Origin of the sequence: Actinocorallia populi (assembly GCF_002995495.1) — a bacterium.
GTDB classification, from domain to species: Bacteria; Actinomycetota; Actinomycetes; order Streptosporangiales; family Streptosporangiaceae; genus Actinocorallia; species Actinocorallia populi.
The window spans coordinates 610,876-835,317 of sequence record NZ_PVZV01000001.1; the positions used below are offsets into that span (position 1 = coordinate 610,876).

Annotated in this window: 219 protein-coding genes, 5 tRNA genes, 1 other RNA gene, 4 pseudogenes and 1 riboswitch (2 of these 230 cut by a window edge); of the genes and pseudogenes, 108 read left to right on the plus strand and 121 right to left on the minus strand. The window is 70.4% G+C overall.

Going from position 1 to position 224,442, the window contains the following annotated elements; all coding sequences use genetic code 11:
• The 5 genes from C2865_RS03070 to C2865_RS03090 all read right to left on the minus strand — a co-directional run.
• On the minus strand, positions 1–214 hold the 5' portion of the coding sequence (locus C2865_RS03070; protein WP_106396722.1) for a TetR/AcrR family transcriptional regulator. Its footprint begins 368 nt before the window's first position; 214 of the gene's 582 nt are visible here — the first part of the coding sequence; the start codon lies at positions 212–214; its stop codon lies off the left edge, out of view.
• A gap of 19 nt (positions 215–233) precedes the next feature.
• Positions 234–944 (minus strand): ABC transporter ATP-binding protein, encoded by a 711-nt coding sequence (locus C2865_RS03075; protein WP_106396723.1) that lies wholly within the window; start codon positions 942–944, stop codon positions 234–236.
• Positions 941–2,065: an FtsX-like permease family protein gene (locus tag C2865_RS03080; protein WP_106397456.1), complete on the minus strand. Its 1,125-nt coding sequence runs from the start codon at positions 2,063–2,065 to the stop codon at positions 941–943. The genes C2865_RS03075 and C2865_RS03080 overlap by 4 nt, the downstream gene beginning before the upstream one ends.
• A gap of 220 nt (positions 2,066–2,285) precedes the next feature.
• Positions 2,286–2,936, minus strand: coding sequence for a response regulator (locus C2865_RS03085; protein ID WP_106396724.1), 651 nt, complete (start codon positions 2,934–2,936; stop codon positions 2,286–2,288).
• The gene (locus C2865_RS03090) at positions 2,929–4,155 is read right to left on the minus strand and encodes a sensor histidine kinase (RefSeq protein ID WP_106396725.1); all 1,227 of its coding nucleotides are present in this window, start codon (positions 4,153–4,155) and stop codon (positions 2,929–2,931) included. Before C2865_RS03090 ends, C2865_RS03085 begins: the two co-directional genes overlap by 8 nt.
• A gap of 167 nt (positions 4,156–4,322) precedes the next feature.
• Between C2865_RS03090 and C2865_RS03095 the strand changes: the two genes are divergently transcribed.
• Positions 4,323–5,522 carry a DUF418 domain-containing protein gene (locus tag C2865_RS03095; RefSeq protein ID WP_106396726.1) on the plus strand — a complete coding sequence of 400 codons (1,200 nt, stop codon included), beginning with the start codon at positions 4,323–4,325 and terminating at the stop codon, positions 5,520–5,522.
• A gap of 83 nt (positions 5,523–5,605) precedes the next feature.
• On the opposite strand, the gene C2865_RS03100 is transcribed toward C2865_RS03095, so the two are convergent.
• The 4 genes from C2865_RS03100 to C2865_RS03115 form a co-directional block, all read right to left on the minus strand.
• Positions 5,606–6,253, minus strand: a complete 648-nt coding sequence (locus C2865_RS03100) for a LuxR C-terminal-related transcriptional regulator (protein WP_106396727.1) — start codon at positions 6,251–6,253, stop codon at positions 5,606–5,608.
• Positions 6,253–7,542 (minus strand): sensor histidine kinase, encoded by a 1,290-nt coding sequence (locus C2865_RS03105; RefSeq protein WP_198652850.1) that lies wholly within the window; start codon positions 7,540–7,542, stop codon positions 6,253–6,255. Before C2865_RS03105 ends, C2865_RS03100 begins: the two co-directional genes overlap by 1 nt.
• A gap of 97 nt (positions 7,543–7,639) precedes the next feature.
• Positions 7,640–7,828: a DUF5708 family protein gene (locus C2865_RS03110; protein WP_106396729.1), complete on the minus strand. Its 189-nt coding sequence runs from the start codon at positions 7,826–7,828 to the stop codon at positions 7,640–7,642.
• Between the two features lie 104 nt (positions 7,829–7,932).
• Positions 7,933–8,535, minus strand: coding sequence for a TetR/AcrR family transcriptional regulator (locus tag C2865_RS03115; protein WP_106396730.1), 603 nt, complete (start codon positions 8,533–8,535; stop codon positions 7,933–7,935).
• Positions 8,536–8,647: 112 nt separating this feature from the next.
• On the opposite strand from C2865_RS03115, the gene C2865_RS03120 reads away from it, so the two are divergent.
• Positions 8,648–8,860, plus strand: coding sequence for a hypothetical protein (locus C2865_RS03120; protein ID WP_106396731.1), 213 nt, complete (start codon positions 8,648–8,650; stop codon positions 8,858–8,860).
• Between the two features lie 136 nt (positions 8,861–8,996).
• Here the strand turns inward: C2865_RS03120 and C2865_RS03125 are convergent, their stop codons facing one another.
• Positions 8,997–9,515, minus strand: coding sequence for a hypothetical protein (locus C2865_RS03125; RefSeq protein WP_106396732.1), 519 nt, complete (start codon positions 9,513–9,515; stop codon positions 8,997–8,999).
• A 162-nt stretch (positions 9,516–9,677) separates the two neighbouring features.
• Between C2865_RS03125 and C2865_RS41305 the strand changes: the two genes are divergently transcribed.
• Positions 9,678–10,595: a MerR family transcriptional regulator gene (locus tag C2865_RS41305; RefSeq protein ID WP_106396733.1), complete on the plus strand. Its 918-nt coding sequence runs from the start codon at positions 9,678–9,680 to the stop codon at positions 10,593–10,595.
• 241 nt (positions 10,596–10,836) lie between these two features.
• Here the strand turns inward: C2865_RS41305 and C2865_RS03135 are convergent, their stop codons facing one another.
• The gene (locus C2865_RS03135) at positions 10,837–11,697 is read right to left on the minus strand and encodes an SDR family oxidoreductase (protein ID WP_106396734.1); all 861 of its coding nucleotides are present in this window, start codon (positions 11,695–11,697) and stop codon (positions 10,837–10,839) included.
• 159 nt (positions 11,698–11,856) lie between these two features.
• Here C2865_RS03135 and C2865_RS03140 point away from each other — a divergent pair, with 159 nt between their 5' ends.
• Together C2865_RS03140 and C2865_RS03145 are read left to right on the plus strand one after the other, a co-directional pair.
• Positions 11,857–13,383 carry an MFS transporter gene (locus C2865_RS03140; RefSeq protein ID WP_106396735.1) on the plus strand — a complete coding sequence of 509 codons (1,527 nt, stop codon included), beginning with the start codon at positions 11,857–11,859 and terminating at the stop codon, positions 13,381–13,383.
• A complete protein-coding gene (locus C2865_RS03145; protein ID WP_106396736.1) occupies positions 13,370–13,930 on the plus strand; it encodes a TetR family transcriptional regulator in 561 nt (186 codons plus the stop codon). Before C2865_RS03140 ends, C2865_RS03145 begins: the two co-directional genes overlap by 14 nt.
• A 97-nt stretch (positions 13,931–14,027) precedes the next feature.
• Here C2865_RS03145 and C2865_RS03150 read toward each other — a convergent pair.
• From C2865_RS03150 to C2865_RS03175, 7 genes are all read right to left on the minus strand, one after another.
• A tRNA-Ala gene (locus C2865_RS03150) sits at positions 14,028–14,100 on the minus strand.
• Positions 14,101–14,201: 101 nt separating this feature from the next.
• On the minus strand, positions 14,202–14,318 hold the full coding sequence (locus C2865_RS40490) for a DLW-39 family protein (RefSeq protein WP_232835313.1): 117 nt from the start codon (positions 14,316–14,318) through the stop codon (positions 14,202–14,204).
• Between the two features lie 79 nt (positions 14,319–14,397).
• Positions 14,398–15,588: a cytochrome P450 gene (locus tag C2865_RS03155; protein WP_106396737.1), complete on the minus strand. Its 1,191-nt coding sequence runs from the start codon at positions 15,586–15,588 to the stop codon at positions 14,398–14,400.
• Positions 15,589–15,638: 50 nt separating this feature from the next.
• A complete protein-coding gene (locus C2865_RS03160) occupies positions 15,639–16,178 on the minus strand; it encodes a TetR family transcriptional regulator (RefSeq protein ID WP_106396738.1) in 540 nt (179 codons plus the stop codon).
• Between the two features lie 14 nt (positions 16,179–16,192).
• Positions 16,193–16,837, minus strand: coding sequence for a TetR/AcrR family transcriptional regulator (locus tag C2865_RS03165; protein WP_106396739.1), 645 nt, complete (start codon positions 16,835–16,837; stop codon positions 16,193–16,195).
• Between the two features lie 15 nt (positions 16,838–16,852).
• The gene (locus C2865_RS03170) at positions 16,853–17,872 is read right to left on the minus strand and encodes a hemolysin family protein (RefSeq protein ID WP_106396740.1); all 1,020 of its coding nucleotides are present in this window, start codon (positions 17,870–17,872) and stop codon (positions 16,853–16,855) included.
• Positions 17,869–19,185, minus strand: coding sequence for a hemolysin family protein (locus C2865_RS03175; RefSeq protein ID WP_106396741.1), 1,317 nt, complete (start codon positions 19,183–19,185; stop codon positions 17,869–17,871). Before C2865_RS03175 ends, C2865_RS03170 begins: the two co-directional genes overlap by 4 nt.
• 320 nt (positions 19,186–19,505) lie before the next feature.
• On the opposite strand from C2865_RS03175, the gene C2865_RS03180 reads away from it, so the two are divergent.
• Positions 19,506–20,576, plus strand: coding sequence for a class I SAM-dependent methyltransferase (locus C2865_RS03180; RefSeq protein WP_106396742.1), 1,071 nt, complete (start codon positions 19,506–19,508; stop codon positions 20,574–20,576).
• Positions 20,577–20,679: 103 nt separating this feature from the next.
• Positions 20,680–21,033 carry a hypothetical protein gene (locus tag C2865_RS03185; RefSeq protein WP_106397457.1) on the plus strand — a complete coding sequence of 118 codons (354 nt, stop codon included), beginning with the start codon at positions 20,680–20,682 and terminating at the stop codon, positions 21,031–21,033.
• 100 nt (positions 21,034–21,133) lie between these two features.
• Here the strand turns inward: C2865_RS03185 and C2865_RS03190 are convergent, their stop codons facing one another.
• The 10 genes from C2865_RS03190 to dnaA all read right to left on the minus strand — a co-directional run bounded on the left by C2865_RS03190 (position 21,134) and on the right by dnaA (position 35,708).
• The gene (locus C2865_RS03190; protein ID WP_198652858.1) at positions 21,134–23,386 is read right to left on the minus strand and encodes a protein kinase domain-containing protein; all 2,253 of its coding nucleotides are present in this window, start codon (positions 23,384–23,386) and stop codon (positions 21,134–21,136) included.
• 180 nt (positions 23,387–23,566) lie between these two features.
• Positions 23,567–23,640 (minus strand) — tRNA-Ile (locus tag C2865_RS03195).
• A gap of 77 nt (positions 23,641–23,717) precedes the next feature.
• Positions 23,718–24,533: a DUF3566 domain-containing protein gene (locus C2865_RS03200; RefSeq protein ID WP_232835314.1), complete on the minus strand. Its 816-nt coding sequence runs from the start codon at positions 24,531–24,533 to the stop codon at positions 23,718–23,720.
• Complete coding sequence (gene gyrA, locus C2865_RS03205) at positions 24,530–27,040, minus strand: DNA gyrase subunit A (RefSeq protein WP_106396744.1); 2,511 nt, start codon at positions 27,038–27,040, stop codon at positions 24,530–24,532. Before gyrA ends, C2865_RS03200 begins: the two co-directional genes overlap by 4 nt.
• A 55-nt stretch (positions 27,041–27,095) precedes the next feature.
• Positions 27,096–29,039, minus strand: a complete 1,944-nt coding sequence (gene gyrB, locus C2865_RS03210; RefSeq protein ID WP_232835315.1) for a DNA topoisomerase (ATP-hydrolyzing) subunit B — start codon at positions 29,037–29,039, stop codon at positions 27,096–27,098.
• 297 nt (positions 29,040–29,336) lie between these two features.
• Positions 29,337–29,813: a DciA family protein gene (locus tag C2865_RS03215; RefSeq protein WP_198652860.1), complete on the minus strand. Its 477-nt coding sequence runs from the start codon at positions 29,811–29,813 to the stop codon at positions 29,337–29,339.
• A complete protein-coding gene (gene recF / locus C2865_RS03220; protein WP_106396746.1) occupies positions 29,800–30,957 on the minus strand; it encodes a DNA replication/repair protein RecF in 1,158 nt (385 codons plus the stop codon). Before recF ends, C2865_RS03215 begins: the two co-directional genes overlap by 14 nt.
• Before the next feature lie 140 nt (positions 30,958–31,097).
• Positions 31,098–31,973, minus strand: coding sequence for a phosphogluconate dehydrogenase (NAD(+)-dependent, decarboxylating) (gene gnd, locus C2865_RS03225; RefSeq protein WP_106396747.1), 876 nt, complete (start codon positions 31,971–31,973; stop codon positions 31,098–31,100).
• 269 nt (positions 31,974–32,242) lie between these two features.
• Positions 32,243–33,373 carry a DNA polymerase III subunit beta gene (gene dnaN / locus C2865_RS03230; RefSeq protein WP_106396748.1) on the minus strand — a complete coding sequence of 377 codons (1,131 nt, stop codon included), beginning with the start codon at positions 33,371–33,373 and terminating at the stop codon, positions 32,243–32,245.
• Between the two features lie 601 nt (positions 33,374–33,974).
• Positions 33,975–35,708 carry a chromosomal replication initiator protein DnaA gene (gene dnaA / locus C2865_RS03235; RefSeq protein WP_106396749.1) on the minus strand — a complete coding sequence of 578 codons (1,734 nt, stop codon included), beginning with the start codon at positions 35,706–35,708 and terminating at the stop codon, positions 33,975–33,977.
• 366 nt (positions 35,709–36,074) lie between these two features.
• Between dnaA and rpmH the strand changes: the two genes are divergently transcribed.
• The 8 genes from rpmH (at position 36,075) to C2865_RS03275 (ending at position 41,298) form a co-directional block, all read left to right on the plus strand.
• On the plus strand, positions 36,075–36,212 hold the full coding sequence (gene rpmH / locus C2865_RS03240; protein ID WP_106396750.1) for a 50S ribosomal protein L34: 138 nt from the start codon (positions 36,075–36,077) through the stop codon (positions 36,210–36,212).
• Positions 36,213–36,222: 10 nt separating this feature from the next.
• Complete coding sequence (rnpA, locus tag C2865_RS03245; protein ID WP_106396751.1) at positions 36,223–36,582, plus strand: ribonuclease P protein component; 360 nt, start codon at positions 36,223–36,225, stop codon at positions 36,580–36,582.
• Positions 36,579–36,902 carry a membrane protein insertion efficiency factor YidD gene (gene yidD, locus C2865_RS03250; protein WP_106396752.1) on the plus strand — a complete coding sequence of 108 codons (324 nt, stop codon included), beginning with the start codon at positions 36,579–36,581 and terminating at the stop codon, positions 36,900–36,902. Before rnpA ends, yidD begins: the two co-directional genes overlap by 4 nt.
• Positions 36,899–37,888, plus strand: coding sequence for a membrane protein insertase YidC (gene yidC, locus C2865_RS03255; protein WP_106396753.1), 990 nt, complete (start codon positions 36,899–36,901; stop codon positions 37,886–37,888). The genes yidD and yidC overlap by 4 nt, the downstream gene beginning before the upstream one ends.
• A gap of 33 nt (positions 37,889–37,921) precedes the next feature.
• Positions 37,922–38,401 (plus strand): Jag family protein, encoded by a 480-nt coding sequence (locus C2865_RS03260; protein ID WP_106396754.1) that lies wholly within the window; start codon positions 37,922–37,924, stop codon positions 38,399–38,401.
• Between the two features lie 183 nt (positions 38,402–38,584).
• Positions 38,585–39,280: a 16S rRNA (guanine(527)-N(7))-methyltransferase RsmG gene (rsmG, locus tag C2865_RS03265; protein ID WP_106396755.1), complete on the plus strand. Its 696-nt coding sequence runs from the start codon at positions 38,585–38,587 to the stop codon at positions 39,278–39,280.
• Positions 39,281–39,479: 199 nt separating this feature from the next.
• A complete protein-coding gene (locus C2865_RS03270; RefSeq protein WP_232835417.1) occupies positions 39,480–40,301 on the plus strand; it encodes a ParA family protein in 822 nt (273 codons plus the stop codon).
• A gap of 37 nt (positions 40,302–40,338) precedes the next feature.
• Positions 40,339–41,298, plus strand: a complete 960-nt coding sequence (locus tag C2865_RS03275) for a ParB/RepB/Spo0J family partition protein (RefSeq protein WP_106396757.1) — start codon at positions 40,339–40,341, stop codon at positions 41,296–41,298.
• Between the two features lie 299 nt (positions 41,299–41,597).
• On the opposite strand, the pseudogene C2865_RS40495 reads toward C2865_RS03275, so the two are convergent.
• A pseudogene (locus tag C2865_RS40495) lies at positions 41,598–42,009 on the minus strand (IS5/IS1182 family transposase); the annotation flags it as partial.
• Positions 42,010–42,086: 77 nt separating this feature from the next.
• Here C2865_RS40495 and C2865_RS03280 point away from each other — a divergent pair.
• Positions 42,087–42,464 (plus strand): hypothetical protein, encoded by a 378-nt coding sequence (locus C2865_RS03280; RefSeq protein WP_106396758.1) that lies wholly within the window; start codon positions 42,087–42,089, stop codon positions 42,462–42,464.
• Between the two features lie 1,506 nt (positions 42,465–43,970).
• On the opposite strand, the gene C2865_RS03290 is transcribed toward C2865_RS03280, so the two are convergent.
• Both C2865_RS03290 and C2865_RS03295 read right to left on the minus strand, forming a co-directional pair.
• Positions 43,971–44,888, minus strand: coding sequence for a D-alanine--D-alanine ligase family protein (locus tag C2865_RS03290; RefSeq protein ID WP_198652862.1), 918 nt, complete (start codon positions 44,886–44,888; stop codon positions 43,971–43,973).
• Between the two features lie 838 nt (positions 44,889–45,726).
• Positions 45,727–46,962 (minus strand): aminotransferase-like domain-containing protein, encoded by a 1,236-nt coding sequence (locus C2865_RS03295; RefSeq protein WP_232835316.1) that lies wholly within the window; start codon positions 46,960–46,962, stop codon positions 45,727–45,729.
• Positions 46,963–47,136: 174 nt separating this feature from the next.
• Here C2865_RS03295 and C2865_RS03300 point away from each other — a divergent pair, with 174 nt between their 5' ends.
• Both C2865_RS03300 and C2865_RS03305 read left to right on the plus strand, forming a co-directional pair.
• A complete protein-coding gene (locus C2865_RS03300) occupies positions 47,137–47,754 on the plus strand; it encodes a GNAT family N-acetyltransferase (protein ID WP_106396761.1) in 618 nt (205 codons plus the stop codon).
• A gap of 103 nt (positions 47,755–47,857) precedes the next feature.
• Complete coding sequence (locus tag C2865_RS03305) at positions 47,858–48,907, plus strand: DNRLRE domain-containing protein (protein WP_106396762.1); 1,050 nt, start codon at positions 47,858–47,860, stop codon at positions 48,905–48,907.
• 60 nt (positions 48,908–48,967) lie between these two features.
• Here C2865_RS03305 and trxA read toward each other — a convergent pair whose 3' ends face one another.
• Together trxA and trxB are read right to left on the minus strand one after the other, a co-directional pair.
• Complete coding sequence (trxA, locus tag C2865_RS03310; RefSeq protein ID WP_106396763.1) at positions 48,968–49,282, minus strand: thioredoxin; 315 nt, start codon at positions 49,280–49,282, stop codon at positions 48,968–48,970.
• A gap of 6 nt (positions 49,283–49,288) precedes the next feature.
• The gene (trxB, locus tag C2865_RS03315; RefSeq protein ID WP_106396764.1) at positions 49,289–50,215 is read right to left on the minus strand and encodes a thioredoxin-disulfide reductase; all 927 of its coding nucleotides are present in this window, start codon (positions 50,213–50,215) and stop codon (positions 49,289–49,291) included.
• A 112-nt stretch (positions 50,216–50,327) separates the two neighbouring features.
• Here trxB and C2865_RS03320 point away from each other — a divergent pair, with 112 nt between their 5' ends.
• Complete coding sequence (locus tag C2865_RS03320) at positions 50,328–50,900, plus strand: dienelactone hydrolase family protein (protein WP_198652863.1); 573 nt, start codon at positions 50,328–50,330, stop codon at positions 50,898–50,900.
• 26 nt (positions 50,901–50,926) lie between these two features.
• Here C2865_RS03320 and C2865_RS03325 read toward each other — a convergent pair whose 3' ends face one another.
• From C2865_RS03325 to C2865_RS03345, 5 genes are all read right to left on the minus strand, one after another.
• Positions 50,927–51,526: a hypothetical protein gene (locus C2865_RS03325; RefSeq protein ID WP_106396765.1), complete on the minus strand. Its 600-nt coding sequence runs from the start codon at positions 51,524–51,526 to the stop codon at positions 50,927–50,929.
• Positions 51,527–51,654: 128 nt separating this feature from the next.
• On the minus strand, positions 51,655–52,323 hold the full coding sequence (gene sigM, locus C2865_RS03330; protein ID WP_232835317.1) for an RNA polymerase sigma factor SigM: 669 nt from the start codon (positions 52,321–52,323) through the stop codon (positions 51,655–51,657).
• Positions 52,324–52,328: 5 nt separating this feature from the next.
• Positions 52,329–53,912 (minus strand): protein kinase family protein, encoded by a 1,584-nt coding sequence (locus tag C2865_RS03335; protein ID WP_106396767.1) that lies wholly within the window; start codon positions 53,910–53,912, stop codon positions 52,329–52,331.
• Between the two features lie 74 nt (positions 53,913–53,986).
• Positions 53,987–55,657: a murein biosynthesis integral membrane protein MurJ gene (gene murJ, locus C2865_RS03340; protein WP_106396768.1), complete on the minus strand. Its 1,671-nt coding sequence runs from the start codon at positions 55,655–55,657 to the stop codon at positions 53,987–53,989.
• Positions 55,638–57,806 (minus strand): DUF6049 family protein, encoded by a 2,169-nt coding sequence (locus C2865_RS03345; protein WP_106396769.1) that lies wholly within the window; start codon positions 57,804–57,806, stop codon positions 55,638–55,640. The genes murJ and C2865_RS03345 overlap by 20 nt, the downstream gene beginning before the upstream one ends.
• A 180-nt stretch (positions 57,807–57,986) precedes the next feature.
• Here C2865_RS03345 and C2865_RS03350 point away from each other — a divergent pair, with 180 nt between their 5' ends.
• Positions 57,987–59,423 (plus strand): CCA tRNA nucleotidyltransferase, encoded by a 1,437-nt coding sequence (locus C2865_RS03350; protein WP_408608285.1) that lies wholly within the window; start codon positions 57,987–57,989, stop codon positions 59,421–59,423.
• On the opposite strand, the gene C2865_RS03355 is transcribed toward C2865_RS03350, so the two are convergent.
• Positions 59,420–60,688 (minus strand): adenosylmethionine--8-amino-7-oxononanoate transaminase, encoded by a 1,269-nt coding sequence (locus tag C2865_RS03355; protein ID WP_106396770.1) that lies wholly within the window; start codon positions 60,686–60,688, stop codon positions 59,420–59,422. The genes C2865_RS03350 and C2865_RS03355 overlap by 4 nt on opposite strands.
• 174 nt (positions 60,689–60,862) lie before the next feature.
• On the opposite strand from C2865_RS03355, the gene C2865_RS03360 reads away from it, so the two are divergent.
• On the plus strand, positions 60,863–61,498 hold the full coding sequence (locus C2865_RS03360) for a hypothetical protein (protein ID WP_106396771.1): 636 nt from the start codon (positions 60,863–60,865) through the stop codon (positions 61,496–61,498).
• 1 nt (position 61,499) lies between these two features.
• Here the strand turns inward: C2865_RS03360 and C2865_RS03365 are convergent, their stop codons facing one another.
• The 3 genes from C2865_RS03365 to C2865_RS03375 form a co-directional block, all read right to left on the minus strand.
• Positions 61,500–62,774: an MFS transporter gene (locus C2865_RS03365; protein ID WP_232835318.1), complete on the minus strand. Its 1,275-nt coding sequence runs from the start codon at positions 62,772–62,774 to the stop codon at positions 61,500–61,502.
• 87 nt (positions 62,775–62,861) lie between these two features.
• Positions 62,862–63,941, minus strand: coding sequence for an inositol-3-phosphate synthase (locus C2865_RS03370; protein WP_106396773.1), 1,080 nt, complete (start codon positions 63,939–63,941; stop codon positions 62,862–62,864).
• A gap of 73 nt (positions 63,942–64,014) precedes the next feature.
• A complete protein-coding gene (locus C2865_RS03375) occupies positions 64,015–64,638 on the minus strand; it encodes a PadR family transcriptional regulator (RefSeq protein ID WP_106396774.1) in 624 nt (207 codons plus the stop codon).
• A gap of 276 nt (positions 64,639–64,914) precedes the next feature.
• Here C2865_RS03375 and C2865_RS03380 point away from each other — a divergent pair, with 276 nt between their 5' ends.
• Positions 64,915–67,653: a transglycosylase domain-containing protein gene (locus C2865_RS03380; protein ID WP_106396775.1), complete on the plus strand. Its 2,739-nt coding sequence runs from the start codon at positions 64,915–64,917 to the stop codon at positions 67,651–67,653.
• Between the two features lie 170 nt (positions 67,654–67,823).
• The gene (locus tag C2865_RS39200) at positions 67,824–69,920 is read left to right on the plus strand and encodes a hypothetical protein (RefSeq protein ID WP_157963536.1); all 2,097 of its coding nucleotides are present in this window, start codon (positions 67,824–67,826) and stop codon (positions 69,918–69,920) included.
• Between the two features lie 198 nt (positions 69,921–70,118).
• Here the strand turns inward: C2865_RS39200 and C2865_RS03390 are convergent, their stop codons facing one another.
• A complete protein-coding gene (locus tag C2865_RS03390) occupies positions 70,119–70,808 on the minus strand; it encodes an HAD family hydrolase (RefSeq protein ID WP_106396777.1) in 690 nt (229 codons plus the stop codon).
• A 732-nt stretch (positions 70,809–71,540) separates the two neighbouring features.
• On the opposite strand from C2865_RS03390, the gene C2865_RS03400 reads away from it, so the two are divergent.
• The 6 genes and pseudogenes from C2865_RS03400 (at position 71,541) to C2865_RS03430 (ending at position 78,625) form a co-directional block, all read left to right on the plus strand.
• Positions 71,541–71,792, plus strand: a complete 252-nt coding sequence (locus C2865_RS03400) for a hypothetical protein (protein WP_106396779.1) — start codon at positions 71,541–71,543, stop codon at positions 71,790–71,792.
• An 825-nt stretch (positions 71,793–72,617) separates the two neighbouring features.
• Positions 72,618–73,386, plus strand: a pseudogene (locus tag C2865_RS03405) (transposase family protein).
• 471 nt (positions 73,387–73,857) lie between these two features.
• Positions 73,858–74,253 carry a DUF2690 domain-containing protein gene (locus C2865_RS03410; protein ID WP_157963537.1) on the plus strand — a complete coding sequence of 132 codons (396 nt, stop codon included), beginning with the start codon at positions 73,858–73,860 and terminating at the stop codon, positions 74,251–74,253.
• A gap of 201 nt (positions 74,254–74,454) precedes the next feature.
• Positions 74,455–75,262: pseudogene (locus C2865_RS03415) on the plus strand (IS5 family transposase).
• Positions 75,263–77,130: 1,868 nt separating this feature from the next.
• On the plus strand, positions 77,131–77,985 hold the full coding sequence (locus C2865_RS03425) for a D-alanyl-D-alanine carboxypeptidase family protein (protein ID WP_232835319.1): 855 nt from the start codon (positions 77,131–77,133) through the stop codon (positions 77,983–77,985).
• Between the two features lie 85 nt (positions 77,986–78,070).
• Complete coding sequence (locus C2865_RS03430) at positions 78,071–78,625, plus strand: barstar family protein (RefSeq protein WP_106396782.1); 555 nt, start codon at positions 78,071–78,073, stop codon at positions 78,623–78,625.
• On the opposite strand, the gene C2865_RS03435 is transcribed toward C2865_RS03430, so the two are convergent.
• Positions 78,622–79,404, minus strand: coding sequence for a deoxyribonuclease IV (locus C2865_RS03435; protein ID WP_106396783.1), 783 nt, complete (start codon positions 79,402–79,404; stop codon positions 78,622–78,624). The genes C2865_RS03430 and C2865_RS03435 overlap by 4 nt on opposite strands.
• 308 nt (positions 79,405–79,712) lie before the next feature.
• On the opposite strand from C2865_RS03435, the gene C2865_RS39885 reads away from it, so the two are divergent.
• The 6 genes from C2865_RS39885 (at position 79,713) to C2865_RS03460 (ending at position 82,198) form a co-directional block, all read left to right on the plus strand.
• Entirely contained in the window at positions 79,713–79,850 is a 138-nt protein-coding gene (locus tag C2865_RS39885; RefSeq protein ID WP_198653071.1) for a hypothetical protein, read from the plus strand.
• A gap of 185 nt (positions 79,851–80,035) precedes the next feature.
• The gene (rpsF, locus tag C2865_RS03440; RefSeq protein ID WP_106396784.1) at positions 80,036–80,326 is read left to right on the plus strand and encodes a 30S ribosomal protein S6; all 291 of its coding nucleotides are present in this window, start codon (positions 80,036–80,038) and stop codon (positions 80,324–80,326) included.
• 43 nt (positions 80,327–80,369) lie between these two features.
• Positions 80,370–80,933: a single-stranded DNA-binding protein gene (locus C2865_RS03445; RefSeq protein WP_106396785.1), complete on the plus strand. Its 564-nt coding sequence runs from the start codon at positions 80,370–80,372 to the stop codon at positions 80,931–80,933.
• 224 nt (positions 80,934–81,157) lie between these two features.
• The gene (gene rpsR / locus C2865_RS03450; protein WP_106396786.1) at positions 81,158–81,394 is read left to right on the plus strand and encodes a 30S ribosomal protein S18; all 237 of its coding nucleotides are present in this window, start codon (positions 81,158–81,160) and stop codon (positions 81,392–81,394) included.
• 13 nt (positions 81,395–81,407) lie between these two features.
• Entirely contained in the window at positions 81,408–81,848 is a 441-nt protein-coding gene (gene rplI / locus C2865_RS03455; protein WP_106396787.1) for a 50S ribosomal protein L9, read from the plus strand.
• A gap of 119 nt (positions 81,849–81,967) precedes the next feature.
• Positions 81,968–82,198, plus strand: coding sequence for a DUF4190 domain-containing protein (locus C2865_RS03460; protein ID WP_157963538.1), 231 nt, complete (start codon positions 81,968–81,970; stop codon positions 82,196–82,198).
• A gap of 315 nt (positions 82,199–82,513) precedes the next feature.
• Here the strand turns inward: C2865_RS03460 and C2865_RS03465 are convergent, their stop codons facing one another.
• Both C2865_RS03465 and C2865_RS03470 read right to left on the minus strand, forming a co-directional pair.
• On the minus strand, positions 82,514–82,702 hold the full coding sequence (locus C2865_RS03465) for a hypothetical protein (protein WP_106396789.1): 189 nt from the start codon (positions 82,700–82,702) through the stop codon (positions 82,514–82,516).
• 68 nt (positions 82,703–82,770) lie between these two features.
• Positions 82,771–84,063, minus strand: a complete 1,293-nt coding sequence (locus C2865_RS03470; RefSeq protein WP_232835320.1) for an MATE family efflux transporter — start codon at positions 84,061–84,063, stop codon at positions 82,771–82,773.
• Positions 84,064–84,290: 227 nt separating this feature from the next.
• Here C2865_RS03470 and dnaB point away from each other — a divergent pair, with 227 nt between their 5' ends.
• Complete coding sequence (gene dnaB, locus C2865_RS03475) at positions 84,291–85,643, plus strand: replicative DNA helicase (protein ID WP_106396791.1); 1,353 nt, start codon at positions 84,291–84,293, stop codon at positions 85,641–85,643.
• Positions 85,644–85,673: 30 nt separating this feature from the next.
• Here the strand turns inward: dnaB and C2865_RS03480 are convergent, their stop codons facing one another.
• Positions 85,674–86,639 carry an immunity 49 family protein gene (locus tag C2865_RS03480; protein WP_106396792.1) on the minus strand — a complete coding sequence of 322 codons (966 nt, stop codon included), beginning with the start codon at positions 86,637–86,639 and terminating at the stop codon, positions 85,674–85,676.
• 383 nt (positions 86,640–87,022) lie between these two features.
• Here C2865_RS03480 and C2865_RS03485 point away from each other — a divergent pair, with 383 nt between their 5' ends.
• The 4 genes from C2865_RS03485 to C2865_RS03500 all read left to right on the plus strand — a co-directional run bounded on the left by C2865_RS03485 (position 87,023) and on the right by C2865_RS03500 (position 90,534).
• Positions 87,023–87,868 carry an aldo/keto reductase gene (locus C2865_RS03485; RefSeq protein WP_106396793.1) on the plus strand — a complete coding sequence of 282 codons (846 nt, stop codon included), beginning with the start codon at positions 87,023–87,025 and terminating at the stop codon, positions 87,866–87,868.
• Between the two features lie 72 nt (positions 87,869–87,940).
• Complete coding sequence (locus C2865_RS03490) at positions 87,941–89,329, plus strand: DHA2 family efflux MFS transporter permease subunit (protein WP_106396794.1); 1,389 nt, start codon at positions 87,941–87,943, stop codon at positions 89,327–89,329.
• A 99-nt stretch (positions 89,330–89,428) separates the two neighbouring features.
• Complete coding sequence (locus C2865_RS03495) at positions 89,429–89,896, plus strand: ATP-binding protein (protein ID WP_106396795.1); 468 nt, start codon at positions 89,429–89,431, stop codon at positions 89,894–89,896.
• On the plus strand, positions 89,893–90,534 hold the full coding sequence (locus C2865_RS03500; protein WP_106396796.1) for a B3/B4 domain-containing protein: 642 nt from the start codon (positions 89,893–89,895) through the stop codon (positions 90,532–90,534). The genes C2865_RS03495 and C2865_RS03500 overlap by 4 nt, the downstream gene beginning before the upstream one ends.
• Before the next feature lie 96 nt (positions 90,535–90,630).
• On the opposite strand, the gene C2865_RS03505 is transcribed toward C2865_RS03500, so the two are convergent.
• From C2865_RS03505 to upp, 5 genes and pseudogenes are all read right to left on the minus strand, one after another.
• Positions 90,631–91,896: a helix-turn-helix domain-containing protein gene (locus tag C2865_RS03505; protein ID WP_232835321.1), complete on the minus strand. Its 1,266-nt coding sequence runs from the start codon at positions 91,894–91,896 to the stop codon at positions 90,631–90,633.
• A 528-nt stretch (positions 91,897–92,424) separates the two neighbouring features.
• Positions 92,425–92,934: pseudogene (locus C2865_RS03510) on the minus strand (PH domain-containing protein); the annotation flags it as partial.
• On the minus strand, positions 92,931–93,089 hold the full coding sequence (locus tag C2865_RS39205) for a hypothetical protein (protein ID WP_157963539.1): 159 nt from the start codon (positions 93,087–93,089) through the stop codon (positions 92,931–92,933). The pseudogene C2865_RS03510 and the gene C2865_RS39205, both read right to left, overlap by 4 nt.
• Before the next feature lie 91 nt (positions 93,090–93,180).
• Positions 93,181–93,408: a hypothetical protein gene (locus C2865_RS03515; protein ID WP_106396799.1), complete on the minus strand. Its 228-nt coding sequence runs from the start codon at positions 93,406–93,408 to the stop codon at positions 93,181–93,183.
• A gap of 146 nt (positions 93,409–93,554) precedes the next feature.
• A complete protein-coding gene (upp, locus tag C2865_RS03520) occupies positions 93,555–94,190 on the minus strand; it encodes a uracil phosphoribosyltransferase (protein WP_106396800.1) in 636 nt (211 codons plus the stop codon).
• 51 nt (positions 94,191–94,241) lie between these two features.
• Here upp and C2865_RS39890 point away from each other — a divergent pair, with 51 nt between their 5' ends.
• The 5 genes from C2865_RS39890 to C2865_RS03540 all read left to right on the plus strand — a co-directional run bounded on the left by C2865_RS39890 (position 94,242) and on the right by C2865_RS03540 (position 96,102).
• A complete protein-coding gene (locus tag C2865_RS39890) occupies positions 94,242–94,418 on the plus strand; it encodes a hypothetical protein (protein ID WP_198652864.1) in 177 nt (58 codons plus the stop codon).
• Positions 94,419–94,557: 139 nt separating this feature from the next.
• Positions 94,558–95,046: a tRNA adenosine deaminase-associated protein gene (locus C2865_RS03525; RefSeq protein WP_106396801.1), complete on the plus strand. Its 489-nt coding sequence runs from the start codon at positions 94,558–94,560 to the stop codon at positions 95,044–95,046.
• Positions 95,047–95,066: 20 nt separating this feature from the next.
• Positions 95,067–95,534 (plus strand): tRNA adenosine deaminase-associated protein, encoded by a 468-nt coding sequence (locus tag C2865_RS03530; protein WP_106396802.1) that lies wholly within the window; start codon positions 95,067–95,069, stop codon positions 95,532–95,534.
• A gap of 3 nt (positions 95,535–95,537) precedes the next feature.
• Positions 95,538–96,005, plus strand: a complete 468-nt coding sequence (gene tadA / locus C2865_RS03535; RefSeq protein ID WP_232835322.1) for a tRNA adenosine(34) deaminase TadA — start codon at positions 95,538–95,540, stop codon at positions 96,003–96,005.
• A gap of 10 nt (positions 96,006–96,015) precedes the next feature.
• Positions 96,016–96,102: transfer RNA gene (locus tag C2865_RS03540), tRNA-Ser, on the plus strand.
• Positions 96,103–96,341: 239 nt separating this feature from the next.
• Here C2865_RS03540 and C2865_RS03545 read toward each other — a convergent pair.
• Positions 96,342–96,635 carry a type II toxin-antitoxin system VapB family antitoxin gene (locus C2865_RS03545; protein WP_106396803.1) on the minus strand — a complete coding sequence of 98 codons (294 nt, stop codon included), beginning with the start codon at positions 96,633–96,635 and terminating at the stop codon, positions 96,342–96,344.
• Positions 96,636–96,712: 77 nt separating this feature from the next.
• Positions 96,713–97,585, minus strand: a complete 873-nt coding sequence (locus C2865_RS03550; RefSeq protein ID WP_232835323.1) for a nitroreductase/quinone reductase family protein — start codon at positions 97,583–97,585, stop codon at positions 96,713–96,715.
• 88 nt (positions 97,586–97,673) lie between these two features.
• Between C2865_RS03550 and C2865_RS03555 the strand changes: the two genes are divergently transcribed.
• The 4 genes from C2865_RS03555 (at position 97,674) to C2865_RS03570 (ending at position 101,066) form a co-directional block, all read left to right on the plus strand.
• Complete coding sequence (locus tag C2865_RS03555; protein WP_106396804.1) at positions 97,674–98,150, plus strand: MarR family winged helix-turn-helix transcriptional regulator; 477 nt, start codon at positions 97,674–97,676, stop codon at positions 98,148–98,150.
• Between the two features lie 34 nt (positions 98,151–98,184).
• Positions 98,185–99,285 carry a winged helix DNA-binding domain-containing protein gene (locus C2865_RS03560; protein WP_106396805.1) on the plus strand — a complete coding sequence of 367 codons (1,101 nt, stop codon included), beginning with the start codon at positions 98,185–98,187 and terminating at the stop codon, positions 99,283–99,285.
• Between the two features lie 162 nt (positions 99,286–99,447).
• The gene (locus C2865_RS03565) at positions 99,448–100,617 is read left to right on the plus strand and encodes a DUF2157 domain-containing protein (RefSeq protein WP_106396806.1); all 1,170 of its coding nucleotides are present in this window, start codon (positions 99,448–99,450) and stop codon (positions 100,615–100,617) included.
• Complete coding sequence (locus tag C2865_RS03570) at positions 100,614–101,066, plus strand: GDYXXLXY domain-containing protein (protein WP_106396807.1); 453 nt, start codon at positions 100,614–100,616, stop codon at positions 101,064–101,066. The genes C2865_RS03565 and C2865_RS03570 overlap by 4 nt, the downstream gene beginning before the upstream one ends.
• Before the next feature lie 74 nt (positions 101,067–101,140).
• Here the strand turns inward: C2865_RS03570 and C2865_RS03575 are convergent, their stop codons facing one another.
• The 5 genes from C2865_RS03575 to C2865_RS39900 are packed head-to-tail and all read right to left on the minus strand — an operon-like array spanning position 101,141 to position 106,694.
• Positions 101,141–101,926, minus strand: coding sequence for an ABC transporter ATP-binding protein (locus C2865_RS03575; protein ID WP_106396808.1), 786 nt, complete (start codon positions 101,924–101,926; stop codon positions 101,141–101,143).
• Positions 101,910–103,232, minus strand: a complete 1,323-nt coding sequence (locus tag C2865_RS41310) for an oligopeptide/dipeptide ABC transporter ATP-binding protein (RefSeq protein ID WP_269802688.1) — start codon at positions 103,230–103,232, stop codon at positions 101,910–101,912. The genes C2865_RS03575 and C2865_RS41310 overlap by 17 nt, the downstream gene beginning before the upstream one ends.
• Positions 103,229–104,041 (minus strand): ABC transporter permease, encoded by an 813-nt coding sequence (locus C2865_RS03590; RefSeq protein ID WP_106396809.1) that lies wholly within the window; start codon positions 104,039–104,041, stop codon positions 103,229–103,231. Before C2865_RS03590 ends, C2865_RS41310 begins: the two co-directional genes overlap by 4 nt.
• Positions 104,042–104,076: 35 nt before the next feature.
• Positions 104,077–105,117: an ABC transporter permease gene (locus C2865_RS39895; protein ID WP_232835324.1), complete on the minus strand. Its 1,041-nt coding sequence runs from the start codon at positions 105,115–105,117 to the stop codon at positions 104,077–104,079.
• Positions 105,114–106,694, minus strand: a complete 1,581-nt coding sequence (locus C2865_RS39900; RefSeq protein ID WP_198652866.1) for an ABC transporter substrate-binding protein — start codon at positions 106,692–106,694, stop codon at positions 105,114–105,116. Before C2865_RS39900 ends, C2865_RS39895 begins: the two co-directional genes overlap by 4 nt.
• Before the next feature lie 153 nt (positions 106,695–106,847).
• On the opposite strand from C2865_RS39900, the gene C2865_RS03600 reads away from it, so the two are divergent.
• Entirely contained in the window at positions 106,848–108,110 is a 1,263-nt protein-coding gene (locus C2865_RS03600; RefSeq protein ID WP_106396810.1) for an ROK family transcriptional regulator, read from the plus strand.
• Here C2865_RS03600 and C2865_RS03605 read toward each other — a convergent pair.
• Together C2865_RS03605 and C2865_RS03610 are read right to left on the minus strand one after the other, a co-directional pair.
• Positions 108,105–108,920: an SGNH/GDSL hydrolase family protein gene (locus tag C2865_RS03605; protein WP_106396811.1), complete on the minus strand. Its 816-nt coding sequence runs from the start codon at positions 108,918–108,920 to the stop codon at positions 108,105–108,107. The two genes, C2865_RS03600 and C2865_RS03605, sit on opposite strands and share 6 nt — an antisense overlap.
• Positions 108,921–108,922: 2 nt before the next feature.
• Positions 108,923–109,549, minus strand: a complete 627-nt coding sequence (locus C2865_RS03610) for an NAD(P)-dependent oxidoreductase (protein WP_106396812.1) — start codon at positions 109,547–109,549, stop codon at positions 108,923–108,925.
• A gap of 83 nt (positions 109,550–109,632) precedes the next feature.
• Between C2865_RS03610 and C2865_RS03615 the strand changes: the two genes are divergently transcribed.
• On the plus strand, positions 109,633–110,211 hold the full coding sequence (locus C2865_RS03615; protein WP_106396813.1) for a TetR/AcrR family transcriptional regulator: 579 nt from the start codon (positions 109,633–109,635) through the stop codon (positions 110,209–110,211).
• A 16-nt stretch (positions 110,212–110,227) separates the two neighbouring features.
• On the opposite strand, the gene C2865_RS03620 is transcribed toward C2865_RS03615, so the two are convergent.
• The gene (locus C2865_RS03620; RefSeq protein WP_106396814.1) at positions 110,228–110,893 is read right to left on the minus strand and encodes a DUF2306 domain-containing protein; all 666 of its coding nucleotides are present in this window, start codon (positions 110,891–110,893) and stop codon (positions 110,228–110,230) included.
• 85 nt (positions 110,894–110,978) lie between these two features.
• Between C2865_RS03620 and C2865_RS03625 the strand changes: the two genes are divergently transcribed.
• The 3 genes from C2865_RS03625 (at position 110,979) to C2865_RS03635 (ending at position 113,555) form a co-directional block, all read left to right on the plus strand.
• Positions 110,979–112,022 carry a sensor histidine kinase gene (locus tag C2865_RS03625; protein ID WP_106396815.1) on the plus strand — a complete coding sequence of 348 codons (1,044 nt, stop codon included), beginning with the start codon at positions 110,979–110,981 and terminating at the stop codon, positions 112,020–112,022.
• Positions 112,019–112,663, plus strand: coding sequence for a response regulator transcription factor (locus tag C2865_RS03630; RefSeq protein ID WP_106396816.1), 645 nt, complete (start codon positions 112,019–112,021; stop codon positions 112,661–112,663). The genes C2865_RS03625 and C2865_RS03630 overlap by 4 nt, the downstream gene beginning before the upstream one ends.
• A gap of 265 nt (positions 112,664–112,928) precedes the next feature.
• Positions 112,929–113,555, plus strand: a complete 627-nt coding sequence (locus C2865_RS03635) for a DedA family protein (protein WP_106396817.1) — start codon at positions 112,929–112,931, stop codon at positions 113,553–113,555.
• A 4-nt stretch (positions 113,556–113,559) separates the two neighbouring features.
• On the opposite strand, the gene C2865_RS03640 is transcribed toward C2865_RS03635, so the two are convergent.
• Both C2865_RS03640 and C2865_RS03645 read right to left on the minus strand, forming a co-directional pair.
• On the minus strand, positions 113,560–114,507 hold the full coding sequence (locus tag C2865_RS03640) for a hypothetical protein (RefSeq protein WP_106396818.1): 948 nt from the start codon (positions 114,505–114,507) through the stop codon (positions 113,560–113,562).
• 3 nt (positions 114,508–114,510) lie between these two features.
• Entirely contained in the window at positions 114,511–115,293 is a 783-nt protein-coding gene (locus C2865_RS03645) for a GNAT family N-acetyltransferase (RefSeq protein WP_106396819.1), read from the minus strand.
• A 95-nt stretch (positions 115,294–115,388) separates the two neighbouring features.
• Here C2865_RS03645 and C2865_RS03650 point away from each other — a divergent pair, with 95 nt between their 5' ends.
• From C2865_RS03650 to C2865_RS03670, 5 genes are read left to right on the plus strand one after another with little or no spacing between them, the layout of a single operon-like run.
• Positions 115,389–116,168, plus strand: coding sequence for an SCO2525 family SAM-dependent methyltransferase (locus C2865_RS03650; protein WP_157963540.1), 780 nt, complete (start codon positions 115,389–115,391; stop codon positions 116,166–116,168).
• Complete coding sequence (locus tag C2865_RS03655; RefSeq protein WP_106396821.1) at positions 116,165–118,033, plus strand: SCO2524 family protein; 1,869 nt, start codon at positions 116,165–116,167, stop codon at positions 118,031–118,033. The genes C2865_RS03650 and C2865_RS03655 overlap by 4 nt, the downstream gene beginning before the upstream one ends.
• A 1-nt stretch (position 118,034) precedes the next feature.
• Positions 118,035–118,955, plus strand: a complete 921-nt coding sequence (locus C2865_RS03660; protein WP_106396822.1) for an SCO2523 family variant P-loop protein — start codon at positions 118,035–118,037, stop codon at positions 118,953–118,955.
• On the plus strand, positions 118,952–119,908 hold the full coding sequence (locus C2865_RS03665) for an SCO2522 family protein (protein ID WP_198652868.1): 957 nt from the start codon (positions 118,952–118,954) through the stop codon (positions 119,906–119,908). The genes C2865_RS03660 and C2865_RS03665 overlap by 4 nt, the downstream gene beginning before the upstream one ends.
• Complete coding sequence (locus C2865_RS03670) at positions 119,886–120,887, plus strand: SCO2521 family protein (RefSeq protein ID WP_106396823.1); 1,002 nt, start codon at positions 119,886–119,888, stop codon at positions 120,885–120,887. The genes C2865_RS03665 and C2865_RS03670 overlap by 23 nt, the downstream gene beginning before the upstream one ends.
• Here C2865_RS03670 and C2865_RS03675 read toward each other — a convergent pair.
• A complete protein-coding gene (locus C2865_RS03675) occupies positions 120,884–122,056 on the minus strand; it encodes an NAD(P)/FAD-dependent oxidoreductase (protein WP_106396824.1) in 1,173 nt (390 codons plus the stop codon). The two genes, C2865_RS03670 and C2865_RS03675, sit on opposite strands and share 4 nt — an antisense overlap.
• A 294-nt stretch (positions 122,057–122,350) precedes the next feature.
• Positions 122,351–123,277: a LysR family transcriptional regulator gene (locus tag C2865_RS03680; protein WP_106396825.1), complete on the minus strand. Its 927-nt coding sequence runs from the start codon at positions 123,275–123,277 to the stop codon at positions 122,351–122,353.
• Between the two features lie 161 nt (positions 123,278–123,438).
• Between C2865_RS03680 and C2865_RS03685 the strand changes: the two genes are divergently transcribed.
• The gene (locus tag C2865_RS03685) at positions 123,439–124,578 is read left to right on the plus strand and encodes an MFS transporter (protein WP_232835326.1); all 1,140 of its coding nucleotides are present in this window, start codon (positions 123,439–123,441) and stop codon (positions 124,576–124,578) included.
• Positions 124,579–124,589: 11 nt separating this feature from the next.
• On the opposite strand, the gene C2865_RS03690 is transcribed toward C2865_RS03685, so the two are convergent.
• The 4 genes from C2865_RS03690 to C2865_RS03705 all read right to left on the minus strand — a co-directional run bounded on the left by C2865_RS03690 (position 124,590) and on the right by C2865_RS03705 (position 127,721).
• Positions 124,590–126,224 carry a thiamine pyrophosphate-binding protein gene (locus tag C2865_RS03690; RefSeq protein ID WP_106396827.1) on the minus strand — a complete coding sequence of 545 codons (1,635 nt, stop codon included), beginning with the start codon at positions 126,222–126,224 and terminating at the stop codon, positions 124,590–124,592.
• Entirely contained in the window at positions 126,221–126,994 is a 774-nt protein-coding gene (locus tag C2865_RS03695; RefSeq protein WP_106397469.1) for a cyclase family protein, read from the minus strand. Before C2865_RS03695 ends, C2865_RS03690 begins: the two co-directional genes overlap by 4 nt.
• A 92-nt stretch (positions 126,995–127,086) precedes the next feature.
• Positions 127,087–127,509, minus strand: coding sequence for a PIN domain nuclease (locus C2865_RS03700; protein ID WP_106396828.1), 423 nt, complete (start codon positions 127,507–127,509; stop codon positions 127,087–127,089).
• Complete coding sequence (locus tag C2865_RS03705; RefSeq protein ID WP_106396829.1) at positions 127,506–127,721, minus strand: type II toxin-antitoxin system VapB family antitoxin; 216 nt, start codon at positions 127,719–127,721, stop codon at positions 127,506–127,508. Before C2865_RS03705 ends, C2865_RS03700 begins: the two co-directional genes overlap by 4 nt.
• Positions 127,722–127,858: 137 nt before the next feature.
• On the opposite strand from C2865_RS03705, the gene C2865_RS03710 reads away from it, so the two are divergent.
• Positions 127,859–129,037 (plus strand): MFS transporter, encoded by a 1,179-nt coding sequence (locus C2865_RS03710; RefSeq protein WP_269802694.1) that lies wholly within the window; start codon positions 127,859–127,861, stop codon positions 129,035–129,037.
• Entirely contained in the window at positions 129,034–129,792 is a 759-nt protein-coding gene (locus tag C2865_RS03715) for a MerR family transcriptional regulator (RefSeq protein WP_157963541.1), read from the plus strand. The genes C2865_RS03710 and C2865_RS03715 overlap by 4 nt, the downstream gene beginning before the upstream one ends.
• On the opposite strand, the gene C2865_RS03720 is transcribed toward C2865_RS03715, so the two are convergent.
• The 8 genes from C2865_RS03720 to C2865_RS03755 form a co-directional block, all read right to left on the minus strand.
• Entirely contained in the window at positions 129,773–130,447 is a 675-nt protein-coding gene (locus C2865_RS03720) for a response regulator (RefSeq protein ID WP_106396832.1), read from the minus strand. The genes C2865_RS03715 and C2865_RS03720 overlap by 20 nt on opposite strands.
• Positions 130,444–131,610, minus strand: coding sequence for a sensor histidine kinase (locus C2865_RS03725; protein ID WP_106396833.1), 1,167 nt, complete (start codon positions 131,608–131,610; stop codon positions 130,444–130,446). The genes C2865_RS03720 and C2865_RS03725 overlap by 4 nt, the downstream gene beginning before the upstream one ends.
• Before the next feature lie 11 nt (positions 131,611–131,621).
• A complete protein-coding gene (locus C2865_RS03730) occupies positions 131,622–132,200 on the minus strand; it encodes a hypothetical protein (protein ID WP_106396834.1) in 579 nt (192 codons plus the stop codon).
• A gap of 201 nt (positions 132,201–132,401) precedes the next feature.
• On the minus strand, positions 132,402–134,021 hold the full coding sequence (locus tag C2865_RS03735; protein ID WP_106396835.1) for a Hint domain-containing protein: 1,620 nt from the start codon (positions 134,019–134,021) through the stop codon (positions 132,402–132,404).
• A 119-nt stretch (positions 134,022–134,140) separates the two neighbouring features.
• The gene (locus C2865_RS03740) at positions 134,141–134,593 is read right to left on the minus strand and encodes a hypothetical protein (RefSeq protein ID WP_106396836.1); all 453 of its coding nucleotides are present in this window, start codon (positions 134,591–134,593) and stop codon (positions 134,141–134,143) included.
• Complete coding sequence (locus C2865_RS03745; protein ID WP_106396837.1) at positions 134,551–137,232, minus strand: hypothetical protein; 2,682 nt, start codon at positions 137,230–137,232, stop codon at positions 134,551–134,553. Before C2865_RS03745 ends, C2865_RS03740 begins: the two co-directional genes overlap by 43 nt.
• Before the next feature lie 765 nt (positions 137,233–137,997).
• Positions 137,998–138,085, minus strand: a tRNA-Ser gene (locus C2865_RS03750).
• Positions 138,086–138,095: 10 nt separating this feature from the next.
• Entirely contained in the window at positions 138,096–138,419 is a 324-nt protein-coding gene (locus C2865_RS03755; protein ID WP_106396838.1) for a DUF952 domain-containing protein, read from the minus strand.
• Between the two features lie 46 nt (positions 138,420–138,465).
• On the opposite strand from C2865_RS03755, the gene ffs reads away from it, so the two are divergent.
• The 5 genes from ffs to C2865_RS03780 all read left to right on the plus strand — a co-directional run bounded on the left by ffs (position 138,466) and on the right by C2865_RS03780 (position 142,180).
• An RNA gene (gene ffs / locus C2865_RS03760) (signal recognition particle sRNA small type) lies at positions 138,466–138,561 on the plus strand.
• Between the two features lie 24 nt (positions 138,562–138,585).
• Positions 138,586–140,607 carry a DNA polymerase III subunit gamma and tau gene (locus C2865_RS03765; RefSeq protein ID WP_106396839.1) on the plus strand — a complete coding sequence of 674 codons (2,022 nt, stop codon included), beginning with the start codon at positions 138,586–138,588 and terminating at the stop codon, positions 140,605–140,607.
• A 73-nt stretch (positions 140,608–140,680) separates the two neighbouring features.
• The gene (locus tag C2865_RS03770; RefSeq protein ID WP_106396840.1) at positions 140,681–141,025 is read left to right on the plus strand and encodes a YbaB/EbfC family nucleoid-associated protein; all 345 of its coding nucleotides are present in this window, start codon (positions 140,681–140,683) and stop codon (positions 141,023–141,025) included.
• Between the two features lie 2 nt (positions 141,026–141,027).
• On the plus strand, positions 141,028–141,627 hold the full coding sequence (recR, locus tag C2865_RS03775; RefSeq protein ID WP_106396841.1) for a recombination mediator RecR: 600 nt from the start codon (positions 141,028–141,030) through the stop codon (positions 141,625–141,627).
• Positions 141,620–142,180, plus strand: a complete 561-nt coding sequence (locus tag C2865_RS03780) for a DUF5063 domain-containing protein (RefSeq protein WP_106396842.1) — start codon at positions 141,620–141,622, stop codon at positions 142,178–142,180. The genes recR and C2865_RS03780 overlap by 8 nt, the downstream gene beginning before the upstream one ends.
• 61 nt (positions 142,181–142,241) lie before the next feature.
• Here C2865_RS03780 and C2865_RS03785 read toward each other — a convergent pair whose 3' ends face one another.
• Positions 142,242–142,673 (minus strand): nitroreductase family deazaflavin-dependent oxidoreductase, encoded by a 432-nt coding sequence (locus C2865_RS03785; RefSeq protein ID WP_106396843.1) that lies wholly within the window; start codon positions 142,671–142,673, stop codon positions 142,242–142,244.
• A complete protein-coding gene (locus C2865_RS03790; protein WP_106396844.1) occupies positions 142,670–143,104 on the minus strand; it encodes a DUF6069 family protein in 435 nt (144 codons plus the stop codon). Before C2865_RS03790 ends, C2865_RS03785 begins: the two co-directional genes overlap by 4 nt.
• A 112-nt stretch (positions 143,105–143,216) precedes the next feature.
• Between C2865_RS03790 and C2865_RS03795 the strand changes: the two genes are divergently transcribed.
• The gene (locus C2865_RS03795; RefSeq protein ID WP_106396845.1) at positions 143,217–143,672 is read left to right on the plus strand and encodes a MarR family winged helix-turn-helix transcriptional regulator; all 456 of its coding nucleotides are present in this window, start codon (positions 143,217–143,219) and stop codon (positions 143,670–143,672) included.
• Positions 143,673–143,834: 162 nt separating this feature from the next.
• A complete protein-coding gene (locus C2865_RS03800; RefSeq protein WP_198652878.1) occupies positions 143,835–144,779 on the plus strand; it encodes an EamA family transporter in 945 nt (314 codons plus the stop codon).
• Positions 144,780–144,786: 7 nt separating this feature from the next.
• On the opposite strand, the gene C2865_RS03805 is transcribed toward C2865_RS03800, so the two are convergent.
• From C2865_RS03805 to C2865_RS03840, 8 genes are all read right to left on the minus strand, one after another.
• Positions 144,787–145,674, minus strand: a complete 888-nt coding sequence (locus C2865_RS03805) for a CU044_5270 family protein (RefSeq protein ID WP_106396847.1) — start codon at positions 145,672–145,674, stop codon at positions 144,787–144,789.
• The gene (locus tag C2865_RS03810; RefSeq protein WP_232835327.1) at positions 145,671–146,246 is read right to left on the minus strand and encodes an RNA polymerase sigma factor; all 576 of its coding nucleotides are present in this window, start codon (positions 146,244–146,246) and stop codon (positions 145,671–145,673) included. The genes C2865_RS03805 and C2865_RS03810 overlap by 4 nt, the downstream gene beginning before the upstream one ends.
• The gene (locus tag C2865_RS03815) at positions 146,194–147,399 is read right to left on the minus strand and encodes an acyltransferase family protein (protein WP_157963542.1); all 1,206 of its coding nucleotides are present in this window, start codon (positions 147,397–147,399) and stop codon (positions 146,194–146,196) included. The genes C2865_RS03810 and C2865_RS03815 overlap by 53 nt, the downstream gene beginning before the upstream one ends.
• Before the next feature lie 134 nt (positions 147,400–147,533).
• Positions 147,534–148,685: a ligand-binding sensor domain-containing protein gene (locus C2865_RS03820; RefSeq protein WP_157963543.1), complete on the minus strand. Its 1,152-nt coding sequence runs from the start codon at positions 148,683–148,685 to the stop codon at positions 147,534–147,536.
• 136 nt (positions 148,686–148,821) lie between these two features.
• On the minus strand, positions 148,822–149,163 hold the full coding sequence (locus C2865_RS03825) for a type II toxin-antitoxin system PemK/MazF family toxin (RefSeq protein WP_106396851.1): 342 nt from the start codon (positions 149,161–149,163) through the stop codon (positions 148,822–148,824).
• The gene (locus C2865_RS03830) at positions 149,157–149,351 is read right to left on the minus strand and encodes a hypothetical protein (RefSeq protein ID WP_198652882.1); all 195 of its coding nucleotides are present in this window, start codon (positions 149,349–149,351) and stop codon (positions 149,157–149,159) included. Before C2865_RS03830 ends, C2865_RS03825 begins: the two co-directional genes overlap by 7 nt.
• A gap of 279 nt (positions 149,352–149,630) precedes the next feature.
• Complete coding sequence (locus C2865_RS39210) at positions 149,631–149,912, minus strand: hypothetical protein (RefSeq protein ID WP_157963544.1); 282 nt, start codon at positions 149,910–149,912, stop codon at positions 149,631–149,633.
• Between the two features lie 225 nt (positions 149,913–150,137).
• Positions 150,138–150,374 (minus strand): hypothetical protein, encoded by a 237-nt coding sequence (locus C2865_RS03840; RefSeq protein ID WP_106396853.1) that lies wholly within the window; start codon positions 150,372–150,374, stop codon positions 150,138–150,140.
• 147 nt (positions 150,375–150,521) lie between these two features.
• Between C2865_RS03840 and C2865_RS03845 the strand changes: the two genes are divergently transcribed.
• From C2865_RS03845 to C2865_RS03855, 3 genes are read left to right on the plus strand one after another with little or no spacing between them, the layout of a single operon-like run.
• Positions 150,522–151,340 carry a helix-turn-helix domain-containing protein gene (locus tag C2865_RS03845; protein WP_157963545.1) on the plus strand — a complete coding sequence of 273 codons (819 nt, stop codon included), beginning with the start codon at positions 150,522–150,524 and terminating at the stop codon, positions 151,338–151,340.
• Positions 151,337–151,543, plus strand: coding sequence for a DUF397 domain-containing protein (locus tag C2865_RS03850; protein ID WP_106396855.1), 207 nt, complete (start codon positions 151,337–151,339; stop codon positions 151,541–151,543). Before C2865_RS03845 ends, C2865_RS03850 begins: the two co-directional genes overlap by 4 nt.
• A gap of 15 nt (positions 151,544–151,558) precedes the next feature.
• Positions 151,559–151,765: a DUF397 domain-containing protein gene (locus tag C2865_RS03855; RefSeq protein WP_106396856.1), complete on the plus strand. Its 207-nt coding sequence runs from the start codon at positions 151,559–151,561 to the stop codon at positions 151,763–151,765.
• A gap of 156 nt (positions 151,766–151,921) precedes the next feature.
• Here the strand turns inward: C2865_RS03855 and C2865_RS03860 are convergent, their stop codons facing one another.
• Positions 151,922–152,734, minus strand: coding sequence for a VOC family protein (locus tag C2865_RS03860; RefSeq protein WP_232835328.1), 813 nt, complete (start codon positions 152,732–152,734; stop codon positions 151,922–151,924).
• Between the two features lie 223 nt (positions 152,735–152,957).
• On the opposite strand from C2865_RS03860, the gene C2865_RS03865 reads away from it, so the two are divergent.
• From C2865_RS03865 to C2865_RS03895, 6 genes are all read left to right on the plus strand, one after another.
• Positions 152,958–154,226, plus strand: coding sequence for an aspartate kinase (locus C2865_RS03865; RefSeq protein WP_106396858.1), 1,269 nt, complete (start codon positions 152,958–152,960; stop codon positions 154,224–154,226).
• Positions 154,223–155,278 (plus strand): aspartate-semialdehyde dehydrogenase, encoded by a 1,056-nt coding sequence (locus C2865_RS03870; protein WP_106396859.1) that lies wholly within the window; start codon positions 154,223–154,225, stop codon positions 155,276–155,278. Before C2865_RS03865 ends, C2865_RS03870 begins: the two co-directional genes overlap by 4 nt.
• 115 nt (positions 155,279–155,393) lie before the next feature.
• The gene (locus tag C2865_RS03875) at positions 155,394–156,782 is read left to right on the plus strand and encodes an outer membrane protein assembly factor BamB family protein (RefSeq protein WP_232835329.1); all 1,389 of its coding nucleotides are present in this window, start codon (positions 155,394–155,396) and stop codon (positions 156,780–156,782) included.
• A 104-nt stretch (positions 156,783–156,886) separates the two neighbouring features.
• Entirely contained in the window at positions 156,887–158,317 is a 1,431-nt protein-coding gene (locus C2865_RS03880) for a WGR domain-containing protein (protein ID WP_106396861.1), read from the plus strand.
• Positions 158,318–158,463: 146 nt separating this feature from the next.
• On the plus strand, positions 158,464–160,221 hold the full coding sequence (locus tag C2865_RS03885) for a S9 family peptidase (RefSeq protein WP_106396862.1): 1,758 nt from the start codon (positions 158,464–158,466) through the stop codon (positions 160,219–160,221).
• A 620-nt stretch (positions 160,222–160,841) separates the two neighbouring features.
• On the plus strand, positions 160,842–161,333 hold the full coding sequence (locus C2865_RS03895; RefSeq protein ID WP_232835330.1) for a winged helix-turn-helix transcriptional regulator: 492 nt from the start codon (positions 160,842–160,844) through the stop codon (positions 161,331–161,333).
• 46 nt (positions 161,334–161,379) lie between these two features.
• Here C2865_RS03895 and C2865_RS03900 read toward each other — a convergent pair whose 3' ends face one another.
• From C2865_RS03900 to C2865_RS03930, 7 genes are all read right to left on the minus strand, one after another.
• Positions 161,380–162,054, minus strand: coding sequence for a TetR/AcrR family transcriptional regulator (locus C2865_RS03900; RefSeq protein ID WP_106396864.1), 675 nt, complete (start codon positions 162,052–162,054; stop codon positions 161,380–161,382).
• A 389-nt stretch (positions 162,055–162,443) separates the two neighbouring features.
• Positions 162,444–163,382 carry a serine hydrolase gene (locus C2865_RS03905; RefSeq protein WP_198652884.1) on the minus strand — a complete coding sequence of 313 codons (939 nt, stop codon included), beginning with the start codon at positions 163,380–163,382 and terminating at the stop codon, positions 162,444–162,446.
• 32 nt (positions 163,383–163,414) lie between these two features.
• Positions 163,415–164,170, minus strand: a complete 756-nt coding sequence (locus tag C2865_RS03910; protein WP_106396865.1) for an SDR family oxidoreductase — start codon at positions 164,168–164,170, stop codon at positions 163,415–163,417.
• A gap of 47 nt (positions 164,171–164,217) precedes the next feature.
• A complete protein-coding gene (gene sigJ, locus C2865_RS03915) occupies positions 164,218–165,072 on the minus strand; it encodes an RNA polymerase sigma factor SigJ (RefSeq protein ID WP_198652886.1) in 855 nt (284 codons plus the stop codon).
• 37 nt (positions 165,073–165,109) lie between these two features.
• Entirely contained in the window at positions 165,110–165,703 is a 594-nt protein-coding gene (locus tag C2865_RS03920; protein ID WP_106396866.1) for a hypothetical protein, read from the minus strand.
• A 159-nt stretch (positions 165,704–165,862) separates the two neighbouring features.
• Positions 165,863–166,954 carry a fatty acid desaturase family protein gene (locus C2865_RS03925; RefSeq protein WP_198652888.1) on the minus strand — a complete coding sequence of 364 codons (1,092 nt, stop codon included), beginning with the start codon at positions 166,952–166,954 and terminating at the stop codon, positions 165,863–165,865.
• Between the two features lie 16 nt (positions 166,955–166,970).
• On the minus strand, positions 166,971–167,948 hold the full coding sequence (locus tag C2865_RS03930) for a ferredoxin reductase (protein ID WP_106396867.1): 978 nt from the start codon (positions 167,946–167,948) through the stop codon (positions 166,971–166,973).
• A gap of 108 nt (positions 167,949–168,056) precedes the next feature.
• Here C2865_RS03930 and C2865_RS03935 point away from each other — a divergent pair, with 108 nt between their 5' ends.
• Positions 168,057–168,737 (plus strand): Pr6Pr family membrane protein, encoded by a 681-nt coding sequence (locus C2865_RS03935; RefSeq protein ID WP_106396868.1) that lies wholly within the window; start codon positions 168,057–168,059, stop codon positions 168,735–168,737.
• A 4-nt stretch (positions 168,738–168,741) separates the two neighbouring features.
• The gene (locus C2865_RS03940) at positions 168,742–168,951 is read left to right on the plus strand and encodes a hypothetical protein (protein ID WP_106396869.1); all 210 of its coding nucleotides are present in this window, start codon (positions 168,742–168,744) and stop codon (positions 168,949–168,951) included.
• 51 nt (positions 168,952–169,002) lie between these two features.
• Here C2865_RS03940 and C2865_RS03945 read toward each other — a convergent pair whose 3' ends face one another.
• Entirely contained in the window at positions 169,003–170,274 is a 1,272-nt protein-coding gene (locus C2865_RS03945; RefSeq protein WP_106396870.1) for a lipase family protein, read from the minus strand.
• A 226-nt stretch (positions 170,275–170,500) separates the two neighbouring features.
• Here C2865_RS03945 and C2865_RS03950 point away from each other — a divergent pair, with 226 nt between their 5' ends.
• From C2865_RS03950 to C2865_RS03970, 5 genes are all read left to right on the plus strand, one after another.
• Complete coding sequence (locus C2865_RS03950) at positions 170,501–171,748, plus strand: PucR family transcriptional regulator (RefSeq protein WP_232835331.1); 1,248 nt, start codon at positions 170,501–170,503, stop codon at positions 171,746–171,748.
• A gap of 10 nt (positions 171,749–171,758) precedes the next feature.
• The gene (locus C2865_RS03955; RefSeq protein WP_106396871.1) at positions 171,759–172,487 is read left to right on the plus strand and encodes a hypothetical protein; all 729 of its coding nucleotides are present in this window, start codon (positions 171,759–171,761) and stop codon (positions 172,485–172,487) included.
• Between the two features lie 4 nt (positions 172,488–172,491).
• Positions 172,492–173,295, plus strand: a complete 804-nt coding sequence (locus C2865_RS03960) for a PIG-L family deacetylase (RefSeq protein ID WP_106396872.1) — start codon at positions 172,492–172,494, stop codon at positions 173,293–173,295.
• Between the two features lie 21 nt (positions 173,296–173,316).
• Positions 173,317–173,431, plus strand: a riboswitch (SAM riboswitch).
• Between the two features lie 46 nt (positions 173,432–173,477).
• Positions 173,478–174,152, plus strand: coding sequence for an aminotransferase class V-fold PLP-dependent enzyme (locus C2865_RS03965; RefSeq protein WP_232835332.1), 675 nt, complete (start codon positions 173,478–173,480; stop codon positions 174,150–174,152).
• A gap of 84 nt (positions 174,153–174,236) precedes the next feature.
• Positions 174,237–175,427 (plus strand): SpoIIE family protein phosphatase, encoded by a 1,191-nt coding sequence (locus C2865_RS03970; protein ID WP_157963546.1) that lies wholly within the window; start codon positions 174,237–174,239, stop codon positions 175,425–175,427.
• 4 nt (positions 175,428–175,431) lie between these two features.
• Here the strand turns inward: C2865_RS03970 and C2865_RS03975 are convergent, their stop codons facing one another.
• On the minus strand, positions 175,432–176,253 hold the full coding sequence (locus tag C2865_RS03975; protein ID WP_232835333.1) for a metallophosphoesterase family protein: 822 nt from the start codon (positions 176,251–176,253) through the stop codon (positions 175,432–175,434).
• Positions 176,254–176,404: 151 nt separating this feature from the next.
• Between C2865_RS03975 and C2865_RS03980 the strand changes: the two genes are divergently transcribed.
• Together C2865_RS03980 and C2865_RS03985 are read left to right on the plus strand one after the other, a co-directional pair.
• On the plus strand, positions 176,405–177,136 hold the full coding sequence (locus C2865_RS03980; RefSeq protein ID WP_198653073.1) for a hypothetical protein: 732 nt from the start codon (positions 176,405–176,407) through the stop codon (positions 177,134–177,136).
• A 122-nt stretch (positions 177,137–177,258) separates the two neighbouring features.
• Positions 177,259–177,534: a hypothetical protein gene (locus C2865_RS03985; RefSeq protein ID WP_232835334.1), complete on the plus strand. Its 276-nt coding sequence runs from the start codon at positions 177,259–177,261 to the stop codon at positions 177,532–177,534.
• 54 nt (positions 177,535–177,588) lie between these two features.
• On the opposite strand, the gene C2865_RS03990 is transcribed toward C2865_RS03985, so the two are convergent.
• Complete coding sequence (locus C2865_RS03990; RefSeq protein ID WP_198652890.1) at positions 177,589–178,461, minus strand: universal stress protein; 873 nt, start codon at positions 178,459–178,461, stop codon at positions 177,589–177,591.
• Between the two features lie 127 nt (positions 178,462–178,588).
• On the opposite strand from C2865_RS03990, the gene C2865_RS03995 reads away from it, so the two are divergent.
• From C2865_RS03995 to C2865_RS04040, 10 genes are all read left to right on the plus strand, one after another.
• Complete coding sequence (locus C2865_RS03995) at positions 178,589–180,223, plus strand: serine/threonine-protein kinase (RefSeq protein ID WP_157963548.1); 1,635 nt, start codon at positions 178,589–178,591, stop codon at positions 180,221–180,223.
• Positions 180,224–180,225: 2 nt separating this feature from the next.
• Positions 180,226–181,662 (plus strand): serine/threonine-protein kinase, encoded by a 1,437-nt coding sequence (locus C2865_RS39905; RefSeq protein ID WP_198652892.1) that lies wholly within the window; start codon positions 180,226–180,228, stop codon positions 181,660–181,662.
• A 5-nt stretch (positions 181,663–181,667) separates the two neighbouring features.
• Entirely contained in the window at positions 181,668–182,936 is a 1,269-nt protein-coding gene (locus C2865_RS04005; protein WP_157963549.1) for a protein kinase family protein, read from the plus strand.
• Positions 182,929–184,476, plus strand: a complete 1,548-nt coding sequence (locus C2865_RS04010; RefSeq protein ID WP_106396881.1) for a serine/threonine-protein kinase — start codon at positions 182,929–182,931, stop codon at positions 184,474–184,476. The genes C2865_RS04005 and C2865_RS04010 overlap by 8 nt, the downstream gene beginning before the upstream one ends.
• Positions 184,477–184,584: 108 nt before the next feature.
• Entirely contained in the window at positions 184,585–185,082 is a 498-nt protein-coding gene (locus tag C2865_RS04015) for an RNA polymerase sigma factor (RefSeq protein ID WP_232835335.1), read from the plus strand.
• Complete coding sequence (locus C2865_RS04020; RefSeq protein WP_106396882.1) at positions 185,079–186,281, plus strand: hypothetical protein; 1,203 nt, start codon at positions 185,079–185,081, stop codon at positions 186,279–186,281. Before C2865_RS04015 ends, C2865_RS04020 begins: the two co-directional genes overlap by 4 nt.
• Positions 186,282–186,352: 71 nt before the next feature.
• Complete coding sequence (locus C2865_RS41315; protein WP_106396883.1) at positions 186,353–187,951, plus strand: hypothetical protein; 1,599 nt, start codon at positions 186,353–186,355, stop codon at positions 187,949–187,951.
• A 73-nt stretch (positions 187,952–188,024) separates the two neighbouring features.
• Positions 188,025–188,636 (plus strand): RNA polymerase sigma factor, encoded by a 612-nt coding sequence (locus C2865_RS04030; protein WP_106396884.1) that lies wholly within the window; start codon positions 188,025–188,027, stop codon positions 188,634–188,636.
• Positions 188,633–189,700 carry a CU044_5270 family protein gene (locus C2865_RS04035; protein ID WP_106396885.1) on the plus strand — a complete coding sequence of 356 codons (1,068 nt, stop codon included), beginning with the start codon at positions 188,633–188,635 and terminating at the stop codon, positions 189,698–189,700. The genes C2865_RS04030 and C2865_RS04035 overlap by 4 nt, the downstream gene beginning before the upstream one ends.
• A 102-nt stretch (positions 189,701–189,802) precedes the next feature.
• Positions 189,803–190,510, plus strand: a complete 708-nt coding sequence (locus C2865_RS04040; RefSeq protein WP_106396886.1) for a ZIP family metal transporter — start codon at positions 189,803–189,805, stop codon at positions 190,508–190,510.
• 9 nt (positions 190,511–190,519) lie between these two features.
• On the opposite strand, the gene C2865_RS04045 is transcribed toward C2865_RS04040, so the two are convergent.
• The 7 genes from C2865_RS04045 to C2865_RS04075 form a co-directional block, all read right to left on the minus strand.
• Positions 190,520–191,617: an FUSC family protein gene (locus tag C2865_RS04045; RefSeq protein ID WP_157963550.1), complete on the minus strand. Its 1,098-nt coding sequence runs from the start codon at positions 191,615–191,617 to the stop codon at positions 190,520–190,522.
• Between the two features lie 205 nt (positions 191,618–191,822).
• Positions 191,823–192,239, minus strand: a complete 417-nt coding sequence (locus C2865_RS04050) for a gamma-glutamylcyclotransferase family protein (protein WP_198652894.1) — start codon at positions 192,237–192,239, stop codon at positions 191,823–191,825.
• Positions 192,193–193,368, minus strand: a complete 1,176-nt coding sequence (locus C2865_RS04055) for a hypothetical protein (protein ID WP_157963551.1) — start codon at positions 193,366–193,368, stop codon at positions 192,193–192,195. The genes C2865_RS04050 and C2865_RS04055 overlap by 47 nt, the downstream gene beginning before the upstream one ends.
• A gap of 124 nt (positions 193,369–193,492) precedes the next feature.
• The gene (locus tag C2865_RS04060; RefSeq protein ID WP_106396889.1) at positions 193,493–193,747 is read right to left on the minus strand and encodes a hypothetical protein; all 255 of its coding nucleotides are present in this window, start codon (positions 193,745–193,747) and stop codon (positions 193,493–193,495) included.
• Positions 193,748–193,866: 119 nt separating this feature from the next.
• Positions 193,867–194,337, minus strand: a complete 471-nt coding sequence (locus C2865_RS04065; RefSeq protein WP_106396890.1) for a YxiG-like protein — start codon at positions 194,335–194,337, stop codon at positions 193,867–193,869.
• 101 nt (positions 194,338–194,438) lie between these two features.
• Positions 194,439–195,686: a sensor histidine kinase gene (locus C2865_RS04070; protein ID WP_232835337.1), complete on the minus strand. Its 1,248-nt coding sequence runs from the start codon at positions 195,684–195,686 to the stop codon at positions 194,439–194,441.
• Positions 195,686–196,354, minus strand: a complete 669-nt coding sequence (locus tag C2865_RS04075; protein WP_106396892.1) for a response regulator transcription factor — start codon at positions 196,352–196,354, stop codon at positions 195,686–195,688. Before C2865_RS04075 ends, C2865_RS04070 begins: the two co-directional genes overlap by 1 nt.
• Before the next feature lie 125 nt (positions 196,355–196,479).
• On the opposite strand from C2865_RS04075, the gene C2865_RS04080 reads away from it, so the two are divergent.
• The gene (locus C2865_RS04080) at positions 196,480–196,875 is read left to right on the plus strand and encodes a hypothetical protein (protein WP_106396893.1); all 396 of its coding nucleotides are present in this window, start codon (positions 196,480–196,482) and stop codon (positions 196,873–196,875) included.
• A 353-nt stretch (positions 196,876–197,228) separates the two neighbouring features.
• Positions 197,229–197,588, plus strand: a complete 360-nt coding sequence (locus tag C2865_RS39220) for a hypothetical protein (RefSeq protein ID WP_157963552.1) — start codon at positions 197,229–197,231, stop codon at positions 197,586–197,588.
• Between the two features lie 45 nt (positions 197,589–197,633).
• On the opposite strand, the gene C2865_RS04085 is transcribed toward C2865_RS39220, so the two are convergent.
• The 3 genes from C2865_RS04085 to C2865_RS04095 all read right to left on the minus strand — a co-directional run bounded on the left by C2865_RS04085 (position 197,634) and on the right by C2865_RS04095 (position 200,495).
• Complete coding sequence (locus C2865_RS04085; protein WP_157963553.1) at positions 197,634–198,857, minus strand: SMI1/KNR4 family protein; 1,224 nt, start codon at positions 198,855–198,857, stop codon at positions 197,634–197,636.
• Between the two features lie 565 nt (positions 198,858–199,422).
• A tRNA-Pro gene (locus C2865_RS04090) sits at positions 199,423–199,499 on the minus strand.
• Between the two features lie 93 nt (positions 199,500–199,592).
• On the minus strand, positions 199,593–200,495 hold the full coding sequence (locus C2865_RS04095; protein ID WP_106396895.1) for a metallophosphoesterase: 903 nt from the start codon (positions 200,493–200,495) through the stop codon (positions 199,593–199,595).
• Between the two features lie 81 nt (positions 200,496–200,576).
• On the opposite strand from C2865_RS04095, the gene C2865_RS04100 reads away from it, so the two are divergent.
• The gene (locus C2865_RS04100; protein ID WP_408608288.1) at positions 200,577–201,023 is read left to right on the plus strand and encodes a GatB/YqeY domain-containing protein; all 447 of its coding nucleotides are present in this window, start codon (positions 200,577–200,579) and stop codon (positions 201,021–201,023) included.
• An 82-nt stretch (positions 201,024–201,105) separates the two neighbouring features.
• On the opposite strand, the gene C2865_RS04105 is transcribed toward C2865_RS04100, so the two are convergent.
• Both C2865_RS04105 and C2865_RS04110 read right to left on the minus strand, forming a co-directional pair.
• A complete protein-coding gene (locus tag C2865_RS04105) occupies positions 201,106–203,346 on the minus strand; it encodes a penicillin-binding protein (protein ID WP_106396896.1) in 2,241 nt (746 codons plus the stop codon).
• A 92-nt stretch (positions 203,347–203,438) separates the two neighbouring features.
• Positions 203,439–205,628 carry a transglycosylase domain-containing protein gene (locus tag C2865_RS04110; RefSeq protein WP_106396897.1) on the minus strand — a complete coding sequence of 730 codons (2,190 nt, stop codon included), beginning with the start codon at positions 205,626–205,628 and terminating at the stop codon, positions 203,439–203,441.
• 245 nt (positions 205,629–205,873) lie between these two features.
• Between C2865_RS04110 and C2865_RS04115 the strand changes: the two genes are divergently transcribed.
• Entirely contained in the window at positions 205,874–206,179 is a 306-nt protein-coding gene (locus C2865_RS04115; RefSeq protein ID WP_106396898.1) for a WhiB family transcriptional regulator, read from the plus strand.
• A gap of 62 nt (positions 206,180–206,241) precedes the next feature.
• Here the strand turns inward: C2865_RS04115 and C2865_RS04120 are convergent, their stop codons facing one another.
• Positions 206,242–207,375 carry an ATPase BagB gene (locus C2865_RS04120; RefSeq protein ID WP_106396899.1) on the minus strand — a complete coding sequence of 378 codons (1,134 nt, stop codon included), beginning with the start codon at positions 207,373–207,375 and terminating at the stop codon, positions 206,242–206,244.
• Positions 207,372–208,361 carry an ATPase BagA gene (locus C2865_RS04125; protein ID WP_106396900.1) on the minus strand — a complete coding sequence of 330 codons (990 nt, stop codon included), beginning with the start codon at positions 208,359–208,361 and terminating at the stop codon, positions 207,372–207,374. The genes C2865_RS04120 and C2865_RS04125 overlap by 4 nt, the downstream gene beginning before the upstream one ends.
• Before the next feature lie 145 nt (positions 208,362–208,506).
• On the opposite strand from C2865_RS04125, the gene C2865_RS04130 reads away from it, so the two are divergent.
• The 5 genes from C2865_RS04130 to C2865_RS04145 all read left to right on the plus strand — a co-directional run bounded on the left by C2865_RS04130 (position 208,507) and on the right by C2865_RS04145 (position 211,858).
• Positions 208,507–209,451, plus strand: a complete 945-nt coding sequence (locus tag C2865_RS04130; RefSeq protein ID WP_106396901.1) for a slipin family protein — start codon at positions 208,507–208,509, stop codon at positions 209,449–209,451.
• A 25-nt stretch (positions 209,452–209,476) separates the two neighbouring features.
• Positions 209,477–209,635: a Sp36 family protein gene (locus tag C2865_RS39225; RefSeq protein ID WP_157963554.1), complete on the plus strand. Its 159-nt coding sequence runs from the start codon at positions 209,477–209,479 to the stop codon at positions 209,633–209,635.
• Positions 209,632–210,090 carry a RidA family protein gene (locus C2865_RS04135; protein WP_106396902.1) on the plus strand — a complete coding sequence of 153 codons (459 nt, stop codon included), beginning with the start codon at positions 209,632–209,634 and terminating at the stop codon, positions 210,088–210,090. The genes C2865_RS39225 and C2865_RS04135 overlap by 4 nt, the downstream gene beginning before the upstream one ends.
• A gap of 47 nt (positions 210,091–210,137) precedes the next feature.
• Positions 210,138–210,965, plus strand: a complete 828-nt coding sequence (locus C2865_RS04140) for an NUDIX hydrolase (protein WP_106396903.1) — start codon at positions 210,138–210,140, stop codon at positions 210,963–210,965.
• A gap of 125 nt (positions 210,966–211,090) precedes the next feature.
• Positions 211,091–211,858, plus strand: coding sequence for an MBL fold metallo-hydrolase (locus tag C2865_RS04145; protein WP_232835420.1), 768 nt, complete (start codon positions 211,091–211,093; stop codon positions 211,856–211,858).
• A 297-nt stretch (positions 211,859–212,155) separates the two neighbouring features.
• Here the strand turns inward: C2865_RS04145 and C2865_RS04150 are convergent, their stop codons facing one another.
• The 8 genes from C2865_RS04150 to C2865_RS04185 form a co-directional block, all read right to left on the minus strand.
• The gene (locus tag C2865_RS04150; protein WP_106396904.1) at positions 212,156–212,842 is read right to left on the minus strand and encodes a Crp/Fnr family transcriptional regulator; all 687 of its coding nucleotides are present in this window, start codon (positions 212,840–212,842) and stop codon (positions 212,156–212,158) included.
• A 154-nt stretch (positions 212,843–212,996) separates the two neighbouring features.
• Entirely contained in the window at positions 212,997–216,893 is a 3,897-nt protein-coding gene (locus C2865_RS04155; protein WP_232835338.1) for a bifunctional nitrate reductase/sulfite reductase flavoprotein subunit alpha, read from the minus strand.
• Positions 216,894–216,990: 97 nt separating this feature from the next.
• Positions 216,991–218,256, minus strand: a complete 1,266-nt coding sequence (locus C2865_RS40510; RefSeq protein ID WP_232835339.1) for an ABC transporter ATP-binding protein — start codon at positions 218,254–218,256, stop codon at positions 216,991–216,993.
• 327 nt (positions 218,257–218,583) lie between these two features.
• On the minus strand, positions 218,584–219,339 hold the full coding sequence (gene modB, locus C2865_RS04165; RefSeq protein ID WP_106396906.1) for a molybdate ABC transporter permease subunit: 756 nt from the start codon (positions 219,337–219,339) through the stop codon (positions 218,584–218,586).
• A 23-nt stretch (positions 219,340–219,362) separates the two neighbouring features.
• Positions 219,363–220,127 (minus strand): molybdate ABC transporter substrate-binding protein, encoded by a 765-nt coding sequence (modA, locus tag C2865_RS04170; protein ID WP_106396907.1) that lies wholly within the window; start codon positions 220,125–220,127, stop codon positions 219,363–219,365.
• Positions 220,124–220,510 carry a TOBE domain-containing protein gene (locus C2865_RS04175; protein ID WP_106396908.1) on the minus strand — a complete coding sequence of 129 codons (387 nt, stop codon included), beginning with the start codon at positions 220,508–220,510 and terminating at the stop codon, positions 220,124–220,126. Before C2865_RS04175 ends, modA begins: the two co-directional genes overlap by 4 nt.
• 90 nt (positions 220,511–220,600) lie before the next feature.
• Positions 220,601–221,413, minus strand: a complete 813-nt coding sequence (erm, locus tag C2865_RS04180) for a 23S ribosomal RNA methyltransferase Erm (protein ID WP_106396909.1) — start codon at positions 221,411–221,413, stop codon at positions 220,601–220,603.
• A gap of 214 nt (positions 221,414–221,627) precedes the next feature.
• Positions 221,628–222,323, minus strand: coding sequence for a (2Fe-2S)-binding protein (locus C2865_RS04185; RefSeq protein WP_157963555.1), 696 nt, complete (start codon positions 222,321–222,323; stop codon positions 221,628–221,630).
• Positions 222,324–222,552: 229 nt separating this feature from the next.
• Between C2865_RS04185 and C2865_RS04190 the strand changes: the two genes are divergently transcribed.
• Together C2865_RS04190 and C2865_RS04195 are read left to right on the plus strand one after the other, a co-directional pair.
• Positions 222,553–224,340: a thiamine pyrophosphate-requiring protein gene (locus C2865_RS04190; protein WP_106396911.1), complete on the plus strand. Its 1,788-nt coding sequence runs from the start codon at positions 222,553–222,555 to the stop codon at positions 224,338–224,340.
• Between the two features lie 100 nt (positions 224,341–224,440).
• Positions 224,441–224,442, plus strand: a 2-nt sliver of a protein-coding gene (locus tag C2865_RS04195; protein ID WP_106396912.1) for a ferritin-like domain-containing protein. The gene runs 538 nt beyond the window's last position; a 2-nt sliver of its 540-nt coding sequence is all that appears in the window; the start codon is cut by the window's right edge — 2 of its three bases fall inside, at positions 224,441–224,442; its stop codon lies off the right edge, out of view.

Here is a 224,442-nt window from a genome sequence, read left to right on the forward strand (position 1 = left end):
GGAACATCTCGACGACGACGGCTTCCAGAAGGTCGTCCTTGGAGCCGAAGTACTGGTAGATGCTGGAGCGCGCGAGACCGGTGCGCTTGGCGACGGCGGCCAGGCTCGGGGCCTGGCTCCCGCCCTGGGCGAGGATGTCCCGTGCCGCGTCGAGGATGGCCTTGCGCTGCATGGCGCGGTGCTCCGCGACGGTGGCCGCCTGGATCTTCGGCACGGGACTCCTCACTTCTCCGCTATTCGACGCGCGTGAGCCTTCCGTCGACCATCTCGTGGACGGTGTCGCAGTGGCCCAGCACATCATGGTCGTGCGTCACCATGATGGCGGCCACTCCATGTTCCCTGGTCTCGCGGGCGAGCAGTGCGACGATCTCGTGGCTGCGCTGCCGGTCGAGCGCGGCGGTCGGCTCGTCCACCAGGAGCAGGCTCGGGCCGGTCACGAGCGCGCGGGCGATGCCCACCCGCTGGCGCTCGCCTCCGGAGAGCTGGTGCGGGCGCCGCTTCGCCTTCTCGGCCAGCCCGACCTCGGCGAGCAGCTCCAGCGGGTCGCGGCCCGCCTTCCCGCCGAACTTCACGGGCAGGCGCAGCTGGTCCTCTGCCGTCAGCGCCGGGATCAGGTTGCCGGACTGGAAGACGAACCCGACGGCCTCCCTGCGCAGGGTCGTGCGCTCCCGCCTGCCGGCGACCGTCATGTCGCGCCCGGCGACCATCACGGTGCCGGAGGTGGGCGTCGTGAGGCCGCCCGCGACGGCCAGAAGGCTGGACTTCCCGGCCCCGGAAGGCCCGACGATGGCGGCGAACTCCCCCGGTTCCACGATGAGGGACACCTCGCTCAGCGCGTTGATGACGTCCTCGCCGTCACCGATCTGCAGGTTCACGTCCCGCATGACGAGGCCCGACGTGTTCTTCTCGGACCGTGCTCCGGGCACGGTTTCGGCCGGCTTCATCGGCTGCCTCCCAGGGCGGTCAGGGGATCGACTGCGGTGATGCGCAGCACCGCGCCGAGCGCGCCCGCCACGCCGAGCAGGACGAGCAGCGCGGAGGCGGCCGCGACGGCCCCGGCCTCCAGCGCGAACGGCGCGGTGCCGCCGATCAGGTTGCCGAGCCCGACGCCGGCGGCCACACCGACGCCCACCGACAGGATCAGGAGGATGAGCGCCTGGGCGAGGGCGTCGCGCAGCAGGTAGCCGGTGGACGCGCCCATCGCGCGCACCACGGCGATCTCCTGCCTGCGCTGGATCGTCAGGACGGTGAAGAACGCGCCGACGACCAGCGCGGAGATGGCGTAGAGGAAGACCTCGATGAGCTGCAGCGTCGACGTCTCGGCGCTGTAGCCGGGGGAGGCGCCGAAGGACTCCTCCAGGGTGAGGCTCTCGGTGCCGGCGGCCAGGTCCCCGGCCCGGAGGTCGGCGGACCCGCCCTTCACGGCCACCGCGGTGATCTCCCGGTAGGCGCGTTCGGGCACCTCGTCGCCCGGCCGCGCCCCGACGTGCACCTCCTGCCAGGTGCGCAGCGGCACGTAGGCGACGTCCACGTGCCCGTAGGTGTGCTGGTCGGCGAGCGTCCCGACGACCTTCAGCTCGGTTCCGATCCGGTCGATCGTGATGGTGTCGCCGAGCCTGATGCCGTCCTCGACGGCCGTCCTGCTGACGACGATCCCGGCGGGGGCGCCGTCGCTCAGCCGCGCGCCCTCGTCGACCGCGGGCGAGAGGTAGGAGCCGGGCTCCACGCCGAACAGCGCCAGGTCGATCTCGACGCCGCCGCCGCTGCGCCCGTTGACCAGGACGTTCCCGAACGGCGCGGCGTCCTCCACCCCCTCCCGTCCGGCCCAGGTCCCGACCGCGGAGGTCTCCACCACGCTGCGCGAGAAGGCCGACGCGTGCTGCACCCCCCTCTCGAACGCGAAGGAGGTGGCGGGCAGCCGCTGCAACCCGGACACGCCGTCGTTGACCAGCCCCACCGACAACCCGGACAGCAGCACCATGAGAACGGCGATCAGCGCCACCACGGCGCCCATGAGCCCGAACCGGGCACGGGCGAACTTCAGCTCCCTGAGCGCTAGGAACACGGGCTCCGCCTCTCGGACGGGCATTTTATCGACATCATGTCGGCATCGTATCGACGCATTGTCGACAACCTGCGCGACCCCCGTTCCCGGCGCTCCGGCACGGCGGCCGCCCCGTCCGAAAGCCCCTCAGGCGGTCTTCGGAGTGGCCCGCATGCCCACGTAGCAGACTCGGGAGCCGTCGCCGAGGGTGGCGCGCGGCATGCGGTCGCCGTCCTGGGGCTCAGCCCCCGTCGTGTTCCCGGACGAGGATGGCGGCCTGGACGCGCGAGCGCAGGCCCAGCTTCGTCAGGATGTGGGAGACGTGGGACTTCACGGTCGTCTCGCTGATGTACAGGCGCCGTGCGATCTGCTGGTTGGACAGGCCCTCGCCGAGGCAGGCGAGGACGTCACGTTCGCGTTCGGTGAGCCCGTCCAGGCCCCGCGGCGCGGGCTCCGCCCCGGATTCGGGACGGGGCGCGGTGCGGGCGAACCGGGAGATCACCCGGCGGGTCACCTCCGGGGCCAGCACGCCGTCGCCCCGTGCCACCGCCCGTACCGCCTCCACCAGCTGCGCGGCCTCGACGGACTTGATCAGGAAGCCCGCGGCTCCGGCCTGCAGGGCGTCGTAGACGTACTCGTCGAGGTCGAAGGTCGTGAGGATCAGGACCTGGCACACCTCCTCCCGGACGAGGATCCGCGTGGCCTCGATGCCGCCGCCGGGCATGCGGACGTCCATCAGCACCACGTCCGGCCGCAGCCGCCGGGCCATCCGCACCGCGCTCTCGCCGTCGGCGGCCTCGCCGACGACCTCGACGTCCTCGGCCCGGTTCAGCACGAGCGCCAGCCCCTGCCGCACCGCGGCGTGATCGTCCGCGACCAGGACCCTAACCATGCCGCTCCCTCTTCTCTCCCAGCGGGAGTACCGCGTGGACCCTCCAGCGGCCGCCCTCCGGCCGCGCCGTGACCGTCCCCTTGATCGCCGCCGCCCGCTCGCGCATGTTGAGCAGGCCGGTGCCCCCGCCGGACAGGGCCGGCTCCCCGCCGCGCGCCAGCTCGTTGACGACCTCCACGTGCAGGTCGTCTCCGTCGGGGAACACCCTGACCCACGACCGGGCCCCGGCGGCGTGCTTGACGGCGTTGGTCAGCGCCTCCTGGACGATCCGGTAGGCGGTGAGGTCCACGGCGGCGGGCAGGTCGGGCGGCGGGGCCTCGCCGTCCCCGGCGGCCATGGCGACCCGCAGCCCGGCGGCCCGCGCCGAGTCCAGCAGGAGGTCCAGGTCCGCCAGGCGGGACGGGGCGACGTCGGAGATCCGGTGCTCCAGCGGATCCTGGCTGCGCAGCAGCTCGATCATGGCGCGCATCTCCCGAAGGGCCTCCACGCTGTTCTGCCGGATGGCGCGCAGGACGTCGTCGACGAGCTCCCGCTCGTCCTGCTCGGGATCCACCGCGCCGGACTGCAGGGCGATGGCGGACAGATGACCGGCGATCACGTCGTGCAGGTCCCGCGCCATCCGGGCCCGCTCCTCCGCGACGGCCGAGCGCCGGTCGAGCTCGGCGATCACGGCCTGCTGCTCCGCCCGGAGCCGCTCCGCGTCGGCCGTCTCGCGCTCCTGGCGCACCGCCGTGGCCCACCACACCGGCACGAACAGCAGGTCCAGCATCAGCAGGAACACCAGGACGGCGATCTGCCGATCCTGCGCGGTGACGAGGAGCAGCACCGTGACCGCGGCCATCAGCACGACGATCGTGCGCACGAGCAGGCGGTTGACGGCCTTGGAGGCGTGAAGGGCCGCGCTGTGGAGCAGTTCCCACAACGCCAGCAGCATGGGGATGCTGAAGCCCATCAGCAGGTCGGCCATGCCGCACAGCAGGCCGGCGCCGAGCGCGGGCAGCGGCATGATCCTGCGCACCAGCACGGCGGCGCAGGCCCCCGCGAGCGGGACCAACCGCCACGGGGCGGAGACCTCCCACGGCGCGGACGCGCTCGCGTCCCACAAGAGGGACTCCCAGCCGGTCGCGCAGAGCGCCGCGCCCAGAACGAACAACCCCGCGGCGGGCAGGACGTCCTTCCGGCGGAGGCTCCGGTCCCGCGGGATCCCGATAATGGACACACGGTCATGAAACCACGGTCATCGCCGGTTCCCTCGCCTGTTTCCCCTGCTCGGACGGCATCTCATCCGAAAGTCGGAGGCGCGGAACGGAAGACCTCCGAAGTGATGGCACCGTCCCCTCCCAACCGCCGAAGACGCGGCGGGGGCTCCCGATGAGACTTCCGATTATGAGCTCCATCAGCAGGCCCGACACCGCTGTCCCACCCGTGAAGGCCTCCTCGCCCGCACCGGCCGGCGCAGGCCGGCGCATCGACGTGCTGGACGTCCTCCGCGGCATCGCGATCCTCGGCACGCTCGGCACGAACATCTGGCTCTTCACCCACCCGGCGGGACCGCCGAGCGCCTTCTCCCTCCTGCCCGAGAGCGGCTCCACCGTGGAGACCGTCCTCCGCTACCTGACGAACGGCAAGTTCCTGGCACTGCTCACCCTCCTGTTCGGCGTGGGACTGGAGCTTCAGTACCGGTCCGCGCTGCGGAAGGGGAAACGCTGGCCCGGCCGGTACCTGTGGCGGACGGCCCTGCTGTTCCTGGAGGGGGCACTCCACTTCGTCCTCGTCTTCGAGTTCGACGTCCTGGTCGGCTACGCGTTCATCGCGCTGATCGTCGCCCACCTGATCGGCCGCGGTGAGCGGAGCGTGCGCAGGTGGATGGTGGCGATGGGGACGGTCCACCTGGCGCTGATCTCCCTGCTCACCCTCGCCCTGCTCACGGCGAACGCCTCCGGCGGCTCGTTCGGCGACCCGGGCCTCTATGCCACGGGCTCCTACGCCGAGCAGGTCGAGATGCGACTGGACCGATTCGTCCTGTACCGCTTCGAGACGCTTCTCGTGATCCCCATGGGCGTCGTCCTCTTCCTCCTCGGCTCCCGCCTGCTGCGGGCCGGCGCGTTCGAGAACGACGAGCGCGGCACCCGCCTCCGCAACCGTCTGATGCTCGTCGGCCTAGGTGCGGGCGCCCCGCTGAACCTGGTGACCGCCTTCGCCGGTCCCGAGTGGTTCCTGGTGGACCGCTACGTGCTGCCCCCGCTGGTGGCCGTCGGCCTGCTCGGCCTGGTCACCACCCTGGCTCTCCGCGCCACCGGCGCCCCCGGGCCGCTCCGCCGCGGGGTGACGGCCGTCGGCCGGACCGCCCTGTCCGGCTACGTGTTCCAGAACCTGGCCGCCTCCGCCCTCTGCTACGGCTGGGGCCTGGGCCTCGCCGCCCGGCTCGACTGGGCCCGCCCCTGGTGGCCCGTGCTCGCCTGGGCCGCGATCGTCACCGCACTCCTCGTGCTGTCGTCGTTGTGGTTGCGGAGGTTCAGCCGGGGACCGCTGGAGCTCGTCTGGCACTGGGCGTACCTGGCCCCCCTGCGCGGGAACCGTTCCTGAGACCCCGCCTCCCGCGAGGGCGTTCCACGAAGGACCGGCGGCACCGCACCGGTGCCGCCGGCGGCCGTCCGGCGGGACGGACCTCAGCCGGAGGAGCGCAGGAGCCGCACCACGGCGGCGACGCGGCGGTGGCGGGCGTCGTCGTCGGGCGGCAGGCCGAGCTTGGCGAAGATGCGCTGGGTGTGCTTCTCCACGGCCCCGACGGTGACCACCAGCGCCTCGGCGATCGAGGTGTTGGAGCGGCCCTCCGCCATCAGCGTGAGCACCTCGCGTTCGCGGGGGGTCAGGCCGGCGAGCGGGTCGCGCCGCCGGTCCATCAGGCCGCGCACGACGGCCGGGTCGAGCACCGTCCCGCCGTCGGCCACGGTCTCGAGCGCCTCCAGGAATTCGTCGATCTCGCTGACGCGGTCCTTGAGCAGGTAGCCGGCGCCGCTCGGGTCACCGGCGAACAGGTCCTGGGCGTAGGGGACGACGACGTACTGCGAGAGCACCATCATCCGCGCCTCCGGCCAGGACCGGCGCACCTCCAACGCGGCCCGGAGCCCTTCGTCGGTGTGGCTGGGCGGCATCCGGACGTCGACGATCCCGATGTCCGGGCGTTCCCGCAGCATCGCCTCGACGTACGAGGGGCCGTCGCGGACCGCCGAGACCACCTCGTGCCCGGCCTCGCCCAGCAGCAGTTGCAGGCCCTCGCGCAGCAGCGCCGAGTCGTCGGCCACGACCACGCGCATCAGCGCCGGTCCACCGGGATGCAGGCCCGCACCAGGGTCGGGCCGCCGGGCGGCGAGGAGACGGTCAGCTCGCCCTCGGCCGCCTCGATCCGCCGGGCCAGCCCGGCCAGGCCGAGCCCCTTGCCCTCGTGCGCGCCGCCGACGCCGTCGTCGGACACCTCCACCACAAGCCCCATACCGGACATGGTGACATGGACTTCGGCACCGCCGGCCCCGCTGTGCTTGGCGACGTTGGTGAGCGCCTCGGCGACCACGAAGTAGGCGGCTGTCTCCACGTGCGGGGGCAGGCCGTCCGGCACGTCCGCCCTGACCGTCGCGGGGACCGGGCAGCCCTGGGCCATCTCCTCCACCGCGGCGGCCAGCCCGCGGTCCACCAGCAGCGGCGGGGCGATGCCGCGCGAGAGCGACCGCAGCTCGGCGACCGTCTCGGTGGCCTGGCGGCGGGCGTCCTCGATGATCTGCCCGGCCCGTTCGGGATCCTTGTGGACCTGGCGGCGGGCCCGGCCGAGGTCCATCGCGAGCCGCACCAGCCGCTGCTGCGGACCGTCGTGGATGTCGCGCTCGAGACGGCGCAACGAGGCCGACTCGGCCACCCGCGCCGCGTCGCGCGAGTCCTGCACCCGGTCGACCTGGCCCTGCAGTTCCGCGCGGCCGCACAGCAGCGCCGCGGCCGGGCCGGCGTGCGTCAGCGCGGCCACCCGCATCATCCAGGGCAGGGTGAGCAGCGCGAAGACGCCGAATCCGGTGTTCAGCATGATCTCGGGCTCGCGTCCCTCGCCCAGCCCGATGAGGGACGCCAGGGTGACGGAGTCGTCGTCCAGGGGCAGGAAGCGCTCCCAGTACCAGTAGGTCAGCCCGCCGCCGACGGCCGCCCACCAGGCCACCACCAGCGAGAACGCGATCGTGCCGGTCACCAGGCCCACCAGCGACCATGCGACGTCCAGCCAGCTCTGCGGGTCGCGCAAGGGGGTGAGGACCCGCCGTATGAAGCCTTCGTCCGCGCGGGACCGGAGGTGGCGGGGCTCGGGCGCGGACCGGCCCAGCATGCCGCGGAGGCGCAGCCGCTCGGCCACGGCGAACCCGCGCGCGATCAGCACCCCCAGCGTCATCAGCGCGAGCCCGACGCCCAGGACCGACAGCCCCGCCCCGGTCGCGAGCACCGGCAGCACCACCACGAAGGCGGCCAGGGAGATCGGAAAGGCCGTGAGCGCGTAGGCGGAGTCGAGCAGGACACGCCTGGCACCGCGAATCCGGACCGGAGGCCGGTCGAGCCGCATCGTGGTCGTCATGCCCCTCATACTTCTCGCCGCCCGAATCGCACGCTATCCGGCCAGCCCGACACTTCCGGGATCCCGCCCCCGCGACGACCGCGATCCTGGCGTTCGCCTACCTCCCGCCGATGACGCTCCGGTAGATCCCGTACGCGGCCTCCAGCCCGCCCACGACCATCAGCACGACACCGAGCTTGGTCAGGGTGACCACCGGCGTCTCGACGTCACCGGTGAACCGCCAGAGCAGCAGCCCGATCACGAAGGTCACGACTCCCCAGAGCAGTGCCTTGGCATCCTTGTTCATCGCCGTTCCCTCTCCCTCGGTGCCGGATCCGCCGCTCGAAATCCTCGCAACGTCCGGCGCGGAGCACACCCTTCGAAAGGAGGAGACGTGCTTCCGCCGCCCCGTCAGCGGGTGGAGAAGATCCGGTCGAGCTGGTGGTCGATGAGGCTCAGGGCGGACTCGGAAGTGCGCTGGCCGAGCAGCATGCCGGTCTGCAGCCCGTCGGCGGCCGCCAGGAGGAGGGCGGCTTCGCGGCGCGCGTCGACGTCCGGCGGGACGTGGCCCTGTTCCCGCGCTCCGGTGATCAGGGCGGTGATCAGGTCCTCCAGGGCCGGGGGCGCGTTGCGGGCGATCTCTCCCAGGCTCTCGTCGCGCAGCATCCGGACGAAGTAGGCGACGTACACCAGGTGGCGGGTCCGGCGCTCTTCATCCAGGGGGAGCAGTTCCATCAGGACTCCGCGCAGGACCGCGCGGGGGGCGGGGTCGTCGCCCAGGGCCGCCACGCGCTCGCGTGCCCGGTGCTCGGCGTCGGCGTTGAGGATCTCCAGGGCGGCGAGCAGGAGGTCGTCGCGGGTGCCGAAGTAGTACTGCAGCAGCCGCGCCGAGACCGCCGCCTCGGCGGCGACCTGCCGGAGCGTCACGTCCTCCAGGCCGCCGCGGGCCGCCAGCCGCCACACGGCCTCGGCGATCTGCCGGCGGCGCCGGTCGTGGTCCACCTGTCGGGGCATCCCTGATCCTCCGTGCCGTGCTGCGGGACTCCGCCCGGAACCGTTTTGGTGCGATCGTACCAAAACATGCTATGGTTCGATCGAACCATAAAGAGGAAGAGGGGATCCCGGCATGAGGTACGTGATGTGGCAGGTCGTCGGCATGGTCCTGCTGGTGCTGGGCGCGCAGGGCGGCATCCGGCTCCTGGCCGACCGCGACGACGCGGGCCTGCTGGGCCCCGTCGCCGACGGCTTCGCGCCACTGATCACCGGCTACGTGGTGATCGCCCTCGCCGGCGCTCTCCTGGCGGGCTGGGGCGCCTCCCGGACGAAGAAGGCCGGGTGACGGAGTGCCGGTCCGAGTCGCGGCGGACGCCGCCTGACCACCGACACGCGCACAGGGCCTTCCGCGGCGATCACGCCGTGAAGGCCCTGTTTCACGCGGCCGCAGATCCGCCGCCGCAGGGTCGGAATTCCGGCCATCAGGCGAAGGAGACGGCGGCCAGCGCGATGAAAGAACCGGCGAAGACCACCGTGTTGCGGATGTAGGTCTGGACGCGCACCCAGCCGGGGAAGGCGTCCTCGGCAGCCTTGAGGAAGGGCGCGACCTCGACGCGGGCCAGCTCCGGGTCGCCCTTCCGCCGGAAGGCCGCCTGCACGGACTTCACCGCGGTGAGGTTGCTGTAGACGATCACCACGTTCATCAGCAGGACCAGCGAGGAGAAGACCCAGGTCAGCGGCCGGGCCAGATCGGCTCCGGCGAGGCCCAGCACAGCAGTGGTGATCATCACCGCGGCGACGGCCACCGGAGCCGCGGTCTCGTGGCCGGCGGCGTCGAACCGGAGCCCGTTCTCCTCCAGCACCTCGGGCCGGACGCTCTGGCGGCGGAGCTCGGCCACCGCGGCGGCCTTGGCAGCGGGCCCGAAATGGTGGCGGACCAGCGGGATGCTGACGAAGACGGCGGCGACGAGCAGCTGCATGACGGCGGCGAGGGTGTTCACGGGCTCTCCCTGAGTTGCACTTAGTTCAACTGGCTGGCAGGCCCACCATAGGCCGCTACTTGAACTAAGTGCAATAGCGTTCTTGCACTTAGTTCAAGAACGGTGAGCCCGGTGGCCTTCCGAGCTTGAAACTCCCCCAGGGGGAGGTGCCAGGGTGAGGGCATGGACGGAGAGCACCGCTACTCGATCGGAGAACTCGCGCGGATGAGCGGGTGCACGGTGAAGGCCGTGCGGTTCTACTCCGAGCGGGGGCTCGTACCGGAAGCCGGCAGGACGGCGTCCGGGCACCGGCGGTACGGGCCGGAGGCCGTGGCACGGCTCGGCCTGGTGCGGACCCTGCGCGACCTGGGGATCGACCTCGCCACCGTCCAGAAGCTCGTCGACCGCGAAATACCTGCCGCCGAGGTCGCCGCCGCCCACGCCGAGGCCGTCGCCGTGCAGATGCGGGTGCTGCGGCTGCGGCACGCGGTGCTGTCCGCCGCCGCCCGGCGCGGTTCCCCACCCGAGGAGATGGATCTCATGCACCGGCTCGCCCGCCTGTCCGCCACCGAACGCGCCGGCCTCGTCGCCGACTTCCTCGCCGACGCCTTCGGCGACGACGGCACCGACCCGCTCTCCCGCGTCCTGCGCCGTTCGCTGGCCCCCGAACTCCCCGACGACCCTACCTCCGAACAGCTGACGGCCTGGGTGGAACTGGCCGAACTCACCCAGGACCAGGATTTCCGCTCCCTGATGCGCGACCTGTTCACCGACCACGCCGACCAGCACCCCTCGGCCCCGCCCCGCAAACACGCAGTCGCGCTGATAGCCGAGGCCGTCCCCCCGCTGCTCGCCGCCGACGCCGATCCCGCCTCCCCCGAGGCCGCCCAGACCGTCGCGGACATCACCGCCGCCTACGCCGGCTCCCGGAACCTCCCCGACGACGCAGCCCTGCGCGAGCGCCTCGCCGCCGCCCTGACCGCCGCGAACGACCCGCGCCGCGAGCACTACCTGGATCTGCTCTCCATCGTCAACGGCTGGCCCCCGCCCCGGCACCCGCGCCGCGAACTCGCCTGGTTCCTCACCGCCCTCACCGCGTGACCGCGACGAGCCGAGGCCAGACGTCCTCACCGACCGGCGAGTCCAGCACCAGCCCATACGCCCGCCCCGCAAGCCGGACCCTGTCGTACTCCGACAGGGCACGCCCCGGCGTGCTGTGGGCGGGCCAGGACCACGGACGGCTCTACCGGTCACCGCGATCCGTTCCCGGAGGGTGAGCAGGCGGGGCGTAGGGGCCGCCAGGCTCCGTAGCGCCGCCGTGCACGGACAGGCATGCCGGGGTTCAAGCGGGCTGGCCGGGGGCGGGGATGGCGTGTTCGGCGGCTCGGCTGACCTCTTCCCAGGACGCCCAGGTGTCCATGCGGCGGCGGGAGATGTCGAAGGCGAGGTCGTAGACCATGCTGCCGAGGAGGAGGCGCAGCGGCGGGTCGTCGGAGGCGACGAGCTTCATGACGGCCTCGGCGGCCAGGCGGGGGTCGCTGTCGACCGAGCCTTCGGCCCACTGCTTCTGGAGTTCGGCGCGCAGCGGGTCGTACGCCTCCAGCGGCTCGGTCATCGTCGTGCCGGTGGAGTACAGGTCCGTCCAGTAGCCGCCGGGCTGGACGATGGTGACCTTGCCGCCGAACGCGGCGGCCTCCATCGCCAGGGCCTCGCTCATGCCCTCCAGGGCGAACTTGCTGGCGCTGTACATGCCGTTGCTGGGGAAGCCGCCCAGCGCGCCGATGCTGGAGATCTGGAGGATGTGCCCGGAGCCCTGGGCGCGCAGGTGCGGCATCACCGCCTGGCTCACCCACAGGGCGCCGAAGAAGTTCGTCTCCATCTGGGTGCGGGCCTGGGCTTCGGTGAACTCCTCCAGCATGCCCAGGTACAGGACACCGGCGTTGTTGACGACGACGTCGAGCCTGCCGAAGTGCTCGACGGCCCTGGCGACGGCGGCGAAGACGGCGTCGCGGTCGGTGACGTCCAGCGGCAGGGCCAGCAGCCGGCCCTCGTGCTCGGCGGCGAGCCCGTCGAGCGGGGCGGTGCCGCGCGCCAGGGCGACGACCCGGTCGCCCGCCTCGAGCGCGGCCTCGGTGAAGGCGCGGCCGAGGCCCTTGCTGGCGCCGGTGATGAACCAGACACGGCCCGCGGGGGTGGTGGTCATGGAGATCTCCTTCTACTCGAATCGCCCTATCGAGACGATACGTCTCGGCTTGCGGGCCTCATACTCCACCCCGAGAGGACCTATGTCAAGACGAACCGTCTCGTCTCAACAACCCATCCGGTTTCCCTAACAATCCATTTGGTCGGCTAATGTGGTGACATGACCACCACAGACGCCCTCGCACCGGCACGGGCCGGCCGACGCGAATGGTTCGCACTCGGCGTCCTCGTCCTGGTCGTCCTGCTCCTGACGATCGACGGCACCGTCCTCTACCTGGCGGTCCCGTCCCTCACCGCCGACATCGACCCGTCCGCCACGCAGTTGTTGTGGATCGGGGACATCTACTCCTTCGTCCTGGCCGGCCTGCTCATCACGATGGGCAACCTCGCCGACCGGATCGGCCGCAAACGCCTGCTGCTGATCGGCAGCGGCGCCTTCGGCATCGCCTCGGTGACGGCCGCCTTCGCCCCGAACCCCGAGACGCTGATCGCGGCCCGCGCCCTGCTGGGCGTCGCCGGCGCGACGCTGATGCCCTCGACGCTCTCGATCGTGCGCGCCATGTTCGCCGACGCCGGGCAGCGCACCCGCGCCATCGCGATCTGGTCCGCCGGCGCCACCGCGGGCGCCGCGGCGGGTCCGCTGATCGGCGGCGCGCTGCTGGAGAACTTCTGGTGGGGATCGGTCTTCCTGATCAATGTTCCGATCATGGTGCTGGTCCTGGTCGCCGGGTACCTCCTGCTGCCGGAGTCGCGCGGCCGCGCCGACCAGCCGGTCGACCTCGCCTCCTCGGCGCTGTCGATCCTCGCGATCGTCCCGCTGGTCTACGCGGTCAAGCACTGGGTGGGCACCGGGCTCGACTGGAGCGTCCCGGCCGCCGCCGCGATCGGGCTCCTGGCCGGATGGGCGTTCCTCCGCCGCCAGACGCGGCTGAGGTTCCCCCTCCTGGACGTCTCGCTCTTCAAGGTCCCCGCCTTCGCCGGGGCGGTGGCCGCGAACACGCTGTCGATCTTCGCCTTCATGGGCCTGCTGTTCTTCTTCTCCCAGTACCTGCAGCTCGTGCGCGAGTACGGCCCGCTGCAGGCCGGGGTGGCGGAGCTGCCCTCGACGGTCGCCTCCATGGCCGTCATCGTGTTCATCGGCCTCCTCGTCGCGAGGTTCGGCACCGGACGCTCGATCGGCATCGGCCTGGCCGCCGGCGCCCTCGGGCTCGCGGGCCTGGGCCTCACCGCCGCCCTCCCGTCGTACTGGGGCCTGGCGGCCTTCCTGGCCGTGCTCGGCCTGGGCATCGGCGTCGCCATGACCCTGTCCACCGACGCCGTGGTCACCGCGGTCCCCAAGGAACGGGCGGGCGCGGCCTCCTCGATCGCCGAGACCGGCTACGAGCTCGGCGGGGCGCTGGGCATCGCGGTCCTCGGCTCGGTCCAGGTCGCCGTCTACCGCGCAGGCCTGGACCTGCCCGACGGCCTGTCCCCGGCCGACACCGCGACCGTCGAGGAGTCGCTGGCCGCCGCCGTGGCCTCGGTCACGAACGCCGACGCCATCGCCGTCGCCCGGGAGGCCTTCACGACCGCCGTGCAGACCACGTCCTTCATCGCCGCCGCGATCCTCGCCGTGTCCGCCGTGGTCGCCTGGCGCGTCATACCCTCGACCCCCATGGAGCCGGAGAAAGCACATGTCCACCACTGAACGCCAGTCCCGCGACAAGGAGCGCACCCGCCGCGCGATCCTGGACGCCGCCGAGAGGGTCTTCACCGAGCGCGGCGCCCAGGCGAGCCTGGCCGACATCGCCACCGCCGCAGGGGTCACCAAGGGCGGCCTCATGCACCATTTCCCCAGCCGCGACGCTCTCGTCCGGGCGGTGTACGAGCACGGCACCGCCCGCATGTGGGACGAGGTGCGTGCGCACGTCGACATCTCCGAGAACCGGGCCGGCAAGTTCACCCGCGGCTACGTCCGCGCCCTCACGGGGGACAGCGAGTACCTGACGAACGCCTTCTGCCCCACCGGTCTCTTCACCGTGCTCGGCCTCGCGCCCCAGCTCGAGGAGTTCCACCGGCGCGACGCGGAGGCATGGAACGCGGCCTTCGCCGCCGACGGGCTCCCCGAAGGACGGGCGCTGGCCGTGCGTTTCGCCGCGGAAGGCCTGGCCTTCGCCCTGCAGAGCCCGTATCTCACCGGCGAGCAGCTCGCCGTGGCCCGTGCGGAACTGCTCGCCCTCACCGAACCGGGCTGAGCGCGCCGAGGCCCGCTGAGAACGCAGAACTCCGGCCGGCGATACGCCGACCGGAGTTCTGTCGAAACCGGGTCTCCCCTCGGGGAGGACCCCGCGGTGGAGCCGTGGGGAATCGAACCCCAGACCTCCTGCATGCAAGGCAGGTGCTCTACCAATTGAGCTACGGCCCCTGGTGCGGCCAGAGTACCGGGGAAAGCCGCCGGTCGCGAACGGGTATCCCGCTCACGGAAACGGCGCCGCTCGGAAGCACGCGGCGCCGGTTCTCGTCATATCACTCTGCGGAGGTCGCCTCGGTCCACAGGTCCAGTTCGGCGCGGTCCTGCTGGAGGCGCTTCCAGATGGCGAAGCCGCCGAGTCCGAGAATGGCGAGCACGAGAAGCTTCTTCATGGTGAGGACCCCTTCACCTTCGACAGTGGTCAGAACCAAACTTAGCAACGACTGAACACTATCGAACGTCGTCTTCGACTCATCCGGGGGAGCGGCCGATCAAGGAAACCGGCAGGGAGGCGAACCCGCGCACGTTGGACGAGTGCACGCGGACGGCGTTCGCCTCGTCCACCTCGTAGGCCGAGACCAGGCGCGTGAACTCGGTGAGGGCGATCTGGGCCTCCAGGCGTGCCATGTTCGCGCCCAGGCAGTAGTGCCTGCCTCCGCCGAAGCTGATGAGCTGCGACGTGTCGCGGTCGAGGTCGTAGCGGTCGGCGCCGGGGAAGACGTCCTCGTCGCGGTTGGCGGAGCCGACCAGCAGGAGGAGCCGCGACCCGGCGGGGACGGTCCGTCCGTGGGCGGTGAAGTCCTCGGCGACGGTGCGGGCGATCTGCTGGCTGGAGGTGTCGTAGCGCAGCGTCTCCTCGATCCAGGCGTCCACCGGCTCCTTCAGCACGCGGTCGGTGAGCCGGTGCTTCCACGCCCAGTAGAGGGCGTTGGCCAGCAGCTTCGTGGTGGTCTCGTTGCCGGCGATGACCATGAGGAACAGGAAGGCGATGATCTCGCCGTCGGCGAGCCGGTCGCCGTCGACCTCGGCCTCCAGCAGCGCCGAGGTGAGGTCGTCCCCCGGTTTGCGGCGCTTGGCCGCGAGCAGTTCCGCGTAGTAGCCGACCAGGGTGAGCGCCGCGTCCATCCCGGCGGGCGGCACGTCCTGCACGCCCTCCTCCCGGTGGACGACGACCTCGGCGAGCCTGCGCAGTTCGGGGCGGTCGGCCTCGGGCACGCCCATCAGCTCGGAGATGACGTCCATCGGCAGCACGCCGGCGAAGTCGGCGACGAAGTCGAACGGCTCGCCCTCGATGAGGGGCTCCAGCAGCGTCCGGGTCATCTCCAGGATGCGGGGGTGCAGCTCGCGCACCCGGCGCGGGGTGAAGCCCCGCGAGACCAGGCTGCGCAGGCGGGTGTGGCGGGGCGGGTCGAGCGCCAGGAACGACATCGTCCGGTGCGCGTGCGGGCCCCACGCCGACGCGTCGAGCGTGACGCCGTTGACGCTGGAGAAGCGTTCCCAGTCGCGGAAGGCCGTCGCGACGTCGGCGTGCCGGGACAGGGCCCAGAAGTCGAGCTCCTCGTTGCGGTAGAGCGGCGCCTCCCGGCGGAGCCTGGCGTAGACGGGGTAGGGGTCCTCGTGGACGCGGTAGTCGTACGGGCTGTACTCGAGATCACTGGACACGTGTCCAGACGTTAGTTCACCTTTCCGGCGCGGACAAGGGACGCCCGCGCTCAGCGCAGGGTGAGCCGGGCCACCTCGGCCAGCCGGTCGGCCGCCTCCGTGTAGGACATGTAGCCCATCCCCGCCTGCAGGAGCGCTCCCGAGTAGGCCATCTCCAGCGCGTCCAGGACCACCCCGTCCTCCCGGCCGAGCGCGTGCACCAGCCTCTGGTGGATGTTCAGGCCGATGCGCAGCCGCAGCTCCCGCACGTCCGGGTCGGACGCCAGGACCGCCGTCGTGCAGGCCGCCGCCAGCTCCGGCTCGCTCGCGATGAGCAGCACGATCTCCCTGAGCGCCTGCGCCGCGTCCCCGTCGGTCCGCGGCAGCGCCTCCAGCCTGCGCCAGAAGACCTCGGTGAGCAGGTGGTTCTTGGAGGTGAAGTAGGTGTAGGCGGTCGCCGCCGCCACCCCCGCCCGGCGCGCGACGTTGCGGACGGTCAGGCCGTCGTACCCCGTCTCCCGCACCTCGGCGACGGTGGCGTCGGTCAGCCGGCGGACGGTGTCGGCCTGGCGGTCGCTCAGCCTCCGCCGTGTGGACTCATGTACGGACACGCGTCCGGACGCTATCAGCCGTCGAGACCGGCGCAGCCGTCCACGGCCGACCTCAGGTTGCGGAAGACCCGCTCGGCCAGCAGGGACAGCTCGGCCCTCAGCTCCTCCCCGCCCTCCCCGGCGGACGCCCGGCGCACGCCCGTCACGTAGACGGTGCGGTAGGCGGCTGCCGTCCAGGCCGCGGCCAGCCGGACGGCGGGACCGTCGGGGTCCCTCCCCCCGGTCTCGGCGAGGAGCCGCGCGACGACGTCCTCCAGCTCCTCCACGTACTCCCTGACCCTGGCCTTCAGCGCGGACGACTCACCCACCACCTGCCAGAACCGGATGAAGGTCGGCCGGTCCACATAACCGCCCAGCGCGTCGCCCTCCGCCAGCAGCCGCAACAGGAGGTCGCGCAGCGCGTCCACCGGGTGGGCGCCCGCCGGACGCTCTCGCACGACCCGCGCGACCTCCTCCAGCGCGCCGGGGAAACGGTCGAGGAGGAGGTCCTCTTTGCGCGGGAAGTAGTTGAACACCGTCTTCGGCGAGACCCCGGCGGCCTCGGCCACCTCCCCGACCGTGACGCCGTCGAACCCGCGCTCCAGAAAGAGCCCGGTGGCGGCGTCGGAGATCTGCTGCCGGGTCTCCTTCTTCTTGCGCTCCCTCAGCCCGTCTTCCACACCCTCACTCTGGCATCACCGCTCGGCCGGGGCCAGCAGCGTGGTGACCAGGTCGTCCAGGCTGACCAGGCCGACCAGGCCGTGCTCGTCGCGGACCAGGCCGAGCTGGCTGTGCCGGCTCCGCAGGACCGCCAGCGCGCCGGCGACCGGGGTCTCCGGGGTGAGCACCGGCACCGGATGGCCGGCGTCCCTGGCGCGGAAGGGCATGCCCTTGGCCCGCGCCAGGTAGGCGTCCCTGGCATGGACCATGCCGATCAGCTCGCCGTCGCCGTCGCGCAACAGCAGCCGGGTGTGCCCGGTGCGCACCGCGGTGTCGATGACGGTGCCGGCGTCGGCGTCCGGCTCCACCACGGTCAGCTCGTGCAGCGGGGTGATCAGCGGGACCAGGCTGGTCTCCGGGGCGTCCAGCGCCCGGCTGAGCACGTTGCGGTCCACCTCGTCGATCAGGCCGAGGCGGCGGGACTCCTCCACCAGATGCCTGAGCTGGTCGGGGGTGCGCGAGACCGACATCGAGTCGCGCGGCTGCACCCGCATCAGCCGCAGCAGCCCGTTGGTCGTGCGGTTGAGCGCCAGCAGCACCAGCCGGAACAACCGGGTGAAGCCGCGGAACGGCAGCGCCAGCAGCAGCGCCGAGCGCTCCGGGCGGGCGATCGCCCAGGACTTGGGCGCCATCTCCCCGATGACCATGTGCAGGAACGTCACCAGCGCCAGCGCGATCACGAAGGACACCGCGTGCGAGACGGTGTACGACAGGCCCAGCCCGTGGAAGAGCGGGCTGAGCACCTCGGCGATCACCGGCTCGGAGACGATGCCCAGGCCCAGCGAGCACATGGTGATGCCCAGCTGGGCGCCGGCCAGCATCAGCGACAACTCGCGGATCCCGGCCACGGCGGAGGCCGCGGCCCGGCTCCCCTCGGCTGCGGCCTTCTCCAGCCGGGGCCGCCGGGCGGCCACCAGCGCGAACTCCGCCGCGACGAAGAAGCCGTTGCCCAGCAGCAGCAGAACGGTCAGCAGGATCCCGGTGGGCACGCTCATCGCGACTCCTCCACCCGGCCGGGCCGCTCGCGCAGCCGCACCTTCTCGGGGACGTGGTGCCCCTTGCTGAGCACCTCGATCTCGATGGTCCGGCCGCCCTCCTCGACCTCGATCACGTCACCGGGCTCGGCGAACCTGCCCAGCCGGTGCAGGATGAGCCCCGCGAGGGTGTCGTAGTCGCCCTCGGGCAGCTCCAGGTCGATGAGCTGGTCGATCTCGTCGATCCGCAGCCCCGCGTCCAGATGCCACCACTCGTCCTGCGGCCTGACCTGGGGGATCTCCTGGTCGGTCTCGTCGGAGATGTCCCCGACGAGCTCCTCGGCCACGTCCTCCAGGGTGAGCAGCCCGGCGAACCCGCCGTACTCGTCGATCACCACCGCGATCTCGTCCCTGCGCTCCTGCATCTGGACGATCACCTCCGGCAGCGGCAGCGAGTCCGGGACCAGCAGCGCCTCACGGGCCAGCAGCCCGGCCGTCGCCTTGTCCCACTCCTCGTCGCCGACCGGCAGCAGCTGCCGCAGCCCCAGCACGCCCACGATGTCGTCCACCCGCTCCCCGACCACCGGGTAGTGGGTGTGGCCGTGCCGCCCGATGATCTCCACGATCTCGTCGGCGGTGGCCTCGGCCGGGATGGTCACCACGTCGATCCGCGGGATCATCGCCTGGTCGGCCGTGTGGTCGGAGAACACCAGGGCCCGTTCCAGCAGGTGGACGTGCTCGTCGGCGAACTCCTCCTCGGACTCGCCGATGATCAGGCCGAGCTCCTCCAGCGTCGCGCCGTGGTGCAGCTCCTCGACCGGCTCGATGCCCGCCGTGCGCAGCACCCGGTTGGCCGAGGAGTCGAAGAACCTGATCAGCGGGGACGCGACCGTCAGGTACACCAGCGTGGACGGGGCCAGCACCCGGGCCAGGGTCTCCGGCCTGGCCAGCGCCAGGTTCTTGGGGAAGAGTTCACCCAGCACCATCTGGATGACGATCGCCAGGACGAATCCCAGGGCCAGCGCCACCCCGCCGACGGCGGCGTCGGGCACGCCCAGCGGGTCCAGCAGCGGCCTGATCAGCTGGGCCAGGGCCGGTTCGGCGATGAAGCCCACCACCAGGGTGGTGACCGTGATCCCCAGCTGTGCGCCGGAGAGCATGAACGACAGCCGCTCCAGCACCCTGACGGCCCGTGCCGCCTTCTTGTCGCCCTCGCGTGCCGCCTGCTCCAGCTCGATGCGGTCGGCCGTCACGTAGGCGAATTCCTGTGCCACGAAATACCCGGTCGCCGCCGTCAGGATGAACACGGCGGCCAACCCGAACAAGACCGTCACCGGGGTTCACCCGGCTCCGTCGACGGGCTCGTTCTATGACCGGAGTCCGAACTATCGGACACCGCACCCCTCTCCCTACTCGTTCTTCGTCCGGTGAGAAGAACCGGATCCGTCAAGCATTGCTTCCCAAACCCTAAGCCCAGCCGGCTCCCCCTCCAGCAGGCACTTCACGGGTTTTGCGGGCTTCTTTCCCTTTTGGGGCGGACCAAACCCCGGCTAGACGCGCCCGTTACGTGACAGAATGATCACCCTCAGCGATAAGAGCAGCGTAGAGGGGGCGCGAGCGGTGCGCCCGAACGACTCGAGGAGGAGAGCGGAACATGACCACCACTGAGGAACTGCTGGTCGAACGGATGTTGAACGACGCCGCCGCCGCGATGGAGACGCTCAACACCTGCCTCGGCGTGCGGCTCGGACTGTACGAGGCGCTCGCAGGCGGCCCCCTGGACGCGCACGGCCTCGCCGACAGGGCCGGTGTCCACCCCCGCTACGCCCGGGAGTGGCTGGAGCAGCAGGGCGCGGCCGGATGGCTGGCCGTGGACGGCACGGACGACGACGCTTACAAGCGGACGTTCCGCCTGCCGGACGGGCTGCACTCGGTCCTCGTCGACCAGGACAGCCCCTTCTACCTGGGGGCGCTCCCCGGCTTCGTCGCCTCCGTCGCCGGGGTGATCGACCACGTGGCCGAGGCCTTCCGGACCGGCGGGGGCGTCTCCTTCGCCACCTACGGCGCGGGCACCCGCCACGGCATCGGACGCCTGAACCGGCCCATGTTCCTCCGCTCGATCGCCGCGTGGATCGGCGCCCTCTCCGGCGTCCCGTCCCGGCTGGCCGAGGAAGGCTCCCACGTGCTCGACCTGGGCTGCGGCACCGGATGGTCCACGATCGCCATCGCCGAGTCCTTCCCCGCCGCCCGCGTGCACGGCATCGACCTGGACGAGGCGTCGGTGGCCGAGGCCCGCCAGAACGCCGCGGCGCGGGGCGTCGCCGACCGCGTCTCCTTCACCCGCGCCGACGCCGCCGCCTTCGACCCCGAAGGCCTCCGGTACGACCTGGCCTGCTGCTTCGAGTGCCTGCACGACATGGCCGACCCGGTGGGCGTCCTGCACAACGTACGGCGCATGCTCGTCCCCGGCGGTTCCGTCCTCATCGGGGACGAGCGCGTCGCCGACTCCTACACCGCGCCCGGCGACATCCGGGAACGCCTCAACTACGCCTTCAGCACGCTGCACTGCCTTCCCGCGACCCGCGCCGAAGGCGCCAAGGTCGAAGCGGGCACCGTCCTGCGCGCACCGACCGTCGGCGAGTACGCCGCCGCCGCGGGCTACACCTCCTTCAAGGAGGCGCCCATCGACCACGACCTGTGGCGCTTCTACCACCTCACCGCATGACGGAAAGCAGCGTCGCGGGCGGTGCCTCCCCGCGTGGTCACACCGGCCGAAACCCATTGACACCCTCCATACACTCAGCAAGAGAACAACAAGGAGGGACATGATGAGCCGGACCCTCACCCTGTGGCGCCCGACGGGCCCCGAGGAGCTCGCCCTCGTCCGCGCGTCCGGCAACCGCCGCTGGCCGCCCCGGCTCCCCGAGCAGCCGATCTTCTACCCGGTGCTCAACGAGGACTACGCCATCAAAATCGTCCGGGACTGGAACGTCCCCGCCTCCGGCTCCGGCTACGTCACGCGGTTCGCCGTGGACGCCGGCTTCGCCGCCCGCTACCCCGTCCGCCAGGCCGGCGGCCGCGACATCCTCGAACTCTGGGTGCCCGCCGAAGAACTCGAGGAGTTCAACGACCACCTCGTCGGCCTGATCGAGGTCGTCCACGAATTCCATGGATCCACGTGAAACCAAGCGCGTCCCCCGGCCGCATCCCTACCTGAGGTGACGACCCGCCGAAGACGAAGTCCACACACCGCATGGCGGAGGCGGGGTCACGGGGAACGCGCTATGCGGGCCGTCTGCGGGCGGGGGCGGCGTCGTAGCAGGCCAGGGTCGCGGCGATGTCGCGGAGGGCGGAGGCCTGCTGGTCGGGAGCGCCGATGGTGTGGGCGAGGCGTTCGGCCTCCGGGGGGTCGATCTCGGCCAGGGAGCGGGCTATCTCGCCCAGCACGCCGTCGCGGTCGTGGGGCCGGATCAGGGTGCGGGCGAGGTGCTCGGACTCGGCCAGGATGCCGCGGGCGCGGTGCGGGGCCTGCACGGTCAGGGCGGAGGCGACGTCGCGCAGCGCGCGGGCGCAGTGGGCCGGGTCGTCGAGGCCGCGGGCGAGGCGTTCGGCCGCCGAGGGGTTCAGGGCGGCCAGCGAGCCGGCGATCTCGCGGAGCGCGGGCGTGCTGAGCGGGAGTTCCGCGGCCTCGGCGAGCAGTCCCTCCGCGTGCCGGGGGCGCTCGGCGCGCACCGCCTCCGCGACGTCCCGCAACCGCCAGGCGCGGGACTCGGGGTCGGGGATGGCGCGGGCGATGCGTTCGGCGAGCACCGGGTCGCGGCCGGTCTGCGCCCTGACCAGGTCCAGCCAGGGGGTGACACGGAAATCGGGGTCCTCGATGTCGCCGATGAGGCGCTCCGCGCCGGCCGGGTCCCGCACGGCCAGGGCCCGCACGATGACGCCCAGCGCCACGTCGCGGGCGGACGGCCCCTCGATGCCGCGGGCCAGCCGTTCGGCCGCCGCGGGGTCGTGCCGGGACAGCGCCTCCACGACGTACTCCAAAGCCGTGTCGCGCATCGCAGGATCCTCGATGTCGCGGGCGAGGCGTTCGGCCGCCACCGGGTCCTGCACGGCCAGGGCCCCCACGATCTGGGCCAGCCAGCCGTTCTGCGGCGGCTGGTCGCCGTCCCATCCGCCGCCCCGGGTGGACCCGTCCGTGCGGGCCAGCCGTTCGGCGTCGGCCAGCAGCTCCCGCGCCAGCCGCGGATCGCGCTCGGCGAGCGCGTGGGAGACCCGGCAGGCCATCACGATCCGCGTGGACGTGACGGGGATCGTGGCGACGAGCGCCGCCGCCTCCAGCAGCAGTTCCCCCGCCCGTCCCGGATCCCGCGCCGCCAACGTCCCGGCGAGGTCGCACAGCGCGCACGCCTTGTCGTACGGGCTGGAGATGTTCTGGACGAGGCGCACGGCCTCCGCGGGATCGTGCGCGGCCACCAGGTCCGCCAGCTCGCGCAGGATGCCGTCCCGGGAGAACACCGGATCGGAGGCCGTGTAGGCCAGCGCCTCCACGGCCGTCAACAGCTTCTCGGCGCGGCCCGGGTCGCGGCCCATCTGCCTGCCCGCGATGGTCAGCAGCAACGAGGCCTGGAAGTGCGGTTTGGTCACGGTGCGGGCGAGGCGCTCCGCGCCGGCCGGGTCCTCCTCGGCCAGCACCTCGACGATGCCGCGCAGCACCGGCATCCGGTGGTGCCAGAACGGGATGGACCAGGCGATCCGTTCGGCTTCGGCGAGCAGGCGCAACCTGTACCGGGACTCGTACGGCGCGCACGTCCGCTGCAGCATCTCGGCGATCTCGGTGGCCTTCGCCGGGCCGCGCCCCGGCTCACCGGCCAGCAGGTCGCCCAGCTGCACGTCGAGCTCGGGCAGGATCCCCCGGCGCAACGAGCGGGCCGAGGGCGTCCGCCCGGCGGGCCCGGCGCCCTCGCCGGTGAGCAGGCAGAAGATGGTGACGCCGAGGGAGTGGAGGTCGGTGCGCTCGTCGAGCAGCCCGGCCTTCGCCGGGTCGCGCAGCACGGCGATCCCGAAGTCGCACAGCTTCACCGTGCCGTCCTCCGACAGCAGCAGGCAGGAGGGGTTCACCTCGCCGTGCACCAGGCCCGCCGAGTGCGCGGCGGCCAGCGCGTCAGCCGCCTGGATGCCGTAGTCGAGCACGGTGCTGATCGGGAGGCCGCGCGGCTCCCGCGCCAGCTCGGTGCCCAGGTCCCGGCTCCCCCACGGCTCCAGGACCAGGAACGGGCGCCCCTCGTGCTCGCCGACGTCCTGCACCGGGGCGATGCCCGGGTGGATGAGCTCGACGGCGGCACGGGACTCGCGCTGGAAGTGCGCCAGCGCCTGCGCGCGGGACCGTTCGTCCTCCGGCGGGTCGGCGGGCGGCACCCGGATCGTCACCATCCGGCCCAGGAAGAGGTCGACCCCCTGCCAGAGCTCTCCCGCACCGTCGCGGCGCACCGGCTCGTCCAGCCGGTAGCGGCCCGCAAGTTCGGCCCCCGCCCGCATGCCACCTCTTCCCGGTCCGTCACCCATGGCCCTGTGAAGCTTCACCCATGGTGACAAAGGAATCCCTCTCCTCTGACACCGGGGGGAGCTGAGAAGAGACAAGGCCGGTCCCCGTATCGAGAACCGGCCTTGTGGACTACTGCTCACCGACCGCCTGAGCGATCCGGTGAAGTCTCCGAGTGGGCGTACCAGGACTTGAACCTGGGGCCTCATCCTTATCAGGGATGCGCTCTAACCGACTGAGCTATACGCCCGGGCGTTGCCTGGAGGGTTTCTCCTCCGTGGCGACGAGAAGTGAGATTACCCCATCTCATCGGGCAACGCGAACTGGTTACTCGGCCTCCTTGAGGGTGACCTCCACCCCGCCGACGAACTCGGCGGCGAGGTTGTAGATGACCGAGCCCACGGTGGCCAGAGCGGTGATCAGCAGCACGTTCAGCGCGCCCAGCAGAGCGGTGTAGCCCAGGATGCGGCCCGCGGAGAACCAGTCGCCGGCGTCCGAGCTCTGGTCCGGCCCGTTGGTGGTCTCGTTGATCGCCTCGGAGATCGAGTCGAAGACGCCCAGACCCGACAACACCATGTACAGCACCGTGACGGCGACGAACAGCACCACGAAGCAGACCAGGGACATGACGAAGCTGAACTTCATCACCGTCCACGGCTCGAACCGCGCGATCTGCAGGTGCGCCTTGCGCGACGACTTGCCGTCCTTGCCCTCCTCGTCGCCCTCCCGGCCGGAGTCCCCGGTGAGCTGGCGGCCGAGCCTGGAGGCGAGCGCCGCGGCCGCGGAGGCCGCCGACGCCACCGGGCGGTCGGTGCTCGGCTGCGGCGGCAGCGGGGACTTCGGCTCCGGCGACGGCGCGCCGTCCGTGACGGTGGGCATCGCGGCGGTGGCGCCCGGCGCCGGGGCGCGGTCGGCGAACACCGAGTCCGACGGCTCGGCCGCGACCGTCCAGGGCGCGTCGATGACCGTCTCGTCCACCGCGGGCGTCAGCGTCGGCTTGCCCGCCACTGCCTTGTCCGCGGCCTCCTCGCCCCTGTCCTCCTCGGACTCAGCGGGTACGGCCTCGCCCTTCACCGTCTTCTCGGAGTCGGCGGGATCGGGGGTGCCGTCCGCCTTGTCCTCGTTCTGGGAGGTCGTGCTCACGGGCTCTCACTTCCCTCTTCCTCCGCCACGGCTTCCGTGGAGTCTTCGATCGACTCTACGTTCCTCGCGATGGCGACCACGACATCGCCCTCCGCGAGGTTGACCAGACGGACACCCATCGTCTGCCTGCCGGACTGCTTGATCTCGCCAGCGCTGGTGCGGATGACGCCGCCGCTGGACGTCATAGCGAACACCTCGTCCTCGGGGCGGACCATGAGCGCCCCGACCAGCGTGCCGCGATTTTGCACGATCTTAGCGGTGAGCACACCCTTGCCGCCCCGTCCCTGAACCGGGTACTGGTCGGCCGGGGTCCGCTTGGCGTAACCGCCCTCGGTGGCGATCAGGACCTCCTCGTCGCCGCCGTCGCGGATGACGTGAACGTCCAGGAGCTCCTGCTCCTCGTCGAACCGCATGCCGATGACGCCGCGGGTGTCGCGCCCCATCGGCCGCAACTGGTCGTCGTCGGCCTTGAAGCGGATCGCCTGCGCCGAGGTGGAGACCATGAGCAGGTCGTCGTCGGCGGAGACCAGCCGGGCCGCGATGACCTCGTCGTCGTCCTTGAGGCCGATCGCGATGAGGCCGGCCGAGCGGGGCGAGTCGTAGGCGGGGAGCGCCGTCTTCTTGATCATGCCGGTCTTGGTGGCGATGACCAGGTACGGGGCCACCTGGTAGTCGCGCAGGTCCATCACCTGGGCGATCTTCTCGTCCGGCTGGAACGCCAGCAGGTTGGCCACGTGCTGGCCGCGCGCGTCACGGCCGCTGTCGGGCAGCTCGTAGGCCTTGGCGCGGTAGACCCGGCCCTTGTTGGTGAAGAACAGGATCCAGTGGTGCGTCGTCGTCACGAAGAAGTGCTCGACGATGTCGTCCTGCTTGAGCTGCGCGCCGCGCACGCCCTTGCCGCCGCGCCGCTGCGCCCGGTAGTGGTCGGTGCGGGTGCGCTTGGCGTAGCCGTCACGGGTGATGGTGACGACGATCTCCTCCTCGGCGATGAGGTCCTCGATGGACATGTCGCCGTCGAAGGGGATGATCTCGGTGCGCCGCTCGTCGCCGTACTTGTCCACGATCGTCGCGAGCTCGTCGCCGACGATGGAGCGCTGGCGCTCGGGCGAGGACAGGATGTCGTTGTAGTCGGCGATCTCGGCCATCAGCGAGTCGTACTCGTCCATGATGGCCTGGCGCTCCAGGGCCGCCAGCTTGCGCAGCTGCATGTCGAGGATGGCGCGGGCCTGCAGCTGGTCGATGACGAGCAGCTCGATCAGGCCCTGCTCGGCCTCGGACGCCGACGGGCTGCGCCGGATGAGGGCGATGACGTCGTCGATGCGGTCCAGCGCCTTGAGCAGGCCGCGCAGGATGTGGGCGCGCTCCTCGGCCTTGCGCAGCAGGAAGCGGGTGCGCCGGACGATGACCTCGATCTGGTGGGTCACCCAGTGCCGCACGAACTGGTCGACGCGCAGGGTGCGCGGCACCCCGTCGACCAGCGCCAGCATGTTGGCGCCGAACGTCTCCTGCAGCTGCGTGTGCTTGTACAGGTTGTTGAGGGCGACCTTGGCGACGGCGTCGCGCTTGAGGACGATGACCAGGCGCCGGCCGGTCCGGCCCGAGGTCTCGTCCCTGACGTCGGCGATGCCCGACAGCTTGCCCTCGCGGACCAGCTCGGCGATCTTCAGCGCGAGGTTGTCCGGGTTGACCTGGTAGGGCAGCGAGGTGACGACCAGGCAGGTGCGGCCCTGGATCTCCTCGACCTCGACCTCGGCGCGCATCGTGATGGAGCCGCGGCCGGTGCGGTAGGCGTCCTCGATGCCGCGGCGGCCCACGATGAGCGCGCCGGTCGGGAAGTCCGGGCCCTTGATGCGCTCGATGAGCGCGTCGAGCAGCTCCTCGTCGTCGGCGCCGTAGTTCTCCAGGTACCACTTGACGCCGTCGGCGACCTCGCGCAGGTTGTGCGGCGGGATGTTGGTCGCCATGCCGACCGCGATGCCGGCCGAGCCGTTGACCAGCAGGTTGGGGAACCGGGACGGCATGACGTCCGGCTCCTGCTGCTTGCCGTCGTAGTTCGGCGAGAAGTCGACGGTGTCCTTCTCGATGTCGCGCAGCAGCTCCATCGCCAGCGGTGCCATCTTGCACTCGGTGTAGCGCATGGCCGCGGCCGGGTCGTTGCCGGGCGAGCCGAAGTTGCCCTGGCCGTCGACCATCGGGTAGCGCAGCGACCACGTCTGCGCCAGCCGCACGAGGGCGTCGTAGATCGAGCTGTCGCCGTGCGGATGGTAGGAGCCCATGACGTCGCCGACGACGCGGGCGCACTTGAAGTAGCCGCGGTCGGGCCGGTAGCCGCCGTCGTACATCGCGTACAGCACGCGCCGGTGCACCGGTTTGAGACCGTCACGGACATCGGGGAGCGCGCGGCCCACGATCACCGACATCGCGTAGTCGAGATAGCTCTTGGCCATCTCGTCCTGGATGTCGACCGGTTCGATCCGGTCGTGGCCCTCGCTCGTCACCTCGGTCACTTACAACCCTCTTCGTTCATGGCAGGTTCGGGAAAGGCAGGGAGCGGCCTGCGGATCAGATGTCCAGGAACCGGACGTCCTTGGCGTTCCGCTGGATGAAGGAGCGGCGGGCCTCGACGTCCTCGCCCATGAGGACGGAGAAGAGATCGTCCGCCTGCGCCGCGTCGTCCAGGGTGATCTGCAGCAGGACGCGCCGGGCCGGGTCCATGGTGGTGGACCACAGCTCGTCGGCGTTCATCTCGCCCAGGCCCTTGAAGCGCTGGACGCCGTCGTTGGCGCGCGGGTCGCGCTTGCCTGCCGCCATGCCCGCCTCGATGGTCTGGTCGCGCTCCCGGTCGGAGTAGACGTAGTCGTAGTCCGTGCCGGTCTTGTTCCACTTGATCTTGTACAGCGGCGGCTGGGCCAGGTAGACGTGCCCGGCCTCCACCAGCGGCTTCATGAAGCGGAACAGCAGGGTGAGCAGCAGCGTGCGGATGTGCTGGCCGTCGACGTCGGCGTCGGCCATCAAGATGATCTTGTGGTACCGCAGCTTGGTGATGTCGAACTCGTCGTGGATGCCCGAGCCCAGCGCGGTGATCATCGCCTGGACCTCGGCGTTCTTGAGGACCTTGTCGATCCGCGCCTTCTCCACGTTCAGGATCTTGCCGCGGATCGGCAGGATGGCCTGGAAGCGCGGGTCGCGGCCGCCCTTGGCCGAACCGCCCGCCGAGTCGCCCTCGACGATGTAGATCTCCGACTCGGCCGGGTCGGTGGACTGGCAGTCGCTCAGCTTGCCCGGCAGGGAGGTGGTCTCCAGCAGGCTCTTGCGCCGGGTGAGGTCGCGCGCCTGACGGGCGGCGATGCGGGCGCGGGCCGCCTGCGAGGCCTTGTTGATGATCTCCTTGGCCTCGCCGGGGTTGGCGTCGAACCAGTCCTTGAGGAAGTCGTTGCAGGTCTTCTGGACGAACGACTTGGCCTCGGTGTTGCCCAGCTTCGTCTTGGTCTGGCCCTCGAACTGCGGGTCGGACAGCTTGATCGAGATGATCGCCGTCAGGCCCTCGCGGACGTCCTCGCCGGTGAGGTTGTCGTCCTTCTCCTTGAGGAGCTTCTGGTCGCGGGCGTACCGGTTGACGATGCCGGTGAGCGCCGAGCGGAAGCCCTCCTCGTGGGTGCCGCCCTCGGCGGTGTTGATGGTGTTGGCGAAGCTGTGGACCGACTCGGAGTAGGCGTTGCTCCACTGCATCGCGATCTCCAGCGCGACGCCCTGGCCCTCGGACTCGAAGTAGATGATCGAGTTGTGGACCGGCTCCTTCTTGGCGTTGATGTGCCGGACGAAGTCGGAGATGCCGCCCTCGTAGTAGTACGTGACGGTGAAGGGGGCGCCCTCGTCCGTCTCGTGACCGGGCCGCTCGTCGATCAGGGTGATGGACAGGCCCTTGTTGAGGAAGGCCATCTCCTGGAAGCGGCGGCTGAGGGTCTCGAAGCTGTACTCGGTGGACTCGAAGATCGTGTCGTCGGCCCAGAACGTGACGGTGGTGCCCGTCCGGGCGGTCTCCTCGTCCTTCGACAGGGGTGCCTGCGGCACGCCCTGCCGGTACTGCTGACGCCAGACGTGGCCCTCGGTGTGGACCTCCACCTCGAAGGAGGTGGACAGCGCGTTCACGACGGCCGCGCCCACGCCGTGCAGACCGCCGGAGACCGCGTAGGACTGGCTGTCGAACTTGCCGCCGGCGTGCAGGGTGGTGAGCACCAGCTGGACGGCGGGGACCTGCTCGACCGGGTGCAGGCCGACGGGGATGCCGCGGCCCTCGTCCAGGACGCTCACCCCGCCGTCCGCGCGCAGCGTCACGACGATCTTGTCGTTGTACCCGGCGAGGGCCTCGTCCACCGCGTTGTCCACGATCTCGTAGACCAGGTGGTGCAGTCCTCGTTCACCGGTGGAGCCGATGTACATGCCAGGGCGCTTGCGTACCGCTTCCAGGCCCTCGAGGACAGTGATGGAACTAGCGTCGTACGACAAAGGGAAGCCTCCTGCCGGGGACACCCACCGTTTGCGCATGCCCCGTAACACGCGGTTTGGTTGAACGTGGAAACACAGACGGCGACCGCACCATGTCCAATACAGATCGCCACGTTACGGTGCAGTGTCCTGAGCCCAGGGTCAGTCTACCGGGTCAGGGGGTGAAAGTTGCCAGTGACGGGGGCTGAGCGCAAATCTGGCGGCCAAACGGACGGGAACCCACATCCCCCTACTCACCCCGGGGTCTACTGGCGCGTACGTGCCGCTTGACAAACCGGCCCGACCGGCCCGACAGACTTATCGGACACGCCACTGGCCGGGCTTGCGGACCGTCTGGGGGCCCACGACCTTCACCCTGCGTACCGTGCCCTCGCCCAGCTCCTCGTTGAGCCTGCGCACCAGCTGCCCGGACAGCAGCCGCACCTGCTGCGCCCAGGCGGGGGAGTCGCAGGAGACGACCAGCTCGCCGTCCTCGAACGCGCCGGGCCGGGTGTGCTCGGCCACGTCGCGGCCCACGACGCGCTCCCAGTCGCCGAAGAGGCCGCCGACGGCGGCGCGCTGCTCCCAGCCCCGGTCGGAGAGCAGCTGCTTGATGCCCGAACCGAAGAGCTGGGGACCGCCGCCGCGACGGGGGTCGCGCGGGGAGCCGGCCGCCGTGCGGCGGCGGCGCTGGCCGGGGACCGACTGGCGCTTGGCCGCGTCCGCCCTGGCCTGGGCGAGCGCCTCGCGCGCCAGCTCGATGCCCGTCTTGGGCTTCGGCTCATCCTCCGACACGGCTCACCTCCCCTGCGGAGACGTTATAAGAGGCCCCCGACAGTTGCGGGGGGACGTCCTCGGGCACCGCCGCGGTGATCAGCACCTGCTCGGCGGGGGAGACCATCTCGGCGAGCCGGCGCCTGCGCCCGGAGTCCAGCTCGGCGAAGACGTCGTCGAGGATGAGGACCGGGTCGTCGCCGTCGGAGCGCAGCAGCTCGTAGGCGGCCAGCCGCAGCGCCAGCGCGAACGACCAGGACTCGCCGTGGCTGGCGTAGCCGCGGGCGGGTAGGTCGCCGAGCTTGAGCATCAGCTCGTCGCGGTGCGGCCCGACCAGGCTGGTGCCGCGGGCCAGCTCCTGCCTGCGCACCTCGGCCAGGCCCGTCAACAGGAAGTCCACGAGTTCTCCACGGCCTGTGGACGGCGCGCCGTCGGGCCCGCGGCCCCTCACGGGCGGCTCCCCCTCGCGGGAGCAGCGGTACTCCAGGCCCGCGCCCGCACCGGGGGCGAGCTCGGCGTAGGCCTTGGCCACCAGCGGGGCGAGCTCGGAGACCAGGTCCAGCCGCGCCCCCAGCAGCTCGGCGCCGACCTGGGCCAGATGGGAGTCCCACACCTCCAGGGTGGACAGCAGCTCCGGCGTGGCCGAACGGCGCTGCTGCACGGCCGACTTCAGCAGGGCGTTGCGCTGCTTGAGCACCCGGTCGTAGTCGGCGCGGACCCCGGCGAACCGGGGGGTGCGGGCCGTCAGCAGCTCGTCCAGGAAGCGGCGGCGCTCCCCCGGGTCCCCCTTGACCAGCGCGAGGTCCTCGGGCGCGAACAGGACCGTGCGCACCATCCCCAGGATCTCCCGGGGCCTGGGGACGGGCGCGCGGTTCAGCCTGGCCCGGTTGGCGCGGCCCGGGTTGATCTCCAGCTCGATGAGCGCCTCGCGGACGTCGCGCACCACCCGGGCCCGCACAATCGCGCGGGCGGCGCCCTGGCGGACCAGGGGCGCGTCCGTCGCCACCCGGTGGCTCCCGTGGGAGGCGACGTAGCCGACCGCCTCGACGAGGTTGGTCTTGCCCTGCCCGTTGAGCCCCAGGAAGGCGCTGACCCCCGGCTCCATCGCCACCTCGGCGGAGGCGTAGGAGCGGAAGTCGGTGAGGCTCAGATGGGCGACGTACACAGGAAGCGAGTCTAGGGTCGCTCCCGTCCCGACCGTCCCACAGCCTGTGGATGAGTTCGGTGCGCCTCGGCCACGGGCGGCGCGCCGCCGGGCGCGTCCCCGTGGACCGCTGGTCCGCCGTCAGGCGGGTACCGCTCGTCTCACTTCTTCTCGACGGCGTGGCCGCCGAACTGGTTGCGCAGGGCGGCGACGACCTTCATCGCCGGGGAGTCGTCCTGGCGGGAGGCGAACCTGGCGAAGAGGGAGGCGGTGATCGCCGGCAGCGGGACCGCGTGGTCGACCGCGGCCTGGATCGTCCAGCGGCCCTCGCCGCTGTCCTGCGCGTAGCCGCGGATGTCGGCGAGCTCGGGGTCCTCGGCCAGCGCCCGGTTGAGCAGCTCCAGCAGCCAGGAGCGGATGACCGTGCCCTCCTGCCAGCTGCGGAAGGTCTCCGGGGTGTTCTTGACGATGCCGCTGGCCTTGATCAGCTCGTAGCCCTCGGCGAAGGACTGCATCATGCCGTACTCGATGCCGTTGTGGACCATCTTCACGAAGTGGCCCGCGCCGGCCTCGCCGCTGTGGACGAAGCCGTAGTCGCCCTCCGGCTTGAGGGTGTCGAAGACCGGCCGCGCTTTGGCCACGTCCTCCTCGGTGCCGCCGACCATGAGCGCGTACCCGTTCTCCAGGCCCCAGACGCCGCCGGAGACGCCGCAGTCGACGAACCCGATGCCCTTGGCCTTCAGGTACTCGGCGTGCTTCTGGTCGTCCACGTAGTGGGAGTTGCCGCCGTCGACGACGGTGTCGCCGGGGGAGAGCAGTTCGCCGAGCCGCTCGACGGTCTCCTGGGTGGGACCGCCTGCCGGGACCATGACCCACACGAGGCGGGGGGCGGCGAGCCGCTCCACCAGCTCCTCCAGGGACTTCACGTCGCCGAGGGACGGGTCGCGGTCGTAGCCGACCACGGTGTGGCCGCCGCGGCGCAGCCGCTCGGCCATGTTCCCGCCCATCTTGCCCAGACCGATGAGGCCGAGTTCCATTACCGCTCCTTGTACGGGTGTGCGGGTGTCCGGAACCTCCCGTTCCGGGAGGACCCGTAGTGCTTCCTTGTGGGAGACCCCCCAAGGCTAGCCGTCCCCGGATGCCCTACCCGGAAATCCGATCATTCGGCCATCTCCGACGCAGTGGGATCTTCCACACCTTTTATCCACAGCCCGCTCCCCCCTGTGGACAACCCGGTTATCCACAGGGGGTGGACACATCCGCCGCGGGGCCCTTCGCGGGCCGTGCGCGCCGGACGGCCCGCGGGTCAGCCGGACAGCCGGACGGGCATGATCAGGTAGCGGTAGCCGGGCACCCCGCCGTCGTCGAGCGGCTTGCCGGTGAGCACCGCCGGCTTGGTCGGCGTGGTGAACGACAGCCGGGCGATGTCCGAGGCGATCTGGGCGAGCCCGTCGAGCACGTACGTGGGGTTGAAGGCGATGTCGATGTCCTCGCCCTCCAGAGTGGCCTCCAGGGCCTCCACGGCCTGAGCCTCATCCCCGGTGCCCGCCTCCAGGACGACCTCTCCCTGGCGGAATGAGAGCCGCACAGGGGTATTGCGCTCGGCAACCAGGGAGACGCGCTTGAGGGCGTCGACGAACGGGCCCGTCTGGATCTCGGCGTATCCGGCGTACTCGGCGGGGAAGAGCGAGCGGTACTTCACGAAGTCGCCGTCCAGCAGGCGCGAGGTGGTCTTACGGCCGCCGCCCTCGAAGCCGATGATGTTCTCGTCCTTGCCGTCGCCCCCGCCCAGGGAGATCTTCACCTCGGCGCCGGACGTCAGCGACTTGGCGGTGTCGGCGAGGGTCTTGGCCGGGATGAGCGCGACGCCCGTGCGGTCGGGGCTGTCGGGGCTCCACTTGAGCTCACGCACGGCCAGCCGGTAGCGGTCGGTGGACGCCAGCGTCACGGTGTCCCCGTCGATCTCCACCCGCACGCCGGTGAGCATGGGGATCGTGTCGTCACGGCCCGCGGCGATGGCGACCTGGGCGACGGCCACGGCGAACTCGTCGCTGCCCACGGTGCCCGCGACGGGCGGCAGCGACGGCAGGGACGGGTAGTCCTCCACGGGCATCGTCTGGAGGGTGAACTTCGCGCTGCCGCACTTGAGCGTGACCTTGGCGCCGTCGGTGGTGACGTCCACAGGGTGGGGAGGAAGCGCCCGGCAGATCTCGGCGAGCAGCCGGCCGCTCACGAGGGCCGTGCCGGGCTCGTGGCAGTCGATCTCGGCCGACACCTGGGCGGAGACCTCGTAGTCGAACGCGGACAGCCTGAGGCCCTCCTCGGTGGCCTCCAGGTGCATGCCCGCCAGCACCGGGACGGGCGGACGGGCCGGGAGGGTGCGGGCCGTCCAGGCCACGGCGTCGGCGAGAGCGTCACGGTCGATGCGGAACTTCATGGACCCGCCTCCTGATCGTCGAGGGTTTTCGGGGCTTGGCCAGGGCCGTGGCCGGGGCCCGGTGGAACGCGGACCCGCGGGACCCTGATGGGTACTGATCTTCTTTTCTTCACTGGATAACTGGAGTAGTCATAGTCATAGGGGCTGTGGAAACCGTGGATAACCCCTTCCGCCCCAGCTCAGAGCCGAAGTTTTATCCACCGAGCCTGTGGGTAGAAGTCTGTGGACAACCGGGGCCCCTGTGGACGGCCGAAACCTGTCCACAGCTCATCCCCAATTCGATCTCTTGTTGCCCACAGGTTCTCCACAGGTTATCCACAGCAGTGACATTCTGTGGGAGCAAATCGGGCGAAAGTAGATGGAATTAGGTTGTGGACGAGGGAAGCCCTCCACCAGGTTTTCCCCAGGTAATTCACAGGTTCTCCACAGGTTATCCACGAGTCCGTCCACAGGGCTCGAAAAATGGTCGAGAAATCATCCACAGGACGTCCACAGCCCGTCCACAGGTTGTCCCCATGATGTCCACAGGTTATCCCCAACTTTATCCACAGGCAGTGGGCGCAATGATCCGAGGATGACGTGATTCAGGTGGGTTCGCGGCTCAGCGGTTGCCGCGGGTCTGCTGCTTGATGCGCGAGGTCAGCTCGGTGACCTGGTTGTAGATCGAGCGGCGCTCGGCCATCAGCGAGCGGATCTTGCGGTCGGCGTGCATGACCGTGGTGTGGTCGCGGCCGCCGAACTGCAGGCCGATCTTGGGCAGCGACATGTCGGTGAGCTCGCGGCACAGGTACATCGCGATCTGGCGGGCGGTCACCAGGACCCGCGAGCGCGAGGCCCCGCACAGGTCGTCGATCTCGATGCCGAAGTACGTGGCGGTCTGCGCCATGATCATGCCCGCGGTGATCTCGGGGCCGCCGGTGTCGGGGATCAGGTCCTTCAGGACGATCTCGGCCAGGCGCAGGTCCACCGACTGCCGGTTGAGGCTGGCGAACGCCGTGACCCGGATGAGCGCGCCTTCCAGCTCCCGGATGTTGGTGGAGATCTTCGTGGCGATGAACTCCAGCACGTCCGGCGGGGCGGCCAGCCCCTCCTGCACCGCCTTCTTGCGCAGGATCGCGATGCGCGTCTCCAGCTCGGGCGGCTGGACGTCGGTGATCAGGCCCCACTCGAAGCGGTTGCGGAGCCTGTCCTCCAGGGTGACCAGCTGCTTGGGGGCGCGGTCGGAGGAGATGACGATCTGCTTGTTGGCGTTGTGGAGCGTGTTGAAGGTGTGGAAGAACTCCTCCTGCGTCTGCTCCTTGCCCTCAAGGAACTGGATGTCGTCGACGAGGAGGATGTCCACTTCGCGGAAACGGCGCCGGAAGCTCTCGGCCTTGCCGTCGCGGATGGCGTTGATGAAGTCGTTGGTGAACTCCTCGGAGCTCACGTAGCGCACGCGGGCACCGTCGAACAGGCTCCGGGCGTAATGGCCGATGGCGTGCAGGAGGTGCGTCTTGCCGAGGCCGGACTCCCCGTAGATGAAGAGGGGGTTGTAGGCCTTGGCCGGCGACTCGGCCACCGCGACCGCCGCCGCCTGGGCGAAGCGGTTGCTCGCGCCGGTGACGAAGGTCTCGAAGGTGTACTTGGGGTTCAGCCGGGCGGCCTCGATGGTCCCCTTGGCCTGGGCGTCGTCGCCCCTTCCCCCGCCGCTCTGCCAGGGGGCGGGCGGCGAGACGACCTCCGGCTGCGCGGGTTCGGCCTGAGGGGCGTGCGCCGCGGGGGTGAACAGCTCGGGCTCGGGGCCGCCGAAGGTGTGGCCGGCGATGTGGGAAGGACGCACAGGCTGTGGAGGAAGTTGTCCACCGGCCTGTGGATAACTTGCGGAACCCGAGGTAGGGGGGGCCTCGGCCTGTGGAAGATCTTGTGGACGAACATCCGCGGGGCGGGATTCGCGCCCGGCCTGCGGGGGGAGCTCCGGCTGCCGGTACCCCTGCCGCGGCTCCTGGCGCTGCTCGTACGGCTGCTGCTCGTACGACGGCTGCTGCGGGAGCGGGGGGGCGGGGTAGGACGGCTGCTGGACCGGCGGGGGCGGCGGCTGCCGGGAGATCTCCGGCTGGACGGTCAGCACCACCCGGATCGGCTGGCCCAGCTCCTGGGAGAGGGTGGTCTCGATGAGCGAGGTCACCCGCTGTTCGAGGGTCTTCTTGGCGAAGTCGTTGGGCACCGCCAGCAGGGCCATGCCGTCGAAGATGCCGATGGGCCGGGTGACGCCGAGCCAGGCGCGCTGGTGGGCGGGCACTTCGGGAAGGGCGTCCACCGAACGGTTCCAGAGGGACTCGAGGTCCTGTCCGTCCACTGTGAAGCCTCCCCCATGCGTATCTTTGACCTCCCGCCCGTCGTCCGCGCGGGGCCTCAAGCCAGAGCTCAGGGGGACCTTCAGGAGCAGGAAGACCCTACTCTCTCATGTTTCATCCACAGGTTTGTCCACAAGCTGTGTATAACTCTGACCATGGGCGGGGACGGGTGCGAGGAGCCCGGCCGGAAGGCGATCGAGACCCTTCCGTTTGACCCGGTGGGCGGGGAGAACGTAACGTTCTACGGTCGAGTCGCATCGATGGTGGTGACGCGTGCCCGTCGAGCCTTCAGGTGGGCGGGCCCCCGCTGCGAGGGACCAAACGTGCCCGCGATGCGATCCTTATCGTCAGAGCAGCAGGAGTCAGCAGTGAGCAAGCGTACGTTCCAGCCGAACAACCGTCGTCGTCACAAGAAGCACGGCTTCCGGCTGCGCATGCGCACCCGTGCCGGGCAGGCGATCCTCGCCGCGCGTCGGCGCAAGGGCCGCGCGCGCGTCGCGGTCTGACGATCGACCCATGCTGCCCTCCGGTCACCGGATGCGGCGGCGCCACGAGTTCACGTTGGCCGTCCGGCGCGGTGTCCGCGCCGGACGGCCACATCTCGTTGCGCACCTTTTCACCGGTGGAGACGCCGACGGGAACTCCGTCGTCGGCTTCATCGTCTCCAAAGCGGTGGGCAATTCCGTCGTGCGCGGCAGGGTGCAGCGCCGGCTGAGGCACCTCGTCCGGGACAGGCTGAGCCTGCTGCCTCCGGGTAGCCTGCTGGTGGTGCGCGCCAACCCCAAGGCGGCGTCCGCATCGTCGGAGGAACTGGCCAGGGATCTCGACTCCGCGCTCGGCCGGTTGCTGAAACCGTCGGGCAAGGGGCAGTCATGAGCCGGAGACCGGGGCCGATCGCGTGGACGCTGATCGGCTTCGTGCGCTTCTACCGGCGGTTCGTCAGCCCGCTGCTACCGCCCACCTGCCGGTTCGAGCCGAGCTGCAGCACCTACGGGCTCACGGCCCTGCAGACACACGGAGCCCTTCACGGCTTCTGGCTGACCGTCGCACGTGTCGGCCGGTGCCATCCCTTTCATCCCGGCGGGTACGATCCGGTTCCTGAACCGCGTACTCGTACCGGCCGTGGCGAGGCGTCCGGCATCGACCACCCGACCCCTGAGCCCGCAGACCCAGACTCGCTAGGAGCAGACCGGTGACGCTTGATCCGTTGTACCGGGCCGTGGCGTGGATCCTCGTCCAGATCCACAGCGGCCTGACCTTCCTCGGCATCGACCCCGACAGCGGGTGGGCCTGGGGCGGGTCGATCGTACTGCTCACCGTGCTGATGCGGATCCTGATCTTTCCGCTCTTCGTGAAGCAGATCCAGTCCTCCCGCAAGATGCAGGCGCTCAACCCGCAGCTGCAGGCACTGCGCAAGAAGTACAAGAACGACAAGCAGCGGCTCAACCAGGAGACGATGAAGCTCTACCAGGAGAACGGGGCCAACCCGATCTCCGGGTGCCTGCCGCTGCTGGTGCAGTTCCCCATCTTCATCTCGCTGTTCAACGTGCTGAACAAGATGGCCAACGCCAAGGAGGGGAACGGCAGCCACGGGATCTCGCCGGACCTCGTCCACAGCGCCAACAACGCCAGCATCTTCGGCGCGAGCATCTCCGACAGCTTCCTCAAGGCCTGGGGCACCTCGACCAGCGGCGTGATCGTCTGCGTGATCGCGGTGATCATCTCCTCGACCACCACCTTCCTGACCATGCGGGCGAGCATGTCCCGCCAGCCGGCGATGGACCCGGACAACCCGATGGCCACCGCGCAGAAGATGATGGTCTGGCTGGCGCCGGTCTTCGGTCTGTTCGGCCTGGGCTTCCCCCTGGGCGTGCTGCTCTACTGGGTCACCTCCAATACCTGGACGCTGGCGCAGTCGCACTACATCTACAAGCGCTACCCGATGCCCCTCGCCGGGGACGACAAGGACACCAAGGACTCCGCCAAGGGCGGCTCCAAGGGGGGCACCCCCAAGGGCGGCGCCAAGAAGGACGAGCCCGCCGGCTCGGGCGGCCTGCTGAAGAAGCGCCGCGCCGCCGAGGCCGCCGCCGCGGCGGAGATCCGCAAAGAAGGCCCCACGGTCGTGCGCAAGCAGCCGACGCGGCAGTCGAGGAGCAAGCGAACAGGCTCCTCCAAGCGTTAGATTGACACTCCCATCCAGGAAACGGAGACAGCGGTGGCCGAAACCGCAGCAGCCGAGATCGAGGCGCTGGAGCAAGAGGGCGACATCGCCGCCGACTACATCGAGGGCCTGCTCGACATCGCCGACTACGACGGCGACATCGACCTCGACGTGGAGGGCGAGCGGGCGATGGTGTCCGTCGTGGGCAGCGACCTGGACGAACTGGTCGGCAAGCGCGGCGAGGTCCTGGAGGCGCTGCAGGAGCTGACCAGGCTCGCGGTGCACCGGCAGACCGGCAACCGCACCAGGCTCATGCTGGACGTCGGCGGCTACCGCGAGCGCCGGCGCGAGGAGCTGAGCAAGCTCGGCCGCGACGTGTGCGAGGAGGTCAAGCGCGACGGAAAGCCCAAGCCGCTGGCGCCGATGACGCCCTTCGAGCGCAAGATCGTCCACGACGCGATCGCCGCGGCGGGCCTGCGCAGCGAGTCCGAGGGCGAGGAGCCCGAGCGCTACGTGGTCGTCTACCCGAGCTGACGGGGATCTCCCGGTTCATCGGGGATCTTCTGGGAAGATCATGGTGAAAGCCCCCGCCGTGTGCGGGGGCTTTTGTTTTGCCGGAATCCCGCCGGAGGCGGGTCGCCGCGGGGAAGATGGCGGCGTCGGGTTTCGCGGGCGCGCGGCGCATGTGGAACCATCGTTGACTGTGGGGAAGAACCGATGACTGAGCAGCCGGAAGCCGTACCGCCGCGGGCACAGGAGGTCTTCGGCGCGGCCTTGCCCGTGGCCGAACGGTATGTGCGCCTGCTGGCCACCGCCGGAGTGGAGCGCGGGCTCATCGGCCCCCGCGAGGTGGGCCGCCTCTGGGAACGGCACGTGATCAACTGCGCGGTGCTGAGCGAGGCGGTGCCCGAGGGAGCCTCGGTGATCGACATCGGTTCCGGCGCCGGGCTGCCCGGCCTGGTGCTGGCGATCGTCCGGCCCGACCTCGACATCACCCTGCTGGAACCGCTGCTGCGGCGCACCACCTTCCTCAACGAGGCGGTCGAGGAGCTCGGCCTGACGAACGTCACCGTCCGGCGGGGACGCGCCGAGGAGGTCGCCAAGGACTACGCGGTGGACGTCGTGACGGCGCGGGCGGTCGCCCCGCTCGACCGGCTGGCCACCTGGGGGCTGCCCCTGCTGCGGGTCGGCGGTGAGATGCTGGCCCTCAAGGGGGAGCGCGCGGCACAGGAACTGGCCGAGGCGGAGCCCGTCCTGCGCAAGCTCGGCGTACGCAGGGCTGAGCTCCTCCTGGTAGGGCAGGGTAAGGTCGATCCGCCGACGACGCTCGTTCGGCTCGTCGCCGAACAGATCCCCGAGCGCGGAGGCAGAAGGAGCAAGCGGAAGGGTGACCGGTCGCCGACGAGCGGCTGAGCCCCTCTCTTCGACGAAGGAGTCCGCGGTGGAGCCGTCATCAGGCCACGCGTTCAGCATGCAAGGGACAGCCGAGACGGCGTCTGTCGCGCCGCGCATGGAGACGGAGCAGGCCGTGGATTCACGTGAAACACTGGTTCCGCCTCCCGGCACCGGAGAGAGCACGGTCGCGCGGGCCGCGGCCGCCGCACGGCAGGTGATGGCCCAGCGGGGCGACAACGAGTGGCCCCGCCCGGCGAAGACCCGGGTGATCACCGTCGCCAACCAGAAGGGCGGGGTGGGCAAGACCACCACGTCGGTCAACCTGGCCGCGGCGCTGGCGATGCACGGGGCGCAGGTGCTCGTCGTCGACCTCGACCCGCAGGGCAACGCCTCCACCGCGCTCGGCATCGACCACCACGCGGACGTCCCGTCCATGTACCACGTGCTGATCGAGGAACGGCCGCTCGCCGAGATCGTCATGGCCTCGCCGGAGCTGCCCAACCTCTACTGCGCCCCCGCCACCCTCCACCTGGCCGGTGCGGAGATCGAACTGGTCTCCAAGGTGGCCCGCGAGTCCCGGCTGCGGCGCGCCCTGGACGACTACGACAAGAGCCGCTTCGACTACGTGCTGATCGACTGCCCGCCGTCGCTGGGCCTGCTCACCCTGAACGCGCTGGTCGGCGGGGACGAGCTGCTGATCCCGATCCAGTGCGAGTACTACGCGCTGGAGGGGCTCAGCCAGCTGCTCGGCACCGTCGACCTGGTGACCTCGCATCTCAACCCCACGCTGAACGTCTCCACCATCCTGCTGACGATGTACGACGCCCGCACCCGACTCGCCGCGCAGGTGGCCGAGGAGGTGCGGTCGCACTTCGGGGAGACGGTGCTGAAGACGCTCATCCCCCGCAGTGTCCGGGTGTCGGAGGCGCCCAGCTACGGGCAGTCCGTCATGACCTACGATCCGGGCTCCACCGGAGCCCTCGCCTACAGCGAAGCCGCCTCGGAGATCGCCCACCGCTGGGCAGAGGTGGCTTCGTGAGCTTCGCCGAGTACGTGCACGTCTACGGGGGTCGAGAATGAGCGCTTCACGTCAGCCACGAGGCCTGGGCCGGGGCCTCGGCGCGCTGATCCCGACGGCACCCGTCGCGGCGGCCGCGCCGGAGCACGCCGCGGACCAGACCGGCGGAGCCGGTCTCGACATGGTGGACGGGGCACGGTTCGCGGAGCTGTCCGTCAAGGAGATCTCCCCCAACCCGCGCCAGCCCCGCACCCACTTCGACGAGGAGGCGCTGGAGGAACTGGCCGCCTCGATCTCGATCGTGGGCCTGCTCCAACCGGTCGTGGTGCGCGAGCTGGCGCCCGGGACGGCCCTGGAGTCCGCCCGCTACGAGCTGATCATGGGGGAGCGGCGCTGGCGCGCGTCCCAGCGGGCCGGTCTGGACAAGATCCCCGCCATCATCAGGGACACCTCGGACGACGACCTGCTCCGTGACGCCCTCATGGAGAACCTCCACCGCCAGCAGCTGAACCCGCTGGAGGAGGCCGCCGCGTACCGCCAGCTCCTGGACGACTTCGGCGCCACCCACGAGCAGCTCGCCGCCCGCGTCGGCCGCTCCCGCCCCCACATCAGCAACACCCTCCGCCTGCTCAACCTCCCTCCCGCCGTCCAGCGCCGCGTCGCCGCGGCCGTCCTCAGCGCCGGCCACGCCCGCGCCCTCCTCGGCCTGGACTCCCCCGAGGCCATGGAGGCCCTCGCCTCCCGCATCGTCGCCGAAGGCCTGTCCGTCCGCGCCGTGGAGGAACTCATCGCCCTCCGCGAGACCGAGGACCCCCCGAAGCCGACCCTCCGCCGCCCCGTCCGCAAACCCACCGCCCCCGGCCTCGAGGCCCTCGCCGACCGCCTCAGCGAACGCTACGAGACCAAGGTCCGCGTCGACCTCGGCGCCCGCAAGGGCAAGATCGTCGTAGAGTTCGCCACCCTGGAAGACCTCGAACGCATCATCGCCACCATGGCCCCCGGCGACGACCCCGCCTGACCCGCCCCTCCACCCAAAGGCCCTCCCCGGAGGGCCTTTGTCTTTTCCCCGTTCCACGATCCGCGGCCACCCCGCCCGCCCCCGGTTTCACGTGAAACCGAGGCGGCCGAACAATCCGGTGCGCGGAGCCCGCGAGATCCACCACACGACCGCTCCCCTCGGCTTTCTGCGGCTCCGTCCAGGCCAAGCGATCCGATGTGTGGAGTCCGCTCAGGATCATTCCGTAAATGATCTTTGGTTCCGCGCGAGGTGCCCGATCGTTGTCGGCTGTCGGGCAGGGTGGCCGATGACGATGATGGGTCGATGTCGGCTTGGTGGTCGGTGAAGTACCTGTAGCTCTTCGACTGCGCGGTGGCGGCGTGGTCGCGGGTGGGCGCCCGGATGCTGTCCCCGATGAGCATGGTGTCCTTGGCGAACCGCTTGCGGGGCCGGAGTGCGAGCATCGGTCCGAGGTGAGTCGGTGATGGGGTCGGCTGCGAACTTCGAGACGCCGGACAGCGGAGCGAGCCGGCGCATCGTCAAGTTCGTCCGCCGGTGAGCCGTCACCAGCAGCACTCGGTCCTCGAACGGCAGGCCCATGGCCGGCCCTTGCGGACTGCGTTCGTACTCTCACCACACCGCAGCAGGCTCAGCGGCTTGTCGATAGGCGGGGGCTCAGCCCGGTGAAAGGGCGATTCAGGACTGCCCTGACGCCGTGATCACACCAGTCACTCTGGATCATCTCGCTTGCAGACGTCACCGGTTTTGACCGATCCTTGCTGTATTCGACGGCCAAGAGGGAGACCGACGTGGGGCTGATTCTGTTCCCGGGAGACGGAGACACCAGCAGTCCCGATATCGCCTGGTCTTACAGCGGCTTCGATGCGTTCCGGCAGGAGCTGGCACGAGCTGAGGGGTTCAGTCTCTCCGAGATGCGAGGCCTCGGCGGAGATCACCCCTGGAGTGATGTCTCCACCTTGCTCGAACCGCTCCTCGATCGCCCAGATGACGGCGGAGGCGAACTCTCGCCCAGCGAGTGCGCCGCGATCCTGCCTCGTCTGGAGGCGATCGCCGATCAGTGGCGGACCGAGGTCGACGTCCCCCGAACGCACATCAATGCGGCCCAGCAACTGATGGTCGTTCTTCGGTTCTGTGTCTCGAAGGACGTCGAGCTTCTCTTCCTTTGATATCCACGAAGCCGGGCCGTTCCTCACGCTTCCACGGTTACGGATCAGCCCTTAGTTCTGCCGCGTGACGCGCCCCTGACGGTTTCCGTGGACAGTGCATGGAGCCACGAAGCCCGCTGCACGGCTGCCCCTGTCGGCTCCCTGGAACCGCGCCTCGGCCAAACGATCCGATGCGTGGAGCCCACGAGATCCATCACACGGCCACCCTCTGCCGGTTTCCTGTGAAACCGTTCAGGCCCAGCCGATTCGGTGAGTGGCGCCCATGAGCTCTGCCGCATGACCACCTTCCGAGATGCCAGGGGAATTCTGCCGTCCGAAGCAGCCGCAACCTCCTGAACCCGTGGGCGCGCCGTCATCTCGAACGGATGCGAGCGACGCCAAGGCGATGCCACCTCACGGAACCACTGCAGAACGGTTTCACGTGGAACCGAGCAGAGCCGAACATCTCCTACGGCTACTTCCTGGAAGAGAGGCCACCGAGAGCGCGGCTCCTCCCTGCATCAGATACTCGGAGGCGGTGATGCGATGTCGACGGCTGCCGTCCTCAGAACGACCAGGAGGGGGTTTCACGTGGAACCAAAAAGCAAGCTTGCCCAGCAGGCATATCTCCGAGCCGGAGCCGGAGCCGGAAGTGACTCCCTGGCGTTCGGCTGGGGAGAGGCTGGCGATAGGGGCGCTGCTCCTGGGAGCCGCCACTGGAGAGGTTTCCCGTGGAACCGCGAGGTAGGGCTGATCGATGGGGCATTGGGGGCTGGAGCTGGATCGAGGGCAGGGCGTGGGCGCGGATTGATGCGCTGGCGGTCTGCCGGGCAGAGATCTGTGATGACGAGTAGTGCCGTCTTCTGGGCCGACAGCCCGAGCGCTTCCTGTGGAATTGAGATGGGTCGGACGTTCCTCGGACACGTCGCGGAACAAAAACTAGAGAACGTGAGACCCTGCCGCGCCTCCGGCCACGGTGACAGGGATACGTGAAGCCGGGCGTTCCTGCTCCTGGAGTCGGCTGTTGAGGCAGCTTCACAGGGAACCGAAACCGAGGACAGGGGGGTCATGTCGGCGAACCGGCGAACCGGCGAACCGGCGAACCGGCGAACCGGCGAACCGGCGAACCGGCGAACCGGCGGGCAGACCGGCAGTGCCGCCTTTGGGATTGGTCTCCGGTGGGGTTCGTGTGGAACTGAGGGTGGGCCGGTCTGTGGATGCAGCGGAGGCCGAAGCCGGGCTGGTGCTGGAGTGAGATGCGGAGGGGTCGCCAAGCGGCAAGGCGGGTCGGCTGGCGGGGGGTTTCACGTGGAACCGAGAGGCCGGACTGATCCGTGGGCGTCCAGGAGGGCCAGAGGCGGACTGGGGGCCGGGCCGCCGTGTCGGCTGCCTGGGAAGAAGGAAGGGCGGAACGGATGGAGGTGGAGGACGGTTGTCGGTGGTTTCACGTGGAACAGCGACTCGAAGGCGGGGTGCCTTCGAGCCGCTGTTCGCGTGGAAGAGGGGGGGTGCTGTTCGTGGGGCGGGTCAGAGGGAGGTGAGGATGCGGGAGATGGTCAGGTTGGAGGCGTGGAGGGCCAGGGGGAGGAGGCTGGTCTCGGTCATGCCGGGGGCGGCGTTGACCTCGAGGAGCTGGGGGGTGCCGTCGGCGTCGACGATGAGGTCGCTGCGGGAGAGGTGGCGCAGGCCCAGGGCGTGGTGGGCGGTCAGTGCCACCTCGCGGACGCGTTCGGTGGCTTCGGGGGAGAGGCGGGCGGGCGTGATGAACTCGGTCTGGCCGGCGGTGTAGCGGGCCGTGTAGTCGTAGCGCTCGCCCAGGGGGATGATCTCCACGGCGGGGAGGGCGGTGGGCTCGCCCTCGACCTCGATGACGCTGACGGCGACCTCGGTGCCGGTGACGAAGCGTTCGATGAGGGCGACGTCGCCGTAGGAGAAGCAGCCGATCATCGCGGTGGGCAGCTCCCCCGCCTCCCGGACGACCGACGCGCCCAGCGCCGACCCGCCGCGGGTGGGCTTCACGAAGAGGGGCAGGCCGAGTTTGTCCAGGATCGCCTTCATGACGGCGCTCGCGCCCAGGTCGTGGAAGACCGTCTTGGGCAGGGTCACCGACTCGGGGGTGGCCAGACCGGCCTGCCGGAAGACCGCCTTGGCCGTCGGCTTGTCCCACGCCAGCCGGCAGGCGTCGGGCCGCGCCCCCACGTAGGGGATGTCGAGCAGTTCCAGCACCTCCCGGATGGCGCCGTCCTCCCCCTCGGCCCCGTGCAGCACCGGGAACACCAGATCCGGCGGGTCCTCCATCAGCAGGGGCAGCAGCCCGGCGTCCGCCTCACGGATCTCCACCTGCAGCCCCACCTGCTTCAGAGCGTCCGCCACCCGCCGTCCCGAGCTCAGCGAGATCTCCCGCTCGTACGACATGCCACCGGCCAACACGATCACCCGTTCCATGGAACAGGACCCTACGCCTCCCCGCCCCGAACCTGCTCCGCACATCCCCGCACACCCGCGCCGAGGACATGCCCCCTCGAACATCCCGAAGCACCGGAACCACGCCTTCCCGCCCGCCCCTGCTGAGGAGGCCGCTTCTGACAGCGTGATGTGCCGGGCCTGCGACTTGTCGCGCGCTCACGCTGGCGGCTGCCGCCTCGGGTGGTTCGTTGTGCTGACTCCGTGCCCGCCCGCCCGCACGTTCGTGCCGGGCGCGTCACTCTTGTTCGTCTGGCGCGTCGGCTCATGCTGAGGAGGCCGTTTCTGACGGCGTGATGTGCAGGATCTGTGACTTGTCGCGCGCTCACGTTGGCAGCTGCCGCCTCGGGCGGGCAGGTGTGCTGACTTCGTGTCGGGGCGTCACCTTGACCGGCTGGCGCGCCCGGCTCCACGCCTTTCCTCGTGTCTGTGCCAGGGCCGTCACTTGGACAGTCCGGTGCGTTCATCCGGTCCGTGCCTTCTCGCGTGTCTGCGCGGGGCCGTCCCCTTCAGGCGTTCCGGTGCGCTGGCTTCACCCGCCCGCTCGTCCGTCCGTCCGTGCCGGGCGCGTCATCCTTGACGGTCTGATGCGTCGGCTCCACGTCCTTCGCGTGTCTGCGCTGGGAGCGTCACCCCGGACGGTCTGATGCGCCGATTTCGTGTCGGGCCGCGTTTCGTGCCGAGGACGTCTTCTCCGGCAGTCGGGTGTGTCGGCTCTCGTGTTCGCCGTGCGTGCCGGGAGGGCCGTTGCCGGTGGTCGGGGGAGGCGTGGGAAAGAGAAACCGCCGTCCGGCGGGGCGGACGGCGGTTCGGGGGCGGGTCAGCGGAAGGTGTCGCGGAGGGACAGTTCCTGGTGGATGACGGAGGCGAGGCGGTGGACGCCCTCGCGGATGCGGGCGGGCTCGGGGTAGCAGTAGGAGATGCGCATGTGGCGGTGGCCCTGGCCGTCGGCGTAGAAGCCGGTGCCGGGGACGTAGGCGACGCGGTTGGCGATGGCCAGGGGGGACATGGCCTTGGAGTCGAGGCCCTCGGGGAGGGTGAGCCAGACGAAGAAGCCGCCGGCGGGGCGGGTCCACGTGGTGCCCTCGGGCATGGTCTCCTCGAGCGCGCCGAGCATGGCGTCGCGGCGTTCGCGGTACAGCTCGGAGAAGGCCTTCACCTGGTCGCGCCACGGGTGGGACTTGAGGAACTCGCGGACGGCCAGCTGGGTGAGGTTGCTGTGGGAGAGGATCGCGGACTCGGCGGCCAGCACCAGTTTGGCGCGGACGGCGTGCGGGGCCAGCGCCCAGCCGACGCGCAGGCCGCTGGCGAACGTCTTGGAGAACGAGCCGAGGTAGATGACGCGCTCGGACTCGTCGGCGCGCAGCGGGCGCGGCGGCGGGGCGTCGAAGCTCAGCAGGCCGTACGGGTTGTCCTCGATGATGAGGAGGTCGAACTCCTCGGCCAGCGCCAGGACCTCGGCGCGGCGCGGCACCGACAGCGTCACGCCCGCCGGGTTCTGGAACGTGGGCACCGTGTAGAGGAACTTCACCCGGCGGTTCTCGGCGCGCAGCCGCGTGAGCGTCTCGCGCAGCGCCTCGGGGACGATGCCCTGGCCGTCCATCGGGACGTGCACGACCTCGGCCTGGTAGGCGGCGAAGGTGCCGAGCGCGCCCACGTAGGACGGGGACTCGGCGAGCACCACGTCGCCCGGGTCGACGAAGATCTTGGTGATGAGGTCGAGGGCCTGCTGGGAGCCGACGGTGACGGTGACGTCGTCGGGGCTGGCGACGATGCCCTCCAGGGCCATCACGTCGCAGATGCGCTCGCGCAGTTCCGGGTCGCCCTGGGCGGAGCCGTACTGGAGGGCCTCGCCGCCCCGGGTGGTGACGAGGTGCTGGAGCATCGCGCCCACCCCGTCCAGCGGCAGCGCGTCGATGAACGGCATGCCGCCCGCCAGGGAGACGATCTCCGGCCGGGATGCCACCGCGAAGAGAGCTCGGATCTCGGAGGCCACCATGCCACGGGCACGGGCGGCGTAACGGTCGAGATGCGAGTCGCTGCGGGTGGTCTCCATTTTCTTTCCTCCTGCATGAGGCGCTGGGCCGGGTACCACCGTACGGTACGGGTCGCGGTTCCCGGCGCTCGGTATTGGATACGATGCCTGCGGGGTCATTTCGGTTGACACGAAGCTTCGGGTCCACCGGGAAGGCGGCCTGATGGACCGACCACGACGGAAGGTGTGCGCCCGGTGTCACGTCGCCTTGTGAACGTCACGCTCGACAACCTCGTCGACCTGCCGCGCCGCTGCCGTCACTGCGTGTTCTGGGAGCTGGACCCGGTGAGCCGGGAACGGGCCGTGGAGGCCGGAGCCCCCGAGTTGGAGAAGGAAGCCTGGGTCTCCGCGACGCTGCTCGAATGGGGCAGCTGCGGCAAAATCGTTTACGTCGATGATATTCCCGCCGGATTCGTGCTTTATGCCCCGCCCCTTTATGTGCCTCGTTCGGCGGCGTTCCCGACGAGCCCGGTCTCCGCGGACGCCGTCCTGCTGATGACCGCGCACATCCTCCCGGAGTTCGCCGGCGGCGGGCTGGGGCGCATGCTCGTGCAGGGCGTCGCCAAGGACCTGACCCGCCGCGGCGTCAAGGCGATCGAGGCGTTCGGCGACCTGAAGACCGAGGAGGGCGGCTGCATGGTCCCCGCCGACTACCTCCTGTCCGTCGGCTTCAAGACGATCCGCCCGCACCACCGCTACCCGCGGCTGCGGCTCGACCTGCGTTCGGCCCTGTCGTGGCGTGAGGACGTCGAGGTGGCACTGGAGCGCCTGCTGGGTTCCATGACCCCCGAAGGCGCTCTGCGACCCGTCTGAGGCCTTCTGGGCCCGCTCATCATTTTCTGCGGGCGCCATCCCTTTTCGCGGGGCCGGCCGGTAGGCTCCCGGCACGTCCCCCACCCCCCGAAGAGGTCCCCGCGTGAAAGCCCGCCTGACCGCCCTCACCTCCGTCGCGGTCCTGTCGACGAGTCTCCTGGCCCCCGCCGCGCAGGCCGATCCGGCGTCCGGAACGACGGCCGCGCGGGCCAAGGCGTCGCCGAACGTCACCTGGGCCTACGTGTCGAGCAAGAAGCAGAAGAAGTCCTTCTACAAGAAGAAGGGCACCGTCCCCGTCGGCCGGGTCGGCGGCGCCGTCCACCGCGCCTACTACCGGATCGACCTCGCCGACGTGGTCAGCGAGGACATCGTCAGCTCGGTCCGGCTGCGCGTTCCCGTCAAGTCCCCCAACGCCTGCCGCCGCGGGGTCCCGTCCGTCAAGGTCCAGCAGACCCGGGCGCTCGCCGCCAAGCCGACCTGGAAGAAGCAGCCGAAGGCCACCCGGACGCTGGGCACCGTCAAGCCGAAGTGCTCGGGCAAGGTGCTGGACCTCGATTTCACCCAGGCCGCCCGCAAGGTGCTGGAGCAGGGCGGTGACAGCCTCAGCTTCCGCCTGGTCGCCACCAGCGAGAAGAAGGCGAAGAAGGCGCTCAAGCTCTCCCACGCCGCCAAGCTCGCCATCCGCGCCTACAGCGACAACGACGGCGACGGCGACGGCGGTTTCGGGGACCCGGCGGTGAACAGGCCGCAGGCCGTGGCCAACGCGTCCCTCAACGGCGGCGGCTGCCAGGTCGGCGCGGGCGCTCCGACGATCCAGACCGGCACCGCCACGTTCACCGGCACGACCGCCGACGCGGACGGCGGGTTCGTCGGCCTGCGCGTCGAGTGGGAGACCGACGGCGCCAAGGGCGCACAGGTGTCCAAGATGCAGTTCTCGGGCGCGAACGAGCCCCGGAACTTCACCATCACCCTGCCCGCGGGCACCTTCAAGGAGGACGGCGACTACCGCTGGCGGCTCCAGGGCTTCGACGACTTCGGCGGCGGCGCCTGGACGGGCTGGTGCGGGTTCGAGGTCGACCTGCCCGCCCCGCCCCCCGCCCCGGTGGTCCCGCCGGTGGCCCCGCCCGCGGCCGACGCCGCGCAGGAGGACTGACCCGCCGAACGACGAGGCCCGCCCGGAGGAGCTCCGGGCGGGCCTTCGACGTGGGGCGTCCTACAGGAACTCGGCCAGCTCCCGCAGCATGACGGCCTTGGGCTTGGCGCCCATGATCTGGTGCACGACCTTGCCGCCCTTGTAGACGTTCATGGTCGGGATCTGCATGATCCCGTACTCCCGCGGGACGTTGGGGTTCTCGTCGATGTTGAGCTTCACGATCGTGATCTTGTCGCTGTGCTCGGCCGCGATCTCCTCGAGGATCGGGGTGACCATGCGGCAGGGCCCGCACCACTCGGCCCAGAAGTCCACGAGGACCGGCTTGTCGCTGTCGAGGACCTCGCTCTGGAAGTCCTTGTCGGTCACTGCCTTCATGTGTTCTCAACCCTCCTGAAGGTAACGCTCGGCGTCGATCGCGGCGGAGCAGCCGCTGGCGGCGGCGGTGATCGCCTGACGGTAGACGTGGTCGACCACGTCGCCGCAGGCGAACACGCCGGGAAGCTTGGTCTTGGTGGTCGGGTGCTCCACCAGCAGGTACCCGTCGGCGTCGGCGTCGAGCTGCCCCTTGAACAGCTCGCTGCGCGGGTCGTGGCCGATGGCGATGAACAGGCCGGTGACGTCGAGCTCGCCGATCTCGTCGGTCTTGATGTTGCGGACCTTCAGGCCGGTGACCTTGTTCTCGCCCAGGACGTCGACGACCTCGCTGTCCCACAGGAAGGTGATCTTCGGGTTGGCCAGCGCCCGCTCCTGCATGATCTTGCTGGCGCGCAGCGTGTCCCGGCGGTGGATCACCGTCACGTGGGCGAACTTGGTGAGGAAGATCGCCTCCTCCATGGCGGTGTCGCCGCCGCCGACCACCGCGATGTTCTGGTCGCGGAAGAAGAACCCGTCGCAGGTCGCGCACCAGGAGACGCCGCGGCCCGACAGCCGCTTCTCGTTCTCCAGGCCCAGCTCGCGGTAGCCGGAGCCGGTGGCGATGATGACGGCCTTGGCGTAGTGGAACTCGTCGCCCACCTTGACGACCTTGGGGTTGCCGCTGAGGTCGACCTCGGTGACGTCGTCGGTGACGAGCTCGGCGCCGAACCGCTCGGCCTGCTTGCGCAGGTTGTCCATGAGGTCGGGGCCCATGATGCCGTCGGGGAAGCCGGGGAAGTTCTCCACCTCGGTGGTGTTCATGAGGGCGCCGCCAGCGGTGACGGAACCCTCGAACAGCAGCGGCTTGAGGTCCGCCCGCGCCGCGTAGATCGCCGCCGTGTACCCGGCCGGGCCGGATCCGATGATGATCACATTGCGGATGTCGGTGCTCACTGCTGCTCCTTCAAACTTCTGTGGCCCTGTGTCGTGCGGTGGCGACAACGAATCCTACGGCCCGCTCATTCCCGGCCGATCGTGCGGCCCGCGGCCGCATAGGGTAGGAGCCGTGGCGGAGATCCTATTGTTCCACTCGGTGTACGGACTGCGACCGGCGGTGCGGGAGGCGGCGACGCGGCTACGCGAGGCGGGGCACGTGGTGCACGTGCCCGACCTGTACGAGGGCCGCACCGCGGACACCATGGCAGAGGCCAAGGTCATCTTCGAGGAGATCGGCAGGGACGCCCTGCTGGAGCGGGCGGTCGGCGTCGCGGCGCCGCTCTCGGCCAACGGGCTGGTCTACGCCGGCTTCTCCCTGGGGGCGGCGGTCGCGCAGACGATCGGGCTGGTCGACGAGAACGCCAAGGGGCTGCTGCTCGTCCACGGCACGTCGGACCTGACCGAGGACGCGGAGACGGAGCTGCCGGTGCAGCTGCACGTGGCCGACCCCGACCTGTACGAGACGTCGGACTGGCTGAACAGCTGGTACCTGGAGATGCGGCGGGCCGGAGCGGACGTCGAGATCTTCCGCTACCAGGGCGCGGGCCACCTGTTCACCGACTCCGGCCTGCCGGACTACGACGAGCACTACGCCGAGCAGGCCTGGGCGATCGCCCTCGACTTCCTGGCGGAGGTCGGTTAGGCCCGCTCGGCGCGGGGTCCGGCGGGTCAGCCGGGGATCGGGACGGTGGCGAAGAGGTCCTGCTCCTGGGCGGAGCACTGCGCCCCGACGGCGTAGGCGAGCGTGCCGTCCGACCGGTCGGACACCACGATCACCGTGGCCTCGCGCCCGTCGAACCAGGCGTTGTCCACCAGCAGCACCCGCGCGGACGCGCCCGCGACGGACTTCACGCAGTCCAGCAGCCTGTCGGGGACCGTCCCGGCCGGTACGGACCCGCTCCTGTTCAGCTGCTCCTCGACCTGCGCGGCCAGGGTGGCCTCCTGGTACCGGGTGTCGCTGGTGACCAGCGGGAGCCTGTCCGAGGACGCCACCGGCACGGGGCTGCGCCCCCACAGGAGCGACGCGGGGCCGGCGTCGGAGCCGACGTCCAGCGCCCCGTTGGAGACGGCCACACCCGCGCCGGAGACGACGGTGACGGCCGCGGCGACGGCGAAGACGCGCTGCATCTTGATCCGTCGGCGGGCCGCCAGGTCGATGACCGGCGCCCCTTCCCTGGCCTCGGCCAGCATCGCCGCGTCCAGCCGGGCCGCGAGGGACTCCGGCAGGGGTGGCATGGGCGCTGCGGCCAGGATCTGGCTGACGCTCAACAGATCAGCCGAGCGTTCCTGACATTCCGCACACTCTTTCAGATGCGCACGGACCGATGTCGCGGGCTGCTCTTCCAGCAGCCCTTCGGCGAGATCCGCGAGCACGTCATAGTCGACGTGTTGTCCGCTCACGACGCGCTCCCTCCTTCTTCGAGCACCGATGGTCCAGCCTGGCGGGGTACGGCGCGGACCTGAGAGTCGTTCGAAGGTCCGACGACGGAGCCGCCCGTCCGGTTCCGGAGATGGCCGAGAAGTGGCGCCAATCTCGCGCGGCCCCGGGCGCACCGGCTCTTGATCGTTCCCGGCGGGACCTCCAGCACCCGGGCGGCGTCCTCGACGCTGTAGCCCATCATGTCCACGAGGACGAGCGCGGCCCGCTGCTCGTAGGGGATGCGCTGCAGCGCGTCGGCGACGTCCAGGCTGAGCTCGTGCGCGGAGGTCGGGTCGGGCCCCTTGGGGGCGACGGAGTCCAGGACGTCGTCGTCGGGGAAGGCGACGGTGGGCCGCGCGGTGCGGCGGCGCAGCCTGTCCAGGCAGGCGTTGACGACGATCCGGTGCAGCCAGGTGGTGACGGCCGACTCGCCGCGGAACTTGCCGGCGGCCCGGTAGGCCGACAGGAAGGCGTCCTGCAGGGCGTCGGCCGCCTCCTCCTGGTCGCCGATGGTGCGCAGGGCCACCGCCCACATGCGGTCGCGGTGCCGGTTGACCAGCTCGGAGAAGGCGCGCGGGTCGCCCTGGGCGTGCTTGGCGAGCAGCTCCTTGTCGGGGAGCGTCTCGACCTGCTTGTTGCCGAACAAGGGCATCACTCCGTCCCGTGCACCGAGGCCTCACCGACCTGGACCCGCCCGGACGGCGGGGACGAGGTGAACCAGACGATCACGTAGCGCCCCGTGGCGGTGCCGGAGACCTCGGTGGTACCGGTGCCGAGCGTGGTGGGGGAGCCGAACTCGGGGGCCAGCGACCGGTTGTCGCTGTCACCCACGTAGACCTTGAAGGCGGCGCCCGCGCTCGCCGGAGGAGAGTGCAGCACCACCTTGCTGACCTGCTTGGAGGAGCCGAGGTCGAGGACGAAGCCCGCGCCATTCAGGAAGTTGCCGAAGGAGGTGGCGTACGGCTCCCGGTAGCGATCGGTCTCGAAGTACGTGCCGGGCTTCTTGTCCTTGACGAAGTGCGCGGTGGGTTTGACCTTGCTGTCCGGGTTGCCGTTGCCGGTCAGGTCGAAGATGCCCTTGGCGTGGGTGATCTGCAGTCTCGTGGCGCTCGGGGCGGGCGCGGGAGCGGTGGGCTGGGCACCCTGGCCCGGATCGTCGTTCGCTTCCTTCTTGCCGCCGGTGAACTGCCAGGCGGCGATGCCGATGACGAGGGCGGCGACCGCGGCCGCCGCGGCGACCAGCGGCCGGTTGATCGACTGCCCGGCCTGGGAGACGGCGGTGGTGGACGGCGACGAGACCGTCGACGGGGGCGGCGGCTGCGACAGCTGCGCGGTGGGCTGCGGCGCGGCCGCGGGCCTGGCCGCCGGGGGGCGGGGCTGGGGCACCGTCTTGGCCGGGGGCTCGGCGCGCTGCGGCCGGTTGATCACGGCGGGCGGCGGCCCGGACTGCAGCCCGGCGAAGAGCGGCAGCGGGGTGCGCGGGACCTTGGCGAGCGCGGCGGCGACCTCGGCGGGCGTGGTCAGCGGCTCTTCCGGCGCGCCGATCTCCATCGCCCGGCGGACGATCTCGTCGACCGCGGCGGGCACCTCCTCGCGCAGCTCGCGCGGCGGCACGTGGTCGCCGTTCTGCTCGGGCGCGGGCGGCAGCGACGACTCGTCCGCGCCGCCGGGCCAGTGGCCGGTCAGCGCGGCGTAGAGCATCTGGCCGAGGCCGAGCGCGTCCAGCCGGGCGGGCTCGGTGGAGTTGACCCCGCACAGCACCGCCTCGACGCCCAGGCCGGTGAGCTTGACGGTGCCGCCCGTCGTCCAGACCAGGTGGCGGGCGGTGAGGCACAGGTGGGACATGCCCGCCTTGTGCGCGGTGGTGAGGGCCTCGGCCGCCTCGGAGACGAACCGCGCGGCCCTGCCGGGCGCCAGCGGGCCGCCGGAGACGATCATCTCCTCCAGGGTCTCGCCGCTGACCCACTCGCTGATGACGTAGGCGAGCTCGCCGTCGTTGTCGGCGTCGAAGACCTGGGTGAGCCGGGGGTCGGTGAGCCGGGACGCGGTGCGCGCCGCCGTGACGACCTCCGCGGCGCGGGGGAATCCGGGCTCGAAGGTGCGGACGGCGACCGCCCGCGCCAGGATCTCGTCGATCGCCTTCCACAGCGTGGAGCCGTCCGCCTCGCTGACCTTCTCCTCGAGGCGGTAACGGCCGGCGAGCCTGGTCCCGGGCTCAATGACGGACGTGCTCATGGTTTTTCCCGTCGCATTCCCGCCGCACATCATCGAATCCCATGGTGCCTGACATCGTAGTAGGGAATGAGGGCCTAGCGCAGACCGGGGATCCGGCCGCCGATCGTCCTCATCATCGTCTCCACCTCCGGGACGCGGAGGACGCGAGCGGCGGCGACGTACAGGATGCCACCTCCCAGGCCGCCGAGTACGAGTGCCGCAAGAGAGGAGAAGAGGCCGGTTCCGGCCCATTTCTCCAACGCCACATGACAACCGAGCGCGAAGGCCGCGAGCGGACCCGCGGCAGCCAGCATCTTGACATGAGAGGCGATGATTCGGCCAGCGTCGATCCGTCCCAGCCGGCGCCGCAGGACGATCCCGCACAGGATGACGCCCACCGAGTTGGTGACCACGAAGGCCCCGGCGATGCCGACGACGATGTCCTGGGTCGGCAGGGTCCGGTAGGCCAGGTAGGCGGTGCCGACGTTGACGGCGACGGTCGCGAAGGCGAGCAGCGCGGGCGTCCTGGTGTCCCGGTAGGCGTAGAAGACGCGCAGCATCAGCTGGTAGATCGAGAACGGCACCAGCGCGATGGCGAACGCCTGCATGATCCGGCCGATGACCGCGGCGTCCTCGGGGCTGGTGTTCCCGTGGGCGAACAGCGCGTTGACGATGTCGGGCGCGAGGGCGAGCATCAGGGCCGCGCCCGGGATGACCAGGACGGACGACAGCCGCAGCCCGGAGGAGAAGTCGTCGCGGACCAGGTCGGTGTTGCCCTCGGCGGCGTGGCCGCTCATCCGGGGCAGCAGCGCGGTGATCACGGAGACCGCGACGATCGCGTACGGGAGCTGGAAGAACTGGTACGCCGTGGAGTAGGACGCGTAGCCGTACGCCTCGCCCAGGCCCTCCTCCTTGGCGAGGAAGCCCGCGTCGTTGGTGAGCCGCGTGATGATCAGGAAGCCGACCTGCAGGAGCAGGACGTACAGCAGCGACCACGCGGCGGTGCGGCCGACCTGGCCGAGCTCGCCCTTCTGGAAGTTCAGCCGGGGCCGCCAGCGGAAGCCCGTGCGGCGCAGGGCGGGCCACAACACGATCGTCTGCAGCACGATGCCGCCGGTGGTGCCGGCGGCCAGCAGCCAGAACTCGGCGTCGCCGAGGTTGGAGGCGTCCGGCTTGGCCCCGTCCTGGACCAGCAGGAACGCGATGCCCACGCCGATGACCACGACGTTGTTGAGGACCGGCGCCCACATCGGGGCGGCGAAGGAGCCGCGGGTGTTGAGGATCGCGCCGGCGAAGGCGCCCACCCCGTAGAAGAAGATCTGCGGGAGGAAGAACATCGCGAACAGGACGGCGAGCCTGAGGTCGTCGCCCTGGAGCTCGGAACCGCCGTAGGCGCGCATGATGAGCGGGGCCGCCAGCACCGCCAGCACGGTGATCACGCCGAGGCCGATCAACGCGATGGTGAAGAACCGCTGCTCGTACTCCTGGCCGTACCGGGCGTCCCGCTTCTTGGCCTGCACGATCAGCGGGACGATCACCGAGGTGAGGATGCCGCCGAACAGCAGGTCGTAGAGGATGTTCGGGATGGTGTTGGAGAGGTTGTAGATCGACCCGAGGACGCCGTTGCCCAGCGCGATGATGATCACGGCGCTGCGGACGAACCCGGTGATCCGGGAGGCGATCGTGCCCAGGGCCATGAGGGCGCCCGAGCGCATCAGGCTCGAGGCCGCGCCCCCGCTCCGCTCCTCAGACCGCTGCTCCGTCATGCTGTGCTTCCTCCTCCTTGCGCCGCCGCCGCGCGCGCATCCCACGGAAGCCTACGCCGACGACCAGCACGCCGAGGGCACCAACGGTGATGAAGACGCCGATCGAGGAGATCCCGGTCGTTTTTACGAAGACGCTCTGGGAGTTGATCTCCCCGCGCTCCCGGTTGGAGATCTTGACCACCACCTCGATCTCGTTGGTGAACGAGCTTCCGGTGGGCAGCTTGACCGGCACCAGCAGGGTGTCCTTCTGGTTGCCCTCGATCCGGCGTTCCAGCACGTAGCTCTCCAGGTCCTCCTCGTTCTCGTCGGGGAAGACCAGCCGGCCCGCGGGGTAGGTGGAGATCTCGATGACGACGTCGACCGGCCCGCTGCCCTCGGGGAACTCGTTCGCGATGGTGAATCTCAGCACACCGGAGGAACCCGCGAGCTGCTTCTCCGTTCCCTCGACCAGGCTGACCCTGTTGACCGCGGCCTGGTGGTCCTTCTCGGCCTCCCCCTGGAAGGCGTAGGCGGCGTTCTGGCGCCTGCTGTTGCCCCGCCAGTAGTTGGAGGCGGTCCGCATGGCCGTCCGCTGGAGCGAGGTGTCGGGCTCGGGGAAGATCTTGGAGAAGGCGTAGGCCGTCTTGTTCATCGACTTCACGCCCTCCAGGTAGTGGGCGGTGAGCTCGCGGTCCTCGTCGGGGTAGGTGACGAACGTGCGGTCGGCCGTGCGGTTCTTGGCCGCGGCGACCTCCCCGAGGGGGACGGGCTTGAGCCAGCCGCTCCTGGCATCCTCGGCCAGCAGGCTGCGCGCGAACTCCGGGTCGGGGTTCCAGCGCCGGTCCGGTGAGACGACCAGGGTGCGGCTCTCGCTGGGCGCCTCCGCGGTGATCATCGCCGTCTCGGCCAGGTAGCGCTGCCGGGCGCCGAGAGCCGCCCCCGGAGAGCGGGTGTCGGCGCTGATGATCTGCTGGATGGTGTCGTCGAAGGCGATGGCGGTCTTCTGCCTGCCCTTGGAGGTCTCGACGGTGGCCGCGGCGCTGGGGGTGTAGGTGATCCCGTTGGCGGCCATCAGCTGGCTGCTGCTCAGCAGGAAGTAGCTGCTGCCGAGCTTCCCGCCGGCCGAGAGGCGGTCGATCGTCTTCTGGTTGATGGTGCCGCCGTTGGTCCAGGCGAGAGGTGGATACGTCTCGCTCTTCTCCAGGAGGTCGAGGCCGACTTTCTTGTCGGCGTACGCGGCCTTCAGGAGGCTGCTCTGGCCGTTGGCGAGCCGCTTGTTGACCAGTGCGACGGTGTCGACGTCGCCGTAGGGCGTCAGGAAGAAAGCGCTCTTCGGGCTCTTCACATACGCTTTCAGCTTCTGGAGCCAGGCCGAGGCGTCCTTGCTCCCCGGCTTCTCCTCCTCCTGCCCGCGCACCCGGTAGGCCTTCTGCATCGCCTCCACGTCGCCGAGAAGGCCCGGGTCGATCGCCAGGGTGACGGACTTGTCAGCCGAGCCCAGCGCGGAGAGGAGATCGTTCAGCCTGCTCTTCTCGCCGCCGGGGGCGAGGGACGCGGCGAGCTCGTCATCGTAGAACCTGTTCTCCGTGGTGCGGTGGGGAGCGTCGATGAGCGGCCAGACGAAAGAGACGCGGGTCGGCTGGACGCCGGTCTTCCGCACGTCCTTGGGGACGTAGTTGACGTACGTGTGCACGCCGCCGAGGCGTCCGGTGGCCGCCGACGACACCGTCACGGCCAGCGGGTAGACCGAGAGCGATCCGGACCGGCGGGCGAAGACGTTGGCCGCGTCACCCGACAGCTTCACCGTCTTGGACGCGCCCGGGGCGAGGTCGAAGGGATCGCTGGGGTCCAGGACGTGGGGGACGGACTCCTCGGTCTGGCTGCGGGAGAACTGGTCGAGCTGGCCGCGGGTGGTGAACGCGTCGCCGTACTGCAGCTGGGCCCCGAGGCCGGTGAGCGGGCGCGCGCCCCGGTTGGTGATCTTCGCCTGGACGGTCAGCTTCTTGGTCTTCGCCACCAGGATCGACGGTTTGACGCCCTCCAGGACGACCGTCAGGGTGTCCTGGCGCTGGGAGCCCGCGAAGGCGGCCGGCGCCGCGCCCGGGAGGAAGGGCGCGGCCGCGAAGAGCAGGACGAGCGCTCCGAGAGCAGCCGTGAAACGCGCCTTCACTGGTACTTCTCCCACCGCGCTGCCACGCGGTCGATCGTAGTGGGCTTCCAGAGGTGAAAGGCCGGGCTCGGGCTTGATCGACCGGTCCGAACACGGGCCTTTCGCGGACAGTGACGATCACGTCGCGGCGGGTGAATACTTGTTTTGCGGCATTCTCCGGAACGCTTACCCTTGGTGGTCGTGTCGAATGAGGAACAGCGCAGGGCCCTGGCCGAACTGCTGGGACGGGTGGTGCCCGCCGAGGCCGAGGAGCTCGGACGGCTTTTCGCCGCGGCCGGGCACGAGCTGGCCATCGTCGGCGGCCCCGTACGGGACGCGCTTCTCCGGCGCCCGGTGACGGACCTCGACTTCACCACCGACGCCCCGCCCGAGCGCGTCCTCGAGCTGGTCGACGGCTGGGCCGACGCGGTCTGGACGATCGGCATCGAGTTCGGCACGGTCGGGCTGCGCAAGGGCGACCACCAGCTGGAGGTCACGACCTACCGCAGCGAGACCTACGACCCCAAGTCCCGCAAGCCCGATGTCTCCTACGGCACCTCGCTGGAGGCGGACCTGCGGCGCCGCGACTTCGCCGTCAACGCGATGGCGGCGCGCCTGCCCGGGTGCGAGTTCGTCGATCCGTTCGGCGGCCTGCGGGACCTGAAGGAAAAGGTGCTGCGCACCCCCGGCTCGCCCGAGGACTCCTTCGGCGACGACCCGCTGCGCATGATGCGCGCCGCCCGGTTCGTCTCCCAGCTGGGCTTCACCGTCGACCCGTCCGTGATGGACGCGATGCGGAAGATGGCGGGCCGCATCGAGATCGTCTCGGCGGAGCGGGTGCAGGTGGAGCTGTCCAAGCTGGTCTGCGGCAGGTACCCGCGGGCGGGCCTGGCCGTCCTGGACGCCTCGGGCCTCGCCCGGTACGTGCTGCCCGAGCTGCCCGCGCTGCGGCTGGAGATCGACGAGCACCACCGGCACAAGGACGTCTACGAGCACTCGATGATCGTGCTGGACCAGGCGATCGCCCAGGAGGAGGACGGGCCCGACCTCGTCCTGCGCCTGGCCGCCCTGCTGCACGACATCGGCAAGCCGAGGACGCGGGCTCACCTGCCGGGCGGCCGTGTCTCCTTCCACCACCACGAACTGGTGGGCGCGAAGATGACGCGCAAGCGGCTGTCCGCATTGAAGTACCCCAAAGAGGTCATCGCGGATGTCTCGCGGCTGGTCGAGCTGCACCTGCGCTTCCACGGGTACGGCGACGGCGAGTGGACGGACTCCGCGGTGCGGCGGTACGTCCGGGACGCCGGGCACCTCCTGCCGCGCCTGCACAAGCTCACCCGCGCCGACTGCACGACCCGCAACAAGCGCAAGGCCGACCGGCTGGCCCGCACGTACGACACGCTGGAGGAGCGGATCGCCCGGCTGGCGGCCGAGGAGGAGCTCGGGAGGATCCGGCCGGAGCTGAACGGCGACGAGATCCAGGAGGTCCTGGGGATCACGCCGGGACCGCTGGTCGGCAGGGCCTACAAGTTCCTGCTGGAGCTGCGGCTGGACCGGGGCCCCGTCGGCAAGGACACGGCGCGCGAGGCCCTCCTGGCGTGGGCGCGCGAGGAGGGCCTGCTCCAGCAGCCGGGTTAGGACAGGGTGCGGGCCGCCGCCGTCATCGCGGCGGTGATCCGCTCGACGTCCTCCGGGGTGCTGACGTAGGGCGGCATCGTGTAGATCAGGTCGCGGAAGGGCCGCAGCCACACGCCGTGCGCCATGACCGCCTCCTGGACCTTCCGCTGGTCGAGGGGGACGCTGGTCTGGACGACGCCGATCGCGCCCTTGACCCGCACGTCGGCGACGCCGGGCAGGCCCCGCACCCCTTCGAGCCCGGCGGCCAGCCCGGTCTCGATCGCCTTGACCTCGGTGCGCCAGTCGCGTTCGGCCAGCAGCCGCAGGGAGGCGCCCGCCACGGCGGCGGACAGCGGGTTGGCCATGAACGTCGGGCCGTGCATCAGGGGCGTCTCGCCGCCTGCGCTGAGGCCCGCGGCGACCCGGTCGGTGCACAGGGTGGCGGCCATGCTGAGGTAGCCGCCGGTGAGCGCCTTGCCGACGCACATGATGTCGGGAACGACCCCGGCGTGGTCGGCGCCCCACAGCTCGCCGGTGCGGCCGAACCCGGTGGCGATCTCGTCGAGGATCAGCAGGAGGCCGTGCTCGTCGGCGATGTCGCGCAGCGCCCGCAGGTGGGACGGGTCGTAGAAGCGCATGCCGCCCGCGCCCTGCACGACCGGCTCGGCGATGATCGCGGCCAGCTCGTGGGCGTGCTCGGCGACGAGCCTTTCCAGGCCGCGGACGTAGTCCTCGTCGGGCCCCTGCGGGGGCTCGGGGGCGAAGACGTGCGAGGCCAGGACGTCGGTGAACAGGTGGTGCATGCCGTTCACCGGGTCGCAGACGGCCATGTCGCCGAAGGTGTCGCCGTGGTAGCCGCCGCGGACCGTCAGCAGGCGGGGGCGGCTGATCCCCTGGGCGCGCCAGTACTGGAGCGCCATCTTGATGGCGACCTCGACCGACACCGAGCCGGAGTCGGCGAAGAAGACCTTGGTCAGGCCCGCGGGGGCGAGGTCCAGGAGCGCGGCGGCGAGCTCGACGGCGGGCGGGTGGGTGAGGCCGCCGAACATGACGTGCGCCATCCTGCCCAGCTGGTCGGTGACCGCGGCGTTGAGGACGGGGTGGTTGTAGCCGTGGATCGCCGCCCACCACGACGACATGCCGTCCACCAGCTCGGTGCCGTCGGCGAGGGTGAGGCGGACGCCGCGGGCCGAGACCACGGGGTGGGTGGGGATCACCGCGGGCATCGGGGCGTACGGGTGCCAGACGTGCTCGCGGTCGAAGGCCAGAAGCTCCTCAGGGGTCATGACCGTCCACGGTACGCCAGTGATCTGTGTTACTCGCGAGTAGATGACCTGGGTAATCAGCCGCTTATATCCCGTACGTGAGCTGTCTCACCTGCGGGAACCCATAAGTAGACACTTTGTCACTAGTACTTTGAACGCGCGTTCCGTGGCATCCCCCGACCCCTGGAGTCCGCCGTGCGTCTCGCAGCAGCCCTCACCCTGTCCGCCGCGCTGCTCCTCGGTACCGCCCAGCCCGCCGCTGCGGCGCCGTCCGTCGACCTCCGCCCGCCCGGCACCGTGGTCGTCGGACCCGGCACGGGCACCTACGCCACCTTCGCGGCCGGCGGCGTTCCCGCTTCGATCCGCGCTATGGACCTCTACCTCTACAGCCCCGACGGCGACCGCGCCATGGTCGATCTGCAGATCCGCAACCGCCCGGGGATCTGGGAAGGCGAGTACAAGTTCCACCGCTCCGAGGGATTCGGACGCTGGAAGGCCGTCCTCACCATGCGCGACGACGCCGGACGTCCGAGCAAGGGCGGCACCGCCCACTTCACCGTGAAGCGCCGTACGACCCTCTCCACCACCGGCTCCAAGTCGCGTGGCAGCGGTATCTCCGGCGTCCTGCGCAAGATGAAGGACAACGGGAGGTACACGGCGTACGCCGAGCAGAAGGTGGCCCTGTACCGGTGGAACGGCTCCTGGGCGTACGTCGCCACCGACGTGACGGACGGCAGAGGCCGCTACTCCTTCAAGACGCGCTCCGGCAGGCTCCAGATCCGCTACGCCGGCAACGGCCTCGACGCGGGCGCCGTCCGGACGGTGAACTGAATCAGGCCGCCGGGCTCGTCACGCGCCACCGCGAGGCCAGCGTGTAGTACCCCAGCGCGCCCAGCACGTAGGCGACGATCGTGAAGCCCAGGACGGCGTACGACAGGCCGTTCTGGGGGAGCACCGCCGCGGCGACGCAGGCGGCGCCCACGAAGGCGGCGTTGAAGAGCATGTCGTAGGCGGCGAAGACCCGGCCGCGGAACTCGTCGTCCACGGACTGCTGGACGATGGTGTCGACGCAGACCTTGACGCCCTGGGCCGCCACCCCCAGGACGAAGCCGCCCGCCACGTAGAGCGGCTCGCGGAAGGGCACGGCCAGGAACAGCAGCCCCGCGGCGGCCGTGCCCAGCAGGATCGGGATCCACAGGTCCATGCCCGCCTGACGGCGCGCTTCCGGCGGCCGGACGTTCCCCAGCGCCCTGCCGATCCTGCGGGTGACGGGAGGCGTGATCACCGCGCCGACGAAGAAGCCGACACCCGAGACCGCTGTGATCACCGCGACTCCCCCGAAACCGGACGGGAAGTGGTTGCGGTACAGCAGCAGCGTCATGATCAGCCACAGCCCGTACAGGAACCGGTAGAGGGTGATCGTGCCCAGTGCCAGCGCCGCGGGGCGGCGCTCGGCGACATGCCGGAGCCCGGCGACCATGCCGACGACGACGTTGCGCACGGTCTCGCGGTGCAGCTCGTCGGGGCCCAGCCCGTCCGGCGGCAGGGTGCGGGCGACCACCGAGGTCGCCAGGTAGCAGCAGGCAGCCGCCAGCAGCGCGGCCTGCGCGCCCGCGAGCTGGACGACGAAGCCCACGCCCGCGCCGACGAACGAGGCGATCGTCCCCGACGTCACCGAGACCGTGTTGGCCAGCAGCAGCTCCCGTCCGGGCACCACATGCGGGAGCGCGGCGGGCAGCGCGGCCAGGAAGAAGCGGTTGACGCCCAGCACGACCAGCGCGGCGAGCAGGAAGGCGTCGGTGTCCAGCAGCATCAGGCCGGTCATCACCAGGACGCACGCCGCCCGCACCAGCGGGGTGTACACCAGGACCTGGCGGCGCCGCCAGCGGTCGAGCAGGACGCCGGTGAACGGGCCGAGCACCGAGTAGGGCAGCAGCAGGACGGCGAAGGCGACGGCGGCCTTGGCGGCCGTCGTCTGCTGCTCCGGGGAGAAGAAGATGTAGCCGCCCAGCGCGATCTGGACCATGCCGTCCGCGAACTGCGACGTCAACCGGGTGGCGTAGAGACGGCGGAAGTCTCTTTCTCGCCAGACTTCACGTATCCCCACGTCAGCCACCATACGCCCCGGAAAACACGGAATCCCCAGACGGCACTCCGTCCGGGGATTCCCGTGAGGCTTCGGGCGTGCCGGGCCTCAGCGCTCGACGTCGCCGCGGATGAAGGCCTCGACGGCCTCGCGCGCCTGGTCGTCGTTGTACTGCTCCGGCGGGGACTTCATGAAGTAGGAGCTGGCCGACAGGATCGGGCCGCCGATCCCGCGGTCCTTGGCGATCTTGGCGGCGCGGACCGCGTCGATGATCACGCCGGCGGAGTTCGGGGAGTCCCAGACCTCCAGCTTGTACTCCAGGTTCAGCGGGGTGTCGCCGAAGGACTTGCCCTCCAGGCGGACGTAGGCCCACTTGCGGTCGTCCAGCCACGGCACGTGGTCCGACGGGCCGATGTGCACGTCGGCCTTGGCCATCTCGTGCGGGATCTGCGAGGTGACCGACTGGGTCTTGGAGATCTTCTTGGACTGCAGGCGCTTGCGCTCCAGCATGTTCATGAAGTCCATGTTCCCGCCGAAGTTGAGCTGGTACGTGCGCAGCAGCTCCACTCCGCGGTCCTCGAACAGCTTGGCCATCACCCGGTGGGTGATGGTCGCGCCGACCTGGGACTTGATGTCGTCGCCGACGATCGGGACACCCGCGTCGGTGAACTTCTTGGCCCACTCGGGGTCGGAGGCGATGAACACCGGCAGGGCGTTCACGAACGCCACCTTGGCGTCGAGGCAGGCCTGCGCGTAGAAGCGGTCGGCCTCCTCCGAACCCACGGGCAGGTAGGACACCAGAACGTCCACCTGCGCGTCCTTCAGCGCCTGCACGACGTCCACCGGCTCGGCGTCGGACTCCTCGACCATGTCGAGGTAGTACTCCCCGAGACCGTCGAAGGTGTGGCCGCGCTGCACGGTCACGCCGGTCGGCGGGACCTCGGCGAACTTGATCGTGTTGTTCTCGCTGGCGTGGATGGCGTGCGCGAGGTCCTGACCGACCTTCTTCGCATCGACGTCGAACGCCGCGACGAACTCCACGTCACCGACGTGGTAGTCGCCGAACTGAACGTGCATCAGCCCGGGAACCCGCTGCTCGGGCGCCGCGTTCTTGTAGAACTCGACCCCCTGGACGAGTGAAGAGGCGCAGTTGCCCACTCCAACGATGGCTACGCGCACCGAACCCATCCGGTAGCTCCTTTTCTCTAACCCTGTCGGGGGTCTGATGCGATCCCCAGGCTTTTGGTAGGTACGGAGGCCCCTAGGAGGGGGCATCCAGGTCATTGCCCTTTACTGCGTCCTGCTGCGGCTCGGACCTCTGGTCCGCCGCCTGCGCGTGTTCCCGCCCGATGAGCTCGTTGAGCCACCGGACCTCGCGCTCCACCGACTCGAGCCCGTGGTTCTGCAGCTCGAGGGTGTAGCTGTCGACCCGTTCCCGGGTGCGGGTGAACGCGGTCCGCACGTGCTCCAGGCGCTCCTCCAGCCGGCTGCGCCGGCCCTCGAGGATGCGCAGGCGCACATCCGCCCGGGTCTGGCCGAAGAAGGCGAAGTGCACACCGAAGCCCTCGTCCTCCCACGCCGCCGGGCCGGCTTCGGAAAGGAGCCTCTGCAGGTGCTCCTTGCCTTCCGCCGTGAGCTTGTAAACGATCTTCGCCCGCTTGCTCTGCAGCGTCCCCGGGGGCGCCTCCTCCTGGTCCTCCTCGGTGATCAGCCCCTGGGCGAGGAGCTGCTTGAGGCAGGGGTAGAGCGTCCCGTAGGAGAACGCCCGGAACATGCCGAGCAGGGTGTTGAGCTGCTTGCGCAGCTCATACCCGTGCATCGGGGACTCATGGAGCAGCCCGAGTACGGCGAGCTCGAGCACGCCGCTCCTCTTGCCGCCGCCCATGGCACCCTCCGCGGTATCTCCACCAGATGTATCGTCCAAATGTATCGGCTCGATACATCGCCAAGATACGTAGTGTGAACCGCCTTCGCAAGATGCCCCATTCAGGCATCTATGTCGTAACCGTGTGGTCCATCCCACCCTCTGGGGCTTGTTCGCCTCGGTACCATGGCGCCGCTAGACACCTGACGCTGCTGGGGCTGTCGACCCCCCACCCCGCACCGGCAGCGCCGACGTGGGGGTCCCGACCGGGGCCCGCACCCAGCCGGGAGAGGTCGTGTGAGTAATCCGCCGAACGGGCCGGGCTTCGGAGCCCCCGGCAATGGACCGGAGGATGACTGGTTCAGGCCGGCGCCACAGGCCCGGGAAGAGATCTACCGCGAGTCCGAGTACGGCAACAGCTCGCCGCAGTTCGAGCCGTACGAGGCGCCTTACGACGACTACGGGCAGAACGGTCACGCAGCGTACGACGGCGGACACGACTCCTACGGCCAGCCCGGCCAGCCGTACGACGACGCCTACGCATCGCCCGACGGGCAGGGGTACGCGGCCACGACGGTGAACGGGGCGGTCGGCTACGAGGACGACCTCGACCAGACGAGGCTCGACGGCACTCCCGTCCGGGACACCGATCCACCTGGAGACGGGGACGGGGACGGGAAGAAGGCCTCCAAGAAGGAGGGCTGGAAGAAGTACGTCCCCAACTGGAAGATCGTCGCGGGTGTCTGCGTGCTGGGACTGGTCGCCTCGGGGACCCTGGTCGGCGTCGGTTACGCGACCACGGAGACTCCGGATCTGACCAGGGACGCCAAAGCGTCCGCCACGACCCAGGGTTCGAACGTCTACTGGGCCAACCAGAACGCCCGGCCGATCTTCCGCGTCGGCCAAGCCCGGGAGAATGTCAAACTCGAACAGGTGCCTCTGCACGTGCGGCAGGCGGTGATGGCGGCCGAGCAGCGGCAGTTCGAGACCGAACCCGGCATCTCACCGCGCGGCCTGGCCCGTGCGGCGTACAACACGGCCACGGGCGGCCAGGTGCAGGGCGGCTCCACGATCACCCAGCAGCTCGCCCGCAACTACCTGAACGACCTGAGCACAGAACGCAGCATCGGACGCAAGTTCAAAGAGATCTTCGCCGCGCTGAAGATGGAGGACAAGTACTCCAAGGACGTGATCCTCGAGAAGTACCTGAACACCATCCCCTTCGGCCGCCAGGCGGACGGCATCCAGGCCGCCTCCCGCGCGTACTTCCACAAGAACGTCGACAAGCTCACCATCGCCGAGGGCGCGCTGCTCGCGGCGATGATCCAGCAGCCGTACTACTTCTGCACGCGGGTGGGCCCCCAATGCCCGGAGGACTCCGGCAAATACCAGGGGCTGCTGTTCCGCTGGGACTACGTGCTCAGGGGCATGGTCTCCGAGGGCTGGCTGACCCAGGCCGAAAAGGACAAGCTGAAGTTCCCCGCGACCAAGAAGAGCTGGGTGTGGACGTCCGATGAGGATGATCAGACCGGCCATATTCGGGAGCGGATCAACGTCGAGCTGGCGAGCATCCCGGAATTCGACGAGGACCTGGTGCACACCGGTGGCTACAAGATCTTCACCAGCCTCGACCGGAACCTGATGAAACACGCCAAGCAGGCGGTCAAGGAGCAGGCGCCCAAACCGACGTCCAAGGAGATGGCGCGGGTGGTCCGCTCCGGTCTCGTGGTGGTGAACCCGAAGGACGGCGCGATCGTCGCCTTCTACGGGGGCAACGCCAAGAAGGAGCAGTCGGACGCCGCCCTGGTGGAGCGGCCGCAGATCGGTTCGTCCTTCAAGCCCTACGTACTGGCCACCGCGCTCTCCCAGAACATCAACGTCAAGTCGATGATCGAAGGGCGCGGCCTGATCTGCCTGGACGGGGTCACCGGTGACGTCGTTCCCGGCCCGCGGGACGAGACCCAGTGCAAGGCGAAGAACGCGAACGGCTACTGGATGCGGAGCGAGCACGGCGAGGGGCAGGCCATCTCGCTGATCAAGGCGACCGAGCAGTCGATCAACTCCTCGTTCGTCCGGCTCGCCCTGAAACTCGGCCTGCCGAAGGTCATCGGCATGGCGGAGAGCTTCGGCGTTCCGAAGAGCGCTTTGGAGGACATGCACGACAGGGCCAGTCTCGCGCTCGGCACGATCAACGTCTCCGCCATGAACCAGGCAGGGGGCTACGCGGCCTTCGCCAATGGTGGCAGAGCCGTTACTCCGCACATCATCAAGAGGATCGTCAAAGAAGTCGACGGCAAGGTGGTGGAGGAGATCAAGCTGCCCTGGGTCAAGCCCGGCAAGCAGATCCTGACCGAGGACCAGACGGCCCAGGCGACCGTTGCGATGCGGGCGGTGGTCACCCAGGGCACTGGTACCAAGGCCAGGCTCACCAGCCAGCCGGCGGCCGGTAAGACCGGTACGACCGACGAGGGCGCGGCGACCTGGTTCGTCGGCTACACCCCGCAGTACTCGGCCGCCGCGACGGTCTTCCATCAGAAAAGCAAGTCGTTGAGTCCCTACATCGGCGGGGACATCTACGGTGGTGAATACGCGGCCAGCATCTGGAAGGCCTTCATGGACAAGGCACTGGCGGGCAAGGAGGTCGTCGACTTCCCGACGACCACCTACTCGGGCCAGACAGAGATGTATGACTCGCCGAAGCCCAAGCCGACGAAGACCGAAAAAGAGTGCAATCCCCTCATGCAGCTGGCGGGGCAGTGCGGTAACGAGCACGAGCAGCCCCAGCCGCAGAACCCGCACGACCTGCCCGGCTGCACCGAGGGCAACCTGATGAACTGCGACCCGAACAAGCCGCCGCCCGGCACCGAGGGCGCCCCTCCCGGCTGGTGGTGCGCGGTGCACCCCGAGTACGGCGCCTGCCAGGCCAACCAGCCGGGGGCCCCGGGCGGACCGCCCGACAATGATGGCGACGGCATCCCGGCCGACCAGGACCCGAACGACAACGATCCGAACTGGCCGAACCAGCAACATCCGTAACATCCGGATTCTCCTGCAGCGGCCCGTCGACACGTGGCCGCGGCGGGAGAACCACCGCCTTACCGGCGTCTGACGAGGGCCCGCACGAACGTTCCGTGCGGGCCTTCTTCCGTTCATACCCCCGAAGCGCTTAACAGGGTCACCGGACGGACGTGGTAGAACGCCTGAGTATGAAGAGCCTGATCCCTCAGCGCACCGACCGTGCGGCGCTCGGGACCTGGGTGCTCGCTTACCTGGCGGCTGCCTGGTTCTCCATCGTCGTGATCAGGGTGATCCCCCACGCCGGTGACTGGCCGGACTACCTCACCCGATGGAACCAGTGGGACGCCGACCGCTTCTGGTGGCTGGCCACCTACGGCTACGACGGCGGCCCTCCAGGCCGCTACGAGGACTACAGCTGGCCCGCCTTCTTCCCCGGCTACCCCCTGGCGATCCGCCTCGTCGGCCTGATCGTCACCGACTACCGGGCCGCAGGCCTCTTCATCTCCTTCCTGGCGGGCCCCCTGGCCGCCCTGGCCCTCTCCCGCCTCACCGACCTCTCCCGCCCTTCATCCCTCTTCTCCACCCCCACCCGCTCTCCCCGTCCCACCCGACCTCGAAATTCCCCCCAAGCCCCTGAGGGCGCCCACGACCCCCTCACCCACCGCCCTTCAGAACCCGCCCTGCCTTTCCAGAAGCCCGTCGCTCTCCAGCCCTCTCACACCCCCGAAGCCCACCCCTTCCTCACCCGCACCCCTCCCGCGGAGCAGACAACAGGCCGCAAACCGGTCAGCCACCCCCTCCGCTCTCCCCACACCGCCCCGCTTCCCTCCGAAGCGCCCACCCAGCCCCCCGGCACCTCCGAAGCGACCACCACCCCCTCCACGAACCCCGATCCCGAGCAACCCACCGCACCGAAAACGACCCCCGAAGACACCCCCACACTCGAGGACGCCCTTCCTGCAGAGCGGGAATCCCTTCCCTCCAAAGACCTCTCGCCCGACGAGGGTCCCCTGGCCAGGCAGGATTCCTCTGGCAGCGGCTTCCCGAACGGGGAGAGTTCTCGGGCTGAAGAGGGCTTCTCGGCCGGACAGAGCTCTTCCGCAGGGAGCTCTCCGAACATGGGGAGTCTTCAAGGCACGGGAGCCGCTCCGGGTACAGAGAGCTCTTCGAGCGCGGGGAGTTCTCAGGGCGCGAAGAGCCTTCGGAATGGGGAGGAGCCTCTGGTCGAGAGGGAAGTCCTGGCCGAGGCCGCTGCTTGGGTGGAACGGGGTGCCGCGGTGGAGAGGGGCTCCCGGGCCGGGACGGAGCGCCGGTCGGGGACGGGGCGTTGGCCCGGGAAGGGCGCCCGGATGCGCGGAGCCGCGTCGGACGGCTCGACGGGAGTGAGTGAGCCGGCGTGGAGGCGGGCATCGGAGCGAGACGTCGGGACCACTGTTCTGGAGCGGTCCGATCCCGAATTCCGGTCACAGTCCGGGTCCGGGTCCGGGTCCGGGGCCGGGTCCGCGGTCGAGGGCGGGAAGAAGGACGAGCGGAAGGGACCGGGGCCGGGGTTCTACGCGGTGCTGGCGCTCGTCACCAGCCCGTGCGCGGTCTTCCTGTTCGCGGCCTACTCCGAGGCGCTGTTCCTCGCGCTGGCCATCCCCGCATGGCTGCTGGCGAAGAAGGGCCGCTGGGAACTGGCGGTGCTGTGCGCCGCCGGAGCCTCGGTCGTCCGGATCACCGGACTGTTCCTGGCGCTCGGCCTCATCGTGGAGTTCCTCGTCGGGGAGAACGGCCGCAAGGCCCCCGGTGGCTGGCGCAACGCCCCGTACCTGGTCACGCCGTTCCTGTCGATCGGCGCCTACATGGGCTACCAGTGGTACCGGACCGGCGACCCGCTGGCCTGGCAGCACGCCCAGGAGCAGGGTTGGAACCGCCACACGGTCTGGCCCTGGGAGGCCTTCGAGACCACCTGGTACAACGCCTTCACCATCCAGACCGAGTGGAGCAACTCCTTCCGCGTCGAGATCTTCGCCGCCATCGTCGGCGTCCTCCTCGTCCTCTGGCTGCTCTACCGCCGCCAGTGGCCCGAGACCGTCTACATCTCCACCCAGCTCGCCGCCTTCATGACCTCCAGCTTCTACCTCTCCATAGGCCGAGCCACCCTCCTGTGGTTCCCCCTCTGGATCCTCCTCGGCCACCTCATGAGCCGCCACCGCTGGTTCACCGGCCTCTACCTCGCCCTCTCCCTCCCCCTGGCCGCCGCCTTCGTGGCCTCCTTCACCCAAGGCCAATGGACCGGCTGACCCCGCCCGAAAGGACACCCACTCTGCCACCCTCGTCCGGAACGAGGCAGGGCCAGGCCCAGGGCGCTGCTGACGCGGGCAGACCTGGGTGCCGCTGACATTGATCTCAGTCAACGAAGCGGAGGAGCTATCACCTTCGGCCGCCTTGCCGCTCCCGCCGTCCAGGCCAAGAACCGACTGGGCCGGGGGCGGCTGGGTTCAGGGGAGGGCGAGTGCGGTGAGGGTGGGGATCTGGGGAAGAGGGCCGGGGGCGGGGATGGAGGTGCGGTTCAGCCAGAGGGGATGGAGGCCGGCGTTGGCGGCGGCTTGGGCGTCGGTTCGGTAGTCGTCGCCGATGTAGAGGGCTTGGGAAGGGGGGATGGCGAGTTCGGCGCAGGCGGTGTGGAAGATGCGGGGGGAGGGTTTGGCTTCGCCGATGTCGCTGGAGACGATGACCAGGGGAAGGAGGTCGGCCAGGCCTGTGCGATGGAGTTTGTCGTGTTGTTGGGCGGAGTCGCCGTTGGTGATGACGCCGAGGCGCAGGCCGGGGCGGGCGGTCAGTGCCTCGAGGGCGGGGCGGGCGTCGGGGTAGGGGCGCCAGGCGTTCTCGTACAGGGTGAGGTAGCGGGCGAACCAGGCGTCGATGGCGGCGTCGTCGGAGAGGGCCAGGGCGAACTCGTTCGCCAGGGCGCGGACGCGGCGGCGGCGCTGCTCGGTGAATGTCAGCTCGCCGGCCAGGTAGCGGTCCATCGCGTCCCGTTCCAGGGCGAACCACTGTTCGACCAGTGCGTCGGCGACCGGTGAACCGTCCTGGGAGGCGGTGGTCGTGACGGCTTCGGCAGCGGCGGCGCGGTGGTCGACGAGGGTGCCGTCGATGTCGAAGAGGACCGCGCTGATCGTTTCGGGCATCGCTTCCCCGTTTCCGCCGGACGGGGTCGAGCCTAGCGGCCAGGCGGGGCTCGCGGCGGGTGCCGGGCGGAGCTCGCGGAGCGCCAGGACGCGCAGGAAAACGACGGCGAGCCCGGCAGCGCACACTAGAACGGCTGGAATGTGTGCTCGAACGCGTCCTGCCGGGCCGGTTCGACGGTCCGGGCAGCGCCCGGGGAGAGGCTGGCGAGGCTACGTGTCGATGGGACCGGAAGCCACTAGGTGGGTCATCCGCGATGTGAGAACCATGGCGTGGAAGCGGCCTGGTCTCCATGAGGACGACGGGATCTCACCATCCGCCTCATCGAATCCGATCAGGCCGCTGCCGCGCTCCTCGCCGAAATTCCGTGCTCGCCTACAGATGGAGCGGCGTGGTCGGCACTGTGCCTTCGGTTTGCCGGACACGCCCTGCCCCTCGGCCTTGACCGGTCAGGGGAGACGGACGACGGCGACGCCGTGCTGGTCTTCGCCGAAGGACCAGGCGGCGATGAGGTCGCCGGCGAGGAGACGGGTGCCGAGGGGCGGCCATTGTGGCCGACGGGCAGGTAAAGGGCTCCGCTGGAGCGGGCGTCGAAGGCATCGAAGCAGTGGAAGCGCAGATGGTCGCGCAGGGCCTCGTCCCGTACCGCGGCGAGTGCCTTCTCCCACTGCGGTTCGGCGGTCTGGGCACGACCGCCGTTTCCTCCCATGGGAAGGAGGCGGCCCGGGGCCCAGATGGGTGAAGGTGGCGGCGCGCAGGGCGTCGAAAAGGGTGCCGTCGGTGGCGATGCGCAGGACCGGCGCGATGGCGCACCCATTCTCAGCGGCCTCGGCCAGATCGACGCGGTGACGGACCAGGAGCGGCGCGAGATCCGCGCCGACGATCGAAACGTCATCGTCGTCGTGCTGCGCGGCCGCCTCCCGGACATCCTTCACGAAGGAGTCGGTGAATCCCGCCTCGTCCAGCTCACCGAAATACACGAGTGACGCGCTCAGATCGAACCGCCACGCGAATTCCTGATGGTCCTCGTCCAGGTAAACCGGGTCGGGCAGCTCCCTCGGCGCCGTGTCGGCGAGGCCCTCCGCGTTCAGCCACCCCCGCCCGGCACGAGTTCGGCGAGCACTTCACCGCCGTAGTAGGCCGCATAGGTCGCCTCCGCCGAGAACCCGTCGGCCTGCCCAGCAGGATCCCCAGCGCTTCGCCCAGCTCCTCATCCCTCCCCATGAACCCACCCCACGTTGCCGCTACCTCTCGTCCTGACCCATTTCGAACACTGCATGATCAAATGAAACTTGCTGAGAAAACCTCACTGACCAGCGGAATTGCTACGACCGACTGGGGCAGGCATCGCTGACCTCGACGGGTAGATCATGTGGATGTCCGGAGTCATTCCCAGCTCCATCCATGACCTGAGAGCTTCCCGAATTGAGGGATTATCTGTGCTCTGGCTGCCTGCGGGCTGCTGGCCAACAAGGGTTACCAGGGAGCCGATCCGATGGTCATTGCCTCATGAAGGATAAGAACAAGCCGAATCTCGGGAGCAGGCGAATCGCTCACATGCCAAGCTCCGCCGAACCGGGGAGCACGCAAACACCTGGATCAAGCGGTGGGAGATCTTCACCAAGCTACGCTGCCGCCCCGCCGCGTCGGTCGTATTGCCAAGGCCATCAACGTCTTGAGCCTTTTCCACCAGCCTTTCGAGGCTGATGATCACAGCATGATCGCGGGCGGTGTGGCGGCCTGAGAACGCGAAGAAACCCCTGGTAGGACGGTTGATCTCTCACAACCCTCCGCCCAACCAGAGGCTTCGCATGCTTTTCTATCGTGCTTCGCTGCCGTTGTCGCGCTCGACGCTGAACTACGTGGCCGGCCTGGTCCGCCGGCACCGCAGGTCCATCTCCAGTAAGGGCCGGGCGCTACCGCCCGGGCAGCAGGCGCTGATGACACTCGCCCACCTCGAGAAAGGCGAGACGTTCGCCCAGCTCGCAGCTGGTTTCGGAGTCGGGACCACCACCGCCTGGCGGTACATCAACGAGACCGTCATGCTGCTGTCGGCCCGCTCGCCCAAGCTCGGCCAGGCACTGCACAAGGCCAAGAAGGATCAGGTGCGTCATCTGATCCTGGACGGCACCCTCATCCCATCGACCGTGTGAAGGCCGACCGGCCCTTCTACTCCGGAAAACACAGGAAGCACGGCGTCAACCTGCAGGTCATCGCTGGTCCCGAGGGGCAGATCGCGTGGGTCTCCGGCGCCGGCCCGGCTCGATCCACGACCTGAGAGCCGCCCGCAACTGGGGCGTCATCCGCGCCCTGGCCGCCAGCGGACTGCTCGTCCTGGCCGACAAGGGCTATCACGGCGCCGACCCGGCGATCCTCACCCTGTACAAGTGCAAGAACAAACCCGCCTCCCAAAAGCAGGCGAACCGCTCGCACGCCAAGCTCCGCGGCCCCGGAGAGCGCGCGGACTCCCAGCTCAAGCAGTGGAAAATCCTGGCCAAGCTACGCTGCTGCCCGCATCGCGCCGGTCATCTCGCCAAAGCCATCAGCGTCCTACAGAACCGCGAAGCTGCCGCATGGTGAAAAACGTTCCTTGCAGAACCGAAGGGCCGTCTCGTGACGGAAAAGGTTCCTTGAACGCCTCCGGCCAGCCACTTTGACGAAATCCTACCCACCGGACGCTAATAACCAAACCAGTTTTAACGGAAATTAGACAATTTGTTTCTGAGGGGGGTTCTTTGAGGAGTTCTATGCCTGATGTCACCGCAAGCGCTTTTGCTGTCCCCTTATATCAGATACTTATCATTTTTTCAAGCCATAATCCGCTCAAGTAATGATGGAAATTTTCAATTCTGAACAAACTCTTAGGTGGAGTGGTCTGTGATGATCAATCTGCTTACAGCCCTATGGGATTTATGAGAGGTTTGTATGAAGGTTGAAAGGATGGGCTCGGCGGCCGCAGTCCTCGCTGTCGCTGCCGTGAGCTTCGCGGGTGTCGCCATTACGGCCACGCCCGCTTCGGCGCTCTGCTCTCGGGGAGGTTGCGACGGTCTCATGCCTCAGGTCGTTGGGTGCAATAATGACTCCATCACCGCTTACTCCACTGTTGGTGGTGTGAAGAAGTATGCCAAATTTAAATACCGCAATGGCACTGTGGAGCTGCGTTACTCTCCTGCGTGCCATGCGTTCTGGGCGAGGGTGACGGTCGATCAGCAGGGTTGGGTCGGTGACTTCTTGGAAGGAACCGGTTATGACAACGGCAATCGGGTCAATGCGGGCTGGAACGAGGTGATCCGGATCGGAACACTTACTACTGCCGGCACTCAGGCATGGACTCCCATGTGGGGGCAGCGTACTGCATCCCGATATTCGTGGGGCGCGAAGATTCGGACGGAGGGCAGTGGTTCGGCGGAAATCCGCTGGCCGGTCACTGGGGTGATCTGGAGCTGATCTGACCGCCTGATAGATGTGGGCCCGTACGCCTTGAGAACGTACGGGCCCGCGTTATGAACCACCCCGAATTCGTTAGAACATTTGATGTTCCTTGCGTTGGGGAGCTGCTGCCTGTATCCGCTTGCTATTGAAAGATCGCTCTAGGCTGTGTTGTCAAATTAGGGGCGTAGTGGCCTGCCGGTGTGGATGATGTAGGTCGTGGTTCGTCGTTATGAGTTGACCGATGCTGGGTGGCAGGTGTTGGAGCCGTTGCTGCCCCGGCGGACGATGGAGCGTCCGCGGGCCGATGACCGGCAAATGCTGACGGAATCGTGTTCAAGTTCCACTCGGGCGTGGCCTGGCGGAACGTGCCCGAGCGGTACAAGTCCTGGCGCTCCCTACACACCCGGTGCCGCAGGTGGGCCGCTGATGGCACGTTCACCACGATGCTGCGGGCGCGGGCGGATGCGACCGGGGGCATCGACTGGCTGATCTCGGTGGACTCCACCATTGTGCGCGTCCACCAGCACACAGCCGGGGCAAGAAAAGGGGGCGCCAGGCACTCAGGCGTTCGCGGGGCGGTCTGACCTCCAAGATCCATATGGTGTGAGATGGGCGGGGCCGGCCGCTGGCGTTCGTGTTGACCGGTGGGAACGCAGGCGACTGCACGCAGTTCACGCACCTGATGGCTGCGATCCGGGTGCCCCGGATCGGGTCGGGCCGCCCTCGGGCGCGGCCTGATCATGTGATCGGTGACAAGGGCTACAGCACCAAGGCCATTCGCGCCCACCTGCGCAGACGCGGCATCGCCGCCACGATTCCCGAACGCAGGGACCAGGTTTGCAACCGGCTGCGGTACGGCAGCCGCGGCGGTCGGCCACCGGTCTTCTATAAGGGCGTCTACCGGTGGCGCAACGTCGTGGAGTGCTGCTTCAACCGGCTCAAGCAGTGGCGGGGGATCGCCACCCGCTACTGCAAGACCACCCAGTGGTGTGCTGGGCGGCGTGCTCTACCGCGTGGGCGGTAGAGCACGCCGTCTTCGGGGGGTGGGCGGGGGGTGGTCGGGGCCTGTGAGGAAGTAAACGGAGTGGGAGGCGGAGGGTCTGTATGCGGCGGGTGAGGGTGGACAGGTGGGAGGGGGTGGGGGACCAGCCGGCTTCGAGGAGGAGGGTGAGCCAGGCGTGGAGGTAGGGGGCGGGGGAGGTGCGGAAGTCGTGGGCGACGGGGAGGACGTGCCAGCCGAGGGAGGCCAGGCGGGCTCGGCGGAAGGTGTCGTGGGAGCGGTTGGCGCGGCCGGTGTGGTGGGTTTCGCCGTCGTACTCGAGGGCGCAGCGGTAGCGGGCGTGGCCCAGGTCCAGGCGGTAGGGGGTGGGCGGGGCGGGGAGCTGGCAGGTGGGGCGGGGGAAACCGGTGTCGATCAGGACGCCGCGGACGAGGGACTCGCCGGGGGACTGGGCGGCGGGGTCGGCCATCGCGATGACGGCGCGCGCCTGGGTGGCGCCGGGGCCGGTGGCGCGGCGGGAGCGGGCCAGCAGCGCCGGTAGGGAGACGCCTCGGGCCAGGAACTGGTCGACCAGGGCGAGAGCCTCGTAGCGGGGCAGGGAGCGGGCGCAGTCGTAGGCGGTGCGTTCTCGTGTGGTGAGGCGGCGGCCGCCCAGCGTCGTGACGTCCTCCGGGAGCAGGCGCAGGAGGAGCGGATCACCACGGTCGGTCTCAGAAGCGGGTGCTTCTGAGACGGGTGCTTTCGAGGCGGCGTCGGGAGCGCTCGCTTTCACCACGCCGATGGGCGAGGTGACACGGCGACCGGCAGGCCCTCGGGCGGTCATCGTCGGTGGAAGACCGCGACCGCTCGGTATCGACGACGGGTCGGTCGAGCCAGGAGGAAACGGTTCGGAGGAGTCGGGAACCTGGGCCGGGCAAAAAGCGGCTGACTCCGGAAGGCCGGTGGCCATGGAGGCCGCGGATTCCGAGGCTTGGTCGGTCGAAGGAAGGGCTGCGGGCTCGGAGGGGCGGGTGGGTGAGGGGGAGGCTGCGGGCTCAGAGGGGCGGGTGGGCGAGAAGGGGGCAGCGGGTTCGGAGGAGCGGGTGGGTGAGGGGGAGGCCGCAGGCTCAGAAGGACGGGCGGGCGAGAAGGGGGCAGCGGGTTCGGAGGAGCGGGTGGGTGAGAGGGAGGCCGCAGGCTCAGAAGGGCGGGTGGGTGAGCAGGGGGCAGCGGGCTCGAAAGAGCAGGTGGAAATTGAGGAGGGCGCTCTCGAAGGGGTGGGAGGGGGGACAGCTTGGACGGGGTCGGGGCTGGTCGGCTTTGAGGAGGCGGGGGCGGGGCGAGAAGCGGTCGGTTCGGGCGGGGCCGCGGTCGGGGTGGTGGGTGCGGGCTTCGGAGGGTCGAGGGCCGGGGTCCGGTGGGAGGCGGCTGCTCCTGGGGTGTCGGTGGGAGGGGTGGGGAGGGCCGGTTTCGGGGAGCCGGGCGGCGGGTGGGGGGCCGCCAGTTCGAGGGGGACGGTGGCGGGGGTGCGGCGGGGGATGGCCAGGCCCCAGAGCAGGGCGGCGGTCCGGGTGGTGAGCAGGAAGGGGATCTTGAGGCGCTCCAGGAGGCGGAGGCGGGGTTCGAAGGGGCCGGTGCCGTGGGCGACGAGCGGGCGGTGGACGCTCGGCGCGGTGGTGAAGAGCTCTGGCTGCGTCATGACCCCACTGTGCGGCCGCGGCCGCCGCCGCACAGGACCGAACCGGATTCTGGGGAAAAGCCCTCTGGCGTCGGACGGGACGGGCCGGTGTGGTGAGAGGGACGCGGGAACGGGGGCGGGGGAAGGCAAACCGGTGGGTGTGTGTGGTTTGCGAAGTGTTGTGGGGGGTGCCAGGGTGGGCGGCTGATCCAGAAGCCCAGGGGCCGGGGGTGCCGTGCGCAAGCTGATCGTGTCCGTCGTGATGGGGGCGGCGGTGCTCGTGGGGACGGGGGTGCCCGCGGAGGCGGCGCCTCGGGGTCCGCGGCCGGCGGTCAAGGCCAAGGCGGTGGCGCTCAGCCTGGGCGGAAAGACCCTCTGGAACAAGGACATGCACGTCAAGCGGCCCATCGCCAGTCTGACGAAGGTGATGACGGCGATCGTGGTGCTGCGGTACGAGAGCGATCTCGACCGCACTCTGACGATCAAGAAGAAGTACACCACCTACGGCGACAAGTGGGGCGCCAGCGAGGCGGGCCTCGTCGTGGGGGACAAGGTCAAGGTCCGTGATCTGCTGTACGGGGCGATGCTGGAGTCCGGAGCGGACGCCACCGCGGCGCTCGCCGACGCCTACGGGCCCGGCTACAAGAACTTCATCGCGAAGATGAACGCCACGGCCAAGCGCCTGAAGCTGAAGAAGACCCACTACGCGAACTTCGACGGGCTGCCCTACCCGTCCCAGACCTCGACGTACTCGACGGCGGCCGAGCAGATCAAGGTGGCCCGGTACGCCCTGCGCTTCCCCACGATCAAGAAGGCCTCCGCCACCAAGAAGATCACCATCCGAACGGCGAAGAAGCGCACCTACACGTTCGAGAACACCAACCAGCTGATCGGCAAGTACCCCGGCATCCTCGGCATCAAGACGGGCTACACCAACGGGGCCGGCTACTGCTTCATGTTCGCCGCCAAGCGCGGCAAGCGCACGCAGATCGGCGTCATCCTCGGCTCCCCCACCGACAAGAGGCGGTTCTACGACGCCAGGCGCCTGCTCGACTGGGGTTTCGGCGACCAGACCCGCGAGTGGCGGTGACGTCACGTCCCCACCCGAGCGCGGTTACCATCGGCGGGTTCCCGGTGCTCACGGCCGGGCGCGTCGAACACGGGTGAGGAAGAGCATGCACGGGCTGGAAGGGCTGATCGCCGGACGGGTGGCGCCGGGCGTCTACCGCTGGGAGATCCGGCCAGAGGAGCTGTTCCGCACCGCCAAGCGCCCTCAGCGGACCGGCCTCACCCGCACGCCGGACGGGCGGCTCGCGCTGCCCCTGGCCATGGGCGGCGGCCACGCCGACGTCGAGGCGCCCCCGTGGCTGGCGGACGCCGAGGACGCGGGCTGGGAGGTCTTCGGCCTGGGCGAATCACAGGACGAGCAGGGCTTCTTCACCCATGCGGCGGAGGTCCTGGAGTTCCCTGAGGAATCCGACTCCGACGACTGGGACGCCTTCTACGACCTGCTGACCGACATGGAATGGCTGCCCGCGGAGCGCGCCTACCTGATCGTCTGGCCCGGCTGGAAGACCCTCGCCGATGCGGCCTCCGAGACGTTCGCCACCGCTCTGGGCGTCTTCCGCGACGCCGTCGACGCCTGGGCGGAGAGCGACACACCCATGTACGTGCTGCTCCCCGGCCCCGGCGGCGAACCGCGGGAACTTCCGCCGGTGCCCCGGGACTAAAGGGATTCGCGAAGGGATTCGCGCAGGAACGTCAGGTCGGCGGCCTGGCCGTCGCCCGGGGTCTCCAGGACGATCGGGGCACCGGCCTCGCGGCAGACGGCGACGATGAGGTCCGGGTCGATCTGGCCGTGCTTCAGGTTGGCGTGCCGGTCGGCGCCGGAGCCGAACGCGTCGCGGCTGTCGTTGCAGTGCACCAGGTCGATGCGGCCCGTGATCGCCTTGATCCGCGCGACGGCGTCCAGCAGTTCCTCGCCGGCGGCGTGGGCGTGGCAGGTGTCCAGGCAGAAGCCGACGTTCTTGTCCATGCCGGCGACGCCGTCCAGCGTCTCCCACAACTGGGCGATCCTGTCGAACTTCCGGGCCATGGCGTTGCCGCCGCCCGCGGTGTTCTCGATCAGGACCGGGATCGGGCACTCCAGCCGTTCGAAGACCTTGCGCCAGTTGTCGAAGCCGACCTGCGGGTCGTCGCCGTCGCCGACGTGCCCGCCGTGCACGATCAGCCCCTTGGCGCCGATCTCGGCCGCCGCCTGCAGATGCTGCTCCAGCAGCTTGCGGCTGGGGATCCGCACCTTGTTGTTGGTCGTCGCGACGTTGATCCGGTACGGGGCGTGGACGAAGACCTCGACCTCCGAGGCCTTCACCGCCGCGGCCAGCCCCTCGGGCAGCACCGGTTTCTTCCAGCCCTGCGGGTCGCCGATGAAGAACTGCACGACGTCGGCCTGCAGCTCCGCGGCCGCGGCGAGGGGATCGTCGTCTCTGACGTGGGCTCCGATGCGCATGCGCCCAGGCTAGCGGCGGGGACCGACAACGGTCCCCCGGACGGGACACGCGCGCCCGGCGGCGTCCGGCCCGGGGCCGGACGCGCGTCGCGGGATCCACATGGGGCGGCGCTGCCGTGGTCGAAAGCCCGCCGGCGCGTGCGAACGATCCATGGATGCGTGTCCGGTGGGGCGGCGAACGGTCCACATGAGGATGGGCGCCTCTCGTGCTGGGCGTGCGCCGATGCGCGCAGGACGATCCACAAGGGCCGGGATTTTGTCGGCGCCGGGGGTTAGGGTCGAACACGACTTCGATTCGAGGAGGGTTGATGAACGAGTTCTCCCAGATCGGCGAGGCGGAACTGGTCGATGAGCTGTCGAGGCTGACGACCCAGACGGCCAAGCTGAGGGCGCGGATGTTCGATCTCATGGCCGAGCTCGACCGGCGGCGGACGAACGTCGCCTGACGGCGTTCGCGAACCGCCGGAAGCTGTGGAAGCAGGTCTGACGACCCGCGGGTTGTTGGTAGCCTGGTTCGGTCCCGCACTTTGCGCTCCAGGCAGTCGCCTCAGAGCCGGAAGCGGGCAGACAGCTGGCCCTCCTGTCACGGGAACGCCGTGACCGCATCAGTCCAAAGGAGGTAGGGACCTCAATGCGTCGCTACGAAGTTATGGTGATCCTCGACCCGTCGCTCGACGAGCGCGCGATCACGCCGACCGTCGACCAGTTCCTCAACGTGGTCAAGACCGGCGGGGGCACCGTGGAGAAAGTCGACGTCTGGGGCCGCCGGCGCCTGTCGTACGACATCCAGAAGAAGTCCGAGGGCATCTACGCCGTCGTCGACCTCACCGCTGAGCCCGCGCTGGTCAAGGAGCTTGACCGCCAGCTCAACCTGAGCGAGTCGGTGCTGCGTACGAAGGTCCTGCGTCCCGAGGTCCACTGAGACCTCGCTGTGAGCCCCACACCGGAGTCGGGAGCGTAACCCCATGGCAGCAGGCGACACCACGATCACGCTGGTCGGCAACCTCGTCGAGGACCCCAACCTGCGGTTCACCGCGTCCGGGCAGGCCGTCGCGTCCTTCCGCGTCGCGTCCACCCCGCGGTTCCTCGACAAGGCGACCAACGAATGGAAGGACGGCGAGAGCCTCTTCCTCACCGTCAACGTCTGGCGGCAGGCCGCGGAGAACTGCGCGGAGAGCCTCCAGCGGGGCATGCGGGTGATCGTGCAGGGTCGCCTCAAGCAGCGCTCCTACGAGACCAAAGAGGGCGAGAAGCGCACCGTCTACGAGATCGAGGCGGACGAGGTCGGCCCGTCGCTGAAGAACGCCTCCGCCAAGGTGACCAAGACCTCCCGTCAGGGCGGCGGCGGTTACGGCGGCGGCGGTGGCGGCGGCTACCAGGGCGGAGGCGGCGGTTACCAGGGCGGTGGCGGAGGCGGCTACCAGGGCGGCGGAGGTTACTCCGGCGGCCAGGGCACCCCGCCGCCGGACGACCCCTGGGCGACCAGCGCTCCCGCCGGTGGCGGCTTCACCGACGAACCGCCTTTTTAATCAAGCCCGTCGATGTGGCAGCAAGGTGACGGCCTGCTGTCATACCGGGACGGTGGGAGCCGTGAAGCCCGGTTCGCCGGGTGCTTTACTGCGGCTTTCGCTGGGTTATGGGTGAGTAGCCTGTAGTCCGTTCGGATCGGCCTCCATGGGGGGCGGGTCCGGAGAAAAACTGAAAGATGTCCATTCCTGCTTCGGCAGGGCTCTGAGTTCCGAGGAGCACCACGATGGCCAAGCCACCGCCCCGCAAGCCCAAGAAGAAGGTCTGCCTGTTCTGCCAGGAAAAGATCTCCTACGTCGACTACAAGGACACGCCGCTGCTGCGGAAGTTCATCTCCGACCGGGGCAAGATCCGTGCGCGTCGGGTGACCGGCAACTGCACGCAGCACCAGCGCGACGTCGCAACCGCGATCAAGAACGCGCGCGAGATGGCGCTGCTCCCGTACACCTCGACCGCTCGCTAAGGAGGGGATTGATATGAAGCTGATCCTCACCCAGCAGGTTTCCGGTCTCGGTGCTCCGGGCGACGTCGTCGAGGTCAAGGACGGCTACGGCCGCAACTACCTCGTGCCGCGCGGCTTCGCCATCCAGTGGAGCAAGGGCGCCGAGAAGCAGATCGTCGTGATCAAGAAGGCGCGCGCCGCCCGCGAGATCGCGACCCTGGAGCAGGCCAAGGAAGTCGCCGACTCCCTCAAGGGCCTCAAGGTGGTCGTCAAGGCGCAGTCCGGCAAGAGCGGCCGCCTCTTCGGCGCCGTGACCGCCGGTGACATCGCCGAGGCGGTCAAGTCCGCCGGCGGTCCCGACCTCGACAAGCGCCGCATCGAGATCGACAACCCGATCAAGACGACCGGTACGCACCAGGTCACCGTCCGCCTCCACCCGGAGATCAGCGGCACGGTCAACCTGAGCGTCGCCTGAGCCGCCTGATCAGGCGTCACACCGACGGCAACGGCCCGGATCACATGATCCGGGCCGTTCTGTTATGCCGATCGGGGATAAGGATTGTTTTGCCTCGGGGTCAGAGGCAGACTTGCCGCGTGCGCCGTACCAATCCCTATGCCGTCGCCTCCCTGGTCTGCGGGCTGCTCTGGGCCTGCGGGATCGGCAGCCTCCTGGCGGTGTTCTTCGGCCATCTCGCCCGCCGCCAGGTCCGCGCGACCGGCGAACGCGGCCGCATCCCCGCTCTCCTCGGCCTCATCCTGGGCTACACGGGACTCTTCCTCGCCGTTCTCTTCTTCCTCCAAGGCGGAGTCCTCATCGTCGCCTGACCCCCGCCGCTCGAACGCAGCCGTCCACCACGTCCGGAGCGGCTGCCGTGCATCCAGGGAAAGTCCCCACGGCCGTCGTGCGCCCAGGCGAGGACCGCATCACCGTCCGGACCCGCCATACGCTGACTGGACGGGCCGTGCCGCCACTATCGCGGAGCGTCCGGGCGGACCTCACCGTCACCCGCGCCCACTTCGCGTCGTTCGAACGCGGCTGTGCGTCTGCCGCGAGGGATCGGACGAGGTCTCGCCGGTCCGACGTGCCTTGTTCGAGTGCGTTGCCGCGAAGCCGTCGTGTGCGGCCGCGGTGGGGAGCGGTCAGTTCTCGACGCGGGGGGTGTAGGCGCGGCGGCGGGTGGATTCGGGGTCGATGCCCTCGACCAGCGTGCAGATATGGGTGACGCGCTCGGCCAGGACGTCCGGCGGCAGGTCGGCCAGGCCGTGTGCCGCCAGCTCGTCGATCGCCTGTGCCAGGCGAGCCAGCCTCTCCCCGTGCGGTGAACGCATGTTCGAATCTTAGCGAACCCGGCCGTCGCTCCGAGTAAGTTTTCGAACATCTGTATCAACGATTTCGATCAACGAACGGCTCCGGTGACCAGCCAGGCGCCGGTTCTGGCGCGGGCACCCAGGGTGAGGAGGCGGACGAGCATCCACCAGCCGAGGGCCGCCCACAACACGGCGATGCCGTGTCCGGCGGCCAGCCGTGCGGCCGGCAGGAAGGCTGCCAGGGTGAGGACTCCGGCCCAGGCGAGGTAGCGCATGTCCCCCGCGCCGATGAGCACCCCGTCCAGGACGAAGGTCAGCCCGCCGAGCGGCTGGATGAGCGCGACCACGAGCAGCGCGCGGACGAGCAGGGCGGAGACCTCGGGGCTGGCGTCGAACAGCCCGGGGATCCAGGGCGTGGCGGCCAGGAGGAGCACGCCGAACCCGCATGAGGTGAAGAGGCCCCACCACAACATGCGTCGGGTCACCTCGCGCGCGGCCTTCTGGTCGCCCGCGCCGAGGTGGCGGCCGAGCAGGGACTGCCCCGCGATCGCCACGGCGTCCAGCACGAAGGAGGACAACAACCAGATGCGTGAGCTGATTCCGTACGCGGCGGCGACGTCCGTGCCCTGTTGCGCGGCGACGCGCGTCGACAGGACGAGCGTGGCCTGAAGCGTGACGGTGCGGATGACGAGCGCGAACCCGGAGGACACCGCGGCACGCAGGCCCTGCCGGTCGGGTCGCAACGAAGCCCCGTGGCGCCGCGCCAGGCGCAGCACCGTGACCAGGTAGATGAGGGCGCCTCCGGTCTGCGCGGTGACGGTCCCCCAGGCGGAGCCGGCGATTCCCCAGTCGAAGACGAGCACGAACAACACGTTCAGCACGAGGTTGGCGGTGAACATCCCGACGGAGACGTACAGCGGGACGCGTCCGTTCTGCAGCCCGCGCAGCACGCCGGTGCCCGCCAGGACGACGAGCATGCCGGGGGCGCCGAGCAGGCTGACACGCAGGTATTCGACGGCGTACTCGTTGTCCCCGAAGAACCCGACGATGGCGGGACTCATCGGAAGGCCGACGGCTATCAGCGTCACGCCGATCGCCAGTGCGAGCCAGAGCCCGTCGATTCCCTGCCGGGTGGCATGCCGGAGGTCTCCAGCGCCGACCTGGCGCGCGACCGCGGCCGTCGTCGCGTACGCGAGGAAGACGCAGACGCCGATGAGCGCGGTCAGCGCCTGGCCCGCGATGGTGAGTCCGGCCTGCTGCGCCGTGCCGAGGCGACCGACGATCGCCGCGTCGGACAGGAGGAAGAGCGGCTCCGCGACGAGCGCGCCGAACGCCGGAACGGCCAGATGCAGGATCTCCCTGTCATGTTTTCTTTTATCCACAGATGTGGACGAACGTTTCCGCAGCTCAGGCTCCTATCCACAGTTGTGCGAACACGGTTTTCCACAAGTTGTCCCCAGGTTGTCCACAGGCTTTGGGGAGTACTGCACAGGTCATCCACAGACTCGTCCACAGATCAACTTGGGTGAGAAGGGTGATGGCCAGAGAATGTCAGAGGGTTCCGTTAGAACTGTGACGTAGGTAGGGCTCGGGGAAGGAAGTGCGCCGGGTGAGTATCGCGGAGATCTCTCGGCAGGAACCCGAGTTCGAACGGGTGCCGCCGCACGACCTGAACGCGGAGCAGTGCGTGCTGGGCGGCATGATGCTGGCGCCGGACGCCATCTCGGACGTCGTCGAGCAGCTGCGGTCGTCGGACTTCTACCGGCCCGCCCACCAGGTCATCTACGACGTCATCCTCGACCTGTACGGGCGGGGCGAGCCGGCCGACGCCGTGATGGTCGGCGCCGAGCTCACCAAGCGCGGCGAGCACGCCCGCACCGGCGGCGCCCCCTACCTGTTCACCCTCATCAACTCGGTGCCCACCGCGGCCAACGCGGGCTACTACGCGAAGATCGTCCAGGAGCGTTCGGTGCTGCGCCGCCTCGTGGAGGCCGGCACCCGCATCGTGCAGCTCGGCTACGCCGCGGGCGCCGACGCCGACGACCTGCTCGACCAGGCGCAGGCCGAGGTCTACGCCATCGCCGACAAGCGCTCCGGCGAGGACTACCTGCCGCTGAGCGAGATCATGCCGTTCGCCCTCGACGAGATCGAGGCCATCGGCAGCCGCGACGGCCAGATGACCGGCGTCCCCACCGGCTTCACCGACTTCGACTCCCTCACCAACGGCCTGCACCCCGGCCAGATGATCGTCGTCGCCGCCCGCCCCGCGATGGGCAAGTCCACCCTCGCGCTGGACTTCGTGCGCGCCGCCTCCATCAAGCACGGCCTCACCTCGGCCTTCTTCAGCCTGGAGATGGGCCGCAACGAGATCACCATGCGCCTGCTTTCGGCCGAGGCCCGCGTCGCCCTGCACGCCATGCGCTCGGGCACCATGAACGACGACGACTGGACGCGCCTCGCCCGCCGCATGAGCGAGGTCGCCGAGGCCCCCCTCTTCATCGACGACTCGCCCAACATGTCGATGATGGAGATCCGCGCCAAGTGCCGCCGCCTCAAGCAGCAGCACGACCTCCGCCTGGTCGTCATCGACTACCTCCAGCTGATGACGTCCGGCAAGCGCGTCGAGAGCCGCCAGGTCGAGGTCTCGGAGTTCTCCCGCTCCCTGAAGCTCCTCGCCAAGGAGCTCCAGGTCCCGGTCATCGCGCTCTCCCAGCTCAACCGAGGCCCCGAACAGCGGACCGACAAACGTCCCATGGTCTCCGACCTGCGCGAATCCGGATCTATCGAGCAGGACGCGGACATGGTCATCCTTCTCCACCGAGAAGACGCCTACGAGAAGGAATCCCCACGAGCAGGTGAAGCCGACCTGATCGTTGCGAAGCACCGTAACGGCCCCACCGCCACGATCACCGTCGCCTTCCAGGGCCATTACAGCCGCTTCGTCGACATGGCCACCGGCTGACCGGACGGCCGTGCGAACCGGCGATGCGGCTCAAAGAGCCGGGTCGTTCTCCCCGGCGTCCGCCCGCCGCAACGCGTCCGGGGAACCCAGGAGGTCGGGCGGCAGGTAGCCGGAACGGATGGCCGGCGCCCACCCGTGCACCTGGACCGCGAGGGCGGCCACGGCGAGAGTGGTGATCGGCAGCAGGGTCCTGGGGGCGGGGTCGGGCCCGGCGCTCTCCCGGTGTTCGATGAGCCGGGCCACGAGGGCCTGTTCGAACGCATGCCGGTCGTCGTCGAGAAGGACGCGGAGAAGGCGCTGGTCCGGTGTCAGGCGGCCGGCCGCGTCCAGTCGCCGGGCCGCCTCGGCGCGGTCGTCGGCGTCCGGCTTGCACAGGGGCACGGTGGGCCAGGTCCGGGTCCAGACCGGCCCCCCGGAGCTCCGGGGCGGATTCCTGTGCTCCGGGGCCAGGTAGCGGCACAGGGCGTCCATCGTGGCCAGATCCGCCGGATCCGAGACCGAATCCAGCTTCGAGTACGGAACCCCGTCGCGGATCGCGGGCGCGTAGTCGTTCCTCAACATCAGGCCGATCACTCGCTGCCATTCCCACACCAGGCCGCTGACCAGGCTCAGCGCGAACACGTCGACCCACGTTCCGGCTGCGGGGACCAGCTCGGGGGACTCGCAGAAGCAGACTTCCTCGGTGCGGAGCACCTCGCTGATGAGGGGGAAGAGGACCTCCTGGTCGCCGCGGGGGAAGCAGCCGACGCTGAGCACCCCCAGCGCGCACTCCGCCGCGGTCCGCAGTACCGAGCGCGAGGGGCCGTCGAGTGCGGGGTCCTGGATGGTGCGGGCGGCGATGTGGTCGAGGAGTTCGTCACAGAGTTCCTGCAGCTTCTTCGGAGATGCCTCGTCGTAACGCAGGGAGACCCACCGTCGCCGTGTTCGCTGCTCGATGCCGTCGAGCGCGCGGGCCACGTGCTGTCCGCTGACTTCGTGACGTGTGACTTCCCGCACGGTCGCCGCCCTTTCCTGATCTTCCGTCAGGCAAGGCACGCTATCAACGGGTTCGGACATCCTCCGCGGAGGAGATCGGGAGGCCTCGACGGCGACACCGGTCGGCCGACCACGGGAAAAGGCCACGGGGGAACGGTCCCGGCGCCGTGTGACCGCACCACACGACGCCGGAACGGTGTCTCCCCGACACCTGCCGGAAGAACCGGCCGCCGGCTCAGTGTGACCCGTGCTGATAGGCCCGTTATATGCCAGAAAAGACGGAAAACAGGAAACCTGTCTGCGGATCATGACAACTTCCGGCGGGAGGCGCAGGTCGGCGGCGTGCGGAATTGATCTTTCGGCCGCTTTACCGGCAGGGGAAAGGCAGCGGTAAAGTCACGCGCATGTCGTTCGAGATGTTCTTCATCGGCCGTGACCTGCCCGTGCACCGGATCGGTCTGGGGACGGGACGGCTGGTCGGCAAGGGCTACTGGGGACCGGGCGGGGAGCGGGCGGACGCCGTCCGGCTGCTGCGCCACGCCGTCATGCGGGGCGTTGACCTCATCGACACCTCCGGGGACTACGGCCCGGGACTGGCCGAAGAGCTGATCGCGGAGGCGCTGCGCCCCTACCCCGTCGGACTGGTGATCGCGACCAAGGGCGGGATCGTCCGCACGTCGGCGACGGAGTGGCATCTGGACGGGCGTCCCGAGTCGCTCCGGGAGATGTGCGAGGCCAGCCTCCGCCGGCTCGGACTGGAGACGATCGACCTCTACCAGCTGCACCGCATCGACCCGCAGGTCCCCCTGGCCGAGCAGCTCGGCGCGCTCACCGAGCTGCGGAACGAGGGCAAGATCCGGCACATCGGGCTGGACAGCGTCTCCGCCGAGCAGCTGAGGGCGGCGACGGAGCTGGCCGAGATCGCCTCCGTGCAGAACCGCTTCCACCTGCTGGACCGCGAGGCCGCCTCGCTCCTGGAGTTGTGCGAGGAGCGCCAGGTGGCCTTCCTGCCCTGGGCTCCGCTGAACGACGGCGCGCTGACCGCGTCCGGCCAGCCGGTCGTCGACGAGATCGCCGCGGCGCACGACGCCACCCCGGCGCAGGTCGCGTTGTCCTGGCTGCTCCACCGCTCCCGGGTGCTGCTGCCGGCTCCCGGCACCACCTCTGCGGCGCACCTGGACGAGAACCTCGCCGCGGGCGACCTCGAGCTCTCCCCGGAGGAGCTCTCCAGGCTGCAAGAAATCGCCTGATACCCGTACAACGGGAATTTTCTTTGACCTGTCAGACTTCCTGTGGTCGGCTGAGGACCGCGGGAGGGGTGCATGACGAAGGTGACGCCGAAGGTCGCGGTCAGCGTGGTCTTCGTGTGCTCGATGTTCCTCTCGATCCTCGACACCACCATCGTCAACGTGGCGCTGCCCCGGATGGCGGAGTCGTTCGGCGTCCCCGTCGGCGGCATCGGGGCGATCGTCACCGGTTACCTGGTGAGCCTCGCCGTGGTCATCCCGGCCTCGGGCTGGCTGGCCGACAGGTTCGGCTACCGCAAGATCTTCCTGGTGGCGCTGGCGGTCTTCACCCTCGCGTCCGCGCTGTGCGGGCTGGCCCAGAACGAGGGCCAGCTGATCGCCTTCCGGGTGCTGCAGGGCGTGGGCGGCGGCATGATGACGCCCGTCGGCTTCGCCATGCTGCTGCGGGAGTTCCCGCCGGCCGAGCGGCTGCGGGCCAACCAGGTCCTCATGGTGCCGACCGCGCTGGCCCCGGCCTGCGGCCCCGTGGTGGGCGGCCTGCTGGTGGACACGGTCGGCTGGCGCTGGGTGTTCTACGTCAACGTGCCGATCGGGATCGGGGCGTTCCTCTTCGGCCTGCTCACCCTCCCCGACCACGGCGGCAGGAGCGCGGGACGGTTCGACCTGGCAGGGTTCGTCCTGGCCGGCGCGGGTTTCGCCGGAGTGATGTACGCGCTCACCGAGGGTTCGGCCCTGGGCTGGACCTCGCCGGAGATCCTGGGCGCGGCGGCGGCCGGGTTCGTCCTGCTGGTCCTGCTGGTGCGCGTCGAGTCCCGCAAGGCGGAGCCGATGGTGCGGTTCGCCCTGTACGGCGACCGCCTGTTCCGCCGGACGAGCAGCGCGGCGATCCTGTCGACCGCGGGCTTCATGGGCGTGCTGTTCCTGGTGCCGCTCACCCTCCAGGCGAACCGGGGGCTGAGCGCCCTGCAGGCGGGCCTGTGCGTGTTCCCCGAGGCGCTCGGCGTGATGCTCGGCTCCCGGTTCATGGACCGGCTGTACTCCCGGCTCGGCCCGCGGCGGCTGATGGCGGGATCGCTCGGCCTGGTCGCCCTGCTGATCCCGCTGGCGGGCGTGGTGCCCCTCGCCGTCCTGCCCGTGGTGATGTTCGCCCTCGGCTACGTCATGTCGCACGTCTTCGGTTCGGTGACGGCCGCCGCCTTCGCGACGGTGCCGGCGGAGTCGTCGGCCCAGGCGTCCACGCTCTTCAACGCCCAGCGCCAGCTGGGCGCGGCGCTGGGCGTCGCGACGGCGGCCACCTGCCTGACGCTGCTGGCCCGCTCCGGCGACCACCGCTGGGCGTTCGCGGTCACCGCGGTGTTCTCGCTGGTGGGCGCGCTGCTCGCCCTGCGGATCCCGGACGAGGACGCCGCCGCCACGATGGGAGCCCCCGCTTCGGCGAAGAATACGCAACCGGCACCCGCCTGAGGCCGCCAGGTGTCCGGAAACGGTTGCGGCCTTGACCATAAAAGAGCACCATTGTGTCACTGACCAATCACGCAGCGTGATCATGGTGGAGGCGGCGCGATGGGTGCTCAAGTACGCAGTCTGCGGCTTCCCGGCCGTCCGGAGCAGGTCGGGGCGGCCCGGCGCTTCGTCGCCGACGCCCTGGGGGCCGCTCACGCCCACCGGGACGCGGCGGTCCTCCTGGTCAGCGAGACGGCCACGAACGCCGTCGAGCACAGCGGCAGCGGCGGTCCCGGCGGGCACTTCGTCATCACCGTCAGCCACACCGACGCCTGGGCCAGGGTGGTGGTCGCCGACGAGGGGTCGGTGGGCATCCCGTGCTTCTGCCGGGTGAGCGCCGAGTCCACCGAGGGCAGGGGCAGCGAGCTCCTGGACGGGTGCGCCTCCCGGTGGGGCTTCACCCGCGGCCCCAGGGGCACCCATGTGTGGTTCGACGTCGGCACCGAACCGCCGGAACCGGGGTGCCGTCCCTGCCCGAGCCGGGCTGAGGCGGTGGCCGGCGGCGCCCCCGGCATACTGGAACCATGATCGAACAAGTCGTCGTCGACGAGTCCGTCCACGCGCTGCGCCCCGACTTCGGGGTCCTGGTGATGACCGCCCACGGGCTGCGCAACGGCCCGGGCGACGCGGAATCGGCCTCCTGGCTGGCGGCCGCCGCGCGCACGGCGAACCCGGAGGATCCCCATGTCCACGCTTGGCGCGAGGCGTACCGGGCGTTCGGCGCCAAGCCGAACCGCACGCGTCCGTCGGTGGACGCGCTGCTGCGCCGGGCGGACTCGCTGCCGTCCATCAACCGCGTCGTGGACGCCTACAACGCCGTCAGCGTGGAGTACGCGCTGCCGATCGGCGGGGAGGACCTCGACAGGTACCTGGGTCCGGCCCGCCTGACGGTCGCCACGGGACGGGAGACGTTCGACGCGGACGAGCCGCCTCTGCCGGGCGAGGTGATCTGGCGGGACGACGAGGGCGTGACGTGCCGGCGTTGGAACTGGCGGCAGTGCGTCCGGACCCGGATCACCGAGGACACCCGAAATGCCGTTTTTCTTCTGGAAAGGCTGGAGCCTTACCCGTGGGAACGGCTGCACGCGGCGGGCGAGGCATTGGCGACCCGGCTGCGCGCGATCTCTCCCGAGGTCGAGATCGAGGGAAGGCTGCTGCAGGCGTAAAGACTCCGGACACTCTCCGGTCAAAAAGGCGAACAGGTTTCTGGAACAACGGAAATCCGCCGCGGAGAGGCTCTCCACGGCGGATTTTCCGGTACGTCAGTGGTCGGCGAAGGCCTGAGCGTCCTGCCGGGTGGGCCGCAACCCCACTGACTCCAGCGCCCTGCGGTAGGCGGCGGTCGCGCTGGCGCCGTCACCCGCCGCGTCGAAGAGGTCGCCCAGCTCGCGGGAGAGCGAGGCGGTGAGCCTGCTGGCGGGCAGCCGCTCGAGCCGGACGGCGGTGGCCCGCAGGATGGTCAGCGCCGCCTCCCGGCCGGACTGCGCCAGATGCGCCTGGGCCAGCACGAGCTGCGCCTGCGCCATGATCGGGCCGAAGTCCTGGCGGGGCATGCCGTCCAGGGTGTGGCGGACGGTGGAGACCGCCTCGTCCAGCCGGCCGAGCCGGATCAGCGCCCGCGCGGACTCGATGACGCAGGCCGTCGCCTCGTCCCCGCTCAGCTCGGGCGCGGCGGACATCAGGAGGTCCAGCGCGCGCCGGTTGTCGGTCTCGTCGCCGTGGATCAGCGCCCGGGCTCCGGCCACCCGGAGCCGGGCCTGCGCCGCGGAACGCGACCGCGCCGAGGCCGTCACCAGCGCCTGGTCGGCGAGGTAGATGGCGTCGCCCAGCGCGCCCTCCGCGAGGGCACGCTCGCTGGCCCTGCGGTGGTCGACGGTGATGTCCGTCTCGTCCGGCATGTGTCGGGTGAGCGCCTGCGCCCGCACGGTGTCGCCCCGGTCGAGGTAGGCCAGCAGCAGCACCCGGGCGACCTCGGCGAGGTCGGAGCCGCTGGTCAGGCCGAGCCCGGTGAGCCGCTCCAGCGCCCGCTCGCCCAGCGCCACGGCCTGGCCGAGGTCGCCGACCGCGTGGTAGCAGCGGGTCAGCGCGATGACGGAGGGCAGCCAGCTGGTGCGGCCCGCGTCCCGTTCGGCCAGCTCGCGCAGCTCCTCGAACTCCGCGATGGCCTCGCCGGTCCGGCCGAGCCGCTCCAGCGCGGCGGCACGGCCCCAGCGGGCCCGCAGGGTCAGTTCGGGATTGTCGTCGGCGGCGATGACCTCGTCGAAGCCCTCGAGCGCCCCGAGGGCGTCCCCGCCGAGCAGCGCGAGCTCGCAGTGCCGGGCGCGGACCTCGACATGGGCGCGCTGCTCGGGCTCGATGCCCTCGGAGAGGTACTCCGGGGTGCAGCCCAGCCGCTCGGCGAGCAGCTTCAGCACGGCCGGGGTGGGGGTGCGCTTGCCCGACTCGATCAATGAAATGTAACTGTCGGAGAGGTCGTGCCCGGCCAGTTGGGCCTGCGACATGCGGCGGGTCAGCCGCAGGTCACGCACGCGCTCTCCGACACTGCCTGGACCCGGCATGACAACTCTCTCGCGGAAGATCGGGGGTGGTGGGAGATGCCAACATAATTCACACCGAACGATCTGTGAGTGCGAAAAGAACCCACACGGTGCATTCGCAAGACTAGCCAATCAGGGGCCGTCATAGCCGCGCTGTATCACACCTGTGACATTAGGGGTCAGGAACACAGTGCGGATGGCTGTAAACCCCGGATACGACCGCGGCCCGCGCCCCCTTCGGGGCGCGGGCCGCGGTCGGTCCGGAGGTCAGCCCTCCGGCACCTCGTCGGGTACCACGCGCTCGGCGAGCTGGCGGTGGAGTTCGGCGGCCTGCCGGTGCCACTCGCCCGCCTCGCCGACCAGCTGGTCGAGCTGGGACTGCACGCCCTCCAGGCGCAGCCGCCTGGTCTCCAGGTCGTGCACGTTTCCGGTGGTGACCTCGGCCGCGAGCTCGGTGCGCATCTTCGGAACGGCGTCGATCATCTCGCGCAGCCGCTCCTCCAACGACTTCGTCTTGCCGTTGGGGAAGATCATCTCGCAGACCTCGGCGTACAGCTGGTCCGGATAGGGCAGGAAGTCGACCTCGCGCAGCGCCTGGTCCTGGCCCGCGGACTCGGCGATGAACTTGCCGTAGCCCAGCACCCTGCCCACGGGCGAGCGCTCGTAGCTCATGTCCGTGACCTTCGACAGCGGCATCATCGCCACGTCGCGGGTGATGAGCCCCGTGGTCAGCAGCATGCGCTGGTTGGTGATCACGAAGTAGACGACCGACCACTCGGCGACCTCGTAGACGAACCAGCCGAGCAGGACCAGCCAGCCCAGCCAGATGAAGTCGACGACCTGGCCGGCCTCGCCCCCGGCGACCCTGTTGGAGAGGATCCCCGCCAGGATCAGCCCGCCGAGCACGAACAGGACCGGCTTCATCAGCACGGCCGGGTGCTTGCGCACCACGATGACCTGGCGCTCCTGGGGCAGCAGGTAACGGTTGATCGTGGCCGGAGCGGAGTCTCCCGGCGTGACCAGCCTCATGCGCCCAGCGAGGACACGAACGTGCCGACGGCCGTGGCGGCGTCACCGAGGCCTGCGGCCATACGGTTGATCAGATCCGCCGCGGCGCCGGGTTGGTTGACTACGTAGAGGACGGCGAGTATCCCACCGGCCCACTTGAGGTGCTTCTTGTTCACGAACCGCCTCCCGCAGAGGACTGCCAGACCCAGCCCCACAGTAGCGGTCCTACCCCGGAAAAACCCCTTTCCCACCGGGGGTTTCGCGATTTCATCCGCCGAGGCGGGGTGACCTTTCAGCGGCCACGATCGCGAGCACACGCAGGTGTCGGCGGGCTATCTTCTCGACCAGATCCGGTTCGTCCGATCCGATCACGTCATGAGCGCCGTGAAGTGCGGCGGAGACGCATCGATCGACGGTGGAAACCGGATGGACGGCGGCGAACTCCTTGCGCAGCCGCCCGGCCAGTTCTTCGTAAGCCTGCAGGTCCTGAGCCATCGACGCGTTTCCTCACCTCGCTCGCAAAGCCCCGGCGGGTCCCCCAGCGGGCCAGGGCGGCGAGAGGAGCATCACGCTCCGTGCGTGGTTATTACCCGGAGGAGATGCCGGTCGAACCTGGCGGACACCGATGTGTCGTGCCTTCGTCAGACCGTTCCGTACAGACGGTCGCCGGCGTCGCCGAGGCCGGGGACGATGTAGCCGTTCTCGTCGAGCCGCTCGTCGATCGCGGCGGTGACCACCTTGATCGGGGTGGTGTCGGGGAAGGCGCGCTCCACCACCGCCAGGCCCTCCGGGGCGGCCAGCAGGGTGATCGCGGTGACGTCGCGGGCGCCCCGGTCGAACAGCAGGCCGATCGCGGCGGCCAGGGTCCCGCCGGTGGCGAGCATCGGGTCGAGGACGTAGCACTGGCGGCCCGACAGGTCGTCCGGCAGGCGGGTGGCGTACGTCTCGGCCTGCAGGGTGCCCTCGTTGCGGACCATCCCGAGGAAGCCGACCTCGGCGGTGGGCAGCAGCCGCGTCATGCCGTCCAGCATGCCCAGGCCCGCCCGCAGGATCGGCACCACCAGCGGGACCGGGCGGGCCAGGCGGACGCCCTTGGCGGGCCGGACCGGCGTGTCCACGGTGACGGAGGTCACGCGCACGTCACGGGTGGCCTCGTAGGCCAGCAGAGTGACGAGTTCGTCGGCCAGACGGCGAAATGTTGGCGAATCGGTGCTCACGTCACGCAAAGTAGTCAATTTGTGTGCCACAAGCGGGTGGTCCACCGCGAGGATCTCCATGTTCTTCACGCTAACAGGGATGAGACATGGTGGAGCGGGAAGGAGAGGCCCATGGACGGGAGTGAACAGTGGACGGAGGAGGAGGTCCGTGACCGGCTCCGGCGCCGCGCCGCCTTCCTGCGCGACCTCGCCGAGGCGCGGGAGCTTCGCCGGCGGGTGGCCCCCCGCCGCTCCCGGCGCGCGCAGATCCATGCGACCCTCCGAAGGAGGACTTTTCGTACTGAGTAGTGTTCGGTACTGATCCATCGTTCCGGCCGGACCGCCCGAGCGAAGCGACCGGGCAACGAGGAATTACCCGGCTCTCCCCTCACCGCGGCCCGGCATCTGGGAACATTCCGGTGGGCGCACAGGACTCGGCGGGTGAGTGATGACGGACAACGAGGCGACAGATTTCGCCGTCGTGGTGTATCGGGAGGAAACCAGCTGGGAGGCCGAACTCCTTCCAGTGGCGCTGACCGAGGACCTCGACGGATTCGTCCACGCGCTCCGGCAGATCCCGGGGCTCGGCGGCACCATCGGACTGGCCGCGGTCGGCGACGACTTCTTCGTCGCGGTCCGCATCCTCGGCGAGGAGGTGATGGTCTTCCTCTCCGACGTCACCGCCTCCCTCGACTGGCCGCTCGCCCGGCAGGTCCTGGAGTACCTGGAGATCGACATCCCCGACGAGGACGACGACCTCGACCAGGTGCTGCCCGTCGGCGACATGTCGATCTTCGCCGACCTCGGCATGGACGAGATGGAGCTCGGCGCGATCTCCGGCGACCTCGAGGCCTACCCCGACGAGATGCTGCTCTCCGTCGGCGAGAAGATCGGTTTCGCCGCACCCCTGGAGCGGGCCCTCGACAGCCTGGCGTGACCGCAGGTCACAATAGAGGAGTGCCGTACTTCGCCGCAGTGTTCGCGCAGACCGATGAAGGCTGGATGGCCGCCGAGGCCGAACTCGCCGAAAGCGAGACGACCGAGGATGTGACCGACCTCCTTCGCGAAGCCGCCCTCGAAACCTCCGGCGGCCCCGTCCTCCTCCTCGTCGAGGAGAACGACGCCTGGTTCGGCGTCCTCCGCCTCGACGGGGAAGACGACCCCAGGGTCTTCCTCTCCGACGGCTCCGCCGCCCACAACAGCGCCCTCGGCGGGCTCCTCACCGAGCTCACCGAACCCGTCGGCGAGCACACCGGACCCGCCGCCGACGGCGACCCCCTCGGCGACCCCGCCCTCCTCGCCGACCTCGGCACCGACGAAACCCGGCTCCTGCGGCTCAGCGAGCGCGCCATCCCCACCGACGCCCTCACCGACATCGCCGAACACGCCGGATTCACCGAAGAACTCGACTCCCTCCGCGCCTGAGCCATGCCCGACGACCCGCTGCCCCGCTACCGGGCCTGGATGCGCCAAGCCCTCACCGAAGCCCACCGAGCCGACCCCGACGTCCCCATCGGCGCCGTGGTCACCGGACCCGACGGCACCGTCCTGGCCCGCGCCCACAACGAACGAGAACACACCGGCGACCCCACCGCCCACGCCGAGATCCTCGCCCTCCGCCGCGCCGCCACGGCCCTCGGCCGATGGCGCCTCACCGGCTGCACCCTCACCGTCACCCTCGAACCCTGCACCATGTGCGCCGGAGCAGCCGTCCTCGCCCGCGTCGACCGCATCGTCTACGGCGCCACCGACCCCAAAGCAGGCGCCATCGGCTCCCTCTGGGACGTCGCCCGCGACCGTCGCCTCAACCACAACCCCGAGGTCGTCACGGGGATCCTCGCCGAAGAATGCGCCGCCCCCCTTATCCGTTTCTTCTCCACCCGCAGAGTCAGGTAGGCTCTCCCGCGGTGGTGTCGCCTAGTGGCCGAGGGCGCGCGCCTCGAAAGCGCGTGATGGGGCAACTCATCCGAGGGTTCAAATCCCTCCACCACCGCCGTGCGGGCCCTCCTGCTCGCAGCCCTTCGGGGCTGCTCGCCGGGGGGCCCGGCTCCTTTTCCACCGGGGGGACGACCCCCCGGGCCCCCCGATGTGGGGGGTCTCCCCCCACGCCCCCCTGCGCGTGGTGCTCTTTGTGGGGGGCTTTCCGTTCTCCTGTGGTGGGGCTTTCCATCCTGTGGTGGGGTTTTTCGTCCTTTGGGGGGCTTTTCGTCCTTGGGTGGTGGTTCTTGGTTTTTAGAACATGTCCAGGATTCGGGCGTGGAGGACTGTGCGTTGGTGGAGGGCGGCTCTGAGGGCTCTGTGGAGGCCGTCTTCCAGGTAGTGGGTGTTCTGCCAGTGGACGACGTGGGGGAAGAGGTCGCCGTAGAAGGTGGAGTCCTTGGCCAGGAGGGAGTGGAGGTCCAGCTCGCGTTTGGTGGTGACCAGCTGGCTCAGCAGGATCTGGCGGGGCGGGATGTTCGCCCAGTCCCGCTGGGTGAGCCCGTGCTCGGGATAGGGGCGGCCTTCGCCCACTGCCTTGAAGATCACGGGTTCGAGTGTATGAGGGGTTCTGTGGTGCCTTCATCCGTTCGCACCCGTGAAGAGCTCGGAGAACGTGCTTCCGGTCAGGATTCCGGGTGGGCGAGGGTCACGGAGTTGAGCAGGGGGACGAGCTGCTCCTCCTCGTAGGCGAAGTGGGCTTCCAGTTCTGCGGTCATCCGGGTCAGCTCGGCCTGGAAGCGGGCGGGGTCGGTGGTCTCGACGTCGTCCAGGAGGGCGCGTAGGGCGTTCTTCGTCCGGATGACGGCCCGGTGCTCGTCGCGCAGCCTTTCCAGGGTGGGGGACAGGCCGGGGAAGAGCTTCTCGAGCCGGGGGAACACGGCGTCCTCGTTGGTGTGGTGCTCGCCGAGCGCGTCGCAGACGGTGAAGCAGTGGGTGCGCAGTTGCGCGCCCAGGTCGGGGGCGGGGCGGGCGGAGGGACGGCCGGTGAAGAAGGCGGCGGCCTCCTCTCGGATGGCGGCGAGCCGGTCGAGCAGTTCGGCGTGGACCTTCACGAGGTGGTCGCCGATGGCCGCCGCGCGGTCGGCGCGGTGCGCGGTGTCGTACAGGGCGACCACGGGGATGGCGCGGGTGGTCTGCCGCTGGTACTCGGCGTAGGCGGGGACGAGTTCGCTCTGGCGCGCGTACTGCCGGTCGCGTTCCCCTCCCTGCAGGGGGAGGGCCGTTGCCCGGTAGGAGGCGGTGCCGACCTCGACGGTGACGCGGGGGTCGGCGAGGACGTTGTGGTACCAGGCGGGGTGGTTCGGGCCGCCGGCGTTGGAGGCGAAGACGAGCAGGCGGCCGCCGTCGTCCAGGTAGGTCAGCGGTGTGGTGTGGCGGCGGCCGCTCCTGGCGCCTGTGGTGGTCAGCAGGAGCAGCGCGGCGCCCTCGAACATGCCGCCGACTCTGCCTTCGTTGGCACGGAACTCCTCGATGATCTTCAGGTTCCACTCGCTCAAGGCGGGCCTCTCTATCCTGGGAGGACACGGTCGATTTGCTTTGTAAGCAAATACACTTATAGAGCAAAGCTATTTTGGGAGCAAAGGTATGTCAACCGGCGAGCCGGACTCCGCGGGTCTGACGGTCGACGACGGCATCCGCACGATGCTGCTGCTGATGCCGCGCATGGTGGGGGCCGCCAAGAAGCTCAGGGTCCCGCCCGCGCTGCGGTCCTTCGATCTGGCCCCGCGCCACCTGTCGCTGCTGGCCTACCTGCTGTTCGACGGGCCCACCGGGGTGAACGCCCTGGCGGAGCGGCTGGAGGTGGCGCCCACCACCGTCAGCCTCATGGTCGGCGACCTCAGCAGGCAGGGCATCCTGGAGCGCCGCGAGGACCCCGCCGACCGCCGCCGCACGATCGTCAGCATCGCCGACGGCCACCGGCGGTCGATCCACGACTGGCTGGCGCAGAGCGCGGGAGCCTGGCGGACGGCACTGGAGCCCCTCACCCCCGAGCAGCGCCGGCTGGTCGTGGACGCCCTCACCGTCTACGAGCGCGAGGTCACCGGGGGCCACCGGAGCTGAGAGGACTGTCGGCGCCCGTCGTTAGGGTGAGGCCATGACGGGTTCCGGGAAGGTCCTCAGCCGCCGGGCGCTCAACCGGGCGCTCCTGCGGCGGCAGCTGCTCGACGAGAGGACGCGGCTCGGGACGGAGGAGGTGCTGCGGCACCTGGTCGGCCTGCAGGCTCAGCAGCCGATTCCGCCCTATTTCGGGCTCTGGTCGCGGGTGGAGGGGTTCGCTCCGGACGACCTGGCGGAGCTGGTGGCCGGACGGAAGGCGGTCCGGGCGAGCCTCATGCGCTGCACCGTCCATCTCGTGACGGCCGACGACTGCCTGCGGCTCCGGCACGTGATGGGCCCCGTCATCGACCGCCAGCTGCGCGGGAACTCCACGTGGGCCGCCGCGCTGGCGAAGATCCCCGACCTCGAGGCGCTGGCCGAGGCGGCGAGGGAGTTCCTGGCCGAGCCGCGCGGGAGCAAGGAGCTCGGGGAACGGCTGGGGAAGCAGTGGCCGGAGCACGATCCGGCCGGGCTGGCCCGTGTCGCGCAGTTCCTCGTCCCCGTCCTGCAGACACCGCCCCGCGGGTTGTGGGGCAGGAGCGGGATGCCCGCCTGGGCGGAGATGGAGAGCTGGCTGGGGAGTCCCGTCGACAGGACCGCCCAGGCCGGTGAGGTGCTGCTCCGCTACCTGGCGGCGTTCGGGCCTGCGTCCGTGGCCGACATGCAGAAATGGTCCGGGCTCACCGGGCTGGCGGAGGTCTGCGCCGGTCTCGACCTGCGCACCTTCCGGGACGAGCAGGGCCGCCTCCTGTACGACCTGCCGGATCTGCCGCTCCCGGACGAGGACGCTCCCGTCCCCGTCCGGCTCCTCGCCGAGTACGACAACGTGGTCCTGTCGCACGCCGACCGCTCCCGCATCCTCGACGCCGGGCACCTCCCCCGGGTCGTCACCAAGAACGGCATCGTGAAGGGGACCGTCCTGGTGGACGGTTTCGTCTGCGGCACCTGGAAACTCGGCAAGGGGAGCGTGGCCGTCACACCCTTCGCGGGGCTGTCCCCGGCGGACACCGAGGCGGTCGAAGCCGAGGCGCACCGGCTCCTCGCCTTCGCCTCCCCGGCCGCGAAGTCACCGAAAGTCGACTTCGACCCGGCCGGTTGACGGGATTCCCGCACGGGCCTTCCCGGCGGGTTCGCGGCGATCCGCAGGCAGCCCGGCTGGATCGGGGTGAGCGACCGCACGGTCTCCGGTGTCCGGGCGCTCAAGCGGATTGAGTAGTTGTGCTCAGGACGCGGTGTCCGTCGCCGGACCATACTGGCGCGCATGGACGCAGTGCACATTTCGCCTAAACGGCTCGCCTGGTTGCGGGGCGAGCTGGCCGCCTGGCAGGCGGCCGGGCTGATCGACGGGGACACGGCGGCCGGGATCGAGGCCCGGTACGACGGGAGCCGCCGGTTCGCCCTGGAACGGCTCGCACTGGTCCTCGGCGCGGCGTTCGTGGGCGTCGGCCTGCTCTGGGCCGTCGCGGCGAACTACGAGGAGTTGTCGCCGACGGTGCGGCTCGCCGGGATCGTCGTGATCTGGCTGACCGCGGTGGCCGTCGCGGAGCTGCTCGCCTCCCGGTTCTCCGGCGCGCTGCCGGCCGCGGTCCAGGTGATCGCGGTGGCCGCGGGAGGCGGGGTGGTCTTCCAGGCGGCGCAGAACCTGCACGTACCGGCGGGCAGTCCGGAACTCCTCGGAGCGTGGGCCGGAGGAGCGCTCGCCTACGCCTACGCCACCCGGGGGAGGGCTCCGCTGGTCGTCGCGGTCGGCCTCGGCGTCGGCTGGTACGCCTGGTGGGCCGCCGACAACACGGGAAGCTACGGCGTGGTGGCGTGCGCCATGCTCGTCGCCGCCGTCTTCGCGACCGCTCTCGCCCTCCTGCACGAGCGCCGGACCCCCGCCTTCGCGACGGTCTGGCGTCCCGCCGGAGTGCTGCTCTCCCTGGTCGGGCTCTACCTGGTGGCCATCCCTGACGGCTCTTTCGACGCGACGGGCGTGTTGTGGTCGGGCGCCGTCGCCGTAGCGGTCCTCGTCGCCGCAGTGGCCTGGTTCGGTGCTCCCCGCGGAGCGGAAGGCCGTCCGGGATTCGCCCGTGGAGAGGTCGCGGCGATCCTGGGAATCCTGGGCGGAGGACTCCTGCTGGCGGTCTGGAATCCGGACGGGTCGATGGCGTCTCCGTCCGGGGAGGCGCTCGTCCGGGCCGTCGCGGGGATCGTCGGATACGTACTGGCGGCGGCCTGGTTCGCGGTGCTGGGGACGGCACGGGCGCTGCCGGGGGTGGTGCCGCTGGCCACGGGTGCGCTGGTCGTCTTCGTCACCACGCAGAGTTTCGCGATCTTCGCCCCGCTGTTTTCCGGCGCGGCGCTGTTCCTGGTGCTCGGCGCCGTCTTCCTCGGCACCGGCGTGCTCGCCCACCGGGGGCGCCGCCTGATCACGGAGGTGTCCCGATGAGGTCCTTCCCCCGTCCCGCCTGGGTGGCCGCGGCCGTGCTCGTCCAGGGAGCGCTCGCCGTCGGGGTCGTCCAGCCGCAGTTGTCGGCCCGCCTGACCGGCGCGGAGTACCGGCTGGCGGTCGCTCCCGTCGATCCGATCGACCCGTTCCGCGGCGCCTACGTCCAGCTGAGCTACCCGGGGCTGCCCGACGGCCCCCCTGGTTCGGCCGGTTTCTACGTTCCGCTCGTCCGCGACGGTTCCCTGTGGAAGGGCACCGGACCCGTCACGGTCCGCCCGAAGTCCCCCTACCTGAGCTGCGAATCGCACAGCTGCGGCCTCGACAGCTTCTTCGTTCCCGAAGAACGCGCCCGTGCCATCGAACAGGACATCAACGCCGACCGGCTGGCCGCCGTGATCCGCGTGGACGACCGGGGACGGGCCGTCCTCATCCGGCTCGAACCCCGCTGAGGACCGGCCTGGAATCCGCAGGACGGCACGCGGGGCGGCTCACCCGGCCGCGCCGAGGACCCGCGAGGGAGGTCTCAGTGGTGGTGGGCGGTCTCCCGCAGGGAAGGCGGCCGCGGTCCGGCGGAGGCCGGGACGGGCAGGGCCGGGTAGTCGACGAGGCGGGCGCACCAGCGGGTGAGAAGGGGCCGGTCGTGGCCGATGGCCAGGAGGGCGGCCCCGGTCTCGGCGCGGTAGGACTCGACGGCGTTCACGAGGGTGGCGGTGGTGGAGGCGTCCAGCATGGCCGTCATCTCGTCGCAGATGAGGAGTGACGGGCGCAGGACCAGCGCACGGGCCAGGCAGGCGCGCTGGAGCTGGCCGTCGCTGACCTCGTGGGGGCGGCGGGTGAGGAGGTCGCCGGTGAGGCCGACGCTCGCGGCGAGGGGGCGGACGTGCTCGTCGGCGGCGGCGCGGTCGCGGCGGGGGACGGCCCGGGTGGCGCGCAGGGGCTCGGCGATGAGGTCGGCGAGGGTCAGGCGGGGGTCGGCCGCGGTGCGGGGCTGCTGGAAGACGAAGCCGATCGACGTGCGCTGGGCCCTGGGAGCGCGGTAGCGCCAGCCGGTCACGGGAGCGCCGTGGAGGGACACCGAACCCGCGTCGGGACGGTGGAGGAGGGCGGCGACCCTGGCGAGGGTGGATTTTCCACAGCCGCTGGGGCCCAGCAGGGCGACGGACTCTCCGGCGGGGACGGTGAGCGAGACGTCGCGGACGACGGGCGGCCGTCCCGGGTAGCCGGCGGTGATGGAGCGCAGCTCCAGGGCGGGGGCGGGGCCCTTTTCGCGCTGGACGGCGCTGCCGGAGGCCTCAGGAGTGGAGGGCATCGTTCTTCTCCGGATGCTCGCTGGCGGGCTCCGCCGGATCCGCCGGGAACTCCGGGTGATCGGACAGGCGCGGAATGTCGGTGCCGGGGTGCGGGATCGGGGTGTGCGGGTGGTGGCAGGCCACCCCGTTCTCCAGGAGGGGCAGGTCCGTGGTGCAGACGGGGGTGGCGGCGGCGCAGCGGGGGGCGAAGGCGCAGCCGGACGGGAGGGCGTCCAGTTCGGGTGGCATGCCGGGGATAGGGGCGAACGCCCTGGTGGGGAGGGCGTCGAGCAGCCGGCGGGCGTAGGGATGGCGGGGCCCGGGTGAGCCGAAGAAGGAGGCGGCGTCGGTGAGCTCGACGATACGGCCCGCGTACATGACGGCCACCCGGTCGGCGATCTGCTCGGCGGCGGCCAGGTCATGGGTGATCATCAGCAGGGTGCGGCCGGTGCCGACATGGCCGCGCAGCTCGGCGACGGTCCTGTCGACGAGGTCGCGGTCCAGGCCCGTCGTCGGCTCGTCGGCGAGCAGGAGCGGCGCGCCGCCGACGAGGGCCAGCGCGGTGGCCGCGCGCTGGGCCAGCCCTCCCGACAGTTCGTGCGGATGCAGGTCCAGGTGGTCGGCGGGGAACGCGGCCCGCTCCGCGGCGGCCAGGACGGCCCCGCCGAGGTCCGCCTTGGAGACGCCGGTCAGCTCCCGGATCGTCTCGGCGAGCTGGGAACGGATCGTGCGAACGGGCGTCAGGTGCCCCGCCGGGCTCTGCGGGATCAGCCCGACCAGGCGCCCCCGCACCCGGGAGGCGAGCACCCGCTCCCCGGCGGAGAGCAGATCGAGCCCGCCTTCGAGACCGGCTCCGGCGTCAGCGCCGGTCGGCAGGCCCGGCCCGCTCCCGGCTCCGGCGCCAACACCGGTCAGTAGGCCCGGCCCGCTCCCGGCTCCGGTGTCAGCGTCGGTCGGCAGGCTTGACCCGCTCCCGGCTCCGGCGTCAGCGCCGGTCGGCAGGTTCGGTCCGTCACCTGGACCGGTCGGCAGGCCGCGTCCGTTCTCGAGGGCGGTGCCGTCGGCCGTCAGGGCGCGTTCGTCGCCGGCGGGCGGGGCGGGGGCGAGGAGGGCGTTGCCGGTGGTGGTGGCGTTGGCGGGGAGGAGGCCGAGGAGGGCCGAGGCGAGGACGGACTTGCCGCAGCCGCTCTCGCCGACGAGGGCCAGGCATTCGCCGGGGGCGAGGTCGAAGGAGGCGCCGGTGACGGCGGCGACCCGGCGTCGGGAGCGGGACCGGTGCACGGTGAAGCGCACCGAGAGGTCGCGGACGGAAAGGAGGGGGCTCACAACATCAGCTCCGATCGGCGTCGCGGGTTCAGGCGTTCCCGCCACGCGCCGGCGAGGCCGGCGATCGCGAGGGTGGGCACGATGATGAACAGCCCCGGGAAGAGCGTCGGCCACCAGTCTCCGGCCAGGAGGGTGCCGCGGGAGTCCTGGATCATGTTGCCGAGGCTGGCCTGGTGGGAGGGGAGGCCGAGGCCGAGGAAGGACAGCGCGGTCTCGTGCCAGACCGCGTGCGGCACCAGCAGGACGGCGGCGAGCCCGGCCTGGGGCAGGACCGCCGGGACGAGGTGCCGGGTGGCGACCCGGATCCGCGACGCGCCCCCGGAGACGGCGGCGTCGACGTACGGGCGGCCGCGCAGGGAGAGCACCTCGGCGCGGACGATCCGCGTCGTGGAGAGCCAGTGCGTGAGCCCGATCGACAGGATCACCGGCCAGACCCCGGGTCGGAACATCGCGATGATGAAGATGCCGAGCATGAGGTGGGGGACGGAGGAGAAGGTGTCGACGATCCGCATGACGAACCGGTCGGTCCGGCCGCCGAGCAGTCCCGCCGCGGCTCCGACCGCGGTGCCGATGAGCGCGGCCCCGAACGCGGCGACGATCCCCACGAACAGCGAGACCCGCAGCCCGTAGACGCAGCGCAGCAGCACGTCGCGCCCACTGCCGTCGGTGCCGAACGGGTGCTCCCAGGACGGGGGCAGCAGCGTCTCGCGCAGGTTGACGGCCTGCTGGTCGAGCGGGAAGAACAGCGGCACGGACAGCACCGCCAGCGCGAGGACCGCGACGATCCCCGCCGAGACCCGGGTCCGCATCGGGTTCCGCCCCCCGGGCTCGGGCTGGAGGGGTGTCACAGTTCCTCCGGGTTCACTCGGGGGTCGGCCAGGCAGTAGAGGACGTCGGAGAGGAGGTTCCCGGCCAGGACCGCGGCGGCGGCGAGGACGGTGACCGCGGCGAGGAGGGGGAAGTCGGCGGCGGTGGCGGCCTCGGTGGTGGCCGCGGCCATGCCGGGCCAGCTGAAGATCGTCTCGATGAGGAGGGCCCCGGTGATCACCTCGGGGACGCGGGTGCCGATCAGGGTGAGCACGGGCAGGAGGCCCGAGCGCAGCGCGTGGCCGAACAGGACGGTGCGTTCGCGCAGGCCGCGGGCGCGGGCGCCGCGCACGGGGTCCTCGGTGAGGGCCTCGGTGACGCCCTGCCGGACGTAGAGCAGGAACCACGGCATCTGGGAGATCGCCAGGACCCCCGCGGGCAGCACGAGGTGCCGCAGCAGCCCGCCGGGGGTGATGGTGTCGGAGCCAGGTTCGCTGAGGCCGCCCGCGGGCAGGACGCCGAGCTGGAGTGCGAAGAACCAGATGGCCAGCAGGCCGACCCAGAACGAGGGGGCGGCCTCCAGCGCGTAGGCCAGGGAGGTGAGGGAGCGGTCCAGCGGGCCGCCGGGCCGCCGGGCGGCCGCGACCCCCAGGACGACCGCCACCGCGATGGCCGCCGCGAGCCCGGTGGCGCACAGCAGCGCGGTCCACCCGATCCGTTCGGCGATCACGTCGGCGACCGGCTGCCGGAAGATGCTGGACTCGCCGAGGTCGCCGGTCAGCGCGGACGTCAGCCAGTTCCACCACTGCCGGGGGAAGGGCTCGTCCACGCCGAGGTTGCGGGCGACCTGGTCGAGGGTCTCCTGCGACGCGGTGAGCGCCGCCGACCCCAGGTACTGCTTGACGGGGTCGAACGGCGAGGCCGCGGACAGCGCGAACACCCCGAAGGTGACCGCGGCCAGCACCGGCACGGCCGCCAGCAGCCGCCGTCCGACCAGCCGCAGCAGCGTCCCGCCCAGGCCCCGCCGCCCGAAGGGGGCGCGCGGGACCCGCGGAGGCGCCTTCACGAGGGAGGTCACCGCGGAAGGGTCCAGTCCTGGAGGTTCCACCAGGGGCCGCCCATGCCGTGGTCGTGCGGCTCGAGCTGGGTCGTCAGGCCCTCGTACGCGTCGGAGACGACGTAGTCGTGGCCGATGTGGGTGAGGTAGGTGTAGCCGGGGTTGTCGGCGAACCGCTGCTGGACGGTGGTGTAGGCCTCGCGGCGTTCGGCCTCGTCGCCGCTCTCGCGGCCGGCGTCCAGCGCCTCGTCGACGCCGGGGTCGGTGTAGTGCCCCATGTTGTTCCAGCCGTTGCCGATGAGGCCGGAGTGCAGGGTCGAGTAGAGGTCGAAGTCCGGGTCGAACCCGGCACCGCCGCCCGCGAGCACCGCGTCCTCGCCGAGGAGGGGCTCGATGACCTCCCACGTCCCGGCCTGCACCTTCACCTCGACGCCGATCCCCTTGGCCTCGGAGGCGTAGGCGAGCGCGTGGTCCTGGCGGAGCTTGTCGCCGGAGGGGTACCAGAGGTCGAAGGACGCGCGCCGCCCGTCCTTCTCGCGGACCCCGCCGTCTCCGGCCTTCCATCCGGCCGCGTCGAGGATCTGCGCCGCCTTCGCGTCGTCGTGGGCGACCTTGGTCTCCGGGGCGAACCACGGGCTGTTCTCGGGGATGGGGCCGTAGGCGGGCCGTCCGGAGCCCCGGAGGATCGACTCGACCATGAGTTCGCGGTCGACGGCCAGGTTGAGCGCCTGCCGGACGGCCTTGTCGCCGGTGACGGGGTTGCCGGTCGGCAGGGTGACGGACCGGTAGTCGACGGACTCGGCGCGCATGACGCGGGTCCCGTCGGCCTTCTCGAACGTCCGGGCGAGGGAGGGCGGGAGCACGGCCCCGTCGAGCTCCCCGGCCCGCAGCCGGGTCGCCCGGACGTCGTCGTCGGGGATGAAGACGGCGGTGAAGGTCTTCACCTCGGGGGCGCCGCCCCAGTAGCCGGGGTTGGCCTTGAGGACCATCTTCTCGCCCTTGCGCCAGGACTCGAGGACGTAAGGCCCGGTCCCGACGGGGGAGGTGTTGTAGGCGCCGGTGTCGACGTCCTGCCCGGCGGCGGCCTTCTGCGAGGCGATGGGCAGCACCGTGCGCTCGGCGAACGGCGCGTAGGGGTACTTCAGCCTGAAGACGACGGTGTGGTCGCCTTCGGCGGTGACGCTCTCCACCGCCGCGATCTCGTCCCGGGAGCCGTTGCTGGTCTTCTCGTCGAGGATCGTCTCGTAGGTGAAGACGACGTCGGCGGCGGTGAACGGCGTCCCGTCGCTGAACTTCACGCCCTGCCGCAGTGTGTAGGTGTAGGTCAGCCCGTCCTGCGACACCTCGGGCAGGGCGGTCGCGAGCGCGGGTTCCAGTTCGAGCTTCTGGTTCCGCTGGAGGAGCCCGTCGAAGATCTTGGAGTTGCCGTCCTTGCCGTACCCGAGCAGGGGGCTCAGGGTGTCCGGCTCGGTGGCCAGTCCCACGGTCAGCGTCGAGAGGTCCTGCCCGCTCTCCGCGTCCGGCGCCGAACACGCCGCGAGCCCGGCGACGAGCACCGCCGCGGCCAGCGTCCTCGCCCCGCCCCTCCACGACCTCACGTATTCTCCGCCCTTCGTTAGCTATTGCAAGTGACTTGCAATTACAGACCTCGTGCATGACAACACATCCCGGCCTTGTCTGTCCAGTCAGAGATATAGGTCACGTGCGACGGCGGAAGGCCGCCCGGCGGGCGGTGCGGCGATACTGGCCGCATGGCGGACAGCAGGGCGGGCCGGGGCGGGCGGACGCAGGAGGAGATACGGCAGCGCCATCTGGGGGAGCTGCTGCGGCGGGTGCACGTGGAGGGCGCCCTGTCGCGGGCCGCGCTCGCCGGGCGGATGGGGCTGAACCGCAGCACGATCATGACGTTGACCGCGGAGCTCGCCGCGGCGGGGCTGGTGCGGGAGGAGAAACCGGCGGAGACGGGGCGTGCCGGGCGGCCGTCCCTGGTCGTCACGCCCGAGCCGGAGCGGGTCTTCGGGCTGGCGTTCGACGTGGCGGTGGACCGGCTGGTGGCGGCGCGGGTCGGGCTCGGCGGGCGGATCCTGGAGCGCCGTGAGGCGGTGCGGCCCCGGGCCGGCGTCGATCTCGACGACGTCGTCGGGGTGCTCGCCGGCTTCGGCCGGGAACTCGCCGCCGCGGCCGCGCCCGGCGCGGTGTGCGCCGGGCTCGGCGCGTCCTACTGCGGCATGGTCAGGCGCGCCGACGGGATGGTGCGCTACGGGCCGCACCTCGGCTGGGTCGACCAGGCGTTCGGCGCGAAACTCGCGGACGGCCTGGGGCTCGGCCTGCCCGTCGAGGTCGGCAACGAGGCGCATCTGGGCGCGATCGCCGAACACACGCGCGGCGTCGGCGTCGGCGCGGACGACCTGATCTACCTGCACGGGGACGTCGGCGTGGGCGGCGGGATCCTCGTCGGCGGCAAGCTCCTGGACGGCGACGGCGGCTACGGCTGCGAACTGGGCCACATGCTGGTGAACCCGTTCGACGGCAGGCCGTGCCTGTGCGGCTCGCGCGGCTGCCTGGAGGCCGAGGTCGGCGAGGAGGCGCTGCTCGACCTCGCCGGACGCTCCGGCGAACTGTTCGGCAGGGACGGCATCCGCGCCGTCGTGGCACTCGCCGGGCAGGGCGACGCCCGCGCCGGACGGGCGCTGGACCACATCGGCGACTGGCTCGGCGTCGGCGTGGTCAACCTGATCAACCTGTTCAACCCCGCCGTGGTGGTCTTCGGCGGCATGCTCCGCGACCTCTACCCCGGCACCGCCGCACGCGTCCGCTCCCGCATCGACGCCCACGTCCTGCCCGTCTCCCGGGAGCGCGTCCGCCTGGCCACCACCGCCCTCGCCGACGACACCACCCTCCAGGGCGCCGCCGAACTGGCCTTCTCCGCCCTCCTCGCCGACCCCCTGGAAACCCTCACCGCCCGCCCGCCGTCACCGGGCCGGACGGCGGACCGCCCTCGAGGCGGGTCATGACCGGTCCGGGGCGACGGCCTGCCCTTCGGACAGCCACCGGGCGACGAGGCCGGTGACGATCTCGCCGCCGCGGTCGTTCAGGTGGAGGTGGTCGACGAGGAGCGCGAGCCCGTTGCCGCGGGAGACCTCGTCCCAGCTCCGCCCCAGGAGGTGGTGCTCGGCTCCGGCCGCGAGGGCGGTCACGAAATCGAAGCCGTACGGGGTGCCGCCGCCGTTCTCCTGGAGGAAGGCGACCGCCTGCTCGTGCAGGGGAAGGTAGTCGACCCGGGCGCGCTCGGCGGTCTCCTTGATCACGGCGTTGTAGCCGACGAGTTCGCGGTTGCGCCGCGAGCCGAGGTCCTCGCCGATCGGGGGCAGGGACAGCAGCGCGATCCGGGCCGAGGTCCTCTCCTTGATCCGGCCGACGATCGCGCCGAAATTGGTGCGGTACTCCGCCAGGGGCACGCCGTCGAGGACGTCGTTGGTGCCGACCAGGATCGTGACCGCGTCCGGGCGGCACGCCACGATGTCGGAGTCGACCCGTTCGAGGAGGCCGCCGCTGGTGTCGCCGTTGACGCCTGCGTTGACGAACTCGTACCCCCGGTGCTCGGGCCGGTCGCGCAGCGCGCCGACCCAGTTCGCGCCGAGCGTTCCCTGGGTCATGCTGGCGCCCGCCGCGACGACCACGGGGCCGGGGCCCGGTTCTCGGCCGCACGCTTCGGCGGGCGGGTTCTCGGCCGAGCGTACGAACGTCAGGTATCCGGCGGTGACCGTGAGGCCGAGCACGGTCGCGAGCAGCACGCCCACCGCGATGAGGATCCGCTTCTTCATGGTCAGTACCCCAGGGCTACGGTGCGGCCGACGGTGTCGGGGTCGTCCAGCACGTTGAGGGCGGCGTGGGCGAGGTCGGCGCGGGCGAGCGTGATGCCGCCGCGCACGTTGCGGTCGAGGGCGGTGCGGTAGGGGCGGGGAGCGCCGTCGGTGAGCCGCGGCGGGCGCAGGATCGTCCAGTCCAGGCCGCTGTCGCGGACCACCCGTTCGGTGCGGACGAAGTCGGCGAACGCCTCCCGGAGGAAGCGGCCGAGCAGCGGCTTGACCAGGGCGCGGGTGAACGGGCCGTCCCCCTCGTCGACGACGTGCCCGCTGGCGGTGACGACGACGAGGCGGCGTCCGCCGGTGGAGCGCATGGCGGTGATGATCGAGCGGGCTCCGTCGGAGCACACCGTCGTCTCGCCCTTGCCGCGGGGGCCCAGTGCCGACACGACGGCGTCGCGGCCGGTCAGGGCGGCGCCGATCGCGGCGGGGTCCATCACGTCGGCGACGACGGTCTCGAGGAGCGGGTGCTCCGGCAGGCCGCGGGGGTTCCTGACGACCGCGGTGACGTGGTGGCCGGCGTCGAGCGACTGGCGCACGAGGTGCAGCCCGGTCCCTCCGGTCGCGCCGAGGACGGTGATGCGCATCGGACCCTCCAGGGGTTAGTGAACACTAGCCCCTATGCTGATCTAGTGTTCACTAACCTGTCAAACGGCGGAGGAAGGGCGGCATGAGCACGAGGGAGCGGATCCTCGACGCGGCCGCGGAGATCCTCCGGACGCGCGGGGTCGCGCAGGCCACGACCAAGGAGATCGCGCAGGCGTCGGCGGTCTCGGAGCCGACGCTCTACAAGTACTTCGGGGACAAGGAGCGGTTGCTGCTCGCCGTCCTGGAGGAGAGGCTGCCAGGCCTGTCCCGGGTGTCCGTCCGGCCGGGAGAGGGCGACATCGAGAACAACCTCGCCGAACTCGCCTACGCGTCCCTGGAGTTCTACCAGCGCTCGATACCCATGCTCGGCGCGCTCCTCTCGGACCCGCAACGCATGCGGGCGCACCGTGAGGCCATGTCCCAGCACGGCGCCGGCCCCGACCGCCCCCGCAAGGCCTTCGCCGCCTACCTGCGCGCGGAGCAGGACGCAGGCCGGGTCGATCCGGCCGCCGAACCCGAAGCCGCCGCGGCCCTCCTCCTCGGCGCCTGCTTCCAGGAGGCCTTCCTGCGCTACTACCAGCACGGCCCGGACGCCCCCGCGGCCCCGCGCGCCTTCGCCGAGTCCCTCGCCCGTTCCGTCGTCCGCCCGCTCCTGCGCTGACCGGGGCGGCACCCGCTCAAGCCTCGAACGCCCGGCGGACGTGAAAGCGCTCGGCGACCAGGAGGTTGGGCACCCAGCACAGGAAGGGCACGAGGAGGTAGGCGCGGTCGAAGGCCGCCTCGGGGCCGGTACCGGGTTGGAGGGCCATGAGGACGATCAGCCACAGCCGGAGCGTGACGCCCGCGTACGTCAGGGCGAAGAGGCGGACGGCCCAGCGGCGGTGCGCGGCGACGTCCCTCCGCCTGATCGTCACATAGGCGGCGGCGGCGAAGCCCACCCACAGCAGGGCGAGCGATCCGAAGCCCGCCGTGCCCACGGGGCCGGCCAGGTTGAACGGAGCCATCAGCAGGCCCGCGAACCCCGCGAGCACGATGGCGGAGAGCACGATCCGTCCACAGGCCCGGTGAACCTTCGGCGTCCGGGCCCGTAGCCTTGAGGAGAGCTGGAGGGGGCTCAGCAGCAGCGCGAGGCCGCCGCCGACGACGTGGACGTAGAAGACGGCCCGCAACCACGGCGCTCGGCCGGCGTAGTCGGCGGCGAGGCCGCTGTCGGCCGCGGCGAGTTCGTCGAGCGGGGCGGTCAGGTAGGGCAGCGGCGCGAACACCGCGAGGGCGGCGGCGCTCAGCGCCAGCCACCACAGGCCTGCGGTGCGGCTTCCGGTACGGGGCACGTGCGGCGTCATGGCCACAAGCTAGGAACGCGGCTTTCGTGCTCGCTTCCCTCGTGCGAGGGATTCGCTCCGCGCCGTCGCCGGGGGACGATGCGGTATGCGCATCTGGTCGTCGGCCGGACTGGTCGCCCTGTCCGTGGCGGCGAGCCTGGTCATCCGGTCGGAGCCGCCCTACCGGGAGCTGGACGCCCTCGGCGTGGTCCTGGGCGTGCTCTCGGTGCTCGTCCTGCTCCGGCCGCGGACGGCTCCGGTGGGGACGCTCGCCGCGGCGTGCGCGGTGCTGGCCGTCAACGCGGCGGCCGGTTACGCCGCGACCATCGTCCACTGGTCCGTGTGGATCGCGCTGTGCGCCTGCTTCTCCTCCTACGGGGACCGCCGTCGACGGCTCGCCTGCGTGCTCGTCTTCCTGTTCGGGCTGTTCGGTTACATCGCGCTGGACCGGGATCCGCTGGAGACGGTGCCGGGGATCGTGATGGGCTTCCTCATCGCGACGGTGGGCGGCGACGCCGTGCACAGCCGGCGGGCCTACAACGCGGCGGCCGAGGCACGCCTCCTGCTGGAGGAGCGGACCCGGCTGGCCCGCGAGCTGCACGACGCGCTGGGCCACGCGGTCAACGTGATGGTCATGCAGGCGGCGGTCGGCCGCAGGGTCTTCGCCGATGACCCGGAGTTCGCGCGCGAGGCGCTGGGGCACGTCGAGACCCTCGGCAGAGGGGCGCTTCAGGAGCTCGACCAGGTGATCCAGGCGCTCTCCCCCGATGATGAGATGCCCCTCATGACCGACCTGCCCGCACTGGCGGAACGGGTCCGCGCCGCCGGACGCGAACTCGCCCTCGACATCGCGGAGGTCGAACTGTCCCCCGGCGGGTCGAGAGCGCTCAACCGGATCGTCCAGGAGGCCGTCACGAACGCGCTGCGCCACACCGACACCGGCGTCATCCGGGTGAGCCTCGAACAGGCCGCGGACGGGGTGCGCCTCGAGGTCGGCAACGAAGGCTCCGGTTTCGCCCCTCCCGTCCCCGGACGGGGCCTGTCCAACATGCGGCGGCGCGTCCTGGCCGAAGGAGGGGAGTTCCACGCCGGACCGTCACCGGACGGGTTCCTCGTCCGCGCGGTCCTCCCCCGGCGGGCACCGGCGTGATCCGCGTGTTCCTGGCCGACGACGAGGAGCTGGTCAGAAGGACGATGCGGGTGCTCCTGGCGGCCGAACCGGACATCACCGTGGTCGGCGAGGCGGCGAACGGCCACCACACGATCGCCGGGGTGCGGGCGTCGTGCCCCGACGTCGTGCTCATGGACGTGCGGATGCCGGGCCACGACGGCGTCCACGCCACCCGGGAGATCGCCTCCTGGGCGGAGCCGCGCCCCCGGGTGCTGGTCCTCACCACCTTCGACCTGGACGACGTGGTGGACGACGCCATCGCCGCGGGGGCCGACGGCTTCCTCCTCAAACGGGCGACCCCGGAGGAGGTCGTCGCCGCGGTCCGCACCGTCGCGGCGGGCGACGCGCTCCTGGCCCCCCAGGTGACCCGCCGCCTCCTGCGGTCCCTGGCCGCCCGTCCCCGCCGTCCCGAGCCGCCCGTCCCATTCACCGAACGCGAGGCGCTGGTCCTGCGCGCGCTGGCGGACGGGTCGTCGAACGCGGAGATCGCCGCCTCGATGCACGTCTCCCTGGAGACGGTGAAGACGCACATCAAGAACATCCTGCACAAGCTCGGTGTCCGCGACCGCACCCAGGCCGTCGTCTGGGCGTACCGCACCGGTTTCACCGACCGTCCCTGACGGCCGCCGGTTCGTTCGGGAAGGGCCGAGGCCGTCCGGCGCAGCGCTCCCGGACGGGGCCGCCTTCCGAACACCTCGGCCGCCCCCTGCGTCTCACGGGTGCCCCTGACGAAAGACAGGGGCACTGAGCGACTTCTGGGGGAAGCGGAGGATTCTCCGTAACTCGTAGATTCACCATGAATGTTGCAGGTCATGATTCCGCGAGGACGACGAGTGGCACGGGGGGCGCTGTGAGGGGTGGACGGGACGACGCGGGGCGGGCCGGATGACGCAGACGATCCTCGACTTCGCGCACGGCCTCATCACGTCGCCGTGGATCTACCTGCTGGTCTTCGGCATCGCGCTGCTCGACGGGTTCTTCCCGGTCGTGCCGAGCGAGACGCTGGTCATCACGACGGGGGCGTTCGCCGCCTCGACGGGGGAGCCCGACGCGCTGCTGATCCTCCCGGTCGCGGCGCTGGGGGCGATCCTCGGCGACCACGTCTCCTACTGGCTGGGACGCAGGGCCGGCGGCACGCGCAGGATCAAGGACGGCAAGGCGTTCCGGTGGGCGCGCAAGGAGGTCACCGAACGCGGCGGCCTCATCCTGGTCGTCGCCCGCTACATTCCCGGCGGCCGGACCGCCACCACCCTGACGCTGGGCGCGACCCGCTACCCGTTCCGCCGCTTCTTCCTCTTCGACGTGCTGGCGGGGACGAGCTGGGCCGTCTACTCGGTGCTCGTCGGCTACATCGGCGGCGTGGCCTTCGAGGAGGACCCGTTCAAGGGCCTCCTGCTCGGCCTGGGCATCGCCATCGGCATCACCGCCGTCGTGGAGCTCGTCCGCTACGCGCGCAAGCGCAGGAACGCATCGCCGCAGCGCGAGGCGGAGAAGGAGAAGGCGGCGGTGTGAGGGCTCACTGGTCCCGCAGTTCGGTGGCGAGGTTCCAGAGCCCCTCGAAGCAGGTGCGCCGCTCCACCACGTGCTCCGGCCGGGTGATGAGGCGGGTGTTGAGGAACTCGGGCGTCGGCGAGGGCGAGGGCTTGGGGATCACCTCGTAGCTGGCGACCTGGTCGAACAGGATGAAGTCGATGAGCGAGGGCCGCAACGTCGGCGGGACCTGGTCGCGCTGCAGCGGGAGGATGTGGATCCCGGCCTTCTCCTGCGACTCGATGATCGAGGCGAACTGCGGTTCGTTGAACTCCTCCAGGTCCTGCACGATGAAGAGCCGCCGGATCCTGACCTCCCGGTTGAGCACCGCGTCGTTCTGCGCCCGCAGGTAGCGGTTGCCGAGGTCGTTGGACCAGAAGCCCCGCGCGAAGCCCGCGTCCTGCCCGTCCACGGTCGTCGTGCTGGTCGCGTCGATCGCGAACCTCGCGTTCCGCGTCAGCGAGAGCAGCCAGTCGCGGTCCTCGCCGTCGTCGTAGACGACCTCACCGTGGGCGAGCTGCCGCAGGAACCGGGAGGCGCGGACGACCTCCGTCTCGGAGATCCCCTTGATCAGCGGCGGGGCGGCGGGGCTGATCCCGGCCGCGTTCTCCAGCAGCTCCGTGGCCAGCATGCCGTCCACGGCCGAGGACCCCACCGCGTCCAGGAGGCGTGCCATGTCCGACGCCCGGGTGAACCGGTCCTTGATCGACTGGTCGACGTTGTTGATGGCCCGTTCGAAGTCGATGATGACCTGCAGCAGCAGGACGATGCCGCCCAGCAGGACCGACAGGTTGATGGCGGAGGCCGACAGCTCGCCCTGCGCCAGGGAGCTGATCCCGAGCGTGAGCACTCCGGTGAGCAGGGCGGCCGCCACCCGTCGGGCGACGGCGCTGGCGGTGAGCGTGGACCGCGTCCGAGAAGACCGTTCCGGCATCGATCACTCTTTTCTCCGGACGACATAACTCGTCCGGCCGTGGAAGCCGACGACGGTGGCGCCTTCCTCCAACAGGGGTGAGAGAGTCTCCCGCAGCGCCCGGCGCCACTCCCGGGCCAGGCCGTGGTCGGTGGCCCGCATCTTCTCGATGTCGCGGGGCACCTGCAGCAGGAGGGTCCGGGCCGTGACGTCGTGCCGTACGGGACGGTCGTCGCGGTCCTCGAGGGCGATCCCGGCGTCCGGCGGCACCTCCACGGGCAGGGGGGCGTCCCGTGCGGCGGCGGCGACGCCGGGATCGTCCAGGTGCCAGACGGCGAGGATCCGGTCCGACTCGTCGTCCACGTTGATGAGGTCGGGCATCCGCCCGTAGTAGTCCTCGTGGTAGCTCTCCGCGCGGGCGCCGAGTTTGACCAGGTTGAAGTGCGCGTTCCTGCGGATCAGCGGATCGAAGGTCCAGAAGATCCGTTCGACGCCCCGCTCGACCGCCCACGACCGCTGGTGGCGCTTGAGCGCGAGGCCGGTGCCCGAGCCGATGGTGGCGACCCCGGTGATGTAGGAGCACATCTCCCGGCTGCGGGGCGGTCCGAAGATCCCGACGGACGCGCCGACCATCTGGTCCCCGTGGAAGGCGCCGAAGACGTAGTTGTCGCAGCGCGCCAGGGTCAGCAGCGCCTCGGTCGACAACGGGTCGCCCCCCGGCTCGAACGCCCAGATCCTGTCGAACAGCCTGCGGGCCCTCTCGAAGTCGTCCAGTTCCTCGAGTTTCCGGATTATCGGCCCGCCCATCTAGCCTCCCGTCTCAGCGCGCTCGCCAGGAGATGCGCGATGACATATACATTCCTACAATGTTTCATGCATCTTCATTAGAGGAGTCAGGCTCGATGTCCGTGCCGACGGAGTCTGGCCGGAATCGGCCATGGGGGACAGGTTTCAACAGTGACTTCGAATGGAACAGGCTTAATCCCGACGCGTACTTCAGAAAGAATTATCTCATTCCACACCGGAATGATCTGGTGTTTCTCGCGAAGGTGCGCGACTTCTTCGGTGAAGTGCTCGGGTGGCGGCGCGGACTGCATGGAGTGGACGTGGGAGCGGGAGCGAACCTGTATCCGGCCCTGGCCATGCTGCCCTTCTGCGACCGGTTGACGCTCCTTGACTACTCGGAGGCCAATCTCGCCTGGCTGCGCCGCGAGACGCAGGCCTACACCGGCACGTGGGACCCCTTCTGGGCGGTGCTGGACGAGGCGCCGGCCTATGCCGCGCTGACCCGGCCGCGCCTGGAGCTGCGCGAACGCAGCCGTGTGGAGTTCGGTTCGGTCTTCCGGCTGCCCGGCGGACACTGGGACCTTGGAACGCTCTTCTTCGTGGCGGAATCCATATCCTCCAGCACCGCCGAGTTCCGGCTGGCCGTGCAGGGCTTTCTCGGCGCACTCAAACCGGGGGCGCCCTTCGCGGCGGCCTTCATGGAGAACTCCCGAGGTTGGAAAGTGGGACAGGACGCATTTCCTGCGGTCGCCGTGACCGCATCCGACGTGGCGGCCGCGGTGGCGGGCGCGGAGAATCTGGAGATCTGCCGACTCGACGCCGGACCGAATCCCGTCCGTGCGGGATACACTGGCATGATTCTGGTCTGCGGACAGAAAGCTCAGGCGAGAACATGAGGATTCAGCCCCGCGAGGAGCTCCTGGGAATCTGGCGATCCATCATCGACTATTCAGTGCCCAAGAACGATCCGCAGGGAGAGTGGCTCTGGAACGGACGATCGGCGCGCAACTCGATCAGTGACGCCGAACTGCTGTTGTCGATCCTCTATCCGGCCTCGTTCACCCGGGTGTTCCGGCTGAGCCGGCCGGACCAGACGCAGCGGGACATCCGGCAGGCGCTCGGGGGCCTGGGCGACGAGTTCGAGATCCCCCGGCGGCTGGTCGAGATCCTGATCAGGCACATCGAGGACTACACCGAGGACGACGGCCCGGTCTTCTCCGGCGGCAGCTACTTCCTGAGCGCGGTGGAGGGCGAGGAGCCCACCGGGGCCCAGGCCCAGATGGACATGGTCGACTCGTGCTCCATGGCCGTCACGCTGATGCTGAGCACGATCGCCTTCGTCCGCGACTACCAGAGCGCGGTCCGCAGCAGCGACACCCGGGACAGGCTGCGCCATCTGGAGGAGATCGCGAGCAGGCGCCTGACCGCGGCGATGGTCGGCCTGCTCCGCGGGTTCGTCATCAACATCTTCTCGCCGGAGGCGCCCGAAGGGCAGGCGCTCATCCGGACGCTGAACCAGCACAACGACTCGCCGAGGCGGATCACCGAGGACTTCTTCCACCGGCTCGCGGACATCCGCGCGTCCGTCCGCGAGGTCAGCATCGGCTTCGGCAGCAGCATCGACGAACTCGAGAACCGCAACCGCCTGTTCGAGGTCGGCTGGACCTGGGGCATCGCCCAGGACGCTCCGGAGGTCGAGGGCGTCGCCAGCCTCGCCACGCAGCGCAAGGGCGTCGCGCGGGGGGCGCCGATCCTGTACTTCACCCTCAACGCCCTGGACGGCATCGCCGACCTCTTCTCCCCGCGCACCGCGCGGCTGAGCCTGCTGAGCGAGGAGCAGCAGCGCCTCGCCGCCTCGCTGCGGCTGCGCTGGGAGATCACCCAGCGCTACTGGTCGAGCATCGCCACCTACGGCGAGGGCAGGTGGCCGCTGGAGGACGTCCCGTGGCGGACCAACGACCGCCGGGCGTCCGAGCACTTCAGCCTGCTCGTCAGCTCCATCGTCATCTCCGACCTGGAGAACCGTCCGGCGATCAACCCGCCCACCCTGTCCGACCTGGGCCGGATGCACCGGGTGCTGCAGGAGCTCGGCCAGCGGGGGCGGATCATCCGCCGGGCCGAGACCGACGACCAGGGCGTCGAACTGCACCGTCCGGGCACCCTGATCCCGCTGCCGGGCAGCGAGGGGCTCGACGGCGGACCGCTCCTGGCGTGGGAGCTCTCCGACTACTCGGCCGTCCTGTACAAGTGCGTCCTCCGGCTGGCCTCGCTGACCCAGAACCAGGAGCTGCGCGACACCGTGGTCGCGTTCTCCGACGACATCTGGGAGCACCTGCACCAGCGGCGCATGACGTCCAAGTCCGGCGGCGGCCTGTGGGACGACCCGAGCAACGCCTTCCCGGGGATCACGGAACGGTTCGAAGAACCGTCCTGGTACTACACCGAGCGCATCGTGGAGTGCCTGGTGGCGGTCATCAACCACATCGAGACCGATGTGGCGCCCAGCCAGGACCTGCTGCGGCGGGCCAGGGAGCTGCTCTCCGAGGCGGAGCGGAGATACGACCGGGAGGTGCTGGGCACGCCCGCCGGCGTCACCGGAGACCTGCGCACCGAGCTGGAGCGGGTGGGCACCAGGCTGCAGCGCTGCCGCGAGATCATCGACGAACGGCCCGGCACCTCCATGGGGATCTCGCTCAACGCCCTGGAGTCGCTCGACCGGCTCGAAGTGGCCCGCCGCAAGGCGGACAGGGAGGCTGGTTGAGGTGCTCGTCATCGCCACGTCCGACAAGGGCGGCACCGGGAGGTCGGTGACGGCGTGCAACGTCGCCTACCAGCGGGCTCTGCTCGGCCATGACACGTGCTACCTGGACTTCGACTTCGGCTCCCCCACGTCCGGCGCGGTCTTCGGCGTGGACGAGGTCTACCACGGCGTCGAGAGCGGCGGCCTCCACCACTACCTCCAGGGCCAGGTGACCGAGCCGCAGCGGATCGACGTGTGGCGTTCGAGCAGCAGGCGCGAGCTCCGCGCCCGCCGCTCGGTCGCCGGCCGGCTCGTCCTGTTCCCCGGCGACCTCGGCGGCGGCGAGTTCAACATGACCAGGGACGTCTACGAGCGGTGCGTCAAGCTCCTCATCCGGCTCAACGAGGAGTTCGGCCTCGTCCTGATCGACCTGAGCGCAGGCCGTTCGCACGCCGCCGAGATGCTCCTGGCCGTGACGGCCGACGACGAGCTGCGAAGACGCAACATGGAGGCGCGCTGGCTGGTGTTCCACCGGTGGACCCGGCAGCACATCACGGCCGCCGCCGACCTCGTCGACGGCCGGAGCGGGCTCGTCCAGGTCGGCCAGGACCTGGGCTACTCCGAGGGCTCGCTGCGGGACCGGATCCGGTTCGTGCGCACCGCGGTGATCGAGCCGGACAGCGCGTTCGCCCGCGGGCTGCAGGCCACCCAGCAGACCTGGCTGCGCGAGGTGAACAGCAACCTCAACGACCGCGCCATCCAGCTGGGGCTCGGCCGCAGCGTGGTCATCGCCAGCATCCCGCTCGACCCGGTGCTGCAGTGGCGCGAGCAGCTGCTCACCGACTCCGACGTCCAGGACGACGTGGCCAACAAGGAGACCGTCCAGGCGTTCCAGCGGCTGGCCGAGGACATCGAGACCGGGGACACCTGGAGCAGGCCGTGAACATTCCCCGGCTCGAGGCCTCGGTGCTCACGGACCGGCCCCGGGTGGAGCGGGTCCCCCGGTCCCACCTCTCCCTGGAGCTCGGGCACCTCTACATGGAGGACCTCCTGAGCGGTCCGGACGCGCTGCGCCGCCACTTCGCGCGGATCAGGCCGTGGGCCGAGTTCGTGCTGGGCCGCTACGCGAACCGCCGCGTGAGCACCTGCTTCCTGGTGGACGAGTACTTCAGCAGGATCCGCAAGCCCGTCGAGCTGATCCCCGAGCTGCTCGAAGCGGCCGAGCGGGAGGGCATCACCCTCGACTACGTCGCCCGCGAGTCGGCGTGCGCCGACGCGGGGCAGGTCTCGCCGGCGGCACTGGTCCTGGAGCGGGTCGTGCCCGACCCGCCGCCCGGCACGGACGGCACGCGCCCGCCCGTCAAGGAGACCGGCTGGCTCACCAACAGCGAGGGCATGGCCGGGACCCGGGAGCCCCGCGAGGCCATGGCGGGCTCCCGCGGCTGGAGCCCGCCGCGGCAGAACGACGCCCGGCTGCACTCGATCTGCGTCGACGTCCAGTTGTGGGACGAGCCCGACGGCGAGCGCCGCTGGTCCTGCGCGTTCCTCGCGGCGGTCTGGCAGCTGCTGAGGCTGGGCGTCCTGCGCGACGAGGGCAAGGCGATCGTCACGCCGCAGCGCTGGCCCCGCGAGAAGGCCTACCCCGACGAGTGGCACGACCTCCCGCCGGTGGTCCAGCTGTCCGAGCGGGCGCACCCGTTCGCGGCCTTCCGGACCATGACCGTGCTGGAGACGCGTTTCTCGGACGTGGAGGCCGCCGTCCGCCTGATCCTCGGCCAGGTCGCCGTCGACCCGGTGGTCATCGGGCAGATCAGGGAGCAGGCGGGCAGGGAGGGCATCGACGTCCCGGACGAACTGGTGCGGAGGGTCGAGCATGTCTTCACCGACCACCTCTGAGGGCCTGCTCGCGATCGGGGAGATCCGCACCGGGTTCCTGCACCACTCCACGGAGATCACCCTGGAGGAGGCCTCGGACCTGCTGCGCCTGATACCCGGCGAGCAGGTGCGGTACGCGAGCCGGCCCAGGCCCTACGCGGTCTCCCCGGAGACGCTGACCGGGGTCGACTGCACGATGCCGTCGGCGCGGGGGCGGCGCGTCCGGGGCGTCGGCACCGTCGCCTCACGGGTGACGCTCACCGGAGGGCGCGTCCTCCAGTCGTGCGCCTACACCACGCTCGTCCCGTCGGAGCGGGGCCACCGGCTGCCCTGGTCGCACTACCTCGGGCGCCCCGGCGCGGTGGAGTACCTCGGACGGCTCGAGCCGGACGACGCGGCCGCCGGGTTCGCCGAGGCCGAGGACGGCGCCCGGGGCATCGGGCTCGGCGCCATCGCCGAGCAGGCGATGAACGGGGTGCAGGCGTCCGCGCTGCTCGACGGCGGCCTGCCGCTGCGGGCGCCGCGCGGGTCGTGGCGCTGGGCGTTCCAGGACGGCGGTTCGCTCTTCCGCTTCACCGTCGTCCCCGACGGGACCCGGCTGGTGCGGCTCGCGGTGCCCGGCGGGCGCGTGGACGACCTGCTGGACCTGGTCGAGGACCTGGCACTGCACGACTGGCTGCTCGGCACCGTGGAGACCATCCTCGAACGCGCCGCGCCGGGCTCGGGGTCCACCGACCGGATGCTGCGCAACGTCCGCCCCCTCATCGGCCACATCCTGCACCACTGGATGCCCGCCGCCCGCGTCCGGCCCGAGCTGCTCCCGCTGTGGGAGGCCCTCGACCGGGTGCACGGGCTCACCCGGCAGTGGGACATCTCGGTCGACCGGGTGCGGGACCAGCTCGCGGTCGACACCGTCACGATGCTCGTCGACACGGTCGCGCTGCTCAACGACACCGTGAAGATGCTCGGGCAGGAGAAGCCGGTACGGCGCCGGGGCTAGAGGGCGCGGCCGGCGAACCTCAGGGGGTCGCAGAGCGCGAGGTCGGCGCGGTCGTCCCCGCTGGGCGGGCGGCGGTCGGCGAGCAGTCCCGCGGCGAGCTGGGCGGTGCGGGGCGCGAGCGTGAGGCCCCAGCCGCCGTGGCCGGTCGCGGCCATGACGCGCCGGTCCTGGTCGACGAATCCGACCAGCGGGATGCCGTCGGCGGTCTTCGGGCGGATGCCGGCCCGGAATCCCAGGATCTCGTAGTCCGCGACCTTCGGCAGGGCCCGGCGCAGGTTGGGCAGGATCAGCTGCCGCGCCTTCGCCGGGAGGGGCGTGGGGTCGGTCTCGTCCGGCTCGAACGTCACACCGGCGGCGATGCGGTCGCCGGTGTAGGGGGCGACGAAGGCCACCCGTTCGCCGCCCGTCTCGTGCGTGACCATGTCGCACAGGTAGCCCGGGGCGCCGCCGGGGGGCACCCGCATGTCCAGGATCTGGCCCTTGACCGGCTGGAACACCCCGGAGGGGACGCCGTGGCCGGCGAGGAGCCCGCCGCTGCGGTGGCCCGCCGCGACGACCGCGCGCTCGCCGGTCAGCACCCGTCCGTCGGCGAGCTCGACGTCGACCCGGCCGTTCGCCGTCCGCACGGCCACCGCCCGCGCGTGGACGGTCTCCACGCGCTCGTCGGCCCGCAGCACCCGGTGCAGCGCGCTCATGATCTTCATGGGCTCGGCCACCAGGTCCTCCGGCTGCTCCAGGGCGGCGAGGACCTCCGGGCCGAGCAGCGGCTCCCGCTCGCGCGCCTCGTCCCCCGTCAGCAGGGTGTTGTCGACGCCCAGTTCGTGCAGGCGGGGCTGCACCCTGTTGCCCAGCCGGTCCACCTCCGCCTCGTCGACCGCCAGCTGGAGCAGCCCGGTGCGCCGGACGCAGAGCGGCCGACCCGACTCGGCGCCGAGCCGCTTCGCCCAGTCGCGGTACAGGCTCCTGCTCCGCGCGGCCATCAGCCCGAGCCCTTCGGCCACGTCGTCGTCGAGAAAGGGATTGATCCCGCCCGCGGCCGCCGCCGATGTACCCTGGGTGAGGTGTTTATCGCTCTGCTCGATAATGCAGATGCGCGAGAGGCTCATGCGTGACCATTCCGCGATGCCGCATCCGATGATGCCCCCGCCAACAATGATCAGGTCATACATGAGCTGTCGCTTCCCTTTTGGCGTCGAATGGGCGGTATTTCGGACGCACTGCGGCTTTTGTGGCGACCTGCCACATCTGACGTCTGCGCCGCTCGCGGAACGAGGATAACCCGAGTTTCAGTTCCCACGTCCCTCGCCCCAAAAGTAGAGAACCTTCTGTTTGTAGTCGATTATGGGTTTATATCCATTTGATGGTGGTTGACTGCTGGGGGTTCCCTCTGTCCGATGGCCTTCCCTGGACGGCTCGGCGGGAACCACGGTGAACGGCCGCTGCGAAAACGGCGAGAAAGGAGCTCAGCGTGCGGTGGTGATCCGCCCGGACGCGGCGGCCTCGTCCGCTGTTTCGGACAGGGCCGCGGCGAAGGAGCGGACGCGGGCGGTCTCCCGGTCGCGGTGCCAGACGAGCGCCAGGGCCGAGTCGGGGAGCCCGGTGACGGGGACGCGGGAGAGGGCGCTGCGGCCGTGGTACTCGGCGGTCGACCGGCAGAGGAGCAGCGCTCCCCGGCCGGTGGCGGCCAGGGTGAGCCCCTCCTGGAGGGTGTCGACGACGGGGCCCGCGGCGATGGGGCGCCCGCCGGGGGTCTCGGAGGGGCGGAGCGCGCGACGCCAGTACCCGGGGGCGGGTCCGGCCACCCCGATGAGCTCGCATCCGGCGAGCTCCTCCGCCGACAGCGAGGAACGGGCCGCGAACGGATGGCGCCCGGAGACCGCGAGCGTCTGCCGCTGCCGGGAGAAGACCTGCCCGACCACCAGGTCGTCCTCCAGGACGGGCATCAGGACGACGGACAGGTCGGCCTCGCCGCGCCTCAGGGCGCCGAACGGATCGCACAGCGGAAGCTCGACCAGCTCCACGACGCAGCCGGGATGCCGGGACTGGAACAGGGCCAGGGCGCGCATCAGATGGTCTCCGGCCGCCCCCTGGAAACCGAGGCGCAGCCGCCCCTCCACTCCGCGGGCGGCGGAGCGCGCGTCGTCGACCACCGCACGCAGACCGTCGTAGGCGGGCCGGAGCCCGGCGAGGAAATGTTCGCCCAACGGCGTCAGCCGTACGCGGCGGCTCGTCCGCTCGACCAACCGCGCGCCGATCCGGCTCTCCAGGGAGCGCAGGAGCTGGCTGACCCTGCTCTGGGAGACGTACAGGCGTTCTCCGGCCCGGCCGAAGTGCAGTTCCTCGGCGAGAACGAGAAAGGCCTCCAGCTCGTGAAGGTCGAGATTCCGCACGCGCCGCCCTCCGCCGCCTCCGAATGATCGATGAGCCTGACTCATTGAAGGATGAGAGGTCGTCCGTTGTTCCCGGCACGGCCGGCCGGTTGCCTGGGGGCATGGCAGAGACAGAGCACCGGGCGCGAGCCCGTACGGAAGCGTCGGCGAAAAGAGGGTGGTTGGCGGTCGCCGCCGTCACCGCGGCCACTTTCACGGTCGTGACGTCCGAGATGTTGCCGGTAGGGCTGCTCACCCCGATGAGCCGGGCACTGGACGTGAGCGAGGGGACCGCCGGCCTGACGGTGACGGCGACCGGGCTGGTCGCGGCGGTCGCCGCGCCGCTGACCGTGCCCGCCATCCGGCGGCTGGACCGGCGCGCGGTGCTGCGCGCCCTGATGCTGCTGCTCGCGGCGGGAAACCTCCTGGTGGCGTGGGCGCCGGGCTTCGAGGCGGCGATGGGCGGCCGGGTGCTGGTCGGGGTGGGCATGGGCGGGGTCTGGGCGCTCGCCGCGCCGCTCGCGGCACGGCTGGTGCCCGCCGGATCGGTGGGCGCCGCCACCGCCTGGATCTTCAGCGGGGTCGCCGTCGCCTCGGTCCTGGGCGTGCCCGCCGGGACGTACCTCGGCGACCTCGTGGGCTGGCGCGCCGCCTTCGCGACGGCGGGCGTGCTGGGCATCGCGGTCGCGGTCGCCCTGTCGGCGCTCCTCCCGCGGCTGCCCGTGGACCAGGCGGTGCGGCTGGACGGGATCGCCCGGCTGGCGGGGGAGAGAGCCGTACGGGCGGGACTGGTGATCGTCGCCCTCCTGGTCACGGGCCACTTCGCCGCCTACACGTTCGTGCGGCCGGCGCTGGAGCAGATCTCGGGCGCGGACGCCGGGCTGATCGGCGCGCTGCTGCTCGCCTACGGTCTCGCGGGCGTCGCCGGGAACTTCGCGGGAGGGGCCGGAGCGGTCCGGTCCCCGCGCAACACGCTGCTGGTGATCGGCACGGTGCTCGCCGCCGCCGTTCTCCTGATCCCGTGGCTCGGCGGTTCCCTGGCGGCCGCGGCGCTCCTCCTGGTGGTGTGGGGATCGGCGTACGGCGGGGTGTCGGTCGCCACCCAGACCTGGCTGCAGACCGCGGCGCCCCACGCCCGCGAAGGCGCCTCCGCGCTCTTCGTCTCCCTCTTCAACGCCTCGATCGCCTGCGGCGCCCTGGTGGGCGGCCACCTGGCCGACCGGGCGGGGATCCGTTCCGTCCTGTGGGCGGGCGGAGCCCTGGCCGTCTGCGCGGTCGCGGCCACGGCCCTGAGCAGGTCTCCGAGGCCTGCCCGCGCCTGAACGTCCGGGCCTCAGTGGCCCTTGAAGGCCTCGGCCAGCCACCAGGAGCCGCCGTCGTCGGCCACCTTGGCGTCGACGACCATGACGCCTTCGGGGGACCGCGACCAGGAGGCGACCTCCGCCAGGTCGGCGGGGGTGCGGACGGTGACGCCCCGGGCGCCGTGGCCGCGGGCGATCGCGGCGAGGTCGGAGTCGGGGAAGGTGACGGTACCGAGGTCGGCGGCGGAGCCGAAGTGGTGGATCTCGGCGCCGTAGGCGGCGTCGTCGTAGACGACGATGAGGAGGGGGCGGGCCAGGCGGACGGCGGTCTCGAGTTCGGAGACGCCCATGAGGAAGCCGCCGTCACCGGTGGCGACCACGCCCAGGCGGCCGGGACGGGCGAGGGCGGCGCCGATGCCGCTGGCCAGGCCGAGGCCGACGGACTGGAAGGCCTGGGTGAAGCAGAAGCCGTACTCGTCCGGGACGCGCAGGTACGCGCTGGGATAGCCCATGAAGTTGCCGGAGTCGATCGCGACGACGCGTTCGGCGGGGAGGATCCGGTCGAGTTCGCCGCTCAGGACCCTCGGGTCGATCCGGTCGGGCGTCGAGAGATCGGAGGTCGGCGTCTGGTTCCACCAGCGGCGTTCGGCCAGCCGCGCGGAGATCTCCGGCAGCCGGTAGCCGGTGCTGGAGCCGTCTCCCAGAGCCGTCAGGACGTCGGCGGCGGTGGCCGCGCAGTCGCCGTGGACACCGAGGTCGACGGGCCGGTGCGCGCCGAGGGCGGAGGCGTCGTCGTCGACCTGGACGAGCTTCGCGCCGGGGGCGATGAGGGAGCCGTGCCGCGTCGTCCACATGTTGAGGGCGCAGCCCCAGCCGACCACGAGGTCGGCGCCGCCGATCAGTTCGGCCGTCAGCGGGGAGGAGAACCCGCCGGAGATCCCGAGATCGAACTCCTCGCCGGCGAACAACCCGTTCGCGACGGCGGACGTGGCGAGCAGGGCGCCCGCGCGGGCGGCCAGAGCGGAGATCCGCGGTCCGGCGTCACGGGCTCCCCGCCCGGCGATGAAAACCGGGCGTTCGGCGGCGTCCAGCAGCGCGGCGAGCGCCTCGACGGCGGCGCTCGCCGGCCGGACCGGAGCCGGAGCGGCGGGGCGCGTCCACCGTACGTCGCCGACCGCCTCCGCCTGGACGTCCAGGGGAAGACTGACGACGACCGTCCGGCGTCCGTGCACCGCCGTCCGGTAGGCGCGCGTCAGGTCGGCGACCGCGGAGGACGCGCCGTACACCCGTTCAGGTACCGCGCCGACGCTCGCGGCCAGCGCGTCCTGGTCGATCCTGAAGTTCGAGCGCACCGCCGCCCCCGCCGTGTCGGCCGTGAGGACGAGCAGGGGAGTGCGGCTCTTGGCGGCCTCGGCGATGCCGGTGATCGCGTTGGTGAGCCCGCAGCCCTGGTGGGTGGTGAGGACGGCGGGAAGCGGACTGAGGCGGCTGTAGCCGTCGGCCATGCTCGCCGCGCCGCCCTCGTGGCGGGCCGCGACGAACGGGACGCCGTGGGCGCGCAGCGCGTTCGTCAGGTGGAAGTTGCCGCTGCCGACCACGCCGAAGGCATGCCCGACGCCCAGGTCGGCGAGCAGCCTTCCGGCGAGGTCGGCGACGGTCTCGGTCATGCGCGGGGCACCAGGGCGTAGACGCGGGCGGGGCTGCCGGTGCCGCCCACGATCGGCAGCGGCGACACGACCAGCATCGCGCCGGTCCCGGGAAGGCGGTCGAGGCCCTGCAGCTGGGTGAGCCCGTACTTGCCGGCGCCGAGCAGGTGGTAATGGACGGGGAACGGCGGCTCCATCCCCCCGGCCTGGCCCGCGTCGATGCCGACGGTCTCCACGCCGAACCCGCTGATGGGCGAGGCCGCGAGCCATTCGGCGCCCGCGACGGACACGCCCGGCGTGTGCGGGCCGTCCTCGTCGGCGTTGGCGAACGCGGCGGCGTCCCCGGAACGCGAGCCCCAGCCGGTGCGGAACAGCAGCCAGCACCCCTCGGGGAGCGGCCCGTGCTCGGCGGCCCAGGCGTCGAGGTGATCGGGACCGAGGAGGAAGTCGGGATCCTCGGCCACCTCGGCGGTGAAGTCGACGACGACGGCGGGCCCGACCAGCCGGGACGGCGGGATCCGGTCCACGCTCAGCCCGTCCCTGCCGGTCGCCCAGTGGACGGGCGCGTCCAGGTGGGTGCCGGTGTGCTCGCCGGTGTGGATGTTGTTCCAGCTCCAGAACGGGCCGTCGGCGTCGAAGTCGCTCACCTTCTCCAGCGACAGCGGGATGGTGTTGGCGAACGGCTCCGGCAGGCTCAGCACCGGCGTCGCGGGGCTCAGCGGGGCGGTCAGGTCGAGGATCTCGACCTCGCCTCCGGACAGGGCGGACAGCAGGCTGGAGATCACGTCCACGTGCGAACCTTCCGAGAAGAACAACGTGAGCACAGTCTGGACCACTCCAGGCGGGAACGGCCATCCAGGGCGAAAAGTCCGCCGCAGGCTGGTTATTTGCCGGGTTCGGGGCCGTACCACTGGAGGGGCTGGCCGGTGACCCGGGCGACGCATTCGAAGCCACGGTCGCGGTGCAGAAGGGTGAGCCCCTGGAGCTCCGCCGCGGCGGCGAGGATGAGGTCGACGGGGCCGGCGCTGCGGTGCTGTCCCCGCCGGGTGAGGGCCTCTTGGACCTTCCAGGCCCGGTCGTAGACGCGGTCGTCGACGGGGGCCCAGCCGAAGAGCAGGCGCATGTCCTCGATGCCCTGTTCGCGGTCGGCCAGGGATCTGGCGCTGTAGAAGAATTCCAGTTCGGTGATGGAGCAGACGGCGATGAGCCCGGCCGCCGCCGCCTGGTCCCAGCCGTACTGTTCGGCGTCGGGGCGCATGAAGCGGGCTAGGGCGCTGGTGTCGATGAGGTACTGGGCTGCCTTCATCGACGGTAGTCGGTCTTGTCCTCGAAGAGGTCGAGGTCGAAGGCGCCTGCCGCGGCGTTGGTGCGAAGGCGGGTGAGCGCGAGTGCTCGCCGCCGGTTCTCCAGCACCTCGCGGAGGGCGGTGTTGACCGTCTCCTTCTTGGTGCTGGTCCCGAGCGCCTTCGCGACCTCGGCGAGCAGGTCGTCATCCAGGTCGATCACGGTACGGCTCATGGAGGCACCTTCCTTGATATCAACGATTCACTTGATGATATCAAGGAAGGTCGCCGACCGGGGTTGACTCCGACGTTGCGTCGGGGTTTTGGGTGGGGGACGTGAAGGTCGTGTCGGGGGCTTATCTCGCCTCATATGTGTTGTCCATGGTGGGGAACTCCCTGGCGGGGGTGGTGCTGCCGCTGGTCGTGCTGCAGGTGACGGGCAGCGCGTGGGGGGCGGGGGTCGTCGCCGCGGTGTCGGTGGTGCCGGCGGTCCTGGCGGGGTTGTTCACGGGGGTGGTGATCGACCGGATCGACCGGCGGACGGCGTCGGTCCTCACGGACCTGGTGTCGGCGGCGGCGATCGGGATGCTGCCGCTGGTCGAGCTGGTGGGGGAGCTGAGCCTGGGGTGGTTCGTCGCGAGCGCCGTCCTCGGGTCGCTGGGGGACGTGCCGGGGCTGACGGCGCGGGAGGCGCTGCTCCCGGCGATCGTGCGGCACGGCGGGATGGGGGCCGAGCGGCTCACGGGGATGCGGGAGGGGCTCGGGGCGCTCGCATTGCTGCTGGGTCCCGCGGGGGCGGGCGCGCTGATGGTGCTGCTCGACGGGGCGGCGGCCCTGTGGATCACCGCGGCGGCCTCGCTCGCGGCGGCGCTGGTCACGCTGCTCATCCCGCGGGGCGTGGGGGCGGTCGGCGGTGACACCGCGGACGGCGGGCGGGCCCGGCTGCGGGAAGGGTGGCTGGTGCTGGTGCGCAGCCCGTTCCTGATGGCGGTCACCGGGCTCAGCCTCGCCGCCGTGTTCGTGCTCGCCGCGTTCCAGGCGCTGATCCTGCCGGTGGCCTTCCTCGACCGGCCCGGCCTGCTCGGCTTCGTGCTGAGCGCGATGGCGGCGGGCATGCTCGTCGGCGGCGTGCTCTACGCGGTCGCGGGGCGGCGCGGATCGCGCCGGGCCTGGTTCGTGGCGGGGCTCGCCGGGGTGACCGGCGGCTTCGCGCTCATCGCCGCGCTGTCGTCCGCCGAGATCGTGCTCGCCGGAGCGTTCGCGGTGGGCCTGTCGAGCGGATTGTTCAACGGGCTGCTCGGGGTGCTCATGATCGAGCGGATTCCCGAGGCGATGCGCGGGCGGATCATGGGCACCCAGAACGCCATGATGACGGCCGCGGCGCCGGTCGCCGTCTTCGTCGCCGCGGCCCTCACCGAGGCGGCGGGCCCGGAGGCGGCGGCCGTGATCCTGGTGGCGGTGTGGGCGGTCGCGGCGGCCGCGTCCCTGTCGGTGCGGGCGCTCCGTACGCTGGAGGAGACGGACGGTGCGGCGGAGGGGGTGCGGGCGTGAGGAGCGGCGAACTCGCCCGGACCGCCGGGGTGACCGTCCGGGCCCTGCGCCACTACCACCAGGTCGGCGTGCTCGACGAGCCCCCGCGGACGCACAACGGCTACCGCCGGTACGGGGTTCGCGACCTGATCAGGGTCCTGCGGATCAAGAGGATGGCCGCCCTCGGCATCCCCCTGGACCGCATGCGCCCGCTGCTCGACGACCCCGGCCACGACGGCGCGGCCCTCCTCGACCGGCTCGACGCCGAACTCGCCGCGGAGATCGACCGGCTGTCCGAGCGCCGCCGCCACATCGCCAGGATCCGGGCGGAGGGCGCGGCCCCGGACACGCCTCCCGAACTGGCCCGCTTCCTCGCCCGCTTCGCCGACGCCTACCCGTCACCCGGCCTGGCCGGATTCGACCGGGACCAGTCGGTCCTGCTCGCCCACCTCGCCGACGAGACCGCGATGCCCGAGGTCGCACGCCTGTACGAGCGGCTGAGCTCCCCCGACCTGCTCCCCGCCATGGTCGCCCTGAACGTCCGCTTCGACGCCCTGGACGCCGGCACCGCCCCCGAGGACCGCGACGCCTTCGTCGACGACTTCACGTCGGCGCTCGCCCCCGTCGTCCAGGAGATCGCCGGGGCCCCGTCCGGCCTCGCCGACGCGTCGGACCTCCTCGGCGCTTATTCCGCCGACGTCCTCAACGCGACGCAGCGGCGGGCACTGGAGATGATCTCCGAGCGTTTCGCCGCGCTCAGCGGCCACCGTCCGTGAAGCGGCCGGGGACCATGAGGCCGGTCTCGTAGGCGGCGATCACGGCCTGGACGCGGTCGCGGAGCCCGAGTTTGGACAGGACGTTGCTGACGTGCGTCTTCACGGTGTGCTCGCTCACCGTGAACCGGGCGGCGATCTCCGCGTTGGACAGGCCGCCGGCGAGCAGCCGCAGCGTCTCGCGCTCGCGGGCGGTGAGGACGTCCAGCCGCTCGGTGCGGGCCGGGGGCACGGCCGAACCGGAGGTGAAGGCGGCGATCAGGGTGCGGGTGACCGACGGCGAGAGCAGCGACTCGCCCGCCGCGACCACCCGGACGGCGTGCACGAGGTCGTCGCGCCGCACGTCCTTGAGCAGGAAGCCGCTCGCGCCCGCGCGCAGGGCGTCGAAGATGTGGTCGTCCTGCCCGAAGGTGGTCAGCATGATGACACGGGCGGACGTCTCGGCACCGATGATCCGGGCCGCCTCGATACCGTCCATCCCCGGCATCCGGATGTCGAGCAGGACGACGTCGGGACCGTGCTCGCGGGCGGCGCCGACCGCCTCGAAGCCGTCCCCGGCCTCCGCGACGACCTCGATGCCGGGCTGCGCGTCCAGGATCATCGCGAAACCGGCACGGACCAGCTCCTGGTCGTCGGCCACCACGACGCGGATCGTCATGCCGCTCCCTCCTCCGGCGCGGCCAGGGGCAACCGCGCTCTCACCTCGAATCCCGGACGGCGATCGGCCCGAGGCCCCGCCGCCGCCGTCCCGCCGCAGGCCGCGGCCCGCTCGCGGATGCCGATCAGCCCGTTGCGGCCGGACGGCAGGACCGTCCCCGCACCGCGGCCGTCGTCGACGACGCGGATCTCCAGCGCGGCGGCGCGCCAGCGCAGCCGCACCTCGGCACGGGCCTCCCCGGCGTGCTTGACGATATTGGTCAGCGCCTCCTGCACGATCCGGTACGCCGCGACGCCGCAGTCCGCGGGCAGCGGACGCGGCTCGCCCTCGACGTCGTACCGCACCTCCAGCCCGGCTCCGGCGACCTGGCGGACGAGCGCGGGCAGGTCGTGGACCGTCGGCTGCGGCGCGCGCGTGCCGTCGTCGTCCTTGAGCACGGACAACATCCGGCGCAACTGGTCCAAAGCGTCGCGGCCGGTGTCGGCGATCGCGTCGAACGCCGCCGAGGCGCGGGCGGGCGCCGTCTCCACCACGACCGGGCCCGCCTCGGCCTGGACGACCATGAGGCTGATCGAATGCGCCAGGACGTCGTGCATGTCGCGGGCGATGCGGGCGCGTTCCCGTTCGGCGGCGCGCTCCTCGTCCATCCGGCGCTCGCGCTCCAGGCGGAGGGCCCGCTCGGCGAGGGCGGCCGCCTGCGCGCGGGACCCGGCCGAGGCCCGGCCCAACGCGTACGCGGCGACGTACAGCACGATGCCCCGCGTCGCGGTGTCCGGGGAGCCGACCGTGATCAGACCGACCAGGCACATCACCGCGAGCAACGACATCCGCACCCGGAACGGGCAGCCGGCCGCGACCCCGTACAGCGCGACGAGCACCCCGTACCACAGGGGTTGCGACGCCAGCGGCCCGACGAGGTCGTAGAGGCCGGAGAAGGCGAGGCAGCCCAGCAGGACCGCCACCGGCGCCCGGCGCCGCGCGGCCAGGGGGAGCGAGGCCCCCACCGCCGCGACATAACCCCACCAGTGCCAGGGCTGCCCGCTGGAGCTCTGCTGGAACAGCAGCGGCGCCGTCTGCGCCACGGCGGCTCCGGCGGCGAGCGCCGCGTCCGACCAGGGCGAACTCGCCAGGCGGCGGAAGCGTGGGGCCACCGGTACGGGCATGGTGGATTCTTTCACGCGGGCAGGGAGACCGCGGGCGCGGAGCGGCGGGCGAGCGGGGCGAGACCGGTGATCAACAGCAGGCCCGCCACGGGCAGCAGGTCCAGTCCTGCGGCTGCGGCCAGCACGCCGAGCACGACGGCCGCCGCCTGCAGGACCGGGACGGCGCGGACCACAGCCAGATGGCAGGCCGCCACGACCAGGCCGAGGAAGAAGAGCATCGGCCCCGCCGCGTAGACGGCGATCTCGACGCCGGGAACGTCCTGGACCTCGGAGAACATCCGGCTCATGTCGTCATGATCCGCGGCCAGCGCGCCGACGACGAGGTCGATGCCGATCTGCACGAGGGCGCAGACGACCCCGACGGTGGCGCAGACGGCCGTCACCGTGGCGAACGCGCCACGTCCCGCCAGCCGTCGCAGCTCCCACAGCACCGGGACGAACAGGAGCAGCGAGGCGAAGAAGGCGAGATGCCCGGCCGTCCAGGCGAGTCCGGGCCCGCGCTCCCCGTCCAGCCCGTCCAGGAGCCGGACGACCCCGTAGACGGTGACCAGGACCGGCGCGGCGACAAAAGCAAAGGAAGAGGACTTCATGCCGGAATCCTCGCCCCGGCCCCCCGCCCCGGACATCGCCGAAGCGACCCATCTCCGCCCTCCCCCGGACGACGGAGGGCGCCGATGCGCAGGACGCGGGGCACGGTCCTCGACGCCGGGCTCAACGATCACGAACCGCAGCCTCGACGGGCACGGCCGTCGTGAGGGTGGCCGCGGAGCCGGGGACGGACCAAGGCCCCGTCAGCGGTTTCCCGCGAGGCCGGTCATCTCGTCAGCGGTGGTCTCGTCATCCCGCGCCTGAGCTTCCGACATCGTCGGTGCTGGGGCGGATGTGGGGTGCAGTCCGCTGATCAGGATGTGTTCGATGTAGGGGCCCAGGGTCGATTTCAGGAGGGGCAGGACGGGGGTGAGCTGTTGGGTGATGAAGCGTCGTTCTGCTGCGGTGAGCCGGGCGAAGGCGTCGGTGATGTGGTCGGCTGTGTGTTCGGGGTGGTTGACCGCGACGCAGAAGCCGTGTGCGTGGTAGCTCTGCTTGGGGCGGTGCAGATGTAGGGAATGCACGTGTTGCCGGCGGTCGGCGACCATGAGGGTGATTTTGCTGATGGTCACGTGCCGGTACTGCGCAGGCTCGGTCGGGCCGGGGTAGTCGATCTGCAGGAGCTGGTCGCCTTCTTTGAGTTCGGTGATGTGCAGGCCGGGGTTGACCTGCTGAGCGGCTTCGGGAGAGATGGCCTTCCAGCCGTGCGGTGTGAGGAAGGGGTGGGAGGCGGTGAAGAAGGGCGGGTAGTCGTTGATCCCGTAGAGCAGTTCGCCTTCCTTCAGCGGCCAGACGATGGTCTGGGGGCTGCGTTGCTCGATCTCACCGAGGTATCCGCAGACTTGCTCGCCTTGGGTGATCTCTTCGATGGGCTTGGTGGTGCCGTCGGCCATCAGGATGGGTGTGCCTTCGCGGAAGCAGTGCCCGAAGGGAGCCCTTTCGACGTTGTCTGGATGCGCGCCGGTCAGGAAGTCGTAGTGGGCGTGGTCGGTCAGCCACGTGCCGACGTCCAGGCCGTAGGTGTAGGCGTTGGTGTAGCTGGTGGAACCGCCGGCGGGGTTGGGGGCGTAGCCGGTGCCGGTGGGACTGCGCCGGTTGGTGGCCGCCAGGACCTGCTCGATGAAGTTCTGGCCGGTGTAGTGGGCCGACAGCATGGCGTCGTACACGGTCCACCCGGCGGTGAACGCGCGTTCGTGCAGTATCTCCTCCCAGTGACGCTCGACTGCGCCGGCCAGGTCGGGGCGCAGCAGCCGCACCTTGTACAGGTTGCAGTAGAGCCGTTGGAAGAACTTGCCGCGATCGCTCCGGTAGCCGAACAGTTCTTTGATGGTGTAGTGCGGGCTGATCATCTCCTTGGCCAGCTGCTGACCCCAGTCCGAGCGGTCGGCCAGGTAGGTGGCGAAAGGAACGCCGTCTTTGCCGGCATGGGTGGGGAACAGGAAGCTGTAGTTCTCCCGGGCCAGGGAGATGAAGTCGGGATCGTCCGGTTTGAGACGCGCTTGTACGAAGGCTTGGGCCTTGACCTGGTCAGCGGTGCGGGAGAAGCCATGGCCGGACACCAGCGCCAGCGACCAGGCCACCAGCGCGGCGGCCACATCGGCCACCCATGGCTGGGCGGCGGTTCTGAGCGGTGGCGGTGCGTCGGGGAAGAAGACGTCGTGGACGGTCAGGCTGTTTTGCAGTTGAGCGGTGAACACCGTTCCGACGTGCGTACGGACTTGGGCGTCATCCATGCTGATCAGTCGGTCGAGGGTCACCATGTCCGGTGGCGGCTCGTACATCCCGGCTTCGAACGCGTCGAGGGTCGAGGACAGGGTGTCCATGTGCTGCTCCCGGAAAGTGAGTGGGTGACCAGGTACCGGCGTGCGTGTGTAGGCGCTTGAAAAGGGTTTGCGGCCACGTGGCGAGAGGGCCGCCGACGCGATGGCGCGGCGCGGATCGGTCACACCTGTCCGCGCCATTCGTAGGCCGGGGTGCCGGAGCGGTCGCTGCAGACGGCGGTCAATTGGCCGGTGAACGACCGGCCTGAAGCGCTGAGCGTCACGTGTCCGCTGAGGTAGAACTCCTCTTCTCCCTCTTCACCCTCTTCCCCGCAGACCAGGTCGGCTACATGGGACACGTCGAAGGCCACGGTGATGCCGCCGTCGCTGGCGTGGGTGGGGTGTGAGCAGTAGGCGGTGATGTCCTGGGCCCCGATGTGCATGCCCATCCGGGCTCTTCCCTGGGCGTCCAGTTCGGCAGTGAGGGTCAGCGGCAGCCCCTGCCGGTAGTCGTCGCCGCCGCGGCGAGCGGCTACCTGGGTTTCGTAGGTGACGCCGGGCGGCGCAGCGGCCCGGCGCTGCTCGGCCGGGGTCATGCCGGGCCCGGGTTCGGCGGCGCGGTGGCGCTGCTCCATGCGTTGAGCGCCTTGGCCTGCGGTGAGGGCTCGGGCAGCGAGTCGACGAACTTGAGGCCCGCATCCTTCATGAAGTCCTCGACCGGGTTGGGGGGCTTGGAGAGCCACCAGCGGATCGCCATCACGACGATGCCGACCACCGCCAGAGCCGCGCCGAAGACCGGGATCATCACGCTGGAGAAGAAAAGGCCCGCCACTGTGGTGGCGGTGACGGCGAGGGAGATCGCGAAGTCCACCGCGGTCCACGCGATGTCCCGGCCGGACGTGATGGCGTCCAGCAAGGTGATGAACGACAGCACCGCCAGCGTCACGCTGACGGCTACGCCCAGCAGCTTCACAACGCCGGAGATCCAGCCCCCTGCGAAGATCTTGCCGAAGATGGTCTTCCCGAGGAGGGCCTTATCGGCTCCCAGTAGGCTCTTGATGTTCCGCCCGACTTTGGCGATCCATTCCATACCACCGATGATTTTGACCAGTGTTCCACCGATAACCGCGCGCAGCCCGGTGGAGACGGTCCTCTCGACGAGTTTGGCCCACGCCTCAAGGCCGGGTTTCACTATGAGTGCGAAGAATGCCTTCACGGCTTTGGCGGTGCCGACGAAGGTGCCGACAATGTTGGTGACCACTTCGGTGCGCTGCTTGGTGTTCATCTTCTCCCAGTTGCCTCCGGTCACGGACAGGACGGCGGAGACGACCGCCCCGCCCCAACTGGCGAGGGCGAAGACCTGACCCAGTGACTTCGCGAACTTCGCGATCTTTTGATGCTTTTCCAGGAATTTCCCGATCTTGTTCTTGATGTTGTTCATCTGGGTGAACTGCGATTTGGTTTTCACGTTCTGCTGGCTGACGATGTACTGGGCGAGATCGGTGTCCACCGCGTTCTTGTTGTCATTGAAATATTTGATGATCTCGTCGATGCCGTTCTTGCGGAGATCGTCGAGATCCGGAATCCTGCCATCGGCGATCTTCGTGAGAATGATCCGGATGTTATCGGGAATCCAGGATCTGACGAGATCGACGTCCTGATGGACGATGTCCTGCGACAGATTACCGATGACTCCGGTCATCACCGCATTGCTGTAGAGGCCGGCCACCTCGCCCGTCGGGTCCAGGGCCAGCAGGAGCATCGAGTTCTGCTTGATGGTCCTGAGTGCGCCCTCCCGGGTGAGCGGGTTGGCGAAGGAATTGACCAGTGGAACGAAATCGGGATTGTCATCGCTGGTCGCATCTTCGTAGAACGCTTCGGCCCATTTCCGGCCACCGTCGGCGATGTAATCTTGAAGGCGGGGGCGGACGGCGAGATACGCCTCCATGTACAGGCCCTGATGCTGGAGATTGTAGCCTTCCTCGGCCGCGATCCCGGTGCGAAAGTAAGCCGCGAGTTTTTCCGCTTGCTCGGTATTCAGTCTCGTCTCCGGCTCGCCCGGCCCCGTGTACTGGTTGAAAGAGTTGGTCAAGTACGCCCGGCAGAACTCCTCATACCACTTATCTCCTTTATCGGCGAGTTCTTGCTGTGCCTTGGTCAGATGGGGCGGCCTTTGTCCCATGAACCTCGTCAGCCAGTCGCTTTCCGGCTGCTTCTTGCCCATGGCGTACTTCATGTTCCGTGTCAGGGCGCTGTTGATCAGCCCCTCCATTCCGGCCTGCTCGGCATCGGGAGGCGTCAGGAGGCTCAGTTCCATCAAGGTGAGGATGCTGGGGGTCGCCAGCACCGCGTGATCCGTCACGGTGTCGGCGGCAAGACCCGCCAGCGGGCCGCCTTCCTCGGCCGCGTCGGCGTAGAGGTGATCCGACGCGGCGCGCTCACACGGCCGGGCCGTCCACAGCCGCACCTTTTCCGGCTCGGCGGTCTCCTCGTCGCCGCAGCGGGCGCGGACCGCGCCCGTACCCGCGGGAGACCTTTCCCGCGCATTGAAGGACAGTTCGGCCTGGGAGTAGAAGCCATCATCAACAAAGGAGCATTCGGTCTCAGAGGCGAAAATCTGCACCTGATAGGTGTTGTCGCCGAAAAACTTCGTCGACGCCTGGGACAGTTTCTGCATCTCTCCGGCGGCGTCCGCGAGCTTGTACTCCGGTTTCACCCTCCCTCTCTCGTCCAGCGTGTAACCGATCTCCAGCCGCCGGCCGGGCTCCCAGTCGTGCTCTGGCACGGAGCCGGGATCGTGTCCTGGCGCGTACAGCGACTTGGTGATCTCGGTGTCGTAGCAGCGGGGCTTGGCGACCCGGCCAGAGACGCGGACGGTGACGGTCTCCTGCGCCGATGCCCCGACGCAGACCCAGCCCTCCAGTTCACCCTCCCCGTCCCGGAACAGCAGATCTCCGGCGCTGAAGTGCGCTTCCGTCTCCTGGACCCAGGAGATCCGGTCCCCCTCCCACCGAGCGGTGCGCAGCGGCACCTCCCCCAGGAAGATCTGGCCGGAGCACAAAGTGATCGTCTGCATCCCCGCGATGGGCGCCGGCGCGGCGTCGTCAGCGTCGTCGCGAATCCCCATCACGTGATACTCGGCCTGGATCTCACGCAGGGACGAAGGCTTGGGCGGAGAGAGGGGCAAAGGAGTGCGCTCTGCGCCGCCCGGCCCGGTGTAGAGGGCCGCTTCCAGCGCGGCAGTGCTCAGCGGAAACGCAAAAGTACTCGTCATGACCCATACCCCTAGCTCGCTCTTTCTGCGGTAGCGGCCTGCCCGAAAACGCAGGCAGGCGGATAACGCGCGCGTCCGCAGTGCTGATGCCGACGGCGCACCCCGCGTTGCCCGTCGCCGCCACGACGCGGGACGTTCCAGCCCTGCGAGATCCACCCGGTGACCCTGCCCGTTGACCTGCCCAGAGCAGGCGGCGGCAAGCGCAGGCAAAGTCGACCGGCCGCAAGTTCGGTCATCACCGGATGGCCCGCCCGTAGCGTGGTCTATAGCGCGCCGAGAAGTACCGGTGACGCGCTCCATGCCTCGACACGCGATCGCAGAGAAAACGGAAGCGCAGAACAGTAGAGCGGACTGGGAAAAAATTCACCGATGCAGGGATCACCACGCTGTCCAGCGAGCGGGCCGTCGACACCCACCGTTTCCGCTGGCCGGCGTTGACCTTTCAGGGAAAGGGTCTGATATCGAAGAAAGCGGCGCTGGTCTTCGCGACGCGTTCTCCGGCGGCGTCAAGCGTCGTACTTCAGCGTGCCTGACGAAGCCCCCGAGCTCCCGGGACGGCCGTCATTCCCACGAGCTCGGCCACCGGCCGGCGGACCCTGGCCGGGCCTCCAGGGCCGACTGCGACCGCGCATGAGGAAGCCCCGGCTCCCAAGAGGGACCGGGGCTTCCTCATGCCTGCCTGCGTGAGGGCCGGGTGGTGAAGCAAACAAGGGCCTCAGCTGCGGTCTCCCGCGCGAGGCCCTCGTTACGTGCCCGGCGAGGCACTGGCGGAGGATACGAGATTCGAACTCGTGAGGGCTTGCACCCAACACGCTTTCCAAGCGTGCGCCCTAGGCCACTAGGCGAATCCTCCGTCGGACAGCTTACCGGTTGTCGGGGAGTGGGCGGACCTCTATTACGGCTGACTTGGGGAGGGGGCCGTAGAGGTGGGGGTAGAGCTCGTCGGGGGAGTCGGGGGCCGGCTCGAAGCGGACGTCGAGGCGGCGGGGGTCGATCGTCAGCAGGAGGAGGCCGGGGACGCCCTGGTAGTGGCGGGAGAGGACGCGGGCGACCTGGTCCTGGGTGGCCGAGCAGTGGATGAAACCCTCCTCCGCGAGGGTCTTGTCCAGGGTGGACATCGCGTAGGGAGTGGTTTCGGTCACACTGTCCCAGGCAGCGCGGGTGGTGATGTGAAAGATGTGGGACATGGCACGGGACTGTACGCGGCCCGGGGGCTCATGCCATAGACTCGGGGCAGACCCCTCGCGTGGCGTCATCTTGTGAACCTCCCCAGGGCCGGAAGGCAGCAAGGATAAGCAGGCTCTGGCGGGTGCGCGGGGGGTCCTTTTGCGTCAAGGACGGACGGGGCCCGTGATGAGTCTTGCTCTCTACCGCAAGTACCGACCGGCCACCTTCGGCGAGCTGAAGGGCCAGGAGCACGTCGCCGAGCCGCTGCAGCAGGCGCTCCGCAACGGCCGGGTCAACCACGCCTACCTCTTCAGCGGGCCGCGCGGCTGCGGGAAGACGTCCAGCGCGCGGATCCTCGCCCGGTCGCTGAACTGCGAGCAGGGGCCGACCCCCGACCCGTGCGGGATCTGCGAGTCGTGCGTGGCGCTGGGGCCCGGCGGGACCGGCCACCTGGACGTGATCGAGATCGACGCCGCGTCGCACGGCGGTGTGGACGACGCCCGCGACCTGCGGGAGCGTGCCTTCTTCGCGCCGGTGTCGTCCCGGTTCAAGGTGTACATCATCGACGAGGCCCACATGGTCACCCGGGAGGGCTTCAACGCCCTGCTGAAGCTCGTCGAGGAGCCCCCGCCGCACCTGAAGTTCGTGTTCGCCACGACCGAGCCCGAGAAGGTCATCGGGACGATCCGGTCGCGCACCCACCACTACCCGTTCCGGCTGATCCCGCCCAAGACGCTGCAGGAGCTGCTGGAGGAGATCCTCCAGTCGGAGAAGGTCCCGTACGAGACGGCCGCGCTGCCGCTGGTCGTGCGGGCGGGCGCGGGCTCGGCCCGCGACTCGCTGTCGATCCTGGACCAGCTGCTCGCCGGGTCCGACGAGGCCGGCATCACCTACACGCGGGCCGTCTCCCTGCTGGGGTACACCGACGCGGCGCTGCTGGACGAGGTCGTCGACGCGTTCGGCGCGCGCGACGGGGCCGCGGTGTTCGCGGCGATCGACCGGGTGATCGAGAGCGGCCAGGACCCGCGCCGCTTCACCGCCGACCTCCTCGGCCGGTTCCGCGACCTGGTGATCATGGCGAACGTCCCGGAGGCCACGCGCACCGGGCTGATCGACGGCCCCGCCGACGAGCTGGAGCGCATGACGGCGCAGGCCGCGGCGATGGGCCCCGCCGACCTGGCGCGGGCCGCCGACCTGCTGCACACCGGGCTCACCGAGATGCGCGGGGCGACGTCGCCCCGGCTCCTGCTGGAGCTGATCTGCGCCCGGATCCTGCTGCCCGGCGCCTACACCGACGAGACGTCGCTGCTGGCCCGCATCGACCGGCTGGAGCGCAGCGGCCCCCCGATGGCGGCCGCCGCCCCGCGCGTCGAAGCACCTCCCGCGGCGTTCCAGCCGGTCTCCAGGGAGGCCGAGCCCCGTCCGCCCGCACCGGAACCGGCACCCCGTGCGCCCCAGAGAGCCGCAGAACCGGCTCCCCGCCCGCCGGTGGAACCCGCGCCCGAGCCCGCTCAGGCGCGCCCGGCTCCCCGGCAGGAGTCCAGGCCCGCCCCGTCCCGTCCGGCGGCGGACGACGGCTGGGGCGCCCCGGTCGCACAGGCGCCCTCGGCACCGGCCCCCGCGCCCGCCGCGGCGGCCTCCTCGGGCGCGATCGACGTGAGCGTCGTCCGGCAGCGCTGGCCGCAGATCCTCGAGGCGGTGCAGCGCAGGAGCCGTGTCGCCTGGATGACGATCATGGAGGGCGTCGCTCCGGCGTCCGTGGACGGCAACCTGCTGACGATCGCGTTCGAGAACGACGGCAAGCGCAAGAACTTCACCATGGGCCGGCGTGAGGGCGTGCTGGCCGAGGTGCTTCGGGAGCAGCTCGGCGTGGACTGGCGGATCGACGCGGTGCTGGGCAGCGCGCTCCCGGCTCCGTCGGCGCGTCCGGCCGCCCCGCCTCCGCCGACGTGGGACCAGCCACGCCAGAGCCCCCAGCGTCCGGCTCCGGCCGGACCGCCCGCCCCGCAGGCCGTTCCGCAGGCCGCGCCGCCGGTGCCGCAGCCCTCCGAGCCGCTTCCGCCGCCGCCCGAGGCCCCGATGGGCGGCGACGACGACGATGTGGACGTCGAGGGCGACACGCTCGCGGCGAACGAGGCGGTGAGCGGTCTGGCGCTGCTCCAGCGGGAGCTCGGCGGCAGGGTGATCAGGGAGATCGACAATTCCTGACGGCCTCGGGGTCGTATCGCTTTGCGGACGGACGCCGTAGGCTCGTAAGTCCGAGTCGTGGAGGGGATGACCAGTGGAACCCGGTGGCCAGCTTGATTTTCAAGCCCTGCTGCAGCAGGCGCAGAAGATGCAGGAGCAGCTGTTCGCCGCCCAGGAGGAGCTGGCGCGCGCGGAGGTGAAGGGCAGCGCGGGCGGCGGCCTGGTCACGGCGACCGTCAACGGGCAGGGCGAGGTCGTGGAGATCGTCATCGATCCGAAGCTGATCGACGCCGACGACCCGGCGGAGGCGGCCGAGACCGTGGGCGACCTCGTCGTCGCGGCGATCCGCGAGGCGACCAACACCGCCGCGGAGCTGCAGCAGGAGAAGATGGGGCCGCTCACTCAGATGCCCGGAATGCCGGGATTGCCGGGGTTTTAAGTATGTATGAAGGTGTCGTCCAGAACCTGATCGACGAGCTGGGGCGGTTGCCCGGCGTCGGGCCCAAAGGCGCGCAGCGCATCGCGTTCCACCTGCTCAACGCCGATCCCGCCGATGTGAACCGGCTCGCCGACGCGCTGCGCGAGGTGAAGGACAAGGTCAGGTTCTGCCGGACCTGCGGGAACGTCGCGCAGGACGTCGAATGCCGGATCTGCCGTGACGTGCGGCGGGACCGGGCGGTCATCTGCGTGGTCGAGGAGTCCAAGGACGTCATCGCGATCGAGAAGACCCGCGAGTTCCGTGGCACGTATCACGTACTGGGAGGTGCGATCAGCCCGATCGAGGGGGTAGGTCCGGAAGACCTGCGGATCAGGGAACTGATGCAGCGGCTCGCCGACGGGGAGGTGACCGAGTTGATCCTCGCCACCGACCCCAACCTCGAAGGCGAGGCCACCGCGACGTACCTGGCCCGCCTGGTGAAACCGATGGACTTGAAGGTCACCCGCCTGGCCAGTGGCCTACCGGTGGGCGGGGACCTCGAGTACGCCGACGAAGTCACGCTGGGACGCGCTTTCGAGGGACGGAGACTGCTCGATGTCTAATGAGAACACCCCCAACGACTGGGCCGAGTTGGCAGGCCGCGTGGTCGTGCACGTGGAGAACTACCTGTCCGGCCTGGAGCGCTGCGCGCGCGGGGAGGGCGGCCAGCAGACGGTCTCCCTGCTCCTGCTGGAGGTCTCGCAGATCATGCTGGCCGGCGCGCAGCTCGGCGCCAGCCCCGACGTGGTGCTCCCCGACAACTGGGAGCCCGAGATGAGCGAGGACCCCGACCTGGACGCCGTCCGCCAGGGGCTGGCCGAGCGCCTGGCCGTCGTGGACGAGTACACCGAGGTCTTCGACCCCTACAAGGACCCGGAGCTGACGTCCTACCGGCTGTCCGACGACCTGGTGGACATCGCGTCCGACCTCGTCCACGGCCTGCGCCACTACCAGGCCGGGCGCCCGCTGGAGGCCCTGTGGTGGTGGCAGTACAGCTACCTCAACCACTGGGGCAACCACGGCGGCGCCGCCCAGCGCGCCCTGCACGCCGTCGTCTCCAACGTCCGCCTCCAGGTGGCGGAGGAGAACGTCAACGAAGCCCTGGTCACCACCTGAGCCCGTCCTCCCGACGAGAGGTGTCGCCGCCTGCCACCGGGTGCGAGGACCCGGTGGCGGCTCAGACCCGGTTCAGGATGACCACTGGAATATCCCGTTCGGCCTTCTCCTGGTACTTCGCGTACTGAGGGAAGAGGCCGACCATCACCTCCCACAACGCGGGCTTCTCCGCCGCGGAGGCGGTGCGCGCCCGCGCGGTGAACTCCTCCTCCCGCACCTGCACCGTGACTTCCGGATCCGCGCTCAGGTTCCGGTACCAGCCGGGGTGCTCTTCGGCTCCGCCGTTGGACGCCACCAGGAGATAGCGGTCACCGTCCCGGCCGTAGATCAGCGCCGTCCGCCGCAGCAGCCCCGACCTGTGCCCCCGCGTGGTGAGCAGCAGCGTCGGCCAGCCCTGGTAGTCGTGCCCCTTCTTCCCGCCGCTCTCGACGTAGGTGCGGATGTGCGCGGCGACCCATCCGGTGGGGTTGTCGAAGACCTCTTCCGCCGTCACCGGCCCTCCCCGCGGGTCGTCCGCCAGAAGACGGGGATGAGGACGGCCCCGACCGCGAGGTGCGCGAGCGCGAGCACCGCCTTGGTCCCGCCGGTCGCCTCCACGCCGGTCAGCGGCAGGAACGACACCGCCAGGACGGCCACGGCGACGGCCGTCCAGATCCGCGCGGCGTGGGAGGTCGCCCGCTCCAGGACGGCGAGCAGCGCCCAGCCCAGCAGCGCGGAGGCCAGCGAGAAGACGAGGAAGGCGCCCGCGCCGAGGTCGCGCGGCTCCTGACCGGGCTGTTCGACGACCAGCTCCTGGCCGAGCAGCGGCTCGCCCACCACCCAGACCGCGCCGGCCGCGACCACCGATCCCGCCACCGCCAGCGCACGATCGCGGGTGCGGGCGCGCGCCCTGACGGCGGGGGCGCCGTCGGTCCGATCCACCATGCCAACTCCTTCAGAACCTTGATGGTTCAGCTCCTGAACCTTTGGCGAGCATAGAGCATTAGTTCAGGACCTGAACAGTCAAGTTGGTGAAGTTGTCCTTTATGCTGGTGAGATGAGTGCGGAAGCCGACCCGATCACGGACGAGCTGAGCGAACTGGTCTTCCAGGTCGCCGGGCGGCTGCGCGGCGGCTTCAACGCCGCCGCGGCGGAACTGGGACTCCCGCCCGCGCAGGCGCTCCTGCTGGCCAACCTGTCGGCCCCGACCCCGATGCGCGAACTGGCCGTCTGGCTGTCCTGCGAGCCCTCGAACGTGACGGGGATCGTCGACGGCCTGGAACGCCGCGGCCTGGTCGCCCGCCGTCCCTACCCCGCCGACCGCCGGGTCAAGTACGTCGTCCTCACCGAGGAGGGCGAGCGCGGCCGCGCGGAGCTGCGCGCCCGCAGCCAAGCCCAGGCCCGCGCCCTCTTCGCGTCCCTCGACGCGGACAAGGAGCATCTGCGCGACCTGCTCGCCGCCGTCGTGGCCGGAGCGCCGGCCCCCGACGAGGCCCAGATCCCCCGCCGCTGAGACCGCTCCGCCTCCGAAGCGGCACCGGACACGTCCGGACGGCGTGCCGGTTCCCTCGAGAGCGACGGGACGTCCTCGGGGCTTTCCGCAGAGCGCGGCGGCGGCCTCCCCGCGCTCGGAAAACATGAGCGAATGTAGTTTCGGTGCTGTCATCATGGTGCGATGGTCGCGGTAGCGGAAAATGCCACCAAGCAGGGCATGCTGGGGTTCGCCCTGGTCTCGGCGCTGGCGTTCGGCAGCTCGGGGATCGCGGCCAAGCCGCTGATCTCGGCAGGGCTGGCACCGACGCACGTGGTGTGGTTGCGGGTCGCCGGAGCGGCGCTGGTGCTGTCGCCGCTGGCCTGGCGGCACCGGGCGCTGCTGCGGGAGCGCCCCGCCCTGCTCGCCGGGTTCGCGCTGCTGGGCATCGCGGGCGTGCAGGCGTTCTACTTCGCGGCGCTGTCGCGCATCCCCGTGGGCGTCGCGCTGCTGGTGGAGTACCTCGGACCGGTGATCGTGCTCGGCTGGGTGCGGTTCGTGCGGGGCCGCCCGGTGACAGGACGCGCGGTGCTGGGCGTGGTGCTGGCCGTCGCCGGCCTCGCCTGCGTGGTCGAGGTGTGGGCGGGTCTGGGTTTCGACCCCGTGGGACTGGCGTTCGCGTTGTGCGCGGCGGGCTGCCAGGCCGGGTACTTCCTGCTGGTCGACCGGGGCGGCGGCGACGAACCCGATCCCGTCGGGCTGATCGTCTACGGCTTCCTCATCGGCGCGGCACTGCTGACCGTGATCACCCGCCCGTGGGAGATGGACTTCACGGTGCTGAAGGGCGCCGTCGAGATGGGAGGCGGGTCGGTGCCCGCTCTCCTGCTGTGGGTGTATCTCGTGCTGGTCGCGACGGTCTTCGCCTACGCGACGGGCGTCGTGTCGGTGCGGGGCCTGTCCGCCCAGGTCGCGGGCGTGGTCGCCTGCCTGGAGGCCGTCGTCGCGGTGGCGCTCGGCTGGATCGTGCTCGGCGAGCACCTGTCGGGTCTGCAGCTCTTCGGCGGGGCGCTGGTCCTGACCGGGGCCTTCGTCGCCCAGACGACGGCCCCGGCCGGGGCCGACCTTTCGAAGGAACCGGCCGGCGCCTGACCGGGCATCAGGCCGGAGGCGTGTCGGTCCATCCGACCTCGTAGAAGACGGTCTTCTGCACCAGTGTTTGGCCCTCTCTTGTCTCCACGCGCTCCATCGCCAGAACGATGCCGGTCTCCGGGTCGATGATCAGCTTCTCCCAGGTGCCGCCGTAGGTGATGCGCAGAACGGTGCCTTCCCGCCCGGCGGGGTCTCGCTGCGTCCCCAACGACTCGGCCTCGGGAAGACCGGCAAGGGAGCGGAAAGCCGCGGCCCGAACCCGTGGCGGGGCGGGTTGGTCGGCGAGCAGGCTCAACATGCAGGTCGCCGTGAACAGCTTTCGGTCCTGGGGAAGGATCGGTCCGATGCCGTTGTGCGTCGCCAGCCGGTGGAGCCGGGCGTACAGGGCATCCGGATCCGTGGGCAGCTCGGCGAGCTGCCGGTAGGTGATCTCTTTATGGCATAGCGTGAATTTTCCGCCTGTCCGGAACTTCCGGAGCGGTTCCTTCGCCGACTTCATCCAGGCGAGACCGTCGGTGGTGGTCCAAGACTCGCGTTCACCGGTGGAGTGGGGGTCGGGTTTGTTGTAGTCCTGACCGAGGAAGGAGAAGGCCCTGACGTGCCAGTACTTTCCCGTTTCGGTAGGGGTCGTCTCCGCCCGTTCGGCCGCCGCGAGGAGGATCGTCGCCGCGTCGGTGGGCGGTTCTGCTGGGACGGGGCCGCCGAAGCCCGACACGACGACGGCCGCCGCCACTCCACCCGCGACGAGCGCGGTGAACCCTCCGCCGAACAGCAGGCCGCGGCTCGGCCGCCGCCTCGGGCTCTCCCGGCGGAGCCGTAGCCTGCCCGCCGCGACGGTCTCCGCGGACGGTGCGGGCTTGGTGAGCAGTTCCGCGATCAGTTCGGCTTCCCTCATCTCTCCTCCAGGACGTCGCGGAGCTTCGCGCGGCCGCGGCTGAGCCGGGAGCCGACCGTTCCGTACGAGACTCCGAGCGCTTCGGCGATCTCCTCATGGGTGAGCTGCCCGAGTGCGAGCAGCAGGAGCACGTCCCGCTCACCCCGGTTCAGTTTGGTGAGCGCGTGTGCCAGCCGGGGTCGCAGTGCCTGCGCCGAGACCGCCGCGACGACCTGGCCTTCGTGGCTGTCGGCGTCGGGCTCGGTCCCCGCTCGAGCCAGTGCCCGGTAGTGCCGCAGCTCGTCTCTGCGGTGCCGCCTGACGAGGTTGGTCGCGACACCGAAGAGCCACGGCCGGAGCGAACCGCGTGCCGGGTCGAATCTCCGGCGGTTGCGAAACGCGACGAGGAACGTCTCGGCCGCCAGGTCGTCGGCGGCCTGGACGTCGACGCGCCCCGCGACGTAGCGGTAGACGTCGTGGAAGTACCGGTCGTAGACGGCCGTGAACTCCTCAGGTCCGCCGTGCAGCGCCTCGCTGAGCTCACCGGTCGCCTCGCCCATCCGGCACCGCCTCTCCAGCAGTGATCTGCTCATGCTTGTACTTGTCCGGAACCCCTGTCCGCTTTCCCGCGCGCCGTCCGAGGCGTTGGAAGGGCTGCTCGACCAGGTCGTGGCAGAGGACGCTGAGCACGACGGAGATCGGGAGGACGACGGCGAGGACGAGCCAGAAGTCGCCCAGGAAATAGGGGCGTCCGGTCAGCCGGTACCAGGCCATCAGGACGGGCATGTGCCACAGGAACAGCCCGTAGGAGATGCGGCCGCACCCCGTGAGGAGGCGGTTGCCGAGCAGGACGCGGTTGAAGGTCCGGTCCGGGGCGATGGCGGCGGGGGCGACGGCCGCGCATGCGACGAGCGGGGTGAGGACGGTGGCCACCAGGTACTGGTGGGGGGTCTGCGGGCCGGAGAGCGGCGTGGTCAGCGGCGTCGAGAGAAGGGCCAGGCCGCAGAGTGCGGCCACCCAGCCGAGGCCCGGGAAGGCCGCGATCCGTGCGGCGGCCCGGCCGGGGCGTTCGGCTGCGACGGCGAGGGCCATCCCCAGTGCGAAATGCACGAAGGAGCGGGGCAGCAGGTGTTCGGCGTAGAAGACGAACCGGAGGTCGGCGACGTAGCGCAGAGTCGCCGTCCACACCACGGACGCCACGGCCAGGCCGGACAGGACGGCGAGCAGCCGCCGCGCCGAGCCCCGGCCCCAGCGGTGCATCCCCCGGGCGAGCAGGGGCAGCAGCAGGTAGAAGCAGACCTCGACGGACAGGCTCCAGAGCATGAGGAGGCTCGTGCCCTCCCACCAGCGGCCGGGATCGTAGGGGTGGGTGAGGGTGAGGAACTCCAGCCAGATGAGCGGGCGTTCCGCCTGAGGTGACTCCGACAGCCAGAACGCCACCGGGAGCACGAGCCAGTAGGCGGGGAGGATGCGAAGAGCCCGGCGCTGGAAGTAGTGCCTGACATCGGGAAAGCCGGTGCCGTTCAGCGTGGCCCGCGCGAACGGCCGGTAGAGCAGGAGTCCCGACAGGATGAAGAAGAGCGGCACCCCGATGCTGCCGGTCCCCAGCATCCGCCAGCCGAACTCCTCGTACCAGACGACCCCTGTCACGTCGCCCACGTGGACCCAGACGACGAGCAGAATGGCGATGCCCCGCAGCCCGTCCAGGGCGGCGAGGTGGTCGTTCCTTCTCGGCGGCCCGCTCACCGGGCCATGGTGATCGTTCCTGCCGAGCTTTTTCGGAAATGGGTTGATTAACAGGAAAAGCTCCCGGACCTGATATGTCAGATGTCAGGTCCGGGAAGATGACGGATGTCAGATTCGCCGGTCCGCGGAACGCCTCAGCGGAAGGTGGTGACGAAGGACTTGAGGTTCTTGTCCTTGTTCTCGCCGGTGTACAGAAGGCCGTTGGGGAGGACGGTCAGCCGGGTGGACCAGGAGAGCGGAGGATAGAGGTACTCCTGCTTCCAGACGCCGTCGTCCAGGAGGTAGGCGTGGCTCGCCGGGGCACCCGAGGCGCCGCTCTGGGAGTCGGTGCCCCAGATGCGTCCCTGTGCGTCCTGGACCTGGGGCATGGCGTCGGAGGGCAGCTCCTGCCAGGCCGAGCCGTCCCAGTGCAGGAGCCCCCGGTAGGTGCTGAGCCAGGGGCCGCCGACCTCGGCGGACGGATAACTGCTGTTCCGGTACCCGGCGGGATAGGGGACCGTCGTCCAGGCCGAGCCGTCCCACAGGGCGAGGCCGTTCGTCGTGGTGATCCAGCCGGTGTTCGGGCCGGTCGGCCTGAATCCCTTGTAGGCGTGTCCCGGCGGCAGGTCGACCGTCTTCCACGCGGTGCCGTCGAAGTGCTTCACGAGCGGGGTCCCCATGGCCCACGCCTCGCCGGACGGGTACGACCTGAGGTCGTACACGTCCATCCCGAGGTCGTGGATCGTCCAGGCTCCGTCCTTCAGCCGGGAGACCTTGCCGCCCTCGGCGAGCCAGACGCCGCCCGTGTCGACGGACAGGCTGCGGGCGGACACGGTCTCCGCCGCGTTGGGGGTGGTGACCTTCGTCCACTTCCCGCCGTTCCAGTGCGCGAGGTAGGTGGTCCCCCTCCGCTTGTCGGTGTGGTGGTAGCCGCTGACCCAGACGTCCGTGGGGGACACGGCGTCCACGTCCTGGAGTGCTCCCTCGCCGGTCAGGCCGGGAGTGGTGAAGTTCTTCCAGGACGAGCCGTCGAACCGCTGGAGCAGAGGCTTGGGCGGAATGTCGATGAGGACCGTCTCCGGGGAGCCCGGCGTGGCCCCCGGAATGCTGGAGTACTTCTCGCGCTGGAATCCGACCGCCCAGGCTCCGCCGTCCCCGGTGCCCTCCACGTCCACGAATTCCCGGTTCGGCCCGAACGTGAAGGCCGGCTCCACCGGCACCCAGGACTCCCCCGCCTGCGCCGGGACGGGGGCGGCCAGCAGCCCCGCGACGACCACGCCCACGCTCACGATCCGCTGTGTTCTCATGCCCTGCACTCTTCTGTTCGGCAGGCCGAATTTCTTGTCAGGCGGTGAATAAGCGGATAAGCGGAAATCTCCGGTCCCTGGACAACGGGAATGTTTTTGTCCACCACGCTTTCGGCGGATTCCTTGGGGCGGTGACTCAGCCCAGCAGGCCGAGGATCAACCGGACCGACGCCTCCACACTGCGGAGTTCGCCGGGTGCCAGCGTCCCCAGCTTTCGGCGCAGTCTGGGTTTTGCGACCGTGTGCAGATCGGTGCAGTTGACATAAGACTCGTCATACTTGGTCAGCCCGGCCTCCTTTCCTACGGGCACGTGTGTCGTCGAGGGGCCCGCGGTTCCGGTGATCACTGCGACCGTCATCGCGGAGAGCGGTGCGGCGATCCGGTTGGCGGTGAGAACGACGACCGGATGAGGACCGATGGGAGCAGGCAGGGCACAGGCCCACACCTCTCCCCTCAGAGCCGTGCCGGGGCTCACCATTCCAGATCGTCGACGGCTTCGAGTTCGGCGTCACCGGGAGGTGTCACGCCTTCGGGAAGCGGCGCCTGCGCCTCTTGGTAGAAGGCGCGGATCTCTTCGGCCGCCGCAAGTTCCGTCGCTTCCCGGGTCAGGAGGCGCAATCCCTCGCGCAGGGCATCCGAGGTCGACTCCAGGTTCAGCGTGCGCATCGTCTCACGCAGTGTGTCCATTTCGTCCGGCCTGAGCCGAACCTGGGCAAGCTTGCCCGGACCTTGTCCTCGAGAGTGCTTGTGCCGACGGGCGCTCGGCTTCTGAGCTGCTTCCGAACCCACCATCTCTCCATTCTGTCGTACAGCTGTCTTACGTTTAGTGTGTTCCCGCGTGTTCCGCATGTCAATCGGGGGGCCGGACGGTCGGAGATCCACGAGGACGGGAGCACGGGGCGGACCGTGGGCACGGGATTCCGGTCGGCTCGCAGGAGGTGCCGCTCAGAGCCGTGCCGACTGCTCGGAGCCGCTCTTCGGTGTGATGGCCGGGCAGGCGCACCCTTCCAGCTCCCACCGGATCACCGAGTGGGCCGGTCGCCGTTCGAACTCCAGTGTCCCCGGGCACAGCATCGCCACCACGGCCAGTCCTCGCCGGGACTCCACCAGGTCCGCCACGTCCGTCACGCGTTCCACCGGGGCGCTCAGGAGCCGTTCGATCTCCAGGAGAACCGGGAGCGACACCTCCGGGACGGAGTTCACGGGGGTCGCGCGTTGTACCAGCACGCCTCTCACCAGGCCTGCGCTCGTGCGTCACGATCACCCTCACCAGCCCGCCGCCGCCGTGCTCGGCGGCGTTCGCGAGAAGCTCGGAGAAGACCAGCACGCAGTCGTCACGCAGTGGGCAGGTCGGCGGCAGCACCTTTCGCAGCCAGGAGCGTCCCGCTCGCACCTGTTCCAGTTCGGCGGGGAAGACCCGCTCCACCGTGAGGCCGCCCACCGATTCCGCCGTCACCGGTCGTCCCGCGACGGCTCGGCCTCGGTCAGGATCTGATGCTCCAGCTCCTCTCGCAGCCGTTCGGCCGTGTCCTCGATCAGAGTGCAGGCGAGACCCCTGCCGTGCTCCTCCCCGCTCAGCCGCCCGCCTCCGCGCCGAGTCGCCTTCCACCATCGCGCCGGTCCCGAAAGCCGACTGATGCACCAATCGGGATAGTCCTCTGAAAGCCTTTCGACTTCCCGCTCGTCCATGCCCGGATCCCTTGTTCTTTCGACCGCGTTTCCGTGACGAGGCTCACATGAAGGGCTACTGTGGGCAACGAACCGCAGGTGCACCGTGGTGCCACCCGCTTCAAGATCCATTGAACCGTCATGCCGGTACGCCCTCGGGAGTGGCTCATGACCGCGCAGCCCGAACCCTCCCGGGACCCTGCCATCAAGGGGTTCGCCATCGCCCTCGGCGCCTTTCGCGTCAAGGCGGGAATGGGCAAGAAGGAACTCGCCGAGAAACTCGGCTACACCCCCGCCTACGTCAGCCAGGTGGAGGCGGCGAAGAACGTTCCTTCGATGAAGTTCGCCGAAGACCTCAACACGCTTTTCGACACCGAGGCGTTCACCGAGCTTCGGCAGAACATCACGGACTCCAAGGGAAACAGCATATTTCCGCCTGGCTTCACGGATCTCCTGGAGCGGGAGGCCGTTGCATCGACCATTTATATTTTCTCGGCCATGGTCGTTCACGGGCTTTTTCAGACCCCGGAATACGCCTACGAGATCCTCAAGTCGGGGCGGGCGTCGGATGAGATCGAGCAGCTCGTGGCGAAACGCCTGAGCAGGCAGAGCCTCCTGGTCAGGGAGAGTCCCCCTCAGATCGTCGCGGTGTTCGATGAAGGATGTATCCGGAGGGCCATTGGCGGTACAGCGGTGATGAAGAGCCAGGTGGAGCATCTCATCGAGCTTGCGGCGAGGCCGAATATCATGCTGCAGGTTGTCCCTTCCTCTGCCGGATCGTATCTTGGTGTCATGGGCGCTTTCATCATGATGGAATTCGATGAGGCGCCCGGCGTGGTGTACACAGAGGATTATGTGGGAGTGAATCTGGCGAACCATCCCGCGGTTGTACGGGAGTACAAAATCAGCTTGAACCTGATCAGGGCATCTGCCTTGTCCGTGGATGATTCCATGAAGCTTCTTCGTGCGGTACGGGAGGATCTGTGAAGCGTAATGACCGCTCTGATTTCTACTGGCGCAAGAGCACCTACAGCGGGCCTACCGGTGGAGACTGCGTCGAACTCGCAGGCGCTCCCAGCATGGTGGCGATACGGGACTCCAAGAATCCTGAACTCCCTCATCTGACGTTCGGTCGGGTGGCTTTCAGCAGACTGGTGCGGAAGATCCGCTCGGGGCAGCACGACCTGTAGGCCACCGGAGGGCTTATGAATTCCCTGAGTCCGCAGGTCGCCCGGTGGCGTAAGAGCTCTTACAGCGGGCCCACCGGCGGCGAGTGCGTCGAGCTCGCCGTCCTGCCCGCAGGGGTGCTCGTGCGGGATTCCAAGAACCCCGATGCCGCTCACCTGACGTTCGGATGTGCCGTGTTCGGCGGGCTGGTTCGGGGGATGCGGGCGGGGCGGCACCGTCCGTAGGCGCGGAGCGGGGAGCGGGCTCGGGCGTCGGGGTGGGGCTCAGAGAGCGTTCCGGCCTCGGAGGTAGGCGAGGACGGCGAGGACCTCGTGCTCGCGGGGCCAGCTCCGAGGCTCCCTGTGACGGGTCCCTGGACGGCGGGCCCGTCCGCCGGATCGTCAGATGACGTCCCAGGGTTCTACGAGGCGGAAAGGGACGCCGAAAGGGTCCTTGACGGCGGCGATACGGCCCCAGGGAAGGTCCTGAGCGCCTTCGGGGTGAGCCCTGCCGCCGGATCCGGCCAGGAGCTCCACCGACTTGCGGGCGTCTTCGACGGCGAAGTAGGTGAGCCAGGCGGTTCCGTCGGGAAGGCCGACGGAACCCCGCATCTCCTCAAGGTGCCGGCGGCCTTCTTCGTCCGCCCCGTCCAGTTCTTCGAGGAGCTCGGGGAACACGATCGAGGCGACGGTGTGGCCGTCGGGGCGGATCAGGTCGCCGGTGTCGCCGCGGCGGGGCGGACGGTAGCCGAAGACCGTTCGGTAGAAGGCCAGGGCGTGTTCCTGTTCGAGGGCGGGGAGCTCGTTGAAGATGAGGGTGCCGGGGCCGTTGACGAGCCGGGTTCCGACGAGCTCCTTGCCCTGCCACAGGCCGAAGCGGGCGCCGAGTACGTCGGTCACCACGGCTGCCCGGCCGCGTTCTCCGGCCTCGTGCGGCGGCCGGACGACCCGTCCTCCGGCGGCGCTCACCCGTTCGGCCGTGTGGTCGCAGTCGTCGGTGGCGAAGAAGACCGTCCATTCCGGGCCGTCCGCCAGGGGCCGGATCGCGGCGACCGGCAGGCCGTCAAGGAGGCACAGATCGTCCTCGAAGGTCCAGCCGAACAGGGTTCCGTAGAACGTCCTGGCCCGCTCGGGATCCGGCACGCTCAGTTCCAGCCAGGACGGTGTTCCCTCAGGGGGCGCGGCGTTGACCTGATCATGCATTTTTTCGCTCATGCCGGCATGTTTTCGAGCCCCAGCAGATTTCCGGGGAGGACACACGCCCGCCGGAGGAATTCCCGGCACGGACGGGACCTGGGTCCCAGACCTTCGGAACTGCGCAGCTCAGGGGCGGGCACCGCGGCGGAGGCCGAGGATAACCGGATGAAAGGGCAGGGAACGTCCTTGATAGATTCGATGGGTCAAGCTACACCCCCGATCTACTGAGGAGCGCCCTACCGTGGCTCTAGTCGTGCAGAAGTACGGCGGCTCCTCCGTCGCTGATGCCGAATGCGTCAAGCGGGTGGCCCAGCGCATCGTGGCCACCAAGCAGGCGGGAAACGACGTGGTGGTCGTCGTTTCCGCGATGGGCGACACGACGGATGAGTTGATCGATCTGGCCCAGGAAGTCTCTCCGCTGCCTCCGGCGCGGGAGCTGGACATGCTGCTCACCGCGGGTGAGCGGATCTCCATGGCGGTGCTCGCCATGGCGATCGCCAACCTGGGGCACGAGGCGAAATCGTTCACCGGCTCGCAGGCCGGTGTGATCACGGACAGCTACCACGGTAAAGCGAAGATCATCGATGTGACGCCCGGGCGCCTGAGGAGCGCGCTCGAGGACGGCTCGATCTGCATCGTGGCGGGCTTCCAGGGGGTGTCGCAGGACACCAAGGACATCACCACGCTGGGGCGCGGGGGGTCCGACACGACGGCGGTGGCGCTGGCCGCGGCGCTGAACGCGGACGTCTGCGAGATCTACACCGACGTCGACGGCGTCTTCACGGCCGACCCGCGGATCGTTCCGGCGGCCCAGCAGATCCCGAGGATCTCCTACGAGGAGATGCTGGAGCTCGCCGCGTCCGGCGCGAAGATCCTGCATCTGCGGTGCGTGGAGTACGCGCGCCGCTACAACATCCCGATCCATGTACGGTCCTCGTTCAGCCAGAAGGAAGGCACGTGGGTCGTCGCGAACACTGAGGAGACCGAGGTGGAACACGCGATCATCTCCGGCGTCGCGCACGACCGGAGCCAGGCCAAGATCACCGTGGTGGGGGTCCCGGACAAGGTCGGCGAGGCCGCCGCGATCTTCCGGCTGCTGGCCGAGGCCGAGATCAACCTGGACATGGTCGTGCAGAACGTGTCCGCGGCCGCGACCGGCAGGACCGACATCTCCTTCACCCTGCCGGCCTCGGACGGGCAGGCCGCGCTGGCCGCGCTGAACAAGGTGCAGGACGGGATCGGCTTCGAGTCGTTGCGGTTCGACGACCGCATCGGCAAGATCTCGCTGGTGGGCGCGGGCATGCGGGCCCACCCGGGCGTGTCCGCCACGCTCTTCGGCGCGATCGCCGACGCCGGCGTCAACATCGAGATGATCTCCACCTCGGAGATCCGCATCTCGGTGATCGTCGGCCAGGACGACGTCGACACCGCGGTCCAGGCCGTGCACAGAGCTTTCGACCTCGACGCCGACCAGGTCGAGGCAGTCGTATATGGAGGTACCGGCCGATGAGCCGCAAGCCCACTCTGGCCGTCGTCGGCGCGACCGGCGCCGTCGGCACCGTCATGCTCGGCATCCTGTCCGAGCGCGAGGACGTCTACGGCGAGATCCGCCTGATCGCCTCCCCGCGCTCCGCCGGCAAGAAGCTGACCGTCCGCGGTGAGGAGGTCGTCGTCCAGGCGCTCGCGCCCGAGGTCTTCGACGGTGTCGACATCGCGATGTTCGACGTGCCGGACGAGGTGTCCGCGCAGTGGGCGCCGATCGCCGCCGAGCGCGGCGCGATCGCCGTCGACAACTCCGGCGCCTTCCGGATGGACCCGGACGTCCCGCTGGTGGTGCCCGAGGTCAACCCGGACGCCGCCAGGTCCCGTCCGAAGGGGATCATCTCCAACCCGAACTGCACCACCCTCTCGATGATCGTCGCGCTGGGGGCGCTGCACCGCGAGTACGGCCTGGCCGAGCTGGTCGTCGCGTCCTACCAGGCGGCGTCCGGCGCGGGCCAGGAGGGCATCGACACCCTCTACTCGCAGCTGGAGAAGGTCGCCGGGAACCACGGGCTGGGCCAGCGCGCCGGCGACGTGCGCGAGGCCGTCGGCACCGAGGGGCCGTTCCCCGCCCCGCTGGCGCTGAACGTGGTGCCGTGGGCGGGCTCCCTCAAGGACGGCGGCTGGTCGTCGGAGGAGCTCAAGGTCCGCAACGAGTCCCGCAAGATCCTCGACCTGCCCGGTCTGCGGGTCAGCGCGACCTGCGTGCGGGTCCCGGTCGTCACCACCCACTCGCTGGCCGTCCACGCGGTCTTCGAGCGGGAGGTCGACCAGAAGGCCGCCCAGGACGTGCTGGCGTCCGCGCCGGGCGTCGTCCTGCACGACGACCCCGCCTCGTACGTGTTCCCGACGCCGGGCGACGTCGTCGGCACCGACCCCACCTGGGTCGGCCGGGTCCGCCGCTCGCTGGACGACCCCAAGGCGCTCGACCTCTTCCTGTGCGGTGACAACCTGCGCAAGGGCGCGGCGCTGAACACCGCCCAGATCGCCGAACTCGTCGCAGCCGAGTTCACCGCCTGACACAGGGCGCGCAAGGCCCGGTCCCTCCGCAGGGGCCGGGCCTTCGCCGTTCCCGGGAATGTCGGCGGATCTCCGTAGACTCGGGGTGCCCCCGCCAGGGTCAAGGAGAGCAAGAGTGAGCAGGCGGACGGATTACCTGGAGCATCCGGGAAGCGGAAGCGGTGCCAAGTTCTACGAGGTGGTGCGGGTCGGACCCCGCGTGACGGTCACCTACGGGCGGGTCGGGAAGGCAGGGCGGACCAGGACGGTCGAGCACGCCACCGAGCGGGAGGCCGTCGCCGACGCCGCGCACAAGGTCTACGACAAGATCATCTATGGGCGGTACGTACGGACCGCGAAGGGCGCCGGCATCGGACGTCCCCCGCAGGCGCCCGTCCTCTGGCGGTTCGGCGGCGGATCCCGCGCGTTCGGGCTCTTCGCCGACGAACGGGGCTGCTGGGTCGGCAACCAGTGGGGCGAGGTGTACAGGCTCCACCACGACGGCACGGTGTCCGCCCGGTTCCAGCTGCCCGCCGGGGTGAAGTGCATCGTCGCCGACGGCTTCTGGATCTACGCGGGCTGCGACGACGGCAGGGTGTACGACCTCGGTGGCAAGGTGCCCCGCGTGGCGTACGAGCTCGCTGAGGGCGTCGGCGTCTACTGGCTCGACGTCGACGACGGGACGCTCGGCGTCTCCCTGAAGAACGGCCGGGTCGCCGTCGTCGATCATGAAGGGGAGCTCCAGTGGTCCCGTGCGGGTGAGGGACGCGAGGCGTGGATGGTGCGCTGCGCCGGGGACGCCCTGTACTACGGCGATTCGCACGGGGTCGGTCGCCTCCAGGCCGGGGACGGGTCTCCCGTCTGGCACGTCCGGCTGCCGAGCGAGGTCCTGTTCGGCTGGCAGGAGCGCGATTCCCTCTACGTCGGGACGAAGAAGAACGAGGTGTACCGGCTCGCCAAGGACACCGGCGCCCAGGAGGTGGTCTACCCGTGCGACGCCTCTGTTTTCTCCTGCACCTCCGCACCCGACGGGCGTCACGTCTTCGCCGGTGACAACGACTCGTCCATCTACTGCTTCGACGAGCTCGGCGAGCGGCTGTGGAAGCTCGCCACCGGCTGCGGCTCGGCGTACTCGATGCAGTACCACGACGGCAGGCTCTACATCGCCACCACGACCGGCACCCTGGCCTGCATCGACGTCACGGAGGAAGCCGTCCTGGCCGCCAGGGGAGGGGTGGTCCCCCGGGCCGCGGACGTCGAGACCGCCGAGGTGCCGGACGGGATCGAACCCAGCACGGTCCTGGAGACCGCCACCTCGGCGGACGAAGGGGTGGTCCTGGAGTGCTTCGAGGACGGCTCCCGCACGCGGATCCGGGTGGTCTCCCCGGGATACGACCCCTCCTGGAACGTCCAGTTCCCCAAGGGCGTCCGCGAGCCCGGCGCCCGCTACCTCGTCGAGGGCGTCCGCCCCGCCGTCCGGGGCGGCTTCTACCGCGCCTACGGCGACATCCGCCGCCTCCGCTGACGCCTTCGCCTTCACCGGAGCCGCATGTAAGGGGCCGTCCTCGTTCGCGGGAATGTCGGTGGATCTCCCTAAGCTGGGGCCACCCCTCGATCAAGGAGAAGCGGATGAGCACGCAGACGGACTACCTGGAGCTCTCGGAGGACGGTGGCGGCGCCCACAAGTTCTACGAGGTGGTGAGGTCCGGCACGCGTGTGACGATCACCTACGGCCGGATCGGCGCCCCCGGCACGGCCAAGACCACCGACTTCCCCACCGAGGCCAAGGCGGTCGCCGCCGCGGCGAAGAAGGTGGCCGAGAAGGTGCGCAAGGGGTACGCGCCGGCCGTGCGAGGGGTGCGGCAGGCGCGGTCGGTGACCCGGCGGCCGGCGGCCGTCAGCCACCGCTCGTCCGCCCGCCAGGCGCCCGTCCTGTGGCGGTTCTCCAGCGGCGCCTCGGCGTTCGGGATCTTCGTGGACGAGGAGCGCTGCTGGGTCGGCAACCAGCGCGGCGACGTGTTCACCGTCCTGCACGACGGCACGGTCTCCGCGCGGTTCCGGCTGCCCGACGGCGTCAAGTGCATCGTCGCCGACGACTTCTGGATCTACGCGGGCTGCGACGACGGCAAGGTGTACGACCTCAGCGGCAAGGTCCCGCGCGTGGCGTACGAGATCGCCGACGACGTCGACATCTACTGGCTCGACATCAGCGACGGGATGCTCGGCGTCTCCGACAAGAACGGCCAGGTCACCGCCATCGACCACGAGGACGAGTTCCAGTGGTCCCGCAACGCCCAGGGCTCCTCGGCCTGGATGGTGCGGTGCGAGGCCGACGACGTCTACTACGGCGACTCGTGGGGCGTCAGCCGCTTCCGCGCCAAGGACGGCGCGCCCGTCTGGAGCACGCCGCTGCCGGGCAGCGTGCTGTTCGGCTGGCAGGAGCGCACCGCCGTCTACGCCGGGACCAGCAGCAACCAGGTGCACCGCATCGCCAAGACCAACGGCGCCAGGGGCACGGTCTACCAGTGCGACGCCGCCGTCTTCTCCTGCGCCACCGCGCCCGACGGGCGCTACGTCTTCGCGGGCGACAACAGCTCCTCCATCTACTGCTTCGACCAGTCCGGCGAGCGGCTGTGGAAGCTCGCCACCGGCTGCGGATCGGCGTACTCCATGCAGTACCTCGACGACCGGCTCTACATCGTCACCACCAACGGCACCCTGGCCTGCATCGACGCCACCGAGGAGGCCATCCGCGCCGCCCAGCAGGGCACCGTTCCCGAGGCCGTCGACATCAAGGCCGCCAGCACCCTGGCCACCGTCGAGCCCACCGCCACCGTGGAGATCGTCGACTCCGCGGACGGCGGCATCGTCCTGGAGTGCTACGAGGACGGCTCCCGCCTGCGCGTCCGCGTCGTCTCCTCCGGCTACGACCCCACCTGGCGCGTGCAGTTCCCCAAGGAGATCCGCGAGCCCGGCGCCCGCTACATCGTCGAGGGCGTCCGCTCCTCCGCCCGGGGGGGCTTCTACCGCGCCTACGGCGACATCCGCCGCCTCCGCTGACACCCCCGGCCCGGCCGAACGCCCTCACCGGCGGCGATGTTCCACGTGAAACCCCGTTCCGGGAGCCTGAGCGGGGGCCGGGCTCCCGGAGATCCGCCCGTGGCTGAAGGCGCGAGGGACGGCGCCTCGTGGGATAGACATGGAACATGAGCGACGAGCGGTGGAAGCAGCGGTTTCGGGCGGCGCGGGTGAGTCTCCCGGGATGGGCGCGGGAGGCTCCCGAGCGGGCGGTCTTCCGGTCCAACGTCAGCGGGACCTGGGAGATCTACACCTGGGACCGGGGCACGGGGGAGCAGCGGCAGGCGACGAGTCGGCCGAACGGGACGCTGATGGGCGGGCTCGACCCGTACGGGCGGGAGCTGTGGTGGTTCGCCGACACCGACGGCGACGAGTTCGGGGTGTGGATGCGCCAGCCGTTCGAGGGCGGGGAGGCGGTGGCCGCGACACCGCTGGAGCCGTCCTACCCGGCGGGGCTGGCGCTGGGGCGCAGCGGCCGGGTGCTGGTCGGGCGGAGCGGCAAGCACGGCACGTCGGTGCACCTGATCGACCCCGGGCAGGAGCCCGTGACGATCTACGAGCACGCGGAGAACGCCTACCTGGGCGGGCTCTCCCGTGACGAGCGGCTGATCGCGATCGGGCACAGCGAGCACGGGGACAGCCGCCACCCGGCGCTGCGGATCCTGCGCCCGGACGGCTCGCCCGTCGCGGAGTTGTGGGACGGGCCGGGCAAGGGCGTGGGGCCGTCCGGTTTCTCCCCCGTGGAAGGCGACCCGCGGCTGCTGGTCGACCACGAGCGGCGCGGCAGGGAGGAGCTCCTCCTCTGGAACCCGCTGACCGGCGAGGAGCAGGAGCTGGTCTTCGACCTGCCCGGCGAGGTCGGCGCCAGCTGGTTCCCCGACGGGAGCGCCCTGCTGGTCTCGCACGGCTACGAGGCGCGCGACGAGCTGTTCCGCTACGACCTCTCGACCGGCGAGCTGGCGCGGATCGACACCCCGCGCGGCTGCCTCGGCGGGGCCACCGCCCGCCCGGACGGCACCGTCGAGTACAGCTTCACCTGCGCGGCCGAGCCGCCGGTGATCCGCTCCACCACGGGCGCGGTGGTGCTGACCCCGCCCGGCGAGCCCGCCCCGCCGTCCGTCCCGGTGGAGGACCTGTGGGTCGACGGGCCCGGCGGGCGGATCCACGCGCTGGTGTCCAGGCCGGCGGGCGAGGGCCCGTTCCCGACGGTCTTCGACGTGCACGGCGGCCCCACCGCGCAGGACGTCGACGCCTTCAACCCCGGCACCGCCGCCTGGATCGACCACGGGTTCGCGGTCGTCCAGGTCAACTACCGGGGCTCCACCGGCTACGGCTCGGCCTGGCGCGACGCCCTGGAGGAGAAGGTCGGCCTGATCGAGCTCGAGGACATCAAGGCCGTCCGCGACCGGGTCGTCGAGACGGGCCTCGCCGACCCGGACAAGCTGGTCCTGGCGGGCGGCTCGTGGGGCGGCTACCTCACCCTGCTCGGCATCGGCACCCGGCCCGACGACTGGTCCGTCGCCGTCTCGGCCGTCCCCGTCGCCGACTACGTGGCGGCGTACGAGGACGAGATGGAGGCGCTCCAGGCCTTCGACCGCTCCCTGTTCGGCGGTTCCCCCGCGGAGGTGCCGGACAAGTACCGCGAGTCGTCTCCGATCACCTACGTCGACGCGGTGAAGGTCCCGGTCCTGATCCTCGCCGGGGAGAACGACCCGCGCTGCCCCATCCGCCAGATCGACAACTACCTGGCACGGCTCGCCGACCGGGGCGTCCCCCACGAGACCTACCGCTACGACGCCGGGCACGGTTCCCTCGTCGTCGAGGAGCGCATCAGGCAGACCGAAGCCGAGATCACCTTCGCCCGCAAGGCCCTCGGCCTCCTGTGACCAGAGTCCTCCCGGCTCCCGCCCGGAGCCGCGACACCGGCCCCGCCTCCCGCGGAGGCGGGGCCGCACGTGGGGTCGGCGCCGCAGAGGGCGCCGCCTGCCGCTGATTCCGGTGGCGCAAAGCCCGGGTGGCTCGGGCGAGGATGATCGAGGCGGCGTGCCGGTCCCTCCGGGCGGGGCTCTCGCGCTGCGGCGACAGATCCGTGAGACCGCCTTGGAAACCACTGGTCACGACTTCGGCATCCGTCGGGGCCGCAGGGCCGGTGGCCGGTGTTCGGTGATCGGCCGTCGCGGTCAGGCCGGAGGCTTCGCGGCGGTGAGGGGCCGGTACCGCACATCGGCGACCGCGGTGGGGTCTCCTTCGCCGGTTCGGTGGAGGCGGATCGGGGCTCCGCCGGGGTTGTCGTACAGCCGGATGCCCTCGCCGACCAGTCCATCTCGTGGTCCGGTTCCGCCACGAAACCGTCCAGCGACATCGTGAAGTGGGCGAGGGCCTTCCCGCCCGCGGTCTGCGGCTCGGTGTCGCTCATCGTCAACTCCCGCATCCTGCTTGCATTTTGCAATCGGTTAGGGTGACGCCAGGCCATCCGGTAGCGGAACGCAACCGGTTCGAAGGAGGGGTGCGGGTGGTGGAGTCGGCGCGTTCGGGTTGCCCGATCAACGCCGCGGTCGAGGCGTTCGGCGACGGCTGGAGCCTGCTGGTGCTGCGGGACGTGATGTTCGGGAACCGGCGCTACTTCCGGGAACTGCTGGCCGGCTCCGAGGAGAAGATCGCCTCCAACATCCTGGCCGACCGCCTGAAGCGGCTGGTGAACGCCGGCCTGCTGACCAGGGAGGACGCGGGGCCGGGCAGGCGGGCCGCCTACAGCCTGACCGAGGCGTCCATCCGGCTCGTGCCGGTCTTCGCGCAGCTCGGCGAGTGGGGGCTGCACCACCGCCCGACCACGCGGCGGCTGCGGGTGCGCGCGGAACTGCTCGCAGCGGGCGGGCCGGACCTGTGGAACGAGTTCATGGCGGAGCTGCGGACCCTCCACCTCGGCGAACCGGCGCCGGAAAGGGACGGCCCCGGCGTCATGGAGCGTCTCGCCCAGGCCTACGAGGCCGCGCTCTGACGCCCTGTCGCGGTGACCTGGCGCGGTCCGCCGCCGCCCGTACGCCTCAGGCGCGGACGCTGCGGATGATGTCGACGAGCTCCCGGGTGACGGAGCGGAAGCCGGGGAGGCGGGACATGCCGACCATCTTGTTGACCAGGGGGACGGTGCGGTCGACGAGGAGGTAGGTCTTGCGGCAGCCGGGGGAGCCGTCGTGGACCCAGTACAGGACGATGCCCATGGAGTAGAGCCACAGGAGTTCGGGGAGCTCCTGGCGGAAGTCGGGGTCGAGGCGCAGGTCGGTGGAGCCGTCGACGACGGCGCGGTAGAGGGAGACGGCGGCTTCGCGGGCGGGGCCGGACTCGGAGCTGAACGGGCTGAGCGGGCTGGTGGGCTCGGCCGCGAGCTTGAAGAACTTCCCGGCGAACTCGTGGTAGGGCACCATCGTGTCGACGCGGGCGCGCAGCACGCCCAGCAGCCGCCGTGAGAACTCGCTCTCGCGGGCCAGGACGGCCTTGCAGGCGGCGTTGTGCGACTCCTGGAGCTCGTCGTAGTAGGCCTGGATCAGCTCTTCCTTGGAGCCGAAGTAGTAGTAGGCGTTGCCGACGGAGACCCCTGCCTCCTTGGCGATCGCCCGCATGGTCGTCGCGTCGTAGCCGCGTTCCCGGAACAACCGCAGCGCCGTCTCCACGATCAGTTCCCTGGTCTGCTCCGACCGGCCGACGGCCTTGGGCTCGTTCACTCCCCCACTCTAGGCCGCACGGCACGCCGGGCGGAGGCCTCCCGCCCCGCTGCGGCCCCAAGGAAGCCCCGCATCCGCCCCTGCCGCGGCCGGGTCCGGACTCCGGTCCCGGTGCCCGCGGCGGCGGCGGCCGGTCTGATGGCTCCCGGTGTGGTGCACGGCAGCGGTGTTCGTCAGTACGGAAGCTCCGCGGCCGGGTCCGTGGGCTTCGGTTCCGGCGTCTGCGGCGGCGGCCGGTCTGACGGCCTCCGGTGTGGTGAACGGCAGCGGTGCTCGTCAGCACGGAGACAGGTCGCAGGGCGCCTGCCGGTGGCTGGACCGGACGTTCGGCGGATCGCAGCGGTGACCGCCGGGTGCGGGTCCGGTCGTCCTCGTGGTGCTGAAGGCGGTCAGTTCGTGGCGAAGGGGGCGCTGCCGTCGCCGATCTCGGGGGGCAGGGGGGTGGGGACGCGGCGGGCGTTCGCCTCGGGGACGAGGGTGGTGTGCACGACGCGGGCGACGCGTTCGATGGCGGTGATGCCGTGGGCGAGGGTGGGGTTGTCGTGGGTGAGGACGGCCATCAGGTAGTCGCGGCGGTCGTTGCCGAAAATCCCCAGGCTGTGGACGCGCCAGCCGTGGGTGGAGCGGGGGAGCCAGCCGTTCTTCACGCGGACGTCCACCTGGGTGGAGGCCCCGGCGGGGGTGCCCCAGCGCTGGCTCGAGATCACCTGCGACATGAGCCTCAGCAGGTGGCGGCGGGACCTCGCGGTCAGGACGTCGCCTTCACGGGTCAAGGTGAGCAGCAGCCGGAGCTGGTCCACGGCGGTGATGCGGGTGAGGCCCCAGTGGCCGCCGGGATCGAGGCGGGTGGCGCGCATGCCGACGGCGTTCAGGAGGCGCTGGATCCGGGTGCGGCCGAGCTGCCGCCACAGGACGGTGGTGGCGTCGTTGTCGGAGCGGGTGATGGCCGCGTGGGCCAGCGACCTCTCCCGGGCGGTCAGCTCCCGCTTCTGCTGCTGGGCGGTGCGCAGCAGCGCGGCGACGACGGCGACCTTGATCGTGCTGGCCGAGTCGTAGCGCCGTCCCGAGCCGTAGTAGCAGCCGATCTGCCGTTCGCGGTCGTACAGCGCGAACGACATGGTGCCGGAGCGGCCCCTGACGGCCTTGCGCAGCCGCGTCTCCAGCCGTTCGGCGGCCTCGGGGGAGTCCTCCGAGGAGCAGTTGACCGGCCACGTGCGGGGCTTGGAGGCGGCCGCCGCCGCGGGTGCGGCGGCGAAGAAGCCCGCCACCAGGACACCGGAGACGGCTCCGGCGGCGGCGGTACGGCTGATGGCGCGGAACACGGGCACCGGCCTCTCCCACGACAGTCGAGATGATCACTCTACGGTCGCGGCGCCGGAGACTGAACTCGTCCGGCGAGGAATTCCGTCCAGGTCCGGCTGCCGCCCGGCTCGGACGCCAGGTGCAGGCCCTCCCGGAAGGCACGGCCGACCTCGCCGGGGAGCCGCACCGGCAGCAGGGCCCGCCGCTTGCCGGTGATGTCCAGGTAGGTGCGGGCCATGTGCCGCGCGTCGAGCACCTCCGGACCGCCCAGGTCGGGGACCCGGCCGGCGGGGGAATCGAGGGCCAGCTCGGCGAGCCGCGCGGCGACCTCCTCCACGGCGACGGGCTGGCAGGAGGTCCCCGTCGGCGCGACGAGGACGGGCCCGCGGCTCAGGGCGTCGAAGAAGGAGGCGACGAACCCGTGGAACTGGGTGGCGCGCAGGATCGTGTACGGCCGCCCGGAGCCCTCGATCATCCGCTCCGCGGCCAGCTTGGTCCGGTAGTAGGCGTAGGGGTGCCGGTCGATGCCGACGATCGAGACGTACACCAGGTGGGCGTCCGGCCGCGCGGCCTCCAGCAGCGTCCGCGTCTGCACCAGGTCCGCGCCCTTCTTGAACGGTTCGCTGGCCAGGTGCACGATCGTGCCGGCCTCGCCGAGCACGGCGGGCCCCGACGCGAGGTCGCCCACGTGCCAGGTGACGCCGTCCCCCTGCCGCGGCCTGCGGCTGAGCCCGTGGACGTCGGCGCCCTCCCGGGCCAGCGCTCGCACCAGGGGGGCGCCCAGGCTCCCGGACGCACCGGTCACGATGATCATGATGTTCTCCTCTCGGCGGGTCTGCAGAGAGGAGAACCGGACAGCCCTCAGGAATGTGACAACCGCCGGCCCAGCAGGCGAAGTTTTTCGGGATTCAGCACCGTCCGCAGTCCGGCGACGCCCTCGGCGCCGAACTCGACCAGCGTGACCGTGAACAGCTCCCCGTCCCGCAAGGCGGCCAGCGCGACCTCCCCGTTGAGCTCGGTGACGACGAGCTCCGCGTCTTCCAGCTGCCGCAGGATCCCCAGGACGTACCGGAGCACCTTCGCCCGCCCGGCGATCGGGCGCAGCGCCGCCCGCACCCGTCCGCCCCCGTCGGCCCAGGCGGTGACGTCGGCGGCGAACAACGAGGTCAGCCCCGTCATGTCCCCTTCGAGCGCCGCCCCCAGGAACCGTTCCACGAGCCGTTTCTGCTCCTCCGCCGAGGGCGTGAACCGGGCGCGGTCGCCCAGCCGCCGCCGCGCCCTGCTGTGCAGCTGCCGCGTGTTGGCGTCCGTGAGGTCGAGGAATTCCGCGATCTCACGGTGCGAGTACCCGAACGCCTCCTTGAGCACGAACACCGCCCGCTCCGCCGGCGTGAGCCGCTCCATCAGCGTCAGCAGCGCGTACGAGACGGTGTCCCGCAACTCCACGGGGTCGTCGTCGGTGAAGACGGGCTCGGGCAGCCACGGCCCGGTGTACGACTCCCGCCGCACCCGCGCCGATCCCAGCTCGTTCAGGCAGAGGTTGCTCACCACCTTGGCGAGCCAGGCCTCCGGATGCTCGACGCCCTCCGCCCGGACCCACCGGAAGTAGGCGTCCTGGACGAGGTCTTCGGCGTCCTGCCGCGACCCGAGCATGCGGTAGGCGAGCGCGACCAGCCGGGGCCGCTGCCGCTCGAACACCTCGTCGATCCCGTCCACGCCGCTCACCCTAATACGGGGCGTTCGCTCGCCACGGTCAGCGGACGATGTCCTCGCGCATGGCGGTGAAGGTCCGGCCGACCTCGGTGAAGTCCGTGTCCGCGGCCGCCGCGCCGGAGAAGGCGATCACGCCCGCGGTGCTCTCGTCGGACCAGGAGCACAGGACCATGCCGGCTTCGGGGGTCTGCGTCCAGCCGCAGTCCGTCCTGCCGCCGAGGGGGCCGGGATCGACGGCTTTCGCGGCCGCCGCGAAGTCACCGACCGGATCGATCTCCTTGACGAGGTGCAGCCGCCGCTCCTCCGACCGTCCGGGCGCGGCGTCGGTGGCCAGGACGACCGTGTGTTCCAGGATGTCGTCGGGATCGACGCCGGGCGCACGGTAGAGCGCGGCGAGGAAGCTCTGGCCGGGGGCGGGCTCGCCGAGGTTGTAGACGTCGTCGACGAACCTGGAGCGCACGAGCCCGCCCGCCTCCTCCGGCTGGGTGATGCGCCGCTCCGCCCGCGGCGGCTGCGACTGCTTCGGCTCCGAGGGCTCGGGGCGTTCGGCGCCCCCGCACCCGGTGAGCAGCGCCGCGGCGAGCCCCACCGCGGCGAGCCGCACCGCGCCGAGAAGCCCTCTTCGTCCGTCCACGCCGCGCCTCCTCAAGCCGATGTGCCGCCATCCCACCGGGGAGCACTCGGAAGACAGAAGGGCGCCTTGTCCTTTTCCGGCCGGGACTTTCCCGGCAGGCGTCCGGGTCCGGCACCGGCCGGCGCCGGACCCGGCGCGCTTCGGACGGGCCGTCCGGGGTCACGGGAGGGAGAGGCGGATGATCTTCTTCCAGGTGGAGGTGATCTGGCCGGTGAGGGTGTCGGTGTTGTAGGGCAGGTCGTACTTCTCGCAGAGGGCGCGGATGCGGGGGGCGACCTCGGCGTAGCGGTTGCTGGGCAGGTCGGGGAAGACGTGGTGTTCGATCTGGTGGCTGAGGTTGCCGGTGGCCAGGTGCATCAGGGGGCCGCCGGAGATGTTGGCGGAGCCGAGGATCTGGCGGACGTACCACTCGCCCTTGGTCTCGTTCTCCAGCTGGTCGGAGGGGAAGACCTCGGCGCCGTCGGGGAAGTGCCCGCAGAAGATGACCAGGTTCGACCAGACGTTGCGGACGATGTTGGCGGTGAAGTTCGCGGCCAGGACGGGCAGGGCCGCGCCGACGGGGAGGGCGAGCAGGGGGAAGGCCACGTAGTCCTTCAGGACCTGCCTGCGGACCTTGCGGCCGATGGCCTTGAGCTGCGCGCGGGTCTCCGAGCGGGGCTTGCTGCCGTTGCGGACGTTCTCGATCTCCAGGTCGTGCAGCGCGACCCCGTACTCGAAGAACATCGCCAGCAGCGCGGCGTAGACGGGCTGGCCGAGCCGCCAGGGCGTCCACTTCTGCTCGGGGGTGATGCGCAGGACCGCGTAGCCGATGTCGCGGTCCTTGCCGAGGACGTTGGTGTAGGTGTGGTGGATGTAGTTGTGGGAGTGCTTCCACTGCTCGGCGGGTGAGGTGTTGTCCCATTCCCAGGTGGTGGAGTGGATCTTCGGGTCGCGCATCCAGTCCCACTGGCCGTGCATGACGTTGTGCCCGATCTCCATGTTCTCCAGGATCTTGGCCGCGGACAGGGCGGCCGTCCCGGCGATCCAGGCGGGCGGGAACCAGCCGGCGAACAGGATGGCCCGGCCGCTGAGCTCCAGGCCGCGCTGCAGCTTGATGACGCTGCGGATGTAGCGGGCGTCCTTCTCCCCGCGGGAGGCCAGCAGCTCCTCGCGCAGCGTCTCCAGCTCGTCGCCGATGGCCTCGATGTCCTCGGGGGTGAGGTGGGCGGTGGACGGGGTGAGCGGACGGCGGGGCAGGGTGGCGATGCTCATGTCGGTCGTCCTTTCGTCAGAGGTCGATTTCGCAGGGACCGGCGGGGGCGGACACGCACGTCTGCACGAGGTCGCCCGGGTCGCCGTGGACCTGCCCGTTTCGCAGGTCGCGGACCTTGCCGGAGGTGAGTTTCCCGACGCAGCTGAAGCAGATCCCCATGCGGCAGCCGCTGGGAAGCAGCGCGCCCGCGGCCTCCCCGGCGTCGAGGATCGGCCCGGAGGTCTCGGCGGTGACACCGCTGCGGGTGAAGGCGACCTCGCCGCCCTCCCCGACGGCCGTTGAGACGAGACGGAACCGTTCGGTCCTGACGGACGGGAAGTGCTCCTCGAGCGCCCGCAGCATCTCCTCGGGACCGCAGGCGTAGATCTGGCGCTCGTCCAGGTCGGGAACGAGCTTTTCGAGCATGGACGGCTCCAGCCGCCCTTCCTTGCGGGTGTGCCGTTCGATGAACCGGAGGCCGTCCATGCGGCGCAGTTCCGGCCCGAAGATGACGGACGGCCGCGACGGCGCGCTGTGGACGAGCACCGCGTCACGCACCCCGGCGCGGAGCATGGACATCACGGGGGTGATGCCGCTGCCGGCCGTCACGAACAGCGGCTTTCCCTGCTCGGGCGGCAGCACGAAGTCGCCTTCAGGCTCGCCGAGCGCCACGATCGTGCCGGGCCGGGTGCGGTGTACCAGGTGTTCCGACACCAGCCCCTGCGCCTTCACGGTGATCTGCAACGTTCCGGGAGCGCCGGAGAGGGAGTAGCTGCGCCAGTGGCGGATCCCGTCGATGTCGACGCCGACGCGCATCCACTGGCCGGGCCGGTGCTCCCGCAGGCCGATGCCGGGCCGGATGGTCAGGGTGGCGGTGTCGGCGGTCTCCCGGCGGACGCCCACGACCCTGCCGCGCGTCTCGCTGGTCGACCAGAGCGGGTTGAACAGGCTCAGGTAGTCGTCGGGCAGCAGCGGTGTGGTGAGGGCGGACAGGACTCGGGTCAGGACGGTCATCGGAGCCTCCCAGAAACTTACGCTTACGTAACCGTAACCACGGCGGCGGGGAGACCGTCACCCCTGCGGCCTGTGCGTTCCCTCACAGGCCGTACCTAGACTGACCCGATGCACAAGCGCGTCACCTCGGCGGCCTTCTGGTCGCTGCTGGCGGTACTGGTCGTGCTGGGGGAGACGGCCAGCTTCATCGCCCACGGGCAGAAGGACCAGGCCGTCTATTTCACGAACCAGAGCAACGTCTACCTGGGGATCGTCGCGGCCCTCGCCGGCTGGCGGCTATGGAGTGGAAGACGAGAGTTGTCGCTGTCCGTACTCACTTCGGCCATATTGTTCATCTGCATCACCGGGCTCGTGTACAACATCGTGCTGGCGCCGACCGCCGGGCCCAAACACGGGTACGCGGCCTTCAGCAACGCCGTTCTGCACCTCGCGACCCCCGTCCTGGGGCTGCTCGGCTGGCTGGTGTTCGCAAGGCACGGGTCCCTGCGCTACGTCCACGCGCTCATATGGCTCGTCTACCCGCTCGGCTATTTCGCCTTCGCGATCGTCCGTGGGGTCTTCGTCACATCGGGGGACCTGCGCTACCCCTACCCCTTCCTGGACGTGGTGAAGCTCGGTTACGCAGGGGTGGCGACGAACGCCGTCACCTACGCCACACTGTTCTTCCTCCTCGGCGCCATTCTCGTGACAGCCGACCGGTTGCTCGGCAGGATCGGGAGCGCAGTCCCTGGTGAGCCGGGACGCGCGGACACTAACGTTCCCTGCGTTACCCCGATGCCGAAGAGGTGAAGAAATGCGCAGGCTCGCTCTCTCCGTTGCCGCGCTCGCGGTGGTCGCGAGCGGCCTCACCGCCTGCTCCGACAAGACGGAGCGCTGGTGCGAACACGATGCCACCGACACGGTCGTGGCCGACAGCTTCTGCGAGAAGAAAACCTCGGGCTACGACTGGGAGGAAGGCTCCTCCGGCGGCACGAAGGTGAAGAAGAAGTCGAAGAAGAAGTAGACGCAAGACCCCCGCCTCGTCGCGCGAGGCGGGGGCACGAAGGGGCGCCCGTCAGAAGAGCGGGCAGTTGCCGATCATCAACTTGCCGGCGAACCGGTCGGAGATCCAGTCGGTGACGTCCTTCTTGGCCATGCCGTCGGTCAGCAGGTGCTCACCGGGGTAGTTGTTCTTGAACTGGGTGGGGATCCCGGCCTTGCAGTACAGCCGCCGTGTCTCCTCCTGGGTCTCCACCGGGATGATCTCCTCCAGCGCGCCCCGGTACTGGAACGTCGGGAACTTGATCTTCCACTTGGCGCCGGACCAGCGGCCGCCGATGCCGACGCCCAGCTTCTGCTCCTCCACGGCCTGGCCCCACGAGAGGCCGCCGGGGTCCTTCAGCTCGTACAGCTCGTCCAGCGAGTACCCCTCGGTGGTGAAGCTCTCGACCTTCTTGCCGAGGAACGCGCCGAGCGTGCCGAACAGGCAGTTCTCCTTGACGTCCTGGACGGCCTTGCGGCCCGTGTCGTTCATCAGCTCGTCGAACGGCAGGGTCGGGTAGGCCTCGTGCAGGCCGACGACCGCGTCGGCGAGGAAGCCGGCGAAGGGGCCGCCGTTCAGCTTCGCCGCCGTCATCTTCAGGTCGCCCGGCACCCCGCCGGCCGCGGCGCCGACGACCTTCAGCTCGGGCGCGTAGGAGGAGGCGACCTGCGCCGCCCACAACGAGGCCGCGCCGCCCTCGGAGTAACCGGAGATGGCGACCTCGCCCTGCGGGCTGAGCGTGCCGCCGGGGATCTGCCGCGAGGTCCGGACGATGTCCAGCAGGGAGTGCCCGGCGTTCTGGCCGATCATGTACGTGTGGACGCTCCCGTCGACGTAGCCCATGCCGTCGGTGGCGGCGACGGCGAAGCCCGCCTTGAGGAACTCGGCGATCTGGTCGCCCTCGTAGGCGTCCTGGTAGGCGCCGGTCATCTGCTTGGAGAAGGCGCACTGCGGCCCGGAACCGAGCGTGCCGGGGTTGAACGCGACGGTCGGGCGGTGCGCGCTCCTGGTCCACGCGGCGGTGGGGATCGCCACGAATCCGGTCACGGGGACCTTCTTCCCCCGCAGGTCGGAGGAGACGTAACGCACCTGGTAGGCCTTCATCGGGATCCTGCCGGGCACATGCGGCAGGGTCACCTCGCGGCAGGCGATGAGTTCGCCGTGCGCCGCGGAGAGCGGGGCGGCGGGGGCGAAGATCTCGCCCTCGGAGGCGGTGCATCCGGGCGGTGCCGCGGCGGCGGTACCCGGCGCCATCAGCGCCGAGGCGGTCACCAGGGCGGCGGTGAGGAGAGAAAGGCGTTTCATGCGCACACTCCAGGGGGTGGGGACCTGCCAAGGAATGTCCGCCAGGCCGGAGCCCGCTAGGTATGCGGACGGCGGAGAAAATCCTCCGCCCGTCTCGTCGCCGGTTGAGTGGAACGGCTGGTCAGGGGAGGTGCGGCAGGCCTTATCAACTTCTGACAAAGGGTCGGCCCGCTCACAGCATCACGCTGAGTTTCGCCTTCGCCACAGCGGATCTACCGTCACGAACGTGACGCTGACGTATGACAACCAGGAGCTGGTGGCCGAACCCTGGCGGAATGTGCCGAGGGAGGAGGCCGAATGGATGCGTCCCCACCTTCCGACCCTTCTCAGGGTGATGGTGCAGGGCGTGCAGCGCCATGTGCCGGAGTACGCCCGGCCCGGCGACCCCGTCTACGAGACGATCGTGACGCTGGCGGTCGAGCACGCGATGGAGCACTTCGTCGCGCTGATCGCCGATCCCGACGTCTCCTGGAAGGACGTCCACCAGGTCTACTTCGACGTCGGCTACGGCGAGGCCGTCGAGGGGAGGAGCCTGGAGCACCTGCAGAACGCGATGCGGGTGACGTCCCGGATCGCCTGGCGCCACCTGTCGGTGGAGGCCGGGCGGCTCGGCAAGTCACACACGCTCATCACGCTGCTCGCCGAGGCCAACTTCGCCTTCCTGGACGAGCTGGTCTCGGCCGCCTCGCACGGTTACGCCAGGGCGCGCGAGAAGGCGGCAGGCGAACGGGAGCAGCGCCGGGGGCGGCTGCTCAGCCTGCTGCTCGTCGACCCTCCGGCGACTCCCGAGGTGCTCAGGGAGCAGTCGGCGCTGGCCGGGTGGCCGCTGCCGCAGCGCCTGGCGGTGGTCGTGCTGCTGCCCCGCCAGGGCGGCGGCGGGGAGGGCCCCGCCGGACTGCCGCCGCACCTGCTGAGCGGGCACGACCAGGGGGCCCTCTGCCTGGTGGTGCCCGATCCGGACGGTCCGGGCCGGGTGGACGAGCTGGCGGCCCACCTCGCCGGCTGGACCGGCGCGATGGGCCCGGCCGTGCCGGTCGACCGGGCCGCGACGTCGTTGCGGTGGGCCCGCAGCACCCTGGAGCTCATCACGTCCGGGGTGGTCACGGGCCGGGGCACCCGCAGGTCGGGTTTCCTCGTCCGGGCGGAGGAGCACTTCCCCGCGCTGCTGCTGCAGGAGGGCGGGGCGCTGGCCTCGCTGGTGGCGGCGCGCCGGCTCGCGCCGCTGACCAGGGCGGGCGAGAAGCAGGGGCTGCGGCTGGCCGTCACCCTGCTGGAGTGCCTGAAGAACGGTTTCAACGCCACCGGGGCGGCCGCCGCGTTGTGCGTGCACCCGCAGACCGTCCGGTACCGGCTGGGGCAGCTGCAGGAGATCTTCGACTTCGACTTCGAGGACCCCGAGGTCAGGCTGGAGCTGATGCTGCTGCTCCAGGTGTGGATCCGCGCGGCGGGGAAAGGCGGAGAAGTCAGCGTTTAGACTCCCCGGCATGCGTACCGTCGCCCCCCTCGTCCTGGCGGTGCTCGCCACCGTCCTGTCCGTTCCGGCCCCCGCCCAAGCGGCCGGGCCGCTGACCGTCCGCGCCGCGAAGGCGTATGGCAAGCCGGTCATCCTTCCCGGCAAGAAGACGAAGGTCCCGGTGAAGATCGCGGTCACCGGCACGCGGATCACCGACGTCGACGTGACCCTCGAACGGGCGGGCGGCCGGGGGTTCGCGCTGGTCAGCGATCTGAAGCGGGTCTCGGGGACCGCGGGGGACGGCGTCTGGCGGGGGACCGCCGTGTTCGACCGGAACGACTGGGGCGGCAGCTACACGATCGAGGTCGCCGCCACGGACGGGACCTCCGCGAACGCCTACCACGACTTCCGGGTGGTGGCCTTCAAGGGCGCGGTGAAGATCCGCAGGGCCGCCAGGCTCAACGTGGCCGCCGCGCCGGACTCCGTCCGCAAGGGGGCCAAGGTCCGGGTCCACGGCGTGCTGCGGGCGCTGGGGAGGAAGGGCACGTACGCGCCGTTGAAGCGGCAGCGGGTCGAGATCTGGTTCAGGCCCAAGGGCAAGAAGAAGGGCACCCGGATCGCGGTCGTCTCGACGGACGCGAAGGGGCGCTACTCGCGCCTGTTCACCGCCAGGAAGGACGGCACCGTCGCGGCACGGTACAAGGGCACCGACGTCTGGCAGCAGAAGGTGACGGGCTGGAAGGACATCGACGTACGCTGAGCCCATGCTGACGTTGATGGCCGTACACGCCCACCCCGACGACGAAGTGATCAGTACCGGCGGTGTACTCGCCAAGGCCGCGGCCGCCGGGATCCGCACGGTGCTCGTGACCTGCACCAACGGCGAGCAGGGGGACGCCCCGGGAGGGGTGAAGCCGGGGGAGCCGGGCCACGACCCCGCAGCCGTCCGCGCCCTGCGGCTCGGCGAGCTGGAGAAGTCCGCGGAGCTGCTCGGCATCGAGCATGTGGAACTGCTGGGCTACGCCGATTCCGGAATGGACGGCTGGGAGGCCAACCAGGCCGCCGACTCCTTCACCAACGTCGACTTCGACGCGGCGACGGGCAGGCTCGCGGAGTTGATGGAGAAGTACCGCCCCCAGGTGGTCGTCACCTATGACGAGAACGGGGGTTACGGGCATCCCGACCACATCCAGGCGCACCGGATCGCGGTCGCGGCCACCGAGAAGACCGGCATCCCGGACAAGCTCTACTACACGGCGGTTCCCCAGTCGGGGCTCCAGGTGATGTTCGACTACCTCAAGTCCAGCGGGCTGGCCGAGGAGTGGGGCATGACCGAGCCGATGGACTTCGGCGTCTCCGACGACGTCATCACCACGACGGTCGACGTCGAGCAGTACGCGGAGGCCAAGGTCAAGGCGCTGCAGGCGCACGCCAGCCAGTCCGACAGCATCTTCCTGCTGATGCTCCCCGAGGACGCGAAGCCGCTGGTCTTCGGCTCGGAGTCGTTCATCCGGGTGCGTGGCGACGGACCGGACAAAGAGGACGATCTATTCGCCGGTCTGTCCTGAGGCTTGCTATCCTCCCCCCGAGGTCATGAGTGCCAGCGCCAAACCCCGGTTCGCTGGCCGCCAACCCCCCTTCCGCGGCGGGGTGGCCCGGGTGACGACCTGGCCGGACGCGCAGGGCGTCCGGCAAGCGCGGATCCCGCCGGATGACTCCCGGGGATCCCCCGATCCCCGGAGGCTGTGCCATGTCCGTTCTCACCCGCGTCCCGACCACCGCCGAACCCGTCCGCACGGCGTCCGCCGTGGCAGGTGACCTCGAGCGGGCGCGGGAGACCGTCCGCGCGTTCCTCGGAGGGCCGCAGGCCGTCGTCTTCACCGGTGACGCCGCCGACGCGTTCCGGCTGCTGGCGCGGGCTCTTCCCGCGCCGGCGGCCGCGGTGGTGTTCGAGCCGGGGCGGCTGCCGTGGCGCAACACCGTGCGGCTGCCCGTTCCCGCGGAACCGATCGAGGCGCTGAGGTCCGCCGGCGAGGCGCTGCGTGCCTGTCCGCAGGGACCGCGCCTGCTCGTCGTCCCCGCGGCCTCTCCCGTGACGGGCGAGCCGTGGCCCGTCCGAGAGCTCGCCGATCTGGCGCACCGCCACGGGGCCCGGATCGCGGTGGACGCGGTGGGCCCCGCCGCGCTTCGCCCGCAGGACGCCCGTGACCTCGACTACGTGGTGCTGTCGGGGCAGGAACCGCCGTTCCAGGCGGGTGTCCTGGCCGGGCGTGCGGACTGGTTGCGGGCCGCGCGCCCCGGGGACGTCCGCCGCGCGGGTATCGCGGACGCCGAGCGGCGCCACGAGGCGGAGCCGCCGAACGTGCGCGGGATGCTCGCACTGGCCGCCGCCTGCGAGACGCTCATCGACCGGAACGGACGATGACCTTGCCCGTGCCCGCCCGCCGTACCACTATGAGACGGCATGAGCAGCGCTTGATCACGGATGTTCCGAGAGCGGGGTGGGCCGTTGCGTGCCGAAGTGAACGTCGAGTGGCCCGAAGAACCCCTGCCGGCCCTCGGGGATCCGGCGGGGCTGCCCCTGGAACGGCTGATGGGGGAGCTTCCCGCGCTGTGGCCGCTGCTCTCGGAGAGCGTCATGAGGACGGGGCCGGGCTTCCTGTGGCCGGGGTCGTTGCGCTGGGGGCCGGAGCAGGGCTGGCAGATCCTGTGCGTTCCGCCGTACGGGGCCGGAGAGGAGCCCGTCCCGGAGACGCCGGGAGCGCGGGCGCGTGACGTCTGGTCGGTGATCTGCGGGCTCGTCACGCTCGCCGTCGGACGGGCCCCGCGCGACCTCACGGACACGCTGATGCTGCTGGAACTGCACGCGGGCCGGGTCCCGCACGGCCTGGACGCGGTGGTGCGCGCGCTGCTGGCGGGCAACGACCCCGGCGGGGTGGTGGCGGCCGTGACCCGTCCGTGGGGAGAGGGCGTCTCGGTGCGGATGGCCGCCGAGACGGGAGTGGGGTCGCGAAAGGCCAAGGGCGACCCCGAGTGGGACAACGAAGACGCGTTCGCCGCCGTCCGCAGTGTGGACGACGTGGTCGTGCTGGCCGTCTGCGACGGCGTGACGGGGCCCGGGGACGGGTCCGGGGCGCGTGCGGCGCGTGCGGCGGTCGCCGCGTTGAAGGAGTACTTCACCACCGCGTACGACCTTGAGGAAGCGCTGGAGGCGGCCGAGGCGGCCGTGATCGGTCAGGGGCGCGGGGCGTCCACGGCGCTGCTCGCGGCGATCCGCCCGGACGGGAGGACGGCCCTGCTCTCGGTGGGGGACAGTCCGGCGTGGCTGGTGCGGATGCTGCCGTTCGGCGGGCGGACGGCCTTCCGCCTCAACCCCGACCAGACGGTGCTCGCCGAATCCCTGCTCACCGACCCTTCGGCGACGATGGGCGGCTCCATCCTGCTCGGCAACCTCGGCGGGTACGCCGACCAGCCGTTCCTGGCGGAGGTGCAGACCGTGCCCGGCGACATGCTCGTGCTGCTCAGCGACGGCGCCGCCCTCGGCGAGGAGGACTGGTTCGCGGGAGACCTGGTGGAGCTGACGGGCCTGCACCAGTCGGCGGCGGCACTGGCCGCCGCGCTGGTCGGCAGGGCCGAGCGCCTCGGCGGCCTGGACAACGCCACCGCCCTGGTCGCCGAGATCCGCCCGGCGGGCCGTTGAGCCGTCAGAGCACGACCCGGGGCAGCCGCGGGGGCCGCGGGCGCTTCTTCCACTCCCTGGGGTAGCCGAGCGAGACCTCCTCGAAGCGCACGCCGTCGTAGCGGGTCTCGCGCGGGATGTGCAGGTGCCCGTAGATCATCGTCTTGACGTTGAAGCGGCGGTGCCAGTCGGCGGTGGCCGTCGTCCCGCACCACTGCGCGAACTCCGGATACCACAGGACGTCCATGGGGTCGCGGACCAGCGGGTAGTGGTTGACCAGGACGAGCGGGACGTCGGGGTCGCAGGCGGCCAGCCGCCGCTCCGTCAGCGCCACGCGGGCCGCGCACCACGCCTCGCGGCTCGGGTACGGGTCGGGGTGCAGCAGCCGCTCGTCGGTGCAGACGACGCCCGTCTCCATCGCGTACGCGAGCCCCTCCTCCTTGGTCGTGCAGCCGGGGGGAAGGAAGGTGTAGTCGTACAGGAGGAAGAGGGGGGCGATGCGGACGGGCCCGCCTTCCCCCTCCCACAGGGGGTAGGGGTCCTCCGGGGTGAGCACCCCCAGCCGCCTGCACAGCTCGACGAGGTGCTCGTAGCGCGCCACGCCGCGCAGGCCGTCCGCGCCGTCCCGGACCGTCCACAGTTCGTGGTTGCCGGGGACCCAGACGACCCGCGCGAACTTCTCCGCGAGGAGCGAGAGCGCCCATTCGATGTCCGAGACCTTGTCGGCCACGTCCCCGGCGACGATCAGCCAGTCGTCCGGCGTCGTCGGCGTCAGTTTCGCGGTGATCTCGCGGTTCTCCTCGTAGGAGACGTGGAGGTCGCTCACCGCCAGCAGCTTCGGCGTCACCCGTCCATGATGCGGCACTCCGTCCCCTTCCTGAAGGGCAGGTCCGCCGGGAGGAAAAGCGGGTCTCTGTGTCAGGTGATTCAACTTTGAACCAGTTGTGGCGCTTGAGTCGGGAACCGACCGTTCCCCGCCGCAGATGCTGGAGTGACCGATGAAGCGCGAAACCGGGCTCGCCCTCGTGCTGTCCGCCGTGATCGCCGTTCCACTGGCCGCCGTTCCCGTCCAGGCCGCCGCACCGGCGGAGGAGCGCCGCGCCCCGTCCATCCGCGTCACGCCGGATCCGGCGCTGATCCGCGCCGACCGCGCCACGTGGCTCGACGTCACCGCGGACTTCGAGGGGCCGCGCGACTTCTACGAGGACGTCGTGCTGGTGGAGATGAAGGCCGACCGCGGTGTCGGTTACAACTACCTCAACCTCACCGACCCCGAGAACGACGGGGTGTGGACGGGCCGCATCAAGTTCGACGCCTTCAACGCGGTGCCGGGAACGTGGCGGGTGGAGTCGTCGGCCATCGACGAGGCCACCGGTGACGACGTCGAAGGTCCGGCCGGGACCTTCTCCTTCCGGGCCGCCACCAGGCTGGCCGTGACGGTCAAGTCCAAGGTGGTGCACAAGGGCGGAAAGCTGAAGGTCGGCGGCGGGCTCCGCGGCGTCGCGGTGGCCGGCGGGTACGAGGGGCTCGCCCGGCAGCGGGTGAAGATCTACTACCGGCCCGCGGGCAGGGCGAAGTGGGTGCTGGCGGCCGGTGTGAAGACGAACGGCGCGGGCCGGTTCACCAAGGTCTTCCGGCCGAAGAAGGGCGGCTCCCTGCGCCTCGTGTGGCCGGGCGACGGGCGCTACGCCCCCGCGAAGTCCAAGATCATCAAGTTCCGGGTGGGCTGACCGGCTCCGGGTGTTCTCTGGGTTTGCGTCGATTTGGCGGGTGGGCTGGCTTACGCAGAGCGGGCGTCGGGCACGCCTACGGCACATCCAAGATCGACGAAGGGGTTCCTAGCATGCTCAAGATGATGCGCAAGAGTGGTGTCAGCTCGCAGATGCTCTTCACTGCGGGATTCGTGTCGATCGGACTGACCGTCGCGTCCTGGATGCTGTCCAAGAAGGCGGAGGCCGCGGGGATCGAGCGGGCCGACCACTGGGGGATCTTCATCGGGGAGTGGGCGCCCACCTTCTTCGCTCTGGGCACCGCGATGCGACTGGAGGAGCACTGGAGCGGCGAGGACGTGGAGGACGTGTACGGGCGTGAGGGCATGCGCACCGGCACGGCCATGCCGGTCGGCTAGCGGCCCGCGGGTGTGCGGCCCCGTCCCGGTGCGCCGGGACGGGGCCTTCCGCGTTCAGGAGCCGGAGTGGACGACCGCCACGGGGCCCTGGGCCTGCTGGAGCACGGCGTGGCTGACCGAGCCCAGGCGCAGCCCGGAGAAGCCGCCGTGGCCGCGCGCCCCCACGACCAGCAGGGCCGCGCGCACGGTCGCGGCGGACAGCGCCTCGGTGGGCGTGCGGCCCTGGACGACCTGCTCGACGACGGGCACGGTCGGGTACTTCCGCTTCCACGGGGCCAGTGACTCGACGAGGAGCCGCATGCCCTCCTGGTCGACGGACACCTCGCTGTAGGAGGCCGGGCGCGCGGCGCGCGGCGCCGCCGAGTGCTCCCAGACGTGGAGGGCGCGCACCCCGGCCTGGCGCGTGGCCGCGGCCTCCAGCGCGAACCCGACGGCGTTCATGGAGGCCTCGGAGCCGTCCACCCCCACGACGACCTCGGCATGCCGGGGCTCGGGGTCGGTGTGATGGGGCACCACGACCACCGGGCAGGTGGCGTGCTCGGCCACCTGGCGGCTCACCGAGCCGAGCATGATGCCGCTGAAGGCGCCCGTCCCCCGGGAGGCGACCGCCAGGAGAACGGCGTCGTGCGCCTCCTCCAGCAGGGTGCGGGGCACGTGGCCGATGCCGAGGCGGGTGGAGACCTCCACCTCGGGCGCGCGCTCGCGGGCGCGCTCCTCGGCGAGTTCCAGGACGTGCAGGGCCGCGGCCTCGGGCCGGGCGGCGTCCAGGCCGGGTTCGGGCGGTGCTCCGGCGCTGTACTCCCAGCGCAGGGCGATGTGCACGATCCGCACCGGCGACCGCCGGTACCGCGCCTCGTCGACCGCCCAGTCCACGGCCTGCAGGGCTTCGGACGAGCCGTCCACGCCCACCACGATGGGCCGAGTCATGTCCGCACCCCCGTCACTGCCGCCGGATGGCCTGGTTCCGTATCGAACCCCTACCCGTAACGCAGGGTTATCACCCTCTTTGGGGGAATTGTGATTACCGACCGTGATCTTGAATAGGATGCCTGGCGTGAAGGCGGAGGACGGCGGGAACAGGCTGGCGGGGCGGTACCTGCTGCTCGAGGCCCTGGGCAGCGGCGGCATGGGCACCGTCTGGCGGGCCAGGGACGAGACGCTCGGCCGCGAGGTGGCGGTCAAGGAGCTGCGGTTCGACGCCGAGTACGACGACGCCCTGCGCGAGGAGGCCCGCACCCGCGCGGTCCGCGAGGCCCAGGCCGCGGCGCGGCTCCGGCACCCCGGCATCATCACGGTGCACGACGCCTTCCTCGAGGACGGCCGCCCGTGGATCGTCATGCAGCTCCTGGACGGGGCCTCCCTCGACAAGGTGCTGGAGCGGCAGGGCCCCCTGCCGCCCGAGCGGGTGGCCGGGATCGGCGCGGAGGTGCTGGCGGCGCTGGAGGCCGCGCACGCCGAGGGCGTCCTGCACCGCGACATCAAGCCCGCGAACATCTTCCTGACCGCGAACGGCCGGGCGGTCCTCACCGACTTCGGCATCGCGACCGTCGAGGGCCAGGCGACGATCACCCGTTCCGGCATGCTGGTCGGCTCGCCCGGACACATCGCGCCGGAACGGCTGCGCGGCGAGAAGGCGGGCCCGCAGTCGGACCTGTGGTCGCTGGCCGGCACCCTCTACCGGCTGGTCGAGGGGCGCGCGCCGTTCCCCGGCGACAGCCACGTCGCGGTGCTGGCCGCGGTGCTCACCGGCGACCCCGTCCCGCCCGTCCGGGCCGGCGGGCTGGGCCCGCTGCTCGTCCACATGCTCGCCCGCGACCCCCTGGCCCGGCCCGATCCGTCCGTGGTCCGGCGGGCGCTGGAACGGGCCGCCGCCGGAGAGGCCACGGGGGAGATCGCGCTTCCGGCCGCGCCGCCGCCGCGGGCGCCTTTCGAGGCGCCCACCGCCCCCGCCCCGGTGCGCAAGGCCGGGCGGAACCCGGGCCTGCTCCTGGCGGGCGCCGCGGTCGCGACCGCGGCGCTCGCGCTCACCGCCACCGTCGTGGTCGTGATGGACGAACGCTCCCCGGCCGTCGTGACGGGCGGCACGCCGACGCCCTCCGGGACCTCGACACCGACCGCGCCCCCGGCGCCCGCCGTGCCCGGGAACGAGGCGAGGTTCACCGTGCCGGTGGACTTCTGCTCGCTGGTGCCGGTGGAACGGGTACGGGAGATCATCCCGAACTACCCCCGTGCCGAGGGCAAACCCTCTGGCGACTCCGGTGACGCGGCCTGCTCCTGGGACGCGCCCGGCTCGGGCGTCTCGGTGGAGGTCGAGTCGGGCTCCGAAGGCCGGGACCCCTGGTCGGGGACGTCGCCGAGCCAGGCCGGCGACGTCTACCGGTTCTGGCTCCGCGCCAGGACCGACGGAAGCGACAAGATCATCTGGCACTACGAGGGCATCGGCGGCGAGCGGATGACCTCCGGGCCGTCCACCAAGGCCGTGGAGGTGAAGGGCCTGGGCGAGGAGGCCTTCGTCTACGACGTCTACGGGCGGCTGGGTGCGCAGATGAGCAAGGTGTACGCCAGGATCAGCAATCTCGTCTTCCAGGTCACCTACGCGGACGTGACGAACCAGAAGAGCAAGAAGAAGATCCGCCAGAACGCGCTGCAGATGGCGCGCTGGGTCGCCGAGGCACTGGACGAGAGCTGACCGTGCAAGCGAAGATCGCCGGACGTTACGCCGTCCTCCACAGCCTGGGGACGCACCTTCACCTCGCCTACGACGAGCGGACGGGCGGCCAGGCGTTCCTGCGCGAAGTGCCTCTCCCGCCCGAACTGGCCGATGACGAGCGCAGCACACTGGCCGAACACGTCATCCGGGAGGCCGCGGCGGCGAGCCGCGTCCGGCATCCGGCCATCGTGCCCGTCCTCGACGCCGTCCTGCACGAGGGCAAGCCGTGGATCGTCACGCCACCGATCAACGGGCAACCGCTCACAGCCTGCTTCGGCGCGCTCTCCCCGCAGCAGACGGCCGCGCTCGGCGCGGACCTGGCCGGGGCCCTCAGCGCCGCGCACACGCTGGGAGTGCTGCACGGGGACGTGCAGCCGGCGAACGTCTGGCTGACCCCGGACGGGCGGGGACTGCTCACCGGGTTCGGTACGGGGGTGTCCGCCCGCTCCCAGGCCGCCTCTTCGATCGGCACACCGGGTTTCGCCGCACCCGAGAAGACGACGAATCCGGTGCCGTCATCCGATCTGTGGTCACTCGGCGCGACCCTCTACCTCGCGGTCGAAGGCGTTCCGCCCTTTCCCGGAAACAGCCCTATGGAGGTGCTGAGCGCGGTGTTGTCGGCCGAGCCGCGCCCACCGGAGAAGGCGGGCGACCTCGGCCCCGTCCTGCTGGCGCTGCTGGCCAAGGACCCCGCGCAGCGGCCTGCCGAAGTCGAGGACGACCTCGTACGTCTCGCCCGTCCCGCCTCGGGTGAGAACAGGACGGTGGCGATGCGTCCGAGGACGTTCGCCCTGCTGGCCGCGTGCGCCGCGGTGGCGATCGCATCGGTGACGGCGACCGCCACGGCGCTGCTCACCGCACCGGAGGCCCCGGTGTCCTTCAAGAAACCCGCCACGGCCACTGATCCCGGCAAGTTCGGCACGTCTCCCCGCGCCTGCGATCTGCTCACCGACGCGCAGGCGGGAGAGCTCGTTCCGGACTTCGACCGGCAGGAGTACACGCCCTCAGGTCTGCCTCTGGGCGCCCAATGCACGCTCAGCAACGACAAACTGACGGTCAAGATCGAGCTCTCGCACTACAAGCCGGGCCCGCTCGGCGGCGGCCCCGAGACCGCTCGCGAGTTCCTGGCCGGTCTGAAGGCCGACGCCACCCGGGAAGGGTCGTCGAGCAGGACCGTCTCCCAGGTGCGAGATCTGCCGGAGGCGGGTGAGCAGGGCATCGCCTACAACGAGCAGCGGACGGACGGCTCCCGGTACATCGGGCATGCGGCGGTCGCCGTCAGCAACCTCGCCGCCACCATCGAGTGCGCCAAGGAGGACGTCGAGGAGGCGGAGAAGGACCGGGTCACGCAGGAGCTGGGCTCCTGTGCGGAGAAGACGGCGGGCTGGCTGGGCGAGTCGCTGAAGCGGACGGGATGAACCCGATGACGATACCGACGACACTGATGGGCCGTTACCGGCTGCTCCAGCCGCTGGACGAGGCACAGACCGCCTGGCGGGCGATGGACGAGCTGCTGCACCGCGACGTCATGGTGCGCAGGATCGCCGACGAGGAGCTGCCCGCCGTCCGTGCCGCGACGGCGCTGAGGCATTCCTCCGCCGTCATCGTCCACGACGTCGTCACCGAGGACGGCGGGGCATGGGCCGTCACCGAGCCGGTCGAGGCCTTCGAGACCGGAGGAGTCCTCTCCGAAGAGCAGGCCACCGAACTCGGCCTGGAACTGCTGGACGCGCTGACCACGGCACACGCGCTGGGCGTGGTGCACGGCGGCGTCCAGCCGTCGTCGGTCGTACGGTCCTCCGACGGGCGGGTCAAGCTCCTGGGATTCGGGATGAGCCGTCCGTACGGGGCTTACCTGCCGCCCGAAGCCGAACGGACCCCCGCCTCCGACCTGTGGGGGCTCGCCGCGACGCTCTCCACGCTGCTCGAAGGAAGGTCGCCGTACCCCACCGCGGAGGCGATCCGGTACGGGCAGGTCCTGCCTCCGATGCGCGCCCCCCGGCTCGGGGCGGTGCTGCTGCCACTGCTGAACCCGGACCCGACGGCCCGGCCCGGCGCGTCCGGGCTGCGCAGAGAGCTGAAAGCGTGCCTTCCGAAGCGACGGAAGGCCGGTGAGCCGTGGCGGTTCCGTCCGCTGGTGCTCGGGCTGATGGCCGCCGCTCTCGCCGTCGTGCTCGTGCCCGTAACGATCAGCCTGGTGAAACCGGATCCGCCGCAGGGGGCGACGAGGGACTTCACGAGCCTGCCCGACCCCTGCACCCTGCTGACCGGCGAGCAGGTGGAGCAGCTGGTCGTCACACCGAAGGAAGGGCAGCCGGGCGAGCAGGGCGTGTGCACCTGGAGCTCCGACGCAGGGCTGCCGAGCGCGCTGCGCTTCGATCTGCGGGTCGAGGTGGAGCTCAGCGACGACCCGCGCGGGAGGCTCGACGGGGAACGCAACACCATCGGGCTGCTCGCGTCGGCGGACTCGGTCCCCGGCCTGGGCGAGGAGGCTTTCCTGAAGAAGGAGGCGTTCCAGAGCTCGAGAGGGTCGGGATTCACGCGGATGACCGTGGCCTTCCGGATGGGCGACGCGGTGGGGATCGTCGAGGTTCGGCGCAGCAGCAAAAGCGACGAAGCGGGTGAAGAGCGGGTGAAGAACGCCGCCCTCCGGGGCGCGTACTGGGTGGCAGAGGCGATGCACCGTGGCTGAGGGAACGCTGCTGGCCGGACGGTACCGGCTGGAGAGCCGCCTCGGACAGGGCGGCATGGCCGACGTCTGGCGGGCGCGGGACGAGTTCCTCGGCCGGACCGTCGCGGTCAAGGAGGTGCGGCTGCCGTCCGGGCTCGACGCCGGGCAGCGCGCCGACTTCTGCGAACGCCTCCTGCGGGAGGCGCGCGCCGCCGCGGCACTGCCCCACCCGTCCATCATCACGGTGCACGACGTGCTCCAGGCCGGCGACCGGCCGTGGATCGTGATGGACCTCATCAACGGGCCGTCCCTGGAGCACGTCCGGGTCGAACGGGGTCCGCTGCCGCCCGAACGCGTCGCCGAGATCGGCCTGCAACTGCTGGAAGCACTGTGCCTGGCGCACGAACGCGGCATCCTGCACCGGGACGTGAAGCCGGCGAACGTCCTGCTCAGCGGGGACCGGGCGATCCTCACCGACTTCGGCATCGCCACACTCTCCGGCGACCACCGGCTGACCTCGGCCGAGGGGATCATCGGCTCGCCCGGTTACATGGCGCCCGAACGGCTCCAGGACGGGCACGGCGCGGGACCTTCGTCCGACCTGTGGTCCCTCGGCGCGACCCTGTACGCGCTCGTCGAGGGCCGCCGCCCGTTCGAGAAGCCCAACGCACTGGCGATGCTCGGGGCCGTCCTGACCGAGGACGTGCCGCCTCCTCGGCTGGCCGGTCCGGTGCTCGGGCCCGTGCTCACGGCGATGATGGACCGCCACCCGCACCAGAGGCCGGTGCCCGCGGAGATCCGGCGCGCCTTCGAGACGGTGGCGGGAGTGACCCCGTCCGTCATGCCGCGTCCTCCTTCGGTCTTTCCCGGCGGCCCTCCGGTTTTTCCCGGGGACGCTCCGACCGTTCCGGGGACGCCGCCTCCACCGCGACGGGGAGGGCTGCTGTTCGCCGGAGCTGGAGGCCTGGTCGTCGTGCTGCTGGCCGTCGCGGGGTATCTCCTCTTCCGGCCGGACGCGTCCCGGCAGGAAAAGGAACCCCCTTCGCCGCCTGTCGCCGTACCTTCCGCGAGCTTCACCGCAGTGCCCGACGATCCCTGCACGCTGCTCACCTCCGAGCAGTCGGAAGGGCTGGTGGGCTCCTCCTCCGGCAGTCCCAAGGACTCCGTCACCTGCGTCTGGAGCGCCAGTGAGGGCAGGCTCCAGATCAAGGCGCGGTTCCTGGAACCGCGGGGGGACAAGTCCGGGGAGGAACTCGCCAGGGACACCTTCGCACTCCTCAAGCGGCAGGCCACGGGCTCTTCGGGGATCGGCGCCGATCCCGCCGTCACCGCCGTGGACTCCGCTCCCCGCGACCTGCCGGGCCTGGGAGACGAGGCCTTCACGAAGGAGTCCACCGTGAGCGGCTCGTTCGCCGGTGCCGCGTCCTTCGTCCAGGTGCGCTCCGGAAGGCTCCTGCTGGAGATCGAGTACCACCTGAGCGGGGTGTCGGAGGTGTCGGCGACCATGCGGAGCACTCCGGAGCGTGCCGCGCGCCAGGTCCTGGAGAACCTCGGGGCCTGATGCGGGCCTGATGCGGGCCTGAGAAAAGTCGTTCTTGTGAAGCAGCAACCCTGATGGGGTGTGCGTCTCCTTCATGTGGAGAGCGAACATGCGATCAGGTGGAGTGCGGTGATCACCGAGGCGTCACCCGCGCTGCCCGCGTTCTACCGCGAGCACCAGACGGGGCTGGTCCGGCTGGCGATGATGCTCGTCGGTGACGAGGCGACCGCCGAAGACGTGGTCCAGGACGTGTTCGTCCGGCTCCACCGGAACACGCCGTCGTTGCGGGATGAGCAGAAACTCCTCGCCTACGTGCGTTCCGCGGTGCTCAACGGCTGCCGGTCGGTGCTGCGCCGCCGGAAACTCATCCGCCGGCACGCCGAACGGTACGAGCCCCCGGCCTGGTCGGCGGAGTCGCAGGCGATGCTCGGGGAGGACCACCGCGAGGTGATGCGCGCCCTGCACCGGCTGCCTCGGCGGCAGCGGGAGGTGCTGGTGCTGCGGTTCTACGCCGACCTGCCGGACGAGGAGATCGCCACGACACTGCGGATCCGCCCCTCCACCGTCCGCTCCACCATGTCCCGGGCCCTGTCCGCCCTCGAACGAGAACTGGGGGACGCCTCATGAACGTCGAAGACCGGCTCAAGGCGGCCCTCCAGGGGACCGCGAAACTGGTGGAGGACCGGCCGCGGCCACTGCCCGCCGCTCCCCGCAGGCAGGGACTCCCGCGGTTCATGCCCGCCTGGGCGGCCCTCGTCGTCGCCCTCGTCGTGCTGGGACCGTTCGTCCTGCCGGACGGAGAACCCGACGCGCCGATCCCGATGAGCTCGCCGAGCCTCGCCATCGGGACGGCACCGGAGGTCTACGTGGCGGTCTATGGCGCAACGGAGAACCGGAAATCCCGCTTCGAGATTCGTTCGACCGCCACAGGAGAGCTACGGCAGATCAATGAGGCGGGCAACGGGGAGAGCTTCGTGTCCATCGCCGCCATCCCGGATGACGGGGGGAAGGAGGGTAACTCCTTCTACCTTCTGACCCGCCTGGGCGCAGGCACCCAACCCAGATGTACGCAATACACGGTCTACCGCATCCAGATCTCAACCGATGGCAATTTCAGCAGTTGGGGAACGAACTCCATCACGTTCGAGGCGTTGGATGGCACGCCCGCGAACCTGGCGACCAACTCGAAGGGCGACCAGATCGCCTACTCGTATGAGGGTTGCGGCCGGAAGGTGAGGGAGGGAGGCATTGAAACCCACATCGGTGATGGCCTGTCCGGAGAGCAGCGGATCGCCCACCATTGGGCGGGGACCACTACGAGCTGGTACGCGGACAAGCTGGTACGGAACCTCGCTTACTCCCCGGACGGGCGGACGTTGGCGGCCTTCCTGCAGTCCCGCGACGCCAAGGACGGAGGGGCGCCCAGCGCGCAACTCCGGTTTACCAACGTGGGGAATCCTCATTCGGGCTTCACCGACGAGAGGGAGAACGAAATCGCGTTGGGGGCCGATAATGGTTTCGGCCTGGTCAACGCGATGTTCTCTCCCGATGGAAAGAGGATCGTCGCGCTGCGGAGCGAGTCACGGCAGTTCGTCAGGGAGTACAAGGTCACAGGGCTTCCCCTGCCCCGCGCCGGAGGAGGGCCCCGCTCTCTGGGTTCTCTGAAGCTGTCTGTCGATCACCCCGCGAATCTGCACGTTCTGATGGAGCAGCATCCGTCAAGCGAGGCACTGCTCTTTCAGGTCGGAGACACGACATTCCTGCATATCGGGCAGCAGAGCCACATCATCGCGATAGGCGAAGCGCCTTCGGACCTCGCCTGGTGATCTCCGTCTTCTGATCTCGTCCACCCCGAGCCGGTGACCGGCTTTCGCATGCCCAAAATCAAGGGGAATCCGTGGCTATTGTCCTGGAAAAGGATGGAATAGGCGTTCCTTCGGAGCGTGCGTCGCGAGGGCACCGCACGCTCCGGTGGCTGCTGCTCGGCTGGCTCGCCCAGGCCGCGTTCCGGTTCGGGCTGGCCTGGCACCGGCTGGGGCCGAACGCCCACCCCGACGAGGCCGGGTATCTCGTCGCGGCGCGGCTGCTGGCCGGCGGGCCGGGCGCCGACCTGTCCGGGCACACCTTCTACCAGGGCGGATACCCGCTGCTGCTGACCCCGGTCTTCTGGGCGGCCGGCGATCCCGTCCTGGCGTACCGGCTCGTCATGCTGGTCAACGCCCTGATCGGAGCGCTGGCCTTCCCCCTGGCGTACCTGGCGCTCAAACGGCTGGGGAACGCGAGCCTGCCGCTGGCCTGGGCGGCCGCGCTGCTGCCCGCCGTCGTCATCTTCGGCCGGCACGCCCTGGCGGACACGGTCCTCCCCGTGGCCGTCCTCGCCTGGCTGCTGATGCTCGACCGGTTCTTCCAGGGCCGAGGCTCCGCGCTGCCCGCGAGCCTGCTCGCCTGCTTCGCCTGCGCGGTCCACTCGCGAGGCTCCGTCCTCCTCGCCGTCCACGTCGTCGCCCTGCTGCTGATGGCGCGCAGGAGCCGGCCGCCCGCGCTCGCGGGTCTCGCCGTCACGGGCCTCGGATACCTGGCGGCCGACCGGCTCAACGCCTTCCTGCTCGCGGAGCTCTACCCGTCCGGGGCGCTCGACCTCGGCGGCAACCTCCGCGACCGGCTCCTCAGCCTCGACGGCCAGGCATGGGCGCTGTCCGGCGCGGCGGGCCAGATCTGGTACCTGATCACGTCGACGTGGGGCCTGGCGGGCGCGGGCCTGGTCGTCGTGGTCACCGCCGCGGTGCGCCGCAACCCCACGGCCCTGGCGCTGTGCGCCATCACCTTCGGCATCGCCTACGCCTCCATGGCCGCGCTCCCGGACGAGAACCGCGTCGGCAACTTCGCCTACGGGCGCTACCTGAGCTGCGTCGCCCTGGCCTACGCGCTCGTCGGGCTCCGCGCGCTCACCGACCACAGAGCCGTCCTCGGCGCGGTCGTGATCCTGACCGCCACCGCCCAGACCGTCACGCTGTACGCGGGCCCGAGGTTGGACAGTGCGGTGTTCATCCCCTTCGACTTCCCCGAGGTCATCTTCCTGACCCGCGACTCCGACTCCCTGGAACTCGGCCTCGCCACCGCGTCGGCCACGGCTCTGCTCGCCGTCTTCGCCCTCGTCCGCAGACCGGTCATCGTCCTCGCGCTCGTCAACCTGGTGGCCCTGGTGAGCATCACGCGCCCCCTCCTGGTGGAGCAGAGACCCGACCCGGGCCTGCCGGAAGGCGGTGTCCTGACCGAACGGACCGTGCCCTGGCAGGTCAGGGCGGCGCTGTACCACCAGGTCTCCTGGACGAAGATCGGCTGGTACGACCGGGGACGGCGGCTCCCGTCCGACGCGTGCACGGTCTTCGTCCCCTGGCCGACCGGGACGCCCGTCGAACGGACCTGGCCGGAGCACCCGCCGACCTGGCAGGCGGCACCGGGCCCCGCCGGCACCGCCGCCTGGACGTGCCGCTGAAGAAAAAGGGAACCACCCGGCGGGCGGCGACCGAGTACAGGGTGATCACGCCCCCGCGAGAGGATCACCCCCCATGACCGTGCCACCCGCGCTCGCCGAGGAGGAGCACGACTCCTCCCCCGGCGACGCGTCGCTGATAGCGGAGTCGCTGGCGGACCCCGAACGGTTCGCGCTGCTCTTCGACCGGCACGCCGACGACATCCACCGGTACGTCTCCCGGCGGCTGGGGCCGGACCTCGCCGACGACGTCGTCTCCGACACCTTCCTCACCGCGTTCCGCAAACGCGCCTCCTACGACCTGTCCCGCCGGGACGCCCGGCCCTGGCTGTACGGCATCGCCTCCCGGCTGATCCGCGCGAACCGCCGCGCCGAGAACCGCCGCAACCGCCTCCTCGCCCGCACGCCCGCCCCCGAACCCGAGTCGTTCGACGAGCGCAGCGCCGCCCGCGTCACCTCCGCCCAGCTCCAGCCCCGCCTGGCCGAGGTGCTCACCGCCCTGTCCGCCACCGACCGCGACCTGCTGCTGCTCGTGGCCTGGGCTGATCTCACCTACGAAGAGTGCGCCGCCGCGCTCGGCATGCCCCTCGGAACCGTCCGCTCCAAACTCCACCGCGTCCGCGCCAAGATCCGCCGCGCCTTCGGCGGCGTCGACCCCACCGGCACGAGCGAGAAGGGCACGTCATGACCGCCGACGAGATCGAGATCTTCCGCGACGCCCGGCCCGAGGCCGCCCCCTACGACCCGTTCAGCAAGGCCCGCGCCCGCGCCCGCCTCCTCGACGGCCCCGGCCCGGCCCCGCGCCACCGCTTCCGCTGGGTCCTCGTCACCTCGATCGCCACGGCGGGCGCACTGGCCGCAGGACTGCTCTTCCTGAACACGACGGAACCCGCGGGGACCGAGCCGAAAATGGTCCTGTCGTCCCTCCAGCCGGTGAGCGCCGCCGCGTACCTGGAGGAATTCGCGAGGATCGTCGAAAAGCGACCGGAAATCCGCCCCCGACCGCACCAGTGGCTTTACAAGAAGACCCGCATCAAGGACAGCGCCGCCTCCTATGAGCATGTCGCTGAATCCTGGATGCGGCTCGACGGCCGGATGGCGGCCTCGCCGAACGGCCCCGAACGCAAGATCGTCCTCGACGAACAACATCCGCGGAAGAACGAGCAGACCCCACTCAAGCGGTACGACCGGCTGCGCACGCTCTCCACGGATCCAGAAAAACTCCTGGCCAGAGCCTACAAAGCCGTGGACGACGGCTTCGCCGAGAAGAAGGCGGCGATCGAAAAAATGCAGAACCCCTACAGGGACTTCGAGGCAGGAGAACTCAAGGAACACATGATGGAGGACAACCGGCACCACGCCGCCTACCATCGGCTCGCCGAGCTTTTCGAAGGCGTCCTGACTCCGCCGCGACTCCATGCGGCGGCCTTCCGGGCCATCGCGAAGATACCCGGCGTCGAGGTGCTGCCCGAGGGCACCGACCTGCTCGGTCGGCCGGTCGTGACCGTCGCCCGGATGAACCAGTACGGCCTCAGACACGAGTACCTGCTCGATCCCGCGACCTACGTGAGCCTAGGCCAGGGTGCCGTGGTGGTCCGCAACGATCTGAGAAAGCGTTCCGGTGGGGCGGCTCTGGGAAAGGACGGGCAGATAACCCCGTTTCCCATACGAGTGCGGCCGATCGGGGAGAGTTCGTACGAGCTCCGAGAGTACGCGGGCATCGTCGACGAGGCGGGCCAGCTGCCTCGCTGACCTGAAGTGCGCGGACCGCGTGCCTGGTGGGCTCTGAGTCCGGGACGTGATCGGCGGGTAGTTCTTCCTTCTCCCCTGGTGCGGGGAAGAAGGAGGACAGACATGGGGGAGGCCCTGCTCTGGGGTGCGGTCGCGGCCTCGTCGCTGGTGATCGGGGCGCTGCTCGGGCTGGTGGGGAGGTGGCCGCGGCGAACGGTCGGGCTGGTGCTCGCCTTCGGGGCGGGGGCGCTGATCTCGGCGGTGGCGTTCGAGCTGGCGCAGGAGGGGGCACGGGTCGGCGGGACGGGCGCGATGGCGGTCGGGCTCGCCGCCGGGGCCCTGACCTACTACCTGCTCGACGGGGTGATCGAGCGGATGGAGGCGCGCCGGTCCGCCGCGGCGGGGGCGGGCCCGGCGCTGGCGCTCGGCGCGGTGCTCGACGGGATCCCCGAGCAGCTCGTCCTCGGGGTCGGCCTCGCCACCGGCACGGGCGTGAGCGTCGGGCTGCTGGTCGCGGTGTTCGTGTCGAACCTGCCCGAGGCGATCGGCTCCGCGAACGAGATGCGCGCCGCGGGCCACCCGGCCCGGGACATCCGGCTGATGTGGCTCGGCGTCGCGCTGCTCTGCGTCCTGGCCACCGTCGCGGGCCACGGCCTCGCCGACGTGACGACGGGCCCGTGGAACGGCGCCATCGACGGGTTCGCCGCGGGCGCGACCCTCGTCATGCTGATCGACTCGATGATCCCCACCGCCGCCGAACGCGCGGGCCGCCCCGCGGGCCTGGCCGCCATGCTCGGCTTCGCCCTGGGCACCGCCCTCTCCTCGTTCTGAGCCCGTGCCTCACCCGGTGGGGGGTGGCGGGACGGCCGGGTCGTCCTTGCCGGAGCGCACCGCGGCGAGGGCCCCGCTGGGATCGGAGCCGGTGAACATCAGGAGGTCCACGGCGACCATCCGCGCGGCCATGACAGCGGTGGCCAGAAAGGGATGCGAGGCCGGGGGCGTCTCCCCGAGCGGCCGTACGGCGTCGAGTGCCCTTTCGGAGGCCGCCTGCCGGCACGCCTGGTCGGCAGGGTCGTCGGCCAGCCCGCCGATCGCCTCGCCCAGACCCCGCAGGACGGGGGCGAACCGCTCGCGCTCCCCGTCGGAGAGGGCGAAGGCGGCGCGGATGAGGAGGATGCAGCTGGCGTTGAGGAGGTTGAGCAGGCGGGCGCTCTCCCCCTCGGAGCTGACGCGTTCCCGCAGGGAGCGCCGGAGGGGGACGCGCTGGGCGATGCGGCGGCTGAAGAGACGCGCCTGCGCGAGGGCGGAGAGCTGGTCGCTGTCCTCCCACAGGTGTTCCTGCGCCTGCCTGGCGGCGTCCTCGTCGTCGTCTTCCAGGGCGCGGGCCGCGGCGTCCAGCCCCGAGGCGAGTTCGGCGAGCGCGGCCTTCACCGACCGCCGCAGCAGGCGGACCGGGTCCGGCGGGAAGATGAGCTGGACGACCACGAGCGCGACGCCCGCGCCGATCAGCGCGTCGACGAGCCGCTGCCAGCCCGCCGCGCCGCTCGCGAAGACGAGGGTGAGCACCGCGGACGAGGCCGCCTGCATCAACATGGTCCGGGCGGAGTGGAGGGCGGCGGCGGTCATCATCGCGAGGAACACCGAGATCGGCATCGCCCACAGGGTGCTCCCCAGCACGAACAGGACGAGGTCCGCCACCACGATCCCCACGACGACGCCCAGCACCAGCCGCACGGCCGTCGTCCCCCGCTCGCCCCGCGCCGCCGTCAACGCCACCATGGCCGAGATCGGCGCGAAGAACGGCCGCGGATGCCCCGCTACGTGCACCGCGATCACCCACGCCACGGTCGCGGCGAGCGCGGTCTGGAGCACCTGCCATCCCTGGGCCCCCATCCGCCGCCGCGCCCGCGACCAGGCGTCCCGCCCCCACCGGAACACCTTCCCCATCCTTTCCCCGTACCCGCGCCGCCCCGCGTCACGCGACCGTCCACAGGCCGGGCGCGGCGGCGGCGGACGGCGGGTGGCGTCGAGGGCGGGGCCGCTACGCGTCGCTCTCACCGGACCCGCCGGAAGCGGGCCAGCCTGAAGTCCTTGAGGGAGCCCTGCAGCCGCCCGATGTCTCACCGGACCCGGCGGAAGCGGGTCAGCCCCGGTGGGACGCGTAACGATGGCGCCAGGAGGTGCAGCGGTCGACGTAGGACGCGAGGTGGCGCTGGGTGAACTCGTCGGAGGACCAGGGGGCCGGGAGGATCTCGGTCTCCGGGCCGCAGACGTAGGCCCAGCCGTGGTGGCCGTTGGACAGGGCGAGCTGGTGGAGGTCGTAGAGGGGGTCCTCGAAGGCGTCCAGGAGCCGCCACTCCTGCGGGGACAGATCGGTGATCAGGCAGCCGGACGCCGTGGCGATGGCGGTGATCAGACCCGGGTAGACGTGGTTGGGCAGGGCGGTGGCCCGCCAGCCGGGGGCCTGGGCGGGGATGAGGGACGGCACCCTGCCCAGCAGGGCGAAGAGGACCTCAGGGAACTGCAGCGGCCCGTAGACGAACAGGACGTCCGGGGCCACCGACAGGCGGTCCTGCGGGGTGAAGTCCGGCGAGTTCGGCCGGGGTGAGCGGGGCTCGGTATAGGGCATGGAAGACCTTCTCGATCACCTTGGTGTCGGCTTCGGCGAGGGCGGCGAACCAGTCGAGGCCGGCCGGGTAGGCCCACAGGTAGGAGCGTAGGGACGGGTCGGCGCCGCGGTCGGAGAGCTGGTCGGCGATGGTCCGGTCGCTCCACCACGGCACGCGGGAGCGGGCGTGGTCGGCGCACGCGGCGGGGTCGGCGCCGTCGCCGACGGCCAGGTGGAGTTCGGCGCGGACGAGCTGCACGTAGTGGTCCAGCCGGACGCGGGCGGTCAGGACGGGGTCGTCGGCGGCCACGAACAGGGGCATCGCCTGGGCCGGTCCCTCCAGGGCCACCTGGTAGGGGACGTGGACGGACAGCAGCCGCGGCCACGGGGCCCCGGCGCCGTGCGCGCCGATCCCGACGCTCTGCAGGCCGTGGCCCAGGACCTCGTGGAGCGCGAACCGGCGGACGCCCGCCTCGGTGAAGCGGGCGTTGGCGAGGTTGAGGCGCAACCGGATCCGCTCGCCCGCCCCGTCGAGCCAGAACGCCCAGTAGGCGTCCACCTCGACGGTCTCGATGGTGAGGGTGTAGGAGGCCGTGGCCCCGGTGAGGGCGCGGACGGCGGGTTCGTAGTGCTCGGCGGCCCGCCGGATGGCCTCACCCGCCTCCTCGGCGGGAAGGGGGACCTCGACCCGCTCCAGCTCGTCGGCGGTCGCCGCCCCCCAGGAAACTCCCAGGGACTCCAGCGCCGCGCGAGCCCGCTCACCCCGTTCGACGACGTACTCCTCCGGCCACCCGGCCGCCGCACACCCCTGCGTGGCGCGGACATACTCGTCCAACGGACGATGTTCCCCCAGAAGTGCCCCGAGATAGGCCAGATCTCCGTCCAACCGCGCGGCCACCGCCCCGGACGCCCGCCCGCGCAGCTCCCGCAACCGCCGGTAGACGTCCAGCCTGTCCGGAGCGGGCACGATCTGCGCATCCGTGGGCGCGCAGTCGAAGTCGATGACGGGCTCACCCCCGCGCCCGCGCTCGAGGGCGTCCCAGGCCCGGAGCACGGTCTCAGCCTCGTCACGCAGATTCACGGGCACATCCATCGCGATGTGATGGCCATGGGGCCGCAGTCGTCCCCGAACTATAACCCGTTCGCGATCATTTTTTGATCTCCCCCGTCCCCTGGCGGCCAGGAGGTCGCCACGGAGCCGGACCCTAGAAGCCGCCCACGACACCGCCGCCCGGAAGGTGGTGACCGTCCCTGCGCTGCCCGTTCTCGACATGGGGGTGGGGCATGGGGTGCTGCGGATAGGGCATGGGGTGCTGCGTGTGAGGCATCGGGGGCATGGGAGGCGGCGCGTAGGGCATCGGGGCCTGCCGGGAACTCTTGGCGATGACGATGACGAGGACCGCCACCACCGCCGCCAGCCCGACGCCGGCGACTCCGAGGATGAGCACAAGAGAGATCATGAGAACCGTCCTCCAGAGGGATCCGCAAATGGTCAAGGATCCTCCCACAGCACGTTCGACGGCATAAGAGACGCTTTGAACGGGCCACAGATGAAAACCAGAGGCGAGTCGCCCCGACCTCACTCGGTCGGCCGCTCACCCGCCTCCGTGATCCGGGTGACCTGGAGGTCGGAGAAGACCAGGGTCAGGTCGTGGGCGTTGGTCTCGATGCGGACCTCGTGGAAGTCGATGCCGAGGGCGGCGGTCCAGCGCCGGGCCGGGGGCGAGTCGGCGACGATCGTCGCTCCGGGGTAGAGGGAGTGCCATTTGACCCCCCAGACGTACCCGTCCAGGTCGACGCCGGTCGCGTAGTCGGTGAGCCGGTCGTCCAGGGAGCGGGCCCAGATTTCGGGGGAGACGGTCGTCTCACAGCGCGCGTGGACGCAGTACCGGAACAGGTAGCGCAGGTCTGCGGGAGGGATGCCGGTCGACGGGTCGGCCGTGACGTGCACGATCACCTCGTAGTCGCGCATGTAGTCCACGAAACCGTGATGGCCGACCGCACCGTCGAAGATCTCGTCCAGCGCCCGCTGAAGCTCTGAGACATCCATACTCCGGTCCCACCTCTGTCATCGCCGGGCCGTTCCCCTCCAGCCTGCCACCTCGGCCGCATCGAGGACCCCTGTCGGATGCGGCTGCCATCATCGGTGAACTAGGCCTGGCGCTTTTCCTGAGCCACGGCCGTCTCGTACAGCGGTATCACCACGCGCATTCCGGTCCCCTCGGTGCGGTCCGTCAGCTGGAGGGTCCCGGCGTGCGCGGCGGCGATGTCGCGGGCGATGGCCAGGCCGAGGCCGGAGCCGCCGCTGTCGCGGGCGCGGGCGTGGTCGAGCCGGGCGAACCGGTCGAAGACCGTGTGCCGGTGCTCGTCGGGGATGCCGGGGCCGTCGTCGGTGATCAGCAGTACGGCCGCGCCGTCCCGGGCGTTCAGGCGGACGGCCACGGTCGTGCGGGCGTGCCGTACGGCGTTGTCGACGAGGTTGGCGACCAGGCGTCTCAGGCGGCCGGGCGAACCGTGGACGAGGAGGTCGGGGGCCAGGTCCATGATGACCTTGACGTCGGGCCGGGGCCGCTGCTGCGCCGCCTCCTCGGCGACGATCTGGGCGAGGTCGACCTCCTCGTGCCGGGCCGGCTCGCCCGCGTCGAGCCTGGCCAGGAGCAGCAGGTCCGTGGTGAGCGACTGCAGCCGTTCCACGTCGGCCAGCGCCTGGGAGGCGAGCGGCGACGGGTCGGCCAGCTCGAGGCGGGTGCGCAGGATCGTCAGGGGGCTGCGCAGCTCGTGCGCGGCGTCGGCGACGAACTGCCTGTGCGCCTCGACCGCGCTCTGGAGCCGGTCGAGGGTGCCGTTGACGGTCCGCGCCAGCGCCCGGATCTCGTCGCGGGCACGGGGCTCGGGGACCCGCTCGTGCAGGTCGTTCGCGGTGATGTCGGCGACCTTCGCACGGATCGCGGAGACCGGTTTCAGCGCCCGGCCGACGGCCGCCCAGGTGAGCAGGGCGACCAGGCCGAGCAGCAGCGGGACGCCCGGGGCGAGCAGGCGGCGCAGGGTCTCCAGGGCCTCCCGTGCGAAGACGAGTGAGGCCCTCCCCTGGACGGTGACGGGCCCGTCGGCGGTCGGCACGGTCTGCTCGACGACCAGATGGCCGCCGGCGCGGTCCGTCCAGGCCGTGGTGAAGGACGGGCCGCCGTCCAGGACCTGGGTTCCGGTGTTCTCGGGGACCGACGCGGTCCCGTGCTCGGTGACGGCCGTCGCCGCCGCCGCGGCGTTGGCCTCGGCCTCCTGGCGGGTGCTCCTCTCCAGGCTCGCGTGCAGGGCCGAGAACAGCGCGAAGGAGGCCAGGGCGAGGGCGACGGCCACGGTGAGCGTCGCCGCGAGGGTGGCTCTCAGCCGGACGCCCATCATGCCTCCAGCCGGTAGCCGACGCCGCGGACGGTGACCAGCGAGGACCTGCCGAACGGTTTGTCGATCTTGCGGCGGAGGGCGCTGATGTAGACGTCCACCACGTTGGAGTCGCCGTCGAAGGCGAAGTCCCAGGCCTTCTCCAGGAGGTCGCCGCGGCTGACGACCTGGCCCGGATGCCGGGCGAGATGGTGCAGGATCGCGAACTCCTTCGGCGTCAGGGAGATCCTGACGTCGCCGCGGCTGCAGCGCATCCCGGCCGGATCGACACGGAGGTCGCCGAGGGTGAGGACGGCCGGCCGCTCGGCCGCCCCCCGGCGCAGCAGGGCGCGCAGCCTGGCCAGGAGGACGACGAACGAGAACGGCTTGGACAGGAAGTCGTCGGCCCCGGTGTCGAGCGCCTCGGCCTCGTCGTGTTCGCCGTTCTTGGCGGTCAGCATCAGGATCGGCGTCCAGACCTCCAGCTCGCGCAGCCGCTCGCAGACCGCGTAGCCGTTCAGCTCGGGGAGCATCACGTCCAGGATGACCACGTCATAGGGGTTCTCGGACGCCATCCACAACCCCTCCCGGCCGTCGAAGGCGAGGTCGACCGCGAAGCCCTCGCGGCCCAGGCCGTCCTTCAGCAGGTCGGCGAGCCGGAGTTCGTCTTCCACCACGAGTACGCGCACGTCGAGAAGCGTGCTCGAACCCGCCTAAAGCCACCATGAAGATCATCTCCGTGGCCTTCACCGTGGCTTCAGGGTCCGCCCGCCAGTCTCGGGGGCGTCCATCACCGCAACTCGGGAGGATTCCCATGAAGAAGATCGTTCTCGGCGGCGCCCTGCTCGGCGCGGGGCTGGGTCTGGCGGCTCTGGTCGGGCTGTCCGGCACGGCCTCCGCCGGGACCCCCTCGCCCGCGCCGAAGGTCACGGTCGACTGCTCGGCCGAGGTCGTGCCCCCCGCAGGCGCCCACGTCGAGGGGTTCAAGGCGAAGCCCGGCGAGAGCGGCCGTGCCGAGCACGGCTCCGCCACCGCGAAGCCCGAGGGCGGCCTGCACCCGCAGGGCGCCACCCACTCCACCGCCGAGGTCAAGGACGGCAGGCTCTACATCGACGGCGAGGAGCGGCCGCTGCCCGACGACTGCGTCGAGGGCGGCCCGATGACCGTCGCCATCACCGAAGGAGCGGACACGGCCACCAAGGCTCCCTGAGCGTTCCGCAGGACGGGCCCGGTCCCACGGCGGCGGACCGGGCCCGCCCAGAAGCGGCGAGCGCCCCGTCCGGAAACAGGGGGTGCGTTCCATGGCCGTGTGCGTGGTGGAGCGCCGCCGTGAGGAAGCAAGAGGACGGCGTCGCGATGGCGACCGCGAGTTCCGCGCTCAGCCGGAGACGGAGGCCGGGAAGCGCGAGGGGACCCGGCTCGACGTGTGGTGGCGGCCTCCGACCGCCTGCGCTCCCCGCCTCGCCAGGCGGCTTTTGTCTGGCTGAATGCCGGCGAAGGCCTGCGGTTGGCTGAGAGAGTGTCGGGTATGAATTCTCCTTCGGATATGGAGCGGAGGGCTGAGTGAGCAGGGGCGTTCGTTCGGTTTATCTGGTCGACCTCATCCTGGATGCCGATGTAGACGACGAGGTGGAAGAAGTAAAGAAGAAGGTCCTCGGGCTTCTCTGCCCGGATCCGGATCACCGGCCGCCATGTGAAGTGCCGTGGGAGGTGCGTTCGAGCGGATCTCTCGAGGAGGACGGAAGCAGGGTGATCTCCGTTGTGCTCTTCGCCACGGAGGCCCAGGTGTCAGAATTCGTTCGATCCGTCGAACTTCTTGATAAGGGCGGTGTTCGGTTCTTCCGTGAACATGATGCCAATGGTGAAGAGATCGATGGATCCACGGTGATAGAACAGTATGAGATCGAAAATGCGTTGCGCTGAAATCTGAGGTCGCTGGAGCGCATCAGTCGTTCGGCTTCCCTGCGTTCAGGGCATGGGCCTGTGTCGAGGCCGGTCGCGTGGAGTTTCGGGCGGGTCCGTCAACCGCGGGACGGACAGGAGCTCGCGGCCGCGTTCAGGTGTGATCAGTGCGGCGAGGGCGGGGTGTGCGAGTAGGACGACCGGGGCGAGGTGGTCGTGGCTGCGTGGCCGCCAGTGGGGCATCGCGTGCAGGACGGCCTGCCACAGGGCTTCGGACGGCTCGGGATGCGCTGTCAGGGCGGTTTTGATCAGGGTGTCGAACTCGGGGTTACCGAAGTCGGCAGGGATCGCGGCGTTCTGCGCGCGGTGGCGGTCGACGAGCCGTTGGAGGCCGGGGTGGTCGGCTCGAAGAGCTGCTTGCAGGCTCGGCATGCGGTCGTTCGGGGTGGCTTCGTGCTCCTCGCGCAGGAGGAGCGGCAGGAACTCCCGGATGATCAGAGGGTCGGTGGCATGCTCTTCGCGCCAGTGGGCGAGGAAGAACGGTCGGCTCACCCGCCGTTTTCCTTCCTCATACTCGCTCAGGAACAGCTGGAGCTGTCCGAGTAGAATGCCGGGTCGCAGCTCGGGGGAGCGCACGGCGACGTTCAGTTCCGCCAGCGCGGTTTCTAGATCGCCGGCGAGTGCGGCATCGCGGCCCCGGTCGGTTGCGGCCTCCTGGGCGTCCATAAGCGCACGTCTCTCGCGTGTGTGTTCGAGCCACCAGTCGTGACCGGAGGCGAGGTAGTCCAGCAGGTTGGCGTGGCGCTTGGGCTCGTCATGTGACCAGGAGGAGTAGCGGTAGACCGCCCAGTCCCCGTTCTCGTCAACGTCATCGGGATCGAGGAGCACGATGGTCAGGTCGGCCTCTCCGGACACCAGCAGGCTCCGGTCGAAGAGCGTCGCCGTTTCCTTTGCGTACTCGTCGAGATCCTCGTCGTCCTCGTCAGTCCAGGGTTCGGTCCAGAGCGGTTCCAGTTCGCGCAGCCAGCCGATCTCCTCCACCGAGCGGAGACGAAATACCGGGAACTCCTCGCTCGCCCATCCATTCGTGGTCTGCAAGAAGGCTCGGTAAGAGGGCGGCAGCGCGCGGCCGATTCGTGCTTCGGCCTGCTCGATCTCGATGTCGGTCGCCGCCGGGAAACCCAGCCACCGGCCGCGCACCGCCTCGGGATCCAACGGTTTGTGCTGCCGTACGTCGTGCTCGTCGATCCGCTCTTGGCTCCACCGGCTCAGAAATGATCTCCAGTCCATGCGGCACACCATGCCGTATACGTCCGACAGTCGGTCTGCGAGAGCGACCTCGTCACTGCGATGAGAGAGGCCGCCCTCCTCCTCCCTCGCTAGTTTTCATACACACGAATACGTCACTGGGTGCATGAGTATTTGGGGGTTGAACAGCGAAAACTCCCCTGCAGAAGGGGGGCCGCACAAGGTCATGGGAGACATGTGTGAAGTGAGGTGGTCCCCTGACGGGTCACCTTCGGGTTCCGGACGGCGGGAGCGAGGCGTCACGGGCCGTCAGGCCCGGAGAGCCTCGCTGGTACGACCGAGATGCCCGAACGGGGAAGACCGGAGGTCCTTGGACGGGATGAGGACACCGGTACCGGAAGGCGGGGTGCGGGAGGGGCGGAGCCCCTCGCCCGGGGTCCGGGGCGGAGCCCCGGTGGGCAGAGCCCCGAGCGCAGCGAGGGACCGAAGGGCGGGAGGCGGTGGAACGAGGCCGACGGCCGGGCCGTCGGGCCGGGCTTTGCGATCTGCCGGAAAGGCTCAGAAAGCACTCAGGGCCATGATCGATTTCTCGATCATGGCCCTGGACTGGTCGGGGTGGCGGGATTTGAACCCACGGCCTCTTCGTCCCGAACGAAGCGCGCTGCCAAGCTGCGCTACACCCCGGTGTGTGAAGACCTTGCGGTCTCTGGCACCTCGGAGAGTCTACAGGACGTTGGGGGGTGACCGGGAATCGGTTTCGGGAAAGGCCGGGGGCCGTCAGGTGAGGCGGGGAGTGAGCGTGAGGAGGGTGGCCTCGGGGGGGCAGCAGAAGCGGAACGGGGCGGTGGGGGAGGTGCCGAGGCCCGCGCTGATGTGGAGCCAGGAGTCCTGGTGGCGGTGGAGGCCCTTGACGCGTTCGCGTTCGATGCCGCAGTTGGTGGCGAGGGCGCCGTAGAAGGGGGCGCAGACCTGGCCGCCGTGGGTGTGGCCGGCGAGGAGGAGCTGGTAGCCGTCGGCGGTGAAGCGGTCGAGGTTGCGGGGCTCGGGGCTGTGCATGACGCCGATCGTGAGGTCGGCACGGGGGTCGACCGGTCCGGCGATCTTGTCGTAGTCGTCCAGGTTCACATGGGAGTCGCCGACGCCGGCGAACTCGACGTCCAGGCCGGCGATCTTGAGGCGCCCCATGCGGTTGTTGAGGTCGAGCCAGCCGGCGGACTTCAGGGCGGCGCCGAGCTCCTTGTAGGGCAGGTCGGGGGTGCGGCTGCTGCGGGAGTAGTCGGACTGGGAGGTGCGCCAGATGTAGCGGGCCGGGTTCTTGAACGTGGGCGAGAAGTAGTCGTTGGAGCCGTACACGAAGACGCCGGGGCGGTCCAGGAGGGGGCCGAGCAGCTCCAGGAACGGGCCGACGGCGTCGCGGTGGGAGATCGAGTCGCCGGTGTTGACGACCAGGTCGGGCTCGAGGGTGTCCAGGGCGCGGACCCAGTGGATCATGCGGGTGCGGGACGGCGTCAGGTGCGTGTCCGAGATGTGGAGGATCTTCACGGGCCGGCTGCCGGGCTTCAGCACGGGCACCTCGTGGCGGCGCAGATGGAACCAGTTGCGCTCGATGACCGAGGCGTAGGCGAAGGTGGCCGTGCCGGCGCCGATGAGGCCCAGAGGGACCGCGAGAAGCTTCCGCATTCTCCCCATGCTGCCAGACCTCCGGACGTGCCCGGGCTAAACAAGGTGATCTGTCCGGCCGCGCCGGGCATGATGGGGGACATGTTGAAGGAGAAGCTGGAAGCCGACCTCACCGCGGCCCTGAAGGCCCATGACGAGGTGCGCAAGCGGACGCTGCGGATGGCGCTGGCTGCCGTGACGAACGAGGAGAAGTCCGGGAAGTCCGTGCGGGAGCTCACCGACGACGAGATCGTCAAGGTGCTGATGCGGGAGGCCAAGAAGCGCCGCGAGGCGGCCGAGGCGTTCGACCAGGGCGGCCGTGCCGAGCAGGCGGCGGCCGAACGCGAGGAGGGCCTCGTCCTGGACGCCTACCTGCCCAAGCCGCTGAGCGACGACGAGCTGGCCGACCTCGTCCGCGCCGCGATCGCCGAGTCCGGCGCGGAGGGTCCGCGGGCCATGGGCGCCGTCATGAAGGTCGTCAACCCGAAGGTCGCCGGGCGGGCCGAGGGCGGCCGGGTCGCCGCCGAGGTCAAGAGGCAGCTGGCCTGACTTCGTGCAGAAGGCCTCTCCCGGCGTCCGGGAGAGGCCTTCTCGCGTTCGGGGCGGCCGGAGCCGCGGACCGCCCGGTGCGTCAGCGGCGGGGACGCCCGCCGTGGCCGTTGCTCATGAAGAGCGTGACGGTGGACCCTTCGGGCGCGGAGCCGGTCGGGGACATCCGGACGATGGTGGCGGCGGGCGCGTCCGAGCGGACGTGCTTGACCCTCACCTTGAACCCGGACTGGCCGAGGAGGCTCGCCCCCTCGTCCACATGCCTGCCGACCACGTTCGGGATCTTCTTGTTCTTGACGTCGCCGAAGTCCCGCGTGGGCTGCTGGAACTGCAGGACGGGCTTGCCCGCCAGCGCCGCGGTCATCGTCCGCTGCCACACCGGGCCGGGGATCGTCGCACCGTAGACGCCCGTGACCGGGTACTGCACGCCGCTGCGGTAGTCCCAGTAGGCGGTGGCGACGGCGAGGTCCGGGGTGTAGCCGGCGAACACCGCGCAGGCGTAGTTCTCGCAGGTGCCGGTCTTGGCGGCGGCGGGGCGGCCGATGCCCAGGCCCGCGCCGGTGCCGTGGCCCGACAGGACCCCCTGGAGGATCATGGTGGCGGCGTCGGCGACCTGGGGGTCGACGACCTGCTCGCACTTGGCGGCGGGGATCTCGACCTTGGCGCCCTTGGCGTCGACGACGCTGGTGACGACGTTCGGCTCGCAGTACTTGCCGCGCGCCGCGATGCCCGCGTACGCGGCCGAAAGGTGGACCACGTCGATCGGGTTGACGCCGAGCACCTGGGACGGGGTGGGCATCAGCGGCTCGCCGTTGGTGCGCTTCATCCCGAACTTCTCGGCCATCTTGACGGACTTGCAGACGCCGACCGTCTTCTCAAGCTGGGCGTAGTAGGTGTTGACCGACAACCAGGTGGCGTTCTTCATGTTGAACGTGCCGGCTTCGGAGTCGCTGGCGTTGCTCAGCGTCCAGCTGCCGCCGCCCGCCATTCCGTTCTCGGCCGGCGGGTAGGGGCAGGCCTCGTACCCGTGGATGGTCGTGGTCGCCGGCGAGGTGTAGGAGGTCGAGATGGGCAGGCCCTGGTTGAGCGCCTCGAGCAGGGTGAACGTCTTGAAGGTCGAGCCCGCGTCCACGCCGTAGATGCTGCCGCCGTGCGCGGCGTCCGCGGGGAGGTTGATGGTCGTCTCGCCGCGGCCGTTGCCGTACTTCTTGCTGGTGGAGATGGCCAGGATCTTGCCCGTGCCGGGCTGCACGGCGGCGTTGACGTTCACCTTCGTGCTCTTGGGCGTCGTGGCGTACTTGACGGCGGCGTCGGTGGCCCGCTGCACCTTCGGGTCGAGCGTCGTGTAGATCTGGTAGCCGCCGCGGAGGAGCTTCTTGCGCGCGGCCTCGAAGCGGGTCTGGCGCTCCTCCTGGCTCTTGGGCTCCTCCTCGCCCATGAAGAAGCCGATCATCTCGTAGTAGACGTACGCGCAGAAGTACGGGAACCTGCTGCTCTCGCAGCCGCCCTTCGGCTTGTACTCGTTCAGCTGCAGCTTGGTGGCCTTGGCGCCCTCGGCCTCGTCGGCGGTGATGACGTTGAGGTCCCGCATCCGGTTCAGGACGGTGTTGCGCCGGGTGAGCGCCGCGTCCGGGTACAGGGTGGGGTCGAAGGAGTACGGGTTCTTGGTGATGCCCGCGAGCATCGCCGCCTCCGGCAGGGTGAGGTCGGCGGCGCTCTTGCTGAAGTACCGCTTGGCCGCGGCCTCGACGCCGTACGCGCCTGCACCGAAGTAGGCGATGTTCAGGTAGTCCTGCAGGATCTCGTCCTTGGACATCGTCTGCTCCAGCTGGACGGCCAGCCGGAGTTCGCGGAGCTTGCGGGAGACGGTTGGGGCCGTGGCCTCCTTGAAGCCCTCTTCGGTGGTGGCGTTGTTGGCCAGCATGTTCTTGGCGAGCTGCTGGGTCAGCGTCGAACCGCCCTCGACGGCGCCGCCGGAGGAGGCGTTCCGCGTCAGCGCGCGGATCGTGCCCTTGAGGTCGAGCGGGCCGTGCTGGCGGAACCGCGCGTCCTCGATCGCGATGATCGCCTTCTGCATGAGGGGCGTCACCTTGTCGAGCGTGGTGTTCTCGCGGTACTCGTCGAAGAACGTCGCGATCGTCTTGCCGTCGGAGCCGTACACGACGGTCTGCTGGGCGGGGTCGCGCGTGATCTCGACCACGTCCATGTTCATGAACCCGTCGGCGGTGTCACGCGCGGTGAGGCTCACACTCCCGATGCCCGGAAGGGCCACCAACGCGACGAGGACTCCGGCGATGACACTGGCCGCGAGCAGCCTCAGCAACGTCGAGACGGGCGCTTTCCGAGAGGGTGAGGAAGACAGCACGGAGCCTAAGGTACCCGTATCGGCCGGCAGGGCCGTCCGATAAGGGTCTGTCACCCGGAAGGGCCGTTGCTCAGGAATATCGTCACGGTCCCGCCCTGCTCACTCTGCGTGCTGGGTGCGACGTACGCGACGCTTCCCTTCGGCAGCTTGGACGCGACGGGCTTCGCGGACACCGCGCCGTTGAGGCCGGTCTGCTGGAGCACCGTCATCGCCGTGCCCAGCGACGTTCCGTTCAGCTGGGGCACGGGCACGAGCGGCCGGTACGTCCGGTGCGCCGCGCTGAGGGCGGCGGACCAGATGCTCGCGGGCGTTCCAGCGCCGTAGACGCCGTAGACGGGGTACTTGAAACCGCCTCGGTAGTCCCAGTAGGCGACGGCGGAGGACAGGTTGCGGGAGATGCCGGCGAACACCGCGCACGAGAAGTTCTCACACGTACCCGTCTTTCCGGCGACGCTTCCGGACGGCTTGCCGACTTGGGCGGCGGTTCCCTTCTCGCCGAAAACGGAACGCATGATGTCGTACGTGGTGTCCGCGGTCTGGCGTGTGACGACCTGCTTGCACTCGTTCTTGGGCAGCGCGAGCTTCTTGCCGCTCGGGTCCGTCACCTCCAGGAGCGCGACAGGCGAGCAGTAGACGCCGTGGTTGGCGATGCCCGCGTAGGCCGCGGCCAGGTGCACCATGTCGATTTCGTTGCTGCCCAGGACCTGCGACGGCACTTCCTGCAGCGGCTTGCCGTCGGCGCGCTTCATGCCGAAGCGGTGCGCCATCTTCACCGCGCTGCAGATGCCTATCTGGTGCTGCAGTTTGGCGTAGAAGGTGTTCACCGACTGGGCCGTGCCCGTGCGCAGGTCGAACTTGCCGGATTCGCTCTCGTGGGAGTTCTTCACCTGCCAGGGCGGAAGGAGCCTGCCCTGGCAGTCGCGGTAGCCGCCGATCTGTGTCGAGCCGGGCGCGTGGAAGCTCGTCTTGACCGGCAAGCCCTTCTCCAGCGCGGCCAGGAGGGTGAATATCTTGAAGGTGGAGCCCGCGGACACGCCGACTCCGCCGCCGTGCGCCATGTCCGCCGCGAGGTTCAGCGTGGTGTCGGGACTCTTGAAACCGAACCGTTTGGAGATGGCCAGCGTCTTCAGATGGCCCGTGCCGACCTCGACGATGGCCTGAGCGGCCACTTTGTCCGACTCATGCGATGTGTGGGCGTTGACGGCCTGCTGGACGCCCCGTTGGCTGTCCCAGTCGAGGGTCGTGCGGACCTGGTATCCGCCTCGCTGGAGTAGCTCGCCGGCTTCCTTGGCTCTCTTGGGGTCGCCTTTGGACAGCAGCTTGATGAGCTCGCTGTGGACGTACATGCAATAGAAGGGTGCCCTGCTGGTGCTGCAGCCGCCGCGTATTGGCTGAGGCTTGAGCTTCAGAGGCGCTGCGGAGAGCTCCTTCTTCTGTGCTTCCGTGATGAGCTTCAGCTCGGTCATCCGCATCAGCACGGTGTCGCGCCGCTCCTTCGCGGCCTGCGGGTGCAGGAGGGGGTCGTACGCGTACGGGTTCTTGGTGATGCCCGCCAGCAGCGCGGCCTCGGCCAGCGACAACTGCGATGCGGGTTTGCCGAAGTACCTCTGAGCCGCTGCTTGGACGCCGTACGCGCCGGCGCCGAAGTAGGCGATGTTCAGGTAGCCCTCGAAGATCTGGTCCTTGGACATCGTCTGCTCGAGATGGAGCGCGTGCCGCAGTTCGCGGATCTTGCGGAAGACGGTGGGCGCCGTCACGCGCTGGCGCTCCTGGTCCGTGCGCGCGTTGGCCAGCAGCAGGTTCTTGGCGTACTGCTGGGTCAGGGACGAGCCGCCTTCACGCACCTCGCCCACGGAGGTGTTGCGCATCAGCGCGCGGAGCGTGCCCTTCACGTCCAGGGCCCCGTGCTCGTAGAAGCGCGCGTCCTCCACCGCGAGGATCGTCTTCTTCATGATGGGCGACACCTGGTCGAGCCGCACGGGCTCGCGGTACTCGCTGAAGAACGTGGCTATCTCGTGCCCGTCCGCGGAGTAGACGGTGGACCGCACCGACGGGCTCCGGGTGATCTGCTGGACGTCCATGTTCTCGAAGTCCGACGCCATCTTCTTGGCGCCCATCCCGATCGCCGCCAGACCGGGAAGCATCAGCATCGCCACCAGACATCCGGCGAAGGCCCCCATGGCCGCCAGCCGGCCGGCCCTGCGCAGCCTGGTTTCCCGCCGATCCCCCGATTCGAGCATGTTGATCTAGGTACCCAGCGTAGGCTCGTGCTACGCGGCAAACTGAGCACTGTAGCAGTGACTAGTCACCATGTCCGCCATGGCCTCTGTGGGCTATATCGAGAATGGGCCCTCTGGGGACTGTTTAAACTCCCCCGGCTTCCGTAAGTTTCTCCCCACGGCTTTTGTTTGGCGGCCTGACGTCCGCGCCCGTCTGGCCAAGGAGCGCACACAACTACACAAGACCCTAGGGGAGTGGGGCCAAGATGTGGATCACTGATTGGACCGCCCGTGCCGCCTGCCGTAACGCGGACCCGGACGCGCTGTTCGTTCAGGGCGCGGCCCAGAATCGCGCCAAGCTCATCTGCAGGGGTTGCCCGGTGCGGACGGAGTGCCTGGCCGACGCACTGGACAACAAGATCGAGTTCGGTGTCTGGGGCGGCATGACCGAGCGCGAGCGGCGGGCACTACTGCGCCGCAAACCAGGCGTCACCTCGTGGCGCGAGCTGCTGGAGACCGCCAAGGAAGAGTACGAGCGCTCGTCCGACGAGGACGAGCTGGTCGCCAGCTGAGCGAAGACATGACCACCCCCGGGGTACGCAACCTGTACCCCGGGGGTGTCGTGTCTAAAATGTCACGCCTTCGCCTGGCCGGATGTGGCCAGCGAATCGCCCACCAGACGCAGTCCGTCGAGATCGTGCACATCCTCCGCCTGCGCCCGGACGGTGGTCACCGGAACCGTCGGGTTGGCCGAGGCGAAGTGGTCGCGCAACCGCTCCTGCCGGGCGGCGAGCTGCATCCGCTCGGCGTGCAGGCGCAGCAGCGAGGCGGTGAGCGGGTGGTCGCCGCGCTCGTCCAGCGTCTCGGCGGCGGCCAGGCTGCGGGCGGACGAGAGGCCGCTCGCGCTCGACTGGGCCATCCGGTTGACGACCAGACCCGCCAGCGGCATGCGCTCGGACTTCAGGCGGTCGACGAAGTACGACGCCTCGCGCAGCGCGTCCGGCTCCGGCGCGGCGACCACCAGGAACGCCGTACCGGGTGACTTCAACAGCTCGTACGTCTTCTCCGCACGTTCGCGGAAGCCGCCGAAGACGGTGTCGAAGGCGGTCACGAACGTCGAGACGTCCTTCAGGAGCTGGCCGCCCAGCACCTTGGTGACGGCGTTGGTGACCATGCTGAAACCGGCGGAGAACACCTTCATGCCCAGCCGGCCGCCCGCCTTGGCGGGGGCGAGCAGCAGCTTGATGAAGCGCCCGTCGAGGAAGCGGCCCATCCGCTCGGGGGCGTCCAGGAAGTCCAGGGCGTTCCGCGACGGAGGGGTGTCGACGATGATGAGGTCCCAGGCGTTCGAGCGGTGCAGCTGGCCGAGCTTCTCCATCGCCATGTACTCCTGCGTCCCGGAGAAGGACGACGACAGGGACTGGTAGAAGGGGTTGGCCAGGATCAGCTTGGCCCGGTCCGGGTCGGAGTGCGCCTCGATGATCTCGTCGAAGGTGCGCTTCATGTCGAGCATCATCGCGTGCAGCTCGCCGTCGCCCCGGACGCCCTCGATCCTGCGCGGGCTGTTGTCCAGCTCGCTCAGCCCCATCGACTGGGCCAGCCGCCGGGCCGGGTCGACGGTCAGGACGACCACGTCGCGCCCACGGTCGGCGGCGCGCAGGCCCAGGGAGGCCGCGGTGGTCGTCTTGCCGACGCCGCCGGCCCCGCAGCACACGATGATCCGGGTGCGCCGGTCGTCGATCAGCGCGTCGATGTCGAAGTTCTTCACGCCGCTCCTTGGTCGCGCAGGGCATGGGCGAGGTCGTACAGTCCGGCGAGGTCCATGCCGTGGGGCAGGAACGGCAGGTCGTAGCGGGGCTCGTGGGTGATGCGCGCCTTCTCCCGCTGCTCCAGCGCGTTGCGCAGGGCGTGCTCGGCCGCCTCCGCGGCGAGCGCGGCGGCGTAGTCGCCGGCGTGCTGCTCCAGCCCGGACGCCTTGAGCCCGCGGACGATCTCGTCCTGGTCGAGCTCACCGCGCCCGGCCGCGGCCAGGCCCTCGGCGGACAGGACGGCCGGACGCTCCATGTTGACGATGACGGCGCCGACGCCGATCCCGGTCTCCCCCAGGTCGTGGATGCCGTCCAGGGTCTCCTGGACGGGCATCTCCTCCAGCAGCGTCACGAAGTGCACGGCCGTCTGGGGGGAGCGGATGACGCTCATGACGAGGTCGCCGTGGTTGCGCACGGGGCCGACCTTGGCCAGGTTCGACACCTCGTCGCTGACGTTGAGGAACTGGCTGATGCGCCCGGTGGGCGGGGCGTCCATGACGACGGCGTCGTACTTGAACTTGCCGTTCTTCTCGCGGCGGCGCACGGACTCGCTCACCTTGCCGGTGAGGATCACGTCGCGCAGGCCGGGGGCGATGGTGGTGACGAAGTCGATGACGCCGAGCTTCGTCAGCGCCTTTCCGGCGCGCCGGAGGTTGTAGAACATCTCGAGGTACTCGATGAGCGCCTCTTCGGTGTCGATGGCCAGGGCGAAGACCTCGCCGCCGTCGGGCGCGACGGCGACCTTGCGTTCCTCGTAGGGCAGCGGGGGCACGTCGAAGAGCTGGGCGATGCCCTGCCTCCCCTCGACCTCCACGAGCAGCACCTTCTTGCCGCCCGCGGCGAGTGCGAGTGCCAGGGCGGCGGCCACCGTGGTCTTTCCGGTGCCGCCCTTGCCCGTGACAACGTGGAGCCGTACGCCGTCCCAATCGGTATCTTTCGCGCTCACACTTCGAGACTATCGTTCGCCCTGCAAAGAGCTCCCGGGTGTTGGTAAGTGATTCCTGACTCGCTTTTCGCGGCCTAGTGTGGAACCGGGAACCGACATACCGCTGTCTGATATGAGGCACAGTCGCCAACGAGAGGCCCTCGTCATGGAAGCACTCGTCATCCTGCTGGCAGTCCTCGTCTTCCTGTTGCTGATCGCCCTCGCCACGGGGGTCCGGGTGGTCCAGGAATGGGAGCGCGGCCTGGTCTTCCGGTTCGGCCAGATCCAGAGGCAGGCGCCCCAGGGGCCGGCGCTCGTGCGCACCCCGGGCCTCACGCTCATCGTCCCGATCGTCGACCGGCTGCAGAAGGTCAACATGCAGACCGTGGCCATGGGCGTCCCGGGCCAGGACGGCATCACCTCCGACAACGTGTCCGTGCGGGTCGACGCGGTCGTCTACTTCCGGGTCATCGACCCCGGCAAGGCGATCGTGAACGTGCAGAACTACGTGTACGCCGTTTCCCAGGTCGCGCAGACGTCGTTGCGGTCGGTGATAGGCAAGGCGGAGATGCAGGACCTGCTCGCCGAGCGCGACAAGATCAACACCGAGCTGCGGGCGATCATCGACGAGATGACCGAGGGGCCGTGGGGCGTGCGGATCGAGCGCGTCGAGATCAAGGACGTGTCGCTGCCGGAGGGCATGAAGCGCTCGATGGCCCGCCAGGCCGAGGCCGAGCGGGAGCGCCGCGCCCGCATCATCACCGCTGACGGCGAGTACCAGTCGTCCAAGCGGCTGGCCGCCGCCGCGCACGAGCTGTCCAAGGACCCCGCCTCGCTCCAGTTGCGGCTGCTGCAGACCGTCACCGACGTGGCGGCGGAGAAGAACAGCACGCTGATCATGCCGCTGCCGGTGGAGCTGCTGCGCTTCTTCGACAAGGCCTCGGGCGCCGCGGAGGAGGCCGAGGCGCGGCCCGAGAAGCCCGTGATCGAGGAGCCCCCGGCGCTGGAGGAGGCGATCGAGAACCTGCCGTCCGTGCCCGAAGTGGAGGGAAAGTCGGGGGTTTCCGGCACCGAGGCCGACCCGGCCGTCCACAACCCCCGGGAACTGTAGGCCGCGGATCTTCTACGCTGGGTCCATGACCAAGTGGGAGTACGCGACAGCACCTCTGCTGATCCACGCGACGAAGCAGATTCTCGACAACTGGGGCCAGGACGGCTGGGAGCTGGTCCAGGTGGTCCCCGGACCGCAGGGCGGCGACTCGCTCGTCGCCTACTTCAAGCGGCCGCTGGCATGAGCGCGGTCGCGGCGCGGCTGCGGGAGCTCGGTCTGGAGCTCCCGGAGGTGGCCAAGCCGGTGGCGGCCTACGTGCCGGCCGTCCGCAGCGGGCGGTACGTCCACACCTCCGGCCAGCTGCCCTTCGTGGACGGCAGGCTGCCCGCGACCGGCAAGGTCGGCGCGGAGGTGAGCCTGGAGCGGGCGGTCGAACTGGCCGAGCTCTGCGCGCTGAACGCGATCGCGGCGCTGGGCACCCAGGTGGACCTCGACGACGTCGTGCGGATCGTCAAGGTCGTCGGGTTCGTGGCGAGCGCGCCGGACTTCACCGCCCAGCCCGCCGTCGTCAACGGGGCCAGCGAGCTGCTGGGCAGGGCGTTCGGCGAGGCCGGGACGCACGCGCGCAGCGCCGTCGGCGTCGCGGTCCTGCCGCTGGACTCGCCGGTCGAGGTGGAGCTGCTCGCCGAGATCAGGTGAGCCAGTGATTCTTGACTTATCAGGTGCATTGCACACACATTGACCGGATGAACGGACTCAGACTTCCCGACGAGTTCCTGGAACGCATCCAGGATTTCGAAGCCGGCCGCAGGCAGCCCCCGGCCCTCAGGCACGCCTCCACCGTGATGCTGCTGCGGGACCGGGGTGGCCGGCTCGAGGTCTTCATGCTCCGCCGGACCTCCTCCATGGCGTTCGCGCCCGGGGCGTACGTCTTCCCCGGCGGCGGGGTGGACCCGAGGGACTCCGAGTACGACCAGCCCGGCGCCGACTGGGAGTCCTGGGGGGAGTCCTTCGGCGCCGACGCGAAGCTGGCGCGGGAGCTGGTCTGCGCGGCCGTCCGGGAGACGTTCGAGGAGGCGCACGTCCTGCTGGCGGGCCCCTCCCGGGACGAGATCGTCAAGGACACCGCCCCGTTCGAGGCCGACCGGCTGGCGCTGCTGGACCGCAGCCAGTCGCTGGCGGGCTTCCTGGACGCCCGCGGGCTGGTCCTGCGGGCCGACCTGCTGCGCCCGTGGGGGCACTGGATCACCCCGACCGTCGAGCTCAAGCGCTACGACACCCGGTTCTTCGTCGCCGCGCTGCCCGAGGGGCAGCGGGCGCTGGACGTCAGCACCGAGGCCGACACCGTGGTGTGGATCCGGCCGCAGGACGCGCTGGACCAGGTGAAGGCGGGGGAGATGGCGATGCTCCCGCCGACGATGGCGATGCTGAACGATCTCGCGACGTTCGGCTCGGTCGCCGAAGTGCTCGCCCACCAGCGGAAGTTCGCCGCGCACCAGCCCACCGCCAAGATCGTCGACGGGGTTCCGTATCTTGTGCTCCCAGAGGAAGCCGAGCACCGGTATGGGGCCTGATGGGTATTTCACTGCGTGAACTCAAGATGGCGAGGCAGTTCCTGGCCGACCCCGCCGCCGCCCTGGTGATGCTGGGGTCGCACGGCGGGCTGCCCGGACGGCTGGCGGCCCGCAAGCTCCCCCCGGTGCGGATCGGGGGGACGGAGCGGGCCTCGGCCGTGCTCGCCCCCAACCCCTCACCGATGACCCTGGAGGGGACGAACACCTGGATCCTCGCCGAGCCGGGCGCGCGCCGTGCCGTCGTGGTCGACCCCGGTCCCAAGGACGGTCTGCACCTGCGCAAGGTGCTGCGGACCGTCCGGGAGCGCGGCATGGAGGTCGGCCAGGTCCTGCTCACGCACGGCCACCACGACCACGCCGCGGGAGCGCGGAGGTTCGGGTGGCTGGCCAAGGCGCCCGTCCGCGCCCTGGACCCGCTGCACCGCTACGGCGGCGAGGGGCTCAGGGAGGGCGACGTCGTGGAGGTCGGCGGCCTGGAGATCCGGGTCTGGGGCACCCCCGGCCACACCGACGACTCGTTGTCCTTCTGGCTGCCCGGCGACCAGGCCGTCCTCACCGGGGACACCGTCCTGGGCTACGGCACCACGATCGTCAGCGATCTCGGCGACTACCTGGACTCCCTGGACAAGCTCCGCGCCCACGCGGAGGAGAACGGCGTGAGCCGCATCCTCCCCGGCCACGGCCCTGTCCTGGAGGACCCGGTCAAGGCCCTGAACACCTACATCACCCACCGCCGCGCCCGCCTCCAGCAGGTCCGGGCCGCCATGGACGCCGGAGCCGAGACCCCCCGCGAGGTCGTCGAGATCGTCTACGCCGACGTCGACAAGGCCCTGTGGCCCGCCGCCGAGTGGTCCGTCCAGGCCCAGATCGAGTATCTCCGCAGCCGCTCCTGAGCGGCCGGATCCCGGTTTCCGCGTTCTTCCTCGGGGGTCGAGGCCCGCTTCGTAGCGCGTTCGTCTCAGGTGGATCCGCTGCGATGCCTTCGGTCATGGCCGCGTGGACCCGTTGACGTCCACGTCTCTCGGGACGGCGCCGGCCTCCGTGTTCGTCCTTCCGGCGGTGATCGCCGGGCGTGGGCGGGCAGGGGGAAGCGGCCTCGGGTGCGGGGGCTCGAGGCGAGGGGCGGCAGGGCCGGGCCAGCGGCGGGGAGTCGCTGGCCGGGCGGCCGTCGGGGAGTCTCCCTGAGGGGGCTACTTGGAGCGCTTGCGGAGGCGCTCGATGTCGAGGATGACCACGGCGCGCGCCTCGATGCGCAACCAGCCGCGGGCCGCGAAGTCGGCCAGCGCCTTGTTGACGGTCTCCCGGGAGGCGCCGACGAGCTGGGCGAGCTCCTCCTGGGTGAGGTCGTGGTGAACGTGGAGGCCGTTGTCGCCCGGCTGGCCGAAACGCTCGGCCAGGTCCAGCAGCGCCTTGGCCACGCGGCCCGGGACGTCGGTGAAGACCAGGTCGGCCATCACCTCGTTGGTCTTGCGCAGCCGCTCCGACAGCGCCTGGAGGAGGGCGACGCCGACCTCCGGGTGCGCGGTGAGGAACGGGCGCAGCTCGTCGTGTCCCAGTCCGGCCAGGCGGCACTCGGTCACGGCGATCGCGCCGGCCGTCCGCGGCCGGGGGTCGAAGAGGGACAACTCGCCGAACATCTCACCGGGGCCTAGCACGCTGAGCAGGTTCTCCCGGCCGTCCGGAGCCATCCGGGTCAGCTTGATCTTGCCCTCGAGCACGACGTACAGCCGGTCGCCGGTGTCGCCCTCGTGGAACAGGCTCTGACCGCGGGCCAGCCGCACCTCGCTCACATGAGCGCGCAGCGCCTTGGTGGCCTGGTCGTCGAGTGCTTCGAAAAGCGGGGCCTTGTTGAGTACTTCGATGTCGCGATCCGACACGCCTTTTCTCCTCCCGAACACTTATATGCCCAGTGTGACGCACCTCGCACCGAGCTGGTGAACGTGGGGCCCTGGCGCGCCGAGCCTGACTTTACCGATGGACTGACGCGCTTCGACGCCAGCATCCCGGTAAGTAGTTTACTAAAGCGTAACTTCAGTACACATCGCGCACGTATCGCTTGTTTGACGCCATTTTCTTGACAAACTGGACGGCAGCTTCCGGGGTGAGGCCCCCGTGGAGCGTCGCGATCTCGGTCAGGGCGCGCTCGACGTCCCCGGCCATCCGGGCCGCGTCGCCGCAGACGTAGAAGTGGGCGCCCTCCCGCAGCCAGTCCCACAGGCGGGCGCCGTGCTCGCGCATGCGGTCCTGGACGTAGACCTTGGCGCGCCGGTCCCGGGAGAAGGCCAGGTCGAGGCGGGTGAGGAAGCCGTCATCGCGGAGTGACTCCAGTCTCTCCCGGTGGTAGAAGTCCGTGGCCTCGCGCTGCTCGCCGAAGAAGAGCCAGTTCTTCCCGCGCGCGCCCTGGGCGAGGCGTTCGTCCAGGAAGCCCAGGAAGGGGGCGACGCCGGTGCCGGGGCCGACCATGATCATCGCTGTGGACGGGTCCGCGGGCGGCCGGAAGTGCGGGGAGCGCTGGACGGACACCGGGACCGGGGTGCCGGGGGCGGAGTCGGCGAGAAAGGTGGAGGCCACGCCCTTGCGCGTCCTGCCGTGCGGGTTCTCGAACCGCACGACCGAGACAGTCAGGCGGAGCTCGTCCGGGTTCGTCAGGGGGCTGGAGGAGATCGAGTAACTGCGCGGGGCGAGCCGCTTCAGCACCGAAAGCCACTCCTCGGAGGTCGCCTCGACGGGGAACTCCGCCACCACGTCCACCGCTTGGCGGCCCCAGCTCCACTGGGCGAGCTCGTTCTTGTTGTCGGGGCGCAGCAGTTTGCGCAGCAGGCGGTCGTCCGTACGGTCGGCCAGGAAGCGCAGCAGGGCGGGCGTGATCCGGGTGAGGTCGTGCTCCGCCAGGTCGATGGCGGGGTCCATGCGGGTGAGCTTCAGCCACTCTTCCACCACGTCCGGGCAGTTCCGGGGCCGGATGCTCAGGGCGTCGCCGACCTCGTAGATGAGGCCCGTACCGGTGAGGTCGAAGGTGAATTCGCGGACTTCCTTGGTCGCGCCGGGCCGGCTGAGCAGCTGGTTACCCTTCAGGAGCGCGGTCACGGGGGCGTTCTTGGGCCTGGGGGGATGTGCGGGGGCGGCCTTCTTCGCGCTTCCGTCCATCGCCTGGATGACCTGCTCCAGCCACTGGTGGGCGGGAGGCTCGTAGTCGGGTTCGCAGTCGACGCGGGGAGCGAGCCGGATGGCGCCAAGCTCGTCCAGGCGGGCGTCCAAGCGTCGTCCATGGCCGCAGAAATCGTCGTAATTGGAGTCGCCGAGGGCCAGAACGGAGTACCGGACGCCGTTCAGGCGGGGTGCATCGAGGGCCGTCAGGGACTCCCAGAAGCCTGTTCCGTTGTCGGGGGCGTCCCCGTCTCCGAACGTGCTGGTGATGACCAGGACCTCAGAGGCCGCTACAAGGGCCTGAGGGGACGTCTCGTCCATGTTGATCAGGGTGGCCCGTTTGCTCGCCTCTGAGAGTCTCTGAGCGGCTGTGACGGCGAATTCCTCGGCGTTGCCTGTCTGAGATGCCCACAAGATGAGAGTTTCAGGGGTATTGGAAGCGGCCGGGGCGGCGGTCGCGGGCTGCGTCCGCGAGTGGATTCCGGCGAGCATCCCGTTGATCCACAGGATGTGATCGGGGGCGAAAGGCGCGTCCGGCGGGAGGACGGGCAGCTCGCCGGGCGCGGGAGGCGACACCTTCAGGCCGGCGAGGAAGCCGCCCAGATACCGCTTCTCCCGCTCGCTCAGCACGGGAGGAGCCGGATCCGCCAGGTCGAGGACGTTCGTTTCGGCGGGGACGGCGACCCTGGTGAGGGAGACGGCGCAGACCTTCAGCTCGGGCTGGAAGGAGAGCGGGTCCACGGCGTCGCTGGTGACGGCGTTGATGCTCAGGTACTCGCCGAACAGATCGTTCCAATGGAAGGGCGCGAAACACCCGCCCGGGAGCACGCGGTCGGAGACCACGGCGGGCAGCACGGCGCGGCCCCTGCGGGAGGCGATCTCCACCTGATCGCCCTCGGAGACGCCGAGGGCGGCGGCGTCCGCCGGATGGATCTCGACGAACGGGCCGGGATCGAGCCTGTTGAGCTTGCCGACCTTGCCGGTCTTGGTGAGGGTGTGCCACTGGTGCTGGAGGCGGCCGGTGTTGAGGACGAACGGGTAGTCGTCGTCCGGCAGCTCCGCGGGGGCCATGTGCGGGCGGGGGAAGAAGACCGCCCTGCCGCTGGGCGTGGCGAAGCGCAGGCCGTCGCCGTCGCGGTAGCGGACGGGGTTGCGGTCGTCCCCGTCCGGCGCGGGCGCGGGCCACTGGACGGGCGTCTCCTTCAGCCGGTCGTAGGTGACGCCGCGCAGGTCCCAGCCGGTGGCGGGGTTGGCGAAACGCTTGATCTCCTCGAAGATCTCCTCCGCGGAGGCGTAGGAGAAGGCGTCGGCGTAACCCATCTCACAGGCGACGCGGGCGATGAGCAGCCAGTCGGGCAGCGCCTGGCCGGGCGGCTCGACGGCCTTGCGGGCCAGCGTCAGGTTCCGCTCGGAGTTGACCATCACGCCGTCCCCCTCCGTCCACAGGGCGGCGGGCAGGACGAGATCGGCGTACGCGTTGGTCTCGGTGTCGGCGAAGGAGTCCTGGACGACCACGAACTCGGCGGCCTCCAGACCCTCGATGACCGTCCTCCGGTTGGCGACCGAGGCGACCGGATTGGTGCAGATGATCCAGCAGGCCTTGACCGTGCCGTCGGCGAGCCGCTCGAACATCTCGATCGTGCCCTTGCCGGTCTCCGTGCGCAGGGTGCCTTCGGGCAGCCCCCACACGTCCTCGGTGAAGCTCCGGTCGGCGTCGGACAGGACGCTGCGCTGGCCGGGCAGGCCGGGTCCCATGTAACCCATCTCACGACCGCCCATGGCGTTCGGCTGGCCGGTGAGGGAGAACGGGCCGCTGCCGGGACGGCAGATCGCGCCGGTGGCCAGGTGCAGGTTGATCAGGGCGTTGGTGTTCCAGGTGCCGTGCGTGGACTGGTTGAGGCCCATCGTCCAGCAGGACATCCAGGAGCCGGCCTCGCCGATGAGGCGGGCGGCCTCGCGGAGGTCCTCCTCGGGGATCCCGGTGATCTTCTCGACGGTCTCGGGCGTGTAGTCCGCCAGGAAGTCGGGCATCGCCTCCCAGCCTTCGGTGTGCGCGGCGATGAACTCCTCGTCGATCCACCGGTTGTCCACAAGCAGGTGGAGGAGGCCGTTCAGAAGGGCGAGATCCGTGCCAGGCTCGACCTGGAGGAACAGGTCGGCCTTGGCCGCGGTGGCGGTGCGGCGAGGGTCGACGACGATCAGTTTCGCGCCCGCCTTGACCCGTTCCATCATGCGGAGGAAGAGGACCGGATGGCAGTCGGCCATGTTCGAACCGATGACGAGGAAGACGTCGGCGTGCTCGAAGTCCTGGTAGGAGCCGGGCGGCCCGTCCGCGCCCAGCGAGAGCTTGTAGCCGGTGCCCGCGCCGGCCATGCACAACCGCGAGTTGGACTCGATCCGGTTGGTGCGGACGAAGCCCTTGGCCAGCTTGTTGACCAGGTACTGGGCCTCCAGTGACATCTGCCCCGAGACGTAGAAGGCCAGCGCGTCCGGGCCGTGCTCGTCCAGGACCGCGCGGAACCGCCGGGCGGTCTCGGTGATCGCGGCGTCGACGTCCAGCCGCTCGGGGCCGCCGTCGGCGCGCCGCAGGGCGGTGGACAGCCGCCCCGGCGCGGCGAGCATCTCGGCGGTGGTCGCGCCCTTGGTGCACAGCCTGCCGAAGTTCGCCGGATGCGTCCTGTCCCCCGAGGCCCTGACGACCTTGCCGTCCTGGACTTCGAGCACCATCCCGCAGCCGACCCCGCAGTACGCGCAGACGGTCTTCACGCTGGTAGAAGTCACGTCTAGCAAGGTAGGAACTTCTCGTTACCGCCATGTGACATCGGTCGGTAACGGCACGTTACGGCTGTCACACAACGGTCTGCGCGGTCTGGTGAGGTCAGACGGGATAGGTGCGGATCTCCGTGCTCTGCACCGAGACCCAGACCTCGGCACCGGGGTCCGGAGCCAGCTCCGCCACCTCCGCCGGAGGGACGTCCGCCAGGACGCGCAACGGCCCGTCCAGCTGGATCCGGACGCGGTCGCCCTGCTGCTCCACGCCCTCGACCACGGAACGCCACAGGTTGCCCGGGACACCGCCGGGACGCTCGCGGCGGAGCGCGACGGCCGCCGGAGGAAAAGCGACGAACACCGGCCCCTCGGTCTCCTCGGCCACGTCCAGCTCCAGCCCGTCCCCCGCGCCGCCGGACGGCACGCCGTCGCAGTCCGCCGTGCCGTCGCCGGGTGCCGTGCCGCCACTGGACGTCGTGTCGCCGTCGGGGGGCACGCCGTCGCGGTCCGCCGTGCCGTTGCCGGGTGCCGTGCCGCCGCAGCCTGTAGTGCCGTCGCTGGACGTCATGTCGCCGCCGGGTGCCGTGCCGTCGGGCGTCGTGCCGTCGGGCATGACGCCGGGCGGCGCCGTGCCGGTCAGGGTGACGCGGCGGCCGTGGCCGGTGCCGCGGTAGAGGTTGAGGCCGACGAGGCGGGCGACGTAGTCGGTGCGGGGGCGCCGGGCGACCTCGGCGGGCGTGCCCTCCTGGACGATCCGGCCCGCCTCGATCACGATCAGCCGGTCGCAGAGCACCATCGCGTCGAGCGGGTCATGGGTGACCAGCAGCGCCGCCCCCGCGAAGTCCGCCAGGTGCCGCCGCAGGCCCGACCGGACCTCGAGCCGCGTCCGCGCGTCCAGCGCGGCCAGGGGTTCGTCCAGCAGGAGCAGCTTCGGCTCCACGGCCAGCGCCCGCGCCAGGGCGACCCGCTGCGCCTGCCCGCCCGACAACTCGCGCGGCCTCGCCTTCCCGTGCCCGCCCATCCCCACCCGTTCGAGCCACCCCGCCGCCGCCCGCCGCGCCTCCCGCGCCGGAGTCCCCCCGCACCGGGGCCCGAACGCCACGTTCTCCACCACCGAAAGATGCGGGAACAGCAGGTAGTCCTGGAACACCATCCCCACCGGCCGCTCCTCCGCGGGCAGCCGCTCCAGGCGCTCCCCGTCCAGCTCGATCCGCCCCTCCTCCAGCCGGACCAGCCCCGCCAGCGCCCGCAGCACCGTCGTCTTCCCCGCCCCGTTCGGCCCGAGCAGCCCCACGATCTCCCCGGCGCCCACCTCGAACTCCACGTCCACCCGGAACCCGTCCCGCCGCACACCCAGCCGAGCCGTCAGCCCCATGTCCCTCCTCCTTCCGTCGCCCGAAGTCCTCGTTCTTCCGCCTTCAGCCGCCGTCCGACCGGATGCACGACCAGGGGTCCGCTCTCCGGCGTGTTCGTTTTTTCTCGACGTGGCCCGTGGTTCGGTCTTCGCCGTGTTCGTGCTTCCTCGGTCCGGCCAGGCGCCTGTTCCCCGACGTGTTCGTTCTGCCTGGCTCGGTCCGTCGTTCGCTCTCCGGTGCGTTCCTTCTCCTCGGGTTCGGCCCACGGCGCCGGTTCTCCGGCGTGTCGTTCCTCCTCGGGACGGGGAGACGTCCGTTCCGTCATGTTTCCTCCTCCTCGGGACGGGTCAGGGGAGCCAGCGGTCCCGGAGGGTGACCAGGACGGTGAGGGAGACGGCCAGCAGGACGAGGCTGAGGACCAGGGCGGCTTCGGGGTCGGTCTCCAGGGCCAGGTAGACGGCGAGGGGCATGGTCTGGGTGCGGCCGGGGAAGTTGCCGGCGAAGGTGATGGTGGCGCCGAACTCGCCCAGGGCGCGGGACCAGCAGAGGACGGCGCCGGCGAGGACGCCGGGGGCCACCAGGGGGAGGGTGACGCGGCGGAAGACGGTCCAGCGGGAGGCGCCGAGGGTGGCGGCGGCCTCCTCGTAGCGGGGGTCGGAGGCGCGCAGGGCGCCCTCGACGCTGATCACGAGGAAGGGGAGGGCGACGAAGATCTGGGCGAGGACGACGCCGGTGGTGGTGAAGGGGAAGGTGAGGCCGAACCAGGCGTCCAGGTGGCGGCCGATCAGACCGTTGCGGCCCAGGACCAGCAGGAGCGCGACACCGCCCACGACCGGGGGCAGGACGAGCGGGACGGTGATCAGGGCGCGGGCGAGGCGGCGGCCGGGGAACTCGGCGCGGGCCAGGACCCAGGCGAGGGGCACGCCCAGCAGCAGGCAGACGGCGGTGGCCAGGGTGGCCGTCCCCAGGGAGAGGCGCAGCGCCTCCAGGACCCGGGGTTCGGCGAGCCGGGCGGGCAGGGTCGACCAGGGGGTGCGGACGAGCAGCCCGGCCAGCGGCAGGACGAGGAAGGCCAGTCCCGCCGCGGCGGGAAGGGCCAGCATCCAGGGGACGCGGCTCCGCACGCTCACGGGGCTTCGAATCCGGCTTCGGTGAACACGTCCCGCGCCCGCTGCGACAGCACGAACGCGACGAATTCGGAGGCCGCGCCGGGGGAAGGTGCCTTCTCGAGCGCGACGATCGGGTAGTCGTTGACGGCCTGACCGGCTTCGGGGAAGGCGATGCCCCTGACCCTGCCGCCCGCCGCGCGGATGTCCGTCCGGTAGACGAGCGCGGCGTCGACCTCGCCGAGGGTCAGCTTGGTGAGGGTGGCCTTGACGTCCTGTTCCAGCGTGACGGGGGTGACGTCGAGACCGGCGGCGGCCAGCGCCTCGGCCGCGGCGGCGCCGCACGGGACCTGTTCGGCGCAGAGCGCGACCTTGACGTCCGGGTCCGCGAGGTCCGCGAGCCCGGAGACCTTGCTGGAGCCGTTCGCGGGGACGGCGATCTCCAGCCGGTTGCGGGCGAAGACGGCGGGTTTCCCGGCCGCGAGCGAGGCGTCGGTGGCGGTCCGCATCGTGGCCTGGCTGGCCGAGGCGAAGACGTCCGCGGGCGCACCTTGGACGAGCTGCTGGGCGAGGGTGGCGCTGGAGCCGAAGTTGAACCGCACCTCGACGCCGGGATTGCCGTCCTCGAACTCCCCGCCGAGCCGGGTGAACGTCTCGGTGAGCGAGGCGGCCGCGAACACCGTGACCGTCTCGGACGCCTCGTCGCCCGGCGAGCAGCCCGTCAGGACCGCCGAAAGGAGCAGGAAGAGCGCGCACAACCGCCGTGGCCCCGGGGACCGCCTCATTCGGGGACCTCCACGACGACGTTCGTGGACTTGATCACCGCCACGGCCAGCACGCCCGGTTCGAGCCCCAGCTCGTCGGCGGCCTGCCTGCTCATCAGCGACACGACACGGAACGGCCCGGCGGCCAGTTCGACCTGCGCCATGACCGTGTCCCTGCGGACCTCGGTCACGATGCCCCGGAACCGGTTGCGCGCCGACGAGCGCCCCTCGCCGCCGGAGTCCACCTGCGCCCGCGCGAACGCCGCGAGCTCCCCGCCGTCGATCAGGCGGTGCCCGTGGGAGTCCCGCCCGGCGGCCAGCCGCCCGCCGTCCACCCAGCGCCGCACGGTGTCCGGGCTGACCCCGAGCAACTCGGCCGCCTCACTGATCCGGAACTCTGTCACCCGACGAATCTACCTGCCGCAGATGCAAGGATCAATGCCGATGATGCCCCGTATTTGCCAGGCAACCAAGTGATATCCCTGGAAAATGCGTCATGTAAGACCCCGCCTTCTCCCCGGCAGGGCAGCGTCCCGCGCCGGAGGGAAGTGGCGCAGGAACAGGTCGGCCCACTGCTCGGCCACGAGGACCTTGGGCAGGGCGGACGGCGCCACCCCGTGCCGCCGCGTCCACTGCAGAGCCTGGTGGCGGGACATCTCCGGCATCGCGGTGAGGATCTCCGCGATGCCCCGTCCACGGCCCGTGAACACGCGCCGGACGACGTCCTGGTACCGCCCGCGTGCCCGCGGCTGCACGAGAGGAAGCCGTCTCCGGGTGGCGGTCAGCAGCCCGCCGTCGACGCCGGGCCGCGGCCGGAACGCCGAGGACGGCACCCGCTGGTGGAGCCGGAACTCGAACCACGGCCACCACTGCGCCGTCATCATGCTCGCGCCGCCCACTCCCGCGCGGCGCCGCGCCACCTCCCACTGGGTGATCAGGACGGCGTCGGTCCAGCCGGGAGCGTCGAGGATGCGGCGGAGCATCACGGTGGTCTGGTGGAAGGGCAGGTTCCCGGCCAGCACGTGGGGTGTGGCGGGAAGGGGATGGCGCAGGAAGTCCGCGTGGACGACCTCCGCAGGCGGGCCGAGTCGGCGCGCGAGCCGCCGGGCCTGCCGCCCGTCGATCTCGACGCCGGTCAGCGGCCTGCCCAGGCGACGCATCGGCAGGGTCAGCGCGCCGTCTCCGGGGCCGATCTCGATGATCGGCCCTTCGGTCGCGGCGACGAGCCCGACGAAGGCGTCGATGACGTTCCGGTCGATGAGGAAGTTCTGGCCGAGCTCATGCCGGCCAGGGCGCTGGGTGTGCACAGGATCTCCACGGCTTCGAAGCGAGCCGGGCAGCCCTGGAGGCCGCTCGGCGAGGATTCGCGGAAGCGGCGGAGCATCAGAGGAAGGGACGTTCCGCCGCTACGGGCGGCGGGTCCTCGTCATGGCGGCCGTGGATGCGCACATGCCGCCGACCCTAGCCGTCAGCCCGGAACCGGTCCACGGATTTACACCTGCCGCGGTGTTCCGGTGAACGTCAGGAGCGGAGCGCGCAGTCGCCGCACTTGCCGCTGCCGGGGACGCGGTAGTAGAGGCAGCAGGCGGCGCGGGTGAAGGAGGGGCGGCCGGGGACGGGTTCGGTGAGCCGGTGGGCGGCCTCGAACGGGGGCAGGGCGAGGATGCGGCGGGCCAGGGCGATGGCGTCGGCGGCGTGCTCGGGCCGCTGGAGGGCGAGGACCAGGGTGGTCCCGGCGAGGGCCGAGGCGGCGTTGTCCCACAGGAGCCGGGTGGGGATCTTGACCAGCCGCTGGAGCGGGACGGCCAGGGACTCCAGGAGGGCGGTGACGTCCCTGTGGATGACGGCGGCGGGATCGTCGCCGGCCGGGCGTACCTTCGGAGAAGGGAGCCGGAGCGGGAGGGGGCCGGTGGGGACGGCCTGTCCTCGGAGGCTGTCGGGAGTCCATTCCAGGACCCGGCCGTGCAGGACGGCCGCGCCGACGACGGGCGACCACAGGCGGGAGGCGAAGCCCATCTGGATGAGAGACGCCGCGACGCGGGGCTCGTCGATCTCGAGGAGGCCGAGGGTGCGGGCCAGCCGCTCCTCCAGTGCGGCCCTGTCGGTGAAAAGCTCCGCCAGCGGACGCCAGGAGGCGTCGCCGGGACCCGAGGAGAGATGGAAGAAGCCGCCGACCGCGGAGACGTCGTCGATGACTTCACGAAGGCCGAGTGGCATCGGCGTCGCCGCTCCTCTCTCGGGAGACCCGCTCCGACGCGTGGGAGGGCGCGAACAAGGGGTCTCCTGGCTCTCGGCTCCCCGCTCACAGCGGTGCCGCACCGGGCTCGCACCGGCTCCCGCATCATGGCACGGCGGGGGACGGACGGGTTCTTTGCATGCCCGTGGCGGGTGGGGCGGTGGGAGGCGGGTAGGCGGAACGCGAGGGTTGTCGGAAGGCGGGGGACTCATGAAAGTCGCCGATTTCCTGTTGGCGCGGCTTCGGGAGTGGGGGGTGGAGCATGTCTTCGCCTATCCGGGAGACGGGATCAACGGGCTGCTCGCGGCGTGGGGAAGGGCGGGGGACCGCCCGATGTTCGTGCAGGCCAGGCACGAGGAGATGTGCGCGTTCGAAGCCGTCGGGTACGCGAAGTTCACCGGACGGCTGGGAGTGTGCGCGGCGACGTCCGGGCCGGGCGGGATCCATCTGCTGAACGGGTTGTACGACGCCAGGCTCGACCGCGTTCCGGTCGTGGCGATCGTCGGGCAGACCGACCGGACCGCGATAGGCGGTTCCTACCAGCAGGAGGTCGATCTGCTGTCGCTGTTCAAGGACGTGGCGGGCGCCTACGTCCAGATGGTGACGGTGCCCGAGCAGCTGCCGAACGTGTTGGACCGGGCGATCCGGACCGCGATGGCCGAACGTGTGCCCACCGCCGTCATCATTCCGGGCGACGTCCAGGACCTGGAGTACGTGAAGCCGGGGCACGAGTTCAAGATGGTGCCGTCCAGCCTCGGCGTCGCCGGTCCGTCCGTCGGGCCGGACGAGAAGGCGCTGCGGCAGGCCGCGGAGATCCTGAACGCGGGGCACAAGGTGGCGATCCTCGCCGGAGCGGGGGCGCGCGGCGCGGCCGAGGAGCTGCGGCAGGTCGCGGACCTGCTCGGCGCGGGAGTGGCCAAGGCGCTGCTCGGCAAGGACGTCCTCTCCGACGAGCTGCCGTACGTGACGGGCTCGATCGGGCTGCTGGGAACGCGTCCGAGCCACGAGCTGATGACCGGGTGCGACACCCTCCTCACCGTGGGGTCGAGCTTCCCGTACTCGCAGTTCCTGCCGGAGTACGGCCAGGCACGGGCGGTGCAGATCGACATCGACCCCAAGCAGATCGGGATGCGCTACCCGTACGAGCTGAACGTGGTCGGGGACGCCGCCGTCACGCTGCGGGCGCTGATCCCGCTGCTGACCCGCAAGACCGACCGGTCCTGGCGGGAGGAGATCGAAGCCGGAGTCACCCGCTGGTGGGCGGCCATGCAGCGCGAGGCGATGGTCGACGCCGACCCCGTCAACCCGATGAGGCTGTTCCACGAACTGTCGCCGCGGCTGCCCGACAACGCCATCGTCACGGCGGACTCGGGATCGGCGGCCAACTGGTACGCCCGCAACCTGCGTTTCCGGGGACGGGTGCGCGGTTCGCTGTCGGGGACGCTGGCCACGATGGGCGCGGGGGTGCCGTACGGGATCGGCGCGAAGTTCGGCCTGCCGGAACGCCCGGTCATCGCGTTCGCCGGGGACGGGGCGATGCAGATGAACGGGCTGGCCGAGCTGCTGACCGTCAAGCACTACTGGCACACGTGGGCGGATCCGCGTCTCGTCGTCGCGGTGCTGCACAACAACGACCTCAACCAGGTCACGTGGGAGATGCGCGCGATGCAGGGCGCGCCGAAGTTCCCGCAGTCGCAGACGCTGCCGGACATGGACTACGCGGCCTTCGCCGAGGGACTCGGGCTGCTGGCCGTCACCGTCGACCGGCCCGACCAGATCGGCCCCGCCTGGGACAGGGTGCTGGCCGCGGACCGCCCCGCGCTGCTGGACGTGCGCACCGACCCCGACGTCCCGCCGATCCCGCCGCACGCCACGTCCGACCAGTTGAAGGACACCCTCAGGGCGCTTCTGGGCGGCGACGAGGACCGCTGGGGCGTGCTGAAGGAGGGGCTCAGGACCAAGGCGCAGGAGTTCCTGTCGCGCCTCGACGAGAGATGAGCCGCGTCACCTCTCGTTGTTATGGGGTAGTGCGATGGGTAGGGGGAAAACGTAACGATTCGCGCGGGGGGAATCGGCAGTTTCATCGGGGGGATTTCACAT

Excerpts from the sequence above, each read along its gene's own strand:
- C2865_RS03645 (WP_106396819.1), bottom strand. The coding sequence starts at position 115,293 with ATGGGCGGGCCGATAATCCGGAAACTCGAGGAACTGGACGACTTCGAG.
- C2865_RS04095 (WP_106396895.1), bottom strand. The coding sequence starts at position 200,495 with ATGCGGAAGCTTCTCGCGGTCCCTCTGGGCCTCATCGGCGCCGGCACG.
- C2865_RS03810 (WP_232835327.1), bottom strand. The coding sequence starts at position 146,246 with ATGAGCAGATCACTGCTGGAGAGGCGGTGCCGGATGGGCGAGGCGACC.
- C2865_RS04080 (WP_106396893.1), top strand. The coding sequence starts at position 196,480 with ATGAAGAAGATCGTTCTCGGCGGCGCCCTGCTCGGCGCGGGGCTGGGT.
- C2865_RS03730 (WP_106396834.1), bottom strand. The coding sequence starts at position 132,200 with ATGAAGTCCTCTTCCTTTGCTTTTGTCGCCGCGCCGGTCCTGGTCACC.
- C2865_RS03075 (WP_106396723.1), bottom strand. The coding sequence starts at position 944 with ATGAAGCCGGCCGAAACCGTGCCCGGAGCACGGTCCGAGAAGAACACG.
- rnpA (WP_106396751.1), top strand. The coding sequence starts at position 36,223 with ATGCTGCCCTCCGGTCACCGGATGCGGCGGCGCCACGAGTTCACGTTG.
- C2865_RS03555 (WP_106396804.1), top strand. The coding sequence starts at position 97,674 with ATGTCAACCGGCGAGCCGGACTCCGCGGGTCTGACGGTCGACGACGGC.
- trxA (WP_106396763.1), bottom strand. The coding sequence starts at position 49,282 with ATGAAGGCAGTGACCGACAAGGACTTCCAGAGCGAGGTCCTCGACAGC.
- C2865_RS03400 (WP_106396779.1), top strand. The coding sequence starts at position 71,541 with ATGGGTGAAGGTGGCGGCGCGCAGGGCGTCGAAAAGGGTGCCGTCGGT.
- C2865_RS03650 (WP_157963540.1), top strand. The coding sequence starts at position 115,389 with ATGTCCGTGCCGACGGAGTCTGGCCGGAATCGGCCATGGGGGACAGGT.
- C2865_RS03170 (WP_106396740.1), bottom strand. The coding sequence starts at position 17,872 with ATGAGCGTGCCCACCGGGATCCTGCTGACCGTTCTGCTGCTGCTGGGC.
- C2865_RS03855 (WP_106396856.1), top strand. The coding sequence starts at position 151,559 with ATGAATTCCCTGAGTCCGCAGGTCGCCCGGTGGCGTAAGAGCTCTTAC.
- C2865_RS03410 (WP_157963537.1), top strand. The coding sequence starts at position 73,858 with ATGCCTCAGGTCGTTGGGTGCAATAATGACTCCATCACCGCTTACTCC.
- C2865_RS03955 (WP_106396871.1), top strand. The coding sequence starts at position 171,759 with ATGCGTACCGTCGCCCCCCTCGTCCTGGCGGTGCTCGCCACCGTCCTG.
- C2865_RS03795 (WP_106396845.1), top strand. The coding sequence starts at position 143,217 with ATGAGTGCGGAAGCCGACCCGATCACGGACGAGCTGAGCGAACTGGTC.
- C2865_RS03100 (WP_106396727.1), bottom strand. The coding sequence starts at position 6,253 with ATGCGCGTGGTCGTGGCCGACGACTCGGCGCTGCTGCGCGAGGGCCTG.
- C2865_RS03965 (WP_232835332.1), top strand. The coding sequence starts at position 173,478 with ATGTCCGTTCTCACCCGCGTCCCGACCACCGCCGAACCCGTCCGCACG.
- C2865_RS04035 (WP_106396885.1), top strand. The coding sequence starts at position 188,633 with ATGACCGCCGACGAGATCGAGATCTTCCGCGACGCCCGGCCCGAGGCC.
- C2865_RS03430 (WP_106396782.1), top strand. The coding sequence starts at position 78,071 with ATGCACGGGCTGGAAGGGCTGATCGCCGGACGGGTGGCGCCGGGCGTC.
- C2865_RS03780 (WP_106396842.1), top strand. The coding sequence starts at position 141,620 with ATGTCTAATGAGAACACCCCCAACGACTGGGCCGAGTTGGCAGGCCGC.
- C2865_RS03800 (WP_198652878.1), top strand. The coding sequence starts at position 143,835 with ATGGTCGCGGTAGCGGAAAATGCCACCAAGCAGGGCATGCTGGGGTTC.
- modB (WP_106396906.1), bottom strand. The coding sequence starts at position 219,339 with ATGCTGGCCCTTCCCGCCGCGGCGGGACTGGCCTTCCTCGTCCTGCCG.
- C2865_RS03825 (WP_106396851.1), bottom strand. The coding sequence starts at position 149,163 with ATGGTGAGCCCCGGCACGGCTCTGAGGGGAGAGGTGTGGGCCTGTGCC.
- C2865_RS03880 (WP_106396861.1), top strand. The coding sequence starts at position 156,887 with ATGAGCACGCAGACGGACTACCTGGAGCTCTCGGAGGACGGTGGCGGC.
- C2865_RS03655 (WP_106396821.1), top strand. The coding sequence starts at position 116,165 with ATGAGGATTCAGCCCCGCGAGGAGCTCCTGGGAATCTGGCGATCCATC.
- C2865_RS03335 (WP_106396767.1), bottom strand. The coding sequence starts at position 53,912 with ATGAGCACGTCCGTCATTGAGCCCGGGACCAGGCTCGCCGGCCGTTAC.
- C2865_RS03870 (WP_106396859.1), top strand. The coding sequence starts at position 154,223 with ATGAGCCGCAAGCCCACTCTGGCCGTCGTCGGCGCGACCGGCGCCGTC.
- C2865_RS04190 (WP_106396911.1), top strand. The coding sequence starts at position 222,553 with ATGAAAGTCGCCGATTTCCTGTTGGCGCGGCTTCGGGAGTGGGGGGTG.
- C2865_RS03830 (WP_198652882.1), bottom strand. The coding sequence starts at position 149,351 with ATGCGCACGCTGAACCTGGAGTCGACCTCGGATGCCCTGCGCGAGGGA.
- C2865_RS03935 (WP_106396868.1), top strand. The coding sequence starts at position 168,057 with ATGCACAAGCGCGTCACCTCGGCGGCCTTCTGGTCGCTGCTGGCGGTA.
- C2865_RS03180 (WP_106396742.1), top strand. The coding sequence starts at position 19,506 with ATGACCACCACTGAGGAACTGCTGGTCGAACGGATGTTGAACGACGCC.
- C2865_RS03390 (WP_106396777.1), bottom strand. The coding sequence starts at position 70,808 with ATGCCCGAAACGATCAGCGCGGTCCTCTTCGACATCGACGGCACCCTC.
- C2865_RS03565 (WP_106396806.1), top strand. The coding sequence starts at position 99,448 with ATGGACGCAGTGCACATTTCGCCTAAACGGCTCGCCTGGTTGCGGGGC.
- C2865_RS04005 (WP_157963549.1), top strand. The coding sequence starts at position 181,668 with ATGACGATACCGACGACACTGATGGGCCGTTACCGGCTGCTCCAGCCG.
- C2865_RS04020 (WP_106396882.1), top strand. The coding sequence starts at position 185,079 with ATGAACGTCGAAGACCGGCTCAAGGCGGCCCTCCAGGGGACCGCGAAA.
- C2865_RS40490 (WP_232835313.1), bottom strand. The coding sequence starts at position 14,318 with ATGAAGAAGCTTCTCGTGCTCGCCATTCTCGGACTCGGCGGCTTCGCC.
- C2865_RS39225 (WP_157963554.1), top strand. The coding sequence starts at position 209,477 with ATGACCAAGTGGGAGTACGCGACAGCACCTCTGCTGATCCACGCGACG.
- C2865_RS03820 (WP_157963543.1), bottom strand. The coding sequence starts at position 148,685 with ATGAGAACACAGCGGATCGTGAGCGTGGGCGTGGTCGTCGCGGGGCTG.
- C2865_RS04040 (WP_106396886.1), top strand. The coding sequence starts at position 189,803 with ATGGGGGAGGCCCTGCTCTGGGGTGCGGTCGCGGCCTCGTCGCTGGTG.
- C2865_RS40510 (WP_232835339.1), bottom strand. The coding sequence starts at position 218,256 with ATGGGGCTGACGGCTCGGCTGGGTGTGCGGCGGGACGGGTTCCGGGTG.
- C2865_RS03435 (WP_106396783.1), bottom strand. The coding sequence starts at position 79,404 with ATGCGCATCGGAGCCCACGTCAGAGACGACGATCCCCTCGCCGCGGCC.
- C2865_RS04085 (WP_157963553.1), bottom strand. The coding sequence starts at position 198,857 with ATGGACTGGAGATCATTTCTGAGCCGGTGGAGCCAAGAGCGGATCGAC.
- C2865_RS03145 (WP_106396736.1), top strand. The coding sequence starts at position 13,370 with ATGTCCACCACTGAACGCCAGTCCCGCGACAAGGAGCGCACCCGCCGC.
- C2865_RS03105 (WP_198652850.1), bottom strand. The coding sequence starts at position 7,542 with ATGACGACCACGATGCGGCTCGACCGGCCTCCGGTCCGGATTCGCGGT.
- C2865_RS41305 (WP_106396733.1), top strand. The coding sequence starts at position 9,678 with ATGGACGGAGAGCACCGCTACTCGATCGGAGAACTCGCGCGGATGAGC.
- C2865_RS03270 (WP_232835417.1), top strand. The coding sequence starts at position 39,480 with ATGGCCCAGCGGGGCGACAACGAGTGGCCCCGCCCGGCGAAGACCCGG.
- recR (WP_106396841.1), top strand. The coding sequence starts at position 141,028 with ATGTATGAAGGTGTCGTCCAGAACCTGATCGACGAGCTGGGGCGGTTG.
- C2865_RS03725 (WP_106396833.1), bottom strand. The coding sequence starts at position 131,610 with ATGCCCGTACCGGTGGCCCCACGCTTCCGCCGCCTGGCGAGTTCGCCC.
- C2865_RS03980 (WP_198653073.1), top strand. The coding sequence starts at position 176,405 with ATGAAGCGCGAAACCGGGCTCGCCCTCGTGCTGTCCGCCGTGATCGCC.
- C2865_RS39200 (WP_157963536.1), top strand. The coding sequence starts at position 67,824 with ATGAAGAGCCTGATCCCTCAGCGCACCGACCGTGCGGCGCTCGGGACC.
- C2865_RS03610 (WP_106396812.1), bottom strand. The coding sequence starts at position 109,549 with ATGCGCATCACCGTCCTCGGCGCGACCGGAGGGACCGGGCTGCACCTC.
- C2865_RS03140 (WP_106396735.1), top strand. The coding sequence starts at position 11,857 with ATGACCACCACAGACGCCCTCGCACCGGCACGGGCCGGCCGACGCGAA.
- C2865_RS03640 (WP_106396818.1), bottom strand. The coding sequence starts at position 114,507 with ATGCCGGAACGGTCTTCTCGGACGCGGTCCACGCTCACCGCCAGCGCC.
- yidD (WP_106396752.1), top strand. The coding sequence starts at position 36,579 with ATGAGCCGGAGACCGGGGCCGATCGCGTGGACGCTGATCGGCTTCGTG.
- C2865_RS03495 (WP_106396795.1), top strand. The coding sequence starts at position 89,429 with ATGGGTGCTCAAGTACGCAGTCTGCGGCTTCCCGGCCGTCCGGAGCAG.
- C2865_RS04065 (WP_106396890.1), bottom strand. The coding sequence starts at position 194,337 with ATGGATGTCTCAGAGCTTCAGCGGGCGCTGGACGAGATCTTCGACGGT.
- C2865_RS03805 (WP_106396847.1), bottom strand. The coding sequence starts at position 145,674 with ATGAGGGAAGCCGAACTGATCGCGGAACTGCTCACCAAGCCCGCACCG.
- C2865_RS03690 (WP_106396827.1), bottom strand. The coding sequence starts at position 126,224 with ATGACCGAGACCGTCGCCGACCTCGCCGGAAGGCTGCTCGCCGACCTG.
- C2865_RS03295 (WP_232835316.1), bottom strand. The coding sequence starts at position 46,962 with ATGGAGACCACCCGCAGCGACTCGCATCTCGACCGTTACGCCGCCCGT.
- C2865_RS03445 (WP_106396785.1), top strand. The coding sequence starts at position 80,370 with ATGGCAGCAGGCGACACCACGATCACGCTGGTCGGCAACCTCGTCGAG.
- C2865_RS03925 (WP_198652888.1), bottom strand. The coding sequence starts at position 166,954 with ATGAGCATCGCCACCCTGCCCCGCCGTCCGCTCACCCCGTCCACCGCC.
- C2865_RS04060 (WP_106396889.1), bottom strand. The coding sequence starts at position 193,747 with ATGATCTCTCTTGTGCTCATCCTCGGAGTCGCCGGCGTCGGGCTGGCG.
- C2865_RS03110 (WP_106396729.1), bottom strand. The coding sequence starts at position 7,828 with ATGAACAAGGATGCCAAGGCACTGCTCTGGGGAGTCGTGACCTTCGTG.
- C2865_RS03910 (WP_106396865.1), bottom strand. The coding sequence starts at position 164,170 with ATGATCATCGTGACCGGTGCGTCCGGGAGCCTGGGCGCCCCCCTGGTG.
- upp (WP_106396800.1), bottom strand. The coding sequence starts at position 94,190 with ATGGAGATCCTCGCGGTGGACCACCCGCTTGTGGCACACAAATTGACT.
- rpsR (WP_106396786.1), top strand. The coding sequence starts at position 81,158 with ATGGCCAAGCCACCGCCCCGCAAGCCCAAGAAGAAGGTCTGCCTGTTC.
- C2865_RS04135 (WP_106396902.1), top strand. The coding sequence starts at position 209,632 with ATGAGCGCGGTCGCGGCGCGGCTGCGGGAGCTCGGTCTGGAGCTCCCG.
- C2865_RS03085 (WP_106396724.1), bottom strand. The coding sequence starts at position 2,936 with ATGGTTAGGGTCCTGGTCGCGGACGATCACGCCGCGGTGCGGCAGGGG.
- gnd (WP_106396747.1), bottom strand. The coding sequence starts at position 31,973 with ATGGAACTCGGCCTCATCGGTCTGGGCAAGATGGGCGGGAACATGGCC.
- C2865_RS03190 (WP_198652858.1), bottom strand. The coding sequence starts at position 23,386 with ATGCGGGCGGGGGCCGAACTTGCGGGCCGCTACCGGCTGGACGAGCCG.
- rsmG (WP_106396755.1), top strand. The coding sequence starts at position 38,585 with ATGACTGAGCAGCCGGAAGCCGTACCGCCGCGGGCACAGGAGGTCTTC.
- rpsF (WP_106396784.1), top strand. The coding sequence starts at position 80,036 with ATGCGTCGCTACGAAGTTATGGTGATCCTCGACCCGTCGCTCGACGAG.
- C2865_RS03945 (WP_106396870.1), bottom strand. The coding sequence starts at position 170,274 with ATGAAACGCCTTTCTCTCCTCACCGCCGCCCTGGTGACCGCCTCGGCG.
- C2865_RS03740 (WP_106396836.1), bottom strand. The coding sequence starts at position 134,593 with ATGGAGCAGCGCCACCGCGCCGCCGAACCCGGGCCCGGCATGACCCCG.
- C2865_RS03755 (WP_106396838.1), bottom strand. The coding sequence starts at position 138,419 with ATGTCCCACATCTTTCACATCACCACCCGCGCTGCCTGGGACAGTGTG.
- C2865_RS03465 (WP_106396789.1), bottom strand. The coding sequence starts at position 82,702 with ATGCGTTCACCGCACGGGGAGAGGCTGGCTCGCCTGGCACAGGCGATC.
- tadA (WP_232835322.1), top strand. The coding sequence starts at position 95,538 with ATGCCCGACGACCCGCTGCCCCGCTACCGGGCCTGGATGCGCCAAGCC.
- C2865_RS04110 (WP_106396897.1), bottom strand. The coding sequence starts at position 205,628 with ATGCTCGAATCGGGGGATCGGCGGGAAACCAGGCTGCGCAGGGCCGGC.
- C2865_RS03940 (WP_106396869.1), top strand. The coding sequence starts at position 168,742 with ATGCGCAGGCTCGCTCTCTCCGTTGCCGCGCTCGCGGTGGTCGCGAGC.
- C2865_RS03635 (WP_106396817.1), top strand. The coding sequence starts at position 112,929 with ATGACGCAGACGATCCTCGACTTCGCGCACGGCCTCATCACGTCGCCG.
- C2865_RS03930 (WP_106396867.1), bottom strand. The coding sequence starts at position 167,948 with ATGACCGTCCTGACCCGAGTCCTGTCCGCCCTCACCACACCGCTGCTG.
- C2865_RS04030 (WP_106396884.1), top strand. The coding sequence starts at position 188,025 with ATGACCGTGCCACCCGCGCTCGCCGAGGAGGAGCACGACTCCTCCCCC.
- C2865_RS03840 (WP_106396853.1), bottom strand. The coding sequence starts at position 150,374 with ATGGACGAGCGGGAAGTCGAAAGGCTTTCAGAGGACTATCCCGATTGG.
- modA (WP_106396907.1), bottom strand. The coding sequence starts at position 220,127 with ATGAGGCGGTCCCCGGGGCCACGGCGGTTGTGCGCGCTCTTCCTGCTC.
- C2865_RS03095 (WP_106396726.1), top strand. The coding sequence starts at position 4,323 with ATGAGCTCCATCAGCAGGCCCGACACCGCTGTCCCACCCGTGAAGGCC.
- C2865_RS03700 (WP_106396828.1), bottom strand. The coding sequence starts at position 127,509 with ATGAAGGCAGCCCAGTACCTCATCGACACCAGCGCCCTAGCCCGCTTC.
- rplI (WP_106396787.1), top strand. The coding sequence starts at position 81,408 with ATGAAGCTGATCCTCACCCAGCAGGTTTCCGGTCTCGGTGCTCCGGGC.
- C2865_RS03135 (WP_106396734.1), bottom strand. The coding sequence starts at position 11,697 with ATGACCACCACCCCCGCGGGCCGTGTCTGGTTCATCACCGGCGCCAGC.
- C2865_RS03490 (WP_106396794.1), top strand. The coding sequence starts at position 87,941 with ATGACGAAGGTGACGCCGAAGGTCGCGGTCAGCGTGGTCTTCGTGTGC.
- C2865_RS03355 (WP_106396770.1), bottom strand. The coding sequence starts at position 60,688 with ATGACCCCTGAGGAGCTTCTGGCCTTCGACCGCGAGCACGTCTGGCAC.
- C2865_RS03590 (WP_106396809.1), bottom strand. The coding sequence starts at position 104,041 with ATGCGGACCCGGGTCTCGGCGGGGATCGTCGCGGTCCTCGCGCTGGCG.
- C2865_RS03620 (WP_106396814.1), bottom strand. The coding sequence starts at position 110,893 with ATGACGCCGCACGTGCCCCGTACCGGAAGCCGCACCGCAGGCCTGTGG.
- C2865_RS03500 (WP_106396796.1), top strand. The coding sequence starts at position 89,893 with ATGATCGAACAAGTCGTCGTCGACGAGTCCGTCCACGCGCTGCGCCCC.
- C2865_RS04140 (WP_106396903.1), top strand. The coding sequence starts at position 210,138 with ATGAACGGACTCAGACTTCCCGACGAGTTCCTGGAACGCATCCAGGAT.
- C2865_RS03115 (WP_106396730.1), bottom strand. The coding sequence starts at position 8,535 with ATGCCCCGACAGGTGGACCACGACCGGCGCCGCCGGCAGATCGCCGAG.
- C2865_RS03570 (WP_106396807.1), top strand. The coding sequence starts at position 100,614 with ATGAGGTCCTTCCCCCGTCCCGCCTGGGTGGCCGCGGCCGTGCTCGTC.
- C2865_RS03960 (WP_106396872.1), top strand. The coding sequence starts at position 172,492 with ATGCTGACGTTGATGGCCGTACACGCCCACCCCGACGACGAAGTGATC.
- C2865_RS39890 (WP_198652864.1), top strand. The coding sequence starts at position 94,242 with ATGGACGGGAGTGAACAGTGGACGGAGGAGGAGGTCCGTGACCGGCTC.
- C2865_RS03625 (WP_106396815.1), top strand. The coding sequence starts at position 110,979 with ATGCGCATCTGGTCGTCGGCCGGACTGGTCGCCCTGTCCGTGGCGGCG.
- C2865_RS04115 (WP_106396898.1), top strand. The coding sequence starts at position 205,874 with ATGTGGATCACTGATTGGACCGCCCGTGCCGCCTGCCGTAACGCGGAC.
- C2865_RS04185 (WP_157963555.1), bottom strand. The coding sequence starts at position 222,323 with ATGCCACTCGGCCTTCGTGAAGTCATCGACGACGTCTCCGCGGTCGGC.
- C2865_RS03615 (WP_106396813.1), top strand. The coding sequence starts at position 109,633 with ATGAGCACGAGGGAGCGGATCCTCGACGCGGCCGCGGAGATCCTCCGG.
- C2865_RS03790 (WP_106396844.1), bottom strand. The coding sequence starts at position 143,104 with ATGGTGGATCGGACCGACGGCGCCCCCGCCGTCAGGGCGCGCGCCCGC.
- C2865_RS03600 (WP_106396810.1), top strand. The coding sequence starts at position 106,848 with ATGGCGGACAGCAGGGCGGGCCGGGGCGGGCGGACGCAGGAGGAGATA.
- C2865_RS03845 (WP_157963545.1), top strand. The coding sequence starts at position 150,522 with ATGACCGCGCAGCCCGAACCCTCCCGGGACCCTGCCATCAAGGGGTTC.
- C2865_RS03720 (WP_106396832.1), bottom strand. The coding sequence starts at position 130,447 with ATGACGATCCGCGTCGTGGTGGCCGACGACCAGGAGCTGGTCCGTGCC.
- C2865_RS03275 (WP_106396757.1), top strand. The coding sequence starts at position 40,339 with ATGAGCGCTTCACGTCAGCCACGAGGCCTGGGCCGGGGCCTCGGCGCG.
- C2865_RS03860 (WP_232835328.1), bottom strand. The coding sequence starts at position 152,734 with ATGAGCGAAAAAATGCATGATCAGGTCAACGCCGCGCCCCCTGAGGGA.
- C2865_RS03990 (WP_198652890.1), bottom strand. The coding sequence starts at position 178,461 with ATGACTCGGCCCATCGTGGTGGGCGTGGACGGCTCGTCCGAAGCCCTG.
- C2865_RS03120 (WP_106396731.1), top strand. The coding sequence starts at position 8,648 with ATGAGGTACGTGATGTGGCAGGTCGTCGGCATGGTCCTGCTGGTGCTG.
- C2865_RS39885 (WP_198653071.1), top strand. The coding sequence starts at position 79,713 with ATGAACGAGTTCTCCCAGATCGGCGAGGCGGAACTGGTCGATGAGCTG.
- C2865_RS03670 (WP_106396823.1), top strand. The coding sequence starts at position 119,886 with ATGTCTTCACCGACCACCTCTGAGGGCCTGCTCGCGATCGGGGAGATC.
- C2865_RS03765 (WP_106396839.1), top strand. The coding sequence starts at position 138,586 with ATGAGTCTTGCTCTCTACCGCAAGTACCGACCGGCCACCTTCGGCGAG.
- C2865_RS03370 (WP_106396773.1), bottom strand. The coding sequence starts at position 63,941 with ATGGGTTCGGTGCGCGTAGCCATCGTTGGAGTGGGCAACTGCGCCTCT.
- C2865_RS03515 (WP_106396799.1), bottom strand. The coding sequence starts at position 93,408 with ATGGCTCAGGACCTGCAGGCTTACGAAGAACTGGCCGGGCGGCTGCGC.
- C2865_RS03560 (WP_106396805.1), top strand. The coding sequence starts at position 98,185 with ATGACGGGTTCCGGGAAGGTCCTCAGCCGCCGGGCGCTCAACCGGGCG.
- C2865_RS03605 (WP_106396811.1), bottom strand. The coding sequence starts at position 108,920 with ATGAAGAAGCGGATCCTCATCGCGGTGGGCGTGCTGCTCGCGACCGTG.
- C2865_RS03985 (WP_232835334.1), top strand. The coding sequence starts at position 177,259 with ATGATGCGCAAGAGTGGTGTCAGCTCGCAGATGCTCTTCACTGCGGGA.
- C2865_RS03575 (WP_106396808.1), bottom strand. The coding sequence starts at position 101,926 with ATGCCCTCCACTCCTGAGGCCTCCGGCAGCGCCGTCCAGCGCGAAAAG.
- C2865_RS03290 (WP_198652862.1), bottom strand. The coding sequence starts at position 44,888 with ATGGAACGGGTGATCGTGTTGGCCGGTGGCATGTCGTACGAGCGGGAG.
- C2865_RS03885 (WP_106396862.1), top strand. The coding sequence starts at position 158,464 with ATGAGCGACGAGCGGTGGAAGCAGCGGTTTCGGGCGGCGCGGGTGAGT.
- C2865_RS03485 (WP_106396793.1), top strand. The coding sequence starts at position 87,023 with ATGTCGTTCGAGATGTTCTTCATCGGCCGTGACCTGCCCGTGCACCGG.
- dnaN (WP_106396748.1), bottom strand. The coding sequence starts at position 33,373 with ATGAAGTTCCGCATCGACCGTGACGCTCTCGCCGACGCCGTGGCCTGG.
- C2865_RS03705 (WP_106396829.1), bottom strand. The coding sequence starts at position 127,721 with ATGAGCCGTACCGTGATCGACCTGGATGACGACCTGCTCGCCGAGGTC.
- C2865_RS03185 (WP_106397457.1), top strand. The coding sequence starts at position 20,680 with ATGAGCCGGACCCTCACCCTGTGGCGCCCGACGGGCCCCGAGGAGCTC.
- murJ (WP_106396768.1), bottom strand. The coding sequence starts at position 55,657 with ATGACGGAGCAGCGGTCTGAGGAGCGGAGCGGGGGCGCGGCCTCGAGC.
- C2865_RS03745 (WP_106396837.1), bottom strand. The coding sequence starts at position 137,232 with ATGACGAGTACTTTTGCGTTTCCGCTGAGCACTGCCGCGCTGGAAGCG.
- C2865_RS03735 (WP_106396835.1), bottom strand. The coding sequence starts at position 134,021 with ATGGACACCCTGTCCTCGACCCTCGACGCGTTCGAAGCCGGGATGTAC.
- C2865_RS03675 (WP_106396824.1), bottom strand. The coding sequence starts at position 122,056 with ATGTATGACCTGATCATTGTTGGCGGGGGCATCATCGGATGCGGCATC.
- C2865_RS03525 (WP_106396801.1), top strand. The coding sequence starts at position 94,558 with ATGACGGACAACGAGGCGACAGATTTCGCCGTCGTGGTGTATCGGGAG.
- C2865_RS04100 (WP_408608288.1), top strand. The coding sequence starts at position 200,577 with ATGTTGAAGGAGAAGCTGGAAGCCGACCTCACCGCGGCCCTGAAGGCC.
- C2865_RS03375 (WP_106396774.1), bottom strand. The coding sequence starts at position 64,638 with ATGGGCGGCGGCAAGAGGAGCGGCGTGCTCGAGCTCGCCGTACTCGGG.
- C2865_RS04070 (WP_232835337.1), bottom strand. The coding sequence starts at position 195,686 with ATGGGCGTCCGGCTGAGAGCCACCCTCGCGGCGACGCTCACCGTGGCC.
- C2865_RS04130 (WP_106396901.1), top strand. The coding sequence starts at position 208,507 with ATGGAAGCACTCGTCATCCTGCTGGCAGTCCTCGTCTTCCTGTTGCTG.